This is a genomic window from Williamsia sp. Y844 (assembly GCF_056786475.1).
On sequence record NZ_JBXCJB010000004.1, the window covers coordinates 115,343 to 346,028 of the forward strand.

Annotated in this window: 204 protein-coding genes, 1 pseudogene and 1 riboswitch (2 of these 206 cut by a window edge); of the genes and pseudogenes, 103 read left to right on the forward strand and 102 right to left on the reverse strand. The window is 63.6% G+C overall.

The genetic code is table 11. The annotated features are described in order from the left end of the window. Window positions 1-391, reverse strand: partial view of a DUF3027 domain-containing protein gene (locus AC1TQG_RS21725; protein WP_482140145.1) — the 5' end (the start) only. Its footprint begins 401 nt before the window's first position; 391 of the gene's 792 nt are visible here — the first part of the coding sequence; it begins with the start codon at window positions 389-391; the stop codon falls past the left edge of the window. 288 nt (window positions 392-679) lie between these two features. On the opposite strand from AC1TQG_RS21725, the gene AC1TQG_RS21730 reads away from it, so the two are divergent. After that, complete coding sequence (locus tag AC1TQG_RS21730; protein ID WP_482140147.1) at window positions 680-2,452, forward strand: MFS transporter; 1,773 nt, start codon at window positions 680-682, stop codon at window positions 2,450-2,452. After that, window positions 2,449-2,982 (forward strand): DUF2771 family protein, encoded by a 534-nt coding sequence (locus AC1TQG_RS21735; RefSeq protein ID WP_482140149.1) that lies wholly within the window; start codon window positions 2,449-2,451, stop codon window positions 2,980-2,982. The genes AC1TQG_RS21730 and AC1TQG_RS21735 overlap by 4 nt, the downstream gene beginning before the upstream one ends. A 22-nt stretch (window positions 2,983-3,004) precedes the next feature. Here AC1TQG_RS21735 and AC1TQG_RS21740 read toward each other — a convergent pair whose 3' ends face one another. Further along, window positions 3,005-3,418 carry a cold-shock protein gene (locus AC1TQG_RS21740; RefSeq protein ID WP_482140151.1) on the reverse strand — a complete coding sequence of 138 codons (414 nt, stop codon included), beginning with the start codon at window positions 3,416-3,418 and terminating at the stop codon, window positions 3,005-3,007. Window positions 3,419-3,677: 259 nt separating this feature from the next. Between AC1TQG_RS21740 and AC1TQG_RS21745 the strand changes: the two genes are divergently transcribed. The 8 genes from AC1TQG_RS21745 (at window position 3,678) to AC1TQG_RS21780 (ending at window position 11,203) form a co-directional block, all read left to right on the forward strand. After that, window positions 3,678-3,929: a hypothetical protein gene (locus AC1TQG_RS21745; protein ID WP_482140153.1), complete on the forward strand. Its 252-nt coding sequence runs from the start codon at window positions 3,678-3,680 to the stop codon at window positions 3,927-3,929. A gap of 8 nt (window positions 3,930-3,937) precedes the next feature. Further along, window positions 3,938-4,450, forward strand: coding sequence for a flavin reductase family protein (locus AC1TQG_RS21750; RefSeq protein WP_482140155.1), 513 nt, complete (start codon window positions 3,938-3,940; stop codon window positions 4,448-4,450). A 76-nt stretch (window positions 4,451-4,526) separates the two neighbouring features. Beyond that, complete coding sequence (moaA, locus tag AC1TQG_RS21755) at window positions 4,527-5,612, forward strand: GTP 3',8-cyclase MoaA (protein ID WP_482140157.1); 1,086 nt, start codon at window positions 4,527-4,529, stop codon at window positions 5,610-5,612. A gap of 1 nt (window position 5,613) precedes the next feature. Beyond that, window positions 5,614-5,862: a MoaD/ThiS family protein gene (locus AC1TQG_RS21760; protein WP_482140158.1), complete on the forward strand. Its 249-nt coding sequence runs from the start codon at window positions 5,614-5,616 to the stop codon at window positions 5,860-5,862. 303 nt (window positions 5,863-6,165) lie between these two features. Continuing rightward, a riboswitch (cyclic di-AMP (ydaO/yuaA leader) is annotated at window positions 6,166-6,364 on the forward strand. Between the two features lie 7 nt (window positions 6,365-6,371). Beyond that, complete coding sequence (locus AC1TQG_RS21765; protein WP_482140160.1) at window positions 6,372-6,968, forward strand: transglycosylase family protein; 597 nt, start codon at window positions 6,372-6,374, stop codon at window positions 6,966-6,968. A gap of 274 nt (window positions 6,969-7,242) precedes the next feature. Then, complete coding sequence (locus AC1TQG_RS21770; RefSeq protein WP_482140162.1) at window positions 7,243-8,829, forward strand: TRAP transporter large permease; 1,587 nt, start codon at window positions 7,243-7,245, stop codon at window positions 8,827-8,829. A gap of 105 nt (window positions 8,830-8,934) precedes the next feature. After that, window positions 8,935-9,642 carry a YoaK family protein gene (locus AC1TQG_RS21775; RefSeq protein WP_482140164.1) on the forward strand — a complete coding sequence of 236 codons (708 nt, stop codon included), beginning with the start codon at window positions 8,935-8,937 and terminating at the stop codon, window positions 9,640-9,642. A gap of 163 nt (window positions 9,643-9,805) precedes the next feature. Next, on the forward strand, window positions 9,806-11,203 hold the full coding sequence (locus AC1TQG_RS21780; protein WP_482140166.1) for an MFS transporter: 1,398 nt from the start codon (window positions 9,806-9,808) through the stop codon (window positions 11,201-11,203). On the opposite strand, the gene AC1TQG_RS21785 is transcribed toward AC1TQG_RS21780, so the two are convergent. Further along, the gene (locus AC1TQG_RS21785) at window positions 11,194-12,873 is read right to left on the reverse strand and encodes a PucR family transcriptional regulator (RefSeq protein ID WP_482140167.1); all 1,680 of its coding nucleotides are present in this window, start codon (window positions 12,871-12,873) and stop codon (window positions 11,194-11,196) included. The two genes, AC1TQG_RS21780 and AC1TQG_RS21785, sit on opposite strands and share 10 nt — an antisense overlap. A 255-nt stretch (window positions 12,874-13,128) precedes the next feature. Between AC1TQG_RS21785 and AC1TQG_RS21790 the strand changes: the two genes are divergently transcribed. The 8 genes from AC1TQG_RS21790 to AC1TQG_RS21825 all read left to right on the forward strand — a co-directional run bounded on the left by AC1TQG_RS21790 (window position 13,129) and on the right by AC1TQG_RS21825 (window position 20,036). Continuing rightward, window positions 13,129-13,578 carry a GlcG/HbpS family heme-binding protein gene (locus AC1TQG_RS21790; protein WP_482141408.1) on the forward strand — a complete coding sequence of 150 codons (450 nt, stop codon included), beginning with the start codon at window positions 13,129-13,131 and terminating at the stop codon, window positions 13,576-13,578. 190 nt (window positions 13,579-13,768) lie between these two features. Next, window positions 13,769-14,488, forward strand: coding sequence for an iron-containing redox enzyme family protein (locus AC1TQG_RS21795; RefSeq protein ID WP_482140168.1), 720 nt, complete (start codon window positions 13,769-13,771; stop codon window positions 14,486-14,488). A gap of 93 nt (window positions 14,489-14,581) precedes the next feature. Further along, complete coding sequence (locus AC1TQG_RS21800) at window positions 14,582-14,968, forward strand: Rieske (2Fe-2S) protein (protein WP_482140170.1); 387 nt, start codon at window positions 14,582-14,584, stop codon at window positions 14,966-14,968. Continuing rightward, window positions 14,962-16,182: an NAD(P)/FAD-dependent oxidoreductase gene (locus AC1TQG_RS21805; RefSeq protein ID WP_482141409.1), complete on the forward strand. Its 1,221-nt coding sequence runs from the start codon at window positions 14,962-14,964 to the stop codon at window positions 16,180-16,182. The genes AC1TQG_RS21800 and AC1TQG_RS21805 overlap by 7 nt, the downstream gene beginning before the upstream one ends. A gap of 1 nt (window position 16,183) precedes the next feature. After that, complete coding sequence (locus AC1TQG_RS21810; RefSeq protein ID WP_482140172.1) at window positions 16,184-17,638, forward strand: aldehyde dehydrogenase family protein; 1,455 nt, start codon at window positions 16,184-16,186, stop codon at window positions 17,636-17,638. A 31-nt stretch (window positions 17,639-17,669) separates the two neighbouring features. After that, window positions 17,670-18,026: a Rieske (2Fe-2S) protein gene (locus AC1TQG_RS21815; RefSeq protein ID WP_482140174.1), complete on the forward strand. Its 357-nt coding sequence runs from the start codon at window positions 17,670-17,672 to the stop codon at window positions 18,024-18,026. Continuing rightward, window positions 18,023-19,615, forward strand: a complete 1,593-nt coding sequence (locus AC1TQG_RS21820; RefSeq protein WP_482140176.1) for a gamma-glutamyltransferase family protein — start codon at window positions 18,023-18,025, stop codon at window positions 19,613-19,615. Before AC1TQG_RS21815 ends, AC1TQG_RS21820 begins: the two co-directional genes overlap by 4 nt. Continuing rightward, complete coding sequence (locus AC1TQG_RS21825; RefSeq protein ID WP_482140178.1) at window positions 19,605-20,036, forward strand: RidA family protein; 432 nt, start codon at window positions 19,605-19,607, stop codon at window positions 20,034-20,036. The genes AC1TQG_RS21820 and AC1TQG_RS21825 overlap by 11 nt, the downstream gene beginning before the upstream one ends. Before the next feature lie 82 nt (window positions 20,037-20,118). On the opposite strand, the gene AC1TQG_RS21830 is transcribed toward AC1TQG_RS21825, so the two are convergent. From AC1TQG_RS21830 to AC1TQG_RS21885, 12 genes are all read right to left on the reverse strand, one after another. After that, window positions 20,119-20,952, reverse strand: a complete 834-nt coding sequence (locus tag AC1TQG_RS21830; protein ID WP_482140180.1) for an ABC transporter ATP-binding protein — start codon at window positions 20,950-20,952, stop codon at window positions 20,119-20,121. 20 nt (window positions 20,953-20,972) lie between these two features. Further along, window positions 20,973-22,070, reverse strand: a complete 1,098-nt coding sequence (locus tag AC1TQG_RS21835; RefSeq protein WP_482140181.1) for a FecCD family ABC transporter permease — start codon at window positions 22,068-22,070, stop codon at window positions 20,973-20,975. Beyond that, window positions 22,067-23,047, reverse strand: coding sequence for a FecCD family ABC transporter permease (locus tag AC1TQG_RS21840; protein ID WP_482141411.1), 981 nt, complete (start codon window positions 23,045-23,047; stop codon window positions 22,067-22,069). Before AC1TQG_RS21840 ends, AC1TQG_RS21835 begins: the two co-directional genes overlap by 4 nt. A gap of 292 nt (window positions 23,048-23,339) precedes the next feature. Then, window positions 23,340-24,614: a lysine N(6)-hydroxylase/L-ornithine N(5)-oxygenase family protein gene (locus AC1TQG_RS21845; protein ID WP_482140183.1), complete on the reverse strand. Its 1,275-nt coding sequence runs from the start codon at window positions 24,612-24,614 to the stop codon at window positions 23,340-23,342. 86 nt (window positions 24,615-24,700) lie between these two features. Beyond that, on the reverse strand, window positions 24,701-24,967 hold the full coding sequence (locus AC1TQG_RS21850) for a phosphopantetheine-binding protein (RefSeq protein WP_482140185.1): 267 nt from the start codon (window positions 24,965-24,967) through the stop codon (window positions 24,701-24,703). 51 nt (window positions 24,968-25,018) lie between these two features. Further along, window positions 25,019-26,668 (reverse strand): (2,3-dihydroxybenzoyl)adenylate synthase, encoded by a 1,650-nt coding sequence (locus AC1TQG_RS21855; protein ID WP_482140187.1) that lies wholly within the window; start codon window positions 26,666-26,668, stop codon window positions 25,019-25,021. Further along, on the reverse strand, window positions 26,652-27,299 hold the full coding sequence (locus tag AC1TQG_RS21860; RefSeq protein ID WP_482140189.1) for an isochorismatase family protein: 648 nt from the start codon (window positions 27,297-27,299) through the stop codon (window positions 26,652-26,654). The genes AC1TQG_RS21855 and AC1TQG_RS21860 overlap by 17 nt, the downstream gene beginning before the upstream one ends. A 97-nt stretch (window positions 27,300-27,396) precedes the next feature. Beyond that, complete coding sequence (locus AC1TQG_RS21865) at window positions 27,397-28,158, reverse strand: SDR family oxidoreductase (RefSeq protein WP_482140191.1); 762 nt, start codon at window positions 28,156-28,158, stop codon at window positions 27,397-27,399. Window positions 28,159-28,205: 47 nt separating this feature from the next. Next, entirely contained in the window at window positions 28,206-41,267 is a 13,062-nt protein-coding gene (locus AC1TQG_RS21870; RefSeq protein WP_482140193.1) for an amino acid adenylation domain-containing protein, read from the reverse strand. Then, window positions 41,264-48,907, reverse strand: coding sequence for an amino acid adenylation domain-containing protein (locus tag AC1TQG_RS21875; RefSeq protein WP_482140195.1), 7,644 nt, complete (start codon window positions 48,905-48,907; stop codon window positions 41,264-41,266). Before AC1TQG_RS21875 ends, AC1TQG_RS21870 begins: the two co-directional genes overlap by 4 nt. Before the next feature lie 41 nt (window positions 48,908-48,948). Beyond that, window positions 48,949-52,164: an amino acid adenylation domain-containing protein gene (locus AC1TQG_RS21880; RefSeq protein WP_482140197.1), complete on the reverse strand. Its 3,216-nt coding sequence runs from the start codon at window positions 52,162-52,164 to the stop codon at window positions 48,949-48,951. A gap of 90 nt (window positions 52,165-52,254) precedes the next feature. Further along, window positions 52,255-53,124, reverse strand: a complete 870-nt coding sequence (locus AC1TQG_RS21885) for a siderophore-interacting protein (protein ID WP_482140199.1) — start codon at window positions 53,122-53,124, stop codon at window positions 52,255-52,257. A gap of 146 nt (window positions 53,125-53,270) precedes the next feature. On the opposite strand from AC1TQG_RS21885, the gene entS reads away from it, so the two are divergent. Next, window positions 53,271-54,548, forward strand: coding sequence for an enterobactin transporter EntS (entS, locus tag AC1TQG_RS21890; protein ID WP_482140200.1), 1,278 nt, complete (start codon window positions 53,271-53,273; stop codon window positions 54,546-54,548). 50 nt (window positions 54,549-54,598) lie between these two features. Continuing rightward, on the forward strand, window positions 54,599-55,681 hold the full coding sequence (locus AC1TQG_RS21895; protein ID WP_482140202.1) for an iron-siderophore ABC transporter substrate-binding protein: 1,083 nt from the start codon (window positions 54,599-54,601) through the stop codon (window positions 55,679-55,681). 140 nt (window positions 55,682-55,821) lie between these two features. Here AC1TQG_RS21895 and AC1TQG_RS21900 read toward each other — a convergent pair whose 3' ends face one another. The 4 genes from AC1TQG_RS21900 to AC1TQG_RS21915 are packed head-to-tail and all read right to left on the reverse strand — an operon-like array spanning window position 55,822 to window position 57,468. After that, window positions 55,822-56,259, reverse strand: coding sequence for a molybdenum cofactor biosynthesis protein MoaE (locus AC1TQG_RS21900; protein WP_482140204.1), 438 nt, complete (start codon window positions 56,257-56,259; stop codon window positions 55,822-55,824). Then, window positions 56,259-56,789, reverse strand: coding sequence for a MogA/MoaB family molybdenum cofactor biosynthesis protein (locus AC1TQG_RS21905; RefSeq protein ID WP_482140205.1), 531 nt, complete (start codon window positions 56,787-56,789; stop codon window positions 56,259-56,261). Before AC1TQG_RS21905 ends, AC1TQG_RS21900 begins: the two co-directional genes overlap by 1 nt. Beyond that, the gene (moaC, locus tag AC1TQG_RS21910) at window positions 56,782-57,276 is read right to left on the reverse strand and encodes a cyclic pyranopterin monophosphate synthase MoaC (protein ID WP_482140207.1); all 495 of its coding nucleotides are present in this window, start codon (window positions 57,274-57,276) and stop codon (window positions 56,782-56,784) included. Before moaC ends, AC1TQG_RS21905 begins: the two co-directional genes overlap by 8 nt. Before the next feature lie 3 nt (window positions 57,277-57,279). Further along, the gene (locus tag AC1TQG_RS21915) at window positions 57,280-57,468 is read right to left on the reverse strand and encodes a hypothetical protein (RefSeq protein ID WP_482140209.1); all 189 of its coding nucleotides are present in this window, start codon (window positions 57,466-57,468) and stop codon (window positions 57,280-57,282) included. A gap of 6 nt (window positions 57,469-57,474) precedes the next feature. Here AC1TQG_RS21915 and AC1TQG_RS21920 point away from each other — a divergent pair, with 6 nt between their 5' ends. Together AC1TQG_RS21920 and AC1TQG_RS21925 are read left to right on the forward strand one after the other, a co-directional pair. Continuing rightward, window positions 57,475-59,817 carry a helicase-associated domain-containing protein gene (locus tag AC1TQG_RS21920; RefSeq protein ID WP_482140211.1) on the forward strand — a complete coding sequence of 781 codons (2,343 nt, stop codon included), beginning with the start codon at window positions 57,475-57,477 and terminating at the stop codon, window positions 59,815-59,817. Between the two features lie 73 nt (window positions 59,818-59,890). Further along, window positions 59,891-61,543: a DNA repair helicase XPB gene (locus tag AC1TQG_RS21925; protein ID WP_482140213.1), complete on the forward strand. Its 1,653-nt coding sequence runs from the start codon at window positions 59,891-59,893 to the stop codon at window positions 61,541-61,543. A gap of 39 nt (window positions 61,544-61,582) precedes the next feature. Here the strand turns inward: AC1TQG_RS21925 and AC1TQG_RS21930 are convergent, their stop codons facing one another. After that, on the reverse strand, window positions 61,583-62,428 hold the full coding sequence (locus tag AC1TQG_RS21930; protein WP_482140215.1) for an LppU/SCO3897 family protein: 846 nt from the start codon (window positions 62,426-62,428) through the stop codon (window positions 61,583-61,585). A gap of 144 nt (window positions 62,429-62,572) precedes the next feature. Here AC1TQG_RS21930 and AC1TQG_RS21935 point away from each other — a divergent pair, with 144 nt between their 5' ends. Both AC1TQG_RS21935 and AC1TQG_RS21940 read left to right on the forward strand, forming a co-directional pair. Continuing rightward, the gene (locus AC1TQG_RS21935) at window positions 62,573-63,730 is read left to right on the forward strand and encodes a pyridoxal phosphate-dependent aminotransferase (RefSeq protein ID WP_482140217.1); all 1,158 of its coding nucleotides are present in this window, start codon (window positions 62,573-62,575) and stop codon (window positions 63,728-63,730) included. A 68-nt stretch (window positions 63,731-63,798) separates the two neighbouring features. After that, window positions 63,799-64,827 (forward strand): zinc-binding dehydrogenase, encoded by a 1,029-nt coding sequence (locus AC1TQG_RS21940; protein ID WP_482140219.1) that lies wholly within the window; start codon window positions 63,799-63,801, stop codon window positions 64,825-64,827. 1 nt (window position 64,828) lies between these two features. On the opposite strand, the gene AC1TQG_RS21945 is transcribed toward AC1TQG_RS21940, so the two are convergent. Further along, window positions 64,829-65,848, reverse strand: a complete 1,020-nt coding sequence (locus tag AC1TQG_RS21945) for a hemolysin family protein (protein WP_482140221.1) — start codon at window positions 65,846-65,848, stop codon at window positions 64,829-64,831. Beyond that, window positions 65,841-67,202 carry a hemolysin family protein gene (locus AC1TQG_RS21950; RefSeq protein ID WP_482140222.1) on the reverse strand — a complete coding sequence of 454 codons (1,362 nt, stop codon included), beginning with the start codon at window positions 67,200-67,202 and terminating at the stop codon, window positions 65,841-65,843. Before AC1TQG_RS21950 ends, AC1TQG_RS21945 begins: the two co-directional genes overlap by 8 nt. Window positions 67,203-67,415: 213 nt before the next feature. Between AC1TQG_RS21950 and AC1TQG_RS21955 the strand changes: the two genes are divergently transcribed. Beyond that, window positions 67,416-68,051: an alpha-ketoglutarate-dependent dioxygenase AlkB gene (locus AC1TQG_RS21955; protein ID WP_482140224.1), complete on the forward strand. Its 636-nt coding sequence runs from the start codon at window positions 67,416-67,418 to the stop codon at window positions 68,049-68,051. 63 nt (window positions 68,052-68,114) lie between these two features. Here AC1TQG_RS21955 and AC1TQG_RS21960 read toward each other — a convergent pair whose 3' ends face one another. After that, window positions 68,115-68,399 carry a hypothetical protein gene (locus AC1TQG_RS21960; protein WP_482140226.1) on the reverse strand — a complete coding sequence of 95 codons (285 nt, stop codon included), beginning with the start codon at window positions 68,397-68,399 and terminating at the stop codon, window positions 68,115-68,117. After that, window positions 68,389-69,552: a DUF222 domain-containing protein gene (locus AC1TQG_RS21965; RefSeq protein ID WP_482140228.1), complete on the reverse strand. Its 1,164-nt coding sequence runs from the start codon at window positions 69,550-69,552 to the stop codon at window positions 68,389-68,391. Before AC1TQG_RS21965 ends, AC1TQG_RS21960 begins: the two co-directional genes overlap by 11 nt. A gap of 367 nt (window positions 69,553-69,919) precedes the next feature. On the opposite strand from AC1TQG_RS21965, the gene AC1TQG_RS21970 reads away from it, so the two are divergent. From AC1TQG_RS21970 to AC1TQG_RS22020, 11 genes are all read left to right on the forward strand, one after another. Further along, window positions 69,920-71,275, forward strand: coding sequence for an 8-oxoguanine deaminase (locus AC1TQG_RS21970; RefSeq protein WP_482140230.1), 1,356 nt, complete (start codon window positions 69,920-69,922; stop codon window positions 71,273-71,275). Window positions 71,276-71,362: 87 nt separating this feature from the next. Continuing rightward, complete coding sequence (locus AC1TQG_RS21975; RefSeq protein WP_482140232.1) at window positions 71,363-72,394, forward strand: ABC transporter substrate-binding protein; 1,032 nt, start codon at window positions 71,363-71,365, stop codon at window positions 72,392-72,394. A 9-nt stretch (window positions 72,395-72,403) separates the two neighbouring features. Next, entirely contained in the window at window positions 72,404-72,631 is a 228-nt protein-coding gene (locus tag AC1TQG_RS21980) for a hypothetical protein (protein ID WP_482140234.1), read from the forward strand. A 33-nt stretch (window positions 72,632-72,664) separates the two neighbouring features. Next, a complete protein-coding gene (locus AC1TQG_RS21985; RefSeq protein WP_482140235.1) occupies window positions 72,665-73,354 on the forward strand; it encodes a Rieske 2Fe-2S domain-containing protein in 690 nt (229 codons plus the stop codon). After that, window positions 73,351-73,950 carry a glutathione S-transferase family protein gene (locus AC1TQG_RS21990; protein ID WP_482140237.1) on the forward strand — a complete coding sequence of 200 codons (600 nt, stop codon included), beginning with the start codon at window positions 73,351-73,353 and terminating at the stop codon, window positions 73,948-73,950. The genes AC1TQG_RS21985 and AC1TQG_RS21990 overlap by 4 nt, the downstream gene beginning before the upstream one ends. Before the next feature lie 23 nt (window positions 73,951-73,973). Beyond that, window positions 73,974-74,474 (forward strand): thiamine pyrophosphate-binding protein, encoded by a 501-nt coding sequence (locus AC1TQG_RS21995; protein WP_482140238.1) that lies wholly within the window; start codon window positions 73,974-73,976, stop codon window positions 74,472-74,474. Then, window positions 74,471-75,100, forward strand: coding sequence for a thiamine pyrophosphate-dependent enzyme (locus AC1TQG_RS22000; protein WP_482140240.1), 630 nt, complete (start codon window positions 74,471-74,473; stop codon window positions 75,098-75,100). The genes AC1TQG_RS21995 and AC1TQG_RS22000 overlap by 4 nt, the downstream gene beginning before the upstream one ends. Then, a complete protein-coding gene (locus tag AC1TQG_RS22005; RefSeq protein WP_482140242.1) occupies window positions 75,087-76,625 on the forward strand; it encodes a GMC family oxidoreductase in 1,539 nt (512 codons plus the stop codon). Before AC1TQG_RS22000 ends, AC1TQG_RS22005 begins: the two co-directional genes overlap by 14 nt. Next, window positions 76,622-77,995, forward strand: a complete 1,374-nt coding sequence (locus AC1TQG_RS22010) for an amidohydrolase family protein (RefSeq protein ID WP_482140244.1) — start codon at window positions 76,622-76,624, stop codon at window positions 77,993-77,995. Before AC1TQG_RS22005 ends, AC1TQG_RS22010 begins: the two co-directional genes overlap by 4 nt. Further along, a complete protein-coding gene (locus AC1TQG_RS22015; protein WP_482140246.1) occupies window positions 77,982-78,902 on the forward strand; it encodes an aromatic ring-hydroxylating dioxygenase subunit alpha in 921 nt (306 codons plus the stop codon). The genes AC1TQG_RS22010 and AC1TQG_RS22015 overlap by 14 nt, the downstream gene beginning before the upstream one ends. After that, on the forward strand, window positions 78,899-80,395 hold the full coding sequence (locus AC1TQG_RS22020) for an aldehyde dehydrogenase family protein (protein WP_482140248.1): 1,497 nt from the start codon (window positions 78,899-78,901) through the stop codon (window positions 80,393-80,395). The genes AC1TQG_RS22015 and AC1TQG_RS22020 overlap by 4 nt, the downstream gene beginning before the upstream one ends. 57 nt (window positions 80,396-80,452) lie before the next feature. Here the strand turns inward: AC1TQG_RS22020 and AC1TQG_RS22025 are convergent, their stop codons facing one another. The 6 genes from AC1TQG_RS22025 to AC1TQG_RS22050 all read right to left on the reverse strand — a co-directional run bounded on the left by AC1TQG_RS22025 (window position 80,453) and on the right by AC1TQG_RS22050 (window position 89,176). Then, window positions 80,453-81,466 (reverse strand): glycoside hydrolase family 6 protein, encoded by a 1,014-nt coding sequence (locus AC1TQG_RS22025; RefSeq protein ID WP_482140250.1) that lies wholly within the window; start codon window positions 81,464-81,466, stop codon window positions 80,453-80,455. An 8-nt stretch (window positions 81,467-81,474) separates the two neighbouring features. Beyond that, entirely contained in the window at window positions 81,475-83,424 is a 1,950-nt protein-coding gene (gene glxA / locus AC1TQG_RS22030; RefSeq protein WP_482140252.1) for a radical copper oxidase GlxA, read from the reverse strand. Between the two features lie 26 nt (window positions 83,425-83,450). Continuing rightward, window positions 83,451-85,127 carry a glycosyltransferase family 2 protein gene (locus AC1TQG_RS22035; RefSeq protein ID WP_482140253.1) on the reverse strand — a complete coding sequence of 559 codons (1,677 nt, stop codon included), beginning with the start codon at window positions 85,125-85,127 and terminating at the stop codon, window positions 83,451-83,453. A 503-nt stretch (window positions 85,128-85,630) separates the two neighbouring features. Next, entirely contained in the window at window positions 85,631-86,506 is an 876-nt protein-coding gene (locus tag AC1TQG_RS22040; RefSeq protein WP_482140255.1) for an oxidoreductase, read from the reverse strand. After that, a complete protein-coding gene (locus tag AC1TQG_RS22045; protein WP_482140257.1) occupies window positions 86,506-87,393 on the reverse strand; it encodes an oxidoreductase in 888 nt (295 codons plus the stop codon). Before AC1TQG_RS22045 ends, AC1TQG_RS22040 begins: the two co-directional genes overlap by 1 nt. A gap of 49 nt (window positions 87,394-87,442) precedes the next feature. Further along, a complete protein-coding gene (locus AC1TQG_RS22050) occupies window positions 87,443-89,176 on the reverse strand; it encodes an adenylate/guanylate cyclase domain-containing protein (RefSeq protein ID WP_482140259.1) in 1,734 nt (577 codons plus the stop codon). Window positions 89,177-89,284: 108 nt separating this feature from the next. On the opposite strand from AC1TQG_RS22050, the gene AC1TQG_RS22055 reads away from it, so the two are divergent. Together AC1TQG_RS22055 and AC1TQG_RS22060 are read left to right on the forward strand one after the other, a co-directional pair. Further along, entirely contained in the window at window positions 89,285-89,920 is a 636-nt protein-coding gene (locus AC1TQG_RS22055) for a TetR/AcrR family transcriptional regulator (RefSeq protein WP_482140261.1), read from the forward strand. Window positions 89,921-89,966: 46 nt separating this feature from the next. Further along, a complete protein-coding gene (locus AC1TQG_RS22060; RefSeq protein ID WP_482140263.1) occupies window positions 89,967-90,890 on the forward strand; it encodes an alpha/beta hydrolase in 924 nt (307 codons plus the stop codon). A gap of 140 nt (window positions 90,891-91,030) precedes the next feature. On the opposite strand, the gene AC1TQG_RS22065 is transcribed toward AC1TQG_RS22060, so the two are convergent. After that, on the reverse strand, window positions 91,031-91,582 hold the full coding sequence (locus tag AC1TQG_RS22065; protein ID WP_482140265.1) for a YceI family protein: 552 nt from the start codon (window positions 91,580-91,582) through the stop codon (window positions 91,031-91,033). A gap of 204 nt (window positions 91,583-91,786) precedes the next feature. Here AC1TQG_RS22065 and AC1TQG_RS22070 point away from each other — a divergent pair, with 204 nt between their 5' ends. After that, on the forward strand, window positions 91,787-93,406 hold the full coding sequence (locus AC1TQG_RS22070; RefSeq protein ID WP_482141413.1) for an FAD-dependent monooxygenase: 1,620 nt from the start codon (window positions 91,787-91,789) through the stop codon (window positions 93,404-93,406). Between the two features lie 60 nt (window positions 93,407-93,466). On the opposite strand, the gene AC1TQG_RS22075 is transcribed toward AC1TQG_RS22070, so the two are convergent. The 9 genes from AC1TQG_RS22075 to AC1TQG_RS22115 all read right to left on the reverse strand — a co-directional run bounded on the left by AC1TQG_RS22075 (window position 93,467) and on the right by AC1TQG_RS22115 (window position 104,041). Next, window positions 93,467-95,245, reverse strand: coding sequence for a DUF222 domain-containing protein (locus AC1TQG_RS22075; protein WP_482140267.1), 1,779 nt, complete (start codon window positions 95,243-95,245; stop codon window positions 93,467-93,469). A 10-nt stretch (window positions 95,246-95,255) separates the two neighbouring features. Then, window positions 95,256-96,503 (reverse strand): vWA domain-containing protein, encoded by a 1,248-nt coding sequence (locus AC1TQG_RS22080; RefSeq protein ID WP_482141415.1) that lies wholly within the window; start codon window positions 96,501-96,503, stop codon window positions 95,256-95,258. 49 nt (window positions 96,504-96,552) lie between these two features. Beyond that, window positions 96,553-97,440, reverse strand: coding sequence for an AAA family ATPase (locus tag AC1TQG_RS22085; protein WP_482140269.1), 888 nt, complete (start codon window positions 97,438-97,440; stop codon window positions 96,553-96,555). A 13-nt stretch (window positions 97,441-97,453) separates the two neighbouring features. After that, entirely contained in the window at window positions 97,454-98,062 is a 609-nt protein-coding gene (locus AC1TQG_RS22090) for a nucleotidyltransferase family protein (RefSeq protein WP_482140271.1), read from the reverse strand. Further along, window positions 98,059-98,988 (reverse strand): XdhC family protein, encoded by a 930-nt coding sequence (locus AC1TQG_RS22095; RefSeq protein WP_482140273.1) that lies wholly within the window; start codon window positions 98,986-98,988, stop codon window positions 98,059-98,061. Before AC1TQG_RS22095 ends, AC1TQG_RS22090 begins: the two co-directional genes overlap by 4 nt. 12 nt (window positions 98,989-99,000) lie before the next feature. Further along, the gene (locus AC1TQG_RS22100) at window positions 99,001-101,391 is read right to left on the reverse strand and encodes an aerobic carbon-monoxide dehydrogenase large subunit (protein WP_482140275.1); all 2,391 of its coding nucleotides are present in this window, start codon (window positions 101,389-101,391) and stop codon (window positions 99,001-99,003) included. After that, window positions 101,388-101,909: a (2Fe-2S)-binding protein gene (locus AC1TQG_RS22105; RefSeq protein ID WP_482140277.1), complete on the reverse strand. Its 522-nt coding sequence runs from the start codon at window positions 101,907-101,909 to the stop codon at window positions 101,388-101,390. Before AC1TQG_RS22105 ends, AC1TQG_RS22100 begins: the two co-directional genes overlap by 4 nt. A gap of 2 nt (window positions 101,910-101,911) precedes the next feature. Further along, window positions 101,912-102,802 (reverse strand): FAD binding domain-containing protein, encoded by an 891-nt coding sequence (locus AC1TQG_RS22110; protein WP_482140279.1) that lies wholly within the window; start codon window positions 102,800-102,802, stop codon window positions 101,912-101,914. 78 nt (window positions 102,803-102,880) lie between these two features. Next, a complete protein-coding gene (locus AC1TQG_RS22115) occupies window positions 102,881-104,041 on the reverse strand; it encodes an XdhC family protein (protein WP_482140280.1) in 1,161 nt (386 codons plus the stop codon). 108 nt (window positions 104,042-104,149) lie between these two features. Here AC1TQG_RS22115 and AC1TQG_RS22120 point away from each other — a divergent pair, with 108 nt between their 5' ends. Together AC1TQG_RS22120 and AC1TQG_RS22125 are read left to right on the forward strand one after the other, a co-directional pair. After that, window positions 104,150-105,106 carry a LysR family transcriptional regulator gene (locus tag AC1TQG_RS22120; RefSeq protein WP_482140282.1) on the forward strand — a complete coding sequence of 319 codons (957 nt, stop codon included), beginning with the start codon at window positions 104,150-104,152 and terminating at the stop codon, window positions 105,104-105,106. Window positions 105,107-105,338: 232 nt separating this feature from the next. Next, on the forward strand, window positions 105,339-106,550 hold the full coding sequence (locus tag AC1TQG_RS22125) for an HNH endonuclease (RefSeq protein WP_482140284.1): 1,212 nt from the start codon (window positions 105,339-105,341) through the stop codon (window positions 106,548-106,550). A gap of 148 nt (window positions 106,551-106,698) precedes the next feature. On the opposite strand, the gene AC1TQG_RS22130 is transcribed toward AC1TQG_RS22125, so the two are convergent. The 12 genes from AC1TQG_RS22130 to AC1TQG_RS22185 all read right to left on the reverse strand — a co-directional run bounded on the left by AC1TQG_RS22130 (window position 106,699) and on the right by AC1TQG_RS22185 (window position 119,405). Further along, window positions 106,699-107,427 (reverse strand): hypothetical protein, encoded by a 729-nt coding sequence (locus AC1TQG_RS22130; protein ID WP_482141417.1) that lies wholly within the window; start codon window positions 107,425-107,427, stop codon window positions 106,699-106,701. Between the two features lie 113 nt (window positions 107,428-107,540). Next, window positions 107,541-108,824, reverse strand: coding sequence for an MlaD family protein (locus AC1TQG_RS22135; RefSeq protein ID WP_482140286.1), 1,284 nt, complete (start codon window positions 108,822-108,824; stop codon window positions 107,541-107,543). After that, the gene (locus AC1TQG_RS22140) at window positions 108,821-109,930 is read right to left on the reverse strand and encodes an MlaD family protein (protein ID WP_482140288.1); all 1,110 of its coding nucleotides are present in this window, start codon (window positions 109,928-109,930) and stop codon (window positions 108,821-108,823) included. Before AC1TQG_RS22140 ends, AC1TQG_RS22135 begins: the two co-directional genes overlap by 4 nt. Then, window positions 109,927-111,036, reverse strand: coding sequence for an MCE family protein (locus AC1TQG_RS22145; RefSeq protein WP_482140290.1), 1,110 nt, complete (start codon window positions 111,034-111,036; stop codon window positions 109,927-109,929). Before AC1TQG_RS22145 ends, AC1TQG_RS22140 begins: the two co-directional genes overlap by 4 nt. Continuing rightward, window positions 111,033-112,073 carry an MCE family protein gene (locus tag AC1TQG_RS22150; protein WP_482140291.1) on the reverse strand — a complete coding sequence of 347 codons (1,041 nt, stop codon included), beginning with the start codon at window positions 112,071-112,073 and terminating at the stop codon, window positions 111,033-111,035. Before AC1TQG_RS22150 ends, AC1TQG_RS22145 begins: the two co-directional genes overlap by 4 nt. Window positions 112,074-112,092: 19 nt before the next feature. Then, window positions 112,093-113,127, reverse strand: a complete 1,035-nt coding sequence (locus AC1TQG_RS22155; RefSeq protein ID WP_482140293.1) for an MlaD family protein — start codon at window positions 113,125-113,127, stop codon at window positions 112,093-112,095. Beyond that, complete coding sequence (locus AC1TQG_RS22160) at window positions 113,124-114,419, reverse strand: MlaD family protein (RefSeq protein WP_482140295.1); 1,296 nt, start codon at window positions 114,417-114,419, stop codon at window positions 113,124-113,126. Before AC1TQG_RS22160 ends, AC1TQG_RS22155 begins: the two co-directional genes overlap by 4 nt. Before the next feature lie 11 nt (window positions 114,420-114,430). After that, on the reverse strand, window positions 114,431-115,285 hold the full coding sequence (locus AC1TQG_RS22165) for an MlaE family ABC transporter permease (protein ID WP_482140297.1): 855 nt from the start codon (window positions 115,283-115,285) through the stop codon (window positions 114,431-114,433). Then, the gene (locus AC1TQG_RS22170; protein WP_482141418.1) at window positions 115,286-116,161 is read right to left on the reverse strand and encodes an MlaE family ABC transporter permease; all 876 of its coding nucleotides are present in this window, start codon (window positions 116,159-116,161) and stop codon (window positions 115,286-115,288) included. It abuts the gene before it with no gap. A gap of 263 nt (window positions 116,162-116,424) precedes the next feature. Further along, window positions 116,425-117,195: an SDR family NAD(P)-dependent oxidoreductase gene (locus tag AC1TQG_RS22175; protein WP_482140299.1), complete on the reverse strand. Its 771-nt coding sequence runs from the start codon at window positions 117,193-117,195 to the stop codon at window positions 116,425-116,427. Between the two features lie 7 nt (window positions 117,196-117,202). Then, entirely contained in the window at window positions 117,203-118,480 is a 1,278-nt protein-coding gene (locus AC1TQG_RS22180) for a cytochrome P450 (RefSeq protein ID WP_482140301.1), read from the reverse strand. Between the two features lie 310 nt (window positions 118,481-118,790). Continuing rightward, complete coding sequence (locus AC1TQG_RS22185) at window positions 118,791-119,405, reverse strand: TetR/AcrR family transcriptional regulator (protein ID WP_482140303.1); 615 nt, start codon at window positions 119,403-119,405, stop codon at window positions 118,791-118,793. Between the two features lie 125 nt (window positions 119,406-119,530). Here AC1TQG_RS22185 and AC1TQG_RS22190 point away from each other — a divergent pair, with 125 nt between their 5' ends. After that, window positions 119,531-120,949, forward strand: coding sequence for an MFS transporter (locus tag AC1TQG_RS22190; RefSeq protein ID WP_482140305.1), 1,419 nt, complete (start codon window positions 119,531-119,533; stop codon window positions 120,947-120,949). After that, complete coding sequence (locus AC1TQG_RS22195) at window positions 120,946-121,632, forward strand: SGNH/GDSL hydrolase family protein (protein ID WP_482140307.1); 687 nt, start codon at window positions 120,946-120,948, stop codon at window positions 121,630-121,632. The genes AC1TQG_RS22190 and AC1TQG_RS22195 overlap by 4 nt, the downstream gene beginning before the upstream one ends. Before the next feature lie 72 nt (window positions 121,633-121,704). Here the strand turns inward: AC1TQG_RS22195 and AC1TQG_RS22200 are convergent, their stop codons facing one another. The 8 genes from AC1TQG_RS22200 to AC1TQG_RS22235 form a co-directional block, all read right to left on the reverse strand. Beyond that, a complete protein-coding gene (locus AC1TQG_RS22200) occupies window positions 121,705-122,796 on the reverse strand; it encodes a dioxygenase family protein (RefSeq protein WP_482140309.1) in 1,092 nt (363 codons plus the stop codon). A gap of 126 nt (window positions 122,797-122,922) precedes the next feature. Then, on the reverse strand, window positions 122,923-123,828 hold the full coding sequence (locus AC1TQG_RS22205; protein WP_482140311.1) for a hypothetical protein: 906 nt from the start codon (window positions 123,826-123,828) through the stop codon (window positions 122,923-122,925). 2 nt (window positions 123,829-123,830) lie between these two features. Then, complete coding sequence (locus tag AC1TQG_RS22210; protein WP_482140313.1) at window positions 123,831-124,493, reverse strand: helix-turn-helix domain-containing protein; 663 nt, start codon at window positions 124,491-124,493, stop codon at window positions 123,831-123,833. A 112-nt stretch (window positions 124,494-124,605) separates the two neighbouring features. Then, window positions 124,606-125,967, reverse strand: coding sequence for an ammonium transporter (locus tag AC1TQG_RS22215; protein WP_482140315.1), 1,362 nt, complete (start codon window positions 125,965-125,967; stop codon window positions 124,606-124,608). A 196-nt stretch (window positions 125,968-126,163) separates the two neighbouring features. Then, the gene (locus AC1TQG_RS22220) at window positions 126,164-127,177 is read right to left on the reverse strand and encodes a heme-dependent oxidative N-demethylase family protein (RefSeq protein ID WP_482140317.1); all 1,014 of its coding nucleotides are present in this window, start codon (window positions 127,175-127,177) and stop codon (window positions 126,164-126,166) included. Next, a complete protein-coding gene (locus AC1TQG_RS22225; protein ID WP_482140319.1) occupies window positions 127,177-128,151 on the reverse strand; it encodes a PDR/VanB family oxidoreductase in 975 nt (324 codons plus the stop codon). The genes AC1TQG_RS22220 and AC1TQG_RS22225 overlap by 1 nt, the downstream gene beginning before the upstream one ends. Beyond that, entirely contained in the window at window positions 128,148-128,690 is a 543-nt protein-coding gene (locus AC1TQG_RS22230; RefSeq protein ID WP_482140321.1) for a dimethylamine monooxygenase subunit DmmA family protein, read from the reverse strand. The genes AC1TQG_RS22225 and AC1TQG_RS22230 overlap by 4 nt, the downstream gene beginning before the upstream one ends. A gap of 14 nt (window positions 128,691-128,704) precedes the next feature. Beyond that, a complete protein-coding gene (locus tag AC1TQG_RS22235) occupies window positions 128,705-129,088 on the reverse strand; it encodes a cupin domain-containing protein (protein WP_482140323.1) in 384 nt (127 codons plus the stop codon). Window positions 129,089-129,394: 306 nt separating this feature from the next. Between AC1TQG_RS22235 and AC1TQG_RS22240 the strand changes: the two are divergent. The 7 genes and pseudogenes from AC1TQG_RS22240 to AC1TQG_RS22270 all read left to right on the forward strand — a co-directional run bounded on the left by AC1TQG_RS22240 (window position 129,395) and on the right by AC1TQG_RS22270 (window position 136,591). After that, window positions 129,395-130,299 (forward strand): annotated as a pseudogene (locus AC1TQG_RS22240) (NAD(P)/FAD-dependent oxidoreductase). Between the two features lie 44 nt (window positions 130,300-130,343). Further along, window positions 130,344-131,699, forward strand: coding sequence for a type III glutamate--ammonia ligase (gene glnT / locus AC1TQG_RS22245; RefSeq protein WP_482141420.1), 1,356 nt, complete (start codon window positions 130,344-130,346; stop codon window positions 131,697-131,699). Between the two features lie 31 nt (window positions 131,700-131,730). Then, a complete protein-coding gene (locus AC1TQG_RS22250; protein WP_482140325.1) occupies window positions 131,731-132,630 on the forward strand; it encodes a class II glutamine amidotransferase in 900 nt (299 codons plus the stop codon). Continuing rightward, window positions 132,615-133,340, forward strand: coding sequence for a protein glxC (locus AC1TQG_RS22255; RefSeq protein ID WP_482140326.1), 726 nt, complete (start codon window positions 132,615-132,617; stop codon window positions 133,338-133,340). The genes AC1TQG_RS22250 and AC1TQG_RS22255 overlap by 16 nt, the downstream gene beginning before the upstream one ends. A gap of 44 nt (window positions 133,341-133,384) precedes the next feature. After that, window positions 133,385-134,698: an FMN-binding glutamate synthase family protein gene (locus AC1TQG_RS22260; protein WP_482140328.1), complete on the forward strand. Its 1,314-nt coding sequence runs from the start codon at window positions 133,385-133,387 to the stop codon at window positions 134,696-134,698. A 2-nt stretch (window positions 134,699-134,700) separates the two neighbouring features. After that, complete coding sequence (locus tag AC1TQG_RS22265; protein ID WP_482140330.1) at window positions 134,701-135,357, forward strand: helix-turn-helix domain-containing protein; 657 nt, start codon at window positions 134,701-134,703, stop codon at window positions 135,355-135,357. Window positions 135,358-135,370: 13 nt separating this feature from the next. Then, window positions 135,371-136,591, forward strand: coding sequence for an allantoate amidohydrolase (locus tag AC1TQG_RS22270; RefSeq protein WP_482140332.1), 1,221 nt, complete (start codon window positions 135,371-135,373; stop codon window positions 136,589-136,591). A gap of 91 nt (window positions 136,592-136,682) precedes the next feature. On the opposite strand, the gene AC1TQG_RS22275 is transcribed toward AC1TQG_RS22270, so the two are convergent. The 3 genes from AC1TQG_RS22275 to AC1TQG_RS22285 are packed head-to-tail and all read right to left on the reverse strand — an operon-like array spanning window position 136,683 to window position 138,262. Next, the gene (locus AC1TQG_RS22275) at window positions 136,683-137,036 is read right to left on the reverse strand and encodes a PNPOx family protein (protein WP_482140333.1); all 354 of its coding nucleotides are present in this window, start codon (window positions 137,034-137,036) and stop codon (window positions 136,683-136,685) included. Window positions 137,037-137,061: 25 nt separating this feature from the next. Then, complete coding sequence (locus AC1TQG_RS22280; RefSeq protein WP_482140335.1) at window positions 137,062-137,427, reverse strand: TraR/DksA family transcriptional regulator; 366 nt, start codon at window positions 137,425-137,427, stop codon at window positions 137,062-137,064. 4 nt (window positions 137,428-137,431) lie between these two features. Continuing rightward, a complete protein-coding gene (locus AC1TQG_RS22285; protein ID WP_482140337.1) occupies window positions 137,432-138,262 on the reverse strand; it encodes an LLM class F420-dependent oxidoreductase in 831 nt (276 codons plus the stop codon). A 69-nt stretch (window positions 138,263-138,331) separates the two neighbouring features. On the opposite strand from AC1TQG_RS22285, the gene AC1TQG_RS22290 reads away from it, so the two are divergent. Next, the gene (locus AC1TQG_RS22290; protein WP_482140339.1) at window positions 138,332-139,516 is read left to right on the forward strand and encodes an alpha/beta fold hydrolase; all 1,185 of its coding nucleotides are present in this window, start codon (window positions 138,332-138,334) and stop codon (window positions 139,514-139,516) included. Between the two features lie 10 nt (window positions 139,517-139,526). Here AC1TQG_RS22290 and AC1TQG_RS22295 read toward each other — a convergent pair whose 3' ends face one another. The 4 genes from AC1TQG_RS22295 to AC1TQG_RS22310 form a co-directional block, all read right to left on the reverse strand. Then, the gene (locus AC1TQG_RS22295; RefSeq protein ID WP_482140341.1) at window positions 139,527-140,228 is read right to left on the reverse strand and encodes a TVP38/TMEM64 family protein; all 702 of its coding nucleotides are present in this window, start codon (window positions 140,226-140,228) and stop codon (window positions 139,527-139,529) included. 191 nt (window positions 140,229-140,419) lie between these two features. Next, the gene (locus tag AC1TQG_RS22300) at window positions 140,420-141,073 is read right to left on the reverse strand and encodes an isochorismatase family protein (protein WP_482140343.1); all 654 of its coding nucleotides are present in this window, start codon (window positions 141,071-141,073) and stop codon (window positions 140,420-140,422) included. Further along, a complete protein-coding gene (gene rutA, locus AC1TQG_RS22305) occupies window positions 141,070-142,155 on the reverse strand; it encodes a pyrimidine utilization protein A (RefSeq protein ID WP_482140345.1) in 1,086 nt (361 codons plus the stop codon). The genes AC1TQG_RS22300 and rutA overlap by 4 nt, the downstream gene beginning before the upstream one ends. A 291-nt stretch (window positions 142,156-142,446) precedes the next feature. Next, window positions 142,447-143,967: an MDR family MFS transporter gene (locus AC1TQG_RS22310; RefSeq protein WP_482140347.1), complete on the reverse strand. Its 1,521-nt coding sequence runs from the start codon at window positions 143,965-143,967 to the stop codon at window positions 142,447-142,449. 47 nt (window positions 143,968-144,014) lie between these two features. On the opposite strand from AC1TQG_RS22310, the gene AC1TQG_RS22315 reads away from it, so the two are divergent. Continuing rightward, entirely contained in the window at window positions 144,015-144,650 is a 636-nt protein-coding gene (locus tag AC1TQG_RS22315; protein ID WP_482140349.1) for a TetR family transcriptional regulator, read from the forward strand. Between the two features lie 98 nt (window positions 144,651-144,748). Here AC1TQG_RS22315 and AC1TQG_RS22320 read toward each other — a convergent pair whose 3' ends face one another. From AC1TQG_RS22320 to AC1TQG_RS22340, 5 genes are all read right to left on the reverse strand, one after another. Continuing rightward, the gene (locus tag AC1TQG_RS22320) at window positions 144,749-146,080 is read right to left on the reverse strand and encodes an MFS transporter (RefSeq protein ID WP_482140351.1); all 1,332 of its coding nucleotides are present in this window, start codon (window positions 146,078-146,080) and stop codon (window positions 144,749-144,751) included. Window positions 146,081-146,138: 58 nt separating this feature from the next. After that, window positions 146,139-147,569, reverse strand: a complete 1,431-nt coding sequence (locus AC1TQG_RS22325) for an FAD-dependent oxidoreductase (protein ID WP_482140353.1) — start codon at window positions 147,567-147,569, stop codon at window positions 146,139-146,141. Beyond that, window positions 147,566-148,351 carry an SDR family NAD(P)-dependent oxidoreductase gene (locus tag AC1TQG_RS22330; protein ID WP_482140355.1) on the reverse strand — a complete coding sequence of 262 codons (786 nt, stop codon included), beginning with the start codon at window positions 148,349-148,351 and terminating at the stop codon, window positions 147,566-147,568. Before AC1TQG_RS22330 ends, AC1TQG_RS22325 begins: the two co-directional genes overlap by 4 nt. Further along, on the reverse strand, window positions 148,344-149,189 hold the full coding sequence (locus tag AC1TQG_RS22335) for an SDR family NAD(P)-dependent oxidoreductase (protein ID WP_482140356.1): 846 nt from the start codon (window positions 149,187-149,189) through the stop codon (window positions 148,344-148,346). Before AC1TQG_RS22335 ends, AC1TQG_RS22330 begins: the two co-directional genes overlap by 8 nt. A 74-nt stretch (window positions 149,190-149,263) precedes the next feature. Next, window positions 149,264-149,731, reverse strand: coding sequence for a nuclear transport factor 2 family protein (locus tag AC1TQG_RS22340; protein ID WP_482140358.1), 468 nt, complete (start codon window positions 149,729-149,731; stop codon window positions 149,264-149,266). Window positions 149,732-149,861: 130 nt separating this feature from the next. Between AC1TQG_RS22340 and AC1TQG_RS22345 the strand changes: the two genes are divergently transcribed. Further along, window positions 149,862-150,590 carry an IclR family transcriptional regulator gene (locus tag AC1TQG_RS22345; RefSeq protein WP_482140360.1) on the forward strand — a complete coding sequence of 243 codons (729 nt, stop codon included), beginning with the start codon at window positions 149,862-149,864 and terminating at the stop codon, window positions 150,588-150,590. A 32-nt stretch (window positions 150,591-150,622) separates the two neighbouring features. On the opposite strand, the gene AC1TQG_RS22350 is transcribed toward AC1TQG_RS22345, so the two are convergent. After that, window positions 150,623-151,807 (reverse strand): homogentisate 1,2-dioxygenase domain-containing protein, encoded by a 1,185-nt coding sequence (locus tag AC1TQG_RS22350; protein ID WP_482140361.1) that lies wholly within the window; start codon window positions 151,805-151,807, stop codon window positions 150,623-150,625. Between the two features lie 106 nt (window positions 151,808-151,913). Between AC1TQG_RS22350 and AC1TQG_RS22355 the strand changes: the two genes are divergently transcribed. From AC1TQG_RS22355 to AC1TQG_RS22395, 9 genes are all read left to right on the forward strand, one after another. Then, window positions 151,914-152,801 carry a hypothetical protein gene (locus AC1TQG_RS22355; RefSeq protein WP_482140363.1) on the forward strand — a complete coding sequence of 296 codons (888 nt, stop codon included), beginning with the start codon at window positions 151,914-151,916 and terminating at the stop codon, window positions 152,799-152,801. Then, window positions 152,798-154,033 carry a fumarylacetoacetase gene (gene fahA, locus AC1TQG_RS22360; protein WP_482140365.1) on the forward strand — a complete coding sequence of 412 codons (1,236 nt, stop codon included), beginning with the start codon at window positions 152,798-152,800 and terminating at the stop codon, window positions 154,031-154,033. The genes AC1TQG_RS22355 and fahA overlap by 4 nt, the downstream gene beginning before the upstream one ends. A gap of 32 nt (window positions 154,034-154,065) precedes the next feature. Next, window positions 154,066-154,749, forward strand: a complete 684-nt coding sequence (locus AC1TQG_RS22365) for an IclR family transcriptional regulator (RefSeq protein WP_482140366.1) — start codon at window positions 154,066-154,068, stop codon at window positions 154,747-154,749. A 36-nt stretch (window positions 154,750-154,785) separates the two neighbouring features. Then, window positions 154,786-155,634 carry an SDR family oxidoreductase gene (locus AC1TQG_RS22370; RefSeq protein WP_482140368.1) on the forward strand — a complete coding sequence of 283 codons (849 nt, stop codon included), beginning with the start codon at window positions 154,786-154,788 and terminating at the stop codon, window positions 155,632-155,634. 46 nt (window positions 155,635-155,680) lie between these two features. Next, the gene (locus tag AC1TQG_RS22375; RefSeq protein WP_482140370.1) at window positions 155,681-156,115 is read left to right on the forward strand and encodes an SRPBCC family protein; all 435 of its coding nucleotides are present in this window, start codon (window positions 155,681-155,683) and stop codon (window positions 156,113-156,115) included. 6 nt (window positions 156,116-156,121) lie between these two features. Further along, window positions 156,122-156,631 (forward strand): CinA family protein, encoded by a 510-nt coding sequence (locus tag AC1TQG_RS22380; protein ID WP_482140371.1) that lies wholly within the window; start codon window positions 156,122-156,124, stop codon window positions 156,629-156,631. Window positions 156,632-156,662: 31 nt separating this feature from the next. Continuing rightward, window positions 156,663-157,508, forward strand: a complete 846-nt coding sequence (gene nadE, locus AC1TQG_RS22385; RefSeq protein WP_482140373.1) for an ammonia-dependent NAD(+) synthetase — start codon at window positions 156,663-156,665, stop codon at window positions 157,506-157,508. 101 nt (window positions 157,509-157,609) lie between these two features. Then, window positions 157,610-158,101, forward strand: coding sequence for an STAS domain-containing protein (locus AC1TQG_RS22390; protein ID WP_482140375.1), 492 nt, complete (start codon window positions 157,610-157,612; stop codon window positions 158,099-158,101). Between the two features lie 25 nt (window positions 158,102-158,126). Continuing rightward, the gene (locus AC1TQG_RS22395) at window positions 158,127-158,606 is read left to right on the forward strand and encodes a hypothetical protein (RefSeq protein ID WP_482141422.1); all 480 of its coding nucleotides are present in this window, start codon (window positions 158,127-158,129) and stop codon (window positions 158,604-158,606) included. Between the two features lie 2 nt (window positions 158,607-158,608). Here the strand turns inward: AC1TQG_RS22395 and fabG are convergent, their stop codons facing one another. Both fabG and AC1TQG_RS22405 read right to left on the reverse strand, forming a co-directional pair. Next, on the reverse strand, window positions 158,609-159,337 hold the full coding sequence (fabG, locus tag AC1TQG_RS22400; protein ID WP_482140377.1) for a 3-oxoacyl-ACP reductase FabG: 729 nt from the start codon (window positions 159,335-159,337) through the stop codon (window positions 158,609-158,611). Window positions 159,338-159,484: 147 nt separating this feature from the next. Then, on the reverse strand, window positions 159,485-160,663 hold the full coding sequence (locus tag AC1TQG_RS22405; protein ID WP_482140379.1) for an acyl-CoA dehydrogenase family protein: 1,179 nt from the start codon (window positions 160,661-160,663) through the stop codon (window positions 159,485-159,487). A gap of 96 nt (window positions 160,664-160,759) precedes the next feature. Here AC1TQG_RS22405 and AC1TQG_RS22410 point away from each other — a divergent pair, with 96 nt between their 5' ends. Next, complete coding sequence (locus AC1TQG_RS22410; RefSeq protein WP_482140381.1) at window positions 160,760-161,659, forward strand: LysR substrate-binding domain-containing protein; 900 nt, start codon at window positions 160,760-160,762, stop codon at window positions 161,657-161,659. A gap of 17 nt (window positions 161,660-161,676) precedes the next feature. Here the strand turns inward: AC1TQG_RS22410 and AC1TQG_RS22415 are convergent, their stop codons facing one another. After that, the gene (locus AC1TQG_RS22415; protein WP_482141423.1) at window positions 161,677-162,234 is read right to left on the reverse strand and encodes a TetR/AcrR family transcriptional regulator; all 558 of its coding nucleotides are present in this window, start codon (window positions 162,232-162,234) and stop codon (window positions 161,677-161,679) included. 187 nt (window positions 162,235-162,421) lie between these two features. Between AC1TQG_RS22415 and AC1TQG_RS22420 the strand changes: the two genes are divergently transcribed. The 4 genes from AC1TQG_RS22420 to AC1TQG_RS22435 all read left to right on the forward strand — a co-directional run bounded on the left by AC1TQG_RS22420 (window position 162,422) and on the right by AC1TQG_RS22435 (window position 167,432). Then, a complete protein-coding gene (locus tag AC1TQG_RS22420; RefSeq protein WP_482140383.1) occupies window positions 162,422-163,417 on the forward strand; it encodes a Rieske 2Fe-2S domain-containing protein in 996 nt (331 codons plus the stop codon). After that, window positions 163,414-164,505, forward strand: coding sequence for an NAD(P)H-dependent amine dehydrogenase family protein (locus tag AC1TQG_RS22425; protein ID WP_482140385.1), 1,092 nt, complete (start codon window positions 163,414-163,416; stop codon window positions 164,503-164,505). Before AC1TQG_RS22420 ends, AC1TQG_RS22425 begins: the two co-directional genes overlap by 4 nt. 170 nt (window positions 164,506-164,675) lie before the next feature. Beyond that, entirely contained in the window at window positions 164,676-166,115 is a 1,440-nt protein-coding gene (locus AC1TQG_RS22430) for a basic amino acid/polyamine antiporter (protein WP_482140387.1), read from the forward strand. A 51-nt stretch (window positions 166,116-166,166) separates the two neighbouring features. After that, complete coding sequence (locus AC1TQG_RS22435) at window positions 166,167-167,432, forward strand: arginine deiminase (RefSeq protein WP_482140389.1); 1,266 nt, start codon at window positions 166,167-166,169, stop codon at window positions 167,430-167,432. Between the two features lie 109 nt (window positions 167,433-167,541). On the opposite strand, the gene AC1TQG_RS22440 is transcribed toward AC1TQG_RS22435, so the two are convergent. The 3 genes from AC1TQG_RS22440 to AC1TQG_RS22450 all read right to left on the reverse strand — a co-directional run bounded on the left by AC1TQG_RS22440 (window position 167,542) and on the right by AC1TQG_RS22450 (window position 170,627). Then, entirely contained in the window at window positions 167,542-168,435 is an 894-nt protein-coding gene (locus AC1TQG_RS22440; RefSeq protein ID WP_482140391.1) for a cyclase family protein, read from the reverse strand. 59 nt (window positions 168,436-168,494) lie between these two features. Beyond that, window positions 168,495-169,979 (reverse strand): aldehyde dehydrogenase family protein, encoded by a 1,485-nt coding sequence (locus AC1TQG_RS22445; protein ID WP_482140393.1) that lies wholly within the window; start codon window positions 169,977-169,979, stop codon window positions 168,495-168,497. An 81-nt stretch (window positions 169,980-170,060) separates the two neighbouring features. Beyond that, window positions 170,061-170,627 carry a nuclear transport factor 2 family protein gene (locus AC1TQG_RS22450; RefSeq protein ID WP_482140394.1) on the reverse strand — a complete coding sequence of 189 codons (567 nt, stop codon included), beginning with the start codon at window positions 170,625-170,627 and terminating at the stop codon, window positions 170,061-170,063. Window positions 170,628-170,782: 155 nt separating this feature from the next. Here AC1TQG_RS22450 and AC1TQG_RS22455 point away from each other — a divergent pair, with 155 nt between their 5' ends. Beyond that, window positions 170,783-171,415 (forward strand): TetR/AcrR family transcriptional regulator, encoded by a 633-nt coding sequence (locus AC1TQG_RS22455; RefSeq protein WP_482140396.1) that lies wholly within the window; start codon window positions 170,783-170,785, stop codon window positions 171,413-171,415. 26 nt (window positions 171,416-171,441) lie between these two features. On the opposite strand, the gene AC1TQG_RS22460 is transcribed toward AC1TQG_RS22455, so the two are convergent. Beyond that, window positions 171,442-172,212, reverse strand: a complete 771-nt coding sequence (locus AC1TQG_RS22460; protein ID WP_482140397.1) for an SDR family NAD(P)-dependent oxidoreductase — start codon at window positions 172,210-172,212, stop codon at window positions 171,442-171,444. Window positions 172,213-172,389: 177 nt separating this feature from the next. Between AC1TQG_RS22460 and AC1TQG_RS22465 the strand changes: the two genes are divergently transcribed. Next, entirely contained in the window at window positions 172,390-173,577 is a 1,188-nt protein-coding gene (locus AC1TQG_RS22465) for a cytochrome P450 (RefSeq protein WP_482140399.1), read from the forward strand. Between the two features lie 147 nt (window positions 173,578-173,724). Here the strand turns inward: AC1TQG_RS22465 and AC1TQG_RS22470 are convergent, their stop codons facing one another. Both AC1TQG_RS22470 and AC1TQG_RS22475 read right to left on the reverse strand, forming a co-directional pair. Continuing rightward, window positions 173,725-175,392, reverse strand: coding sequence for a thiamine pyrophosphate-binding protein (locus AC1TQG_RS22470; RefSeq protein WP_482140401.1), 1,668 nt, complete (start codon window positions 175,390-175,392; stop codon window positions 173,725-173,727). Next, window positions 175,389-176,204: a cyclase family protein gene (locus AC1TQG_RS22475; protein ID WP_482140403.1), complete on the reverse strand. Its 816-nt coding sequence runs from the start codon at window positions 176,202-176,204 to the stop codon at window positions 175,389-175,391. The genes AC1TQG_RS22470 and AC1TQG_RS22475 overlap by 4 nt, the downstream gene beginning before the upstream one ends. A 170-nt stretch (window positions 176,205-176,374) precedes the next feature. On the opposite strand from AC1TQG_RS22475, the gene AC1TQG_RS22480 reads away from it, so the two are divergent. The 3 genes from AC1TQG_RS22480 to AC1TQG_RS22490 all read left to right on the forward strand — a co-directional run bounded on the left by AC1TQG_RS22480 (window position 176,375) and on the right by AC1TQG_RS22490 (window position 179,496). Next, complete coding sequence (locus tag AC1TQG_RS22480) at window positions 176,375-177,154, forward strand: SDR family NAD(P)-dependent oxidoreductase (protein WP_482140405.1); 780 nt, start codon at window positions 176,375-176,377, stop codon at window positions 177,152-177,154. A gap of 79 nt (window positions 177,155-177,233) precedes the next feature. Continuing rightward, the gene (locus AC1TQG_RS22485; RefSeq protein ID WP_482140407.1) at window positions 177,234-178,094 is read left to right on the forward strand and encodes a mycofactocin-coupled SDR family oxidoreductase; all 861 of its coding nucleotides are present in this window, start codon (window positions 177,234-177,236) and stop codon (window positions 178,092-178,094) included. A gap of 40 nt (window positions 178,095-178,134) precedes the next feature. Further along, window positions 178,135-179,496 carry a cytochrome P450 gene (locus AC1TQG_RS22490; protein WP_482140409.1) on the forward strand — a complete coding sequence of 454 codons (1,362 nt, stop codon included), beginning with the start codon at window positions 178,135-178,137 and terminating at the stop codon, window positions 179,494-179,496. An 18-nt stretch (window positions 179,497-179,514) separates the two neighbouring features. Here the strand turns inward: AC1TQG_RS22490 and AC1TQG_RS22495 are convergent, their stop codons facing one another. Further along, entirely contained in the window at window positions 179,515-180,333 is an 819-nt protein-coding gene (locus AC1TQG_RS22495) for an NAD(P)-dependent oxidoreductase (protein ID WP_482140411.1), read from the reverse strand. A 263-nt stretch (window positions 180,334-180,596) separates the two neighbouring features. On the opposite strand from AC1TQG_RS22495, the gene AC1TQG_RS22500 reads away from it, so the two are divergent. The 8 genes from AC1TQG_RS22500 to AC1TQG_RS22535 all read left to right on the forward strand — a co-directional run bounded on the left by AC1TQG_RS22500 (window position 180,597) and on the right by AC1TQG_RS22535 (window position 189,941). Continuing rightward, on the forward strand, window positions 180,597-181,889 hold the full coding sequence (locus AC1TQG_RS22500; protein ID WP_482140412.1) for an amidohydrolase family protein: 1,293 nt from the start codon (window positions 180,597-180,599) through the stop codon (window positions 181,887-181,889). Between the two features lie 272 nt (window positions 181,890-182,161). Beyond that, window positions 182,162-183,001, forward strand: coding sequence for an SDR family NAD(P)-dependent oxidoreductase (locus tag AC1TQG_RS22505; RefSeq protein ID WP_482141425.1), 840 nt, complete (start codon window positions 182,162-182,164; stop codon window positions 182,999-183,001). A 55-nt stretch (window positions 183,002-183,056) separates the two neighbouring features. Then, window positions 183,057-184,202 (forward strand): sulfotransferase family protein, encoded by a 1,146-nt coding sequence (locus tag AC1TQG_RS22510; RefSeq protein ID WP_482140414.1) that lies wholly within the window; start codon window positions 183,057-183,059, stop codon window positions 184,200-184,202. An 8-nt stretch (window positions 184,203-184,210) separates the two neighbouring features. Beyond that, window positions 184,211-185,281: a hypothetical protein gene (locus tag AC1TQG_RS22515; RefSeq protein WP_482140416.1), complete on the forward strand. Its 1,071-nt coding sequence runs from the start codon at window positions 184,211-184,213 to the stop codon at window positions 185,279-185,281. Between the two features lie 37 nt (window positions 185,282-185,318). Next, window positions 185,319-186,233, forward strand: coding sequence for a sulfate adenylyltransferase subunit CysD (gene cysD, locus AC1TQG_RS22520; RefSeq protein WP_482140418.1), 915 nt, complete (start codon window positions 185,319-185,321; stop codon window positions 186,231-186,233). Between the two features lie 53 nt (window positions 186,234-186,286). Next, window positions 186,287-188,131 (forward strand): adenylyl-sulfate kinase, encoded by a 1,845-nt coding sequence (gene cysC, locus AC1TQG_RS22525; protein ID WP_482141427.1) that lies wholly within the window; start codon window positions 186,287-186,289, stop codon window positions 188,129-188,131. Window positions 188,132-188,134: 3 nt separating this feature from the next. Beyond that, the gene (locus tag AC1TQG_RS22530; RefSeq protein ID WP_482140420.1) at window positions 188,135-188,956 is read left to right on the forward strand and encodes a 3'(2'),5'-bisphosphate nucleotidase CysQ; all 822 of its coding nucleotides are present in this window, start codon (window positions 188,135-188,137) and stop codon (window positions 188,954-188,956) included. 19 nt (window positions 188,957-188,975) lie between these two features. Beyond that, window positions 188,976-189,941 (forward strand): LysR family transcriptional regulator, encoded by a 966-nt coding sequence (locus AC1TQG_RS22535; protein WP_482140422.1) that lies wholly within the window; start codon window positions 188,976-188,978, stop codon window positions 189,939-189,941. Here AC1TQG_RS22535 and AC1TQG_RS22540 read toward each other — a convergent pair. From AC1TQG_RS22540 to AC1TQG_RS22550, 3 genes are read right to left on the reverse strand one after another with little or no spacing between them, the layout of a single operon-like run. Then, window positions 189,938-190,507, reverse strand: coding sequence for a PaaI family thioesterase (locus AC1TQG_RS22540; protein ID WP_482140424.1), 570 nt, complete (start codon window positions 190,505-190,507; stop codon window positions 189,938-189,940). The genes AC1TQG_RS22535 and AC1TQG_RS22540 overlap by 4 nt on opposite strands. Then, entirely contained in the window at window positions 190,497-191,135 is a 639-nt protein-coding gene (locus AC1TQG_RS22545; protein ID WP_482140426.1) for a PaaI family thioesterase, read from the reverse strand. The genes AC1TQG_RS22540 and AC1TQG_RS22545 overlap by 11 nt, the downstream gene beginning before the upstream one ends. Before the next feature lie 48 nt (window positions 191,136-191,183). After that, window positions 191,184-192,104 (reverse strand): TIGR03564 family F420-dependent LLM class oxidoreductase, encoded by a 921-nt coding sequence (locus AC1TQG_RS22550; RefSeq protein WP_482140428.1) that lies wholly within the window; start codon window positions 192,102-192,104, stop codon window positions 191,184-191,186. A gap of 93 nt (window positions 192,105-192,197) precedes the next feature. On the opposite strand from AC1TQG_RS22550, the gene AC1TQG_RS22555 reads away from it, so the two are divergent. From AC1TQG_RS22555 to AC1TQG_RS22595, 9 genes are all read left to right on the forward strand, one after another. After that, window positions 192,198-193,031: a TauD/TfdA dioxygenase family protein gene (locus AC1TQG_RS22555; RefSeq protein ID WP_482140430.1), complete on the forward strand. Its 834-nt coding sequence runs from the start codon at window positions 192,198-192,200 to the stop codon at window positions 193,029-193,031. Between the two features lie 46 nt (window positions 193,032-193,077). Continuing rightward, window positions 193,078-193,704: a vitamin K epoxide reductase family protein gene (locus tag AC1TQG_RS22560; protein ID WP_482140432.1), complete on the forward strand. Its 627-nt coding sequence runs from the start codon at window positions 193,078-193,080 to the stop codon at window positions 193,702-193,704. Window positions 193,705-193,882: 178 nt separating this feature from the next. Next, the gene (locus AC1TQG_RS22565; RefSeq protein ID WP_482140434.1) at window positions 193,883-194,074 is read left to right on the forward strand and encodes a DivIVA domain-containing protein; all 192 of its coding nucleotides are present in this window, start codon (window positions 193,883-193,885) and stop codon (window positions 194,072-194,074) included. 83 nt (window positions 194,075-194,157) lie between these two features. After that, complete coding sequence (locus AC1TQG_RS22570) at window positions 194,158-194,805, forward strand: TetR family transcriptional regulator (RefSeq protein ID WP_482140436.1); 648 nt, start codon at window positions 194,158-194,160, stop codon at window positions 194,803-194,805. A gap of 208 nt (window positions 194,806-195,013) precedes the next feature. Further along, complete coding sequence (locus tag AC1TQG_RS22575; protein WP_482140438.1) at window positions 195,014-196,573, forward strand: HNH endonuclease signature motif containing protein; 1,560 nt, start codon at window positions 195,014-195,016, stop codon at window positions 196,571-196,573. Window positions 196,574-196,910: 337 nt separating this feature from the next. Continuing rightward, a complete protein-coding gene (locus tag AC1TQG_RS22580; protein WP_482140440.1) occupies window positions 196,911-198,443 on the forward strand; it encodes a nitric oxide reductase activation protein NorD in 1,533 nt (510 codons plus the stop codon). A 20-nt stretch (window positions 198,444-198,463) separates the two neighbouring features. Beyond that, complete coding sequence (locus tag AC1TQG_RS22585; RefSeq protein WP_482140442.1) at window positions 198,464-199,270, forward strand: AAA family ATPase; 807 nt, start codon at window positions 198,464-198,466, stop codon at window positions 199,268-199,270. Window positions 199,271-199,413: 143 nt separating this feature from the next. Continuing rightward, window positions 199,414-200,133, forward strand: coding sequence for a hypothetical protein (locus AC1TQG_RS22590; RefSeq protein ID WP_482140444.1), 720 nt, complete (start codon window positions 199,414-199,416; stop codon window positions 200,131-200,133). A 29-nt stretch (window positions 200,134-200,162) separates the two neighbouring features. Beyond that, entirely contained in the window at window positions 200,163-200,582 is a 420-nt protein-coding gene (locus AC1TQG_RS22595) for a hypothetical protein (RefSeq protein WP_482140446.1), read from the forward strand. A gap of 164 nt (window positions 200,583-200,746) precedes the next feature. Here AC1TQG_RS22595 and AC1TQG_RS22600 read toward each other — a convergent pair whose 3' ends face one another. Continuing rightward, on the reverse strand, window positions 200,747-201,352 hold the full coding sequence (locus AC1TQG_RS22600; protein WP_482140448.1) for a carboxymuconolactone decarboxylase family protein: 606 nt from the start codon (window positions 201,350-201,352) through the stop codon (window positions 200,747-200,749). Between the two features lie 252 nt (window positions 201,353-201,604). Between AC1TQG_RS22600 and AC1TQG_RS22605 the strand changes: the two genes are divergently transcribed. From AC1TQG_RS22605 to AC1TQG_RS22625, 5 genes are all read left to right on the forward strand, one after another. After that, window positions 201,605-202,348, forward strand: coding sequence for a TetR/AcrR family transcriptional regulator (locus tag AC1TQG_RS22605; RefSeq protein ID WP_482140450.1), 744 nt, complete (start codon window positions 201,605-201,607; stop codon window positions 202,346-202,348). A gap of 319 nt (window positions 202,349-202,667) precedes the next feature. Beyond that, a complete protein-coding gene (locus tag AC1TQG_RS22610) occupies window positions 202,668-204,005 on the forward strand; it encodes a cytochrome P450 (protein WP_482140452.1) in 1,338 nt (445 codons plus the stop codon). A 32-nt stretch (window positions 204,006-204,037) separates the two neighbouring features. Continuing rightward, the gene (locus tag AC1TQG_RS22615; protein ID WP_482140454.1) at window positions 204,038-204,781 is read left to right on the forward strand and encodes an SDR family NAD(P)-dependent oxidoreductase; all 744 of its coding nucleotides are present in this window, start codon (window positions 204,038-204,040) and stop codon (window positions 204,779-204,781) included. Between the two features lie 11 nt (window positions 204,782-204,792). Continuing rightward, entirely contained in the window at window positions 204,793-204,996 is a 204-nt protein-coding gene (locus AC1TQG_RS22620; RefSeq protein WP_482141429.1) for a ferredoxin, read from the forward strand. 39 nt (window positions 204,997-205,035) lie between these two features. Then, a complete protein-coding gene (locus tag AC1TQG_RS22625; protein WP_482140456.1) occupies window positions 205,036-206,421 on the forward strand; it encodes an ABC transporter substrate-binding protein in 1,386 nt (461 codons plus the stop codon). A 225-nt stretch (window positions 206,422-206,646) separates the two neighbouring features. Here AC1TQG_RS22625 and AC1TQG_RS22630 read toward each other — a convergent pair whose 3' ends face one another. Further along, window positions 206,647-207,111 carry a hypothetical protein gene (locus tag AC1TQG_RS22630; RefSeq protein WP_482140458.1) on the reverse strand — a complete coding sequence of 155 codons (465 nt, stop codon included), beginning with the start codon at window positions 207,109-207,111 and terminating at the stop codon, window positions 206,647-206,649. Window positions 207,112-207,597: 486 nt separating this feature from the next. On the opposite strand from AC1TQG_RS22630, the gene AC1TQG_RS22635 reads away from it, so the two are divergent. Further along, complete coding sequence (locus AC1TQG_RS22635; protein ID WP_482140459.1) at window positions 207,598-208,182, forward strand: TetR/AcrR family transcriptional regulator; 585 nt, start codon at window positions 207,598-207,600, stop codon at window positions 208,180-208,182. Window positions 208,183-208,198: 16 nt separating this feature from the next. Here AC1TQG_RS22635 and AC1TQG_RS22640 read toward each other — a convergent pair whose 3' ends face one another. The 3 genes from AC1TQG_RS22640 to AC1TQG_RS22650 all read right to left on the reverse strand — a co-directional run bounded on the left by AC1TQG_RS22640 (window position 208,199) and on the right by AC1TQG_RS22650 (window position 211,387). Beyond that, a complete protein-coding gene (locus AC1TQG_RS22640; protein WP_482140460.1) occupies window positions 208,199-208,912 on the reverse strand; it encodes a copper chaperone in 714 nt (237 codons plus the stop codon). Between the two features lie 16 nt (window positions 208,913-208,928). Continuing rightward, window positions 208,929-210,641 carry a tyrosinase family protein gene (locus AC1TQG_RS22645; RefSeq protein WP_482140462.1) on the reverse strand — a complete coding sequence of 571 codons (1,713 nt, stop codon included), beginning with the start codon at window positions 210,639-210,641 and terminating at the stop codon, window positions 208,929-208,931. 209 nt (window positions 210,642-210,850) lie between these two features. After that, window positions 210,851-211,387, reverse strand: coding sequence for a hypothetical protein (locus AC1TQG_RS22650; protein ID WP_482140464.1), 537 nt, complete (start codon window positions 211,385-211,387; stop codon window positions 210,851-210,853). Between the two features lie 364 nt (window positions 211,388-211,751). Between AC1TQG_RS22650 and AC1TQG_RS22655 the strand changes: the two genes are divergently transcribed. Both AC1TQG_RS22655 and AC1TQG_RS22660 read left to right on the forward strand, forming a co-directional pair. Further along, window positions 211,752-212,195, forward strand: a complete 444-nt coding sequence (locus tag AC1TQG_RS22655; RefSeq protein WP_482140466.1) for a DUF6325 family protein — start codon at window positions 211,752-211,754, stop codon at window positions 212,193-212,195. Window positions 212,196-212,219: 24 nt separating this feature from the next. After that, window positions 212,220-212,498: an SHOCT domain-containing protein gene (locus tag AC1TQG_RS22660; RefSeq protein ID WP_482140468.1), complete on the forward strand. Its 279-nt coding sequence runs from the start codon at window positions 212,220-212,222 to the stop codon at window positions 212,496-212,498. Between the two features lie 21 nt (window positions 212,499-212,519). On the opposite strand, the gene AC1TQG_RS22665 is transcribed toward AC1TQG_RS22660, so the two are convergent. Beyond that, window positions 212,520-213,167, reverse strand: coding sequence for a hypothetical protein (locus tag AC1TQG_RS22665; RefSeq protein ID WP_482140470.1), 648 nt, complete (start codon window positions 213,165-213,167; stop codon window positions 212,520-212,522). A 129-nt stretch (window positions 213,168-213,296) separates the two neighbouring features. On the opposite strand from AC1TQG_RS22665, the gene AC1TQG_RS22670 reads away from it, so the two are divergent. Both AC1TQG_RS22670 and AC1TQG_RS22675 read left to right on the forward strand, forming a co-directional pair. Then, complete coding sequence (locus AC1TQG_RS22670) at window positions 213,297-214,157, forward strand: LLM class F420-dependent oxidoreductase (protein WP_482140472.1); 861 nt, start codon at window positions 213,297-213,299, stop codon at window positions 214,155-214,157. A 67-nt stretch (window positions 214,158-214,224) separates the two neighbouring features. Continuing rightward, the gene (locus AC1TQG_RS22675; protein ID WP_482140474.1) at window positions 214,225-214,635 is read left to right on the forward strand and encodes an ankyrin repeat domain-containing protein; all 411 of its coding nucleotides are present in this window, start codon (window positions 214,225-214,227) and stop codon (window positions 214,633-214,635) included. Between the two features lie 11 nt (window positions 214,636-214,646). Here the strand turns inward: AC1TQG_RS22675 and AC1TQG_RS22680 are convergent, their stop codons facing one another. The 7 genes from AC1TQG_RS22680 to AC1TQG_RS22710 form a co-directional block, all read right to left on the reverse strand. Further along, a complete protein-coding gene (locus AC1TQG_RS22680; RefSeq protein ID WP_482140476.1) occupies window positions 214,647-216,776 on the reverse strand; it encodes a catalase in 2,130 nt (709 codons plus the stop codon). 209 nt (window positions 216,777-216,985) lie between these two features. Next, window positions 216,986-217,966 (reverse strand): TauD/TfdA dioxygenase family protein, encoded by a 981-nt coding sequence (locus AC1TQG_RS22685; protein ID WP_482140478.1) that lies wholly within the window; start codon window positions 217,964-217,966, stop codon window positions 216,986-216,988. 59 nt (window positions 217,967-218,025) lie between these two features. After that, a complete protein-coding gene (locus AC1TQG_RS22690) occupies window positions 218,026-219,705 on the reverse strand; it encodes a dipeptide ABC transporter ATP-binding protein (RefSeq protein WP_482140480.1) in 1,680 nt (559 codons plus the stop codon). A 28-nt stretch (window positions 219,706-219,733) separates the two neighbouring features. After that, a complete protein-coding gene (locus AC1TQG_RS22695; protein WP_482140482.1) occupies window positions 219,734-220,615 on the reverse strand; it encodes an ABC transporter permease in 882 nt (293 codons plus the stop codon). After that, the gene (locus AC1TQG_RS22700) at window positions 220,612-221,571 is read right to left on the reverse strand and encodes an ABC transporter permease (RefSeq protein ID WP_482140484.1); all 960 of its coding nucleotides are present in this window, start codon (window positions 221,569-221,571) and stop codon (window positions 220,612-220,614) included. Before AC1TQG_RS22700 ends, AC1TQG_RS22695 begins: the two co-directional genes overlap by 4 nt. A gap of 15 nt (window positions 221,572-221,586) precedes the next feature. Next, window positions 221,587-223,185: an ABC transporter substrate-binding protein gene (locus AC1TQG_RS22705; protein ID WP_482140486.1), complete on the reverse strand. Its 1,599-nt coding sequence runs from the start codon at window positions 223,183-223,185 to the stop codon at window positions 221,587-221,589. Window positions 223,186-223,257: 72 nt separating this feature from the next. Continuing rightward, the gene (locus tag AC1TQG_RS22710; protein WP_482140488.1) at window positions 223,258-224,073 is read right to left on the reverse strand and encodes a TauD/TfdA dioxygenase family protein; all 816 of its coding nucleotides are present in this window, start codon (window positions 224,071-224,073) and stop codon (window positions 223,258-223,260) included. Window positions 224,074-224,260: 187 nt separating this feature from the next. Between AC1TQG_RS22710 and AC1TQG_RS22715 the strand changes: the two genes are divergently transcribed. Next, entirely contained in the window at window positions 224,261-224,896 is a 636-nt protein-coding gene (locus AC1TQG_RS22715; RefSeq protein WP_482140490.1) for a TetR/AcrR family transcriptional regulator, read from the forward strand. Between the two features lie 69 nt (window positions 224,897-224,965). Here the strand turns inward: AC1TQG_RS22715 and sigJ are convergent, their stop codons facing one another. Both sigJ and AC1TQG_RS22725 read right to left on the reverse strand, forming a co-directional pair. Further along, on the reverse strand, window positions 224,966-225,877 hold the full coding sequence (gene sigJ / locus AC1TQG_RS22720; RefSeq protein ID WP_482140492.1) for an RNA polymerase sigma factor SigJ: 912 nt from the start codon (window positions 225,875-225,877) through the stop codon (window positions 224,966-224,968). Between the two features lie 8 nt (window positions 225,878-225,885). Then, window positions 225,886-227,058: an NAD(P)/FAD-dependent oxidoreductase gene (locus AC1TQG_RS22725; protein ID WP_482140494.1), complete on the reverse strand. Its 1,173-nt coding sequence runs from the start codon at window positions 227,056-227,058 to the stop codon at window positions 225,886-225,888. 560 nt (window positions 227,059-227,618) lie between these two features. Between AC1TQG_RS22725 and AC1TQG_RS22730 the strand changes: the two genes are divergently transcribed. Continuing rightward, window positions 227,619-227,801, forward strand: coding sequence for a hypothetical protein (locus AC1TQG_RS22730; protein ID WP_482140495.1), 183 nt, complete (start codon window positions 227,619-227,621; stop codon window positions 227,799-227,801). Between the two features lie 569 nt (window positions 227,802-228,370). On the opposite strand, the gene AC1TQG_RS22735 is transcribed toward AC1TQG_RS22730, so the two are convergent. Continuing rightward, window positions 228,371-228,622, reverse strand: a complete 252-nt coding sequence (locus AC1TQG_RS22735; protein ID WP_482140497.1) for a hypothetical protein — start codon at window positions 228,620-228,622, stop codon at window positions 228,371-228,373. A 370-nt stretch (window positions 228,623-228,992) separates the two neighbouring features. On the opposite strand from AC1TQG_RS22735, the gene AC1TQG_RS22740 reads away from it, so the two are divergent. Beyond that, window positions 228,993-229,235: a DUF6480 family protein gene (locus tag AC1TQG_RS22740; protein WP_482140498.1), complete on the forward strand. Its 243-nt coding sequence runs from the start codon at window positions 228,993-228,995 to the stop codon at window positions 229,233-229,235. 194 nt (window positions 229,236-229,429) lie between these two features. Then, window positions 229,430-230,686 carry the 5' portion of a phytoene desaturase family protein gene (locus AC1TQG_RS22745; RefSeq protein ID WP_482140500.1) on the forward strand. 327 nt of this gene lie beyond the right edge of the window, so only the first 1,257 of its 1,584 coding nucleotides appear in the window; it begins with the start codon at window positions 229,430-229,432; the stop codon falls past the right edge of the window.

Consider the following 230,686-nt stretch of genomic DNA (forward strand, 5'->3'; position numbering starts at 1 on the left):
GATCGTCGGCGGGCGTGGCGAGCAGATCACCTGGATGCAGATCGCCGGGCCGGACCCGCTGATCCCACGGCACCCAGACCGGTGCGGTCAGTGCCGAAGACCCGGGCAGCAGAGCGACCTCGTTGATGGTGACGTCGTCACTGTCGGGGCAACCGGCCAACACCACACACCACTGCCACCCGCGATATCCGGGCACGTTCGCCGCAAAGTAGTGGGTCACCGTGTAGTCGGCCTCGGTCACCGCGTCGAGGTGTTCCCCAATTTCCCGTTCGTCGGCGTCGATGGCGGCCCGCGCCTGATCGACGGCCGAGGTCAGGAGCGACGAAACCCGCTGTTTGTCGGGCTGCGCACCATCGGTCGCTGTTTCTGGCTGTTCAGTAACCGCGTTCACCCCTCTAGTGTGCCGTATCGCAACCCGCCCGGAGTGCACGAGGGTTGGTCGGCGGTCACGAGATAGGGAAGAATCAGGAAAGTGAACCGAGGAAATCCACCACCTGATCCTCGTGCGACCCCCTCGGACCGGGGCGGAGACGCGCGCGGCCATGCTGGTGCATCCGGTCACGACCCCCGGGAGCGTCCGCGCCAAACGCCCACCGCACATCCGGGCTCTGCCAATTACCCGGCGGACGGCGGATCCCCGCGCGCACCGCATCCCGGTCCCCCGCCTGCAGGCCCCGGGATGCGGAAACCACCGCCCCAGAACCAACCGCCCGAAAACCAGCCACCCCCGAATCAACAGCCAACGAGGCAACAGCCCCGGAACCAACCGCCGCGGAACAACCCCCCACGACAAGATCCGTCCGGGGCATACCCGCCACCCGGTGCACCCGGTCGCCACGACACCCGACAGCAGACGTCGCAGAACCGGCACCTGCCCCCGCTCGACGAGACCGACTACCACAGCGACGACAAAGCCCGCGCCATGCCGCGCAAACTCACCGTCACACGGGTGGCGGCCATGCGCGGTCGCGAACTGACGTCCAAGGGCCTGGGGAAAATCCATCAGGCCGCCACGGCGGACGGCGCCGATCGATCCGGACTGACCGCGCTCACGTACCCGACGGTCGTCAACTTCGCCGTCGACGCCGCGATGACGATCGCGCTCGCCAACACCCTGTTCTTCGCCGCGGCCAGTGCCGAATCCAAGGGCAAGGTCGGGCTCTATCTCGCGCTGACCATCGCCCCGTTCGCGATCATCGCGCCACTGATCGGACCACTGCTCGACAAACTGCAACGCGGTCGCCGGATCGCCATGGCCGGAACATTTCTCGGCCGGACCATCCTGGCGCTGCTCGTGATGGCCAACTCCGGATGGGATGCGGCCTCGAGCCAACTCACATACGACCCATGGGTGCTCTACCCCTGTGCCCTGGGAATGTTGGTGTTGTCCAAATCCTTTGGCGTTCTCAAATCCGCGGTGACGCCACGCGTCCTCCCGCCGACCATCGACCTGCCGAGGGTGAATTCACGGTTGACCACGTTCGGCCTGGTCGGTGGCACCATCGTCGGTGGCGGCGTGGCCGCCTTCTTCGAGATGACGCTCGGCAAGGTTCTGCCGCTGCACATTCCGGGCGCGATGGTGTGGCTGGCGATCATCACCGTCGTCGGTGCGGTGCTGTGTATGCGGATCCCGTCGTGGGTCGAGGTCACCGAGGGTGAGGTGCCGACGACGCTGACGTACCACGGTGAGCCGGCCCGAACCCAGATGCCGTCACCCGACGAAACCAAGAAGTCGACGGTCAAAGCGCTGACGGCAACGATCCGGCAACCGTTGGGCCGCAATGTCCTGGTGGGACTGTGGGGCAACGGGACGATCCGCATCCTCACCGGGTTCCTGACGCTGTTCATCGCCTTCTACGCAAAGTCGCAGCAGGGTGGCGGCAGCGGTTGGGCGCAGGTCGCGATGCTCGGCGCGGTGGGTGCGGCAGCCGGTATCGGCAACTTCATCGGCAATGCCACCGGAACCCGGCTCGAGCTCCCGAATCCTCAGCGCATCGTTGTGATCGTCACCGGTTCGTGTGCCCTCGTCGCGCTGCTCGCCGCGGTCTTCGGCAACCTCATCTTCGTCATCATCGCCGCATTGATCGCATCCGGAACCAGCGCAATCGGCAAGGTCTGCCTGGACTCGTCCATCCAGGACGATCTGCCAGACGCGTCCAGAGCGTCCGCATTCGGTCGCTCCGAGACCGTGCTGCAGATGGGCTGGGTGTTCGGGGCCTCCCTTGGCGTGTTGCTGCCGACCAATCTGTCCATCGGATTCGGTGTGGTCACCGTTCTGCTGGTCCTGGGCTTCGCCCAGACCTTTGTCACCAACCGGGGATCGACCCTGGTACCCGGTTTCGGCGGCAAGCGACCTGACATGACAATGCCGACCGGCGCAATCCACGTCGATCCCACCGTGCGGGAGTCGTGGAACAAGGACACACGGAAAAAGGGTGCTCGCGAAGAATGAGTTTGACCGCAGGCGAAAAGAAGTTCGCCACCATCGCGGCGATTGTTGCCGTCCTGTTCGTAGCCATCGTCGGCGGCTCGGTTGCCGCACTGACCGCGGGCCACAAGAGCGACGACATCCCGTACCTCCAGGTGGCCTCCGGCAGCACATTGGTCCGCGTCGAACCGCTGGCCTACTGCACCATCGATCTGTCCAAATGTGAGGGCTCGGCGACGAATCCGCCCACGCGGGTTCCCGTTGCCGTCGGGGACACGCTCATGGTGTCGTTGTCCCATGAACTGGCTGTCGGACCGTGGATCCTGGTGGTGCAGTATCTGACCGCCGAAGGTTTCGACAATGGAACCGAGACCATCTACCTCAGCGATTCCAAACGCACCATCACGTTGCCATCGACCGAGGACAAGATTCTGGCCGTTGTCCAGATCACCCAGCCGTCGCAGATCGAGACCGAACCAGGCGTCTTCATCCAACGAGGCATTTGGGGTATCGACACACTCCCCGACGGCGTCGACGTACCCGCTTCCGGGTAGGTCGGCCCCGCCGAGGGTGGAATCAGGATTCGAGTTCGCGGGCCACGGCCCGGACAACCTCTGAAATACGTTGTGAAGTCTTGCGATCGGGGTAGCGACCAATGCGCAGATCGGGCTGCACCTTGCCTTCGAGCAAGGTGATCAGATCGGCGACCATGCCGTGGAGCTCGTCGGGACTATGCCGCTTGGGCTGCTCCTTGCGGGCTTCCCGGGTGTTCTTGGCAACGCTCGGCGCGGGGTCGAGAATCTTGACCGTGAGCGCCTGCGGACCGCGACGACCCGCAGCCATGCCGAACTCGACCTTCTGGCCGGGCTTGAGCGCCTCGGTTCCAGCGGGGAGCGCTGACGAACGTACATAGACGTCTTCGCCATCATCTTGCGAGAGAAAGCCGAAGCCCTTCTCCGCGTCGTACCATTTCACCTTGCCGGTAGGCACTGTGCTCACCCTCATCTGTTCGCGTGACCCAAAACGAAAGCGCCCGCTGTGACAAGTGCGGTCCAGCCAGACGCGTTTGATCAGTCTAGCCCCTCGACCAGGCTCCCAACACCATGGTTTCCCCCATCGCGCAACCGTGACAGCGAGCTCCGCCTTCGGCTTCGTCCGGCAGGTGAGCGAGCTCCGCCTTCGGCTTCGTCTGGCAGGTGAGCGACCTCGCCTTCGGCTGTATATGCGGCACTGCACTACCGTTGACCACATGCGCAAAGCCGAAGGCGCCGGACTGCTACGGGTTGCGGTGGGGTTGTTCGCGATTGGGCTCATCGCCCTGATCGCACTGTTTCTCGCCGAGCCGATCACCGGCGAAACCGCTCCCCTGTTCGTCTATCTGCTCATCATGTGTGCGCCCTTGGGATTTTTGTTCGGGCTGATTTTTGCCCTCCGATCAGGGCGCCGGGCGCAACAGCAGGCCGACCAGTCCGGCGACAACAACAGCCCCCCACTAGAGTGACGCTCGAGATGAGCCTTCATATTGACGGAGCCCTGACGCCCACCAGCGATGGTTCGGCCCTGCGGCGTGCCTACAGTTGTTTTCCAACCGGCGTGGTCGCCGTATGCCATCAGGGCGACGGTGACCCGATCGGTATCGCGGCGAGTTCCTTCGCCACCGTTTCCCTCGATCCGCCACTGGTATCGCTGTGTGTGCAAAACGAGTCGACGACGTGGCCGAAGCTGCACTCCGCTGCCGTCCTCGGGGTGTCGGTGTTCGCACACGACCAGGACGCTGAGTGCAAGCAGTTGGCGGGCCCGGCGGCAAAGAGGTTCGACGGACTCAACCTCGAAACAACTGCCGACGGTGCGCTGTTCATCGGCGGCGCGGTCGCCCAACTCGCGTGCGAGATCTACAACGAGATCCCGGCAGGCGATCACAGCCTCGTACTCCTCAAGGTGCTGGCCTTGCGCGCCGACACCGACCACGAGCCGCTGGTGTTCCACGCAAGCGCCTTCCGCGCTCTACAGCGTCGCTCCTGACGGATTTTCCGTCCGACACCGCCCGGTGTCCGCCTGTGCTCACCACGCAGGTGCAGCAAACCGTAGGCTGGGGACTGTGACAGCCATCGCCCTCGGTATGCCGACCGGTCCCAACGCGCGACCGGTGACCGACACCGTGATGCCCACTTCCGGACCGATGATCGACACTTTCGGGCGGGCAGTACGGGATCTACGGGTATCGGTGACCGACCGCTGCAACCTCCGGTGCACGTACTGCATGCCGGCCGAGGGCCTCGATTGGCTCGACAGAGCCGACGTCCTCACCGCCGACGAAATCGTCCGGCTCGTCGGTGTCGCAGTCCGCGACCTGGGTATCCGCGCGGTCCGATTCACCGGTGGTGAACCGTTACTACGCAAGGATCTGACCGAGATCATCAGTGCCGTAGCAGCTCTGGAGCCTCGTCCCGAGATCGCGCTGACCACCAACGGCCTGAGTCTGGCCCGCAGCGCCGAGACTCTCGCCGCGGCCGGACTCGATCGGGTCAACGTCTCCCTCGACACCGTCGACGCGGCACGCTTCGCCTCGATCACCCGCCGTGATCGCCTCCCCGACGTCCTCGCGGGCCTGGCTGCGGCGAGCGCTGCCGGTCTACAGCCGGTCAAGGTGAACGCCGTCCTCGATCCCGACACCGGTCTCGCCGATGCGCCCGAACTCCTGCGGTTCTGCCTGGCCGAAGGATACGAGTTGCGCATCATCGAACAGATGCCATTGGACGCCGAGCATCACTGGTCACGCACGAAGATGGTCACCGCCGATCAGATACTCGACACCTTGCAAGCTGACTTCGAACTACGTCCGGACACCGCACCCAGAGGGGCCGCGCCTGCGCAGCGGTGGCTCGTCGAAGGTCACCACACCCCGGACGGCAAACCGGCCCGGGTCGGCATCATCGCCTCGGTGACACGTCCGTTCTGCGGTGACTGCGACCGGACGCGCCTGACCGCCGACGGACAGCTCCGCAACTGCCTGTTCGCCACTTCGGAGACCGACATTCGAGGTTTACTGAGATCAACTGAGAATTCAGATCAGCACATCGCCTTGCGGTGGCGAGAAGCAACCTGGGGCAAATTGCCAGGCCACGGGGTCAATGACCCAGGCTTTCTGCAGCCCTCTCGGCCCATGTCGGCGATCGGTGGCTGACATGGAGATCTGCGTCAGGTTTTTCGCTGCCGCGCAAGCCGCTGCCGGTGTCGAACAAATGGTGATACACCTCACTGACAAAGCGACTCTTGCCGATCTGGAAAATGAATTGGGCCAAGCGAATCCGCAATTGGCCGAAGTGTTGCAACGATGCTCATATCTGCATGAGTCGATAGCGGTCCGAGACCGGTCGCGCACCCTCGCCGGAGGCGACACTATTGACGTTCTCCCGCCGTTCGCGGGCGGTTGAGCAACCGGACACCCGCCCGCACATCGGGTCATTTGACCCACTTGAGCGCTTCCTCCCTTTGAATGATGCTGTGATGTTACTCACATAACGGTTAGATCACGGATCGGACACGGGACGACACTCATAGCGGTGAGCAGCAAATATGCCAAATCCGGGCCAAAAGTCCCCTCGGGATGCACAGTTGGGGCGCCTCAGATAGGCGTGTGCAAGCGCGAATTAACACGTAGCGTCTCACTCGGTCGAACTGATCGGCCACATTGCAACTGAATATTCTCGGATCGCCGCGCCCAACCTCGTCCCGCGTTCCGAGAAACTCCAAACGTAATTCAGGGACGAGGGCGGGGGACCCAAACATCTCCTGGAGATCACCGGATTCCGACGGTCGATGGCGGCAACGCCCGACACCGACGAAATCCTTGGGGTGCAGTTCCGCGCAGCGGAACCGAGCAACCTCTCGCTCGAACCCGACAGCTGACTTCGTAGGCGCGTGGAGAGAGGAAGTAAACCTTATGTCCGGACGTCATCGTCAGCCGACCAACACCGGTCGCACCGTTGCCAAGATCGCCCTCACCTCTGCCGTCATCGGCGGCGGCGCCAGCCTCGCCTTCGCAGGCGGCGGCAACGCCGGAGCGGCCACCGACTCAGAGTGGGACCGCGTCGCACAGTGTGAGTCGGGCGGCAACTGGGCCATCAACACCGGAAACGGTTACCAGGGTGGCCTGCAATTCTCCCCGAGCACCTGGACCGGCCACGGCGGCGGCGAATTCGCCCCGTCCGCAGACCAGGCCTCCAAGGAGCAGCAGATCGCTGTTGCCGAGCGGGTCCTCGCTTCGCAGGGCAAGGGCGCATGGCCCACTTGCGGCACCGGCCTGAGCGGCGCCACCGAGCGCGAAGCTCCCACCGCGGCTCCGAACCTGGAAATCCCGGCCGTGCCCGAGCTCCCGAACCTGTCACAGGCGACCGACGACATCGTCGCTCAGCTCAAGGCCACCATCGATGATCCCGCGCTGCACGACCTGCTCGATCAGGCCAACGCCCAGGGCGACCTCACCCCTGATCAGGTCGCACTGTTCAACGAGTACAAAGGCTACCTCCCCGCTTCCTGATCCACCCTCAGGAAGCCCCTAGACGAAGGACCCCACACGCGACGCGACGTCCGTGTGGGGTCCTTTTCCAAATTCAGGAGCAGGCCGGGGAGATGACCCGGCGTTACCGGGCAGACATGGAAGTAACACGCCCGTAACAATGCGTGAAGATTGCACATCTATGACGTGAACGACTGTGCAACGTTCGCGTTGCCGGGCACCGGTGCAGGCGGAAAACTCAAGTCGCACAGCCCCGCACCATATCGGCCCAGGTGCGTTTTCCGGAGGAGCCACATTGAACGCTCATCTCACTGCCGCCCATTGGGTGTATCTCGTCGGGATCATCGTCATCCTCATCACGATGGCAATGCGCAAGAACATCGTCGTACCTGCTGTAATCGCCACATTTCTGACCGCTTTCGTCTTCTCCGGCAGCATCATCACCGGTCTCGCATCGATCTTCAATGCCAGTCTTGTTGCCGCCAAAGAGCTTTTCAACATCTTCCTCATCATCGCCATGGTCACGGCAATGTTGGGCGCACTTCGTCACATGGGAGCCGACCGCCTGATGGTCGCTCCATTCAGGCGCGTGATGCGTACCGGCACAAGCAGTTTCATCGTTCTGGCGGTCGTCACCTACGTGATCTCGTTGTTCTTCTGGCCCACACCTGCGGTTCCACTCGTGGGCGCAGTGCTCATCCCGGTGGCCATCCGCGCGGGTCTGTCGCCACTGTCGGTGGGTATGGTCATCGCCATCTGCGGTCAGGGTATGGCACTGTCGTCGGACTACATCATCAAGGTCGCGCCCGGAATCTCTGCAACAAGCGCGGGTGTGGACACCGACACGGTGGCCGACAAGGCGATGATCCTCTCGCTCATCGTCGGCCTGACCGCCCTCATCATCACGTTCGTCATGCAGCGCAAACACTGGCGCTCCCCGTCACCGGACCTGCTCGTCGAATGGGAGGCCGAGGCGGACCGTGGTGCCGACGACCTGCGTGATGAGCTGGGCGAAGACGGTGGTGTCGGCGGACCGGGCTCCGAGCCCGCCGGCGGACCCGCTGGACCACGGCCGGACGGCGCAGAACCGGTGGCGATCGCGGCCACCGCCACACCCTCCACTGCGACTGCCGTCATCGAGCGCAAAACAGTCGTGGACGACCAACCGCCTGCGAAGTCGGCGATGGCTCGCACCTTCGCGATGCTGGTACCACTGGTGTATCTGGCCCTCGTGGTCTATCTCATCTTGGGGAAGGTGGGTGTCGTCCCGGCCCTGAAGGGCGGCGATGCAGCCGCCATCGTCGGAGGTATTGCCACTCTCGTGCTCTTCGCGGCCGCCGCGGTCTCCGACAAGGGCAACTTTCTCGAGACCACGTCCGAGCACCTCATCGACGGCCTGGTCTTCGCCTTCAAAGCGATGGGCATCGTGCTCCCCATCGCCGGCTTCTTCTTCATCGGAAACGCCGACTTCTCCGGCGCGATTCTCGGCTACTCCGACGACCAGGCGGGTCCGGCAATCCTGTTCGATCTGGTGAACTCCGCCCAGTCGCACCTCCCGCAGAACTCGTTCGTGACGGCGTTCGGCATCCTGTTCATCGGCATGGTCGCGGGTCTGGAGGGCTCCGGTTTCAGTGGCCTGCCGCTGACCGGTTCACTCTCCGGGGCTTTGGGTCCAGCCGTCGACATGGATCCCTCGACCCTTGCGGCGATCGGTCAGATGGGCAACATCTGGTCGGGCGGTGGCACGCTCGTTGCCTGGTCATCACTCGTCGCCGTGGCCGGATTCGCCCGCGTTCCGGTGCTCGACCTGGCCCGCAAGTGCTTCCTGCCCGTCGTCAGCGGCCTGGTCCTCTGCACGCTGTTTGCCATCTTGTTCCTCTGACACCGATCCGTCTCGAGTGCCCCGCCGCGGAGTATCCGTGGCGGGCATTCGGTGTCGACCGGTCCGCTCGTCCCCCGTCCACGCTCACCGAGGAGCCCACACACCATGCCGCCGCGCTTCCGTCTCGAACCAGCCTTCATACCCGTCATCGTCCTGACATTCGTCACCGGCATCGTCGACGCGGTCGGCTACCTCGCCCTGGATCGGGTGTTCACCGGCAACATGACCGGCAACATCGTCATCCTCGGTATGGGATTGGCCGGAGCCGACGGACTACCGATTCTCGGGCCATTGCTCGCGGTGCTGGCGTTCATGGCGGGTGCGTACGTGGCCGGCCTGCTTCTACGGGGTCACGAGAAGACCTGGCACCTGCGCCGCACCACCGGCCTGCTGGTCGCCGGGGGCAGCGCGCTCGCCGGCTGTGCCCTGGTCCTTGCCCTCGCCGACTCGCACGCCGAACCTGTCCAGATCGCGGTCGCCGCAACCACAGCGGCCGTGATGGGCTCGCAGGCGGCCGTCGCCCGGAAACTGGCAGTGACCGACATGACGACGGTGGTCGTCACCTCCACCCTCACCCAGCTCGCCGGTGAGTCGTTCATGCTGGGCAGCAGGCACAGCCTCGCAAACCGGCGGCTCGCCGCCATTCTCACGATCTTCCTCGGCGCCGTGGCCGGGGCACTGCTGCTACGCCTGCACGTGGCGGTCCCGATGGCACTGGCCGCGGTCCTGATGATCACCGCCGCGATCATCGGTCATCTCGCGGTACGGGAACAACGTCGCGAAGCAGCGGTTCCCAGCGTCTCCGCGGCCTGAATCCGGACGTGGCATCACACGAACCGGTCGGTGCAGTATGCACAGGAATGTACGAAAATGATGTGCACGATGCAGCATTCGCGGTAGTGCTCACCACCCCACGCGGTGAGAAGGTAGGGTGCGGCGCCGGCCACCCGGCCCGGGAGACTGGGATGAGGAACCGATGACCACCACTGCCGGCCCGGCCAAGACGACAAACACAGACGACGCCGGTACCCCGTTGGCCCTCTCGGCACTGCTTGCCGGGACGCTGGTCGGTACGGTCAGCAACAACATCGTCAATGTCCCACTCGCGGAAATACTTTCCGACTTCAACGCCCCTCTCGAAGACGGGGTTCTCGTCGCCGTTGGCTTCTTGCTCACCTTTGCCGCGGCAATGCCGCTCGCCGGGTATGTCGGGGACCGTTTCGGCAGGCGCCGGGTGTACTGCGGTGCCCTGCTGGCCACTGCCGTCTGCTCCGCCGGTGCTGCCACCGCGCCGAGCCTGGCCGCTCTGATCGCGTGGCGGTCACTCGGTGGTGTCGCAGCCGCCGCGTTCGCACCCGCCGTGATGGGCTTGATCGCCTGGCTATTCGGCCCGCAGCGGCGGGCCAGGGCAGTCGGCGCCTGGGCGAGCGTGAACGGGATCGGGCAGGCCGTCGGCCCGTCGATGGGCGGCCTGATCGCCGGGACATGGGGCTGGCGTTGGGTTTTCGTCCCGCTGATCCCGGTGGCGCTCATCGGATTTGCCGGCACGATGCGTTGGATACCCGCCTATCCGGGACGTGTCATGCGCCTGGATGTGACCGGCGCCATCGCGTTGACGCTGGGGGCCGGAGTCTTGGTTCTGGGCCTGACCCTGGTGCCCCAGCCGCGTGTACACGTGGCCGTCGTGCTCGGCTTGATCGGTGCGGCGGGCGCCCTACTCGGTTGGTTCATCTGGCACGCGCGCCGGGCCGCGGCACCCTTCGTCGACGTCCGGTTGGCAGCCGAATCCCGTTTCGTCCGTAGCGCCGTCGCAGCGTGCGCCCAAATGTTCTGTCTGGGTTCAGCTCTGCTGGCCGTGCCGCTCTATCTCAACGACCACGGTGAGTCCACGGCCGCGGCGGGCCTGATCCTGTTCGCCCTGCCGACGGCGATGGCCCTGCTCGGACCAGTGGTCGGGCGCACGTCCGACTCACTCGGCGCCCGCCGGATGATGAGGGCCGGGTTGTGCGTGCTGATTCTCGCCCAGGTCGCGATGGTGTTGGTGGTCTGGGGATCTGACGGCAACCGCCCGGCCATGGTCGGGGCGTTGATCACCACAGGTATCGGGATCGCGATGGTCCAGACACCGGCCGCCGCAGGGTCGACACGATCCCCCGCAGGCGCGCAGGGCACCGGACTGGGCCTGTTCAACCTCATCCGGTTCGGTGGCTCGGCACTCGGCGCCGCGTGGGTCGCCATCGCGATCGACAGCTGGTCGTATCCGGCACTCTTCGGGGTGTGTGCCATCGTGGCAGCGGCCGGTCTCGGCGCCACCTTCCTCGGGCACGATCCAGAAGACGTCGGGGCCCGGCCGGTGAAAGAACCTCAGCGGTAATTGATCTCGCCGTCCACCGCATGGTGGATCTGTTCGAGCAACTCCAGCCGGATGGCCAACCAGACCGTGAACTGGTTCTCCGGCACCCGGACATCGATACGCAGGGCCCGGGTGATCCTGTCCAGCTTGGACAGCATCGTGTTCCGGTGGACATTGAGGTCACGCGCGGCAGCGTTCACGTTGCCGCCGACGCGGAGATATGTGACCAGGGTGTCGTAGAGGTCCGAGCCCGGGCGCAACGGCCCCAACACATCTCGGACGAGTTGTCGGCCACGATCGGTGCCGGAGACGAGTTCGAGGACCCCGAAGCCACGCAGGTCGCGATACGCGATCGACCCGGTCATCTGCAATCGCTGACCGATACCCAGCGCGACCCGTGCCTGCCGATAGCTCTCCCGGATCTGATCGACACCCAGAGCCGAAGCGCCGTGTGCCACCCGGGTGGTGCGTCCGCCGCGACGTTGAGCATCGAAAGCCATCGCCTCCGCGTATTCGCCCATCTCGACTTCGATCTCCCGGTCGTCGCGGGACTTCAATGTCCGAACCACCACCAGCACATCGCCGATCACCGTGACGTACGAGCGGACTGCCGGATCCGGGAGCACTCCCGCGACGTGACGCGCGATCTTCACCAGACTCCCGCTCCGGTCGGAATCGGACGAGTTCGCCTTCGGCGCGGGCACCGGCACCGGCACCACGAAGACACCGAACGTCGATGTGAGGTCGACGTCGTGGTAGTCCGCACGTGTCTGCAGGTCGTGTTCGCTCGCAAAACTGCCGTGTACAAGCGCCTGTACGAAGTCACCCCGTGCACGTTCCTCGGCTTCGTCGACGCTGCGTTGTCGCAACATCTCTGATCCGACGATCGCTGTCGCCTGTTCTGTGACCACCGCATGCTGAGCGAGATCGTGCAGGCCAGGAGACGACGGTCCACCGGCCAGTACGACAACCCAGCCCTCGAACCATTTTCCGAGCATGATGGAGCTCGCGGTACAGGTATACCGGTGCTCCTCATCGTCGAGTTCGACCACGCAGGTGGTAGCGCCGTGTGCGGACCGGCCAGAAGTACGACTCTGCCGGTCCACCAGATTGTTTCGCAGTCGTTCGTACACTGATGCGGTTTCGTCCCCAGGCATGCCGTGTTGGGCGACGACGGTACCGCGGGCATCGAGCGCGAGCGCCGGACACTGGGCAAGCGTCGAGACCTCTCGGATCAGGATCGCCATCCCGGCACCTCGATGCAGCAGCCCGGCGAGCGTGCTGTGCACGTGGGACGAGTACCGCATGACATGCACTTCTTGATTCAGTGACCGTTCTGCCAGAAGACGATTCAGGTCGGCGAAACCGATCGGGAACGACAGTTCGACCACAGCCATATCCTCAGGCAGGACCATGGCGGCGATCGCCGAGGGGATCGAGCCGTCGATGATCAAGGCCGCAGCACCGCGCGCGGCGAGCGCGGTCAATGCCTGCGGATTGCCCCCGATCGCCTCCGGGCGGGCGTACACCGCAACCGCGTCGAGGTTGTCGTAGCGTCCCATGACCTCACTGAACGGAAGTGCCCATGTCAGCGGACGATCCAGGCTACCGGTTCCGGAGATCACCGTTGCACCGGCCATCAGCGTTTCATCCAGGAGGCCGCGGCCGGTGAGTCGAGGGCTGGGTTCCATGACGGTCTGCCTTCTTCCACAGGGAATTTGACGCCGGCGGTTGCCGGACACACTGCATCCACCCATTATCGGGGTCACTCGCACTCAAACGATGTGCACAATGCCCACATATTGTGTTGATCCTAGGCCACTTTCACCACGCCGTCCGAGCTCCGGCGCTGCTAAAAATGAGATGTCCCGATGGCGACCGCCACGATCGGACACCACACCTACCACCGTGACGTTCGGTGGACCCCCCTCGAAGAGAGCGACCCAATGCATCAAATACACCGGATCACACTCGACGACGCGCTGCCCCTTCTCATGGCCGGCCGCGCAAAGGCCGATGAGATCGGCGTCAAACAGACGCTCTGCGTCTGTGATGAGAGCGCAAATGTCATTGCCCTGCACCGACTTCCCGGAGCGCGGCTGACCGGGGTCGATATCGCGATCGCCAAGGCATTCACCGCGGCAGGACACGAACGGGCGACGCATCTGTTCAACGAGCCGCCGAACGGCCCCGCGCTCCCCGGTAACGAGGCCTTCGGTATCAGCCACATGCTGCCCGGGAAGTTCGCCATCTTCGTCGGCGGCTTTCCATTGATCTACGACGGCCAGATCGTCGGCGCAGTCGGGATCAGCGGCGGCAACGGCGAACAGGACAAGGCCGTCGGCGCCGCGATGCTGGCCGAGTTCGAGTCCCTCACATCTGTCGCGACCAGCTGATTGTGCACATAGACCGTGATCGCCCTGCAGATCCGGCCACTGTGAACCTGGCCTGGCGAAGTGGTCGCCGATAGCGTCGATAGCACCGAATCCAGGTGTAAATCACCAGTTTTCGCTCATCAAAGGCCGCAACGGAGCTGCCCGCGATTGCGCCCTGCACACGAATCGAACATCCTCGAGAGGTAATACCATGACCGAATTGCTCGGACGCGATGAGTTCCGCACCGCGCTGGAAGGTGCGATCAAAGGCCGTGAGGCCAAGAACGCTTCCTTCAGCAAGGCCTGGGCGGAGGGCAAACTCGAAAAGCACCACTTCGCCCGGTGGGCCGAGAACCACTACCACTACGTCGGACCGTTCTCCGACTACCTGGCGAACATCTACTCCAACACCCCCGACCATTACACCGATGCCAAAGATTTCACCCTGCAGAACATGTACGAGGAAGAACTCGCCGACATCCGGCACACCGACCTCCTCATCAAGTTCGGTGAAGCCTGCGGCACCACCAAGGAACGCATCGAGGATCCCAGCAACATGAGTGCCATCACCCGTGGCCTGCAGTCGTGGTGCTACGCGGTGTCGTCTCGCGAGAATTTTGTGGTGGCGACCGCTGCGCTGGTGGTCGGACTGGAGTCGCAGGTGCCCAGCATCTACAAGAAGCAGATCGTCCCGCTGCGTGAGGTCTACGGGTTCACCGAGGACGAGATCGAGTTCTTCGATCTGCACATCACCTCGGACGTGGTTCACGGCGAACGTGGATATCAGATCGTTCTCGACTGCGCGGACACCCCGCAGTTGCAGCAGCGTTGCCTGCAGCTGGTGCGGTGGGGCGCGGAGATGCGCTTCTCCTACACCAAGGGCCTGTACGACACCTACGTCGCGCCAGACCTGGAGCTCGCGTCGGCCTGATCCCCGGCCGAATTGTGGTCCGGCCCGCGGATCCTCGCGCGGGCCGGACCACCACCACGGACTCGACCACCTCGGGAGAAACGGAAAACCCCCATGCTCGACGACGCACCCCAGTCCACTGCGCCGCCCCAGCACTGGGTGGCGGTGGCCACCACCAAAGAAGTCACGCGACGCCGGAAGCTACGCATCGAGGTCGACGGTATCGGAATCGCCCTCTTCAGTACGGGCGAGAAGATCTACGCCTTTGCCGACCTCTGCGTCCACCAGGACCGCTCGCTGATCAAGGGCACCCTGCTCCACGGGAGGGTGATCTGTCCCGGACATCAATGGCGTTTCGACCTGGAAACCGGCTACGAGGAAGACCAGGACCTCTGCCAGCCCACCTACGGTGTCGCGATCTACGACGACACCGTCTATCTCGATCCGACGCCGCGCATCCGGCGCGGCCACAACGACTCCCGTGAGGATGATCCATCATGACGACCACCGTTGCGACCGTTGGTGCAGGTCAAGTCGCCGCCGTCGTCGCCAGGACCTTACGCCGGCGCGGATTCGACGGGCGCATCGTCCTGCTCGGCGCCGAACCGCATGCGCCCTACCAGCGCCCTCCGCTGTCCAAGGAGTTCCTCTCGGGCCGCGAGTCAGCCGAATCACTTGCATTGCTGACCCCGAAGTGGCTCTCGGAGAACGCGATCGAACTGAGGACCGGGACAACTGTGCGGCGGGTGAGTCCTTCCGACCGCAGCATCGAACTCGATACCGGAGAACTCCTGGACGTCGATGCCGTGGTGTTCGCGACCGGTGGACGTCCCCGCACCATCGAGACCACCGGCAGCCGGCCTGATCTCGTCCACCATCTACGAACGCTCGACGACTCGATGTCGCTGGCGCAGCGTCTCGTTCCGGGCGCTCGGCTCGCGATCATCGGCGGCGGCTTCATCGGACTCGAGATCGCTTCGACCGCAGTCGGTCTTGGTGTTTCGGTCACGGTTCTCGAGCGCGGACCGCTTCCACTGGTCGCGGTCCTCGGATCTGAGATGGCGCAGTTCTGCACCGGTTTGCACCGCGAACGCGGCGTCGAGATCCGAACCGACGCGCTGGTGCGCGAGGTGACGACCTCGGATGCGGGAGTCCGGATCACCCTGTCCGATGGGCACATCGTCGAAGCGGACGCCGTCGTGGTCGGGATCGGGATCGAACCCAACGTCGAGGTGGCGGCCGCCAGCGGGCTCTCGACCGCAGGCGGAATCGTCGTGGACGAATCCGGCCGCACCGGTATCCCCAACATCTACGCTGCCGGGGACGTCGCGTGCCGCGTGTCCGAGGCCGGCTCGAGCCGGGTCGAGCATTTCGACAACGCCAACCGCCAGGCCGGTGTCGTCGCCAACGCGATCCTGGGCCGGGAAACCGCCTCTGACGATCCCCACTGGTTCTGGTCCGATCAGTACGGGATGAACATCCAATTGACCGGCAGCACCCAGGGCGCCACCGACCTCGTCATCCGGGGAGACCAGGATTCCGGCGAGTTCGCCGCCTTCTACCTGCAGGAAGGTGTCCTGCGTGCGGCGTTCGCGATCGATCGTGGCGAGGACATCATGGCCGCACGGGAACTGATAGGACAACCCGTCGATCGTCGGATCCTCGCCGACGAAGACGCGGATCTGTGGGAAATCGACGAACAGATGGTGAATTGACATGAGTATCGAAGGCATGAACTTCGTAGCAGGACAATGGATTCCGTCTACGTCCGGAAAACGGTTCTCCAGATGCAATCCGGCGGATCCGGCCGATGTGATCGGTTCGTTCCCCGACTCCGACTCCGACGACGTACGCGCAGCCGTCGACGGCCTGGTCGCCGGCTTCTCCGAGTGGTCACAGAGCCCTCCCGAACGCCGGGCGACGATCCTGGAGGCCGCCGCCACGCTCTTGGAGCAGCGCGCCGACTCATTGGTCTCGGAATTGATCCGGGAAGAGGGCAAAACCGCCGCCGAGGCCCGGATGGAGGTGAGCCGGACCCCGATGAACCTGCGTTTCTACGCGGGCGAGGCAACACGCGCGACCGGCGCCACCTATCCGTCACCGGGCGAAGGTCTCGTCTACACGGTTCGGGAACCATTCGGGGTCATCGGCGCCATCACCCCATGGAACTTTCCACTCAACATCCCGTCCCGCAAGATCGGGCCCGCCCTGGCCGCCGGAAACGCGGTCTTGTTCAAGCCATCTGAACTGACGCCGCTGATGGGGCAACGACTGGTCGAGGCACTGCTCGACGCGGGCCTGCCACCGCAGGCGATCGCCCTGATCCAGGGCGACGGAAAGGCCGGTGCCGCAGTCGTCGCCGACGAACGGGTCGATGCGGTGACCTTCACCGGATCCACGGACGTAGGGCGAGTGATCCACCGCGAGGTCGGGCCGGCCCGGCGGGTGCAACTCGAGATGGGCGGCAAGAACCCGGTTGTGGTCCTGGCCGACGCGGACTTGGACAAGGCCGCCGCCCTCATCGTCAAAGGCGCCTTCGGCCTTTCGGGCCAGGCCTGCACCGGCACCAGTCGGGTGATCGCCGACACCACCATCCACGACGCTCTCCTGGAGCGGGTGGTCGGATTGGCCGAGGACCTCGTCGTCGGCGCAGGCACCGTACCCGGTGTCGCCATGGGACCCCTCGCCAGCGAGGCCCAGCTGGCCAAGTACCTGCACTACGTCCAAATCGGAACGGACGAGGGCGCGCACCTCGTATCCGGCGGAACCCGTTGCGCCGACGAACAACTGCGCGACGGCTTCTTTGTCCGCCCGGCAGTTTTTACGGACACCGCACCGGACATGCGCATCGTGACCGAAGAGGTGTTCGGTCCCCTGTTGGCATTCCAGCGGGTGACGTCGTTCGAGGAGGCGCTCACGCTTGCCAACGCAACGGAGTTCGGCCTGACCGCCTCGATCGTCACGCAGAACCTGGCCCACGCCAACAGTTTTGCCAACCGCTCGCGCACCGGCTTGGTCAAGATCAACCAGCCGACAACCGGTATGGCGATGAACGCACCCTTCGGCGGGTACAAGGACTCGAGCACCCAGACGTTCAAAGAACAGGCCGGACCGACGCTGATGCAGTTCTACCAGTCGGAAAAGACCATCTATCTCAATCCCACACCCTGACCCGTTGCGGTCCCACGCACTGGAGGAAACCTTGGAATTCAAGAGAGTTGCCCGCTCGGGACAGGTACCAGAAGGCATCGTGCGTCGGTTCTATGCCGACGACTACGAGGTCGCCGTGTCACGTCTGGACGGGAAGGCCTACGCCACGTCCAACTACTGTTCGCATCTCGACTGCCTGTTGTCGTCGGGAAAGCTCGTCCAGGACGGCATCGGTTGCTCCTGCCACGGAAGCGCATTCGACCTCGAGACCGGCGAACCCATCTGTCCACCGGCCACCGAGCCGATCAAGACCTATCCCGTCCAGGAACGCGACGGGGAGATCTTCGTCGGCATCGATCCCAACGAGCCCCCGGAGGGGCCCCGCCGGCGCAAGCTCCGCAAGTCATGACCACCAGGTCGCTCCGGCCACCGACACTGGCCGCCGGTGCCATGGTCTCGTCGAGCCACCCCTTGGCCAGCCAGGCCGGTGCCTCGGTCCTCGCCGACGGTGGAAATGCGATCGATGCCGCGCTCGCGATGGCCGCGGTGACCTGGTTGACGCTCCCCGGCCAATGTGGCATCGGCGGTGACGCATTCGCCGTGGTCGCCGAACCCGACGGTCGGGTGTGGACGGTCGGCGGAAGCGGTTTCGGTCCGGACGGGGGTACCCCGGAGTTCTATCGCGAACGGGGTCTGAGCGCCATCCCCCTCGACGGAGCCCTCGCCGTCTCCGTGCCGGGCGCACCCGCGGCGCTGGCCGCCCTGCACCGACACGGCGCCACCCGCAGTCTCGCCGAACTGTGGGAACCTGCGGCAGTCCTGGCCAACGGCGGACTCCCCTGTTCGGCCAAGACCCGCAACGACGTCCACACCGCACTGGGCGCAATCCAGCGCGACCGGGACCTGAGCAGCCGGTTCACCGATGCCGGGCAGGTACCACTGGTGGGCACACGACTACCTCAGCCCGATCTCGCCAAGACCATCCGGGAGCTCGCCGCCGATCCGCGCGCGTTCTATCGGGGCGACCTGGCACAGCGGTGCGTCCGCACCCTGCGGGACGGTGGCGCACCGTTTTCCGGCGACGAGTGGGCGCAGGGATGGGACGTGCATCCGGAGGCCGCCATCTCTGGCGACTACGCCGGGGCGACGATCCACCAGACACCACTTCCCACACCCGGGTGGATGGTCCTGCAGCAGGCAGCATTGTGTTCCGATGTCGGCGCCTCTCCCCTGCTGAGTGCGGCCGCGATCGATCAGTTCGCGAACGCCGCGCGGATAGCGTTCGAGGACCGGTTCCGCTGGAGTGCATCCGACAATGATGCAGTGACGCGAATTCTGCACCCGGACAACATCTCTGCCGGTCGGGCCCGCATGCTGACGACCCCCTCGCAGCAGTTCGCGGTCGGCGGTGGTGACACCACGTCATTGGTGACTGTCGATTCCGATGGGCGGGCGGTGAGCTTCATCCACTCGCTCGCCTTCACCTTCGGCGCGAAGATGACGGTTCCCGGCACCGGCATCGTGCTCAACAATCGGTTGGGCCGCGGTGCCTACCTGATCGACGGGCACCCCAATGAGGTGGCACCCCGGCGTAAACCACTGCACACCCTCAACGCCTGGGTGGTCACCGGCCGCTCCGGCGAACTGATGCACGTGGGCAACACGCCAGGCGGCGACGGGCAGGTGCAGTGGAACATGCAGTTGCTGTCCCACCTTCTCGACCACGGACTCGACCCGCAGGAATCCGTCGAGGCGCCACGGTTCACCGTCTATCCCGGTTCCGACGCCGATGTCATCGGCGCACCGCCGGAGCTTCGTGTCGAAGCGTCGATCGATGTCGGTGTCCGAGAACAACTCTCCCGCGCCGGACATCAGGTGAAGGTGTTGCCACCGATGGGTGCCGACGGAAGTGCCCAGATCATCTCGCTCGATCCACGCGGGATCCTCAGCGGCGGCAGCGATCCGCGACAAGAGGGGGTGGCGCTCGGTGTCGGCTGAAGCTCCCCGCCCCCAAGGGCTGTACGTGGCGGCGACCCGCTCCGGCAACACGATCCGGACCGCCGGCATGACACCGCGTCGCGACGGAATCCTGCTGATCACCGGCCGCGTGGGCGCGGAGGTCGGATTGACCGCCGCCCGCGACGCGGCCGCGGTCGCAGTCGGCAACGCCCTGACCGCGGTGTCGTCGATGATCGACGAGACCGAGTGTTTCCGATGCGTCGAGATGGTCGTCTACATTGCCTGCGCACCGGATTTCACCGACCTGTCCCGGGTCGCCGACGGTGCCACGGAGGTCTTGGTCGAGCGATTCGGCCCGGCCGGACTACCCGCGCGCAGTGCCATCGGTGTCTACGTCCTGCCGGGCGGAGCGCCCGTCGAGATCGCGCTCACCGCCGACATCACCCCCGCCTCGCCGTAGCGTCGGCCGGCGGTGGGTGCGAGACAACGTGTTCATCCGACCACCGCCTTCGAGATCGTGGCCGGATCGGATACAACGGCAGTCAGCGCCTGACGAGCGGAATGATCAGCGGCGTATGTGACTCGGGGTCATCGATGATCCGACAGGGCAGCCCGAACACGTCATGGACGAGTTCGGCTGTCACGATCTCGGTGGGCCGCCCTTCGGCAACGATCCGGCCGTCCTTCATCACGATGATGTGGTCGGCGTACCGGCAGGCGTGGTTCAGGTCGTGCAAGACCGCGACGAGGGTGTGTCCCTGATTGCGGTTGAGGTCGCTGCACAACTCGAGAAGGTCTATCTGATAGGCGATGTCGAGGAATGTCGTCGGTTCGTCCAGCAGCATCAACGGTGTCTGCTGGGCGAGCACCATCGCGACCCAGACCCGCTGTCGCTGCCCACCGGAGAGTTCGTCGACCAGGCGTCCGGACAGTTCGGTGACACCGGTTGCCTCCATCGCATCGACAACGGCGGTTTCGTCGTCGTTCGACCACTGCCGGATCAGCTTCTGGTGCGGATACCGGCCACGGGCCACCAGGTCGGCGACCCGGATGCCGTCAGGGGCGATGGACGCCTGCGGCAGAAGTCCGAGCTTGCGGGCCACTTCTTTGGCCGGATACGAGTTGATCGCCTTGCCGTCCAACAACACCGAGCCGCTGGTCGGCGTCAGCAGGCGGGAGAGAGCCCGCAGCAACGTCGATTTGCCACAGGCATTCGGCCCGACGATCACGGTGAACGCGCCGTCCGGAATCTGGACGCTCAGCGATTCACTGATGACCCGTTTGTCGTAGCCGATGGTGATGTCGCGGGCCTGTAGCCGGTCAGATGTCGCCACCGCCGCCTCGCCACCCGCCGCCGCCATGTCAACCTTGTCCATCTCACTCCTCGTCGAGGGGGTCATTGTCGTCGGGCTTCCCGGGCGAGCAACCACACCAGGTACAGCCCGCCCACCGACACGGTGACAACTCCCACCGGAAGTTGGTTCGGCGCGAAGGCCCGCTGGGCGATCAGGTCGCTCACGATGAGCAGCAGCGCACCCATCGCGGCCGCAGGCACCAGCGCCACCCCGGCGCTACGGGTGAGTCGCCGGGCCAGTTGCGGCGCTGCCAGGGACACAAATGCGATGGGGCCCGCTGCGGCGGTGGCCACCGCGGTCAGCGAGACCCCCAGCACGATCAGGCCGAGTCTGGTCCGTTCGGTGCGGATCCCCAGCGCTTTCGCGGCGTCGTCGCCCATGCCGAGGACCGGCATCCGATACGCGGCCCAGACGGTCGGCACGATCAGAACCCCGAGGATGACGAACACCGGTACGGCCTGACTCCAGCCGAGCCCGTTGAGCGAGCCGGCACCCCACGTCGCGGCCGACATCGCTGCCTCCAGATCCGCCTTGAGAATCAGCCAGGTGTTCACCGATTGCAGGATCGCGCTGATCGCGATTCCCACGATGATCAACCGGAACCCCTGGACCCCGCGTTTGAAGGCAAGGACGTACACGAGCAACGCGGTGACCACCCCGCCCACGAGTGCGCCGGCCGCGGTGCCGTAGTAACCCGTACCGCCGACCACGAGCAGGACCACCAGGGCACCGCTGTACGCGCCGGTGTTGAACCCGATGATGTCCGGGCTGCCCAGCGGGTTGTGGGTGATCGACTGGAAGATCGCGCCGCTGATGCCCAGCGCCGCACCGAGAACCAGGGCCAGCAAGACCCGGGGCATCCGCCACTTCATCACCACCAGCTCTTCGAGCCGGGTGCCGTCCGAGAAGATCGCGTTGACGACACGGCCGGGCGCGACCGGATAGTCGCCGGTACCGAGCGCGATCACAGCCGCCACGAGTGCCAGCGCGGCCAGGACGGCAACCACCGAGATGGCGCGTACATCGAACCTTCCGGACAGGCCGGTGCCAGGTAGTCGCACAACCACGAGGCGGCGGCCGAAGTCGATCTTCGAGGTTGTCACCGTCGCGGTCGGCGTTTTGCGGACATCGATGCTCACAGCCCACTCACCTTCGTGCGACGGACCAGGAAGATCAGCACGGGAGCACCGACGAACGCGGTGACGATACCCACCGGCATCTCCCCCGGACGGATCACCAGACGTCCGACGACGTCGGACAGCAAGATCAGAATCGGGCCGCCGATCAGGGTGTACGCGAGTATCCAACGTTGATCGGGTCCCACGATCCAGCGTGCGACGTGAGGCACCATCAGCCCGACGAATCCGATCGGTCCGGCCGCTGCGGTCGCGGCACCACACAACAGGGTCACCGCCGCAAAACCGATGATCCTCGTCCGCACGATGTTGGCGCCAAGGGAACGGGCGAGATCGTCGCCGAGTGCCACCGCATTCAGCGATCGGGCCACGCTCACGGCCATGATCAGCCCGATCACGACAAACGGGAGAATCGAATAGGTGACATCGAGGCCGCGCCCGGAGATCGATCCGGCGATCCAGTTGCGCATCTGGTCGAAGGCAGCCGGATCGAGCAGGATCATTCCGGTGGTGACGCCCTGGAACACCGCTCCGACCGCGACGCCGGCAAGCGTCAACCGAATCGGCGTGGCGCCCCCGCGCCCAGAGGATCCCACGATGTAGACGACCACCATCACGACGATCACGCCGATGAAGGCAAACCACACGTTCGACATGAGGCCGCTCAGACCGAAAACGCTGACCGCCAGTGCGACCGAAAACGCCGCACCCGCGTTGATACCGAGGATGCCGGTGTCGGCCAGCGGGTTTCGGGTGGTTGCCTGGATGAGTGCGCCCGAGACCCCCAACGCCATCCCGACAACGAGGCCGAGGACCGTTCGCGGGATGCGCAGTTCACGGATCACGATGTGATCGTTGGAGTTCTCAGGCGAGAACAGCGCTTGCCAAACGGTTCCCAGCGGGATGTCCCTGGATCCGATCGCAACGCTGAGCAGACACACCACCGCCAGCACGGCAAGGGCGACAAGGGCGCCCAGCATTCGACGTGTGTTGGTCGCGGCCAGTCCGTCCGGCCGCTTCTTCGCCACGTCCGTCCCACTGGTGGCTTCACTGCTTTTACGGAGGTCGGACCGAGGTATGGCACCGGAACGGAGATTCACCGGGGTAACCGGCCGATGTTGTGTTCTGCCTTCATTTCGCCGCCGACCTCACGACCCTCTCCGCACATGGATTACCTACGTCACAATTGGTTACGCTCACCTTAGTCATGACCATTCCATGTGCATTCCTCGGCCGGTCCGAGCGGACCGCGGAGGAACCGGTGTCGGGGCACTAGATCATGCTCGGGACGCCGGCCCCGGCCAGCGACGTGACGAGTTCACCGGACCGCACCGCGAGGTTCGACAACAACGACGACGTCAGTCCATGCGTGTGCTCGGTGTTGCCCTGCAGATAGATTGCACCGCCGACCCGATCGCTGGTCATCACCCGGTAATCCCGGGCCACAACCGGCCGTCCGTGTTCGTCGGCCGCACATTCATCGCCCAGCGGACCCAGCAGGTCGACAAGTCCCGTCGGACGGAAGCCGGTCGAGAAGATGATTGCGTCGCAATCGATCTCCTCGATCGCCTGACTCGGACGATGACAGATCCGCACCGACACCCCGGATTCGGAGTCGATGACCTTGCCGACTTCGGAGGCGCCCCGGACGAACAGCCGCCGATTGCCGCTGACCCGCTCCTGGTACTCCCGCCGGTACAGCTCTTCGATCAACGGGAGGTCGACCGCCGAATAGTTGGTGCCGCGGTGGTAGTCGAGCAACTGCTGACGGAGACCGGCCGAGGCCTGATGGAAGTCCACCACCGCTTCGGGATCGAAGATCCGGTTGGCGTAGGGACTGTCGTCGGCCGGGGTGTACCCGTACTTCCCGAAGACCGCATGAACCTCGGACCCCGGATACGTGTCGTGGAGGTAGGCGGTGACTTCCGCGGCGCTCTGCCCGGCTCCGACCACGACAAACCGGTGGTGCTTCTGTTCCGGCAATGCGGCCAGATGATCGAGAAGCCGATGATTGTGGAACACCCGCGGGCTCGGTTGTATGCCGTCGGGCAGACTCGCCGTCAGACCCGCTGCGACAACAAGATTGCGTCCCCGAATGGAAGGCCGACCGGCGACCTTGACCTCGAAGAACTCGCCGTCCCATTCCACACCACTGGCCTGCGCGCCGTAGGCCACATCGGCGTCGACCTTCTGGGCCGCCCAGGTCAGGTAATCGCTGAACTCGACCCGGGTCGGGAAGAAACTCTGATGATTGATGAAGTGGGACAACCGCCCTTGCTGCGTCAGGTAGTTGAGAAACGAGTACTCACTGCAGGCATTGCGCTGTGTGACCAGGTCTTTGAGGAATGAGATCTGCATCGTCGTGCCGGGCAACAACATTCCCCGATGCCAGCCGAAACGTGGTTGCTTCTCCACAAACTTCGCCACGATCCGGCGATCCGAGTCAACCGATCGGTTGTGCTCATCGATCGCGATCGCCAACGCGAGGTTCGACGGGCCGAAGCCCACACCCACCACGTCCGCGGGAGAACCATCGCCGATGGCCATTGTCATTCCTTCCTCGCCGGTCATCGCCGGTGGTCGACTGATCTGCAACCACGCCGGCCCAACCACATTGCTTTGGTTGATCGAGCTCAACAGGTCTGGGCTGACCCGGGTTCTTCTTCGACGGCCACCGCGTCGAGCCACACACCGACCACCGGCTCGGAAGCCAGATTCACGAAATCGGCACCGGGAGAGCCTGCCGTGCGCCACTTCTCGACCAGCGACATCAAGCGGATCGAATCCAGTCCGGCATCAAGTAGATTCGTGTCCTCGGTCAGCTCTTCCGGTGCCACATCGAGTAGTTCGGCGATATCCGAGACGATGCGCTGCCTCGACAGCACGGTGGAACCGCTCACATCACTCACCCTTGTCCATTTCTGTCAGTGCACTTCTCGGTGCCCGGCGTTTCAACGCGCCGGCTCCGGCCGTGGTGTTCGTTGATCGTTCTTCGAGATCTTGCCCACCGAGGTGCGCGGGAACTCCGTCACGAACTCGACAACGTCGGGGATCTTGTAGGCCGCCAGATCACGCTCTCGCAGAAACTTCCTGATCGCGAGCGAAGTCGGTGGTGTGGAGGCATATTCGGCGCGCAACACCACATACGCTTTGCTGCGCTCGCCGAGATGGTCGTCGGGGATGCCGACAACCGAGACGTCGTGGATCCACTCGTGTGCCAGGAGATGGTTCTCGACCTCTTCGGGTGCGATCTTCTCGCCCCCGCGATTGATCTGATCCTTCGCTCGGCCCACGACCGTGAGATAGCCGCGTTCGTCTTGCGTGACGATGTCTCCGGTGCGGTAGAAACCGTCGGCGGTAAAGGATTTCGCGTTGTGTTCGGCTGCCCGAAAATAACCGCGGATCGTGTACGGCCCCCGGGTCAGCAGGTGCCCGGCCTGCCCCCGCGGCAGGTCGCGGTCATTGTCGTCGACAACCCGGACCTCGTCGGCCTGCGAGATCGGACGGCCCTGGGTCGTGGTCACCGTGGTGATGTCGTCGTCGAGGCGTGTGTAATTGACCAAACCCTCGGCCATTCCGAACACCTGTTGCAGACGTGCGCCCAGGTCGGTTTCGATTCGCTCGGCCGCGCTTTGGCTGAACTTGGCCCCACCGACCTGGATCGTCTGCAGACTCGACAGGTCACGGGTTTCCCGCAGCGACGAGTTCATCCAGGCCAGCGCAACCGGCGGAACGAGGGAGACCATGGTGACCCGGTGCCGTTCGATCAGTTCGAATGCGGTGTCCGGACTGGGGTTCGGGGCCAGGATCACCGTGGCGCCGGCGTGGAACGCACCGAGTATTCCCGGCGAACTCATCGTGAAGTTGTGCGACACCGGCAGGACCACCAGCAGCACCGTGTCCGAGGTGACGCCGCAGATGCGGTTGCTCTCGCGTACCGAATAGAGGTAGTCGTCATGTGTGCGTGGGATCAGCTTCGGACGCCCGGTGGTCCCGCCGGACAATTGCAGAAAAGCCAGATCCGAGGGCAACGCAGCGCACCGGTACGGATTGCGTTCTCCGACTGCCGGATTCTCCGCACCGTGGGGCAGCACCACCGTCTGCAGGTCACCGAACTCGCTCTTCAATTCACCGGCAAGGCGTCCGTAGTCGAATCCGGCCGCCTTGTCGACAGTCACATACGCTGCAGCCTCGGCGAATTCGATGAAGTACCGGATCTCGCTACGGCGGTGTGCGGGCAACGCAAAGATCGGCACCGCGCCGATTGCGAACAGCGCGAACGTGATCTCGACGAACTCGACGACATTGGGGAAATGGACGACCACCCGGTCCCCGCGCCCGATCCCCATCGCGGACAGGGTGTCGGCGTGCGAGAGTGCGTTGTCGCGCAGTTCGCCGTACGTCACGGTTCGGCGTTCGTCGCGCACGGCAACGATGCCGGCATTGCGGGCAACAGAGCTTTCCAGCATCTCCCAGTGGGTTTCGCCCGTCCAGAACCCGCGGTCGCGGTAACCCTGAGCCACCTCCGGCGGATACGGAACCACTCCGTCCAACTCGGTTGACAGGGAGGCACTCCCGCCGGACTCAGGCAGCGGCGGCATGGCGCAGGACGCTGATCACGTCGTCGGTGGTGGTGACCACGGCGCAGCGTTTGGCCGCATAGGACAACGCCATCTCGTGCTCATCCCGGCTGAAGTCGGCGGTGGCGTCGGCGATGAAGAACGGCTGGATGTCGGTCATGAAGGCCTCGGCGGCGGACAGCATGCAGCCCATGTGCGCGTAGACGCCGGTGACCAACAGCTGATCTCGACCGTGGTGTGAGAGCAGCTCACGCAGGTCCGTGCGCTGGAACGCGGAGTAACGCCACTTCGTCACCTGGATGTCGGTGCTCAGCGGTGCCAGCTCGGAGACCACCTCGGTGTCGCGGCCGACGGTCAGTCCCGGACCCCACAGATCGGCCAACAGGCCCCGACGAGAAGGATGCTGGTCGCCCGGTTGCATGGTGAAGATCACCGGGATCTGCAGTCGCGCACACCATTGCCTGATCACCGCGATGTTGGGCATGACCGTGGCCATCGGTTCGGCATCGACCTGATAGGCATCGATGAAATAGTTCTGCATGTCGTGTATGAGCAGAGCTGCGCGCTCCGGCGCCAGCACCCAGGGTGCCTTGTTCTCCGGAATCACCGATGCACTCGGCAGTTCATACGGATCAATCGCCGGAATTGCCACAGACGGTCCTCCACTTTCTATATGTGGTCACGAAACACTGGCCAAAAGTTAGTGTAGGCACACTTAACTTGAATGCACCAGTCAGACACCTCACTGCTCACTGATCCAAGGTGGCCCCGCCGTCGACCCGCAGGTCATGCAGGGTGATGTGTCGGGCGGCAGCGGAGGCGAGAAATACTGCACACCCGGCGATCTCACTCGGATCCGCCAGGCGGCCGAGCGGGATCCCCAACCGGAAACTCTCCGGCGAGCCTGCGATGGTGGTCGCCGACCCATCGGGTGTGTCCCACATTCCCCGAAGCATCGCGGTATCGGTCGAGCCCGGCGAGATGACATTGCAGCGGATGCCCAGCGGCGCCAACTCCAGCCCCAGAGATCGGACGAATGCGGTTGCAGCAGCCTTGGATGCCGCGTAGGCCGCCATCCCCGCACGGGGCGCAGCCCCGGCATTGGAGGAGACAACCGTGATCGAGGCCGGGCCACGCAGAACGCGGGAAGCGGCCCGTGTCACGACCATCGTCCCGGTCGCGTTGACGGTCAGGACCCGATCCCATTCCGAATCAGTCAATTCCGACACCGGCCCGGTGGTGAGCACGCCTGCCGCATGGACCACCGCGTCCACCTGACCATGGAGTTCCTTGACGTGGTCGAACAAGCCCGCAACGGCATCCGGGTCCGTGACGTCGGCCCGGACATAGACGCTTGCGGCATCCCACGGCGATTCGATCGGCGCCGGGCCGATATCCGTGAGAACCACATTGGCCCCGGCCTCTGTAAACGCTCGAGCTGTTGCTGTTCCGATACCACCGGCGGCACCGGTGATCAGGACCGTCTTGCCACTGACGCCTGGCACAGACATGCGAGTCCAACCTCTCTTCGTGGGCATCGAGAACCCATCACCAACGATCATTCAACCGGCCCGCGGTACCACTGCCCCACGATGTCCGGAGTCAGCATGTCGTCGTGCATCGCCGGTACGTGCGAGGATCGCACAACGCTGCGGCAATGCCCCTGCCAGAGTTCGCGGGTCGCATCCTGGGTCTCGAAGTGCAGATAACCCAACACCAGATCGATCGGCACCGAGACCTCACCATGTGTCGGCGCCTGCTTCATCAGCCGCAGGCAGCGTGCGTACGAAGCCATGAACGCACGGGCGTCGTCGAGGCTGTAATCCGCCATCGGTCCACCCGATTCTGCACTACGACAGGCGATCTGGGCTCGTGCCTCATCCCGGGGCAACCCGGCCACCGCATCGACGTCCGCGGCCGACAGTGCGGCATAGTGCGCAAAGATCCGAATCACCTCGCGCTCGAGCTGATCTGGATCCGGGGAGGTATTCACCGTGTCAGCGGCGACCGGTGGAGTGTCGAGGATGGTCAGGCCGCTGACGGTGGCACCGGCAGCCTCCAACTCGCGGGCGATCCCGAAGGCGATATGTCCACCGTACGAAAAGCCCAGCAGCTCATAGGGACCCTCGGGCTGGTGCTCGCGGATCACCTCGGTGTAGGTCGCCACCAGCTCGTCGAGGGTCTCGAAGTCCTGCGACGATCCGCCATGGGCCGGATCCTGCAGCGCGATCAGGCCATGGCCTTCGGGTAGATGCGGCACCAAACTCGAATACACGGTCCCCACCCCGGATATGGCGTGCACACAAAAGACGTAGCGACCCCGTGCCGACGGTGCGAGTTCCACCGCGATCGGATGGCCTTGTCCACTCTGGACTCCCGCGTCGATCGCCGCGGCGATCCCGGTGACGGTCCGCCGGTCGAAGATGGTCCGTAGGGCCAGCGGTAGTCCGGTCCTGCTGCGCAGAGCATTGGCAAACCTTGTCGCCGACAGTGATTGACCGCCGAGACCGAAGAAGTCGTCGTTCGACGAAATCGACACCTCCTGGCCGATCTCCAAGACCTCTCGCAGCACCTCGGCAACAAGGATCTCGGTCGCCGTCGCCGGGTCCCGGTGATCGATCGCCGCGAACGGCACCGGTTCCGGCAGGCCACTGGCGTCGAACTTGCCGTTGACGGTGACCGGCAATTCGTCCAGTTCGGCGAACGCAACCGGCACCATGTAGTCGGGAAGCCGCTCTGCCAGGAAGTCCCGCAACCGGGTGATGAGCCCGTCTTCGATTGCCCGGCCGGACCCGGCAGCGGTACGCGTGACGTAGGCCGCCAGGTAGGGCTCTGCGAGGGAACCACGCCTGCGCACAACAACTGCCGCCGTTCGCACGTCCCGGTGCGATTCCAGCACAAACCTGATCTCTTCGGTCTCGACACGGAAGCCGCGAATCTTGACCTGATCATCGATCCGGCCCAGATACTGGATCGAACCGTGCTCGGTCCAGCGGACGACATCGCCGGTGCGGTACAGGCGTTCGCCGACTGCACTGAAGGGATCGGCAACAAAGCGGGTTGCGGTCAGGCCCGGCTGACCGTGATAACCCAGCGCGACCTGGGGACCACCGAGATACAGTTCGCCGACGACGCCGACGGCCACCGGCCGTAGCGAGTTGTCGAGCACTCGCGCCGCCGAGTTGAAGGCCGGGCTCCCGATCGACAGACCCGCCCCCGAACCCTGTCCGCCGGCGACGACCTGCGCGGTCACCAGTTCACCGGTGATACCGACCGTGGTCTCGGTGGGTCCGTACAGGTTGTACAGATCTGCATCGAACCGGGCCAGTGCCGCGGCCGCGGTTGCCGCAGACAGTGCCTCACCACCGCAGAACACCCGCCGCACCGATGCGGTGGCCTCTTTCGGGAAGTCGTACTGCAGAAGAGCATTGAGCATCGACGGCACGAACTCGACCGTTGTCAGCTGTGCCCGCTCGATCTCGTCGAGCAGGTACTGCGGGTCCCGATGTCCACCCGGTTCGGCCATCACGACCGTGCCGCCGATCATCAATGGGACGAAGAACTCCCACACCGAGGCGTCGAACGAGAACGGGGTCTTCTGCAAGATCCGGTCGCTGGCATCGATTCCGGTGGCCCGTTGCTTCCAGACCAGGAAGTTGACCAGGCCCCGATGATCGATGACCACCCCCTTCGGGCGTCCTGTCGAACCCGAGGTGTAGATCGTGTAGGCGGCGTCGCCGAGCAGGATTGCCCGGCCCCGTTCGTCATCTCTGACCGGCTCTGTCGACAGTTCGGCCAGTTCGGCGCGCAGCGCGGCGTCGTCGAGTAGCACCACATCGGCGGCATCACCGAGTGCCGACACCGTCGTGGAATCGGCGATTGTCAGTGCCACCGCACTGTTTTCCCGGATGTACTCGATGCGATCGAGTGGATAATCGGCATCGATCGGCACATAGGCAGCGCCGGTACGCATGATCGCGGTCAGTACCGCGGGCAATTCCAGACTGCGTGGCAACGCCACCGCAACCCGATCCCCCGGGCGCACACCGCGGCGCAGGAGCAGGCGACTCAACGCGTTCGTCTGCATGTCGAACTGCGCATAGTTCAAACTCTGGTCACCGAACGCGACGGCCTCCGCAGCCGGATGCCGGTATGCCGCGTCGGCCAGCAGTTCGTTGATCGTGCCCGGCGGCAGGTCCACTTGCTCACCCGTCGACCATGCCGCCACATTGTCCGACTCTGTGGCCGACAAGACATCGATCTCACGCAGTGGCACATCCATGCGCCCGGCAACCGTACGCAGCACCGCGATCAGGCGCTCCGCGAGCGCCTCCACCGTAGACCGCTCGAACAGATCGCTGCTGTACTGCAACGCGCAGCCGACAACGCCGGTGGCCTGGTCTTCGGTGAAATCGAAGGAGAGCTCGAACTTCGCCGTGCCGTTGCCGGAAAGTTGTTCCGGTGCACCGATACCGGACGACGACGTATCCGGCAGCGTCCCGGTCAGGTAGACGATCATCACCTGGAACAGCGGGTGGATCGCCGGGGAACGGTTCGGCGCCACCGTCTCGACAACCTGCTCGAACGGCACGTCGCGATGATCGAAAGCGGCAAGATCGCTCTCCCGCACCCTTCCGAGCAACTCGATGAATGACGGCTGCCCGGACAGATCCGTGCGCAGCACAACCGTATTCAGGAAGTAGCCGACCATGTCGTCGAGCTGCGCGTCGCTACGCCCGGAGATCGGTGATCCGATCGCGATGTCGGTACCGGCGCCCATGCGGTGCAGCATTGTTGCGACCGCGGCCTGCATGACCATGAACATACTGGCGCCGGTCTGAGCTCCGAGTTCTCGGAGCGGCCTGGTGATCCCGGCATCGATCCGGCGGAAGACGGTGCCGCCGCGATTGCTCATCCGATCCGGTCGTGGATGGTCGTAGGGCAATGCAAGCTCTTCGGGAACCCCTGCCAACCGGGTACGCCAATAGTCCAGGGCGACTGAGCTCCTGGAGCGTTCGTCGTTCGGGTCACCGAGTAGATCACGTTGCCACAGCACATAGTCGGCGTACTGCAACGGGAGCGGGGTCCAGTCCGGTGCAGCATCGGCCGATCGAGCCCGATAGGCCTCCGTCAGGTCTCGCTGCAACGGCGCCACCGACCACTCGTCGGTCGCGATGTGGTGCAGCACCAGCAGCACCAGATCTGCTCCGGCACCGGTCTTGAGAACGGTTGCCCGCAACGGCACCTCGCGATCGAGCTCAAAACCGTATGACACCGCCGACATGACCGCAGCGACCACCTCGGCCTCACCGACCGCAATCGACTCGACGGGCACGGTGACCGTCCCGGCCGGTTTGATGACCTGGACCGGTTCTCCATCGACCTCGGGGTAGACCGTGCGCAAAACCTCGTGCCGGGCAACAACATCGGCGAGCGCCTGCGCCAGAACCTGTTCGTCGATCGGACCGGGGTGAGACCAGAACACCGGCACGTTGTACGTGGGGTCGGCGCCACTGACGGCGTACATGGTCCACATCTGGGCCTGCCCGGACGACAGCGGAAGCCGATCAGGGCGGGTACGGGCCACCAACTGCGGACGCGTCTGCGTGGCCCGACTGTCCTTCAGGTGCTCGGCCAACTGGGCGATCGTGGGCTTCTCGAAGAGGTCCCGCATCCCCACCGAGACGCCAAGCCTCTCGCCGAGCGCGTTGCAGACCCGGATCGCGAGCAGCGAGTGTCCGCCGAGTGCGAAGAAGTCATCCTCTGCACCGACCGGTCCCTGCTCCGGGTCCCAGCCCAGCACGTCGCCGAAGATCTCACCGAGCACCGTCTCGAGCTCACCTTCGGGAGCTCGTGAGGTACGCGCCGCACTGACCGGAACCGGCAGTGACCGCCTGTCGAGTTTGCCGCTCGGCCCCAGTGGAAGAACGTCGAGTTCGATCATGTGCGTTGGAACCATGTAGCGCGGCAGCCGAGATGCGATGGCGCTGCGTATCGTTTCGACGTCAGGATGTTCCGTCGACGACGGGTCGAGCACGTAGTAACCCACGAGGTCATCCGCGTGCACGGCAACCGCAGCTGCCGACAATCCTCCGGTTTCGAGTATCGACGTTTCGATCTCACCGAGTTCGATACGCAAACCACGCAGTTTGACCTGCTGATCGGAGCGGCCACGATAATCGAGCCCGATCCGGCCCTCGCCGTCACGGCGCACACATACGAGGTCACCTGTCCGGTACAGACGCTCACCGACCACAAATGGGTGTGCCACAAAACGTTCCGCCGTGCGCCGCGGGTCCGCGTGATAGCCGCGGGCCAACTGCACGCCACCGAGGTACAGTTCCCCGATCACGCCTTCGGGAACCTGCCGGAGGAATGTGTCGAGGACGAACAGGTCGGTGCCCCAGACCGGTCCACCCAGCGACAGTGAAGCACTCACCAGATCAGGATCCTCGAAGGTTCCGTCACCCACACCGATTGCTGCACTCACGTCCACCGCTGCCTCGGTGGGTCCGTAAAGGTTGTCCAGGCGCACACCCGGCAGTCGGTTACGAAGCGTCTGCGCGACATCCGCCCGCAACGCTTCCCCACTGGCGATGATCGCCTCGAGTCCACGCTCGGCCAGATTCGGCACCGCTGTCACCGCCGGGGACGCCAAGAAAACCTCGAGCATCGACGGAACGAAGTGTGCGTACCTGATTCGCTGCTCGTCGATCAGCCGCGCCAGATACGCCGGATCGCGATGTGCTTCCGGTTCGGCGATCACCAGGGTGGCACCATATGCCAACGGCCAGAAGAGCTCCCACACCGAGACATCGAAGCTGATCGGCGTCTTGTGCAGAACTCGGTCACCGGCCCCGACGCCGTAGACACTCTGCATCCACACCAGCCGGTTGACGATCGCCCGGTGCGAGACCACAACACCCTTCGGTCGACCGGTCGACCCCGAGGTGAACAACACGTAGGCGGGGTGTTCCGGCAACAGCCGTTCGGTGCGTTCGCCGTCCGTGATCGGATCACCCGACAGTTCGGAGAGCGCTTCGGACACAAGCGAATCATCGAGAACGACGACCGGGATGCCCGCGGGCATGTTGCCCACCCAGTCGGCAACCGTGATCGCGACGACCGGTGTCGCGGCGTCGACCATGTATTGCAACCGGTCCGCCGGATAATCCACATCGAGCGGCAAGTAGGCGGCGCCCGCCATGACGACGGCGTGAATGGTCCTCAGCAATTCTTCCGAGCGTGGAATCGCCACGGCGACAACGGACTCAGGACCAACTCCGGAGGCGATGAGATGACGCGACAAACGTGCGACGGAGCCGCGGAAATCGCCATGCGACACCGATCCGCCGCCGGGGGTCAGCAAGGCCGGCTGCGGCTGCGGCGGGCGGGCGACCAACAGGTCCGCCAAGGTCGGCGGTGCCGGAACCCGAGCACCCCGGAGTGCGGCCAGCACCTCGTTGTCGGCTGCGTCGATCACCGTCAGATCGCCGACTGTGATGGCCGGACGCGCGGCGATCTGTTCGAGGACACCAACCAGCCTGCGGACGAAACCCTCTGCTGTGGAGCGGTCGAACTGTTCAGTCGAGTACTCGACGCCGATGGTCATCGACGCGTCGGCGTCGACAAAGGTGAACGCGAGGTCGAACTTGGCGTGCTGCGCCTGCAGGTTCTCGAATTCGGTTGGCATACCCAGGAAATCAGGGTTGCCACCACCGATCTGCAGGTAGCTGACCATCACCTGGAAGAGTGGGTTACGACCGGCGATACGCGACGGGCTCAGAGCTTCTACGATCTGTTGGAACGGCAGATCCTGATTCTCGAAAGCGGCCAGATCGACCTCACGCGTCCGCTCCAGCAGGTCGGTGAACGTCGGGTTACCCGAGACGTCCATCCGCAGCACCTGCGTCGAGACGAAGAAACCCACCAGGTCGGCCAGAGCCGGATCGCCTCGACCGGAGATCGGCGAACCGAGGGCCAGGTCGGTCCCGGCGCCGAGACGACTCAGCAGCGCGGCAACCGCAGCCTGGGTGACCATGAACATGCTGGCGTTGACCTTGCGTCCCACTGCCAGCAGCGCGTCGCGGACCTCGGGTCCGACCTGCGCGGTGACCATGTCACCGGCCCCGTTCGGGACCGTCGGGCGACGCCGATCGCGTGGCAGCTCGATCTCATCGGGCAGGCCGGCCAGCGTCTGTTCCCAGTAGTCCAACTGGCGCGCCGCGCGAGACCCGGGATCCGACACCGATCCCAGCCGCTCGAGCTGCCAGAGGGTGTAGTCGGCGTATTGCACCGGCAGGTCGGCGAATTCAGGTGCGGTACCGGACAACCGGGCCAGATATGCGATGGTCAGATCGGTCAGCAGCGGGCGGTCCGACCACTCGTCGGTGACCATATGGTGCAGGGCCAAAGCGATCACCGAGTGTTCGCCTGCCTCCCCAACCCGGACCAGGCAGGTCCGCAGAACCGGCCCGCGTTCGAGATCGAAAGGCCGGGTCAGATGTGCTGCGACACTGGTGCGGATAGCCGTGTCATCGGCGCCGCGGTGCTCGAGTACATCGAATGCCAGTGCATCGGCGGCCGCAACGACGTGTTGGGTGGGTTGTCCGTCCACGATACGAACCACCGTGCGCAACGCCTCGTGCCGGTCCAGCACGTCGAGAAGTGCCGCGCGCAGCGCATTCTCGTCGACAACTCCACCGACACGCGCGACATGCGCGTAGTGATACGCCAGGTCGTCACCATCGAGTGAGTTCAGGAGCCACAGGCGTTCCTGGGCCGGAGACAGCGGAACCAGTTCGGGCCGTGGCGTGTTCGCGACGGCGCTCAACGAGGAGGTTTGCGGATCGGCCCGGACATCTCCACCCTGCAGACGTGCGGCCAGGGCGGCCGGAGTCCGCGCCTCGAACAGATCACGGACCGCAAGCTTGCGTCCGTCGACCTCCACTCTGCCGACCAACTGCATCGCCGACATCGAGTGTCCGCCGAGTGAGAAGAAGTCATCGTCGATACCGACCTCGTCGACGTCGAGGATCGAGGCAAATGCCTCACACAATGCACGTTCGGTGTCGGTCCGCGGCGCACGTCGCACGCCACCGACGGCCAGTTCCGGCTTGGGCAGCGCGGCGATGTCCAGCTTGCCGTTCACGGTCATCGGCAGGCTGTCCACCGCCGAGAACAACGCCGGGACCATGTAATCGGGCAACAATCCTCCCAGGTACGCCCGCAACGCGGCCAGATCGCCATCGAAGCCCGTCGCGGGCACCACGTACGCGACGAGGCGTTTGGTACCGGGAACCGACGGATCCGGGGCAGCGATCACGGCAGCCCGCACGATGTCGTGATGGGCGTCGAGTACCGCCTCGACCTCACCGACCTCAACCCGATAGCCACGGATCTTCACCTGATCATCGGTGCGTCCCAGGAACTCCAGGTTCCCGTCGGCCCGCCATCGCATCAGGTCACCCGTGCGGTACATCCGCTGCCCGGCCGCCGCGAACGGGTCGGCCACAAATCGCTCAGCGGTCAGTGAGGCCCGATTGAGGTAACCACGCGCCAAACCGGCGCCGGTCACATACAGCTCGCCGACCACGCCCTCGGGTACGGGCCGGAGCCACGCATCGAGTAGGTGGGCCTGCGTGCGGCTGATCGGATGTCCGACGGTGGGTTTGTCACACTCGTCGGTGCCCGCGCCGAGTGTGTTGATCGTGTACTCGGTGGGTCCGTACAGGTTGTAGCCCAGCACATCCGGGGTTTCGCGTAGCTGTTGCCAGATGTTCTCGGGAACCGCTTCGCCGCCGAGCAGGACCAGGGGCGGGCGATGCCCGGGATACGGGGTTCTGACGTCCTCCGGTCCGGCGAGAAGTCCGGCCTCGAACAGATGGTGGGCGTACGTCGGGGTGACATTGACGACGTCGATGAGGTGCTGACGGCAGTAGTCCACCAGCCCGGCGGCATCGCGGCGGAGTTCTTCGTCGCAGACATGGACTTCGTGGCCTTCGACCAGCCACAACAGCTCTTCCCACGACATGTCGAACGCGAACGACACGGTGTGGGCGATGCGAAGCCGCCCGCTCCTGCCGGACTCAGCGACAGCCTGAACCGTCGGATCGAAAATTGCACTGCGATGGTTGAGCTGCATGTTCGTCAGCCCGAGATAGGGCGTCGACACACCCTTGGGCAGACCCGTCGAACCCGAGGTGAAGATGACATAGGCCGGATGCCGAAGGCGGCCGGGTGTTCCGGGCGCGAACATCCCGAGTTCGACGTCGGTCAACGGTGATTCAGGCAGATCGGCCAGATGTCCACGGGTCTTGGCGTCGTCGAGGACCAGCAGATTTCGCCCGCCGAGTCGCTGCGCCGTGCCCGCGACGGTGAGTACCACCATCGGATCGCCCTGGTCGAGGATGGCCGCGAGACGGTCGTCGGGATGATCGAGCTCCAGGGGCAGATAGGCTGCACCGCAACGGAGTACTGAGAACAGCGCAACCACCGTGTCGATGCTGCGGGGTAGCGCGATGGCCACGATCGACTCGGGACCGGCACCCTGGCCCGCCAGGAGTCGGGCCAATCGATTGATCCGGGCGTCGAGTTCTGCGTAGGTGACGCGCTGCTGCCCGAATACGAGCGCGATTTCCGCCGGGATCAGTGCCGCGCGCTCGGCGAGCATCTCGGAGATCGTGGTGTCGGGGAGGTCCTGGAGGTCGAGGCCGTCCTGGCGCGGTTCCCGTCGTTCCGCCGGGAGCGCAACGGGCAGCGCGGCAGCAGCGACGGTGCCGGGAGCATCTACGAACGTCGCGAGGACCGAACGGAACTCGTCGGCGATCGTGGCGGCGAGGTTGTCGCTGATCAGGTCTTTCCGGTACTCGATCCGGAAGCGGATGTCCTCGCTCGGCGTCACCACGATGGTGACCGGGTAGTGGGTGTGATCGAGGCTGCCCTCACCGAGCAGTCCGTGCCGCTGCGATTGTTCGGCCTCTTCGTCCTCGGTGCGGAAGTTCTGCAGCACGTACAGGACGTCGAACAGCGTCGAGACGCCGGCGGCGCGCTGGATTCCGGCGAGTCCCAAATGGTCGTATGCCATCGAGTCCACCCGGTCGGTCTGCACCCTGCGCACAAGTTCGGTGAGTGTCTCCCCGGGCCGCAGCCCCACCCTGACCGGAATCGTGTTCAAGAACAGCCCGATGACTCCTTCGAGACCGGGGACCTCGGTCGGGCGACCCGACACGGTGGAACCAAAAATCACATCGGCCCGACCGAGGTGACGTGAGAGCACCAGCGCCAGAGCGGAATTGAGTGTTGCGTTGAGCGTGACGCCCGCCAGACGAGATGCCCCACGGAGGGCGACTGAAAGATCCGCTCCGAGAGTGCGTTCGATGCGCGCCGGTGCCGCGGTCACCGTACCCGCCGCACGCGGCGCGAGCAGCGACGGTTCTTCGACACCGGAGAGGATCTGCGCCCACGCGTCGTGCGCGGCCTGCTGGTCCTGTCCACCCAGCCAGGCAAGGTAATCGCCGAACGTCGCATGCGGAGCTTCGACGGTGCCGCAATCCGTTGCGGCATAAAGTGCCAGCAGCTGGGAGACAAAGGGGCCACCCGACCAGCCGTCCCACAGCATGAACTGACGATTGATCACGAGTCGGTCATGACCTGAGTCGAGATGGACAAGCGTCATCCGCCACAGCGGCGGTGCATCGAGCGTGAACGGGGTTCGCCGGTCCCGGAGCAGCTCTGCTTCGAGCATCGCCTCGCGATCGGCAGCCGGGTATCCCGACAGATCGACTTCGACCAATGCGGGTTCAAGATCGTCGACCACGAATTGGACCGGCGCATCAAAACCGTCGACGGTGAATCCCGCACGGATTGCGGGATTGCGTTTCATCAGCTCGGTGGCGGCGACCCGCAACCGGTCCGCGTCGAGCTGGTGATCGACGTCCAGCCAGAACTGTGCCGTGTAGATGTCGTTTCCGCTGTCCACCTGGGCCTGATAGAACAGGCCCTCCTGTAGCGGCGACAGTGGCCACACATCAGAAATGTGTTCTCCGGCCAGTGAAATCAGGGCCTCGTCCTGCTCGGGGGTCACCCGTACCAGGTAGCGCGACGTCCGCGCCGCTGCCGCGGGCAACAGAGCTGTCAGGGTCTGCGACCAGATCGTCGAAAGCTGTTCGAACTCGAGTTCACTGGCCGCCGAGAACCTTCCCTGCACATGCGCCGACCAGCCGTCAGCACCGCGACGCAGGGCCAGTCTGATCGCCGTCTGCGCAGGCAACGGTTCGTCGGTGTCCAGTCGTTCGACCCGCAAGTCGACCGGTGGTAAGGCCGCCAGGGCGGCGCCTGCCTGCGGCTGCAGGTGACGAAGAATCTCGTAGCGCACATCCGCTGCGTCGGACCAGAACTCGCGGGCGGTCTCGATGAGCTGCGCCGACTCGGCCCCCGAACCTGTCGACAACCGGATGGGCGCCACCGAACGGAGCGGGCCGACGGTCCCGGACAGGTCCAGGCCGAACGGGGTCTTGTGATGGATGTCCTGGCCGACTTCGAAGACGACCTCGGTCCGGTCGATACCGCGGGCGGCATCCCAACGCGCGATCGTCGCAGCCGCCGCGGCTGACAACACCGCGGTGAGTTCTTCGGGTGCGAGCTCATCGGGTGCGCCAACGGGTGATTCGGACTCGTATCCGGTCTGCGCCGTCTGATCCGAATCCCCCTGGTGGGTCACCCCGGCCGCCACCCGACCGCCCGGGGCATGGACCGCAAGCCAGCGGGGCAATTCGGCGAGCAGTTGGGGTGAGCGCGATCGGGCCGAGAGTTCGCGGGCCAGCGCTGCGATGTGTGTTGCGGGAGGATCGATTCGAATCGCCCGTCCGGCAAGCGCGTCCGAAGCGGCCTGTTCCAGCTCGACCGCCAGTACGTCCAGCGACACCTCATCGACGAACAATGCGGCAACCGTCAGATGTGCTGTGAGTTCGTCGGATCGCCAGTGCGCGCACAGGATCCGGCCGGCGCGGACGTCGATCTCGTCTCCAGAAGATGCGGTTTCGGGATCGACCGGTTCCAGGGACCACAGTCCCGCAGCGGGTTCGGCCAACCGGCTGTGCAGGATCGGATGGGCGCTCACCAGTGAATACGCCGCGTCGCGGACGACCTCGGCGGTGGATCCGGCGGGCAAGGTCACCGTCCGGGTCCGCAATGCTGCGACGGTCTCAGGCTGGTGCCGCGCCCGGTGCAGGGACGGAAGCAGTGGCAGTGCTTGCGGTTCGCCGCCGGACACCGCCACAGCGCTCGACCCCAGTGCCTGCAGCCTGGCGGTCGGGTCGACAAACAGTTCCTCGAAGAACGCCTCCAGTTCGCGGCTGATCTCGAGCACATCATTTTTGGCGTCGGCCACACCACGCAACGCGATGCGGATCGGTTCGAGACCCCGCTGAATCACGGCGAGGAACTCGACGTCTCCGACCGGACCTGATGCGAGCGGGACGAACTGCGCAGGCAAACCTCCGACGGTCGCGTTCGAGGAGGCGGACAGGACGTTGATACCGGCGCCGAACATGCGGTACCCGGGGTCGAGGCCGCGTAGTTCCCGGCCGAGGTCTTCACCCCGAAACCGACTGTGCTTCAACATCTCGGCGAGACGGTCGGCGACTCTGCGGGCGATGTCGGTGAGTGTGTCGCGACCGTCGACGGGAATTCGCAGTGGCAAGACACTGGTCACCATCGCCGGAACGGTTCGCAGTTCACTGACCCCACGCGCGGTGGTCGGCAGCGCGAAGACGATGTCGGACAGACCGGTCCTTCGATGGGTGAACGCGGCGAGCACACCGATCAGCACCTGCGCCAACGACAGACCGTGATCCTTGCCCAGGTCCTGCAGGACCTTCGTGCGGTCGGTGTTCAGGATCACCGCAGCATGCTCGGTCCCCTGCGCGGCCGGCAGAAAGCGATTCAACAGACGCGGGGCAGGCGGCAGGTCGGCCATCTGCCCGACCCAATACGCCCGGTCTGCGTCGAACTGATCGGAGTTCCGATAGTCCTGATCTGCCTTGACGTAGCCCTCTATCGACCATCGCGGTCCCGGATCGAACTCGGCAGGTGCGGGGTAGGCACGACGCACAGAGAGGCCGAGCTGCATCAGTCCGACACCGTCGCAGACGATGTGGTGTGCGTGCAGGAACCAGATGGTCACAGAGTCCGACAACAGCAGGACTGCGGTCCCGAACAGATCGTCGGTGGCGACGTCGTGGGGCCGGTCGAGCTCAGCTCGCATCCACGCCATCGCGGCAGCACGCGGATCTGCGTCCGCGCGCAGATCGACAACGTCGGGAATGGTGTTCCCCGGCGGCGTGACGATTTGCCGGAGTTCTCCGTCAGACGCCATGGTGAACCGAACGTGCAGGGTGGGAGCTTTGGCGACCACGCTGCCGATCGCAGTGGTGAGGCGATCGATGTCGAGCGGACCCGACGTCACCTCTCCATAGAGTCCGGTGTTGTAGAGGGTGGCGTCCTGCGCGGTCTGCGCGCCGAGGAACACATCCCGCTGAGCAGCCGTGGCAGGCAGCGTCACCGGACCCTGCGCTGCGGTCTCGTCCACGTTGCCGTAAGACTCCTTGACGTCGGTCACCGTGCTACCTCCACCGAATTCGTGGCGGGATCCGCCAATTGCCCACTGACCGACATCCATCGCCGCGCCACACTCACCACTTCGTCCTCGGCCAGGACACTCGGCAGGTAGGTGAACCTGCCACGCAGTACCGGGCCATCGGGCCCATCGATGCACACGATCTCGATCTCCAACGCATACGGGACACCAAGATCCGTATCCGGTGGGGTAACAAGTGCCTGTGACTCTTCAGACGGCAGCCAATCACCACCCTTGCCGACCGGGATACGCCCCAAGTAGTTGAACAGCACTTGGGCACTGCCTGTTTCAGACAGAATCGCACTGGTCTGGGGATCGAGGTGGCGAAGCATTCCATATCCGAGTCCGGATCCCGGTACCGCGGCCAGCGCTGCCGCCGTCTGCGCCACCGCGTCGTCAACAGATGTGAAGGCGGGCAACCGAACCGGTGCCATCGCGGTGAACCAGCCGAGTGTTCGCGTCAGTTCCACCGACGGACCCGAATCGGGATCTTCACGGCCATGACGCTCGACATCGACGACGATTTCACGTTCACTCTCGCCGAGAACCGCTCGAACCGATCCGAGCAGGACCGCGGTCACCTCGACTCCGGACAGTGCCGGCACCGACGTGAGCAGCGCAGCGCTGGTCTCGGTATCGAGTGCGACCTCGACCATGCGCTGCTCGCCCACCGTCCCGGCCACCGGACCCGAAACCAGTTCGCCGCCGGGCGCCAGCACATCTTGCCAATACGAGAGCTCACGCTGCCGACCGGAGTCGAGCGCCGCAGCCGAAACCCGGTCCGCGAACTCCGTCAACGTGGTTCGCGCGGGCAGCAGATCGATCGGCCTGCCGGCCTGGACGTCCGCCCACGCCTGTTCCAGGTCTTCGAGGATGATCCGACGGGACACACCGTCGATGGCCAGGTGGTGGATGACAAGAACCAGCCGGCCCGGGGTGCTGGGCCGGTCGAGGTAGACCGCGGCCAGCATCCGGCCGGCTTCAGGATCGAGGCGATCGCGGGCGGCCGAGGAAGCGTGGGCCACCGCATCGCCGAGGTCGGCGTCATCGGACACTCGCACCACTTCCACGCAGTCTGCGCCCGACACCGCGCCCCGTGGCCTGATCTCGAGCGACCACAGGATGCCTGCAATATCGGTGAGCTGCAGGCGCAAGGCGTCGTGATGATCGACCATGGCCGACACGATCGAGCGAATGACCTCACCGTCGGCCGATACCGGAACCTGCACCACCATCGACTGATTGATGTGGGTACTCGATCCGCCCAGCTCACGTAGACGAGACATGATCGGCAGCAATGCAACCGGGCCGACCGCGGCATCGATATCGGCTTGGTCCTGCGACTCGTTTGTCGCCACCGCCGCGAGTGCGGCGACGGTTCGGTGGGTGAAGATATCCCGTGTCGCCAAGGTCAGACCTCGGCGCTGCGCCCGGTTCACGAGCTGGATCGACACGATACTGTCACCGCCGAACGCGAAGAAGTCGTCGTCGACCGAAACCTGTTCGAGTCCAAGCGTTTCGGCAAACACCTCACACAGGATCCGCTCGTTGTCGGTCTCCGGCTCCCGCGAGGTAACACTCGTGGTGAAGTCCGGATCGGGAAGTGCGCCGCGATCGAGCTTGCCGTGCGGTGTCATCGGGAAGTCGGGCAAGAACACCAACGCCGACGGCACCATATAATCGGGAAGCCTGAAGTTCAACTCACTGAATATGCGGTCACGAGAAGTGAGGACCGCTGATTCCGGATCAGCCGAATCGGGTTTGCTCGCAGCAACCACGTAACCCACCAAAATGGTTGCACCCGAGGGGCCCTCACGGTCGACCACGACAGCGTCGCGGACGCCCTCGACGTCGCGGATCGCCGCCCCGATCTCACCGAGTTCGATACGGAATCCGCGGATCTTGACCTGCTGGTCGGCGCGTCCCACGTAGTCGAGGGCGCCCCGATCGGTCCACCGGACCACATCTCCGGAGCGGTACATCCGCTCCCCTTCCGCGCCCCAGGGGTCGGCGACGAAACGCACGCTGCTGAGACCGGCGCGCCGCAGATACCCGGCGGTGACCTGTGGCCCCGAGAGGTACAGCTCACCGCTCACGCCCACACCGACGGGGCGCAGCAGGTGGTCGAGTACGCGCGCCCGGAATCCGGCAAGCGGGGCGCCGATCAAACTCGACGGCACCCGGGTGTCGTTCTCCGTGATCTGGAGCCAACTCGCGTGGACGGTGGTCTCGGTGATGCCGTACATGTTGATCAGAGCCGGACCTGCCTGCGCGTCACCGGATACGCGGCGGTGCCGTGCAAACCACCCGGAAAGCGCCGGGAGTTCCAGGGCTTCGCCGCCGAAAATGATGTACCGCAACGACTCTGCCATACCCGGCGTTTCGGTGTCGGCCGCATCGAACTGCCGGAAGGCGGTAGGGGTTTGGTTCAGGACGGTCACACCGGCACGGTTGATCGTCTCGAGCAGCGCCCGGGGCGATCGGGCCTCGTCGCGACCGAGAACCTGGATCCGGCCCCCGTAGGCAAGTGCCCCCCACAATTCCCACACAGAGAAGTCGAACGCGTAGGAGTGAAAGAGCGACCATACGTCGCTCGGGCCGAACTCGAACCGACCTGCGGTGGCACCGAGCAAGGCGCACACATTGCCGTGCGAGACGACCACACCCTTGGGCCGACCGGTGCTGCCCGACGTGTAGATCACATAGGCCGGATCCTGTTCTGTCAGCACCACCAGCGGCATGGGCGCAGCCGAATCGACGGTCTGCCAGGCTGTCTCGAGGTCCACCACGGTTGCCTGCGGCGGCAATCCGGTAGGTGGGCGGGTGCCACCGGCAACCACGACGACGCTCGGAGCACAGTCCTGCACAATCATTCTGATTCGATCGGCCGGGTAGTCGGGATCGATCGGGACATATGCCGCACCTGCGCGCAGGGTGGCGAGTACCGCCACCACCAGATCCGTTGTCCGCGGGATCATCAACGCCACAAAGCAGCCGCGTCCGACTCCGGCTGCCACCAGTGTCGCCGCCAGTGTTCGTGACCGTTGGTCGAGCTCGGAGTAGGTCAGGGCCGCGTTCGCGTCCTGCACCGCAACCGATTCCGGATGGTTGCGCACGGACTGCGCGAACACATCTGTCAGCGACGACGCCACCGGAGTGCAGGGGTGCGCGCCTGCCAGCACCAACTGCGATTCGGTGGCGGTGATCAATCGCAACGAGGACACCTGGGTGGTCAGGTCTTCGGCCATGGCCGTGAGTACGGCCCGCACCCGTCCTGCCATCGTCGCCACGGTCGATCGATCGTAGAGATCGGTTGCGTACTCGAATGTTCCGGTCAATCCGCGGCCCTGCGCCGATTCGCGGAACTCACACGTCAGATCGAACTTTGCAGTCCGGGAATCGGCAAAGACCGGTTCAGCGACCGTGCCCCGGAACTTCGGGGCGACAATCGCGTTCCGGTACTGCACCAGGGTCTGGAACAACGGTTGACGCGCCAGCGAGCGCTCCGGATCCAGATCGTCGACGATTCGCTCGAACGGAACATCTTGATGCACATACGCTTCGAGGTCGGTGGTGCGAATGGTCGCGATCACCTCGGCCAGGGTCGGGTCACCACCGAGGTCCGTGCGCAGTACCAGCGTGTTGACAAAGAACCCGACCAATTCATCGAGAGCGTTGTCGGTGCGACCCGCAACCGGTGTTCCGACCACGATGTCGGTGCCTGCGCCCGACGCCGACAGCGCAATGGCCGTCGCCGCGTGGACCATCATGAACATCGTCGATCCGGTGACCCGCGCAACCTGCCGCAGGGCAGCGAGTTCTTCCGCACCCATGCTGAACTCGACTGTGCCGCCGCGATACGTCGCATGTACCGGACGCGCCCGGTCGTAGGGCAACGGCAGCTCAACGGGTATCCCCGCAAGCCGGTCCCGCCAATAGTCGAGTTGCCCACGGGTGAGTTCGGTCGGCTGATCCGGTTCCCCGAGGACGTGACGTTGCCACAGCGCGTAGTCCGCGTATTGCACCGGCAGCATCGGCAGTGACTCACCCTGATAGGCCCGGGCCAGGTCATTCATCAACGCCGTCGCGGACCATTCGTCGGCGACGATGTGATGGACCAGCAGCACCAGCACGCAGTGTTGCGGACCGATGTCGATCAGCTCGCCGCGGATCGGGAGTTCCGAGGTCAGATCAAAGGTCTGCTCACCGAGAGACTGCAACTTGTCGGCCACATCGCCGTCGCCACAGGAACTCTCGTTCCACGCCACCTCGGTTCCGACAGGAAGGATGACCTGCATGGCGTGACCGGTCTCGGCGTCTTCCGGGAAGATCGTTCGCAGTGCCTCATGCCGGTCCACCACCGCTGCCAGGGCCCGCCGCAGCGTATCCCGGTCGAGGTGACCACGCAGCCGCAATGCGAAGCGCAGGGTGTAGGCCGACCGGGTTTCTTCGATCCGGTGCAGGAACCGAAGGCGCTGCTGCGCGAACGACAAAGGCAGCGGTGCGGGCCGGGTCTGCGCCACAAGAGGTTCGGTGGCCGTGCCGGCATCGGACTCGACAAGTTCCGCCAGTTGTGCGGGTGTGGGTCGTTCGAAGATGTCGGCGACGGTGAGCGCTGAGCCGAGTGCCGCGCGCAACCGGGTGATCAGGCGGGTGGCCGACAGCGAATGCCCACCGAGATCGAAGAAGTTGTCCTCGGGTCCGATCATCGAAACGCCCAGGACCTCGGCGAACAGGGTGCACAACTGCGCCTCCGCCCGGGTGCGCGGTTCGCTGCGCCCACCACCCTCACCGGTGACAACGGGTTCCGGCAACCTCCCACGATCGAGCTTGCCGTTCGGGAGGACCGGAAGGTCCTCGACCAGGGTCCACGCGGTGGGGATCAGGTGTCCCGGCAGCCGCTGGGACATCGCCTGGCGCAGCGTCTGCCCTGTCACGCCACCATGTTCGGGCACAACGTACCCGGCCAGCAGGTTGTCGCCGTGCGCGTCGGCACGGACCGCAACAGCACCCGCCCGGACCTCGGGCAACGCCGCCAGGACCGCCTCGACCTCGGCCAGTTCGACGCGGTGACCCCGGATGGTCACCTGGCTGTCGCTGCGGCCCAGTAGTTCCAATCGGCCGTTCTCGTCGAAGCGGCCGAGGTCACCGGTGCGATAGAGCCTGGTGCCGTGCCCGGCAGGATCCGCTACAAAGGCCTGCGCGGTGGCGCCCGGTCGACCGCGGTAGCCGCGCGCCAACTGGGCACCACGTACGTACACCTCGCCGACCGCACCCGGCGCGGCCGGCTGCAGGAACATGTCGAGCAGAGCGATCCCGGTGCCGGGTACCGCAGAGCCGACCAGTACCCGGTCGCCCGGAGTCACCACCGCAGTGGTCACGTCACCGGCGACCTCCGACGAACCGTACGAGTTGACCAGCTGTGCACCGGGCGTCGCGCGGCTGATCCGATTCACCGCATCGGTGGTGAGCGGTTCACCGCTCAGGATCCATCGGCGCAGCGATGGCACCGGCGTGGTGTCCACCAGCGTCGTGGCCAGTCCGCCGATCGCCGTCAGCTGGCTGACCACATGGTCACCGATGAGCCGTCCCAGGGCTTGTGGGTCTTTGGCCTTCCCGGAATCGGCCATGACCACCTGTGCCCCGGATGCCAGCGCACCGAGTAGTTCTGTGGATCCGTCGATGAAACTGAACGAGCTCTTCGCGAGCCGGACATCGGCAGCGGGCAACGACCAGTCCCGCGCCGCCCACGCGATTCGGTTGGCAAGCGCACCTGCTGTTCCCAGCACCGCCTTGGGCGTGCCGGTCGACCCGGATGTGTAGATGACGTAGGCAATCGCGGCCGGGATGTACGTCCCGGCCGCTCTCGGGGTGCGCCTGTTTCGGGATTCGATCGTCACCGGATCGACAACCGGGCAGCCCGCGAAGGCACCAACTCGCGGATCGTCGGTGACCACCAGCGCGGGTACGGCATCGGAGACCATGTAGGAAATCCGCTCGGCCGGGTACTCCAGGTCGATGGGCAGATACGCCGCACCCACCTCTAGTGCGGCCAGCATCGACACCACCGCGTCGATGCCACGCGGCACCGCAATCGCAACGACACTCTCGCAGCCGATTCCACGCGAGACGAACTCGTGCGCGAAGTCGTCGACGCGGGCAAGCAGGTCTTCATAGGTGAGCGTTGCGGATTCGGTCACCAGCGCGGTCGCGTCAGGGCCGGCTGCCGCGCGGGTTCGAATCTGCTCCGGCACCGACGGCGTGGGCCCGCCGGGGGTGATCGCCGACCACGTCTCGAGTTGCTCGCGCTCTCCAGACAGCGTGAAATCGATGCTGCCCAGCGAGCGCCCAGGTGCTTCGGCAAAGAGGCTCAGCCCCATGCACATCCGGTCGACCAACGACCGGACCACCTGTTCGGCGACCCGGCTCGGCGAGAACTTGACGAGGATCCGGATCCCGGACGCCGGTGAAGGGACCACGGTGAGGGACAGTGGGAATTCGGTGGCGTCCGCGATGGCCGGCTCACCCATATCCAGGCCCGCACTGCGTTGTGCCTCGTCGATCACCGCGGAGTCGATCAAGAAGTTCTCGACCACCAGCATGGTGTCGAAGAGGTCGCCGACCCCGGCAGCGCGCTGCAGCACACCCAGACCCACGTGCATCGCGGGCATCAGCGCAATCTGCTTTCGCTGCAGCGTGATTGCGTTGTCGATCAGGCTGCATGACGGCGACAACCGCACCCGGACGGGCACGGTGTCGACAAAGGTTCCGATGGACGACTCGATGCCTTCGATCTCCGGCGGGCGCCCCGAGACCGTTGCGCCGAACACCACATCGCTGCGTCCGAGATGTTTCCCGAGAACAGTCGCCCACACCAGTGACAATGCGGTGTTGAGCGTCAGACCTGCCGCACCGAGCGTTTCGCGAAGCCGGGTGACCACCTCGGATTCCACCGACACCTCGAACTCGGTCGGCAGTTCCGACCGTGCGCCCGGTGATCGCGGCTCGGCGAGCAAGGTGCCACCGTCTAGTTCGGCCAGCTCCGGCTTCCAGAACTGTTCCAGGCGTTGCCCACCCGACTGCTGGTCAGCCGCGAGCCATTTGAGGAAACCCCAGTAGGCGCTCGTGCCGTCTGACGGCTCGGTGAGATCGTCTCCGTAAGAACGCAATACATCGGCCAGCAGCAGATACAGCGACCACCCGTCCACGATCAGGTGGTGCACGGTCAGCACCAGGGTGCACTGCTGCGGGGCGGTGCGTACCAGGGCCGCGCGCAACAGTGGCGGTGCGGTGAGGTCGAACCGGTGTGTGCGTTCGGCGGCGACCAGGCGGGCGAGATGCTCGATCTGCTCGGGCTCGGGCCGGTCGGAGTCGTCGAACTCCTGCCACCCGAACTCGGTCGACGACCGGACCAGGCCCACGGGCTCGCCGGTCTTGCGGCGGGCGAAACCGGTGCGCAAACCGGGATGCCGATCGATCACCGCTGCAATCGCCGACCGCAGCCGCTGCGCGTCGACCACACCCTGCAAAGGCACCGACAGGACGATCGAATACGGATCGGTCCCAACCGCATTCGTGGACTTATAGACCAACGATTCCTGCAACGGGGTCAGCGGCACCACGTTTTCGAGCGTGGACGATGTAGCGGGTCGCGAGCCAGTCGTCACAGTAGGTTGCCTTCGCCTTCGAACTCGTCGAGCTCTTCTTGTGAGAGCCCGGTGAACACTGCGGTGTCAGGTGCCACCCGCTGCCGCGTGTGGGCCTGCGGAGGAGCCGATACGGGCGTCGCAGCCGTCACCGATGTGGCCAGCGGCGCGAGTACCGCAACGGTTCTCGATTCGAACACGTGCGCCGCCGTCAGCTTCAATCCCACCCGGGCGGCGGCACCGACCACCCGGACCGCGGTGATGCTGTCGCCGCCGAGGCCGAAGAAGTCGTCCTCGACGCCCACCTGCGCCACACCGAGCACCTGTGCAAAGACAGCACACAGCGCCGACTCGACCTCGTTCTCGGGTTCTCTGGAGTCCGTGACCATCAACGAGAAATCCGGTTCAGGCAATGCTTTACGATCGAGCTTCCCGTTGGGCGTCTGCGGGAACCCGGCCACTTCGAGTATCGCTGCCGGGATCATGTATTCGGGCAGTATCAGTCGCAGTTCATCGCGTATCTTCGCCCGGTCGACCGCCGCGCCGGCAATCACGCGGACGTACGCCACCAACTGCCCACCGGTGGCGCTCGGAATCACCCGCGCGACACATCGATCCACGCCCTTCATCGAGGCAACCGCGGTTTCCACATCTCCGAGCTCGACCCGGAACCCGCGGACCTTGACCTGATCATCGGTGCGTCCGAGACAGACGAGTCGACCATCGGTCCCCCACCGCGCGAGATCACCGGTCCGGTACATCCGGCATCCCTGCTGATCTGGATCGGCAACAAATCGGGCCGCCGTCAGATCGACCTGCCCGAAGTATCCCGTTGCGACGCCGTCACCGGCGAGATAGAGCTCCCCGACCGCGCCAACCGGGACCGGTTGCAGTGCTCTGTCGAGGACGTATGCACGGGTGTTGGCGATGGGCCTGCCGATGGTGATGTCGGCACCGGAGCTCACCGCGGCCACCGTCGACCACACTGTTGTCTCTGTGGGGCCGTACATGTTCCAGACAGTTCGCGCTGCAGCACCGAGTTCTTCGGCAACGGATTCGGGCAACGGTTCGCCGCCCACCAGAACATCGACTCCGCTCAGATCCAGAGCCGGGCCGAGCGTGAGCAACCCGGCCCACAGCGCAGGCGTCGCCTGCATGACATTCACACCGCTCGAACAGATCCGGTCCGCGAGTGCCTGCGGATCCTGGATCTCGGTATTGCCGGCCAGTACCACCGAACCACCCGAGATCAAGGGTGAGAACAATTCGAGCACCGCGATGTCGAACGAGATCGTCGTGACCGCCAACATCACGGTCTGTGGGCCGAATCCGAATCGATCACTCATGTCGCGCACCAGGTTTGCCATCGCCCGGTCGCTAATGGCAACCCCTTTGGGCAATCCGGTCGAACCCGACGTGTAGATCACGTAGGCCACCGAATGCGGTGTCCGGCGGGCGGTGCCCGACCGCCGCTGCGACCCGGCCGAATCCGGGCGAACGTCTCCGCCCGGCGCATCGAGGACAAGCGTGCGCGCGAGCTGCTGGTCGGACAAGACCCCGGCGCAGTCGGTCGTGGTGAGGATGGTCCGCGGATTGCTGTGCCCGAGCATGTATTCCACCCGGTCGGCCGGGAAGCGCGGATCGAGTGGCACGTAGGCCGCACCCGCTGCCAATGTCGCCAGCAGGGCGACAACGAGCTTCGGCGTGCGGGGCAACAGGATCGCAACTGTGTCGCCGGCACCGACACCCTGCTGCCGCAGGCGGTCGGCCAAGCGGTCGGTGGCGTTGACCAGATCGTCGTAGCGCATCGCATCATCACCCGAGATGATCGCGATGGCATCCGGCGTGCGCTTCGCCGCACTTCGAATCAGTTGCAGCACATCTGTATTCGAATCGGACTCAACACTGCGCCCCGCGATCGGCAGTGCGTCGACCTCACGCGGCGTCGCGACCGGTATCTGACCGAGGCGGGTCTGTGGTCCGGGTGCAAAGAATCGGTCGATGAACGCGACCAGACGCACGCCGAGCGCAGCGAGTTCGGATTCTGTGTACCGCTCGGAGTCGGCGTCGATGCACAACTCCACCGCCCCGGTACGTTCGACGCGCTGTGCGGTGATGCTCAGATCGGTCACCGGCCCACGAGCCAGGGATTCGACCGATGCGTCCAGTCCGGCAAAGCGGATCCGGTCGCCGAACGGTTTGATATTGATCGACGGTCCGACGATCGGCGATGATCCGGCCGACCTCACCGTCCGCGCGATGTCTTCTCCGCGGTATCTCGCGTGTGCACCGATCCGCGACCTGGTCTGCGCAAAGAACTCCATGATCTCGCGGGCGCTGCTTGTCCGAGCGGTATGTATCCGCAGCGGAACAACATTCACCGACGTCGTCGGCACCCGGGTCGCAGACGTCCCCATCCGCGCCATCATCGGGAATCCCAGGATCACGTCATCGCGATCGGTCACGCGGGCCACAAAACCGGCAACACCTGCCGCCAGTGCCTCGATCCAGGTGCCGCCGCCCGACCCCGAACCGGTCATCGCATCGACGGTCTGCGGTGCCACCATGATCCGTTCGGTCCGCACCGATGTCGCAATAGCGGCCGGACCGGCATCCGGATGTGCAAGCGAGGCAGCGGGATCTGAACCGATCACTTCCTGCGCCCAGAACTCTCGATCGATGTCGAACTGCTCGCTCGCGCGGTACCGCAGGTCGTCGTCGACCACATCCCCGACGGAGGGCACAAGGGGTTCGGCGCCGTCGTACACCGCAGAGACCTTGCGCATCAGCAACGCGATACCGAAGGCATCGAGGGCCGCATGGTGGGCGGCCAGGTGAAGAAGATGGGTCTGCGAGCCCAGGATGAGCACGGTTGCCCGCACACAGGGTTCGGATGCCGGATCAATGGCGACCGAATGCCGACGGCGCGCCCATTCCTGCACTGCCGATTCCGGTGACTGCTCCGCCGCTAGATCCACGACCTCGGTAGGGGGCGCCTGGTAACCCAGAGTCATCGCCGCACCATCGGCATCGACCGTGAACCTGGCCGTCGCCACGTCCAGGACGGCCAGTGTGGAATCCGTTGCCCGCACGAGCCGCTCGACGTCGAGCGGGCCGCTCATCCGCAAGAACTGTCCAACCACAAAGGTCGGATTCCCCGGAGCAAGTGCCTGAGCCAAGAGGACGTTCTGCGAGGCGCTGGAGGTGCGCAGAACCTGCTGACGGAGCTGCACGATGCGACTTCTCTTTCCCGAAACGACAACCGAGCCTTAGGTTAGCCTGACCAAGGCACGCCCGGTCAATCGGGATCTCGTTCGGACTGCTTACAGTCTGCCTGCCAGAGTTTCGGTCGCCTGAGCACGGAGCGTGCGGACCCGCTCGAGGACACCACCGGTGACGGGCCGGCGCCAGTAACCACTCGCATCGAGCATCGCCTTGCCGACACCCAGTGATTTCGCCACTGCGCGAAGCTCGCGAACGGTCCCGGCCTCGCCGGCAATCCACATCCAGCCATCTCCGTCGGGAAGCGACAATTCGTTGATCGCCGCGGCCAGCTGCTGACCGTCGGTGACGTCGTTGCGGCGCCGCAACCAGGTGATCCCGTTGATATCGGCCTGCTCATCGGCAGCATCGGGCACCACCGCAAACGCATGAACCGGCCTACCGGCCGGCGGTGCATCGAGGTAGTGCGCGATCGCAGGTAATGCGGTTTCGTCGCCTGCCAAGATCCACCATGGCGCACCAGCAGGCGGCGAGGTCGTCACCTTCGGTCCCGCGAGATGAATGCTGTCGCCCGGCCGCACCGCGCGGGCCCACTCACCCGCAACACCGTGACCGTGCAGCACGAAATCGATATCCAGCTCGCCTGCGACCTCGTCATAACTGCGAACCGTGTAGGACCGCGAGGTCGGCGCCGGACGCTTCGGCCAGTCGAGGTGGCCGTCGTCCTGCTCGGGCAGTGTGAGCACGTTCGTTTCAGGGTCCGAGAAGAAGAGTTTCACGTAGTCGTCCGGATTGTGCGTCGCGAACGGCGTGAGGTCGTAGCCGCCTGCACTGAACGCGCCGAGCTGTTCACCGCCCAGGGTGACGCGCCGCATATGTGGAGTCACATCGACAACCCGGACAACGTGTAGGTGCCGCAACACAATCGGCAGCGACATCCGCTCCGGCGGGACGTGTCGTTCGGTGGTCACGACTGCGCGGCCCCTTCGATTGGGTTGTGGCACACAACACTGCGATACGATCTGATCGCCTTAGGGTAGCCAAACATGATTCATCGATGACCACTGGACCACCGAACGCGCTACGCCGGCGTGGGCCACCCGAGAGGTATTGACCTGTGACAGCGGAACGAACCACCAGCAAACGCCGGGTCCTCCTCGATCTTCGACCACTGCGCGAGAGTGTGAACTTCCGTCGGATCTTCATCGCTCGGACGATTTCCCTGCTCGGGATCGGGATGCTGACGGTGTCGGTGCCGATCCAGACGTACAACCTCAGCGGATCGACGTTCCTCGTCGGCCTGGTGTCAGCATTGGGCGGTGTCGCCACGATCGGCGGCATGCTCGCAGGCGGTGTGCTCGCCGACCGATACGATCGCCGAACCCTGATCCTGTTCTCCCGGACGATGGCGGGCCTGACATTCATCGGGCTCGGCATCAACGCGATACTCCCGGCACCGTCGGTCACCGCAATCGCGGTGCTGACGGTGCTCAACGGGGCATTCGGATCGATCAGCGTTGCCGCGCTGCTGTCGGTGATCCCCAGCCTGATCCCGTCCGACCAGATGATCGGTGTCGGCGCCCTCAATGCACTGACGGTCCGACTCGGCGCGGTTCTGTCCCCGCTCCTGGCCGGCGTGATCGTGGCGACCTGGTCGGTGTCGTGGAACTACTGGATCACCACCATCGGAACGGTGATCACGATCATCATCCTGTCCGGGCTCCCCCGCCTTCCGGCGCCGACCCACGAGCCGACGGAACCAGTCGAGGGCAAGGCTGCCGCCGCCCGCGAATCCGCCGTCCAGTTCCTGCGTCGTGACCGTCTTGTCGGCGGTGTGATCGCGGTCGGTGTGATCGCGATGCTCGGCGGCGGACTGCTCGCACTGATCCCGGCATTTGTCGACGAGCGATTCTCCGGAGATTCACGGACCACCGGCTTGCTTTATGCCGCCGGTGCGATCGGGGCGGTGATCGCGTCGTTCACGAGTGGCTGGCTGTCCTACCTGCGCAGGCCCGGATTGGTGCTGGTGACCGCACTGACCATTGGCTTTGTCCTCCAGGGTGCGGTTGGCCTCACCACCACCGTCTTGCTTGCGGTGCCACTGCTGATCGCGTTCGGAGCGGCGACGACGATCCAGGAAGTGCTGCGCTACAACCTGATCCAAACCAATACCCCGGCCCCGCTACTCGGCCGCGTCAACAGCCTCTGGGCCGCACAGGAAGTCGCAGGCCTCTCGGTTGGCGCCCTGCTGGCCGGTGCCGTCGGCAGTTTCATGGCGGCATCGAGCGCAGTCACCGTCTACAGCGGCATCCTGCTTGTCATCTCACTCTGCGGAGCGGTGGTGTTGCGTCCGCTGCGGACGTATTCACCGCCGAATTCCCCGGTGATAAGGTGAGCCTTCCTTAAGATGTTCGTGGAAACACGTTGAGCGACAGGAAGACAAGAATGACGTCGGAGCGACGGTCGAAGAACATACAGTGGCGCAACCGCCTGATCGGCGTTGTCGCCGCGGGTACGGTACTCCTTCCGCTCCTTGCGGCCTGCGGGTCTGACAGCGATGGCAACCAGACGAACGATGCCCGGAAGGCAACGGACACCGCGGCCTCCTCGGAGTCGACATCCGGTTCGTTCCCGGTGACCGTGAGCGGTGCGTTCGGCGACGTCACCATCGAATCGAAGCCCGAGCGGGTCCTGGCACTGAGTCCGACCGACGCAGACATCGTCCTCTCACTCGGCGTGACCCCGATCGCCATACCCACCAGCGCACAGACCGACTCGACAACCAACGGCACCGGCCTGTTCCCCTGGGCGCAGGGCAAGTACCCGGCCGGGACACCCAAGTTGGACCTGAGCACCGCCCAGTCGTCCACTCTCGAAGCAATTCTGGCCCTCGAGCCCGACGTCATGGTCGGCACCGCGTTCTACGGCCTGGTCGACCAGACGAATGCCGCACTCGCCGACGTGGCACCGATCGTGTCGTACACGACCCAGGCGAACGGCGATTCCTGGCAGGACTCGACCCGAAAGGTCGCGAAAGCCCTTGGCCTCGAGGCCAAGGGTGAAGAGGTCATCGCCTCGGCAGATTCGACGCTCTCCGACGCCGCGGCGGCCAACCCGCAGCTCAAGGGCAAGACGTTCAACGTCCTCATCTCGCCGTCGGCATCCGACGTCTACATCCTGTGCTCGGCCGACGACAACCTGGGCCGCGTCATGAAGGAGTTCGGCATGGTGCTGTCCGACTACGCACAGAGCGTCCCGTGCACCAATGGCCGGACCCAGGTCAGCTACGAAAGCCTGGAGAAACTCGACGCCGATGTGCTGATCGTCTTCCCGGACACCTCGGACCAGATGAGTCTGCTCAGTGATCAGCAGCTGTGGACCAACATGCCTGCCGTCAAACGTGGTGCCGTCGTGGAGATCCCGAAGACCGAGTCGGTCCCGGCCGCACTGGCGTTCCCGTCAGCGCCCAGCCTCGAATGGGCCGTAGATCAGATGACCCCGAAGATCGTGGAAGCTGCGGCGAAGTAGCTGGACACGTAAGGCCAACCGGCCCACAAACAACTGGGCCCACAAGTTGAATCGGCGCGGCGGTGAACATCTCACCGCCGCGCCGATTGCTGTATCCCGAACTGTTGCGATATCCGAGCCGACCCGAAGCCGGCAAGCCCTCAGGCCGAACCAACCCATTCGTCGGTGCCGTCGGCGAAGATCTGGTGTTTCCACACCGGCAGCTGGGCTTTGACCTCGTCGACCAGGAGCGCACACGTGGCGAACGCTGCCTGCCGGTGGTCGGCTGCAACGGCGACCACCAGTGCGGCGTCGCCGATGGCGAGGTTGCCGACGCGATGCGACACCGCCACGGCACGTACACCTTCCGCGGCCGCTGCGATCTCGGCGACGACCCTTGCCACCACCTCGGCGGCGGTCGGATGGGCACTGTAGTTCAGAGCGGTCACGTCTCGGCCACCATCGTGATTACGCACGGCACCAACAAAACTCACGATTGCCCCGGCAGCACCATCGGCGGCGTCACCGGCAAGTTGTTCGTGCACAGCGGTCGACAACGGTTCCTCGGTCACGGCGGCCAACGCCACCACGGCTGCCATCAGTGATCACCTCCGTTGATCTGATCGATCGCGTGGTCCAGAACCGGCTCGAGAACCTCGAGTCCGTCCCGCACACCTCCGCTGGAGCCCGGGAGGTTGACGATCAGTGTGCGTCCCGCAGTACCGACGATGCCACGCGAGAGGACCGCGGTGGGCACCTTCGGAAGTCCGCTGCGCCGGATGGCGTCGGCCAGACCGGGTATGGCGCGGTCGATCACGGCTGCGGTTTGTTCGGGAGTGTGGTCGGTGGGTGTGAGCCCGGTTCCCCCGGTGGTGATGATGAGGGCAACTCCGGCGGCAACAGCACCACGCAGCGCCTCACCCACCGGGTCGCCGTCAGGCACTACCTGCGGCTGCCCGACCTCATAACCACGCTCACTGAGCCACCCGGCGATGATCGGCCCACAGCGGTCCGGATACACGCCGGTTGCAGCCCGTGTCGAGGCCACCACGATCGCCGCAGTGCGCGGCGCGGCGTGTTCAGACCCCGGTGAACCGGCGCTATTCCCCGGTGAATCGGCGCTATGCATCGTCGCGCTTCCAATGACCTTTCTTGCCGCCGGTCTTCTCGGCAAGTCCGATGTCGGTCATCTGCGCGCGGGGGTCGACCCCTTTGACCATGTCGTGAAGTGTGAGACCGGTAACGGCGACAGCGGTCAGCGCTTCCATCTCGACGCCGGTGCGATCGGTGGTGACGGCCGTGGCCCGCACCCCGATGGTGCTCTCACCGAGTTCGAAGTCGACGCCGACGGAACTGAGCGCCACCTGATGACAGAGCGGGATCAGTTCAGGGGTCTTCTTGGCCGCCATGATCCCGGCGATCCGGGCCGTGGCCAACGCATCACCCTTGGGCAAACCACCAGACGACAGCAGCCCGATCACTTCGGCGGTGGTCACAAAAGTGCCCGTTGCCACAGCTTTTCGGGTGGTCGCGGGCTTGCCTCCGACATCGACCATCTTCGCTGCCCCGGACTCATCGAGATGAGTCAGGCGCCCCGAATCCGATGAGGGATCCACCGATCAGCGATTGACCGTGGTGCGGGGATGGAGGTAAGGAAGATCGCTCGGATCCACCGGGAATGTGATGTCGCCAAAGGGTGACAGCGATCCGGAACGATTGGACGTGAATTCACTCACGGCGTGCTCGCCGTCCGGAACCTCAGGCCAACCATTGTCCACGTACTTCTTCTTTTCAGCCACGGCGGTCATTGTGCCATGAGCGGCGCGCATATCATCTACTGGATGAGCCCCGACCAGCCAATCAGCCTGGCCGACGACCTCGCCTCGCGCAGCGACGAACAACTGCTTGATCTGTTGCAGGCGCGGCCCGACCTGGCAAGCCCACCTCCTCCGGGTGTTGTGGTCCTCGCCCAGCGGGCGTTGTCGGCGGCCTCGATCAACCGATCCGGCGAAGATCTGGACCTGCTCGCGGTGGCCGTTCTCGAAACCCTGAGCACATTGCGACGCGAGTCCGGCGGCGAGCCCGTCGCCGCCGCTGCCATCGTCGAAGCCCTGTCACAGCGCGGCGATCCGGCCGCGATCAGCGCTCGGATCGATTCACTGATCGCGCTGGCGCTGATCTGGGGTCCACGCGTGGCACTACGTACCGGACCGCACATGCCGGCCGCGTGGCCCTGGCGCGCACCGCTGGCCACCGCGCCAATCAACATGCGCGGCCTCGAGGAGATCCGGAAGACGATCGACGCGCTCGGTGAGCGCGAACGCGAACTGTTGACCACGCTGTCCACCGGCCCCGGCCTCGGCCGAACCCGTGACGCCGCACTCGGACCGGACTCGGACCGACCGGTTCCCCAACTCGTTCACCAGGATCTGCTTGTTGTGGTGGACGATCAGACCGTCGAATTGCCGGTGGTGGTCGGGCAGCTGCTGCGCGGCGAGGATCCGGCCGAGCCCAAGACTCTGCGCCCACCGGAACTGACCGGCGGGGGCGGCCGCAAGATCGGTCTCGGCGAGGTCGACGCCGCGGCCGCGGGCGAGGCCATGGAGTTCTTGCGGCACAGCGCAGATGTGCTCGAGACCCTCGGAGCGCAGCCGGCCACGGTCCTGCGCGCAGGAGGGATGGGAGTCCGCGAGATCCGCCGCCTGACCAAAGCGGTGGGCGTGGACGAGAAACGGATGGGGCTGGTGCTCGAAGTGCTGGCGGGCCTGCGCCTGATCGACTCCGGCTTCCCCGAGCCCGACCTGTCCGACGGTCTGGAACCGTCGTGGGCACCAACAACTTCCGCCGACAGCTGGATCCATCAGAGCACCGAACGACGCTGGTTCTCGATCGCGTCGGCGTGGATCGATCTACATCGTCGCCCATGGCAGATCGGCGACCGAACCCCCGAAGGCACGACCATCGGTGCGTTGGTCGGCTCGATTTCGGAGGGCGCCGCACGCGCCGAACGAATGCTGGTGCTGCAGGCATTGGCCGAGGCCAAGCCCGGTGCCGCTGTCAGTCCCACATCGGTCGGACGACAGATCGCCTGGCGCCATCCTCGCTGGATACGTCGACTGTCACAGACAACAATTGCCGAGACACTCTCTGAAGCACAGGCATTGGGCCTGGTCGCCCACGGCGCCCTGACATCCGCGGGTCGCGAGATCGTCGCCGCCGGACCGGCCGAGGACATCGAGCCGCAGACGCTGGCCGCAATGGCACGGTCCATTCCGGCCCCCATCGACTACTTCCTGGCCCAGGCAGATCAGACGATCACCGCACCCGGTCCGCTGACACCCGAACTGATGGCCGACCTCAGCCTGGTCGCAGATCTCGAATCCGGTGGCGCCGCATCGGTGTATCGGGTCTCGGAAGCAACCGTCCGACGTGCACTCGACGCCGGACGTACCGGCACCGAGTTGCTCACCTTCTTCACCTCTCATTCGAAAACACCGGTGCCGCAGTCGATCTCCTATCTGATCGACGATGTCGCCCGCAAACACGGACAGCTCCGGGTTGGCGTCGCCAGCACGTTCATCCGATGTGAGGATCCGACGACGCTGGCCGCGGTGCTCAGCTCCCCGGTAGCCGAGGAACTCTCGCTACGTGCGTTGGCCCCGACCGTCGCCGTGACATCGGAACCGTTGATCGGCGTGCTCGATCACCTCCGGGCAGCCGGGTTCGCCCCGGCAGGCGAGGACGCCACTGGCGAACTCGTCGACCTACGGTTCCGAGGCGCCCGGCTACAGACACCACGCGAACGGCAGAGCGCCCGCAAACCGTCGCTGTCTCTGCCCAGCCGGGATCGGCTCGGCGCAGTGGTCACGCACATGCGTTCGCAGGATGCCGCCAACTCCGCAACTCTGGTCCGTCCCGGGAAGGGCGGCTCGTCGGTGACCGGCGGCGGACTGCCCGCCACCGCACTGCTGCAGAAAGCGCTGAACTCCAAGAGCACGGTGCGGCTGGGATACGTCAACGCGGAGGGCTTTGCGAGCCGTCACGTAGTGGTCCCCCGATTGATCGGCGCCGGGCAGGTGATCGCGACCGAGCCCGGCACCGACGACGAGCACCGGTTCTCGCTGCACCGCATCACCACCGTCGAAATGGTCGATTGACCATCGGCCTGCAAAGAGAGCCACGTCACCCCTACGTGGCACAAACGCGCACTTCCCAGGACAATGAATCCTTGTGACCGACGGACCCCTGATCGTGCAATCCGACAAGACCCTGCTTCTCGAGGTCGACCATCCCCGAGCGGCCGAAGCGCGCGCAGCCATCGCGCCGTTCGCGGAGCTCGAACGCGCACCCGAACACGTGCACACCTACCGGGTGACGCCGCTGGCGCTGTGGAACGCCCGCGCGGCAGGCCACGACGCCGAACAGGTGGTAGACGCGCTGGTCAGCTTCTCGCGCTACGCCGTACCGCAGCCGCTGCTCATGGACGTCGTCGACACCATGGGCCGCTTCGGACGGCTGCAATTGGTCAAGAGTCCGGTCCACGGATTGACCCTGGTGAGCTTCGATCGCGCGGTTCTCGTGGAGATCATGCGCAACAAAAAGATCGCTCCCATGCTCGGGGACCGCGTCGACGACGACACCGTCATCGTGCATCCGTCCGAACGTGGACGGCTCAAGCAAGTACTGCTCAAGGTCGGCTGGCCTGCCGAAGACCTCGCCGGATACGTCGATGGCGAAGCCCATGCGATTTCGCTTGACGAGAACGGCTGGGAGCTGCGTGACTACCAGCAGTTGGCTGCCGATTCGTTCTGGGCAGGCGGTTCCGGTGTGGTGGTCCTGCCCTGTGGCGCAGGCAAGACGATGGTCGGCGCAGCCGCCATGGCCAAGGCTCAGGCGACCACATTGATCATGGTCACCAACACCGTGGCCGGACGCCAGTGGAAACGCGAGCTGATCGCCCGGACGTCACTCACGGAGGAAGAGATCGGCGAGTACTCCGGCGAACGCAAAGAGATCCGTCCGGTCACCATCGCGACCTATCAGGTGATGACCCGCAAGACGAAGGGCGAGTACCGCAACCTCGACCTCTTCGACTCCCGGGACTGGGGCCTGATCATCTATGACGAGGTCCATCTGCTGCCCGCTCCGGTGTTCCGGATGACCGCCGACCTCCAGTCGCGACGCCGGCTCGGCCTCACCGCCACCCTCGTGCGCGAGGACGGTCGCGAGGGCGACGTGTTCAGCCTGATCGGTCCGAAACGTTACGACGCACCGTGGAAGGACATCGAGGCACAGGGTTGGATCGCGCCTGCCGAATGCATCGAGGTGCGCGTGACCCTGACCGACAACGAACGCCTCGAATACGCCGTCGCCGAGCCGGAGGAGAAATACAAACTCTGCTCCACCGCGCACACCAAGATCAATGTGGTGAAGTCGATTCTCGCGCAGCACCAGGGTTCTCAGACGCTGGTGATCGGCGCGTATCTCGATCAGCTCGACGAACTGGGTGAAGCATTGAATGCGCCGGTGATCAAGGGTTCCACCAAGAACCAGGAACGTGAGGTGCTCTTCCAGCAGTTCCGCACCGGTGAGATACAGATCTTGGTGGTGTCGAAGGTGGCCAACTTCTCCATCGATCTGCCCGAGGCGTCCGTCGCGGTCCAGGTTTCGGGAACGTTCGGATCCCGACAGGAAGAGGCCCAGCGCCTCGGCCGCCTGCTGCGGCCGAAAGCCGATGGCGGACAGGCACACTTCTACTCGGTGGTGTCCCGCGATACCGTCGATGCCGACTATGCGGCCCACCGGCAACGCTTCCTCGCCGAACAGGGTTACGCCTACCGGATCACCGACGCCGACGACCTGCTCGGCCCTGCCATCGGCTGATCGGCAACCGGCTCATCTGCCGCACGCGTTGTCGGGCGATCAGTCGGCGGGACTGCCGAAGCAGAACCCGAGCGGCTTCGGACGATCGAACGTTATCGCGCTGGGGCAACCGGGGACGGTGGTCGAGTCGACCCTGGTCAGCACCTTGAGCACCGTGTTGATCTGGCTGCTCCCGACTTCACAGGGCACCTCTTTCATCCCGGTCAGTGACGCGACCGGGACCTCGTAACAGCTGCCTTCCTGGAAGTTGGGGACCAGACAGAGTTTCGTTTCGTCCTCACCGGCCTGCGTCAGCTCCGAATACTGCTCTCCCCCACAGGATTCGGTCCGCGAATCAAGGTTCTCCGCGACGATGAAATTCAGCGGCGAGGTCTTGCCGCAGTCGACGATGTCGAAGTCCGCATCCGAGTTGGCGCCGGTCACGGTGATGCAGTCGCCGGCTTTGACGTCGTCGATGTCGTCGGCGAGGACAACCGCCAGCGCCACCACAGCGATCACGCCTGCGACCAGAACAGCCGCGACCACCGCCAGAACCACCCACAACGTGCGCTTCTTGCGGGGTGGGGGCTGCTGGTAGTTGCCGTACTGCGGGACCGCGCCATACGGCTGGGCGAGGGGCTGCTGCGGATAGGGCTGGCCATACTGCGGATTGGCCTGGCCGGGCTGCTGCGGGTAGGGCTGACCGGGGAACGTCGGCGGCGGATAGGCCGGACCGGACGGGGGACCATAACCCGGCTGCGGCGGTGGATATGACTGACCCGGTCCCGGTTGGCCGGGCGTGCCACCGGGGTACTGCTGTCCATAGGGATTCTGCTCCCCATACGGGTTGTACCCACCCGGACCATTGGGACCCGGCGCGCCGGGATAGGGACCTTGATCTGACACGCGATACCTTCCGATGACCGAAATGCTGAGGTTCATCAGCGTAACCGCTGACGACCGCGCCACCGAGGTGAAGCAGCTCCGGCCGCCCGCGCCGCGGTAGCGTTGGAGACTGCGAGCATCTGACATCCCAGGAGGCCAACAGACATGCGGACCGTCAAGCGGCTACAACCGTTCTCGTCGACAATCTTCGCCGAGATGTCCCAGTTGGCCATCCAACACGATGCCATCAATCTCGGGCAGGGCTTCCCGGACACCGACGGCCCGGAAACCATGCTCATGGTCGCGCAGGATGCGATCGCGACCGGACACAACCAGTACCCGCCCGGCGCCGGGATCCCGGCGCTGCGGACGGCAGTCGCCCAGCATCAACTCGACCACTATGGCCTGCACTACGATCCCGACACCGAGGTCCTGATCACCGTCGGCGCGACCGAGGCCATCACCGGTGCCGTTGTCGGCCTGGTCGAGGCGGGCACCGATGTGGTGATGATCGAGCCGTACTACGACTGCTATGCCGCCGCCACCGCGATGGCAGGCGCCAACCGGGTCACCGTCCCACTGGTTCCGGACGGCGACGGCTTCACCCTCGACCGCGACGCACTGGACCGTGCGATCACGTCCGATACCGCGCTGGTGATCGTCAACTCGCCGCACAACCCCACCGGTACGGTCCTTTCCGACGACGATCTGCAGGCCATCGCCAACGCCTGCATCGAGAACGACGTGGTGGCGTTGACCGACGAGGTCTACGAGCACCTGTTGTTCGACAACCGCACGCACACTCCGCTGGCAACGCTGCCTGGCATGAGGGAACGGACGCTGCGGGTCAGCTCGGCCGGTAAGACGTTCAACTGCACCGGATGGAAGGTCGGCTGGATCAGTGGTCCGGCCGAGCTCGTCGCCGCGGCCCGGACCGCCAAACAGTTCATGAGTTACGTCGGCAGCGGACCGTTCCAGCCGGCTGTGGCCTCGGCGCTGAACACCGAAATGGACTGGGTTCGCCAGTCCGCGGCCCGCCTGCAGCGCAGCCGCGATCTCATCACCAGCGCCCTGACCGATGTCGGTTTCGATGTCCACCGCAGTGAGGGCACCTACTTCGTCTGTGCCGATCCCCGTCCGCTGGGTTATCACGACGGCGCGGCGTTCTGCCGCGACCTACCCGAGCGGATCGGTGTCGCGGCGGTCCCGGTCAGCGCCTTCGTCGATCACCAGGACCAGTGGAGCCACCTGGTCAGGTTCGCTTTTGCCAAGCGCGACAATGTGATCGAACAGGCCGCAGAACGGTTGCGCGCCCTGGCCTGAAGTCGACCACCGCCACGACGACCATTCGGCTTGACTTCATGCGCGCTTGAAGTTCTACGGTCTGGTACATGGATACAACCGATACGACGTCCCGAAAGACCATGCGCGCAATCGAAGTTCAGGAATTCGGTGACCCACATGTGCTTCACCTCGGCGACGCCCCAGTCCCCTCGCCGACAGCCGGGCAAGTCCTGATCAAGGTGGCTGCTGCGGATGTGATGTTCCTCGATGCCCGCCTTCGCAGCGGCTGGGGTACCGACCACTTCGAGATGCCGTTGCCCTACATACCCGGCGGCGGCGTCGGCGGCACGATTGTCGACGTCGCGGACGGCGAGGACCGGTCGTTGCTCGGCAGGCGGGTGATCAGCAGGACCGCCGCGAGCGGAGTTGCCGGCGGGCTACCGATCGGCGGCTATGCCGAGTTCGCGCTCGCCAACGCCGACACGGTCGTACCGATCCCCGACCACCTCGCCCTCGAGGACGCCACGGCCCTGGTTCACGACGGGCGCACAGCCTTGGCGGCATTTGAAACCGCTCGGATCACCCCCGGCGATCGGGTACTGATCACCGGAGCGGCAGGCGGATTGGGAACCCTGTTGACCCAGCTGTCCCGCACCGCGGGTGCAGAGGTGATCGCAGGCGTGAGCAGTGCGACAAAAGCCCAATTGTCGACCGCTCTGGGCGCAACAGCCACCGTGCGGTACGACTCCGACAGCTGGCCGGAGCAGGTCCGCCAAGTCGCCGGCGGAAACGGCGTCGACGTGGTGTTCGACGGGGTCGGCGGATCGCTCGGAGCCATCGCCGCAGCCACCCTGGGGCCAGGCGGACGGTTCCTTGGATACGGTTCGGCGGCAGGAACTTTCGCAGACATCCAGAACACCACGACCGCCGTGACCGCGACGTCGCTGCGCCAACTCACCATCGATCCGTCCATCGACTGGCAAGCGTTGCTACACCGGGCGGTACGGATCGCCGCGGACGGCGAACTGAAGGTCCATGTCGGACAGACCTTTCCGCTCGCCGATGCCGCGGCAGCCCACACGATGATCGAATCTCGTGACAGCCTCGGACGCACACTGCTCTTGATGACCCCGTAGGTCAGGCACCAGCGGTGGCACCCCGCGCCGGCAGCAGTTTCTTCACCACGTCGTTCATGGTCAGCAGGCCACAGGTCTGCGCCCCGTCGGTCACCACGGCCAGATGCCCGCGGGTTTCACGCATCGTCTGCAGTGCCTCGTAGACCGGGGTTGCCGCATCCAGCGTCAGCACCGGCCGCATCAGCTCCCCGGCGGTGGTGATCGGTGGCACGGTCAGGCTGTCCCGAACGTGCACCACGCCTTCGATTCCGGCAATGCCGCTGACCAGCAGCCGCAGGTGTCCTGTGGCGTATCCGGCCGCCCGGATGTCGGCGGCAGTAGCGTCCACATCGATGGAACTCGGTGCCATGCCTCGGTTCACCAGCTCACCGACGGTCAGATTCTCGAGTTCCAGAGCCACCGCCAGTTGGCCGTGGTACCGCTCGTCGAGTGTGCCCACCGTCGCCGAATGTTCCACGAGATGCCGTAGCGCGTCCGAATCCTGCCCTGTGTCAACCTGATCCACCGGCGTCACACCAACCTTCACCAGGAGCCAGTTCGCCATTCTGTTCAGGGTGAGCAGCAGCGGCCGCGTGAGCCACATGAATCCTCGCATCGGCAACGCGAGCATGGTTGCAGACTTCTCGGGATGTGCGATCGCCCATGATTTCGGTGCCATCTCCCCCACCACAAGATGCAGAAAAGTGACGATAAGCAGTGCGAGAACGAATCCCAGAACATCGGCGAGCCACAGCGGGGCACCCCAGCCGTCGAACATCGGGGTGAGCCAATGGTGCACAGCCGGTTTGGTCACCGCTCCCAACGCGAGGGTGCAGACGGTGATGCCCAGCTGCGAGCCGGCCAGAAGCACCGACAGCTCCGATGCACTGCGCAACGCCGCCCGCGCCGCTCGACTGTCCGGCGCCGCATCCTCGAGTCGATGCCGTCGAGCGGCGATCAACGCGAACTCCACCGCGACAAAAAATGCCGATGCGGCGATCAGCGCCACCGTGATGGCCACGATGACCCAGGGGTTACTCATCGTCGACTCCCTTCGTCACCGTCAACGTCACGAAGAGCGTTGCGGGAACATGCGATTCGATCGATGTCACTTCCGCGATCAGCTTGCGTACCGGAGCATCGGAATCACTGGCCAGATCGGCCGGGTCCGGTTGGAGTTCGATCTCGATGCGCTCTCCGACCTCGGGCAGCCCGGCATACTGGGCGACAACCGCACCGGCCAGCGTCTCGAAGTCACCTTCGGGCAGGCTGTATCCAACGATCCGCTCGACCTCGTCCACGTGCAGTTCACCGGGCATCGTCCAGCCGTCCTCGGCGTTACCCGCCACGACTGCACCGCCTTCGGGATCGTGCTCGTCGGCGATCTCACCGACCAGCTCCTCGGCGATGTCTTCGACGGTGATGATTCCGGAGAAACCGCCGTATTCGTCGACGACCAGTGCCATCGCATCGGATTCCTCGGTCAGGTGGGCCAGCACCTGCGGGAGCGGCAACGTGGTCGGCACGACCACCGCCGGGCGTGAACGCGACAAAGCGGTCCCCGTTGTCGGGTCCTCGAGCAGATCGTGCAGGTGGATCACACCCAATAGGTCGTCCGACGTCGAACCGATCACCGGATACCGGGTGTGGCCGGTACCCATCAGTTCCACCACATCGGCTACCGGCAGGTCGGCATGCACCGTGCCCACCCTGGACCGCGGGATCATCGCGTGTTCGGCTGTCTGCGTGGGGAAGTCGAGGATCCGGTCGAGCAATGTCGACAACTCGGCAGGCAATTCGCCTGCATCCCGGGAGTTCGCGACGATGTGTTCGAGGTCGCGTGCGGTCGCCGAGTGTTCGACGTCGTGAACCGGCTCGATCCGCAATGCACGCAGAAGCAGATTCGACGATTGGTCGAACAGCCAGATCAGCCAACCGAACAGCCGGAGGTACAGCGTTGTCGATACCGCCAACCACCGTGCGACCGGTTCCGGGCGCGCGATGGCGAGGTTCTTCGGGAACAGTTCACCGAACAACATCTGCACCAGCGTCGAGAAGGCGACGGCGATGATCGCGCCGATCGCGATGCCGACACCGGTCGGGATGCCCACCCCACCCAGCAGTTCACCCACACCCTTGCCGATGAGGGGTTCGGCGACGTAGCCGACGAGCAGGCCGGTGACAGTGATGCCCAGCTGCGCTCCGGAGAGCATGAATGAAGTGCGCCGCGTAACGGTGAGCGCACGAGCGGCACTGATGTCGCCGGCCTCGGCGCGCGCCTTGAGGCGCGACCGGTCAACTGACATATATGCGAACTCTTGGGCAACGAAATAGCCGGTGAGCGCGGAGATGAGAAGTACAACGAGGATGCCGAGAGCGATGGACACGAGCGTCAACGCGGAGTCGACCCCGCTTCGGCCGTCAGGTCAATGTCGAAGGGTCTATCTGTGCGCGGTGCGCTGGCCATGGCTCTTTCTGCGGTTAAGCGGGTCAATACCACTGCGCCCGGACGGGCACCAATGGTAATGGGTTCGTAAATAAACTGCGCTCTAGCATACCGGATACGGAATTTTGTCGTACATATGTTCTAATCGCGGTAGAGTCGACCCATGAGTCCCGGACGTCAGGTGTCGCTGTTCGAGGATCTGAGCGACACCTCCATACCCACACTGAACCCGCTGCCGGGGAACGTGATCCGCCGCGAGCTCTCCGATGGCGCCTGGGTCGATCTGCGACCGGCCTGGGTCAGCGGCGCCGACGAGGTCTTCGACCGACTGCACGCAGAGGTTCCGTGGCGCGCCGAAAGACGGCAGATGTACGACCGCGTCCTCGATGTCCCCCGCCTGGTCCACCAATACCGCGACGCCGGCGATGGTCCACATCCGATGCTCGGCACGTGCCGCGACTCTCTGACGGACCACTACCGCGCAGAGCTGCCGGAGGGATTCGCCTCGGCCGGATTGTGCCTGTACCGCAACGGCAATGACAGCGTCGCCTGGCATGGCGACACCATCGGCCGGGGCAAATCCGAAGACACCATGGTTGCGATCCTCTCGCTGGGTTCTCCACGCGCACTGTTGTTGCGCCCGATCGGCGGCGGCGCATCCCTGAAGTTCACACTCGGCCACGGCGACCTGCTGGTGATGGGCGGCAGCTGTCAGCGCACCTGGCAGCACGCTGTACCGAAAACCACGGGCGTCGGCCCTCGAGTGAGTGTGCAGTTCCGTCCCCCAGGCGTCTGGTAGCCTGGGACTGCGATCTACTTGCGGCGCATCTCGACGAAGCACCAAACAAATCCGCCATAGCCGCTATTCGACTTGCTGGGGATCGTCGGCGTCAGGTTCGGGTTCGGGTTCGGGTTTTTTGCCATGATCTCGGGTGAGTTTCTCTAGGTGTTGCGTCAGCGCCACCTGGCGGTCGGCCAGCGTCTTCTGCCAGGCCGCTGCGATGGTTTCGTTGGCGTGATGGGCGCGGTTGACCCGCGGTTTGCGTTCCGGGTCCACCGATACCGGCGGTATCCACCCCACCCGTCCTTTGTCGGGGCCCTCGGTGATCATGATGGTCTGCCACTGATCCGGACCATCACCGATCATTTTGTGATGCGGCGGGCCAGGCGTTGACCTTTCTGCGCAGTCCGTTTGGCCCGGCCCAGATACAGGACTTCAGCGGAGTGGTCAGCGAACACCGCGAGATATTTGTCGGACCGGGTCGCCAACTCCAGTGCGTCCCCGACCGGAATATCCACCCCGGAAGCGGTTTCGCGATCCCGGCACACACTTCGAGTTGTTGTTTGGTCATCGTGATGATGATCTGCGCCGGCAACCCCCGATGGGACTTGCCGAGCAGGTTGCATTCCAAAATGGTCTTCAGGATTGCCTTGAGCGCGTCGTGACGCATCTGGCCCCGCGAACGGGTGTCACGTTCGGCGGCTGCCTTCATCAACTCTTTATCTTGCTTGGGGTCATCGCTCGCGCCGGTGGGCGAGTTGGGGTCGGCAGGGTTGTTCATCCCCGTTGCGGCCCACACATCCATCACGGTGGTCAGCAATGCCAATGTTTCTGGATCGAGGGTGCCTGAGATTTTGGCCATCAGATCCACACCTTGATCGCCGATACTCACCGAGCGTCTGCGGGCCCGATCACTGTCGTCGGTCAACCGGCCATCGGGATCGACCCGGGCCAACACTTGACGGCCCGCTGCAGCCAGGCGGGTCGGATCGGACTCGACGGCTTCTTCGGTCATCCACTGATCGACCACGTCATACACGGCCGGATCAGCAGCTGAGGGGATCTGTTTGCGTACATCCAGCATCACATCCATGTGCGAGGCGCCGATCAACCCTTGGGACCAGGCTTGTTCGGCGGCAGGGCATTTCGGTGCCAGCTCTTCGCCCTGCATCGTGTGGAATCGGCCGACAGCTTCCAGGCCGCGGATCCTGGACATGGTTTGGCCTTTGGTCAGCCGCAACTCGCCACGGGTGAAACCAAACAGTGATGAATACCCGGCCTTCGAAAACGATGACCGATCCGAGACCACCAACAAGTGTCGCAGCCCGGTGAGCTCGAGCTTACGGGCGATCCGTTCATGCACCCGCACAAGCTCATTGACTTCCGCATCGGACATATCGGAATCAGTGCAGTCCGCGATATCGGCAACCAGCAACTCCAACTCGAGATATTTGCGCACCAACACCGGAACCGAAGAAGAACCAACCGCAACCTCGTCAGACGGATCGTCAGTCATCATGCCCCCCAGCACATCTGATCGCTAGCTTTCAACCAGGATACCCCGGATGACACGATATGTCGAATGTTTGTTCGAATCGCGTGGAGGCCTAGGCGCGGGCAGCGAAGGGCGTACAACCCATCAACCGGTTCCGCTTAACCGCCACCCTGTGCCCAAACCGGTTACGCAGCGTTAACATCGCCGTTTCACCAAAGACAAACGGCAACCGTAACTTCAGGAACTACCGGCCAGAACGATTGAGCCGGAACAGTCCGCCCGGCATCGCCGGACACGATCTGGAGCTCCCCTCCAGAAGAGGACATTCACCTCCAGTGGTGGGCGCGAGGGCCATCACAGACGAAAGTTGTCTGGCACACTGGAGGATTGAATGTACGACCTGCTTTTTCGTGATATCGGACATCTCATGCTGGAGCCGGGTAACGAACTCACTGACGCCTGGCTAGCGGTGTCGGACGGCCGCGTAGCCGCCTTCGGATCCGCCGGGACCGAGCCCGAAGCGATCGAAATCCGCTCTCTGGGCGGACGATTGGTGACTCCTGGCCTGATCAACACCCATCATCACATCTATCAGAATCTGACCCGTTCCTACGGTCCTGTGGTAAACGGTTCGCTGTTCGACTGGCTTACGGGTCTTTATCCGATCTGGTCGATGCTCGATGAGGAAGCGGTGTACGTGTCGACGTACATCGGGCTCACCGAGTTGCTGCTCGGCGGCTGCACCACGTCCACCGATCACCTCTATGTGCACCCACGACCCAATCTGATCGATGCCCAGATCCGCGCGGCCAATGACATCGGCTTCCGGTTCTACCCGACTCGCGGATCGATGTCGTTGTCCGTCAAGGACGGTGGGCTTCCGCCGGACAGCGTCACGCAGACCGCTGAGGCAATCCTCGAGGACTCCGAACGCCTGATCAAGCGGTACCACGACCCAAAACCGGGCGCGATGACACGTATCGGTCTCGCACCGTGTTCACCCTTCTCGGTCGATGACACGCTCATGCGTGCCACCGCCGAGCTGGCCGAGAAACACGATGTCCGCATGCACACGCACCTAGCCGAGGACACCGACGAGCACACCTACTGCCTGGAAAAGTACGGCCGTACGCCGGTCGAGCACTTCGAGGACGTGGGCTGGGCCGGACCTCGGTCATGGGTGGCGCACTTCATCTTTCCCAGCGATGTCGAGGCCCGGCGGTTGGCGTCGGCAGGCGTCGGCGTTGCCCACTGTCCCAGTTCGAATATGTTGATCGGCGGCGGAACCGCCAAGGTCCGAACCCTTCGTGAGCACGGTATGGCCGTTGGTCTCGGTTGCGACGGCTCGGCGTCCACCGATCACGCCTCGATGTGGCTAGAGGCGCGAACCGCCCTGCTACTGGCCAGGTTCCAGGGTGGACCTACCGCGATGACGGCCCGCGATGCCCTCGATATCGCCACCGTCGGCTCGGCGCAATGCCTCGGATGGGGCGACGAACTGGGGCGGCTCACAGTGGGATCCCTCGCCGATCTGGTCGCGTGGCACCTCGACCCGGTGTCCTTGGCCGGAGCACTCTCCGATCCCGTTGAGGCATTACTTCGCTGCGGTCCCGCACGTGCATGGACAACCGTCGTGAACGGCAAAGTTGTTGTCGACGAGGGACAACCGGTATCTGCGGCCTTGCCCGATATGTTGCGTGAACATCGCCGTATCGCCACGCGAATGCAAACGGCCGTCCTGACCTGAGACCGGTCTCTCGGTCTCGCCACACACTTCCCGATGCCAACCGCAAGTGCCCCTCCCCGCACACGTCTTCACCACAAGGAGAACCCCATGTCCCACGCAGGATTCTCGCTGTCCCGCCGCAGTCTGCTCAAGGGCGGTCTCGGTCTCGGAGCAATCGCCCTCGGCGGACCCACGCTGCTCACGGCCTGCTCCGATTCGTCGACTTCGGTGGCGGCCGACGGCACCACTTCCATCGACTACCAGCTCAGCTGGCTGCCGACCACCGAACACTCGGGTAGCTGGATCGCCTCTGACACCGGCCTGTACGCGAACAACAAGCTCAAGGTGGGCTTCCTCAACGGTGGCCCCAACGTCAGTCCTGACACCGTGGTGATGTCCGGCAAGGCAGCGGTCGGTGGAAGCAACGCCGATGTGGTCGCCAACGCGATCACCCAGGGCGCCGATCTCAAGGTCTTCGGCACCCGTTTCCAGAAGAGTCCCTTCTGCATCCTGTCTCTCGCGGACTCTCCCATCAATTCCCCGCAGGAGATGATCGGAAAGAAGATCGGTGTGGCCGCACTCAATGAGACGTCGTTCAACCTGTTGTTGCAGATCAACAACATCGACCCGGACAGTATCGAGGTCGTTCCGGTGCAGTTCGATCCCGCGCCCGTGGTCAACAGGGAGGTGGACGGCCAGGTCGTCTTTGTCATCAACGAGCCCACCCAACTCGAGGCCAAAGGCATTGACACCAACACCTTCCTGTTCGCCGACTTCGGCTATGCGGTGTTCTCGGGTGTCTACTTCGCCAAGACCGAGACCGTCGAGACGAATCCCGAGATGCTCGCCGGATTCCTTCGGTCGGAACGACTCGGATGGCAGGCAAACGTGGCCGATCCTGCTCTCGGCACCGATCTGACCCTCAACGTCTTCGGCAAAGACCAGGGCTTCGACCGCGCACAGCAATTGCTCGAGTCGCAGACCCTGCCGCAGATCATGGTCACACCCGACACCGATGCCGGCGGACTGCTCACCCTGCCACCGGCCTTGATCGAGAAGAACATCGCCACGTTGTCCGCGAACGGGATCGACGTGACCGCGGATCAGCTGTTCACCACCAAGATCCTCGACATGATCTGAGTGACGGACATGGCGGCAACCCTGATCCTGAGTGGAGATCTGATGCCGGATACATTCTGCGACTTCATCATCGCGCGAGCCGAAGTTCTCGACGTGGACGCGGTGGTACTGGAAGCCGCCCCGCATCGGATCGTCGTGCGGGTGAGCGGCCAACACGACCTCGTCGGAGCCTTCGAGATGGCCTGCGAACTCGCGCCCGGAAGCAGCGTTGTCCACGACGTCGCCCACCTCGACTGAACACGAGCAACGCAAGAGAAAGGAATCACCGAGATGCTCCCATCTCAACCGACCCTGTCCTCGGGTTGGGCACCGGTCGCGCTGAGCCGCGACGTGCCTTCTGGCTCGGCGACAGACACGACGCTGGGCGGCGACGGCATCGCACTGTGGCGGGGAGGCGACGGACTCGTCCATGCGTGGGCCGACCGTTGCCCGCATCGCGGCATGCGTCTGAGCCTGGGTTTCGTCCGCGAGAATCGGCTCGTATGCCTTTACCACGGTTGGGAATACGAATCCGCGGGAGGATGCCGGCACATACCCGCCCATCCTGATGTCGATCCACCGAGCTCGGTCCGCGCGGACAGATACCGCGTCACCGAACGTTACGGGATGGTGTGGCTGGACGGCCGATCCGGTGCCACCAGAGGCGAGATCGAATGCGCCCCGGATATGCCGCCGGAATACTCTGCGACGCCGGCATGTTCGGTGTACATCGACGCCGCGGTCCCCCGGGTCCTGGAATCCCTCGCCTCACGTACGGACAACATGCAACATGCGGACAACCTCGTCCACATGACCGTCGACGGCCACGAGCTCGTCATCGGTATCCAGGTCCACAACGAGAACACAACCGTGATCCACATCTGTGTCGTCGGTGCCGACTCGGCTCTGGTACGCCAGATCATCTTGTGGGCACATGCATTTCGCGATGAGATGAATGCACCTGCGGCGGTGGCATCGTGAGTGAGTTGCTGCTCGATGACTTCGAACTCGATCTCGACTGCTACAAGGTGCGGCTCGGGCTGGCGCTACTCGGTATCGAGTATGCAAAAGTACCCGTGAACTGCTATCCGCTGCCCCCCGGCTCTGCAACAGAAGTGCCTGCTCTGCGCCATGGCGACCGCACCATACGCGGCGCCGAGAACGCCCTGCTGTATCTGGCGACGGAGTTCGCGACCGACACCACCTGGGCGTCTGGAGAATCCGTGGACGGCTCTCGGCTCACCCACTGGCTCGATTTCTGTGCCAACGCATTCGGCACGATCACTGCGGCGCGCGATCTCGCCCTCTACAGCACCGACCCGCTGGATCAGGCCGTCGCCCGGGCGAAAGTGGCTGTGCAACAACTCGATGACCACCTCGCGCTGCAACGGATCGACAATCACTGGGTCATCGGCCCACATCCCAGCATCGCCGACATCGCACTGTTCGCCGGCGGGGCCCTCACCCGGGATATCGGCATCGACCGCGGGCGCTATCCGGCGCTGCGGTGGTGGATGCGGCGCATGCAGTCACTGCCTGGCTTCATCGCGATGCCCGGCATCCCCGTCTTCCCCTGACACCCGAGAAGAAAAGGCTTGCCATGCAACAAAGCGCCGTAGACGCGGTGATCCGTGGCCTCAAGAAGGCCGGCGTGAGCACCGTCTGCTATCTCCCCGACTCCCTGTTCAAGGAGCTCTATCCGGCCCTGGACGCCGACCCCGACATCCGCACGATCCAGGTCACCAACGAGGGTGAGGGTGCCGCCATCTGCGGCGGCATCTTCCTCTCGGGCAAACGAGCCGCTCTGATCATGGAGAACTCGGGGCTGCGCGCCTCGGTGGAACCGCTCGCCCGCATGGGCCTGGGCGCCGGGATCCCGGTGATCATGCTCATGAGCTACCGCGGCGAACTCGGTGAGAACAACTGGTGGGCGGTCCCGCACGGCATCACGATGGAACCCATCCTCGATGCGCTGCGGATCCCTTACCGCATCGTGCGGGAAGAAGACCAGATCGAGCGGGCGATTCACGACGCCTTCGAATGGTCTTATGCGGCATACCATCATTCGGCAATTGCTCTGGGCGGAGGTCTGGTCCGATGAACGACTCGACAGCGAACATGACACGCTTCGATTGCATGAAGCTCCTCGCCGACAAACTGTCGGACGAACTGGTGATCGTCTCGCTCGGCGCCAGCGTGGACGAGTGGTACAACGCCGCACCCCACATGCGCAGCGCCAGCCTGTTTCAACAGCAACTCGGATGCGTCACCCCACAGGCATTCGGACTCGCGGTCGGCTTGCCACACCGGCGCATCATCTCCCTCGACACCGACGGTGGAATGCTCTTCAACCTCGGCATACTCGCAACACTTGCCAACGAACGTCCCCGCAATCTCTTCACCGTGGTGTGGGACAACGAGTGCTACCAGTCCATCGGGGGCCCACCGACGCACACCTCCAAGGGCATCGTGAGCATCGCGGCGATCGCCCGTGGCGCAGGCATCGAACACTCCTACACCGCAACAACTCTCGAAGAGTTCGAGCAGCACTGCGCGGCAGGGCTGGTGGCCGACGAGCCGTACGTCCTGGTTGCGAAGGTCTCGAGCGTGGTCGAGCCCGGGATCAAACGCAAGCACAGTGACGGCCGCGAAGACAAATACATCTTCGTCCGGCACGTGGAGGCCACCGAAGAGATCACCATCATGGGGCCCAGTGAACACAACTGAGACGTTCGACTACATCGTCGTCGGCGGCGGCTCCGCGGGATGTGTTCTGGCGTCCCGGCTCTCGGAAGATCCCGAGGTCACCGTGCTCCTGCTGGAATCCGGGCCGACCCACGACGGCCTCGCCGAGATCGACGAGCCGGGCGGCTGGGCGAGGTTGTTGTCCGGGAAATATGACTGGGGATATGCCTATTCACCCAACCCGAACGTCGACGGGCGCTCCATACCCATACCCCGCGGGCGGGTACTCGGCGGATCGAGCAGCATCAACGCCATGCTCTGGTATCGGGGACACCCCAGCGACTACGACATCTGGGAGGACAGCGGAGCGAAGGGGTGGAACTGGGAGTCGATGCTCCCCTACTTCCGCCGCTGCGAGGACTGGGAAGGCGGTGCGTCCGAATTACGCGGCAGCGCAGGACCACTGACCATCACCACGCCTGAAAACCCCCATCCGGTCGCCGAAGCGCTGCTCGGTGCCGCTGCGGAACTGGGTTTCCCGGTCCTGCACGACTCGAACGGCAAGGACGTCCACGGCGCCTCGCTCGCAAATCTGACGATCGCGAACGGTCGGCGGATGAGCACGGCCCGTGCGTATCTGGGACCCGCAGAGCAGCGGACCAATCTGGCCGTGCGGACGGGCTCTCACGTCGGGGCTCTCGAATTCGAAGGTGCACGTTGCTCCGGGGTGCGTCTTGGCGGAACCCTGGTTCGCGCCGAACGCGAAGTGATTCTGTCCGCCGGTGCGATCTCGAGTCCCCACCTACTGTTGCTTGCCGGTATCGGCGAACCCGAACAACTGCGGGCGCACGGTATTCGGGTCCGAAGTGCCCTGCCGGGCGTGGGACAGAATCTGCAGGACCATCCACTGCTGATGGGTGTGAACTTCGCCGCCCGTCTGCCGTTGGGACCGGTGCGCGACAACGGCGGTGGCGCCATCCTGAACTGGTCCTCGACTCCGGAACAGGCGCTCCCCGACCTGCATGCCTTTGTCGTACAGGGACCACACGCGACGCCCGAAGTCGCTGCGAAGTACAGCCTTTCAACATCTGACGACGTGTTCGCGGTCTCGCCTGGCCTGATGCGCTCGCACAGTGTCGGACAGTTGACCCTACGGTCCGCCGACCCGGCAATCGCACCGGAGATCGATCCGCGGTATCTGTCCGACCCTCGTGACCTGGCGGCCTTGGTCGCCGGACTCGACACGATCATGGATCTGGCCGAGACCGCGCCCTACCGAGCACTGATCGAGCGACCGATCGCACCTGATCGTCGTCTCACCGGCGCCGAGCGCGCAGCGTTCGTGCGAATGAGTTGTTCGACGTTCTTCCACACGGCGGGCACCTGCGCGATGGGTACCGGCGCCGGAGCCGTGGTCGACCCCGAACTGCGGGTGTACGGGGTCGAGAACCTGCGCGTGGTGGATGCCTCGGTGATCCCCACATTGCCCTCGTGCAACACCAATGCCCCCGTCGTCGCGCTCGCCGAGCGCGCGGCAGATCTGATCGCCGGAAGGAACGCCGCATGAGCACTCTTCTCACCGCCGACGCCGTGGTCACCGTGGACGCCGCCCGCACCGTGATCCCCGATGGCGCGGTACTGGTGGACGGTAACCGGATCATCGCCGTCGGACCCACCGGTCAGCTCACCGCCGAATATCCCGAGGCGCAGGTGACCGCGCTGCCCGGACGCCTCCTGATGCCCGGACTCATCAACTCGCACAGCCACTCCGGGCTGCTGCGCGGAACCGCCGAGGCGCTACCGGTCTGGGAATGGCTCCGCGTGCACATCGACCCCATGCACCGGGTCGTCACCGCCGCCGAAGCCGAGGCGGCGTCCTGGCTCTGTTACGCAGAAAGTGTGCTGGCGGGCACCACCACCGTCGTCGACATGTGGCGGCACATGCATGGCAGCGTCGCCGCCGCCACCGGGGTCGGGAACCGGCTTGTCACAGTCAATTACGTGGGCGCGCACCCCGAATTCGACTACTTCGACACCCTCGACGACAACGAGCAGCTGCTGCAACACAGTCAGGGTGCGGCGAACGGCCGGGTGTCGGTCTGGGTCGGACTCGAGCATGTCTTTTATGCCGACGCCGCCGGGCAGCGCCGGGCCATCGACATGGCACGGGACTACGACACCGGGTTCTACACACACTGCAGCGAATCCGAGATCGAGATCGCGGAGTTCGACAAGCGATACGGCAGTCGGCCCATGATGGCGATGGAGCGACTCGGATTCTTCGACGTCCCGCGCACCATGCTCGCGCACGCTGTCTGGCTCGACGACGACGAGATCGCGTTGCTCGCCCAGCGTGGTGTCGCCGTGGTCCACAACCCGGTGAGCAACATGAAACTGGCGAGCGGCGTGGCACCGATCGAACGCCTACTTGCCGCCGGTGTGACCGTCGGGCTGGGTACCGACGGGGAGAAGGAGAACAACAACCTCGACATGTTCGAGGAGATGAAGGCAGCCTCCCTTCTCGCGAAACTCTCGAGTGGGGATGCCGCCGCCCTTGACAGCTGGAAGGTGATCGAGATGGCCACCATCAACGGTGCCCGTGGTCTCGGCCTGGACGCCGACATCGGCTCGCTGGAGCCGGGGAAGAAGGCCGATCTGATCGCCGTCCGCACCGACACCCCGCGAATGACCCCGTTCTTTCCCCATGGACCCTATTTCAACCTTCAGCACAACCTGGTCCACGCCGTGCGCGGCTCGGATGTGGACCTGACGATGATCGACGGTCAGGTCGTGGTGCGCGACGGACAGCTGGTGTCACAGGACCTGCCGGACATCATCGCCCGCGCTCGGGGTGTCGTCCCTGGCCTGTTCAAACGGCGGGCCGACTGGCTAGCCGAGCACGACGATCTGGAAGGGGTCTTCGGTGCCCACGAATGACGATGTCCACAATGATGACGGCCGCAGCGACGACGGGCGCTGTGACGACCCGGTGGTTCTCGACCAGTGGTATGCGGTGTGCGCCCGCACCGAACTCGGTGACGGTGCCATCACCACACGTCTCCTCGGTGTCGAATTGATCTGCATGGCGGATGATCCCGATGTTCCACTGGTGCAGGCCGACGATGTCGAGCTGCCCGTCCGCCTGCGATACGGGTTCGTCTGGACCACGCTCGGCACCCCGGCCGGCGACATCTTCGATCTCCCCGAATCACTGGAACCCGATCGGCGCTACGTGCCTTGTGGATGGATCACGATGCGGACCTCACCCGGCCGGGTGGTGGAGAACTTCCTCGACATGGCGCATTTCCCGTTTGTGCATCCCGGGATCCTCGGCGGTGAATCGAATACCGAGGTGGCCAAGTACGAGTCGGAGATCCGTCGCGACACCGACGAGGTGTGGGCCACCAACTGCACGTTCTTCCAGCCTCAGGTCAGCGCGAGTTCCGAGGGCGCGTTCGCGCAGCTGTCCTACCGGGTGCCTGCGCCGTATCTGGTGGTGCTCTATCGGGTGTCACCGGCCGACCCGACCCGGCAGGACGCGATCGCTCTGTTCATCCAGCCGATCACCCAAACCCTTTGTCGTGCACAGCCTGTGATGTACCTGGTCGATCAGGAGGCCTCCTTCATCGATCTGCTCCACTTCGAGCAGACGATCTTCCTACAGGATCGCATCATCGTCGAGAATCAGCGTCCGCTGTTGCTCCCGCTCGATCCGCGCGACGAAATCCCCACCCGGGCAGACGGTTCATCCATCACCTATCGACGCTGGCTCAAGGCGAAGGGCCTGCGATACGGCGCCCTCCCCTTTCCACCCGCCCGCAGCCGCCGAGGAGCAGACGCATGAGCACCCCGACCACTATTCCTCGCCACAGTGTCGAGTTCCTGAGTGCCTCACCCAAAGCACTGCTGATCGGCGGTGAATGGGTTCCGGCAGGCAACGGCGTATTCGAGAGCCGCGACCCGGCCTCAGGTGAGCTACTCGCCGAGATCGGCTGTGCATCCGCCGCTGACGTCGACCAGGCAGTGCGCTCGGCCCGCGAGGCATTGATCGGGCAGTGGGCCAAGTGCACCCCGACCGCACGCGGAAAACTGTTGTGGCGCTTGGCAGACATGATCGATGAGCACGCCGACGAATTGGCCGAACTCGAGACCCTAGACCAGGGCAAGACGTGGGCCACGTCCCGTTTCGCCGAGATACCCTCGGCAGCAGAACAGTTCCGGTACTACGCCGGCTATGCGAACAAGATCTCGGGAACCACCATCAATCCGTCGATCACGTACCAGCCGGAGGGCCGGAAGGTGATGGCGCACACCGTACGCGAGCCCATCGGGGTCGTCGCGGCGATCGTGCCATGGAACTCTCCACTGTTGATGGCGGCGATGAAGCTCGCGCCTGCTCTGGCGGCCGGCTGCACCGTGGTGCTCAAACCCGCCGAAGACACCAGTCTCACCGCCATCCGGCTCGGCGAATTGATTGTCGCCGCGGGCTTTCCGGCAGCAGCGGTGAACATCGTCACCGGTGACGGCGAGGTCGGGCGAGCGCTGGCACAACACCCCGGTGTCGACAAGGTGACGTTCACCGGGTCCACCGAGGTCGGAAAGAAGCTGGTGGCAGGCGCCGGTGGCACAAACCTCACCCGGCTCACGCTGGAACTCGGTGGCAAGTCACCGGTGGTCGTACTCAACGACGCCGACATGTCGATCACGGTCCCCGGTGTCGCCAGGGGCATCTTCGCCAATGCCGGACAGGTCTGTGTATCCGGTTCGCGGGTGTACGTCGCGCGCAACGCATATCAGGAACTTGTCGACGGTCTCGCGGTAGCGGCCTCGTCGATGCGGCTCGGTCACGGGCTCGACCCGGCCAGCGACCTCGGTCCACTCGTCAGCCGGGCGCACCGGGCGCGGGTTGCCGAGTACGTGGACGACGGCGTGGCCGGTGGAGCCGAAGTCGTCACCGGCGGCACCGTCGTGTCCGGGGAAGGCAGCTTCTACCGACCGACCGTGATCACCGGGGCCGGCCCGGACATGGCGCTGATGCGCGAGGAGATCTTCGGACCGGTGGTGGCGGTGACGGCGTTCGACGACATCGACGAGGTCCTCGGCTGGGCCAACGACACCGAATACGGGCTCGCCGCCAGTGTGTGGACCCGCGACTTCAGTGCCGCACATCGACTGGCGGCGGACGTGCGGGCCGGAACGGTGTGGATCAACTGCCACTCGTACTTCTCACCCGAGTTACCCAAAGGTGGCCACAAGCAGTCCGGTTGGGGTGTGGAGAACGGCGCGGCCGGCCTCGACAACTACCTCGAGTCGAAGACGATCTGCATGATGGTGTGAGGGGTCGAAAATCCTCGGCTCACGGCAATCCGTGAAGCCAAGGGCAACCCGTGAAGCTCAGGGCAATTGGGCCACCAGTAGGTTCCCGTCGAACTCGCCGGCCGGTTTGTCGCTGATCCCGCATTGTCCATCGGACTCGCCAGGCACCTTCACGTACATTTCTTCGACCTTCGCATCCGGGTCGAATGATCTGTCCGAGATCGTACCCAGAGTTTGCGTAGGCGGGTTGCACCACTCGGTTCCGGTGCCCTGCGCACCGTTGCGCGAGTTGTCGATCAACACGAAAAGATCAGCCCCGTACGCGCTTTGAACGTCGGCGGCGTACTGCTCGGTTTCCGCTTCCGGACGATAGTTCGCCACGTTCAGCGCGATACCCGGTATGTCGACGTTGTGCGCCGAGATCCGCTTGAGGAAGTCTGCCGTGTCCTGCGGGCTGCGCCACGTACTGTTGCCCGCATCCACGTAGACCGCGGTATTCGTATTCGCGGTAAGGACTTTCAGCGCTGTCGCGAGTATCGAGACCCGGTCTTCGGCATCGGCCTCCGGTAGATCGGGCAGATGCGCCAGCGCGTCCGGCTCCAATACCATCACCGCGTCGCCCTGACCGATCACGCCGCTGATACCCGAAATCCACTCGACGTACGAGGTGGCCGAGGCGCTACCTCCCTGCGAATGACCACCGTCATCGCGTTGGGGAATGTTGTAGGCCACGAAAACCGGCACCGATCCGTTCGCGGCTGACCGGTCCAACACCTCACGAACGGTCTGCGCGGAGCCCTCGGAGTAGAGCCATACCGCCACCGGGGTCTCGATCAGATTCTTCAGGGACTGCTGTTTTTCCGCTGGGACATAGCCTTCCGCTGCCAACAGGTCGGCGGAATACCCCGGGTCGACCCGGACCGAATAGTCGGCACGCGCCGGTGCCGCACGCTCGGACGGCGTTGAACCCTCGACAGGATCACCCTCTGCCCCGCCGGTGCATCCCGTGACCAGCAGCACACCGATAGCCGACCCCACCACGATGCCCCGGCGCACAGGCGATGCGACGTACGTTTCGATCAACGAGGACATTGCCTGATTCACTCGACCTGCACCCATTTCGCAATGCCGGGAACACCTGCGGTGTCATTGAAGAAGAGCATGTAGCTCCCCCTGGGCAGCAGGGCTCTTTCGGTCGGCAGCGTCACGGTGACATTGTTCCCGTCCTGGACGAATCCGACGTCGACAACCCGCTGATTGGTGTCGGTGACGTGCGTCGTCGCGGCCGGAAGGACCAACCTGGCAGATGCGATCGGCGCACGTGCCGTTCCCGGATCAAGCGTGAAGGTGCCGGACTTTCCCAGCGGCAGCTTAGTTGGACCATCGGTTATCGCGATACGCGACACCGACTTCCCATCCGGCCGGAAGAGATACGCCGGGGTATAGACCTCCAGTCGCTGTTCGAACTCACCGGGCACGGAGTTGTCTTTGTCCGAGAACAGCGGATCGGATCCCATCGTCAGGATCTGCCCGTTCGGCAGGAGAATCGCAGATGAATGATAGTTACGGCCGACACCCGGATCGGCCATCGCCGTGAGCTCACCGCCTGGGCTCAGCACATAGCTCTTGAGGATGTCGCTGTCGCCGCCGCCCCTATAGTCCCGGGAACCCCCGGTGATGAACACATCCCCCGAGGGCAGCGGAACCAGGCTCGGATACCTTGTGCCGTCCGCCAACTCGCCGAACGGCTCGAACCGAGGAGTTGGGTTCTTGAGGTCGATGACGTCAATTCTCTCCGTGGACAGCGGGGAGTTCCCGATGCCTCCGCCACCGACGACCACCAGCCGCTGGTCATTGACCGGCCCGATCCAGGTGGACGACCCGGTCTCGAGCTGATCTGGATCTCGAAGTCCGGGTACCGGCGCAAACGTGTTGTTCTTCAGATTCCACAGACCGGGCTCGCGGCCCGAGTCCGCAGGCCCCCAACCGGTTGACGGTCCGGCGAAGAACAGCTCGTCATCACGTGCCGTCTGGAAGACCGCCGGGTAGGTCGGAAAGAATCTCTTCAGGTTGCCGCGCTCAGACCACAGTTTCGTGTTCGGATCGTATATCTCGTTCTGTCCGTCCAGGATTCGACCCGAGTTGTCGAGCCCGGACAGCGCGATGACGGTTCCGTTCGGCAACGTGGTCAGTGTCGGATACCAGCGGGCGAAGTTCATGTCCCCGACCCGCTCGTATTCTTCGGTGATCGGGTTGAACTCATAGGAGTACCGGGTGCCCTGGTACTCCTTCTTGTCCAGCGTCATCTTCGGGGCGAAGCCGTGCAGGTTGCGCCGATCGGCCGCCGTCAGTCCCTCGAGTTCCACCCGGTAGGCCTCGCCTTGCAGCGACACTCCGGGCGCGCCTGCAATCACCGCTTCGACAAAGACATTTCGATCGGTCGGCGAGACCTTTCGACTCCGCGGATTCACCGTCGCCGCGGGCACAAGGACCTCGGAATCCGACCGATACTGCTTCCCGCTTGTCAGCCCCGTCAGCGTCGTCCCCTTCGGGACCACAAAAGACTTGCCGGGGGTCTCATTTCGGATGGTCACGTAGCCACCGGCGTTGGTGACGTCTTTCGCCGCTTTCTCGTAGCCTTGCGTGCCGCCTGCCACCAGCAGGTTGCCGTTCGCGAGATGTGCGTGGCCTGCGCAGAACATGTCCTCGGGTGTATTGACCTCTTTGATGTACCCATCGGACGGGTCGTAGACGACGGTGCTGAACTGCCCGGCTTCGAAACTCTCCCGGTCGTTGCCCGAACCGGCTATCAGCAGTATTCGGCCCGAGGGGAGCAGCGCAGCGTGCACCGCATTGATCTTGTGATCGCCGGGCAGGGTGATGGTCTCCCATTTGCCGTGCCGAGCCTTGTACTCGTCGGAGTTGATGAGCCGGTGCTTGTTGACATTCTGGATCAACTCAGCCGCGGGCGGCGCAGAGAACCCGGCCAGCAAGAGCACCGCACCGACACCGATCGCCGTTCGCCAGTTGAGCACCGATGTGAGGCTCACATTCAGTTTCCAGCCTGTGCGGGGAGTCAAGCGCTCACCGGCGTGCGAGCAGGCGTCTGGAGTTCACCGTCGGCGGGCACCGCGGCAGCCTGCGCTCTGGCGGTCGACAGACGCCAGATCACAATCGGCGATGCCGACAGCGCGGCCGCGGACAGCGGCCACAGTAGTGTCGCCGCATCGGCGTAGCCGTTGACACAGATGAGAGCGATCACTACCACATAGAACAGCAGCCAGATGATGTTGAGCCGGAAGGCGAACCAGGTATCCCGGTTGCTGTGCACACCTTTGGGTGTCACCTCGAAGCCGGTCTTTCGTCGGAGCACCATCTTGATCAACGCTGCGGCGTAGACCGGCGCGGTGACCACGCTCATGAACATTCCGTAGACACCCCACGACCGCCCGACCTCGTAGGGGCTGACGTTGTGACGCCGTGACGCGACGTAGACCGACATCTGGAGCACCGAGACCCAGCCGTAGAAGAGCAGCCAATCGTCCGGGGCGACGCCGGTCGCGCTCACGCCGTAGATGGCGAACAGCATCGCATTGGCCGCACCCAGTAGCCACGTCACCGCCATCACCGGATAGAACGACATCAACAACAGGTAATGCACGATGCGCAGTGGGCTGCGCCGCATTCCCCACATCTGACGCAGAAATGGCCCGGCGAACATCTGTTCCAACGCTCCTCGCGCCCAACGGGTCTGCTGTTTGTAGAAGCTTCCCCAGGTGTCCGGGCCCTGACCGTGGGCAAGGAGGTCGGGCGTGTACACGCCTTTCCACAGACGACCGGTTTGCGGGTTGGTTCGGCAGAGGACTTCGAAACTGGTGGCCATGTCTTCGGTGATCGAGGACTGGATGCCGTCGATCTGGCGCAACACATCGCTGCGGATTGCATAACTTGTGCCGACAAGCATCGGCGCCCAGTACGTGTTGGCGGCGGTCTGGATCAGGGCGTGGAACGGGAACTGCTGTGACTCGGCCAGTTTCGCGACAACATTGGACGTCGCATTTGCATAGGCCTGGGGACCCGAGACGTAGGCGATATCCGGGTCCTCGAAATAGCCGAGCATGCGATCACCGAACTCCGGGAGCGGAACATGGTCGGGATCCAATCCCATGATGACGTCGTAGTCGGGGAAACGGTCCGTGGTGCTCAACCAGTCGAACGCGGAATTGATGTTTCCGTACTTGGTTTTGGTCGAGAACTTTTCACCGGCGTGGTAACCAGGCATCCCGAGCCTGCTGAAGTGGTGGATCATGTTGCCGCTGACCTCGTCGTTGATCGACTCGATCAGGCGGGGAACCCGCTGCGGATCGTCCGGATCACCTTCATCGAGCACAAAGACATCGAAAGTGCCTGATTCCACACCATTTTCGTTCTGGACGTGGTGATCGATCAGTTTGGCCGCACGCAGAGTTCCCGCCAGAACATCGATGTCCTCGCTGGCCGGAACAAAGGTGATGAACAGCGCCACGTTCAGACCGTCCCTGGGCCTGATCACGACCGGCTTCTTCACCAGGACCGTGGACGTGGCCAGCATGCAGGTGAGGATCATTCTCGAGGATTCGATGAGCAGCGAGATCGCGAGTAACACGAAGACGATTGGGCCGGCGACGGAAACCCGTTCGACAACCGGGGTCCCCGCGAAGGTGAGCCAGTAGATATACCCGACGCTCACGGACAATGTGACGATCGTCAGCATCACGGCACCAAGACACCGAGCGCGACTATTCATGCTTTGAAGTCGTACGTGACCGTCGAAATCATCGGACGGCTCGCCCGCTATCCGACTCTTCTCGACAATCAAGTCCTCGAGGCGCATGGTCATGCTCCACCGAGAGAACGAAATCCCATCATCAAACCCCGCCCACAACGCACGAACCCCTGATTGCGAAAGCCCACCCCGCGGAAGAAACGCGCATGCAGAACTCCGAATGTCTTGGACGAGTTGATGTTCGAATCAGTAAGTTGTGAGCATCGCCGCTCGATTGCGTTCGCGCAACAGCACACATTTGACGATTCACCACACTTGATTGACCGTTAGGGTCAGTAGTGGAACCGACGATCCGATTCCGTCAATTGTTCAGTGGAACCAGCCCGATCCGAACCGTCTTTCTACACTCGACAATTCAGCAACATGTGACGGAGATCATACCTGCATCGCGGGTGAGATTAATGATCGCTCGCGGTCCGTCCGAGGCTCCTTCAGAGCGAATAGGTCACGCCGGTCAGCTTCTCCGACGCCGCCCAGAGTTGTGCCGCGAGCACGGAGTCCTTGGACAACGTCGTGGACGGCGATTCACCAACAGGCCCGCGCATGCCCATCAACCGCGTCGGTCCCCAATAGATACCCGGATCGGCATCGCGTGCAGTGGCGGCAAATATCGCCGACTGCGCGGCTTTACGCGGATGATGTCCCACCAGCCTGGTTGCCGGCTTGGCCAGCTTGTCGACAAAAGTCTCTGTGTGAGAGAACAATTCGGTCGACGAGACGCCCGGATGCACCGCGTAGGACCGCTTCGGTGACCCCGCCGCCTGCAATCGCCGCTGGAGTTCACGTGCGAACATCAGGTTGGCGAGTTTCGACTGCCCGTAGGCAACCGCACGCACGTACCGCCGGTTGTCGTAGTTGAGGTCGTCGACGTGCAGCGCAGGCGTCTGCCGGTGCGCGATGCTCGACACGGTGACCACACGGTCACTGACGCGGTCGAGCAGTTGGCCGGTGAGTGCGAAGTGACCGAGATGGTTGACGCCGAACTGCGTTTCGAAGCCGTCCACGGTGAGCCGGAACGGCGTGTTCATCACTCCGGCGTTGTTGATCAGAACATCGCACTCCCCGACCTGTTCGGCGAATGCGCGAACCGACGACAGATCCCCGAGATCAAGATGGGCCACCTCGAGGTCGCCACCGATCCGCTGCGCCAGCCGATCGGCCTTCGCGGTGTCACGGCAGGCCATGATCACTTTTGCGCCTTTGCCTGCCAAGGAGCTCGTGATGTGTTCACCGAGCCCACCGTTGGCGCCGGTGATCACAAACGTGCGGCCGGTCTGATCTGGTACGTCGTCCGCCGTCCACCCCATCAGTTCGAGGACGCCGGATCCACCGAGTAGGTCACGCCGGTCAGCGATTCCGACAGTTCCCAGAGTCCAGCGGCGACGAGTTCGTCACGAGAACGCTTGTTACCCGTGGCCGGTCCCGGTGCGCCGCGTGACCCGCCGAGTTTGGTCGGGCCGTAGAAGCCGCCGGACCGTGCCTGGTCCGAGGTCGCGGCATACAGGCTGGGCAGGGCGCCGTCGGCAGCCGGCTGAGCCATCAGGTTTCCGATGACCATCAAGCGATCCCAGACCGATTCTGAGTGCCCCTGCAATCCGGTGGCGGCGTACCCGGGATGGGCCGCCATCGATTTGACCGATGACCCGGCGGCGGCGAGCCGCCGCGCGAGCTCGTACGAGAACAGCAGATTGGCCAGTTTCGACTGCCCGTAAGCCGGCCATCGCGAGTATGAGCGTTGCCGGTAATTGGGGTCCTCGAGGTCGATCTTGCCGATCTTGTGCATGGCTGATGACACGGTGACGACCCGGTCGGAGATCTTGGGCAGCAGCAGCCCCGTGAGCGCAAAATGCCCGAAGTGATTGGTACCCATCTGCATCTCGAAACCTTCGACCGTGCGCCGCAGCGGTATTGCCATGACGCCGGCGTTGTTGATCAGGACATCGATCGGACCGGTCCGTTCCGCGCACGCCCGAACACTGGCGAGATCGGCGAGATCGAGTTCGGTGATGGTGGCGTTGGCCCCGATCCGGGCGGCCACGGGTTCTGCTTTTGCCGTCGTCCGGCAGGCGAGGATCACGTTGGCACCCGCCGCTCCCAGCGCCAGGGCGGTTTGTTCACCCAGTCCGCTGTTCGCTCCCGTGATCAGGAACGTGCGTCCACTCTGATCACCGATATCCGTCGTGGTCCATGTCATCGCGTCAACCATTCCCCTCGTCGTTCGAGCATCGATGCGTACGTTTCTGCTATCTCCGGTCCCGCATTCCGAACAGTGACCGGGTTCCGTCGCCGAAGGCGCCGGACACCACGGTTGTCGGGATCTTGAATGCAGTGCCTATCAGTGATTTCAGGCTACGGCTCCCCTGCTCGCTGTCGACGGGAATCGTGTAAAGATCGGTCGGCACCGCGCGCCCCCGCAGCACCAGGGATCCGATCGAATCCCAGTGACCGTGTTCATCGTCGGAGTGCTCGATTGCCGATCCGCTGGCCAGGACGTGCGCGCGAACCGATTTGGCGGCCTCGGACAAGCGGGCCGCCTCGTTCACCGCGTCCCCGATCACCGTGTACTCATAGCGTTTGACCGCACCGATGTTTCCGGCGAACACGGTCCCCGCCGAGACCCCGATCGAAAAGTGGAGTGGTCGAAGCACTTCGAGCTCTGCGTGGAGTTCGCGAGCAGCGGCCAGCGCGGCGCCCGCCGGGTCGGAGACCGCACTGGGCGCACCGAAGATCGCCAGCGCCGCATCACCCTCGAACTTGTTGATGAATCCGCTGTGCCGGTCCACCACCTCCGCGACGATGGCAAAAAAGCTGTTGAGCAGGGCCGCGACGGTCTCGGGCGCTTCTCGTTCCGCAAGCTTTGTCGACCCCTGGACATCGACGAAGATCACGCCGACGAATGTGTTCTCGCCATGAAAACCCGCACCCTGTTGCAGCGCCAGCTTCGCCACGCCGTCACCGACGTGCCGTTCGAACAGTTCCCTGATCTGCTCACGCTCGGCGAGCCCCGACACCATGTCGTTGAAGCCCTGCTGGAGGATTCCGAGTTCGGACGAGTCGTAGACATCCAGAACCGGATGCGACTGCCCGGCCTTCACCCGTTCCATCCCGCTGCGGATCTCGCCGAGCGGGTCGGTGATCGAACGTGACACGAGTACGGTCGCCCGGACACCGCCGACGAGGCAGAAGACGGCAAGGACCACCGTCGGGACATCCACGACATATCTGCTCGCGGGGATCCACTCCGGCAACCGGCCGACGTTGATGGCGATGAGCCCCACCAGCGGGACAGCGCAGAACACGATCCACACCGCTATCAGGCGTTCACGAACCCCGAGGATGGAGCGGCCGAGTACCCCGTCGCGCAACGCGATCGCCACGAGTGGCCGCGACACCCGTTCGACGAAGAGGTACGTCAGACAGGCGGCCGACGTCCCCGCCATCAGGAAGGCCGAACCGAACACCACGAACTCCACAGCGGTACCACCGAGTCCGAACGGGATGTAGATCAGCGCGCCGATCGCCCAGGTGAGCAACGTCGCACCCGCCTGTTGCAGCGGCATCATCTGGATCGATCTGCGCCGATCCGGTGACGCCGGAACGGCTTTCACGAACCACACGAGCTGCGGATACAACACGGCAGTGCTCACTGCACCGCCGAACAGCAAACCGATGACAACCGAACTGATCAGGACCGGAATGTTCGCCGCGTCGATCATGTCCGGCACACTCAATTCGCCGCCGGTCATCACCAACTGGATCATGACCACGGTCTCGAATGCGGCAGCCAGATTGCTGATCGCGATACCGATCAGCGCAAGGACCACAAAGCGGTTGGCCACATGCCGGCGACTGGCCGGACCGTCCAGACTCGGGTCGGGTACGTCGACGAAATAGTGGTCGATCCGATCATCGATTCGACGAATGCTCTTGAAGGCGTCGGCCAGCCGCGAACGTCGGCTGGACTGGTGCGCCGCCAAGGTCCACCTTCTCTCGCCGCCGATCGCCAGACCACGGGCGCGGCCAGGTCTCGATCGAAGTTACCGCAACTATACATAAAGCAACTTGAGTTGCGTTAGAGTCGATAGGTGCGTCAGACCGGGTCTTCGGACCCCATTCCAGAGACGACATCACGGGTCCGGTCACACCGCCGCGGGGCGGCCGTCCGGGATGGCGTGATGTCGGCGGCCGTCAACGAGCTCCTCAAGGTCGGTCTCGACAAACTCACCATCGCCCAGATCGCGGATCGGGCGGGCGTCCACGTCACGTCCATCTATCGACGATGGAAGACCAAGGAAGAGCTGGTCACCGAGGCATTGGTCGATCAATTCGATCCCACGGTCATAGCGCCCGACACCGGTTCCCTGCGCGGGGATCTGATCTCTCTGACGATCGACCTCCACACCGCGCTGACCGATCCCCAGGTCAAAACCCTCTTGCGTCTGGTGGCCATGCCCATCGACGTCGGCCCACTCGTCGAACTGCAGCGCCGGATGACCCGAGCGCGAATCGAAATACTGGAATCGGTTTTCGCGCGCTCCGCCGACCGTGGAGAGGTCGACATCTCCACCCAACCCGACTACCCGCTGGTTCTCGAAGTGATCCACGCTCCGATCTACGCGCGCGTCCTGCTGACGAGGGAGCCGGTTGATCTGAAGTTCATCGAAGACCTCGTCGATGTGCTCATGACCGGCTTCACTCCGCGTTGGCAAGCGACCAAATAACAGCTGCCGCCTGATGGCAGCACGACCCGACAATCACCGGAGCCTTGTGAAACTTTCACTGACTGATCTGTTCGAACCGGTGTCCGGTGATGATCGGTCGATCACACAGGCCTTCTACGAGACTCGGCCTGCCGGCGTCGGCCCGAATTCTCCAGAGGAAGTCCTTGTGGTGCGTGCCTCGAGGGCGGCTGACCACACATCAACAACCCGAGCTGTTGTGCAGACGGTCGACATCGGCGGCCGAAGTGTGTCATTGCGCGTGATCACTCCGAAAGACAAGGAGGTGACCGGGGTCTATCTGTACGTCCCGGGCGGCGGCTTCTACATGAGTTCAGCTGCCAGTGCGGATGCTCGGAACACAAGACTTGCGGATGCAGTCGGGGCGGTTGTGGTGTGCGTCGACTACCGACTCGCGCCCGAATCCCCTTGGCCGGCAGCGCCGGACGATTGTGAAGCGGCAGCTCTGTGGCTGCTTGACGTCGCAGCCGAACGGTTCGGCACAACCCAGCTCGTCATAGGGGGTATGTCTGCGGGTTCGACCTTGGCCGCGACGACGCTGTTGCGCCTTCGCGAGCGAGGCCTTGCGATGTCATTTCTCGGCGCTGTCCTGGAGGCAGGCACCTATGACATGAGCGCCCAAACCCCTGCTGGGCGAACCATCGCCGACGAGTACTTCATCGAGGCGTACGTCGGCCATATCAGCGACCGCACGGTTCCGGATATCTCTCCGACGTTCGGCGACCTGAACGACCTGCCGCCAACCCTCGTTGTGGTCGGGTCCGACGATGTGCTGCTGGCCGAGAACCTTGCAATGGTGGCTCGGTTGTCTGCGGCAGGCAACAATGTCGACTTGCGCCTCTATCCCCATGTCCCCCATGGATTCGCCAACCATGCCACGCCCATCGGCCGCCGCGCTCTACTCGATATCGAAGCATGGCTGCGGCACCGCTTCGAGGTGTCGCCCCGCTGACAGAGCCGGGCCGACCGAATGCCAGCGGCGGCCCCGCGTCCGGGATCTTCCGGTCACAGGGCCGCCGCTTCGGGGAACCTGATGGCCGGTGATGGTCAGCCGATCAGGCGGTCGATATTGCTGCGCAGGTCAGTGCGAGACTAGGCAGTCTTGGCGGCTTCGATCTCCAGCGTGATGGTGATCTTGTCGCCGACAACGCTGCCGCCGGTCTCCAGGGGCATGTCGATGTTGATGCCGAAGTCCTTGCGGTTGAGGACAACCGAGGCCTCGAAGCCGGCAACCGGGCCGTTGCCCATACCGGGGTTGACACCGTTGAACTCGAGCTTGAGGGTGACCGGACGGGTCACGCCATGGAGGCTGAAGTCGCCGTCGACCAGGTAGTCATCGCCGTCGGCCTTGACCGCCGTCGAGGTGAAGGTCGCGGTCGGGTACTTCTCGACCTCGAAGAAGTCTGCCGAGCGGATGTGGCCGTCGCGGCCTTCGTTTCCGGTGTTGATCGATGCGACGTCGATCTCGGCGGTGACCGACGGGACGCCGTTCTCGTCGACGGTGATGGCTCCCGAGAAGGTCTCGAAGTTTCCGCGAACCTTGCTCACCATGAGATGGCGAACGGAGAAGGCGACGGCCGAGTGGGTCGGATCGATGGTCCAGGTGCCGGTGCCGAGATCTGTGGTGGTGATGGTGGCGCTCATGTGGTTCTCCTTGAAAGTCTGGTGACTGGGGCTACATACGATCTAACCGGACTATGGTCCGATTCATTCCGTTGGGGTGGAAGTCGCTCGGACGGCAACTCCTGACCTGCGACAACGAGAACCGAATGTGACCGAATGCACCGCAACGCGCGGACCGCGGCGGCACAATGCGAGCAGACGCAGCATCAGAAGGGTGGTCCACGGGTGTTCGATACAGACGTTTTGATAGCCGGAGCCGGTCCGATCGGCCTGACCGCAGCGATCGAGCTCCGGCGGCGCGGGATCCGCTGCCGAATCGTTGATCCACTCCTCGAGCCCCCGCAATACGCGAAGGCCGTCGGCGTCCAGCCCCGCACGCTCGAGGTATTCGAGGGGATGGGTGTGCTGCGCCAGATCCTCGACGCGTCGATCCAGATGCGTGGGCAGGTCGTCTACGTCAACGGCATCGAAGTGTCCCGGATCGACCTCGCCCTGCCTGCCGATGTGCCCTTCGGTTTCGCGTCCATCCCCCAGTACGAGACCGAGCGCATCCTCCGCGACCGCCTCGCGACGCTGGATCTGCCGATCGAACGCGGAACCTCGCTGTCACGTTTCGACCAGGACGACAAAGAGGTCACCGCAGTGCTGGCAGGCCCCGACGGCGAGGAGATCGTCACCGCGCAGTACCTGGTGGGCTGCGACGGTGCCCACAGCATCACCCGCAAAACACTCGGATTGACGTTCGAGGGCGCGGCATTCGAGGAGCAGTACATGCTCGGCGACGTCGAGGTCGAATGGGTGCAGCCGCCCGGGTACGGGGTGCGGGTGATGCACCAGACCGAAGGCACCACCGACGACCTACTCGTCTGCATCCCGCTTCCCGGTCGCGGACGCTACCGGATGTCGATGCTTGTCCCCGACGACCTGGCCGCGGTGAAGCCCGCCGATGCCGGTGCGATCGCGCACGGTTTCGAGTCCGGCCCCAAACCCGACCTCGCGCACATTCAGGCCGTCCTCGACCGGCTCGCCCCAGAACCCACGACGGCAAAGAACCTCCGGTGGGCATCGGTGTTCCGGATCAGTCACCGAATCGTCGACTCGTACGGACGCGACCGGGTCTTTGTGGCCGGCGACGCCGCACACATCCATCCGCCAACCGGGGCGCAAGGGATGAACACCGGCGTGCAGGACGCGCACAATCTGGCATGGAAACTCGCCCTCGCCGTCAACGGCAACGCATCGGACGGCCTGCTGTCGAGCTATGACGCCGAACGCCGACCGGTCGGCGAGGAGGTTGTCGATCGCACCGTGCGCAACGCCAGGGAAGGGATCGACGCCGACGAGACCAGCCCCGAACAGTTGATGCTCCGGGAGGCCCAACTCCTCATCGACTACGCGGGCAGCCCGATCGTCGGATCCCCTGCCGCCGAGGGCTCGCTGATCGCTCCGGGCGTGCGCGCACCGGATGCCACCGGCCTGTCCCGCGACATCGTGACCGATCCGTTCCGGCTGTTCTCACTGTTCGATCGCCTGCGGCACACCGCGATCATCTACCTCAGCGAGCCGGCCGATGTCGCCGAACTCGTGGATCTCGAGTCCATTGTGGCAGCCGCGCAGACGGCCACTCACGGTGAACTCGATGTGTACATCGTTGCCGCGGCGGCCGCAGCCATCGGAACGACCACCCTGCCCGTCATCCGCGACGACTCCGGCAATTTCGCCAAAGCTTATGGCGCCGAAGATCATTCCATTTTCATAATCCGACCCGACGGATATCTGGGTTACAGCAGCGACGCCGTCGCCGAAGACACCGTCCTCGAGTTCCTCGAGAAGACGTTCCGGTAGCTCTCAGGAACGGACAGCGCTCAGGAACCGTCCGGCGAAATCGTTCTCGTGGGAAGACATCTAGAAGGCCGGTGGTGGTTCGTTCCTTCCTCGTTCGTCGCCGAGTGCTTGGCGGTGGGCGGCTTCCCGTTCACGTTGCCGACGGTTGGCGAGTCGTTCGTGTTGACGGCGTGCATGTTTGGCAGCGGTGCGTGGCTGCTGCCTCGACGGTGATGTTGGCGGTGATGCTTTCGGTGATCCGCGTTGGTTGTCGAAGACGATCAACCTCAACATTGGGAACAGGTCGTCACCAGTCCAGGCCGGTCCGTGGTAGTGACGCCCTTCGGGTGTGGTGAAGATCAGCCGGGTCCGCCCGGTCCTGGGATCGGGGTATTGATCATCAAGCCAGTCACTGTAGGTCTTGAGTTGATGGTGAAAACGGCACAGCGTCTTCATCTCTGACGGATGGGTGCAGCCACCGGTCTCGGGATTGTGGTGGTTGTACTCGCGGGTGTGGTCGAGGTCGGCGCCCCAGGCCTTGTGCTCACAGCCAGGCCACATGCAGTAGACGTCCCGAATCCGGAGGTAGTTGTCGAAAACCACTGATGGCCGGTAGCTGTCGCCGGGTTGGGTTGATGGCATCGGAACCACTTGTGGAAAAGGCGCTTCGGTCACATCTGCCGCGCGTGCGCCCTCGTCGACGTCCGGGTCCACCGGAGCCCGCATGTACGCGGGGCGGTGCGGCGGCTGGGAATTTGGCTCGCCATCCGGCCCGGGCCGAGGCTCCGGTTGCCGCTCTCGTGCCGGTTCCGCTTGCGCGGGTCCAGGATCTGCCGAACAATGTTGTGCGGGTTCGGGTTCGGCAAACTCGAATTTGTTGCCCATCGGCCGCTTGATCGTCTCCGGCCGGTCTGCGATATCGCGGACATGGTCGCCAGAAATCACCCCATGCCCGTCGAGGAAGCCCGGGTTGTCGGCGGTGCCCTCGAGGGTGGCCTGATCGGAGATCACATGCAGCACGATCTTCACATCGATACCGGTGACAACCTGATCAGCCAGGACCGTGACAATCGCTGCGGTGCACGGATACTTCGGATCATTCGGGCACTGGCAATAGAACTCACGACCCATTACCGTGGCGAACAGGGCATCGGCCATCCGGTCAGACTTGCGACGCGGATCGGCCTTGCACGTGGACATGGCGAGCTTCTCCAACCTGGCCATGATCATCGTCATCTCTTCAGCTGTGCCGTGAGCATCCATCACCGCCATACCGTGATCGGCGTTCGCACCCCACACGCCGCGGTTCTTCTTCGCGTCCTCACGGTTGTTGCGCACCAAATCGGGGTCACGTCGGAAGATGGTGGCATCGACCATGTCCCGCAACCGGTTCTTCGACCACGAACCGCGTCGGCCGAGGTGTTCAGCGATCTCACGATCGATGGCGGCCATATACTCGGAGCCTTCGATCAACTCGGTCCGGGAGATGATGTCCGGGATGTAGTGAACACGGATCCGTCCGGCCTTGAGCAGCGCATTGACGCGAGGCAGGCGGTCCCGTAACGCCAACCCGCGGTTTATCTGACGTTCAGCGGCCTGTTGCGTCAGTCCTTGTGAGGCAGCCAGTCTCGCCGCACACTGGGCGAACGGATCGAGCGCCCGCATCTCGACCTCGGCCCCGACCGTTGGTTCCACCAGCTGTCGATGCACCATCGCAGCAGCGGCATAACGTTCCCACTCCATGCGACTTTGCTGGGCCATCGCCAGCTCTGTGTTACGCAGCAACTCATTGGTGCGCAGCAGATAGACGGGACCGATTTCGTCGTCCCCACCTGCATCTTCGATCTCCCATTCGAACATACATGCGAGTCTAAACGAGTGGTCTGACATTGCTTTCGCCAAGGAGACCGGGCGGTTTGGTGGTCGTGGCGCGGTTTCCCAGATCCTCCAGCAACAGGAACAGCTCGTGTAGCTCTGCGAGCGTCCGGCCCGAAACCAGGGCGTCACAGAACGGCAGCGCCGCGGCCATCGCCCCGGCCTTCGGCTCGTAATCCGGTTCTCCCGCACGGGGATTGATCCAGACCACCCGCCACGCGCGACGGGCGATCCTGGACATCGCCCGCGCGACCACATCTGGGTCGTCGCTGTCCCAGCCATCCGAGGCGATCACCACGAGCGCACCGCGGAGTGAATGTCCTGCAGGCGACGCCACGAGTTCGGCCAGGCTGTGGCCCAGCCGAGTGCCCCCGAATCGGTCGGCAACCTTGACGTTCGCCTTCGCAACTGCAGCTTCCGGCGACCGGTGGGCAAGGATCGCCGTCAGTTTGGTCAACGACGTCGCGAACGCGAACACCTCGGGCCGGATCATCGAACGCCGGTCGACCGCGGCCCGCATCAGGTGCAGGTACGTCGTCGTATACGGCTGCATGGAACCACTGACGTCGCAGACGAAGACAACCCGGCGCCGCCGCATACGCGGCCGTCGGCGAACCAGGACTGCGACCTCGAATCCGGTTCGGCGAGAATGGTTCATCGTCGCCCGGAAGTCGACGGCCGGGCCCCGGCGACCGTACTCGCGGCGCCGAGATCTCCGGCGGGGCCAGCGAGCCACCGCATGTTCCAGCCAGGCACCGAGCACCCGCAGGTCATCGGCGTCGAACGATTCGAACGGCTCGTCGACCCTGGCCACCAGGCGACTGGGCAGCAGGTCGGGCAATACCGCACCGTCCGGCGTCGATCCGGTTGCGCCCACAACCGTGCGTCGTGTCGCCCAGGGCAAACCGGCGGCCTCATCGTCCGACCGTCCCGGATGTGGCCCACCGGGGTCGGGTACAGATGGACTGACGCCGGAGCGCGGAGCGGCTCTACCCGGCGGATCGAGCCCGAGCCCGGAATCGGCGAACACCGCATCGAACACGGCATCAAAGGCCGCCAGGTCGTCCACCCGGTCGACCAGCGTCAGACGAGCCGCCCAATACAGCTCGGTTCTGGAGTGGGGTGCCAAGTGGCGCAACGCTTCTACGAACGCGGCCGGACCGCCTGCCGACACGGCAACGCCGCCACGACGCAGCCGGGCGTCGACGGCAACGGCAAACGCCGCGAGGTCGACGCCGCGCATCAACGTGACAGTTCTCCCCGCCGCAGCGCTCACGTCCGATGTCGCCTTCTCACCCTGTGCTCAACCCACCCGCGAACTCCACAAACGCCTCGTGCACGGCGATACGGTCGTCGGGGGTCTTGGCGAGCGCGCTGAGGGCCGCCGACGCGTCGTCGGCGACCAGATCGCCGACACCAAGTACCACGAGCGCCGCCAGCCAGTCGATCGTCTCGGAGATGCCGGGGGGTTTGTCGAGATCGAGCGCACGCGCCCGGGAAACGAACCGGGTTGCCTGATCGATCAGTGCCGCAGTGGCTCCCGGTACGGTCCGGCGGACGATCGCCACCGCGCGTGCCGGCGGTGGAAAGTCGATCCAATGGTAGAGACAGCGGCGACGGAGAGCGTCGTGAAGGTCGCGGCTGCGGTTGGATGTCAACACCACGATCGGTGGAGTCGGGGCAACAAAAGTGCCCAATTCAGGAACCGTGACTGCCGCCTCGCCGAGGAACTCCAGGAGCAGGGCCTCGAATTCGTCGTCGGCGCGGTCAATCTCGTCGATCAGCAAGACCGGAGGCGTCGCGCCGCGGTGTCGGACGCAATGCAGGATCGGACGGTCGATCAGATAGGCCTCGGTGAACAGATCCGATTCGGAGATGTCGGTCCCCCGCGATTCGGCAAGTCTGATGCTGAGCAACTGACGCTGGTAATTCCAGTCGTAGAGCGCCTCGTTCGCGGTCAGCCCTTCGTAGCACTGCAACCGCACCAGAGGTGCCCCGAGCACCAGTGCCAGAGTCTTTGCCGCGGTTGTCTTGCCGACTCCCGGTTCACCTTCGAGCAACAGCGGCCGGCCCATGGTCGTGGCCAGATAGATGGCGGTCGCGGTACCGACGTCCAGCAGGTGGTCGTGCGCATCGAACCGGCGAACCACGTCGGCGGTATCGGTGAATCCCCCCGTCATGTCTGTGCCCCTGTCATGTCTGCGCCGCGGACAGCAGGTCGATGTAGTCGTCCCAGGTGTCGACATCGGGCGGGACCGGGGTGTCGACCTCCAGAGTTGCGGTGTCGTAACGCCCGGACGCGATGAGTTTCCACAAACCCTTGTCGCCTCGGAGTCGCGCAAGGGCCGCAAAGACGCTGCGGTCCAACCAGAACGGATGCCCGGCATGACCGCGATATCGCGTGACCACGATCTTCGCCGGTACGCCCGGACCGGCGTCCACCTGCGATATCAGGCGATGGACCGTCGCTGCCTCGATCCCGGGCTGATCACCGAGAAACAGGATCAGACCTGCGGCACCCTGGTCCACCGCCCCGACCGCTGCCCGTAGGGACGCTCCGCAGCCGAAACCACTGTCCTCGACGTCCACCGCATCGACGCCACCGAGGTCGACACGCTCACGTACCGCATCGGCTTCGTTGCCGAGTGCCACGACGATCTGATCGAACCCACACCCGCGAACCATGTCGATCGTGGCCCCGAGAAGTGTTGTCTCCCGGTACGGCAGAAGCTGTTTGGGCACGCCGAGTCTTCGGGAGGAACCGGCGGCCAGTACCACCGCCGTTTGCCGACCACGTGTCATGGGGATCCGATCGCCGACAGGTACGAATCGCGGCAACCGGTACCGCAGAACCAGTGATCGGCACCATCGACCGCTGCCTGCACCGCGTCGGGCCCGACGGTCACGCTCATCCCGCACACCGGGTCCACGGCCTCTCGCGCCACGGCAGTCGGCCGGGGCACGGCCGCGATACCGCCCCCACGGCGGGCGGTGATGAGTTCGGCCACGATCGACACCGCGATCTCTGCCGAGGTCTTGGCTCCGATGTCGAGACCGACCGGTGTGTGGATGCGGGGGCGCTCGGCGGCGGTAGGCGCGACCTCCGCAAGAACCGACGCCCCGCGAATTCGGCTCGCCACCAACCCGATGTAATCTACGCCGGCGTCGAGGGCAGACCGGATCATCGCGGCCTCGGCGCCACCGTGGCTGGCGATCACCACCGCAGCGGTTTCGGTCAATGCACTGTCGGCATCAGTCGATTCGTCATCAGTGGCCGTATGGGTCTGCCCGGTCTGATCGACCTCGAAACCGACGAGTTCGCACAGCTGCGACAGCGCTTGGGCAATCGGTGCCGATCCGCAGATCCGGATGAGTGGACTCGGTATCTGTGGTTCGAGGAATATCTCCAAGGCGCCGCCGGACAGGCACGGATTCACCACAACCGATGCACCTGCGGCCTCAGGAAAATGCAGGTCACCGTCAGGCAGTACCCGCAGCAGAACACTTTCGCCGCCCTGCAGTGCCCCGAGCGCGGCCCGGCGCACCGAGTTCTGAGCACACTGCCCCCCGACAAAACCTTCGATTGTGCCGTCGGACAGAAGAATTGCCTCATCTCCTGCCTGCGCCGATGTCGGTTGACCGGCACGCACCACGGTCGCATGCACAAACGGCGTACGCCGGGACAACAATTGCCGGACGCGTTCGTCCACCGTGATCGACTTCGTCATGATGATCTCCGTTCAGATCGGTGGGGTTGCCCGGCCCTGCATGGCTTCCCACACCCGGGACGGGGTCAACGGCATGTCGGCATGCCGAACCCCGTAGGGCGCCAGCGCGTCCACGACGGCATTGACCACCGCAGGCGGCGAGCCGACCGTGGCAGATTCGCCGATACCTTTCGCACCGATCGGATGGTGCGGCGACGGTGTCACCGTGAAACCCGTTTCCAGATGTGGGACTTCCACTGCTGTGGGAATCAGATAGTCCATCAACGAGCCACCGAGGCAGTTGCCGTTCTCATCGAACTCGATGATCTCCATGAGCGCCATCCCGATTCCGTCGGCGATACCTCCGTGCACCTGACCTTCGATGATCATCGGATTGATCCGGGTGCCACAGTCGTCGACGGCAAGGAACCGGCGCACCTTCACCTGCGCGGTACCCGGGTCGATGTCCACAACACAGAAGTAGGCGCCGTATGGATAGGTGAGATTCTCGGGGTTGTAACAGATCTGGGCATCGAGACCACCTTCGATCCCGTCGGGAAGATCACCGGCGCCGTGGGCGCGCATCGCGATCTGGGAGATCGTCACGGCGGCAGACGGGTCACCCTTCACGTGGAACGATCCCTTCTCCCACTCCAGGTCGGCAACCGACGCCTCGAGCATCCCGGACGCGATGATCTTGGCCTTGTCGCGGACCTTGCGCGCCACCAGTGCCGCAGCGGCACCCGACACCGGCGTGGACCGGCTTCCGTAGGTGCCCAGGCCGAACGGTGTCTGGTCCGTATCACCGTGCACCACATCGATATCGTCCGGCGGGATACCGAGCTCTTCCGCGACGATCTGCGCGAACGTCGTCTCGTGGCCCTGGCCCTGGCTCTGCACCGACAGTCGCACAACGGCTTTGCCCGTCGGATGAACCCGCAGCTCGCACCCGTCGGCCATACCCAGTCCGAGGATGTCCATGTCTTTGCGAGGTCCGGCCCCGACCGCCTCGGTGAAGAACGACATCCCGATACCCATCAGTTCTCCGCGGGCGCGTTTTTCCTTCTGTTCCTGCCGCAGGGCGTCGTAGCCGATCATCTCCATCGCCAGCCGCATCGTCTTCTCGTAGTCACCCGAGTCGTACAGCCAACCCGTTTTGCTCTTGTACGGAAACTGTTCGGGCCGAAGGAGATTCTGCAGGCGCAGCTGTGCGGGATCGGCCTTCAATTCTTGCGCGAGGCAATCGACGAGGCGTTCAACAAAATACACGGCCTCGGTGATCCGGAAGGAGCAGGCGTACGCAACTCCACCGGGCGCCTTGTTGGTGTAGACCGCGGTCATCTTTGCGTAGGCTGCCTCGATGTCGTAGCTACCGGTGAACACACCGAAGAATCCGGCCGGATACTTCACGGGCGCCGCAGTGCCGTTGAAGGCTCCGTGGTCGGCCAGTACGTTCGACCGGATCGCCAGGATCTTCCCGTCGCGGGTCGCGGCGATCTCACCGACCATGATGTAGTCACGGGCAAAGCCGGTGCTGGTGAGGTTTTCGCTGCGGTCCTCCATCCATTTCACCGGCTTGCCCAGAACCAGCGACGCCACGATGGCGCAGACATAACCGGGGTAGATCGGGACCTTGTTGCCGAATCCGCCGCCTATGTCGGGAGCGATGACGCGGATCTTGTGTTCCGGCAAGCCGGCGACCAAGGCATAGAGCGTTCGGTGGGCGTGCGGCGCCTGACTGGTCGACCACAGTGTCAACTTGCCCGACACCGGATCCAGATCGGCAACCGCTCCGCACGTCTCCATCGGCGCGGGATGCACTCGCGGATAGACCATCTCCTGTTTCACCACGACATCGGCCCGGGCGAACACCGCATCCGTCGCCGCCGCATCGCCGGTTTCCCAGTCGAAACAGTGGTTGTCTGTCTTGCCTTCCAGGTCGGTCCGGATGACCGGGGCGTCATCGGATAGGGCCCGACGCGCATCGATGACCGGTTCGAGGATGTCGTATTCGATGTCGATGAGTTCGAGGGCATCGCGCGCCGAGTACCGATCCTCGGCGACAACAAACGCCACCTCCTGTCCCTGGAACCGGACCTTGTCGGTGGCCAGGACCGCCTGCACATCATTCGACAGTGTCGGCATCCAGGCCAGGCCCTTCTCGGCCAGGTCGGCGCCGGTCACCACCGCTTTGACCTTCGGGTGGGCCAGCGCCGCGGAGGTGTCGATGCCGACGATGCGTGCGTGCGCCACCGGCGACCGCAGAATCGCCAGGTGCAGCATCCCGGGCAGAGTGACGTCGTCGACGTAATTGCCGCGGCCCCGGATGAACCGAGGATCTTCTTTGCGCAGCATCTTGCCGTGGCCACAGGGCTTGTGGTCGTTGTCGACCGTGTCTTCCGGTCGTGATTGCACTGTGGTCATGACGGACTCCCGATGGGCGAGGTGGGTGCGGCCGGACCGGTGGATTCCGTTGCGACAGCGGCTTCCTTCTCCGCGGCCCACCTGATCGACCGCACGATCGTGGTGTAGCCGGTGCATCGGCAGATCTGACCGGAGATGGCTTCCCGGATGGTCTCCTCGTCCGGGTCCGGGTTGCGGTCGAGCAGGGCCCGCGCGGTGATCATCATCCCGGGTGTACAGAACCCGCACTGCAGGCCGTGACACTGCATGAACCCCTCTTGTACCGGATCGAGCTTGCCGTCGACCTCGAGGCCTTCGACGGTTCGCACCGAACGTCCATCGGCCATGACGGCCAGCATTGTGCACGACTTCACCGGTTCCCCGTCGACCTCCACCACACACGTTCCGCAATTGCTGGTGTCACATCCCCAGTGGGTTCCGGTGAGCCGCAGTTGGTCTCGGAGGAAGTGAACAAGCAGAAGGCGTGGTTCGACGTCTGCCGTGACGGCCTCACCGTTGATGGTCAGATTCACCTGCATGATCAATTCCCTTCCGGGGCGGGCGTGTTCAACACACGTTCGACGGACGTGCGGAGCGTGCGAATGGTCAATTCGGAGGCGAGATGCCGCTTGTAGTCCGCGGTTCCACGGCTGTCGGTGAACGGCGAGCAGGCCACCGACGCGCGGCGGCCCGCCTCGGCGTACAACTCTTCGCTCGGCGGGTTCCCGACAAGCCCGGCAGCAACATCGGCAAGTCCCGCCACGTCCGGATTCACCGCGGTCAGCCCAACCCGGGCCGCCGCGATCACCCCACCTTCGAGGGTGACACACGATCCGGCTGCGGTGATGGCCCAATCACCCACTCGCCGCTCGACTTTCGCATAGGCGCTGGAGGTTCCGAGTCGAACGGGGATCCTCACCTCGATGAGCAGTTCATTGGGCGCCATCGCGGTCTCGTATGGGCCAACCAAGAAATCGTCCATCGAGATCTCCCGATCACCGTCGGGTCCCCGCACGTGGCACGTCGCCCCGAGCACCGTGCAGACCGTTGTCAGGTCTTCGGCTGGGTCGGCCTGGCACAGAGATCCGCCGATGGTCCCCCGATTCCGCACCACCGGGTCGGCGATCACGCGTTCGGCGTCACGGAAGATCGGGCAGACCGCCGCCAGGTCATCCGACTCGAGTGCCTGACGATGTCGGACCATCGCCCCCAGCCGAACCAGCGTCGGGTCGCAGATGATGTAACCCAACTCCGCGGCGAGATCGTTGATGTCGATCAGATACTCGGGGTTGGCCAGGCGCAGCTTCATCATCGGGAGCAGGCTGTGCCCACCTGCGACCACGCGCGCCTCCTCCCCGAGCCGATCGAGCAGTCCGATGGCGTCCGCGACGCCCGTTGCACGTTCATATTCGAAGGGTCCGGGAACTTGCATGTGACCTACCTCACAATCGTGGAGGTGACCACAGTGACCCCGCCTGTGGCCAGGGTCAAGACCGAATTAAGCGATCACTTAATTCGCTGCCGCCGCCGGGCTCTCGACAACCGGCGTTTCCTGTTCGTGATGAATCCGACCATCGGTTTCGCGCAGCGGTCGGCCCCCGCCGCCCCACCGTCGAGCGATGATCTCGGCCGCGATCGACACCGCGGTCTCCTCCGGCGTCCGTGCACCGAGATCTAGCCCGATCGGACTCGCCAGGCGCGAGATCTGAGTGTCGGTCAATCCCACGGCACGGAGTCGCTCGACCCGATCGTCATGAGTGCGCCGCGACCCCATCGCGCCGACGTAGGCCACCTCGGGCATCGTCAGAGCCACCTCGAGCAGCGGTACGTCGAACTTCGGATCGTGGGTCAGGACGCAGATGATCGTGCGCTGATCGAGAGTTCCGGCGTCCACCTGCGCGGACAGGTACCGGTGCGGCCACTCGACAACAACCTCGTCCGCGGTGGGAAAACGCGCTGCGGTGGCAAACACCGGACGTGCGTCGCAGACCGTCACCCGATAGCCGAGGAACGATCCCTGCTGGGCGACCGCCGCAGCAAAATCGATGGCCCCGAACACCAGCATCCGAGGGCGCGGGGCGTAGCTGGACACGAATACCGCCATACCTTCACCGCGGCGCTGTCCGTCGGGACCGTAGTTCAGGACCTCACTCCGCCCGGCAGCAAGAAGCCCGCGTGCATCATCGGCCACCGCGTTGTCCATACGGGTCGAGCCGAGGTGCCCGCCGACCGTCGTCGGCCGGACGACAAGCCGTCGCCCGACCCACACCGAATCCGGGTGTTCGATCACCGTCGCAATGGCAACGGGCTGATGATCGGCGATGTCCTGGGCAATCTGGCCCAGTTCGGGAAATGTCTCCTGCGAGATCGCCTCGACAAAAACGTCCAGGATCCCGCCGCACGTCAGGCCCACGGCAAACGCGTCGTCATCCGAGACGCCGTAGCGTTCCAAAGCCGGTTCACCATTTTGTGCGGCGTCGACGGCCAGTTCATAGACCGCACCCTCCACACATCCACCGGATACAGAACCGCTGACCGTGCCGTCGGGCGCCACCACCATCAATGCCCCGGCCGGCCTGGGAGCTGACCGGAACGTCCGCACGACCGTGCCGACGCCCGCGGTTGCCCCGGAACGCCAGATACGCATCAGATCTGCCAGCACGTCCTGCATTTCACAAACTCCTCCACGCGGCCCGCGGCCCGTTGTGCCCGCGTCCCTTTATAATTGGCCGTTCACGATTCGACGTGTCAGGCCTGACCTCCAACGTAGGCTCAGAACGTGACACCCGCTCAGCTTCGAGCCTATTCCGCCGTGGTGCGGCACGGTTCCGTGCACGCGGCAGCCCAGGAACTGGGTATGACCGACGCCGGGATCTCCACGCACGTTGCGCAACTGCGTAAAGAACTCGACGATCCGCTGTTCACACCGACCGCAGGCGGGTTGGCATTCACCCCTGGCGGCCTGCGACTTGCCGGACGGGCCACGGAGATCCTCGGTCTGCAGCAGCAGACGGTGATCGAGGTCGGAGAGGCAGCCCGCGGCCGACGACTGCTCAACATCGCGGCATCGAGCTCGTTTGCCGAGCACGCGGCACCGGGCCTCATCGAACTATTCGCCTCCCGCGCCAAAGACCTCTCGGTGGAGTTGAGTGTGCACCCGACCGCCAACTTCAAGAATCTCATCGAATCACGTGCGGTGGACATAGCGCTGGGTCCGCAGGCCGCACCCCCCAGTGACTCCATCGCGGTGCGTCCGTTCCTCAATTACCAGGTCATCACCGTTGCGGCGCCGGACAACCCACTCGCTTCCGGAGTGCCCACATCGACACTGCTGCACGAGCAGCAGTGGATGCTCGGCCCCAGCGCCGGAAGCTCCACCGGCGAGCAGGCAAAGATGTTGCACGACCTGGGAATCCCCGAATCCAGGCAACGAATATTCCAGAGCGATGCCGCCGCGATGGAAGAAGTCCACCGCAGCGGCGGGGTGACCCTGACCCTCGGTTTTGCGGTCGCCGCCGACCTGGCAGCCCGGCGCCTGATCCAGATCAAGGCCCCCGGCCTGCAGGTTGCGGGGCAGTGGAGTGCATCCACGTTGCCACCGGCATCCCGTCAACCCGCGGTCTCGGAGCTCCTACGGTTCATCACCACACCGCGTTGCACACAGGCGATGATCCGCGGATCAGGTGTCGGGGTGACCCGCTTTCGCCCGAAAGTCCATGTGACGCTCTGGAGTTGACTGATCTACTCCGCGGGCGATAGTAGCCAACTGCCTCCGTGCGACTTGTTTCGTCTCACTATCGAAAGTGATTGCACCCAAACCATATTGGGTGGAATGAGCCCTTGCGAACATGCGTTCGACTGGGTACAGTGGAGTCAGTCGACCATAAGCACGACGCATCTGACGCCTTCCCCGCAGAGACACCCCGGTCGACCTCCCGGTTTACTCTCTCCTTGGAAGGTGCTGTGCTATGCGACTTCTCGAGATGGTCGACGATCTCGTCGACCTAGTGATTCCTGATGACGCGAACGTTGCGCTAGGGGTGGTGAAGGAGCTGATCACCCTGCGCAACGCGACCGAGCACCAACTCGCGACATGCGCCGCGGTGATCGACGAGTCGGGTATCGCCCGTAAGGCCGGGTCGACGACGGCAAAGGTGTTGCAGGTCAACGGTGCAGCACCCGCTTCTGCGTATCGCTGGTTACGTATCGGCGCCGGTATTGCGGGCTTGGATCGGACTGCCGGGTATTCGCGGGACGGGTTCCTGTCCTCCGAACATATCGACGCGGTGGTCAAAGGTGTCGCCCATGTCGTCGGCCGGTCCGAGGATCCGATCACCGCCGAACAGCAAGTCGAGTTCGAGCGGAAACTGTTGAGCCACGCCATCTCCGGATGTCCACCGGCTGAGATCGGTGCGGCTGCCCGCATGCTGGGCAACGAGGTCGCCAGGGACACCGGTGGTCCGCCGCCGGCCGAAGACCGGTCACTGAACAGCCTGGACTATGCAGTCCGTGAGGGTCGATGTGTCGGCACGTTCGATGTGGATGCGGTGATCGGGGAGAAGTTGTTTTCCGCGTTGGACTTCTGGTCCAGGGCCCGCCCCGAACCCGACGGCTCGAATGACAGTCGAAGTCCTATCCAACGTCGGGCCGATGCCTTGCACCAGCTGTTGGACTGTGGCGGTGGCGGACCAAAATTGGTGTCGGCGCCGCGGACCGAGGTGATGGTCACCGTGCCAGCCGATCATCCCGAGGCTGCGTCCCTGCCATGGATGGGTCCGGTCACCGAAGCAACCGCCGCTGCGTTGGCGTGCGATTCATCAATCACCTCGATCACCCTGGACGGGCAGCAAGTCCCGGTCGATATGAGTCCACCGAAACGGCTGTTCAAAGGGCTGGTGCGCAAAGCGATCATCATCCGCGATACCTGCTGTGTGAAATGTGGGGCAAAGGCCGGCTGGTCGGACTGCCACCACATCGTGCACTTCGCCGATGGCGGTGCCACCACCCTGGAGAACGGTTGCCTGCTGTGCCGCACCTGCCATATGGCGGTCCACAACACCGACTGGGACGTGACCATGGGCTCCGACGGCCATCCGTGGCTGATCCCACCAGCAGACGTCGACCCGCAGCGAAAACCTCTACCGGCCTACAACCGGCGAACCCTGACCCTCGCCGCCTGAACCAACTTTCCACCACCAGCGCACCCGAGATCTTGTCGGGACCGCGCACGCATCTTTGACAACTCCATAGTGTGAAAAGCGTGTGGTGCTGTCGCCCGTTCCAATCGATTGGGCGGGACGGGGCGGCAGCGCCACTGGCTTGGGTGCGTCAGGGCAGGTCGACCTTGGAGGCCAGCCAGCGTCCGTCGACCTTCTCCATGGTCATCAGGACACGGCTCCGGTCGATTCTCGCGTCCGGCGTCGCGGTGTTGGTGACGCTCTGGTCGACAAAGAGCATGACCTCCACCTTGGACGTCGTCGCCGACTTGATGCCCGAGTCGATGACCGTGCCCTGCGCGTTCGCCTTGTTCTCGACAAGGAGATCGCGCAGCTGCCCGCTCGACTGCGAATACATGTCCTTGAATTCGCCGGTGGCCCCATCGAGTACGGCCGCGAAGTTCTGGTCCAGTTTGTCCGCGCTGACGCTGGTCAGGGTCACCGCGTATTGCTCCGCCGCGGCCTGGGCTTCGTCGGCGGCGGCATCGATGTTGCTCTGCTCGTTCAACTTCCAGCCCAGGATTGCGGCCACGACAATGGCCGCGATGGCGATCACCGCCAGCGCACCCACTGCGGCCCGGCGAATCGTGAACAACGTCCGCCACGAACGGCGTTCGGTTTCGGCACCTCTCTTTGATCGAGTCCGCTTGGCAGAGGACCTATTGCCCTTCCCGACAGCGTCTTTCCCGACAGCGGCCTTCTCTGGGTCGGCCTTCTCTGCGTCGGCCTTCTCTGCGTCGGTCTTCTCTGCGTCGGTCTGCGCAGTGTCGGTCTGCGCAGTGTCGACCGCGACCGTCGGCGTATCCGCTTCTGCGGGTTCGACGTCCGCACTGTCGGCCATCAATCCCCATTTTTCTTCGGGAGTGGAGGTGACCGTTCCGCTGAGTTTGCTCATCGTTCTCTCCTCTGGATTGTCTCCGCTGTTGTGGTGGTGACCACCGGGCTGTTGTGTGGTCATGGCGCCGAGGGCAGGACCGGACCTGCATAGGGCAATGGAATCGATTCCGGCCCAACGGGAGTCGGCGACGCGGTCGCGAGCGGATCGGCACCGGGTGGCGGACCACCCGAATCGTCACCGGCTGGGCGTGGAGCGTTGGCGGCACCGCGGATCAGCATCGACGGATCGTCTTCCGTGCAGTAGGTGCCGTAGAGATATGGCTCCGGGAAGTCCACCTGCCAGTGCGGACGGCGCGGGAGATCGTACTGGCAGTTCTTGCGCGGATAGATGTTCACCGCAGCCCAGATACCTCCGTCACGCATGACCGATGCGATCGCGTCGAGGGTCGAGCCGTTCCGATCTTGCGGGAAGAAGAACTCCTGTAGCGCAGGGACTCTCAGATAGGTCAGCTGAGCAACCGTCGTCAGACTCCCCAGGAGCTGGACCATCGTCGGAGAGTTGTCGGCGATGATCGAGTCGACGGCCTGCAGTGTCACCGGCGTCTGGTCGATGAACGTCCGGAAACCGGAGTCCATCGACGCGATCCCGTCCAGCGTTCCTGCGAGCTTCTGCGACGTGTCCTGCAGCCCCGGGCTCATCTCCTTGAGAGTGCCGAGGACAACTTGGCTGTTGTTGAGCAAGCTGACGGTCTGCGGGAGCACCGAATCGAGCGTCGAGATGAGGAAGGTTCCGCCGGTGATGATCGATTCCAGCTTCTCGGGTCCTTCGGGACCGACCCCCAACTCAGTGATGATCGTCTCGACCTTGGCCGGTTCGATCTGAGCGAGCATCCCATCGAGATCACCCAACAGATCCGCCATCGGGACCGGTGTCGTGGTCTGGTCGGCCTCGACGACCGATCCGTTGGTCAGATAGGGGCCCTCGTCGGTGGTGGGCCGGAAGTCGAGGTACTGCTCACCGGCCGGAGAGAGCCCGGCAACCCGGACCTCACCATCGCTGGGGATCTGAACGTCGCCCTCGATCGTGGCAACCGCCACCACCCCGTCATCTGACAGTTCCACGCTCGCGACCTTGCCGATCGGCACACCCCGCAGGGTCACGTCCTGCTTCGGCAGCAACCCACCCGACAACGCGAGATTGACCCGCACCGTCATCTTCGTGGCGGTCGGATCGGCCTGGAACACCCCGAACACCAGATAGGTGATGCCGAGAACCAGCACCGTCAGCAGGGCGCCGACCGACAACCACAGCCGATGATCGACCAGTTTTCCGACGCCGGTGACGACGAGTTTGGCCGGCGTCTCCAAAGGTCCGTTGGCGTACTCCAGTTGCTGGGTCATCGGCGCGGTCCCGTCAGATGACCACGCAGCCGCTCGAGGGTGTGGGTGAGTGTGCCGACGGCGTTGGCACCGTCGGTTTCCAGGGTCGGGAGCTCGCTTCCCGGATCGGCTGAATGCCCTGGATCTGCGAGCGCACCGATCGAGAGGTCTTGGAGATCGGCATCCGGATGGGCCGCGGTGCCGTTGGTGATCTTGATGACCGGGGCAAGCAATGCGTTCACCTTGTCGAGGTCTGCCTTGGGGTTTGTCGCCGCGGCGTTGAGCTCAGCGGCAAGGGTGTTGAGGTCGGCAATCATTCCCCGGTTGCCCGTACCGGCGACCGACGGGAACTTGGCCAGTTGGGCGGTGACGTCGGCGAGCTGTTTGACGAGCCCGAGAATCTGACCGGTGTTCGCGTTGAGAACGGTCAGCGCCGGTCCCGCCGCCGCGATTGCGTCGGTGATGGTGCTCTGGCCTGCCGACAACGTCGAGACCAGTCGATTGGTCTGGTTGAGGGTGGTGCGGATCTCGCCTGACCGGGCCGAGAGCTTGCCGATGAGGCTGGTGGACTGATCGATCAGGGCGCCCAACCGGTCACCCTTGTCGCCCACCGCTGTCCCCAGGCCGTTGATGACCTTGGTCAGATTGCGGATCACGCCACCGTTGACCAGCAGCGCCGACGTGGTCAGCACCTCCTCGATGGTGGCCGCCGCCGAGGTCTGCTCGATCTCGATGGCATCACCGTCCTGCAGAACCGGGCCATCAGGGGCCGCATCCACCGGGGGCTGAACCGCCACGAAGATGTCACCGAGCGGTGTCGCCGAACGCAATTCGGCGCGGGTGCCGGCCGGCAGGGTCACCTTCTCACTGATCTTCAGCGTGACAACGGCCGTGTAGTCCTCGACCCGCATACCTTCGACCTCGCCGATGTCGGCACCGGCGAGTTTCACCTTCGCCTGATTCGGGAGGTTGAGCGCGTTCTGGAAGGTGGCGTAGACCGTGTACGTGTCACCACCGACACTTCGCGCCGGTAGTGGCACCGACTCGAGGTCCATCGAACAGGCACTGGTGAACACGGCGAGCGCAACCAACGCTCCGCCCAACGCAGTCCGACCCCGGCGCATCATCGGGGCAGTCCTGCCATGCCCTCGAGCATTGCCGAGACCCCGAAGTCGGGACCGAAATCGGACAATGTGCCGGTGGCACAACCAAGTTGACGAAGTCCCAACACGTTGCACACTTCTTTCAGCAGCTGGCCGTCGAAGAACACCTTCTCGATCTGCGCATGCACCCTGGCGACCTTGTTGTCGTGATCGACGATGTTGTAGACGCTGTCCAGCAACATCGGTGTGACATCCAGGAACTCGCCGATCTCCCGCTGATAGTCCGCCAGCGATTTCACGAGCGTATTGGCATCGGTCACAGTTGTTTTCAGATTTCCCCGGTTGTCCCGGAGCAGGCTTTCGGCCTCCAGCAGGATCGCGTTGATCTGGGCACCGGTGTTGCCTGCGCCGAGGTCTTGATCGGCGAGCATGTCACTGAGTTGGCTGATCGCAGAACCGAACTCGCGGATCTGCCCATCGTTGGTGGCCGCGGCATCGGTCAGGACCGACAGATTGTCGACGATGGTGGTGATCGCGTTCTTGGTCTCGACGCCTCCATCCTCACCCATCCGCAATGCATTGGACAGCTGCGTCAGTGCGCTGCGAATGTCCTGGCCATTGCCATCGGTCATCGCCGACCCGACGTCGAGGAGCTGCGCAACCGGTCCGGCCCCCTGCCCATCGCCCTGGAGTTCTACCGCGAGGTCATCGGCCATCGCCAGCAACCGGTCGAACTCGACCGGGGTCTTGGTGCGGTCCAGACCGACCTGATCGTTGTTCTTCAACGTCGGCCCGCCCGTGTAGGCCGGGGAAAGCTCGACATGCCGGTCGGTGAGGATCGACGTCGACACGGTGACCACGTTGACGTCCGCCGGGATCTTCACGTCACCGTCGATCTTCATCGTCACCTCCACGTGGATGCCCTTCGGGGAGATCGTCTCGACCGTTCCCACCGGCATGCCCAGCACCGCCACCGAGTTGCCCTCGTAGAGGCCGACAGCATTGTCGAAAAGCGCACTCACCCTGATCGATCCCTCAGAGGCGGTGGCCGCTCGGACACTTCCGAAACAGACCACGGCGACGAGCGCCGCGATGACCGCAAACTTGATCACTGCCTTGCCCGTTCTCATTTGCAGTCCTTCAAATACTCGGGAAGATTCACCTGATTGGCCCGGCCGCTGATCGCGCACATCCAGGAATCGACGAACGGTCCGGCTATCGACGTGAAGTCGGCTTCGTTGGCGGTACCGGTGACGTTCGCGAAGTTGCGGATCGGCACGGGCAAGATCTGCAAGGCGTTACGCAGCAGATCATCGTTGGTTGCCAGGGTCTGCATCATCCCGTTCAGATTCACGATCAGCTCGTCGACCGCAGGCCGGTTGTCCACCACGATCGTCTGCAGTTGATCCACCAACTCAGTGGTGGCATCGAACAGCTGATCGATCATCGCTCGACGAGAGTTGATCTCCTGCAATACCTCTCGACCTTGCGCCACCAGAGAGCCCAGATTGCCCTGTTGCTTGCGGATCACCTCGGTGAGCTGTTTGGTGCTCGTGAGCAGAGACCCGATCTGGCCCCGCCGGTCGGCCATGATCGATGCCAGACTCTCGACATTGGTGAGGACCTGGGGTATCAGCTCCGGCGTACCCTCCAGTTGCGCCGAGAGTGTGGTCATGGTCTCGCCGATGTTCGCGAAGTCGACCTGCTCGAAAGTTGTGGTCGCACTGGTGATCAGCTGTTGAAGGTCGTAGGGAACAGCGGTGTGCGCCAGGTTGAGCCGGCCATCGGGAAGACTCCCGGCACCGGCCGGTTTGAGTTCCACGTATCGCGACCCGAGCAATGTCGTCAACTGGATGGACGCAGTGGTGTCAGCGCCCAGTTTCAGATCACTGTCGATCTCCAGCGTCACCACCACGTGGTCGCCCGCCAGCCGGGTCGCGGCTACCGTACCCACCGACACCCCGGCCACGGTGATCGAGTCGCCGGAGCTCACGCCTGCTGCCTGCGCAAAGTCGGCGTCGTACTTGACCTTGCCGATACCCGCGCCCGCAATCTGCAACAGAGCGATGAGCAGGACCACGATGATGCCCACCGTGATCGCACCCAGGACAGCCATGTTGTGCTTTTCCACCGGCTGCCGGATCACCCGGCTCGTGTTCGAAACCATTCGCTTCAGCATGATGTCCTCACTGGCACGCCGGGGAGAACTTGGTCTTACCGCCGGGCGTGGCAGCATCGACGATGGACGGGATCACATTGCTCAGCGCCGGGATGTACGTGACATTCAGGGTGCACAGGTAGGTGTCGATGTACGCACCCGCCTGGGTCACGCGGGCCAGCCCCTTCAACAAGATCGGGACGTTGAAGCCCAGATACGCGAACGCATCAAGGTTGTCCATGTAGTGCTTGGCGAAACCCGGTTGCCGCGTGATGAACTGGTTGAGCTCCGGTGCAGCCTCATTGGCCAGTGTGGCAACTCGTCCCACCACCGTCGAAATCGAATCGATGGAGGTCACGAGTTCTTCGCGGCGCTGCGCCAACTGGGTGAACATCGCCTGGGATTGGGTGATCACCGTGTCGACGGCGCCACGTTGTTCGGCAAAGGTCCGAACGATGCCGTCGAGGTTGCCGATGATGTCGCCGAGTATCTGATCGGGTCCGGCGAACGACTCCGCGAGGTCCGATGTCTGCGCGACGAGCGTGGTGATCGATCCGTTGTCACCCTGCAGTGCCCGGATGATGGACGTCGTGATGTTGTCGATCTGATTGGGGTCCAAAACGCTGAACAGCGGTTCGAATCCGTTGAGGAGCACTGAGATGTTGAATGAGGGTTCGGTGCGTTCGAGGGGGATCTCTCCCCCCTTCATGATGCTCGGATCGCCGTGGTCGCCGAGTGAGAGCCCCAGGTATCGCTGGCCGATGATGTTCTCGTAGGTGATCGAAGCCTTGGTGTTTCCGTAGATCTGCTGATCGGATTCCACCCGGAAGCCGACCTTGGCAAGGAGCCCGTCCAGCTTGATCGAATCGACGCGCCCTACCCGGACACCGGCCATCCGGACGTCGTCGCCGACACCGAGGCCGGAAACATCACTGAACACTGCGCTATACGAGGTCGACGGTCCGTCGACGCTGCGCCGCAGGGTGTTGAAAACGGTCCACGTCAACGCGATCGAGATGACCAGGAAGATGATCAGACCGATGAGCGGTTTGCGATAGCTCATGACTGCGGACCCCCTTCTGCGGCATCGACATTGATCGTGGTTCCGCGGGCGAGCGGCCCGAGCAGCAAGGTGGACGCGGCACTCGGCGCCTCGCCGATGATCTTGCCGAGCACATCCTGCTCCTGCGCACTGCCCACGGAACCGACATTGCCGCCCATCGGCGCCGACATGAAGTTCTGCGCGCCGTTACGGTTGGGGAACGTCGAGATCCCGTCCCCTACGGGCGCCGTCTGACAACTCGCGCCTTCCAGCTCGCCGTAACGCGGGCAGTCGGCCTGGGTGAACATTCGGTGAGGGGTGAACTGGAACAGGAACTTTCCGGCGCCGTTCTGTGCACCGACCGGCCAGAACTCCTCGAACCACTTGTCGGAAATATTCGCCAGGCTGGTGGTGATCTGGGTGAACGACGAACCCCCGTCTGCGAGGACACCGAGTACCGGCGACAGGTTTGTGGTGATCCCGATGATCGTGTCGGTGTTGTTTGCCAGTGCCGTGTTCGCCGTCGCCAAAGTGGTGGAGGCACCTGCCAACAACTCGTTCAGCCCACGGTTCTTCTCCGCCAGCGTCTTCATCGGCACCACCGCACTGTGCATCACGTCGAGCAATTCGGGCGCCGACTCGTTCAACCCTTGGACCGCACCGCTCAGTGCGTTCAGAGTCGACGGTCCGTTGCCGGTCCCGATGATCGCGTCCATTTCTCTGGTGATCCGATCGAGCGCGGCTCCGGCATCCGAGATCTCGGCACCATGGCGATCGGTGGCCTGCGCCACCACGGCCAGCAGCCCCACCGTTTGATCGGTTCCCACCCGGGCCGATGCGGCGATGATCTCGCGGAGTTTGGTCATCGCGGTCTGCAACTGGATGGTCGAGGCACTCTCATCCTGGTCGATGATCGCCCCTTCGGTCAGCGGCGGTGCCGCACCATTGTCGATCAGCTGGATCGACGAGACCGCAAACACGTTGCTGGGCACCACTCTTGCGGTCACAGTTTGCGGAATGTCGTGGGCGTAAGCGGGATCGAGGGACAGGTCGACGTGGTTCATTCCACCGTCCTGTCCCGGTTCGAGCCCGGTGACGGTACCGACCAGCACGCCGCGATACTTGACGTCTGAGTTGTTGGGCAGGCCGTCACCAACATCGGCGAGTACGGCGGTGGCCTTCATGACGTCGTCGAACTTGCCATTCACCTTGGCCATCAACGCCACCAAGAGCAATGCGACCACCACCAGCGTGCTGATACCGATCAGATACAGCTTCAGGTTGGAGTGACCCCGCGGGTCTGCATCGAACATGACCGCCATCGCTAACCACCAAGCCTTGCGCCGGTGCCGACACCCCAGAATGCCATCGTCAGCAACAGATTCAGGACGATCATCGCCGAGATGCTCGCGCGCATCGCCCGCCCCGCCGCAGTGCCCACACCCTGCGGTCCACCGGCCGCGTAGTAGCCGTAGTAACACTGGATCGTCGAGGTGACGATCACGAAGACAACTGCCTTGGCCAACGAGTACAGGACGTCGGTGCTGCCAAGCACCAGCCGGAAATAGTGCTCGTAGGTTCCGGCAGGCATGCCACTGGAAAAGCCCACGATCAACTGCACTGTCACATAATTCAGGGTCAGACAGGCCAGGTAGAGCGGGATGATGGCAACGATCGAGGCGAGTATCCGGGTGGTCACCAGGTACGGGATCGGCCGGATCGCCAGGGCCTCCATCGCGTCGATTTCCTCGGAGATCCGCATCGCACCGAGTTGTGCGGTGAACCGGCAACCCGCCTGTGCGGCAAAGGCCAAAGAGGCCATGATCGGCGCCAGTTCCCTGGTGACGGCAGTCGATGCGACCATCCCGGTTGCCGGCTCCAGGCCGAGCAGATGCAACGCCTGATATCCCTCGATCGCCACCAGCGCGCCCGCCGCTGCCCCGAGGACGATGATGACACCGGCAGTTCCGCCGCCGACAACAATCGATCCGTTACCCCAGGTCACATCGGACAGGATCCGCAGGAACTCCTTGCGATAGTGGCGCAACGTCAACGGGATCGACACGAGGGCCCGGGCCAGGAACGCCACCATGTGACCGAGGCGCATGACCAGGACACCCTGCGCATTGGCCGCTTTGACGAAGGGGCGTGTTCCGGGGGGATAGTACTTGGACGCCATCTAGAAACCCGTCCGCGGGAACAGCAGTACGTACAACTGCGTGAAGCCGACGTTGACCACCATCAGCAGGATGATCGAGGCGACCACCGTCGCGTTGACCGCATTCGCGACGCCCGCCGGCCCACCTCGGGTGTTCAACCCCTTGTGGCAGGCCACAATTGCCACGATCGCACCGAACACCACAGCCTTGATCATCGTCAGGTAGAAGTCGCCGACCGTCGCGAACGAGGCGAAGGTGGAGACGAATGTACCTGGGGTTCCGTTCTGCACAAAGGTGTTGAACAGATAGCCCGAGAAGAACCCGACAAAGCAGACGACACCGGTCAAGCACACGCCGACCAGAATCGCTGCCGCCAGGCGCGGCACCACCAGTCGCTGGATCACCGAGAGGCCCATCACCTCCATCGCGTCGATCTCGTCCCGGATCTTCCTGGATCCGAGATCGGCGCAGATCGCCGACCCGGCGGCGGACGCCATCAGCAATGCGGCGACCATCGGCGCACCCTGCCGGATGACCGCGAGACCGCTTGCCGCGCCTGCCATCGACGTCGCACCCACCTGCCCTGCCAACAGGGCGAACTGGATCGACAACGTCATGCCGATCGGGACGGCCACGAACACCGTCGGCATGGCTGACGCCGACGCCATGAAAGCGGACTGCCGAACGAACTCTACAAACGGGAACCGCAAGCGCACGATGTCCATGAACAGGTACTGGATTGCCCGAAGTCCCAATACACATTGGCCGCCAACGGTTTCCAATGAGGCGACCGGATGCCGACGGACATAGCCGCGCATCCATCCGGTGATCTCACCGACAGCGGACCGCTGAGGTGCCCGGTCATCGGGTTTGGTATCCCGCTCGCGGCGCGCCATGTCCTTGGACCCGGTGGCCGACGGCTGATCGAGGATGGCCATCAACAACTCTCGGCTGCGCTGGCGTGGACCCGATTGTTCACGGCGGTCGACGTAGGTTCACTCAGCATTCGTGCTTCCCCCCTTGATCCCCCGGATCGCAAGCGGTGTTGTGGCTTTCACCGATTGCGATCTCGAGGCGACAAGTATCGAGTATTGGCTGTCGTCGATATTGATGTGTCATGATCGAGCGGATTCCCCCCGCCTTTGGAAAAAAACTGCGGTCAGATGTACCAGCCGCCGTTGACCCCGATGCTCTGTCCGGTGATGAAACCGGCCTGCTCGCTGCACAGGAACGCCGCTGCCGCACCGACATCGTCCGGCAGACCCGCCCGCCGGACCGGCGTCATCGCTGCGAGATCGCTGATCGCCGGGATGTACCCGTTCTGGACTCCCTGCTGAGCCATCGGGGTGTCGATGATCGACGGCGGAATGGTGTTGACCGTGATCCCCTCTGGTGAATACTCGTACGCCAGTGCCTTGGTCAGGGCGATCACGCCACCCTTCGACGCAACATAATGCGCCCGTTGCGGTGCGCCGCCCTGCGCACTGGACGACGAGATCGTGACGATCCGTCCCCAGCCGGCTGCGGTCATATCCGGTATGACCGCCTGCGCCGCGTTGAACGTCCCGGTGAGATTCACTGCGAGCATGCGTTCCCACCCCTGCGCCGTGATGTCGGTGAAGGGCAACTGCGCTTCGATGCCGGCACTGGTCACCAGGATCTGAACGGGACCGAATGCGTCCCGAACCTGACCGAGCGCGGTGTCGATCGCGGCGCGGTCGGTGACGTCCACCTCCGCCGACATCGCCTCGGCCCCACCGGCCCTCAGATCTTCGGCCGCCTTGTGGGCCTCGTCGCGATTCTGGTCGAAGATCGCGATGCGATGTCCGGCCGCGGCCAGATGCTGCGCCACCGACAGCCCGATACCCGAGGCCCCACCGGTGATGACGGCGACCCGGCTCACGGTGCCGTCGTTCTTGAGATCAGTCATCGCAGGCTCAGGCGATCGGGGTGAAGTCGAGGTACAACTCGGTCAGACCACGCAGAATATAGGTCGGTTCGTAGTTGAAGACACGCGCGCCGACGGGGCCGTGCTTCTCCTCGTTGATCCTGATGTCACCCATCCGATCGAAGAACCTGTTGAACGACACCACGCCTTCGACCTTTGCCAGCGGGCCGCCCGGGCAGGAATGGATTCCACGGCCAAATGCCATCTGCTCCTTGACGTTATGGCGATCGAGGTCCAGCGCGTGTGGGTCGTCGAAACGTGACGGGTCACGGTTGATCGCACCGACACAGAGCATCACGGTGGTACCGGCCTTGACGTCCAGTTCGCCTACCTTGGTGGTCTTCTTGGCCAGTCGGAACGTCGACTTGACCGGGCCTTCCAACCGGAGGGTTTCTTCGATGAAATTCGGGATGAGCTCACGGTCATCCCTGATGCGCTGCTGCAACTCGGGGTCTTCGGCGAGGAACCGGAGTCCGGCACTGAGCAACTTGACGGTGGTCTCCTGGCCGGCCGCGAACACGAACGTCGCCGACCGCACCACGTCGATGACCTCGGGGGTCGATCCGTCCGGATACTTGGCCTCGGCGAGCGCGGTCAGCACGTCGCCGCGGGGCTCGTTCCGCCGATCCTCGATGTATTTGCTGAACTTCGAGTCCAGCCATTCCAGCGGATTCTGCTCGAGCACATCCTTGTCGAGCGCTCCGACCACAGCACCCGGACGCGGCGAACCCAGCCGGTTACGGAACTCATCGTGATCCTCCTCCGGCACACCGAGGAGATCAGCAATGACCAACAGCGCGAAGGGTTTTGCATAGTCCTTCAAGATCTCGGTACTGCCGGACTTGACGAACTCGTCGAGCTGGGTGTCGGCAAGCCGCCACATGAACTCTTCGTTTTCCTTGATGCGGCGCGGTGTGAACAAGCGGTTCAGCAAACCACGGGACAGCTTGTGCTCCGGATTGTCCATCGTGACCATGTGCTCGTGCATGATCATCTCGGGGCGATGCGCTGCGATGAGATCGCTGATGTCGTCGCCCTCGGGGGTGAACGGCAGGTCCGGGAAAGGTCCGCCGACCGCGATGCACGACGAGAAGTTCTCGGTGTCACGGAACACGGCGAGCGCCTCGTCGTGACCGGTCACCGCCACCACGCCGTGATGGGGTTCGACCAGCACCGGACACTTCGACCGCAGATGGTCCAAGTACGGATTCGGGTCAGGAATTATCGACTGGTCCGTAAAATAGTCGATCGAATCGAAGTCACTCACGAAATACGCCTCCCTCGTAGAGCATGACTGGCCGGTGCCATTCACGTTCGCGGAAGACTCCGAACCCCCTGGGCCGTGGTCCGTCCTCCGCGAATTGCTGAGCACTCGCCTTGCAGTGCTGAGCACTTGAATAGCATGCCTGATCAATTGAGGTCAAGATCACTATTCGGGAAAATCGGCGCGCCAGATCACGGAAAGAGCTTGACGATCAGACCATCGCCCGGCGTGTCGAGTTGACCGTACCGCACTGTTTACCGCAAAGGCGACGGTAGAGCACCGTTACCGGTTGGGGCGTTCCACGGTTCTCGCGCTACACAGTCGGCGCGAGCAGGCCTTCGGTGATCGATCGCGCGGTCGGTATCGCCGTCTCGTCACCCATGCGGGCCCCGACGTTGGCGGCGGCCACGATGGCGTCCAACTGAAAGGCCACAGCGTGCGCGTCGCGCCCGGCGAGATGGCCTTGGGCCTGGGCGCGTCGAATCTCCTTTTCCAGCAAAGCGAACCAATCGAGGCGGTCGGCATCGATGGCGTCGCGGACCGGACCGGTTCGGCTGTCGAATTCCACGGTGGCGGCGACACGGAAACAACCACCCGGCAGGACCGGCGCACCGACATAGTCGAACCAGTTGTCGACGAGCCTCCGCAGCCGCGGCATCCCGCCCGGCTCTACGAACGCCGGTTTCACGACGTGCTCGATAAACACCTCACGAGCCGCCTGCACCGCGGCGACCTGCAGATTCTCCTTGCTGCCGAACAGGGTGGCGACACCACTTTTACTCAGCCCCAGATCGCCGGCCAGCTTGCCGAGGCTCAGCCCCGTAAGGCCTTCGACAGAGGCCACGTCGGCGGCGTGACGCGCGATCGTCGCACGGGCCCGCGCGCCTTTGATCAGCCGCTGGTCGGAAGTTTGCATGAGCTCAGCCACCCCTCCATGGTCACATCTGGGGCTTGCAAAGTCGAACGATCGGTCGTACTTTTTATAAATACGCACGATCGTCCGTATTGTTTCTTTCCAGATCCCCGTCCTCCAATACTCCGAGAGGGAATCCCATGACCGAGGTTTCCGAGCCGGGCACCGTCCCGCCACCCTCCAGATCCGCAACCCGATCAACCCGGCTGTCGCTGCTTGTCGCCTGTGGCGCCGCCTTCGTCGCATTCCTCGACCTGTCGGTCGTCAACATCGCCTTTCCCGCCATCGCCCGCGACCTCACCGCCACGCCAACGACCACCCTCACCTGGGTGGTCAGCGGCTATGCGGTCGCATTCGCGGCGTTGCTCACCCCGGCGGGCCGGTTCGCCGACGTCCTTGGCCGACGTCGCGTATTCCTGTACGCATTGGCCGGTTTTGCGCTCACCTCGCTGCTGTGCGCACTCGCCCCCACCGCCGAGTGGCTCATCGCCTGCCGGTTCGTGCAGGGCGCGACCGCATCGTTGATGATCCCGGCCGGGCTCGGACTGGTGCTCAGTGTCACCGCGCCGCAGCGGATAGCAGTCGCGATCGCGGCATGGACCGCCTCCGGCGGGTTTGCCGCGGCGGTCGGACCCGCGATCGGCGGCACCCTCGTCGAATGGTTCGGGTGGCGTTCGGTTTTCATCGTCAACGTCCCGATCGCCGCGATCCTCATCGGGCTCGGCCTGTCCGTCATCGCCGCCGACATGCCCGGGCGTGAACACGGGCTGCCGGACTGGATCGGTACGGCCGCAACGGCGTTGGGTATTGCCGCCGTCGTCGCGGCAGTCACCGAAGGCGGGCGGTGGGAATGGGATTCGTGGCAAACGCTGCTGTGCGGCGGAATCGGAGCGGCGCTACTGATAGTGGCGCTCTTGCGGTCGCGCCGCCACCGGAGCCCCGCCATCGCCGTCCAGTTGTGGCGCAGCCGCCGCTATGCGCTGACCAACATGACCTCGTTCACGTTCGGTGCCACGATGTTCGCGTGGCTACTGGCCGGCCCCCTGTGGCTCGACGCGGTCTGGCAATACTCGGTGTTGGAATCGGCTGGGGCGATGACCATCGGGGCGGTCGCCTCCATGGTCACCGCAGTGACGGCCGGCCGGGCACCCGTGAATCGACAACGCGCGCTGGGTGTTACGGGTGCGCTCATGTTCGCGGCATCCGCCCTGTATATGTCCACCGACGTATGGGGCATTGAGCCCGCCTTCTGGCAGGCATGGGTACCCGCCGGGATCCTCGGGGGCGGCGGTATCGGGCTGATCCTCACGGTGCTCGGGACCGCGGCCGTGAGCTCGGTTCCGCCACAGCAGTTTGCGACGGGCATCGGCATGAACCTGACCGCGCGACAAACCGGCGGAGCGCTGGGGATCGCGATCCTCGCCGCCGTCTTCGCTGCCAACCCAGGCGGCCAGCTGTCCACCTTCCACACCATGTTCGCCGTGTGCGCCGGAATCGCTCTGGCGGCCGCGGCCTGCGCGTCGACGATTCCCGCCCAACCATCAGGAGAGACCCGATGAGCCACAATGACATTCGCGACATCGACAACCACGCGGAGGTGGACGATCCGATGTTGCTGACCCCCGATGCAGCCCACGAGATGCTGGCAGGAACGCCGTGGCGCCGGTTCGCGGTCATCGGCGATTCGATCGCCGCGGGCACCGGTGATCCGTGGCCCGGGTACGCCGATGTGCCGTGGGCCGACAGGGTGGCGGCGACCATGAGGTCGGTACATCCAGATCTCGCCTATCTCAACACCGGGAAGATCGGCGCCACCATCGGTCAGGTCCATGCCGAACAGGTGCGCCCCGCCCTCGACTTCCAACCGGATCTGGTGCACGTTTCCGGCGGCGGCAACGATCTGTTCCTTCGCGACGCCGACCTGCTCGCAGTGGAACGCGACCTCGACAATCTTTGCACCGCCGCGACCGCAGGCGGGGCCAGGCTGTCGATGTTCACCCTGGCCGACGCCTTCACCGGTCGCCTACGCGTACTGCGCCCCAACTTCATGGCTTTCGCCGACATCGTGCGCCGAGTGGCCGCACACCACGATGCGATCCTCACCGAGTTTTGGGACCATCCGGCCAGGACCCGGCAAAATTGGCTGAGCGCGGACCTCATTCATCTCACGATGGCCGGACACGCGGTCGTCGCAACCGACGTCACCAAGTCACTGGCAAGGTTCCATCGTGGCAGCCCATGAGAGCCTCGAAAAGGTGAGAGCACCCGAACGCCCTTCGGCGTATCGGGGTGCTCTTGCTCGGGCAGACGCGCCCTACGTGCTGGTGGCCTCGGTGCTGCCCGCAGCCGGCATATCCGGCATACCTTCAGGCCGTGTCATGCCGTCGGGCGGTGTCATGCCGTCCGGTGGTGTCATGCCGTCCGGTGGTGTCATCCCCTCTGGGGGCGTTCCGCCCGGTCCGCCGGGGCCACCTTGACCGCCTGGGCCTCCACCGCCTCCGGGAGGCGCCGCCTGCGAATTCGCCGACTTCTCGGCGACACCGACGGTGATCGAGATCTTGTAGCCGTCCGCGACGCTGCCTTCTGCGGACGCCAGCTCGGCATCCCAGCCGTCACCGAAGACGTTGTCCTTGTCCAGGCTGATCGCCGCGAGATTGGTGACGCTCTTCTCGTATCCGGCGGTAGCGTAGACCGTCTTGCTCACGTCTTCCGGAAGCGCGATCTGCGAGGTCAACCGGGCATCACTACCGGCAACAGCCACTTCGAGGGAGTCGTAAACCTCGAAATGGATGTGCGGCCAGCGTCCCGAATAACACGCGGGATAGATCGACGTGAACGACACCGTTCCGTCGGCACCGGCCACCTGCACACCGCGCAGGTAGTTCTGATCGGCAACCTTGGATCCGTACAGCGAGTACTCGCCATCCCGGTCGCAGTGCCAGATGTAGACGGCCATGCCTTCTCCCGGGTTGCAGTCCTTGGTCAGGTCCTGCAATGCGATGGTGATCGTGACCGGCACACCCTCGGCCGTGCCCGACATGCTGCCGAAGCTGGTCGTGATGTCCTCGCGCACGATGCCCGACTCGATCAGGACGTTGGGCCCGTTCGATCCGTCACCCGGGTACGGTCCGGCAGTCTCCTGCGGCGCCGCGTCAACACACTCGCCGATCGCATTCGCCACCCCGGTGGTCGATGTTCCACCGGCCGACGACGAACCCGCCGCAGTAGAGGTTTTCGAATCCGACGATGAGGTTCCGCAGGCCACCAGCGTTGCCGCCCCGGCCGCGCCGAAGAGTGCCAGCGCACCTCGCCGCGACAGCATCTTCTGCATGTCGTGTGCCAGGCCCAAGTCGTGCTCATGGACCTCACTCTCTGGTCCTTGTCCGAAAAACCGGCGCTTACCCATCACTTCTCCCTTGCAAAAACCGAGCCAGATCAAATTCTTCTGATCCAGTAGACCCACTGCACATGACTGGAAGCTGCACCCAACCTGTGAGTTTGCTGGACGCTGTGACCTGGTCCGATACGTGCCTCAGGCAGCCGAACGATCCCCGACCTGCGCATCGATCACCTCTGGAGTCCGCAAAAAGTGTCCGATCCGTCCCGAATCCGATGCCAGGGCGTGGACGATGACCGCCGCGGCGACCAGGATCGCCGAGAACACGAACAACCAGCTGATGATGGTGAAGATGACACCCAGGATGCCGAATTGTCCCGTCGCGCTGTCCAGGATCGGCCCGAGTGCGACCTGGGAGCCGAAAGACAGCGCCGTCAATCCGATCGCGGAGATCATGCCGGTCAGAAGGCTGCACCGGATGTTCACCCGACCCTCGGTGAGCATGCGACAGACCCAGAACCAGAGCAGCGTCCAAAATGCGAGGTCGGCAAAGATTTCCAGACCCAGACCGATCAAGCCGAAGATCCAGCCGATATCACCAAGATTCGAGATGAGGCCCTGGACCGCCACCCCCAAGGTGATCGCAAGGACGACAACGACCCACCGCCACCACTTGCTGAAGGTCAGCTTCGGAGTACCCCACACCCGGGCATACATCCGATCGAGGGCACGCGAGAAGGACGTCGCACTGATCACCGTCATGAGCGCGCCGATGACACCGAACGTCACCGCGGATTCACCCGTGTCACCCGACGTCAAGGCCAGGTCTGCGGCCGAGAGCCCGTAACCGCCGAGTGCGTGGTCAATGCTTCCGCTGCCGCGCAGGGTCGACAGCACGATCATCACCGGGAGGATCGATGTGAATGCCTGGCCCGCAAGGGTCATCGACCGATCCGCGATTTCGCTGCGAGCGAGATCGGAGACCAACTGCAATATCAGAGAACCACCGGGCATCCGCCGGACGCGGACCACGACCGCTTCCGGCGCCGATTTCAGCTTCGCCGCGACCGAACTCCGGCGATCCCCTCGAACGTCGTCCACCGTCAGTCTTCGTGGTTGTCGGGATAAGCCGTCACCGCGAGGAATCGGATCGGCAAACGCACCAAATCATTTGGCCCGTGGATCCCCTCGCCGTCCAGCAGCAGCGAATCCCCCGGCCGCAAGGTGTATTCGGCATCGCCATGTCCGTAGACCATGACACCTTCGAGCATGTAGAGCAGTTCGGTCCCGGCATGTTGAAAGCGAGGAAACACCTCGCTGGCATCCGTCAGGGTCACCAGCACCGGCTCGAGACGTTTGTGCTGGCCTCGGAGTGCACCGAGCAGTTCGTAGTGATGTCCCACCCTGGTCCCACGCCCGACGATGACCGCGCCGTGGCCGGATTCGACGAACACGGCTTCCCGCTTGGTGTCTGCACCCCGGAACAGTGAGGTCACCGGGACATCCAGGCCCGCAGCCAGACGCGCCAAAGTCGATAAACTGCAGGATGTTTGAGCGTTCTCGATCTTCGAGAGCATCGCTTTGGAGATACCGACCCGGTCGGCCATGTCACCCACGGACAGACCGGTGGCCTTCCGAAGGGTTCGCACCTGGGCGGCGATGGCCGCTTCCAGGTCGTTACCGGTGGGTGCGTCCGCGGCAACCTCACGCTGCACTGGAGCCGGATCGCCGGTGTCGCGGACGACATGTGCACTTTGACCTGCCATGGGAACCCATCCTAGCCGACGGCGTTTCCTGAAATGAAACCTTTTGCGCGTGTCTCTCCCACGAACAAACCCCCTTCCGACTGTCGCCGAAAGGGGGTTTGAGCAACGGTCGTCAGGTTGCCGTAGGAGCCTTCTCCTCCGCCGCGGCTCCGGTCATCGCCTCCGCGGCAACCACCGCATCGGCTTCTTTCGCCGGCGCTCCGCCCATCGGCGCGTGCTCCATCACGTATGCCGACTCGCCGTGCACAGAGACGTCCAGACCTTCGTCTTCGGAGTCCTCGTGGACACGCAGACCCATGGTCTTGTCCAGCGCCTTGGCGATGAGCCAGGTGACCACGAAGCAGTACACAACCACCGCGAGCACTGCGACCGTCTGACGCCACAGCAGGTCGACACCGCCGCCATAGAACAAACCGCTGACACCGTTGGGAGCATCGGGGTCGGCGATCAGGCCGATCATGACGGTGCCGAGGATGCCGCCCACCATGTGGATTCCGACAACGTCCAGCGAATCGTCATATCCGAGGCGGTATTTGATCGACACCGCCAGGCAGCAGGCCGCACCGGCGACCGCGCCCACGAGGAGTGCACCCATCGGCGATACTGCGCCACAGGCCGGGGTGATACCGACCAGCGCCGCGATCAGACCCGAGCTGGCGCCCAGCGAGGTCGCGCGACCTTCACGCACTTTCTCGACGGCCAACCACGCGCAGATGCCGGCAGCGGCGGCGGCGACAGTGTTCAGGACGACAACCGATGCACTGTTACCGGCCGCAAGCGCCGAACCACCGTTGAACCCGAACCACCCGAAGAACAGGATGCCGGCACCGAGCATGGTCAGTGGCAGGCTGTGCGGGCGTGGAGCCGCCGGGAACACTTTGCGTTTGCCGAGTACCAGGACCAGTGCGAGCGCAGCGACGCCGGCGTTGACATGTACCGCGGTACCACCGGCGAAGTCGACCGCCATCAGATCGTTGGCGATCCAGCCGCCGATGACGGATCCGTCGTCCGAATCGAAGGCGAACACCCAGTGAGCCACCGGGAAATAGACCAGGACGGCCCAGATTCCGGCGAACACCATCCAGGCGCCGAACTTCATCCGGTCGGCCACCGCACCGGAGATCAGGGCAACGGTGATGGCTGCGAACAGCAACTGGAACGCGGCGACGAGAGCAGGCGGGAGCCCGGGTGAGGCTGGCTCCGCCAGCAGCGACTGCAGACCGAATGCCTCGAACGGATCACCCAGGATCCCGGCGTCACCGAGCGAGTTGCCCAGTACCGACGAGTATCCGAACAGCACCCACAGGATGCCGACCACGGCGAATGCACCGAAGGTCATCATCGCCATGTTCAGCGTGTTCTTGGCACTGACCATGCCGCCGTAGAACATTGCCAGACCGGGCACCATCAGGCTGACGGCTGCGAAGGCTGCCAGCACCCACGCGGTGTCGGCGGCCGCGATCGCTTCATCCATATGTTTTCACCTCAAAAGTTTCATCCTCGACGCCAAGCGCCGGAGGGAACGATGTCTACCGCTGGTGGACCAACTGCCGTTCAGTGGACCACTGTTGTGTTGCGTCCCTGCGACCAGCTGTTGCAGTCGTGTAACGCAAAATCTTGCCAGCTGTCTTGGAAGCTGTTGCAACACAGCACTTTCTTGATCGTGAATGTCACGGAACCACGCCGCCATACACACTGAGCCACCGCAATCCCGCACCGCGGGTGCGGGATACGCCCTTGTAGTCGGCCATGTCCAGCGGCAGGTCTTCGAGTACCCGGTAGAGGCGATCAGCCCACTCGGGAATCGTCGCAATCGCCGTGAACGGCAGGAGATACGTCCGGATCAGGAACATGACCGCATTGCTCTGCGGCAGTCGGATCAGATGCTGCACCTCGGTTCGCAAGAACAAACGCTCCCCCACCTCTTCGAGGGGACCGTCCGCCAAAGTTCTTCGATCCCTGCCCCATTCGGGATAGGTCTCGGTGGATGTGTCGAGCTTGCCGTCCACGGTGAGCGTCCAGTTGGTCCGGCGATAGCTCTGCCCCGGTTGCAGTCGTTTGATGAACTCGTGGGCGCGCGTGGCGGTCTTCTCAGAATGCAGACGCGGCACCGGACCATGGATCTGCAGGAAACTCATCCCCACGTCGAACCCGAAGGACCAGTCTGCAGCAAACGTCACAACACCGGCGTCGCCCCACATCTGCTCTTCGCGTTGGTCGAGCAACACCACGTCTTCCTGGACCTGGCCGAAGATATACGTCAGCGGCGGTGCGGGCAGACTGCTCAGGTCACCGAAGACGAAGGTGTCGTCGATGTCGAGAAGTCCGTTGCGCCAGCGGTACGTCGGATGCTCGTTTCCCCGCAGCCGTTCGAGCGTCATGTGCTCGGGGTAGCTGTCGGCAAGCTCGTGCATGACGGTCAGCATCGCGTCCCAGGCCGCGGGAACCATATGCGGTAGACATTGCGCGCGCGAGGGATCCGCGGCAAGTATGCGCACCCGCTCGTCGAGTTCACGGCGATAGTGCCTGTCGATGACGACCAGGATCTCACCCCAACCGCCTGCCGCGGTGTCCTTGCGCCCGCCCGCCGGTTCGACATTGACGCCGTACCGGTATTGGTCCCGAGGGAATGGAAACGGATAGTTCTCGACATCGCCGATGGTGAATGTTCCGGTGGTCGTCATCAGAGGTCCAGCTCCAGGTGGTCACCGAGCGCACGCGAAACACACGGCATCATCGCCTCGCCTGCGGCGCGCTCGTCGTCGGTCAGATACGAGTCCCGGTGATCGATCGGGCCGGAGCGCACCGGCAACCGGCACTCACCACACACCCCTTGGCGACACAGATTGGGCACCGCCACACCACGTTCCAACAGCGCCTCGAGCAGCGATACCTCAGATCCGACCGGGACCAGGACGCCGGTACGGCCCAGACGTGCGGCAAAGGGTTCGCCACCGGCAGCGACGTCGACCACGAACTGCTCTGAGTGAACTCGGGCGGCCGGCCAACCGGCGGAGAGCGCGGCGCCCGCAACACTGTCGATCAACGGGCGTGGCCCGCAGGTGTAGACGTGGGTCCCCAGTGGCGAGTCGGACAATCGCGGCCTCAGGTGCTCCCAGAAGGCATCCGCGGTGTCGACGACAGTCAGCCGATCACCGGACAGCGTCCGCATCTCGTCGGCCAGCGCCCCGAATCCGGGCCGGTGGGTATAGATCACCTCGAACGAGCGGTTCCACGCCGCGGCCGCCCGGACGTGGGACAGAATCGGCGTCACACCGATGCCGCCGGCGATCAGCAGGTGGTGGCGCGCTGTCGCGATCGGTGCAAAAGCACTGCGGGGCAAGGAGATGACGACCTGGTCTCCGATCCCGAGACCATGCAGCCACACCGAGCCGCCGCGGCCGGAATCATCGCGGCGCACGCAGATCGAATATTCAACGGGATCGATCGAACGGCCGGTCAGGGAGTACGAGTTACGGGTACCGGGTTGCCATTGCACACCGATATGGGCGCCTGGCGAAAATGACGGCAGCGCATCGCCATTCGCCGCGGCAAACGTGAATTCGCAGATGCCGTCGCACAGCATACGCACCCGGGTGACCTCCACGAGCAGGTCACCGACACCGACATCGGGAGGTGTGGCCGCCGACATGGTCATCCTGTGTTCTCCCTTCCCGTGAGTTCTTCGGAATCCGGGCGGAAGCCCAGATAGGCCGCGCGCCGACGCGAGAAGTGGTGATAGACAACCAACTCGACACCGCAGCCGGAGCAGACCATCGTTTCGTCGATGCGAGACATCGTCGGGGTGACGGTGTGGCAATGGGAACAGAAGACGTCGCGTTCAACAGCGGCAAATCCGTCCGCCTCACCGAGATGGACGATGACAATCTCGGCGTCGATCGCGCCTGCCGCCACAATGAGCGCACGGAGTCGCATCACCGCTGCCCCGGAACCGACGACCACAAATCGCCAACCGACCCGAGCCGCGGCAAGTTCATCGGCCATCAGCGCATCGCGATTCGATGATCCAGCCACATCAACGATCGCCGCGCACTCCGGCAACACCGCGGCATGGTCGTCGATGTGGGCCAACGCGTCTGGTCCGGCGGCAAAGATCAGGTGATGCGTGGCATGCACGTCGAACTCGATGCCCGAGAGGGTCTGCGCCGACCAGCGCGGCACGCTGGTCGAGGCCATCGACACCGCCATCGCTACGGCGCGAACGAGCGATGGCCGACGAAGAACGCCAACGCCCGGTCGGGGGTGGTGAACCTGATCCGCGAACCCTTCGGAAAGAAGATCGCGTCCTTCGGTCCGGCGTGGTCCACCTGACCGGTCTCAAGATTCTCGAGCCGAAACGTCCCTTCGAGCACGACCTTCATCTCGTCGTACGCGTAGTAGTAGTCGAGCGGCGCGTCAGTGTTCTTGAGTTCGAAGTAGCCGGCCGACATCTCCGACCCTTCCGGGTTGGCATAGACGTCGTCGATGAATCCTTCGGTTCCCGGATACTCACTGATCGGCATCTGCGGCAGGCCTTCCCAGAACTGGGAGGTGACCCGGAATGGGGCAACTTTGTCGGAATCTGTGGTGGTCATGTGGTCCTCCCGGGTCAATGCGACTCAAACTGAACGCATTCATGAAACTGTGGGTATTGAGAGGAAACCACATTGCCGATTGCGGCGGTGTTAATTCGCAGACCGTCCCGTACCGCGCAAGACGCTGGGCGAACACCACCTTCGCGCCCGGACCGCCAACTTTGTCACGCCGGGTTGATCGGTCGGAAACAAGTTCGTCATATCAAAACTGTTTCCTGTCATACAACACCGAGTCATACTACGAAACATCAGTCAGAGAAACGCGAGCCAGAAGAACTTCACCGGTTACCCACCAGAAAGTCGACTGTGACAGAAATTGCGAAGTACGTGATCGTGGGTGGCGGACTCGAAGGACTTGCCATCGCCTGGTCCCTCGCCAACCGCGGCGAGACCGAAGTCCTTGTCCTCGAACGCGACACCCTTTGCTCGGGGATGACCGGCAAGTCCAGCGGTGTCGTGCGCTGTCACTACGGCACCCCGTCACTGGCGGCGATGTCGTGGTACAGCGTCGACATCTTCACCCGCGCAACCGAACTCTTCGGCGACGACATGGCCTTCCGCCAGTGCGGCTACGTGGTCGGCGTCGGCGAGAACAACCTCGTCCCGCTCAAGGCGAACGTAGCGATGATGCAAGGTTTGGGCATCGACGTCGACTTCATCGGGCACGACACCATGGCTGATCTCTGGCCCGGCCTGCACCTCGACGACTTTGCCGCATTGCCTGCGAACCACTCGGTGGACGCGGTGAGGCCTACATGGCAGGCATGCAGTACATCTGCCGGGAACCGAATGGCGAACTGCTCGTTGGTAACTCCGATCACCAGACACCGCAGTACATCGACCCTGACAACTTTGTGAACCGCGCCGATGAGAGCACCGTCGAGAAGACGATCATGAAGCTCGACAGCAGGCTGCCTGACATGCCCGATCCGCGGATCACGAGCTCGTACGTGGGCGCGTACGACGTGACACCCGATTACAACCCGATCATCGGACCTTCTCCGGTCGACGGTCTCTTCCTGGCGACCGGATTCTCCGGTCACGGATTCAAGATCTCCCCCGCCGTCGGCGAACTCGTCGCCGACCTCCTCACCACCGGGACCACCACCTTGCCGAACGTGGATCCGCACGACTTCCGGTACAGCCGTTTCGCAGAGAACGATCTACTTCTGAGCCTGAATCCTTATGAAGGTGCAGGTGAGATGCGATGACCACCACCTCTATTCCATCGACCGTCCCCGACCAGGAGCCTGCCATGGCCATCGACGCCGCCGAAGCCTTCAGACCCACGGTTCCCGCTGCCGAACCGACCTTGACAGAGATTGTCCACGCCACCGGCACCACGTTCATCCTGGCGTTGTTCGTCACGCTGTCCGGAAAGCCCTGTGCCAAACTCGTTCCGGCGCAGGCCGTCCGCCAGCTGGAACAGGACGGCGTCGGTTTTGCCGGCTACGCCGCCGGGATGATGGGTCAGGAACCCAAAGATCCCGATCTGGTTGCGATGCCCGACGCGTCGTCGTTCACCCCGATCCCCTTTGTGCAGCCCGGTTTGGCTCTCGTGCATTGTGATCCCCACGTCGAGGGCAAGCCGTGGCCGTATGCGCCGCGCATCATCCTCAAGGAGACCCTGCGCCAGGCGGCAGACCTCGGCTTCACCGTCAACGTCGGCGCCGAGATCGAGTACTTCCTTGTCAACAGGGGTGAGTCAGGCGAGTTGACCACCGCCGACACATCGGATTCCAGTCGCCAACCGTGTTATGACGCCCGCGACGTGACACGCATGTACGACCACCTCACCGAGATCTCCAGTGCGATGAACGCGCTCGGCTGGGGCAACTACGCCAACGACCACGAGGACGCCAACGGTCAGTTCGAGCAGAACTTCGACTACGCGGACGCCATGATCACCGCCGACCGGGTCATCACCGCCCGCTACCTGCTGTCGGTCATCGCCGAAAAGCGGGGCATGCAGGCCACATTCATGCCGAAGCCGTTCACCGACCGCACCGGATCCGGGATGCACATGCATCTGTCACTGTGGAATGAGAACGGCGCCGTCTTCCCAGACGCCGACGACGACAAAGGTCTGGGACTGTCGTCCACCGCCTACGCGTTCATCGCAGGCATCCTCGAGCATGCCTGTGCCCTGCAAGCCGTCATCGCACCGACCGTCAACTCGTACAAGCGAACCGGCGCCACCACGACCAGCAGCGGTGCCACCTGGTCACCCCGCTACGCCACCTACGGCGGCAACGACCGCACCCACTATCTGCGCGTGCCCGACCACAATCGCGTCGAACTCCGCGGCGGCGACGGCAGCGCCAACCCGTACCTGGCTGCGGCCGGGGCCATCGCAGCCGGACTCGACGGCGTCCGCCGCAATCTCGACCCCGGTTCGCCGGGCAGCGGTGACAGCCCCAGTGAAATGCTGCCCATGACGTTGCTGCACGCGATGGACGCACTCGACAAAGACGACGTCCTGACCGCGGCCCTCGACGTCGCGGGCCCCGGTGTCAGCGAGTACTTCGCCCAGCGCAAACGCGAAGAGTTCTTCGCCTGGCACAACACGGTTTCCGCCTGGGAGATCGATCAATACCTCACCGCCTTCTGACCACCACCCACTTTCAGAACAGGAGTTCGACATGTGTGGAATCGTGGGCTTGCACCTACGTGACCGGGCACTGTATCCCCAACTGGGCACACTGCTGACCGGCATGCTCGATGCGATGTGCGACCGCGGCCCCGACTCGGCCGGCATGTCCATCTACGGCGACCCCATCTGGTCACCCGAGGGTCACGCGACCGTCTCACTTCTCGAGAGTCCGCTGCCGGCAGGCGAACTCGCCGCAGCGCTGACCGCAGCGATCAGTGTGGAAGCAACCGTCATCGACCTCGACCCCACCACTGTGGTCCATGCACCGGTGCCGTCGGAAGAACTCGTCGCCGCGGTCCGTGCCATCGCGCCGACCGCTCTGATCATCGGCTTCGGCAGTGACGTCACCGTCCTCAAGGGCATGGGCAACCCCACCGAGCTCGCACACCGTTTCGGACTACCCGACGCGTCGGGGTGGCAGGGCGTTGCCCACACCAGGATGGCCACCGAATCCGCGGTCACCGCAACCGGTTCGCACCCGTTCTCGGTGGGCCCGGACCAGTGCCTGGTGCACAACGGTTCGTTCTCCAACCACATGTCGATCAAGCACGATCTCGAGCGCCACGGCGTGGTCTTCGACAGCGAGAACGACACGGAGGTCGGCGCCCGATACGTGGCCAAGCAACTGGCCGAAGGTGTCGACCTGGAGAAGGCCTTGTTGATGCTCAACGAGCGGTTCGACGGCTTCTACACACTGCTCGTGTCGAACAGCGACTCCTTTGCCGTTGTCCGCGACGCGATCTCCTGCAAGCCCGCCGTCATCGCCGAAACCGACCGGTGGGTGGCGATGGCCTCCGAGTATCGCGCCCTGGCAGGACTGCCCGGCGTCGAATCCGCCCGCATTTTCGAACCCGAACCAGAAGAGGTGTACGTATGGCACCGTCAGTGACCGCCACCCCGACCACCACCACCGACGCCACCGAGGTCGCGGCCTTCGACCTGCTCTCGACAACGGTCCGGGCGGTCAACGAGACCCTGCAGTCGACACAGGCCCCTGAGCAGTCCGTCATCACCGCGCCGCAGGGTGCGCACGCCCTGGCGTGCGGGCTCGACAAGGACATCGACGTCACCATCGACGGTCACGTCGGCTACTACTGCGCCGGAATGAACCAACAGGCCACCGTCACGATCAACGGCAACGCCGGAGTCGGGCTCGCCGAGAACATGATGTCGGGCACTGTGCGGGTCCACGGAGATGCATCGCAGTCGGCAGGCGCCACCGCGCACGGTGGCCTGCTGGTCATCGACGGCAACGCGGCAGCCCGGTGCGGTATCTCGATGAAGGGTGTCGACATCGTGGTCGGCGGCAACATCGGGCACATGAGCGCATTCATGGGTCAGGCCGGGCGTCTGGTGGTCTGCGGTGATGCCGGCGAGGCCCTGGGTGATTCGCTCTACGAGGCCCGGATCTACGTCCGGGGCACAGTCGCCTCCCTCGGTGCCGACTGCATCAAGAAAGAGATGCGCGACGAGCACCTCGCCGAGCTCGCCGAACTGCTCGGCGCCGCCGGGATCGATGCGGACCCGGCCGATTTCACCCGCTACGGTTCGGCCCGCCGGCTCTACAACTTCCACGTCGACAACGCGGCCGCGTACTAACGCCGCGTGCGTATTGACATCTCGATGTTCCAGGAGACGACTTCATGACCCACAACCCGACCCTGCGTGAATCGGCAACCTTCGATCGCGGTGTGATCGCCGAGATCCAGCGAGCAGCAGAAACCGGCATCTATGACATCCGCGGCTGGGGTGCCAAACGCAAACTCCCGCACTTCGACGATCTGCTGTTCCTCGGCGCCTCGATGTCCCGCTACCCGCTCGAGGGTTACCGCGAGAAGTGCGACACCGATGTGGTTCTCGGTGACACCCATGCCAAGTTCCCACTGCACCTGGACATTCCGATCACCATCGCGGGTATGAGCTTTGGCGCCCTTTCGGGCCAGGCCAAAGAGGCACTCGGCCGCGGCGCCAGTGAAGTCGGGACCTCGACGACCACCGGCGACGGCGGCATGACGCCGGAAGAGCGCGGTCAGTCGAAGAACCTTGTCTACCAGTACCTTCCATCGCGGTACGGCATGAATCCCGACGACCTGCGCAAGGCCGACGCCATCGAGATCGTCCTCGGTCAGGGCGCCAAGCCAGGCGGCGGCGGGATGCTGCTCGGCCAGAAGATCACCGAACGCGTTGCCGGGATGCGGACCCTGCCCATGGGTGTCGACCAGCGCAGCGCCTGCCGGCATCCCGACTGGACCGGCCCCGACGACCTCGCGATCAAGATCATCGAGCTCCGCGAGATCACCAACTGGGAAAAGCCCATCTACATCAAGGTCGGCGCGACCCGCACCTATTACGACGTCAAACTGGCTGTCAAGGCCGGAGCCGACGTGGTGGTCGTCGACGGTATGCAGGGCGGCACCGCAGCCACCCAGGACGTGTTCATCGAGCACGTCGGCATCCCGACCCTCGCTGCCATCCCGCAAGCGGTCCAGGCGTTGCAGGAGATGGATGTGCACCGCAAGGTCCAGCTCATCGTCTCCGGTGGAATCCGCAGCGGCGCCGACGTCGCAAAGGCGATGGCTCTCGGTGCAGACGCCGTCGCCGTCGGTACCGCAGCACTGATCGCATTGGGCGACAACAGTCCTCGCTACGCCGATCAGTACCGGGCACTGGGATCCGACGCCGGGTTCTACGATGATTTCCAGGCAGGTCGCGATCCCGCGGGCATCACCACACAGGATCCGGAGCTGTCGGCGAACCTCGATCCCGTCGAGGGCGGGCGCCGGTTGGCCAACTACCTGCGTGTCCTGACCATGGAGGCCCAGACGCTGGCCCGCGCGTGCGGCAAGTCGCATCTGCGCAACCTCGAACCGGAGGATCTGGTGGCCCTGACCGTCGAGGCTTCGGCGATGGCACGGGTTCCGCTGGCCGGCACCACCTGGATCCCGGGCAGGTACTGACCTTGGTCACCCCGGTGTCACCGGCGCGTGCGGTGGTCGAGGACACCACCGCGCGCGAGGTCGACCACGGTGGCTTCGATCCCGACTCGCTCGAAGCAGTCATCGGGTCGCAAACCCGACGGTTACGCATCACCGCCGGGCTCTCGGTGAGCGAGATGGCCACCCGCACCGGCATCTCCAAGTCGATGCTCTCGAAGATCGAGAACGCGCAGGCATCCTGCAGTCACGGGACTCTCTCCAAATTGGCGACGGCACTGGATGTTCCGGTCACCTCGCTGTTCCGCGGCGAGAAGACGCAGCGCGAATCGGTGTTCACCAGGGCGGGTACCGGCGCGGAGATCGTCGGGCGTGGGACCCGGGCCGGACATCACTACGAACTCCTCGGGGCGTTGCGCGGTCAGCATCGACGCCTCGAGTCCGTGGTGGTGACGCTGCTGTCGGACACCACGATCAGTCCGCGCTTCCAGCATCCGGGCACCGAACTGTTGCACATGCTCGAAGGCGAAATGGTCTACAGCCATGACAATTCCGACTACAGGCTGCGCGCCGGGGATTCACTGCTCCTCGACGGCGAGGGTATCCACGGACCAAAAGAACTGACCCGCTTGCCGATCCGGTTCCTGGCGGTCACCGCCTACCCCGACAACTATTCCGAATGATTGGGAAGCAGAGATGAAAACCTTCGACTCCATGTGGGCGTCGATACTCGATGTCGGTCGTGCAACCACCGGCGGCTACCGGCGCTTCGCCTGGAACGACGCCGACATGACGTTGCGCGAGTGGTTCACCGGCGAAGCATCGGCCCGTGGCATGTCCGTGGAAGAAGACCGCAACGGAAACCTCTGGGCATGGTGGTTGCCGGAGGGATGGGTCGGCGATCCCCGCGACGCATTCGTCACCGGCTCGCACCTGGATTCAGTACCCGATGGCGGCGCCTACGACGGCCCGCTGGGTGTGGTCTCGGCGTTCGCTGCCATCGACATCGTCCGCGACCGCGGCATCACCCCGGCGAAACCGATTGCCATCACCGCCTTCTCGGACGAGGAAGGTGCGCGCTTCGGTGTCGCCTGCGTGGGCTCCCAACTCAGCACCGGTGCGCTCACACCGCAGCGCGCGCTGAAACTGCGTGATGCCCAGGGAATCTCCCTCGCCGAAGCGCTCACGTCGTCGGGACGCAATCCAGCGCATCTGGGTACCGACCCCACCCTCGTCGACCGTGTCGGCGTCTACGTCGAACTACATGTCGAGCAGGGGCGCGGACTCGACCTGGTCGATCAGCCGATCGCGGTCGCGTCGTCGATCTGGCCCCACGGTCGCTGGTTGTTCGATTTCACCGGCGAGGCCAACCATGCCGGTGCCACCCGCCTCGTCGACCGCCGCGATCCGATGCTCGCCTTCGCTTCGTCGGTCCACACCGCGCGCGGGGCCGCCGCGGTGCACGACGCGGTGGCCACCTTCGGCAAGGTGCGGGTATTGCCCAACGGCGCCAACGCGATCCCGTCCGAGGTGATGGCCTGGCTCGATGCCCGCGCCGCGGATGAACCGACGCTGACCGCGCTGGTCGAGACGATCTCGGCCGAGGCCCGCGCCCACGCCGAGCGCGACGGCATCGACCTGAACATCGTCGCCGAGTCGATCTCCCCGATCGTCGAGTTCCCAGACGACATCCGCAAGCGCCTGCAAAACGCCCTCGGTCACCTCGGAGACATCCCGGTGCTCCCCACCGCCGCAGGCCACGATGCCGGGGTCCTGTCGGCGAAGGTGCCGACGGCGATGTTGTTCGTACGCAACCCCACCGGCGTCTCACACTCCCCGCACGAGTTCGCCGAGGAAATCGACTGCCACCGCGGCGCCGAGGCCCTCGCCGACGTCATGGCCGACTACGTCGCCTGATCCGACCCCCATCCCCCACCCGCAAACGCTCCACATGTACGAAGACGCTCCACAAACATGTGGAGCGTCTTCGTAGATGTGGAGCGTTTACTCAGGTTGTGGATGACTCGTCCAGGTTCACGGTCACGCTGACCGCGCCCGAGTCACTGCGGCGGGCGACCGCATGCCCTGTCCGATCACCGTCCGGCAGTGCCAGCGTGATCGGGCCACCTTCGCCGAGGAAGTTGCGCCACCAGTTCTTCTTGTCTGGCATCGCCACCCTGATGAGCACTTCGTTGCCGGTGCGTCTGTAACTCACCGGCAGCCGAACCGATTTTCCCGATCTGCGTCCGGTGTAGCTGATCACCACCATCGATCCACCGGTCAGTTTGCTCAGGCCCGGGGCCGCGACAGCGGGCACCACCACCTTGTTGACCGCGGCAGCGACCTTCTGGAATGTACTCACGACATCAACTCCTCGTTCTCGGTTCTCACCAGCGCCTGGACTGATCCCTCGACGTCGCGCAATTGATACACAGGCGCGTCGCCGGAAGTACTTCGAGCCGGGCCGCCCCGATCTGCGCGCCGCAGCGTTCGCAGAGGCCGTACGTACCCTGCGCAATCCGTTCGAGAGCGATGTCGATTTCCGCCACCCTGATCTCGGATCGCTCGATCTGGGCGACGAGTTGTCCCCGTTCGAACGCCAATGTCGAACCCTCGGGATCGTGCTCGTCGTCAGCGGTTCCCTCGGCTGCCGCATCGACAACGGAAGCGAGCCTGGCCGACATCTGTTTGATCAGGTCGGTGGTCTCGGACCGATCGGCTTCGAGAGCAGCCCGCGCGACATCGGGATCCATCGGATCAGCGATACGGTTCGGCCGCGGCGGCCAACTGGTCGAGCTGACGCAGCGTCTCCACCTGCGGCGCCGTTTTCAGCAGGAACGTCACGCGTTCGACGTCGGCACGCGCGTAGCCGTCGAGTTCTTCGGTTGACGATCCGGCCGCGAAGATCGTGAACGGGATGTCCGGGCGCCCGCGCTCTGCCAACACCGCACGCACCCGGATGAGCTCCTCCGAACTGGTGTGGGCTCGAGGAAGCCAGGCGTCACCGAACTCGACCAGCCGAGCCAGCGCTGCGGGACTCTCACCACCGATGTAGATGGGCGGATGCGGCGATTGGACCGGCTTCGGCCAGCAGTAGATCGGATCGAAATCGATGTGTTCCCCGTGAAACTCTGCCTCGTCCTGCGTCCAGATGGCCTTCATCGCGGCAAGTTGCTCATTGATCAATGCACCACGGGTCCGCGGGTCGGTTCCGTGGTTCCGCATCTCCTCCCGGTTCCAGCCGACACCTACGCCGAATGCGGCCCGTCCTCCAGAGAGCAGGTCAAGCGTCGCAACCTGTTTCGCGGTGTGGATCAGGTCTCGTTGTGGAAGCAACGCAATGCCGGTTCCCAGCAGCAACCGGGTGGTGACGCCGGCTGCAGCGGTAAGCGCCAGGAACGGATCCAGCGTCCGGTAGTACACCCTGGGCAGGTCGCCGCCGCCCGGATAGGGCGATTCGCGGTTCACCGGGATATGCGAGTGTTCGGCCAGGAACAACGAATCGAATCCGCGTTCTTCGAGCGCCTTGCCCAGCACATCGGGTCGAATGCCCTCGTCGGTGACAAATGTCGAGATTCCGAATTCCATGTATTCCATGGAATCACACACCGGTCCACAACCGGTTCAGAGTGGGGAAACGTCGCTACGCTGGGGAGGATGACACGAGGTCTCGGCGGGTCACATCATCCGGTCGCCGACTGGAGCGATGAGCGGCGCAAGGAAGCGCTGCGATCAACCCGACTGGGCCACAATTGGATTCATTTCGGCGGACTCCGGCGTTTCCTGATGCGAAGCGGATTTGTTCTGTTGGCGCTGTTGATCCTGTGCTCCCAGTACTGGGCTCTCGACGTTGCCCCTGAACGGCAGCGGCTGGCGCAGACACAACCTCAGATCCATTTCATCTACGACGCGGCAGATCCTGCCAACGATGACACCGCCGTGGTCGACATGGTCGGCCTGGGAAACCTCGATGCCAGTGGCACTGCGCGCGCACTCCCGGCCCTGGCCGATATCGGACAGGTGTGGGCGGTGCAATACGACAACGAGGGTCTGGACACCGCCGTCATCAGTCGTATCGTCGTCGCCTACGCGCAGTCGATGGGCATCGACAAGATCGTGCTGGTCGGGCACAGCATGGGTGGCATCATCGCAATCGAGGTGGGCACGCACATCTTCCATGACAGCGAGGTCACGCTGCTCGCGCTCATACTCGACTGCACACCGGTGAATCTCCACGCGGTCCGACCACGTAGCCGTGATGCCGGCGAAGACCTACTCCGGTGGATGGGCTGGCTCCCCGGAGCCAGGGAAAGCCGCGGTCTGCGTCTCGTTGTCGAGACGGTGGCGCGCAAGGATCAGTACCTGTTGACGGACTCCGCACGGCACCCACTCCTCGACCCGCTGGCTTTGGGCGAGACCATCCGCGACGTGCTGAGAACCAAGATCTTCAACACCGACGCCGCCAGCAACGGGCTGATCCAATCCCAATTTCTTGCCATCGCGGCTTCCGGCGCCTCAGATGACCTTGCCACCATCAGCAAGGAAGCCGGCGATCGTCCGTTCCCGGCGATCATCTTCCTGCGCCCGGACTTCGCCACCGACGATCCCGTTGTCGACGTCGACTACTCGCAGAAGGTCCTCTTCGATACGACCGGCGGACCTTCCGGGCGATTGTTCGTGGTGCGAATGCCCAGTACCGGGCACGCCAACCCGAAGCAGCAACCGGAGGCCTACAACACCGCGATCCGCGACGAGGTCATTCCCTATCTGCGGAAACTCGAAGAAGAAGCCAGCAGTACGGCAGCGGCGGGTGCGGCGATTCGGGCCGACGGGCAACGCTGACCAGGCCCACTCATCGGTCATCGTCGGTGAGGGTCGGCCCGTCCGTGGCAGCGGCCTGCGGAACACCCAGTCGCGCATCGACCACCAACCCGACGATACCCAGCGCGAACAACCCCGCCGACAGTGCGATCATCCCCGCGCTCCCATCACCGGCCAGCGCATCGCCGACGATGACCACTGCGGCCGTGGCGGGCATGACCCCGACAATGGTGGCCACCAGGTAGGGAACGAACCTGATCGACGACAGTGCCGCGATGTAGTTGGTGGCGGTGAACGGAAACGGCACGATCATCCGGAGCGACCCGACGGCAAGCCACCCGCGGCGCTCCATCCGCTGTTCTATCGAGCGGGCCACCGGAGAGCGTAGATAGGGCTTGATCCGTTCGCGTCCATAGCGGCGGACGAGGACAAAGGCGACGATGGCCGCGAACGTTGTCGCCAGCATCGAACCGACAAATCCGGTCACCGGACCGAACAGCAGCCCGGCGGACACACTGAATGCCGACCTCGGCGCAGGGAAGATCGTGATGACCCCGTAGCCGAGGAAAAACAGTGCGGTGAATGCGAATCCGAAGGAGTCGGCCCAATCACGAAGACTATCTATCGACGGGATGGGAACCAGATACGCGGCAATCGCCAGAGCTGTGAGGACGATCGTGGCGACAACAGCCCGAAACACCACGGACTGATTCATCCGCCCGCGTGAGATCACTGGCCCCAATGTACCGAGACATGTTCGTACTCAATCTGATCGAGAGGACAGTTCACTGAATATTCTGCGACGATTCATCTGCGATCACCCCGATGACGGCCGGCGCGTCCACCAGCAACACCTGAGCAGTCCCGGTTGCCGTGATCCCACCGAGCCAAGCTTTGCCGACACATACGCTCTGGGTTCTTCTGTCACAAGCTGATCCGAGCTATCGCCGACAGATAGTCTTCGGCACGCCGTAGCGACCACACCTCGCCCATCTTCGCCCCGATGTCGAAGAGGTTGGCCTCATGGATGGCCGGTACCCGGTCACCTGCCGCATCGGCCACCACGATCGGCACGAACCCGTACTGCATGGTGTCCAAGGTGGAGGCGCGCACGCATCCGCTGGTCGAGAATCCGGCGATGAGCACCGTATCGACCTTCAACGAGGTCAGGTATGCCGCCAACGGCGTGCCGAAGTAGGCGCTCGGGTACTGCTTGGTCAGGCGAAGCTCGTCGGCGGCCGGTTCGAGACCTTCGACGAACTCACCGAAGGGGTTCTGAGGGGTGAAGGCTTTCAGAGACGGCACCTTACGGCCGAACACTCCGGCGTCTGCGAGGTCCGGCCGCAGAACCACCTCGGTCACGACCACCGGGATCCGGGCGGCGCGTGCCGCGGCCAGTAGAGAACGCATCGCGTCGACGACGGCTGTTGCGGGTTCGCCGATGAACAGGCCGCAGTCCGGATCGACGTAGGCGCGCGCCGGGTCGACGATCAGCAGCGCCGGGCGGGTCCCGGGCTCCAGATGGCCATCGAAACCGCCTGTCGCGTAACTGTCTTCGTGGTCATCCTGCCAACTCACGACGCGACGCCGACAACGTCCTTGCGGCACTGCAGCAGCGGCTGGATCCTGCTTCCGAAGTTCTCGACACCTGCGACGAAATCGTCAAAAACCAGCATGATGCCCTTGACTCCGTTGATCGCGGCAACCTCATCGAGCATCTTCGCGCAGGTCTCGAACGATCCGACAATCGTCCCCATGTTGAGATTCACGGCGCCCTCGGGCAGCGAGATCGTTTTGGCCGTCGAACCTTCGCCTGCGGTCTTGTCGGTCTCGGTCTGTTCGACCATGAAGCTCAGTGCATCGGCGTCGGCGTTCGCGTTGTAGTCATCCCACTTCGCCTGCGCTGCCTCATCCGTCTCATCGGCAATCACCATGAACAGTGCCAGCGCCCCCACATCGCGGCCCGATTCCGCCGCCGCCGCAACCATTGCGGAAACGGTGGGCTCGAACGCAGTCGGAGTGTTGACGCCGGAGCCGAGTACGAAGTTGTAATCGGCATGCTCGGCGGCGAATTTCATGCCGCGTGCGGACTGCCCGGCGGCAACGATCGGCACCGTCCCACCCGCCGGTCGCGGCGAGAGTCGACAATCTTCCATCTGATAGAACTCACCGACGTGATTGCTGACGCCGGTGTCCTGTAGCTCCCGGATGACCTGCACATATTCGGTGGCGCGGTCGTAGCGGTTGCCGAAGTGCTCATCACCCGGCCACAGACCCATCTGGGTGTACTCGGCCGGAGCCCAACCCGAGACGATGTTGATCCCGAAGCGTCCCGGGGCAATCGAATCGATGGTCGATGCCATCCGCGCAACCAGCGCGGGTGGCAGGGCCAGGATGCCGGTCGACGCGTAGAGCTTGATCTTCTCGGTGACGGCGGCCAGGCCTGCCATCAGGGTGAACGATTCGAGATTGTGGTCCCAGAACTCGGTCTTGCCACCGAATCCCCGGAACTTGATCATCGACAGGGCGAAGTCGAACCCGGCCGCCTCGGCCTTCTGCACGATCTCCTTGTTCAGTTCGAAACTCGGTTTGTACTGCGGTGCAGCCTCACTGATGAGCCAGCCGTTGTTGCCGATGGGGATGAAGACGCCAAAGTCCATGCGAGCAAGGCTGCACTTGCCGTGTTTCATGCACATTGCGACACCGGATCGGCGTTGAAACGATTCCTTCGCAACGTCGTTCCAACGGTGCCGTGGCAGCGCATCTCGATCTGTACGACCGCACGAGCATCTAGTGCCCCGAGTCAAAAGTTCTTTTGCAGTCTCCGTCGTTCGATCGGCGCCTGGCGGCGTTGTCGTCGGTCGGTATAGCTCCGCTATGCCTTCCACCTCCGCCTTGCCAGCCACCCATCGCCCCACCGGAGACAAGCAAGAAACTTTCGACTCGCGACACTAGGTTGCGGTGACCCCGGCACCGACCGGCTTGTCGTTCGATCGCACCAGCGTTGCCGCGAGAACGAGGACAACCGAGATGACGCCACCGACGACGAAGGCGAGGTGTGTTCCGTCGGAGTTCGCGATGATCGCGGAGTTGCCGTCGTCCGTAGACGCCGTGATTCCCCGTGTCATCAAGGTGATGAACAGGGCGGTACCTGCCGCACCGGCAACCTGCTGGATCGTGCTGATCGTTGCACTGCCGTGTGAATACAACTCGCGTGGCAGCGAACCCAGCGCGGACGTCATCAACGGCGTGAGGGCGAATGCGATGCCGGCACTCAAGATCACATGCGCGATGATGACCGTGTAGAGCTCGGAATCGGCGTCGAGCGTGGCGAGCAGCCACGTGCCGACGCTCATGGCGATCGTGCCGGGCAGCACCAATGGCCTTGCACCCCAACGATCGAAGAGCGCGCCCACACCTGGCCCCAGCAGTCCCATCACCAAGCCACCCGGCAGCAGGACCAATCCTGTTGTCAGGACGCTCTTGTCGAGGACGTTCTGCAAGTACAGCGGCAGCAGGATCAGTGCACCGAACAGCGTGAGCATCAGCCCACCCATCAGCAACGCCGCGAGCCTGAACTGCGCGATCTTGAAGGTCCGCAGATCCAGCAGAGCCCGGCCGCGTTCGACAAGCTTCATCTGTCGGACCACGAAGAGTCCCAGTGAGGCGACGCCGATCACCAGCGGAATCCATGGCGGCACGGGAGTGTGGCCTGCCGACGACTCACCGATACTGCTGAGCCCGTACACGATTCCGCCGAAGCCCAGGGCAGAGAGCGGGATCGAGATGACGTCGAGGTGCGACGGCTGCCGCTCGGCGACGTCGCGCACGAGGATGCCGCCCAAGATCAGCACAACGGCCGCCACCGGCAACACGATCCAGAACATCGCACGCCAGCTGAGCGATTCGAGGATCAGACCGGACACGGTGGGCCCGATGGCCGGGGCCACCGAGATCACGACGGAGACCAGTCCCATCATGCGACCGCGTGAATGCTCTGGCACGACATTGAGGATGGTGGTCATCAGTAGCGGGATCATCAATGCGGTACCGACGGCCTGGATCACCCGGGCAACCATCAAGACCTCGAAGCCGGGCGCCACCGCGGCGATAAGCGTTCCCAGCGTAAACGACGACATCGCCGCGACGTACACCCAGCGGATGCTGAACCGCTGCAGGATGAAACCCGTGGTGGGGATCAGGATCGCCATCGTCAACAGGAAGCCGCTTGTCAGCCATTGCGCGGTGGCCGCGGTGATGTCGAGATCCTTCATCAGCGTCGGCAACGCGACACCCAGGATGGTCTCATTGAGGATCACCACAAATGCCGCGACAAGAAGCAACGAGATCAGAAGAACACTGCCGGCCGGACTTTCGTCACGCCTATCGGCTCTGACGCCGACATTCACACTCTCGGTCACGATCACATCCACTCGGGTAGCCGCTGAAGAACTTTCGCAGCATATATCCATGTGTCAGTGACTGCCACTTTGGCATCGGGTGACATAGAGTTGAGGTCATGTCAACCTCTTTTCCGGGCGCAACGCTCGATCTCCGGACCCGGCGCCGCAACGAGACGCGGATCGAGATTCAAAAGGCAGCGCTCGATCTGTTCGAGCGGCACGGCTTCGACGAGACGACGGTGGACGAAATCGCTCGCGTTGCCGGCATCTCGTCCCGAACCTATTTTCGATACTTCGCGACCAAAGAGGATTGCATCCTCGGTGACATCCACGGTTTCGATGTCGCCCTCCAGACCTGTATCGAGGCGGCCAAAGCCACAGACGAATCGCTGTCCACCTTGTCGCTGGCCGACATCGAAGAGGCATTCCGCGGTGCCATCACAGGCTTTCGGCACGAGCAGAGCGAAGTCGCCGCGACGTCCCTGCGCATTCGGAAGCTGGTCTGCGCAAACCCGACGCTGAGCAAGGTCTGTATCGGCCGCTGCGCGGAGAACACACAACGCTGGTTGTCGCTGCTGGACCAGCAATGCCCGGCGACAACACGTTCGCGCATCCGGATGATCCTCGAGATCGCACAGCTGTCCGTGCAGTGTGCGTTCGACGAGTGGGTGAACGCCTGCGACCCGGACCTGCCCGACGCCGATCTGCTGACGATCTACGACACCGTCTGCATGCGGGTACGTAATCTCTGAGGTCACCCGCAGGCACGCGGACAGCACAAACCACAAACGACCGGCCGCACGCGGGTCACGCGTACGGCCGGTCGATTCGTTCGATGCGGGTTGTTACCTCAGTTGGATTTCACCACAACCGAATCCGCGTCATCAGAGACCTTTGTGGAGTCGTCTGATTTGACCCAGATCAGCATGACCACCGCGATGGCCATACACACCGCGGGGAACAACAGTCCGAAGGTGACGTCGTCGGCCTTGGAAGTCTTGCCGATGATGAACGGACCGAAGAACCCGCCTGCGGCCGCGATGCAGTTGATCACTGCCAGACCGACCGCCGTCTGCGCCCGCGGCAGAGCCTCGCTGGCCAGGGCCCAGAACGGGCCGAGGTAACCGAAGACACCGACGGCGAGCAGAACCAGACCGAACATCGCCACGTTGGCGTGGTCACGGGTGGCCATGGTGATGACCAGTCCGGCGACCGCGACGACCAGCGTCCCCATCACGACGACCTTGCGATTTCCCATCAGATCGGAATACCGAGCGATGAGGAGCATCGCAATCGCACCGAAGATGTACGGGATCGAGCCGTAGACACCGATGTTCGTGGACGAGTAATCCGGGTTCAGCTGCTTGACGATCTGCGGCAGGAAGAACGTCATCCCGTACAGGCCAACGGCATACAGCAGGTTGATGACCGCGAGGTAGAGAACCTTCGGGTTCTTGATCACCGTGAGATCGATGTGCGCCGTCTCGTCGTCCTCGGCGTTGTAGTCCTTACTGATCTCATCCTCGAGCCACTTCGCCTCGTCCTTGTTCAGCCATTTGGCCTTGCTCGGTCGATCGGCGAGATAGAACAGGACCCAGATTCCGATCAGTACCGGCGGAAGGCCCTGCAGGATGAAGATCCATCGCCAGGACGAGAGCCCGAACCACTCCACGTGGTCGAGAATCCACCCGGCGGTCAGTGAGCCGATGATCAGGGCGACCGGCTGCGCCAACGACATCCGGGCGATACCGCGGCCGCGGTCCTGATTACGGAACCAGAAGGTCAAGTACAGCAGCAGCCCGGGGAAGAGACCGGCTTCGGCGATGCCGAGCACGATGCGCGCGATGTACAGCTGAGCCGTGTTCTGCACGAACCCGGTGGCCATGGTGACGATGCCCCACGAGATGGCGATGCGCGCCAGCCAGATTCGCGCACCCACCTTCTTCATGACGATGTTGCTGGGGATCTCCAGGACCACGTAGGCGACGAAGAAGATCGCCGCGACGGTGCCGTAGGTCGCCAGGCTGATGCCCAGGTCCTCCGACATCGACAGCTGCGCGTAGCTGATGTTCGACCGGTCCATGTAATTGAACATGTAGAGAAGGAACGTGATCGGCAGAATCGATCGCGACACCTTGGACAGAACCGCGGATTGGTCGACCGCGGAGGTGTTGATACTCATGACGTCTCCTTGTAATGGCGCCTGGTGGAATTCGGTTGCGGCAGTGACTGGCTGGTTTTCATCGAGCCGCCGATGCCGCGGATTGGCCGGCGAGCCGGCCCATGGTCAGAGCATTGGCGACGGCATTGCCGCCACCGACGTAGCGATTGCCGAGGATTCCTCCACCGGCTTCGCCCGCTGCGAACAGGCCTTCGATCGGGTTGCCCTTGGTGTCGAGAACGGCAGCCCTGACATCGATCTCCAGACCCGCGTGGGTACACACCAATTCGGCGGGCACGATTCGGGTGGCGTAGTACGGCGCCTGCGCGATCGGAGTGACTCCACCCGTGACGCCCTTGGCCGCCAGCGACCGATCGCGTTCGAAGTCGACGTCGGTCCCGTTCGGGAGCTGGTCGTTCCATCGAGAGACTGTGGCCTGCAACGCTTCCGCCGGAACATTGACCTTGGTGGCCAGTTCGGCCAGGGTTTGCGCAGCCAGAACCGAACCCGCGCGGACATGGTCCTCGACGAGCTCCGGTGTCCAGTCGATGTAACCGGGCGGAAGTGCACGCCGGGCAGCTTCATCGAAGACCATCCACACCGGCAGCCCATAGCGATCGATCTGGGTGTCGATCAGGCCACCGGACACGGCGTAGGAGGCATCTTCGTCCATGAACCGATGTCCCGCACCGTTGATGTGCAGGCGCGACCGCGGCGGGAATCCCGCCTGCCAATGGTGATAGCCGACGAACTCGGCGGTCGGCAGCAACAGGCCCCAGCCGTCACCGGCAATCGACGCCGACACCTGTTCGGCGTATCCGATGTGATCGCCGCGGGAACCGGGAGCAGCGACGACGAACAAGGAGTCACCGGCCCGGTTGGCGTGCGGGAACCAGCGATCGACGAGCGCCTTGTTCTGCGACAACCCACCGGATGCGACAACCACGGCGCCTGCATCGAGTTCGACACCGTCGACGACGACGCCGGTCACCCGGCCATCGGCAGAGCGGAGCTGCTCGACGCGGGTGTGCATGACGGCGTCGATCTTGTGGGCCTTGCGTGCCTTGTCGAGAACTTGCACCAAGCCGTAGCCCTGGTCCTTGGGGACGTGCGCACGCCACACGTCTTCGACGCCCGCACGGGTCAGGCCCGGAGTGTGGGCGTTGCCCGAGATCTGGGCGGGCACCTCGACACCTAGATGCAGCATCCACTCGAGCGTGGGTCCGGCGAGTTCGCAAAAGCGCCGCACCAGACCAGGTTTGAGGAGCCACTGGTTCAGGTCCATGTAGTGCTGGAAGAACCGTTCAACAGTGTCTTCGATGCCGAGCTCTTTCTGGACGCTGGTCTGTGCGGCCGTGAACATCCCGGCCGACAGCTGCGTGGATCCACCGAGCTCACCCTCGGACTCGAAGAGGATCACCGATGCGCCACGTTCGGCAGCGGACACCGCGGCCGCGAGACCGGCACCGCCGCCTCCGATCACCACGACGTCGTAGTCGCGTTCACTCATGACAGCTCTCCGTCCATCTCTTCGAGAATCCGGTGATACGTCCCGTTGGAGACCAGTCCACCGTCGACCGTCATCTCGGATCCGGTCATGTACGACGACCCCTCGCCGAGGAGGAATTGCACAACACTCGTGATCTCCGACGGCTGCGCCATCCGGCCGGCGGGCACACTGGCCACCGCGCTTGTCACAAATGAATCGGCACCGGCCAGCAAGGGTGTCTCCACCAGTCCGGGATGAACCGAGTTGACGCGGATACCCCATGCTGCCAGCTCGCCTGCGGCGGACTTGGTCAGGCCGCGAAGACCCCACTTCGAGGTGGAGTACGACGGTGAGAAGTAGCCGATCTGTCCTGAGATGGACGAGATGTTGATGATCGAGCCGCCTCCGGAATCACGCATCAGCGGTGCCGCGGCCTGAATCCCGTAGAACGGGCCGTCGAGGTTGATCGCCATCACCGATCGCCAGGTCGACGCCGTGGTGTCCATGAACCGTCGGCGCCGGGAGATCCCGGCGTTGTTCACCAGGCCGTGAAGGGCGCCACACGATGTCGTGATCTCGCTGATCACCTGGGCCCAACTGGCGGGATCGGTGACGTCGAGGCGATGGCCGGTGGCCGATCCCCCGGCAGCGACGATCTCTTCCACGATCGGGGCGGTGTCCGCGATGTCGCCGACCGCCACGTGCCAGCCATCGGCGGCCAGCGTCCGGGCATGGCCCGCGCCCATCCCACCGGCAGCACCGGTGATCAGGACGACCTTGCGGACATCGTCGGGGTCAGACATGGCGGGATCCGCCGTCGACGGCCAGGATGTGACCGGTCACGTACCGGGCGCTGTCCGAGAGCAGGAACAGCATCGGGCCGACAACCTCTTCCGGCGATGCGATGCGGTGCAGCGGGATGATGTCCAGTGTCTTGGCCAGAGCCGGTGCGTCGTCCTGGACCCACCGGGTCATCTCGGTGTCGATGAAGCCGGGGGCGATCGCGTTGACGCGGATACCGAGGTCACCGAACTCGACGGCCAGGCACTCGGTCAGGTGAGCGACTGCGGCCTTGGCGGAGCAGTAGGCGGCGCGGCCACGGCGGACCCGAACCGCGGCGACCGATGCCATGTTGACGATCGCACCACCGGGAGCCATCACCGCTGCAGCGGCCTGCGCGCCGTAGAGGACGCCCTCGACGTTGATCGACAGCGAAGCCTGCATCTGCGACGGCGGGATCTCGGCGGCCGGGGCCTCGGGGAAGATGCCGGCGTTGTTGATCCACAGATCGACGGCGCCGAACTCCTCGACGGCGCGCTGGGCCAGCGCCCGCTGCGCTTCCGGATCGCGGACGTCCACCGACGCCGCCACGACGCGTCCGGCGTTCTCGACATCGGCGACCTCGGCGTTGAGGTCGTCGGCCGTGCGAGCCATCTGCTCGCCGTTGATGTCGGCGCCGACCACGTTGACCCCGCGCCGGACCAGTGCTGCGGCGAAGCGGGCGCCCATGCCCTGTGCCGCACCGGTCACCACGGCGACCTTGCCTGCCAGATCCGGATGGCTGACAACCATCGGCGTTGCTTGCACCCGCCCGGGATGTCCGTTCTCGGAATTGTTGGCATCAGAAGTGGTCGAAGTCATCGGGTCTTCTCTCTCTTACGGATTGGAACGACAAACATGTTTTCGGGGACGTCGCATGACGCGTCCGGAGGCGACTAGTCGTCGCGGAACACCTGGCGGTGCTCCACCAGCCACTGGCCGGACGAGGCCCGGACCAGTTGGTCGACGGTGGTCGTCAACCGCACCAGCGAGCTCTCTTGGCCCTTCGGCGTGGCCACGATCTGCAGGTATGTGTGGCCAACGACGTGATCGGCATCGACACCGGGTGTGACGTCGACGTTGGTGATCACATGCCGGCTGACCACACCGCCGGCACGGCCTTGCTCGGCAAAACGGCGAGCAAACGCCTCCAGCTGCGCGCGGCCCTGCACCGGAGCCGGGTACGACGGCGACTCGAAGACGCCGTCCGCGGTGAAGGTCGACGCCCAGGCACTCGCCGCACCGGTGTCGATCAGGCGGGCCTGACGTGCGTAAGCGCGGACCACCTGCGGATATACGGCGTCAAGGTCGCCTTCAGAGCTCGACTCGCTCAGGGTGCCATCTGCAGCAGTGTGCGCGGACATTGGCCAACTCTCGATTCGGTGTGCGATAATCGCACGCAGTGATCTATAACCGAACGCGAGGTTATTCAGGTCACATTGCATACGTCAAGTCTGGTGGCGCGCAGCGTTAGGGAAAGGTCGGTACGAACACATGACGACAACGGATTCGAAACCTGAAGATCAGGTGGTGACCGGCGATGCCAAACTCGACGCCGGGATGTCGAAAACGCTGCATGCGGGCCTGAGCGCACTGGCAGCGGTCTGCGCATCGGCAGACGGGCTGACCGTCACGCAGGTGGCCGAGACCATCGGGGTGCATCGCACCGTCGCCCATCGCATGATGCGCACGCTCGAAGCGCACCGACTGGTTCGGCGCGACGATTCATCGAAGAGATTCTTTCCCGGGGCGGGGCTGGTACCACTCGCCGAACCGGTGGAACGAGACCTGAGGGCACTGGCCGTGCCGGTTTTACAGGAACTCGCAGATGCGACTGGTGCCACCGCGCACCTGGCCATGCAGGAAGGACCCGATCACGTGCGGGCCATCTTTGTCGTCGAGCCGCGCCATGCGCCGATGCACATCGCCTTTCGGGCCGGGCATCTGAGCCCCATCGACCGCGGATCCGCGGGATTGGCGCTACTGGCGGCCGGTCCCCCTCGCAGCGACGAACGGCCTGATGTCACCAGTGCCCGCGAGCGTGGATACGCGGTGAGTTTCTCCGAGGTGATCTCCTCGGTGCACGGTGTCTCCGCCATCGTGCGGGCACGCCGAAGGACCCCGATGAGTATCGGGGTTTCGGTCTTCGAGTCGACTGCGGCCGACCGGGCCGCGCCCGCGGTACTCGCCGGCGCCGCCGAACTCGGGCGCGCGTTGAGCTGAAGCTCGCACGCGCCGGTCCGGCGGCATCACGATCACAGCGAGCGGCCGGCCCAGCTCCACGCATAGGTGTCGTCCTCGACGGCCAGTCCGCCCTCGCCCAGATCGAGCGGGGCGAAGGTGTCGACCATGACGGCCAGCTCCTCGAAAACCTCCGCGCCCAGCGAGGCCTCGGTCGCCGAGGGCTGCGGTCCGTGGGCATGCCCGCCCGGATGCAGCGAGATCGAGCCCAGACCGATGTTCGTACCCTTACGTGCCTCATAGTCTCCGGCGACGTAGAACATCACCTCATCGGAGTCGACATTCGAGTGGTAGTAGGGCACCGGAATCGCCAACGGGTGGTAGTCGACCTTGCGCGGCACGAAGTTACACACCACGAAGTTGTGGGCCTCGAAGACCTGGTGGACCGGCGGCGGCTGGTGAACCCGGCCGGTGATCGGTTCGAAGTCCTCGATGTTGAACGTGTACGGGTAAAGACAGCCGTCCCAGCCGACCACATCGAAGGGGTGCGTGTCGTAAGTCATGACAGTGCCCAGGATTTCGCCTCCGGCACGGTGTTTCACGAACACCTCCACGTCGCTGCCCTCGACCAGGAGCGGCTCACACGGGACCACGAAATCGCGTTCACAGAACGGCGCATGCTCGAGGAACTGGCCGTATTTCGACAGGTAACGCGCGGGTGGGGTGATGTGCGAGTTCGCCTCGACCGCATACAGGGCCGACGACTCCGCAGGCAGCCACCGGTGCGTCGTCGCACGCGGCACGATGACGTAATCCCCTGCGCGGTACGGCAGCTTACCGAAGACCGTCTCGAGGACACCGGTTCCGCGCTCGACGTAGACGCATTCGTCGCCGATCGAATTGCGGTAGTAGACAGACGGTTCGGTGCCGGTGACGACATAGGCGATCCGCACGTCACTGTTACCAAGGATCAACCGACGGTCGGTGACCGCATCAGCGGTGTTGCCCGCTGCGAACAATGCGTGCAGCTGCAGGTGCCGGGGCTTGAGTGGATGATTGGGGGTCAGACGCTGATCGGTCCACTCCCACACCTTCGAGTCGACGATCGCGGCTGGAACGCCGCGGTGGTACAGCAGAGAAGAATCGGACGAGAAGCCTTCCTCACCCATCAACTCTTCTCGATACAGAGTCCCATCGGGCTGGCGGTGCTGAGTGTGGCGTTTGCGGGGCATGTCGCCCACTGCCTGATAGAAGGCCACGATCGACTCCTTCTTTTGGTTGGTCCGAACACGTCATGAGCTGGAGAGTGTTCGAATATCGGATACCAGTGTTCGCTATTTGGGGATGTGCGATACGGTACAAGCCATGTCAACATCCAGCACAGCTACCCCTGGTTCGACCCACGGTGTGCCCGCGGAGTGGGCAGGACTCATCGATGACGCGGCGATCTTCCCGCCGGGCAACAGTCCACTCCCCGATGCGGTGACCGCGTTTCACGTGCGCCGTCGCGAACAGTGGTATGCGCCATTGGTTTCGAGCTTCGTCGTCTCCGGAGCCGCCGTCGGGGACATCGATTCGCCCACGGAACTGCCGGTGTCACTGGTCGTCGGTGGTGGACCCGATGCCCTCCACAAGGCGCTTTCCACCGCGCGGACGGTGAATGTTTCCGTTGTTGCGGTCGAGGTTGCCCTCCGCGACCCGGACGACCTGTCCGGCGGCGTCCGACGAGTTGCCGCCGTGCGTGACATCGCACAGGCTGATGGCCTGCTGACCTCCGGCACTCCGGTCTACGTCGAAATGCCACAGTCCGATGCCACCGACGGATGGCTGGACGCGGTGAGTGTGGCAGGTGAACGCGGGTTGCTGCTCAAGTTCCGAACCGGTGGCGTAACTGCCGACTTGTTCCCCTCACCACAGACACTTGCTTCATGGATCGTCGCCGCGTGCAGTCGCGGAGTCGCTTTCAAATGCACTGCAGGACTGCACAATGCGGTGCGGCACACCGCCGATGACGGTTTCGTCCATCACGGATTCCTAAACGTCATGCTGGCGACGGACGCTGCCGCCGAAGGCGCGGACATCGAACAGATCACTGCCCTGCTCGCCGAAGAGAACTCGGCAGAGTTGGCCAAGCGCGTCGAGTCCATCGATGTCCCGGCCGTACGACGCCGGTTCGTGTCACACGGAAGCTGCAGTGTGATCGAGCCTTTGGAAGATCTCCTCACTCTCGAACTGTTGGAAGGACCACAATGAGCAACACCATCACCTGGGTCGACGGAGCCGCCGGTTCACTGTTCGATGTCGACAACCTGCCCTACGGAATCTTCGATCGCACCGCGAACCCGGGAACACGCCGGGTTGGTGTCCGCATCGGTGACCACGTACTCGATCTCGCACCGTTGGCCGCTGACGCGGGTCTCGATGTCGCAGCGGCATTCGAGGCAGGCACGCTCAATTCGTTCATGTCACTGGGCAAGGGCTCCTGGGATGCGGTGCGGGTGTGGCTGATCGAACTGCTGACGAACCCCGCACATCGCGAGGTGGTCGTCCCGCATCTGGTCCCGCTGGCCGATGTGACCATGTATATGCCGTTCGAGGTGGGCGACTACGTCGACTTCTACGCCTCGGCAGATCACGCATCGAACGTGGGCAAGATCTTCCGTCCCGACCAGGCCCCGTTGCTCCCCAACTGGAAGCACCTGCCGGTCGGTTACCACGGCCGGGCCGGAACCGTGGTTCCCTCCGGCACAGACATCCTGCGCCCCAAGGGACAACGGAAGCCCGCCGACGCGACCGAGCCCGTATTCGGCCCGAGTGCACGCCTCGACATCGAGGCCGAACTCGGATTCGTGGTGGGGACCGGCACCGACCTCGGCGATCCGGTCACCACCGCGGAGTTCGCCGAGCACACGTTCGGCGTCGTCGGCCTCAACGACTGGTCGGCACGTGACATCCAGGCGTGGGAATACGTTCCGCTCGGCCCGTTCCTCGGAAAGTCCTTTGCCACCAGCATCTCTCACTGGGTCACGCCGCTGGCTGCACTATCAGCGGCATGGTGCGAACTGCCCGGACAAGACGGTTCCGAAGGCAATCCGAAGGTGCTCGACTACCTGGCGGTCGACGGGCCCGCCGGCCTGGACATCGACGTCGAGGTCGTCGTGAACGGCCACGTCGTCACCATGCCCACCTATCGGTCGATGTACTGGGGCGCTGCGCAGATGCTTGCCCACATGACCGTCAACGGTGCGTCGATCCGCCCGGGCGACCTGTGGGGATCAGGCACCATCTCCGGCGCCGAACCCGGCCAACGCGGTTCGTTCCTCGAGCTCAGTTGGGGATGGCGCAACCCGTTTGCTGTCGGCGACGACGAACGCCTCGCACTCGAAGACGGCGATACCGTGACGTTGCGGTACACCGCTGAAGGAACACTCGGTGGCCGTATCGCACTCGGTGAAGTGACCGGCCGGATCATCGATGAGCGCTGACCGCGTACGCGGCGTGGCTTAAGCTGCACCGCATGCCCGCCGAAACCGCCCAGACCCTCGACCGTGGTTTGCGGGCACTTCGCACGCTCGCCGCGCATCCCGGCGGGTTGACCATGTCGGCCCTGGCGGCGGAACTGGGAATCAATCGCACCATCGTGCACCGCCTGATCAGCACGCTCGAGCAACACGCTCTGGTGCAACGACGTGCCGATGGTCGGCTCAGCGTCGGGCTGGGCGCGCTGTCCCTGGCGACCGCGGTGAAACCGGTGTTGCGCGATGCCGCAACAACGGTTCTCCGTGAACTCGCAGAGGACCTGGGTTGCACGACGCACCTCACCATCGCCGATGGCGGCGATGCCCTGGCACTGGTTGTCGTCGAACCCACGTGGACGGACCTGCATGTCGGGTACCGGATCGGAGCCCGCCACCCCCTCACACAGGGGGCGGCAGGCAAGGCGATCCTGCTCGGCAGGAGCGCGTCCACCGAGGCCTATGTCGTCACCAGCGGTGAATTGCAGTCGGGTGCGCTGGGTCTGGCAGCGCCGGTCCTGGGCGTCGAAGGCCTGGAGGCCAGCGTCGGCATCATCACGGTCCGAGAAATCGATGCGGACCAGGCGGGCCCTCGTGTCACCGCCGCCGCAGCGGCACTGGCCAGGAGACTGACCGGGGCCCGGGAAGAGCCGACTGCCGCGACCGCGGAGACCATGCGCCGCTGATGTTTTAGCCATCGTTCGCGGGGTATTCCGCAGCCTATGAGCGAGCATCCACGCCAGACCATTCCATATCCCGGTAGCACCGGCGATATGAAGGACAAGCCACATGATGAAATGGCGTCCTATGTCGGTCGCGGCCTCCTGGAGGGCAAGAAGGCGCTGATCACCGGCGGCGACTCCGGTATCGGCCGGGCGGTGGCGATCGCCTTCGCCAAAGAGGGCGCCGACGTCGCCATCGCCTACCTCTCGGAAACAGAAGACGCCGAATACACGCGGACCAAGGTCCGGGAGGCCGGCCGCAGTTGTCACCTCTTTCCCGGCGACCTCGCCGCCCCCGGGCATTGCACAGATGTGGTCGACCGCGCGGCCGCCGAACTCGGAACCCTCGACATCGTTGTCAACAACGTCGCCTTTCAAGCGGTTGTCGACGACTTCGCCGAGCTCACGCCGGAGCAATGGCAGCGCACGTTCGACGTCAACATCCACAGCTTCTTCCATGTGACGAGGGCGGCACTGCCGTACCTCGATCCGGGATCCTCCATCATCAACACCGGTTCCATCAACGGACTGCGCGGCAACAAGACGCTGATCGACTACTCCGCAACCAAGGGCGCTGTCATCGCCCTCACCTACTCGCTGGCACAGAGCCTGCTCGCGCGCGGGATCCGGGTGAACTGTGTTTCTCCGGGACCGGTGTGGACTCCCCTGATACCGGCAACGATGCCCGCTGACAAAGTCGAAGATTTCGGCAAGCAGACACCGTACGGCCGCGCCGCGCAACCAGACGAAATCGCACCGTCCTATGTGTTCTTCGCGTCGGAGACCATGTCGTCCTACTACAGCGGCGAAGTACTGGCGCCAATCGGCGGCGAAACCCTGCCCGGCTGAAAATCCCTGCTCCGGAACGACTTACATAGAAAGAAGGACCACACCCATGATTCAGGTCGAACGCACGACATCCGCAACACCAGCGCAGGTCTGGTCGATATTGTCGAATGGCTGGTTGTACAGCTCGTGGGTGGTCGGCACCTCGCGGATCCGCAATGTTGATCCGCAGTGGCCGCAGGCCGGTTCGACGATTGCGCACTCGGTGGGATTGTGGCCGGCCCTGATCGACGACAAGACGGAATCGGTGGAGTCGTCCGCCGGCCTCCTCGTATTGAACGCACGCGCATTGCCGATCGGTTCGGCCGAAGTGCGGATTCACGTGGAGAAAGACGGCGACGGGTCCCGGATCACGATGGACGAGACCGTCAACTCCGGACCCCTTCAGATGATTCCGGACAGCATCCAACGACTCGCGGTCGCTCCGCGGCTCGAGGAATGTCTGCACCGTCTGACGATGCTCGCCGAAAACGGCGCCTCCTGATCTGCCATGTCAGTCAATCCGAACGACAGACAGGACTCCGACGACAGGGTGCGCGCCCTGGCCGAGGAACTCGCAGGTCTGGTATCTCGCCACGGGTTGAAGATCGCGACCGCCGAATCGCTCACGGCAGGCAACATCGCGGCGACTCTGGGTCAGGCACCCTCGGCGGGTGACTGGTACCTCGGTGGCATCGTGGCCTACCACAAACGGGTGAAGCACTCGCTGCTCAAAGTTCCTCCCGGTCCTGTGGTGAGCAAAACCTCGGCCATCACCATGGCCGAGACCACCGCGAACCTGATGAGAGCCGACCTGGCCCTGTCGGTCACCGGCGAGGCCGGACCCGAGACACAGGAAGACGTGGCTCCGGGCACCGTCTGGTTCGGCATCGCCGAACCGGGCCTGACCACCGCAACTCAGGAGATCTTCGACGGCTCGCCACCCGAGATCCTCGCCGCCGTGGTCGAGCGTTCCCTCGAGCTGCTGCTGCGGCACGCCTATTCGGTTGCCGCCATCTGAACTGCGCGTCGCCGGGAGATGAGGAGAGAGTGTGAGCGGACTGGCCGAAAGAATTCGCACCGAGCTGCACGTATCCCCGCACATCGATGCGGCAACTGAAATCGACCGTCGAGTCGATTTTCTCGTCGAATACGCTGGTGCGGCGGGTAGTGCCGGGTTCATCCTCGGCATCAGTGGCGGGCAGGACAGCACACTCGCCGGTCGACTGAGTCAACTCGCCGTCGACAGGTTGGCATCCGCCGGTCACAAAGCGGAGTTCGTCGGGGTCCGGTTGCCCTACGGGCGCCAGGCCGACGAGTCCGACGTGGACCTGGCACTGGACTTCATCAAGCCGTCTCGGACGGTGGCCCTGAACATCGCCGACAGCACCGACGCCGCCGCGACGGCCGCGGCGCGTGCGCTCGGACTCGAACGCCTGACCGATTTCGTCCGGGGCAACATCAAGGCCCGCGAGCGCATGGTCGCCCAATACGCGATAGCCGGCGAGCTCGGACTGCTGGTGGTCGGAACCGATCACGCTGCTGAAGCCGTCACCGGATTCTTCACGAAATACGGCGACGGCGGAAGTGATATCAATCCACTCGCCGGTCTCACCAAAAGCCAAGGAGCGCAGCTCCTTCAAGAGCTCGGCGCACCGGAGCGGACGTGGGAGAAGATCCCGACCGCGGACCTCGAGGACGACCGCCCGGCTCTCGCCGATGAAGAGGCCCTCGGTGTCACGTACGCAGACATCGACCGCTACTTGCAGGGTCAGCACGTGTCGGAAGAGGCCGCTTCGGTCATCGAGTCCGCGTACCTGCGCACGCGACACAAAAGGCATCTCGCGGTCACCCCATACGACGAGTGGTGGCGCGGCCAGGGTTGCGAACCGGTGTGATGACTGCCACGATGTAGGAAGGTTAAGGACTAGCCACGTATCGCGTAGGCAGTCTTTCGGTCTGCCTGCGCTCCCATCCATGGCGAGGGGCAATGTTGTCCATGTATAACCACACCACATTCGCGACCACCCCGGAAACGGCGTCCGAACCCCTGACGATCTCGTCATCGCGACAGGGGAACATCACCGTTCTGGCTGTGTGCGGAGACATCGACCTGTTGACGATCGACCTTGTCCGACAGGCCCTCGAGGGCGCCTTCCGCGAGCGAACAACCAACCTTCTCGTCGATCTGACCCAGACCACATTCCTGGCGTCAGCAGGATTGAAGGCCCTCGAGCAGGCCCGGGAGCGCGCGGAGACAGCCGGGGCGATGTTCGCGGTGGTGACAGCGCGGCCCTCGACATCCCGCCCGATCATTGCCCTGCAGCTCGAACAGGTACTCGATCTACATGCCACCGTGGACGAGGTGGTGGAGTTGTGGAGTCGACCGGACGTCCGTTGGCCCGAGCCGAGCCCCCTCGACTCGTGGTGGGTCGAGGTGATGTCCCATGAGACGCAGAACCGTCAGTCTCGCCTCACCGATCACCGGTGATCGTCGACCGCACGTCACAGGATTGATGTCAGAGGGTGCGGGGTACTCGGCAGCGGTGTCCGAAGCCAGTGGAAATCCCTCGCCGATCCACCAACGCCCGGAAGATGTCGACGACGCCACCATCGCCGCTGTCGGGAAAGTCTCCGAGGCGTTGGAATTCCTCGAGCGCGCCCGTGGGCATCTGTACTCGTTCCACCAGTTGATGGGTCACACCGACCTGTTACTCGGCGACGCCGTCGACGATCTGCGCGCAGCCGGACACGGTGAGATCGCGGACCGGCTCGGCAAAGACCTGGTCGGCCGAAATGTCATCGAGGGACAGTGGACATTCCAGATCGTCGAAGACTTCGACGACACCTACTGGTCAGTGTTCCGTGAACACGAACGCCGCGTCCGGGAAGAGCTGCAGGCGGGGCGTCGCCATGTCTACGAGGCCGAGATGAAGGAACGCCGCCGAACCCACGGCCTGCGGCACCACGAAGCGAGCCCCGGCGCCTCTGACTGAACTCAGATGTGGCGTCCGCCGGTCACTTCCGCCACTGTTCCAGTCATATAAGACGACATCGATGAGGCGTAGAACAGTGCCACCGAGGCGATCTCGTCCGGTTCACCGGCTCGTCCCATCGGGATCTCTGTCATCTTCGAATCCCATGCTTTCTGCGGCATGGCCTCGGTCATGGCGGTGCGGATGAGTCCGGGCGCAATGACGTTGATTCGAACACCAAGGTGGGCAACCTCTTTGGCGGCCGCCTTGCTCAGACCCACGATCCCGGCTTTGGCTGCCGAATAGTTCGTCTGTCCGAGCATCCCGACCTTGCCCGAGATCGACGACATGTTGATGATCGAGCCGCCGCCGTTTTCCCGCATGATGCCAGAGGCGAGTCGGGTGCCGATCCAGCAACCCTTGAGATGGACGTCGATCACGTCGTCGAACTGCTGCTCGGTCATCTTGCGCATGGTGGCGTCGCGGGTGATGCCTGCGTTGTTGACCATCACATCCAGAGAACCGAAGGTATCGGTTGCGGCCGCGAGCAGGGCCGCTACATCATCGGCGGACGTCACGTTGGCGCGCACGCCGATCGCGTCGGCCGACAGTGAGGCGGCGGCTTCCTTGGCCTTGCCCTCGTCGAGATCGCCGATCACGATCCGGGCGCCGTTGTCGGCGAAGATGCGAGCGATGGCCAGCCCTATCCCCTGGGCTCCTCCGGTGACGACGGCGGTTTTGTTGGCGAGCATGATGTCCTTTCGGTGTTGAACTGTTGTGCCTGACGATGCGGCGCTACTGCGCCGACTCGGGGTGATTCCCAGCGAGGTTGCGGGTGGCAAGCGGGGCCGCCACCGCCTGCTCGACGGACACCACGGTGAATCCCTCGAGCGGCAGTGTCATGACAGCTTCTTCTTCTCGGCCCGGATCAGGCCACCGCCGATGACGAGGCGCTGGATCTCGCTGGTCCCCTCATACAACCGAAGCACCCGGACGTCCCGGTAGATCCGTTCCACCGGCACGTCCCGCATATATCCGGCGCCGCCGTGTACCTGAACCGCGAGATCGGCCACCTTGCCGACCATCTCTGTGCAGAACAGCTTTGCCGCCGAGGGCGCGATGCGGCGGTCGGTTCCTTCGACCCAGGCCCGCGCCGCATCACGCACGATGGCGCGTCCGGCCATGACGCCGGTGTACTGGTCGGCCAGCATCGCCTGCACCAGTTGGAAATCCCCGATCGCGGCACCACCCTGGGTTGCGGTCGCCGCATACGCAACCGACTCGTCGAGCGCCCGCTGGGCCTGACCGACCGCCAGGGCGGCGATGTGCACCCGACCACGTGCGAGCGATGTCATCGCAGCGCGGTATCCGACGTCGCCGTCTCCCCCGACAAGCGTTTCCTGCCCCACCCGAACCCCGCTGAAGCGCACCTCTGCGGTGGCAGCACCTTCTTGTCCCATCTTCGCGTCCTTCGGACCGATCTCGACACCCTGCGCGGAGGCCGGAACAAGGAAGACCGCGATGCCGTTGCCGGTCTCCGGTGCCGGTGAGATGCGTGCGAAGACAACAAACAGATGCGCGTTCGGCGCGTTGGTGATGTACCGCTTGCCACCATCGATGATCCATCCGTCACCATCGACCCTGGCGGTGGTCTTCAGTCCGGCCGGATTGGAACCCGCACCGGGTTCGGTGAGCGCGAAGGACGCGACCACGTCTCCAGAAGCTATGCCCGGCAACCACTGTGCACGTTGCTCATCCGTACCGAAGCCGACCAGCACCTGACCGGCGATCCCGTTATTGGTCCCGAACATCGATCGGAGGGACAACGAGGTGTAGCCCAATTCCATTGCCAGTTCGACGTCTTGGATCAGATTGAGCCCGAGGCCGCCCCACTCCTGGGGTATCGCGTAACCGAAAAGACCCATCTGCGCCACCTGGGTGCGCAGGTCGTCGGGGATCGTGTCGGTGTTCATGATCTCGAGCTCACGCGGCACCACACGAGTCCGCACGAACTGGTTGACCTGCTTGAGGATGTCAGCGAAGACGTCGTCGGGTACGTCCGGATTGAGCGTGTCCATTCCAACACTATTGCGCCATTATTATGATCGGTCCAATACCCAATCCGGGCTTCTGTAATACGGCTATCGCAATAATCGACGAGAGGGACCCATCTCATGGACGTGGCACAACTGCGCGCGTTCCTCGCTGTTGCGGACGAGCTCCACTTCGGACGAGCCGCCGCCCGTCTCGACATGGCGCAGCCACCACTGAGCCGGATCATCAAAGGGCTCGAACGGGACCTCGGGACCACCCTGTTCGAGCGCAACACCCGTTCGGTGAAGCTGACCGTCAGCGGTCGGGCACTGATCGAGCCGGCGACCGAGGTCCTCGACGCGGTTCGGCGCGCGAGCGATGCGGTGCGCGGCGCCGACAGCGGAGATGTCGGCCTGGTCCGGATCGCCTTTGCCGGCGTCTCGACCCATCGACTCGTCGCTCGGCTGGCCCGGGAGGTGCGCTCCCGCCGTCCGGGTATCGCGCTGGAGCTCTCCAGCCAGAACTTCGCTCAGCCATCGATGACAAAGCTGCTCGGTGGCGAGACCGACATCAACTTCGGGCGGTGGGATGTCATCCCGGCCGAGGTGTCCGTGCGCGTGGTCATGATCGATTCCTTGGTGGTGGCGGTACCCGACACGCACCGGCTGTCAACAGCTCGTCAGGTCTCGATCGCCGCGCTGGCGCAGGACAACTTCATCTCGTTGCCGCCACACGAGGGATCGGTCCTACCGGATCGGCTGCGCCGCCTGGCCCACGAAGGTGGATTTGTTGTCGCCATCGCACAGATCGCCCCCGACACTCAGACCGCCCTGGCGCTGGTCAGTGCCGAGGTCGGCGTCCATCTGACGCTGGCTTCGGTGGCCAGAAATGTCAACGATCCCCAGGTCGTCTTCATCCCCGTCGCCGATCCCGTACCCGATGTCGATCTGCGGGCCGCCTGGCGCACCGACGATCCCAATCCGGCACTGCAAACGGTTCTCGACGAACTGACCAATGTCGAACGAGCGATCCTTCAGTAGGTCACCGCGGAATCACATCACCGGGGCTGCAGGTAGGCGACGATCGCGTTGGTGATCCCGCGCCGCGCAAGGTCGAGATCTGTGTATGTGCCGAGCTGTTTCTCCGACACGATCCCGCGCATCGCGCCGGGGATGAACGCGGCCACCTCGGCAACCCGGTCGAGATCCACGTCCAGGCCGGCAAAGGCCCGACGGCACGTGTCCAGCCAGGCCTGACCCCACGATTCGAATTCTGCGGCGGTGCGCGGAAACAGGCGTTCGAGCTCGGCGCGGTCACGCGGCAGCGCGGCCCGCAGGTTCTCGATCGCCCGGGAGTCACCGACGGTCAGACCCTCGTACATGTTGTCGACGATGGCGCCGACCCGTACCTGCAGTGACGCGTCGGCGGGCGCACTGACCGGAAGATCGCCCCGACGGTCCGCGATACGTTGCAGAACCGCCGCCCACAGTCCGTCGATGTCGCCGAACTGATATTTGACCGCACCCCAGGTCGCACCGATTTCCTTGGCGATCCGATTGCCTGACACCGCCGCCGGGTCGTCGGTCGCCAGCGTCCGTAATGCGGTGTCCAACATCGATTCTCGGGTGGCCAGGCCGCGTTTGTTGCTGCGCCTGCCGACCACGCCCGATTCGCTCACGTGGGCAACTCTATCTGCTGCACGCGCGAAACCGAGTTTCACCGAAGCCTCTGTTCTTTTTTCACAGACCCCACTACGATTCTGGACAGATCGAGTCGGTCACCGTCGGACGAAGGGATGCCAGATGGCCAGAACGCCACTGTCGATGAAACCCACCGGCTGGTTCCAGGTGGCATGGGCTGCCGAGATCGGGGTCGGCGAAGTCCACCGGATGAAGTACTTCGACACCGAGATGGTCGCGTGGCGATCCGCCACCGGCGAAGTCTCCGTGATGGACGCCTACTGTGAGCATCTCGGCGCGCACCTCGGCTACGGCGGACATGTCGAAGGCGATCGCATCGTCTGCCCATTCCATGGGTGGGAGTGGAACAGCCAGGGCCGCAACGTCTGCATCCCCTACGAGAAGCACCCGAACAAGGGTCGCCGCATCCGAACCTATCCGGTGGCCGAACTCAACGAATCGATCTTCATCTGGCACGACGTCGACGGTGCCGAACCATATTTCGATGTACCCGACGTCCTGGCGGGATTCGACGACAACTGCACTGCCGCAGACTATTACCCGTCGTATCCGCAGGCAACGCTCTATCGGCCCGACTTGGAGTTGCATCCGCAGTACGTCATGGAGAACGGGGTGGACTTCGCACACTTCAAGTTCGTCCACAAGGTCCCGTTCATGCCCGACATCACCCGGCACGACTTTCGCGAGCCGACGTCCTATGTCGACTTCACCATCGCCTTCGACGAGAACACCAAGGCAGAAGACGTCAACAGCGGAGTACAGGCGATCAATGCCGGACTGGGGGTCGCCGCCACAAAAAGCTGGGGCATGATCGACAATCGCACACTCACCGCCGTGACACCCGTCGACGAACTCACCTCAGACATTCGTTTCAGCGTCTGGATCGGCCGGAAGCCGAACGACCAACGCACCGAGATCCCGTCCGGGGCAAAGTTTCTCGCCGATGCGGTCATCGAGCAGTTTGTCGCCGACATCAACATCTGGTCACATCAGCGCTACTCCGACCCACCAGCCCTGTCCCGGGGCGAATACGAGGGCTTCACGCAATTGCGGCAATGGGCCACGCAGTTCTACCCGACGAAAGGACTTCACCGATGAGCACCACAGAGGCCGACCGCATCCGCGTATTCCAGGTGGCGACGGGCAACGTCGGCACCGAGATGATCAAGCGCATCGGCAACCATCCAGATCTCGAATTGGTCGGATTGCACTGCTACACACCGGAGAAGATCGGGCGCGATGCAGGCGAGCTCGCCGGGCTCGACCCCAACGGGGTGACTGCCACCGGAACCGTCGAGGAGATACTCGCTGCCCGGCCGGACGTACTCACCTTCCACGGGGTCTTCCCCGACGAAGCGCTTTATGAAAAGGTCCTCGAAGCCGGGATCAACATCGTCACGACCGCAGACTGGATCACCGGGCACCATCGCAACCAGAACCACCCACACCCGTCGGGCCGAAAAGTATCCGAGGTTTTGCAGGATGCCTGTCTGCGTGGGGGTTCGACGTTCTACGGCACCGGGATGAATCCCGGTCTCAACCAGATCCTCGCGGTGGCACACAGCGCCGATGTGTCGGAGATCGAGAACGTCACCGTGATCGAATCGGTGGACGTCTCCTGCCACCACTCGGTCGACACCTGGAAAGAGGTCGGTTACGGTGTCTCGGTCGATGACCCGAGCATCCCGGGCTCCCTCGAGAAATACACCCGCGTCTTCGCCGACAGCGTGTACCTGATGGCCGACTGCTTCGGCCTCGAACTCGACGACGTGACGTTCTCCTACGAACTCGGCGCCTGCACCAAGGACATCGACCTCGGCTGGTATCAACTACCCAAGGGTTCGTTGGGCGCCAACTACATCAAGTACCAGGGTCTGGTCGACGGGGTACCCCGCATCGAATCGCACCTCGAATGGCAGATGACCCCGTACACCAGTCCGTCCTGGGACATCAAGGGCTGCTACATCACCCAGATCTCGGGCGACCCGAACATCTACAGCAAACACATGATCTTCCCCAAACCCGGTGTCAAACTGGACAATCCGGAAGACTTCGCATCAATCGGCATGACCGTCACCGGGCTTCCGGCACTCAACGCGATCAGAAGTGTCGTCGATGCCAAGCCCGGCATTCTCACCAGCGCCGACATGCCGTTGCGCGGGTTCGCCGGCCGCTTCAAGATCTGACCCTTTCCCCTCGCCGTTCGCAAACGAGAGGTTAACGGTCAGAGCCTTAATCGCAGCATAAAGGTGGATTCGCTTAGTTGCGCTTCACATTCACGCCGGAACGGCTATCGTTTATTTTCAAGGATGGCGTTCAACAAATGGCACATGCCCGGCGCATGGGAAATGGGCGTATGGCCACCACCAGTGAAGAAGTTGCCACAAGTTCATCGCGAATGAGTCTTCCCACCCTGACCGCAATGGTCGTGGGGTCGATGATCGGCGCCGGGGTGTTCTCGCTGCCCGCCCGGTTCGGTGGTTCCGCCGGAGCGTTGGCCGCGATCATCGCATGGATCATCGCCGGAGCCGGAATGTTGACCCTGGCACTGGTTTTCCAGCATCTCGCGGTTCGAAAACCGGACCTCAACGCGGGTGTGTTCTCCTACGCCAAGGCCGGATTCGGCGACTACGTCGGATTCAATTCCGGGTTCGGGTACTGGGCGAGTGCCTGTGCGGGCAACGCCTTCTACTGGGTGTTCATCATGACCACGATCGGCCAGGCCTGGCCGGCGCTGGGTAAAGGTGACACCGTCCTCGCCGCGGTGTTGTCGACAATCGGGATCTGGGTGTTTGCGGCGCTGATAGCGCGTGGGGTGAAGGATGCAGCGGTCATCAACCGCATCGTCACCGTTGCAAAAATTGTGCCGATCCTGGTGTTCATCGTGCTGGCCGCCCTCGCCCTGGACACCGGTGTCTTCTACGACAACTTCTGGGGTACTGACGAGTTCTCGGTGTCCGCGGTGGTCGAACAGGTCAAGGACACCATGGTGATCACGGTATTCGTGTTTCTCGGCATCGAAGGCGCCAGCGTCTATTCACGATACGCCCGCCGACGCGAAGACGTCGGCCGGGCAACGGTGTTGGGATTTGTCAGCGTCCTGTGCGTCTTCGCATCAGTGACTCTGCTGTCGTACGGTGTGTTGCCCCGCGAGGAGATCGCCGACCTGCGCCAACCCTCGATGGCACCACTCCTCGCAGACATCGTCGGCGACTGGGGCAGCGCATTCATCAGCGTCGGTGTGGTGGTCTCCGTTCTCGGCGCATATCTCGCGTGGACCCTGATGGCTGCCGAGGTGCTGTTCATACCCGCCGAGGATCAGGACATGCCGCGCTTTCTGCGCCGCAAGAATGGTGCCGGAGCACCGATCGCAGCGTTGTTGCTCACGTCTGTGATGGTGCAGGCGCTGATTGTTGTGGTGCTGTTCTCCGACGACGCGCTCAACTTCTTACTCGACCTGTGTACAAGCTTGTCGCTGATCCCCTATTTCCTCGCGGCGGCCTACGCACTCAAGATCGCGATCGACCGAAAACCCGGCGCCACAATCGAAAAGCGGCCGCTGATCATCGCGGTCCTGGCAACCATCTACACCCTGTTCCTCATCGTCGCCGCCGGCCCCGAGTTCCTGCTGCTCTCGTGCATCGTTTACGCGCCGGGCACAGCTCTCTACATCAAGTCTCGCCGCGAGGCCGGTGAGCGCACCTTCACACTCCCAGAGATGGTTCTCTGCGGCGTGCTCTTCACCGGAGCCATCGCCGGAATCATCGGCCTGGCAATGGGATACATCACCATCTGACCTGCATCCGGCCAGTGATCAGTTTGCTCGACCCAGCGCGAAAGGACAACGATGACCAGCAGTTCAGGTTCCTCGCCCGCCACCACGTACGGCGTTCATTCCGAAGTCGGCCGCCTTCGCAAGGTGATGGTGTGCGCCCCAGGCCTCGCACACCGCCGCCTGACTCCCACGAACAGCGACGACCTGTTGTTCGACGACGTGATGTGGGTGGAAAACGCGCAGCGCGACCACGCCGACTTCGTCAACAAGCTCACCGGGCGCGGTGTCGATGTGGTCGAGTTGCACGACGCGCTGGCCGAGACGATGCGCACCCCCGGTGCCCGAGATTGGTTGCTGGACAGAAAGATCGTTCCCAACCGAGTCGGGCTCGGTCTGGTCGACGACACCCGCGGGTACCTGGAAACCCTTGAGCCCCGGCACCTTGCCGAAGTACTGATCGGCGGCCTGTCCACCGCGGACCTACCCGACGACTTCCGCTCCGGGTACGTCAGTCTGGCCCGCGAATCGGCCGGTCCCCGTGACTATTTGATGCCACCGCTACCAAACACTCTGTACACGAGGGATACCACCTGCTGGTTGTACGGAGGGGTGACCCTCAATCCCCTCTACTGGCCGGCCCGCAAAGACGAAACACTCATCTACAAGGCGATCTACGACTTCCATCCCGACTTCGTCGGTTCCACCGTGTGGTGGGGTGATCCTGACACCGAGTGGGGCCAGGCAACATTCGAGGGTGGCGACATCATGCCGGTTGGTAACGGTGTCGTTCTGATGGGGATGAGTGAACGTACGTCGCGGCAGGCGATCACACAGGTCGCCGCGGCATTGTTTGCCCAAGGTGCCGCCGAACGGATCATCGTGGCAGGTATGCCCAAACTGCGGGCGGCGATGCATCTCGACACCGTCTTCACCTTCGCCGACCGCGATATCGTAACGCTCTATCCCACGATCATGAATGCGGTGCACACCTTCACCCTCGTGCCCTCGGATACCGCGCCGGGCGTTCATGTCATCGACAACGAGGGTGCGGCATTTGTCGACGTCGTCGCGAAAGCTCTCAATCTGAAGTCTTTGCACGTCATCGAAACCGGCGGCGACGTCTACCAATCCGAACGACAGCAATGGGACAGCGGCAACAATGCGGTCGCACTGGAACCCGGTGTGGTCTTCACATACGACCGCAACACGTTGACCAACACACTGCTCCGTAAAGCCGGGGTCGAGGTCATCACCATCGTCGGAGCCGAACTCGGCCGGGGTCGCGGTGGTGGGCACTGCATGACCTGCCCCATCATTCGAGACGCCGTGGACTACTGAACGCTGCCGATCCCAACCACCTCCCATACGAGCCAGTTCTACGAAGACGAGCCACATATTCGGTATTTGTGGCTCGTCTTCGTATTTCCGGCTCGTTTGCGGAGGCGGATTACCCGATCGCGATGGGCGTCACGGGACTGCCTGTCGCTCCGGGGACGTTCAGTGGCGCGATGGTGAGCAGGAACTCGTAGCACCGATCCTGCGACAACTCCTGCAGCGCAACATGTTCCACCAGGTGTATTCCATGGCGCACCAGCAGAACAAGATGCGATCCCAGGTAGATCCCCTGGTCGAACGGCAACGCCTCTACCGCCGAATTGTCCGCCCCGACCACTGACACATCCAACGCGGCAAGATGATTCGCCAACTCGAGGCCGATACCGGGCTGTGGATGAATGTCGAATCCACCATCTGGATTCATGTAACCCTCGAGCCAACCGGTACGAATCAATACGATGTCGCCCGAACGAAGTTCGACGGACTGACTCGACAACGCCTGCTCGAACTCGGCCACCGTGATGACGTGCCCGGGCTCGAGTGCGGTGACTCCGAGAGTTGCCGCCACATCCACAAGCACCCCACGGCCGACTATGGTGCCGATCTTGTCGATACCGCATCGCGGCGCGCCGATCATCGGTGAGACGTCGTCCGCAGAGAAGCCGTTGTAGAACTTTCGGTCCTCAAATATATGCCCGAGAGCATCGAGATGGGTGGCGGTGTGCGCCGCCATCACAAGCATGTCCTCGTTGGCACCCACACCCTCGACTCCGCCAACCGAGCGATGAAAGGCTTCATCACCCTGCCCCCCGAGTGTCAGACGCTGCGGCGCGCCGCGAAACTCGAAAATCGGAGTTCCGGATCGGTGGATCGGTATACCCAGCGAATAGACCTTGCCCGTTGTCGGCACACTCAGGGCGTTCTTGACAACATCCGGGGTGAGCAAATTGAGCGCTCCACGCTCGTCATCGGCGCCCCAGCGCCCCCAGTTGTTTGCCGTTCCCATCGCACTCCCTGCTTCCTGTGATTACCGAACCTCCAAACGAGCCGATTGGCGGCCTGGTCCTACACAGGCTGACCGATGGTCTTGACCTCGAGGTACTCCTTGAAGCCGAAGTCACCGTTGCGACGACCGAGGCCACTTTGCTTGGTACCGCCGAACGGGCTGGTGATCCCGAAGAACGATTTGCTGTTGACGGTGACACTGCCGGTTCGCAACCGCTGGGCAATTCGTAATGCCCTGTCGTTGTCGGCACTGCTGACCTCACCCGACAATCCGTAGATCGAGTTGTTGGCGATGGCAATTGCCTCGTCGTCGGTGTCATACGGGATCACGGTCAGAACCGGGCCGAAGATCTCCTCCTGCGCCACTTGCGAATCGGGATCGACATCGGCGAGCAGTGTTGGCTCGACGTAGTACCCGGTCTGTAGGTTCTCCGGGATGCCACCGCCGGTGATCACCCTGGCTCCGGAATCGATACCCGACTTGATCAGCCCGAGGACTTTGTTCCGTTGGGTTTCACTGATCTGCGGGCCGTGCATGATGCCCTCTTGCCAGGGGTCACCGATCGGTATGTTCTGCATCGTTGCCGCCAGTATCGCCAGCCCCTCTTCGTATCGGCTACGCGGCAACAGAATACGGCTGGGCAGGATGCAACTCTGTCCCGACATCGCGCATGCCATCACCGCCGCCATCGGCAGACAAGCGGTGAGATCGGCGTCGTCACAGACGATATGAGCGGACTTGCCACCCAGTTCCATCACTGATTTCTTCACCGTCGCGGCGCCGGCGGCGAGAATCGCCCGCCCGGTGGCCGTGGACCCGGTGAACGTGATCATGTCGACCCTCGGGTCGGCCGACAGCGCCGCACCCACCTCATTGGCGTTGGAGACCACCACATTGAACACCCCGGCCGGGATGTCGGTCTCCTCGGCGACGATCCGTCCCAGCTCGCTGCCGGACCACGGTGTCCACTGAGCGGGCTTGAGTACCACGGTGTTCCCGGCCATGAGCGGCGCCACGGACTCGGCGATGTTCAGGTAGAACGGCACATTCCACGGCGTGATCGCACCGACAACACCCACGGGATCGTAGTGGATCAGATGCCGCGCCTGCCCCATCACCGTCTCGTGGACACCGGTGTCCTCGAGGTAGTTGAACGCTCGGCCGTACTCGGCCCAGTGCTTGACCTCGGCGATCGGGGCATCGACCTGGCTGCCGGTCATGCCGATCGGGCAACCCACCTCGGTCACCACGATCCGGCGGATCCGTTCTTTGTTGCGTTCGAGCGCCTCGTGAAGCTGCGTGAGACAGTGGTACCGGAATTCCACATCCCGGGACCAGTCGGTTTCGTCAAATGCCCGACGTGCAGCACCAACGGCCCGCTCCATGTCCGCGACGGTGCCATCCGTCGCCTGGCCTGCCACCTGCTCGGACCCCGGATGGATCACGTCGAAAAGTGCACCACTTGCGGTGTACTCCAACTTCCCATCGATCAGCATCCGTTGATCACCGGCAAGCAATCCGGTTTCGACCTGAACGTCCGTCATCGTTATCTCCCTGCAGCAGAACATGTCCGGGTGCCATGGGTTACCGATCGCATGGCAGCATCGCCGGTTACGGTACTCCGATCACCACCGCGCTGGGGCCGGAATGTCCATTTCCAGTGGACGTTCATAGGATAGGTCGGTTCGATCACGCGTACCCACGAGGTAGCCCTTCTCGACAAAAAAGGACGATCCGAGCACACGCGCATCACCAAGGAACATCGCCTCCACCGTCGAACGACGAATTGCGATGCGCCACTCTCCGTCTCGGCGCTCCAGTCGGTCGAGGTAACGACCACTGATGAACTGCGCGGTCTTTCCGTCAAGCCCGACCAGGACCACAAGGACATAACTCTCGGCATGCGCGGTGTCGCCGTCGATCTCACACGAGTGCGTTGTGATGTTGTGCGTGTGAACCTTCGACGTCTCGGCATGTACCTTGTTTGCCCACTCCCCGTACTCGGGGCCCTGATTGGACGCGTTTCCGTGTTCGTCGACCGCATCCTGGTGATAGGCCGCGGTGATCAGGTCGACGTCATGACGATCGCATCCGCGCGCGTGTCGCGCGATGCAGTCCAGGATCGCGGCCCGATCCTTGAGGTACAGAACATCTGCCTGCAACTGCTCCAGAGTGGTTTCGAGCGTCGACATGTCTCTCCGTTTCGCAATGCTTCTCCGCGTGTGCGGACCTGTTACGGGTACTCGGCCCCAATCGGCTGCGACCAAGCCCACAGCCACTATACAGTCGTACAGCGGGCGACGGGTGCGAAAATGAACAAGACTCAACGAAGTAAGGAACTCCGAACATGCCACCATCGGCTCGGCGCGTAGGCGCAGAAACGTCGAAGACCAGGGACGTAATACTCGACACCGTCGAGAAGATCATGGTCACCGACGGTTATCCGAGCGTCACGTACCGGGTGCTGGCAGCGAAGGCCGGCGTGACACCGAGCCTCGTCCAGTACTACTTCCCCACTCTCGACGACATCTTCCTCGCCGCCCTTCGCCGGCGCACCGAGGAGAACGCCCAGCGCCTCACTGCAGCACTGAAGGCCCGCCCCGACGAGCCACTGCACGTCATGTGGGAGTTCAGCTGGGCCGAAGCCAAGGGGGCACTGGTCACCGAGTTCATGGCACTTGGCAACCACCGTCCGAAAATCGGCGCCGAGATCGCCCAGGTCACCGCGCAGATACGCCAGATCCAGCTCGACACCTTGGCTGCAGACTCCGCCACCACCGGCACCGCAGACTTGCCGCTCTCCCCTGGAGGTCTCACGGTCCTGATCTCCGGCATTCCGAAATTGCTGAACCTCGAAAAGGGTGTGGGCATCACCGACGCCCACGCAGATGTCGTGGCGTCCTTCGAGACATTCATCGACTCGATCGAACCGCCGAAGTCACCGCGCCCCCGGAAACGGTCGACTCGTACCCGCAGCTGACCCGCGGCCCCGGACTCCCACGGGACCTAGACGCCTGCAGGCCCGGGCGCACCATGCATGTACAGCGTTTGACCCGAACAGAAGCTTGCTGCATCGGAGGCTAAAAACAAAACGCCGTAACCGATTTCATCTGGTTCACCCAGCCGGCCGAGCCCATTGGTCCCCGCCACCGAGTCCGGGTCGAGGTTGTATTTCGCGAGCTCATCGGTCAGTGTCGGCGCTCGGACCGCGCCGACCGCGATGGCGTTGACACGAATTCCCTTGCCTGCCCATGCCGCTGCCATCGAGCCGGTCAGGTTGTTGACCGCCGCTTTCGCTGCGGCATAGGGTGCTGCCTGCGGCATCGACAGCAGGCTCGCCCCCGACGAGATGTTGACGATCGCCCCTTTGCCCTGCTCGATCATGTGAACAGAAGCCGCCCGCGACAGATTCCAGACGCTGCCCAGGTTGAGGGCAAAGACGTCACCGAACTCCTCCTCGGTCCACCTCTTGATCGACTTCGTCTGCGCACCACCGGCACTGTTGACCAGGATGTCCACCCGACCGAACTCGGCCACCGTCCGATCCACGAGCTCCTGACATCCGGTCGCGGTACTGACATCCGCCGGTACCGCCAGCGCGCGGCGTCCCAGCGCGTCGATCTCCTTCGCTGTCGACTCCAGCGGATCAGGGCGACGGCCGGCGAGCACAACATCCGCGCCATGTTCGGCAAGTACCAGCGCGGCACCGCGCCCGATACCGGTACCACCACCTGTCACCAGCGCGACGCGCCCTTCGAGTGAGAATCGATCATTCATTTCACTGCCCCTTTGTTCGATGCGCTGCCATACCGAGCGTCCAACAGCCGAAACCACACGTGCTCCAGTCGAATTCGACGATGCAACAGCAGTTCCGACGAAGTAGGACCGTTCGCTGTACGAGCGTATAGCAGTTGATCTATGCTCGCTCACGAAACCCAAATCAAGGAGTGTTTCGTGAGCGATGTGTATTACGACCCGTGGAATGTCGAGATCGATATCGATCCTTATCCGACCTACCGACGACTGCGCGATGAGTCGCCGCTCTACTACAACGAACGACACGACTTCTGGGGCCTTAGCCGGTACGCCGACATCGACGCGACGTTGCGGGATCCGCACCGGTTCAGTTCTGCAAAGGGCGACATCCTCGAAGTGGTCAAGGCCGACCCGGTGATGCCGCCAGGTGTGTTCATCAACGAGGACCCACCCCTGCACACCATTCATCGCAAGATCGTGGGCCGGGCTTTCACACCCCGGAAGATGAAGATGATCGAGGACAAGGTCCGCGCATTCTGCAACGCCTGCCTCGACCCCCTGGTCGGCGCCGATCGCTTCGACTTCGTACTCGACCTGGGCGCGGAACTGCCGATGCGAACCATCGGGATGCTCGTCGGTATCCCCGATGCGGACCAGCCGAGTGTGCGCGCCGAGGCAAACCGCGTGTTGCGCAACAAACCCGGCGAGCCGCTACCGGTGAAGAAGGACCACTACTTCGACGGTGACATGTTCACCGACTACGTCGACTGGCGGATCAAGAATCCTTCCGACGACCTCATCACCGAATTGCTGAGCGTGGAGTTCGAAGACGACACCGGCGCCACCCGGAGGCTCCGGAAGGACGAACTTCTCATCTTCCTGGCTGTCATCGCAGGCGCCGGGGTCGAGACAACCGGTCGGCTGTTCGGCTGGATGGGCAAGGTGCTGGCCGAGCACCCCGATCAGCGCAAGGAGCTGGCCCAGGACCACTCCCTCATCCCGGGCGCCATCGATGAACTCCTTCGCTTCGAGCCCCCGGGACCCCACGTCGCCCGATACGTGACCGAAGATGTTGAACTCCACGGACAGACGGTTCCGGCCGGCAGCGCGTTGCTGCTCATGCTGGCCTCGGCAAACCGCGACGAACGCACCTTCGACAACCCGGACCGATTCGACATCCACCGGCAACCCGGTTCGCTCTTGAGCTTTGCCAAGGGTGCGCACTTCTGCCTCGGCGCCCCACTCGCTCGTCTCGAAGGCCGCGTTGCACTCGAAGAGGTCCTGAACCGGTTCCCGGAGTGGGACATCGACCTGGCTCAAGCTCGACGAGCCCGCAGCTCCACCGTGCGCGGCTGGGATTCGATGCCGGCGATCATCGGCCGATGAACATCTGGAAATTCATGTGGCGCACGGTACTCTCGCCGCCACAGTCGCTCACCGCAACGGGCTCGGCCATCACCATTCTCACGTGCCCGGCATTCTCCCTGTGCCACACACACGTCGATGGGCACCGGTGAACAGCGCCGGGCCGGGTCAATGGCCCGCGAACGCCTCGGCCAGCCACCAGGATCCGCCGTCGCCTGTGACCTTCGCGTCGATCACGAGGGGTCGGGCAGCGCCTGCCGCGCGATAGCCCTCCACCCAGGTGCGCACTTCGTCCAGATCATCGACGGTGCGCACAGTGACCCCGTCAGCACCGAAACCCCGTGCGATGGCAGCGATATCGGTTTCGGGGAAGGTCACCGTCTCGTGGTCGGCGTCATCGAAGTGGTGCACCTCTGCGCCGTAGGCGGAGTCGTTGTAGACGATTGCGACCAACGGCAGACGCAGGCGTACCGCGGTGTCGATTTCGGAGATACCCATGAGAAATCCACCGTCGCCCGCACCGAGGACACCGAGCCGGTCGGGGTGTGCGATTCCAGCCCCGATCGCGGTGTACAGCCCGAGTCCGATCGATTGATATGCCTGGGTGAAGCAGAAGCCATGGTGGTCGGGGACGGACAGATGGGTGGACGGGTAACCCATGAAGTTGCCGGAATCGATGGATACGATCCGCTCCGTTGGCAGGATCTCGTCGAGGGCGATGGTCAGCGCACGTGAGTCGATGCGATCGGTGCTGGACGAGTCATCGACCGGAACATCCTGCCAGCGAGCCGATTCCGCAATCTTTGCCCGCACCACAGCAGTCCGGTAGCGCTTGGCCCCTTCCGGCTCCACACCCCACAATTCCGCGAGAACGTCGGTGGCGGTCAGCGCACAATCGCCGATGACCCCGAAACCGACCGGTCGGTGCGCGCCGATCGCATCGACATCGTCGTCGACCTGGACGACGATGGTCTCGGTTCCGATCAATCGGCCGTGCCGCATCGTCCACATGTTGAGGGCGCATCCCCAGCCGACGATGAGGTCGGCGCCCGAGATCAACTCGGCGGCGGTCGGCGACGAGAACCCGCCGGAGATGCCGAGGGAGAAGGCGTCGCCGGCGAAGAGTCCGTTGGCGACCGCCGATGTCGCAACCAAAGCGCCACTTGCCGAAGCGAGTTCGGCGATCTGCCGGCCGGCGTCGCGGGCGCCTCGACCGGCGACGAACACCGGCCGCTTCGAGCCGCGAATGGCGTCGACGAGCCGGGCGACCGCATCGGTGTTGGGCCGCACCCGCGGCTCTTCGACCGTGATCCCGATCGGGCCCTCCACACCGGCACGCTGCGCTGCGATGTCGATGGAGACATTGAGGACGACGGTGCGCCGTCGGGCGACCGCGCACCGGTAGGCACGGGTGACATCTGCGACGACGGTCTGCGCCGAATACACGCGATCACTGATCGCGCCGACGCTGGTGACCAGCGCGTCCTGGTCGATGCGAAAGTTGGAGCGCAGCGCCGACGCGGGACTGTCGGCGGTCAGGACGATCATCGGGGTCCGGCTCTTGGCGGCCTCGGTGATACCGGTCATCGCGTTGGTGAGGCCGCAACCCTGGTGCAGCGACACGACTCCCACCCGTGACGACATCCGCGAGTACGCGTCGGCCATCGTCGCCGCCCCACCTTCGTGACGGGCCGCGGTAAACGGCACACCCCCGGCACGCAGCGCATTGGTCATCACAAAGTTGCCGCTACCGACCACCCCGAACACGTGCCCGACACCGAGGTCGGCCAGGACGCGTCCGACGACGTCGGCAACGGTGGGTCCGTAGGTGCTCACGCACCCGCTCCGGCTGCACCTGCTCCGACGACGACGGCCAGGACGCGGGACGGGCTACCGGTCCCGCCGACGATGGGCAGTGGGCTGACCACCAGCAGGGCGCCGGTGGTGGGGAGTCGACCGAGGTTGCGCAGTGAGGTGATGCCGTATTTGTCGTTGCCGAGGAAGTAGTTGTGTACCGGGAAGGCGGGTTCGAAACCGCCCGCGAGACCGGCGTCCACCCCGACGGTCTCCACGCCGAGGCCGGTGATCTCGCGCTCGGTGGCCAGCCAGCGCGCACAGTCGGCCGCCACGCCCGGTGTGTGAGAGCCGGTGTCGTCGGCGTTGAGGAATTCCTCCTCGGATCCGCCCCGCGACTCCCAGCCGGTGCGCAGCAGCAGCCACACGCCCGCTGCGAGCGGTCCGTTGGCCGCTTCCCACTCCTCGACGTCGGCGATGCTCAGGAGGTAATCGGGGTTGTCGGCGACCTTCGTGGTCAGGTCGATGACGGCGGCCGGCCCGATGAGTCGCTGCACCGGGATCTGCGATACGTCGTCGCCGTCGCGACCGGTGATCCAATGCACCGGTGCGTCGAGATGGGTGCCGATGTGCTCACCCGTATGGATGTTGTTGTGACGCCAGAACGGGCCGGGTTCGTTGTAGGCGCTGACCTCTTCGAGGCTGAAGTCGATGAGGTTCGCGAACGGCTCGGGCAGGCGCAGCGCCGGGGTCGAATTGCTCAGCGGCGTGGTCAGGTCGATCACCTCGAGGCTGCCGGTGAGGATGCCGTCGAGAAAGTTCGACAGGGCGGTGGTGGTATCGGGGACGGTCATGTCAGCACCTCGGTTCTTCCGTGTTGGCTATGCACGTCACGGTAGTCCGACACAACCGGCAGGCCACGCACAGTCCCCAGGAGAGTCACCGTTTCCACCTGCTCCGCATTCTCCCTGTGCTATACACATGTGAATGCTGTACGTCCGTATAGCAATGAGCGGGAGGTTCGATGAATACAGATGCCGCGCAAAGTGATCCGTCCGGACGCGTAGCCGTGGTAACCGGCGGTGGATCGGGCTTGGGCGAATCGATCTGCCACCATCTGGGGCGGCAGGGTCACCAGGTGGCAGTGCTCGACACCGACACCGGCGCCGCAGAGCGGGTGGCCGCCGACGTACGGGCAGCGGGGTCCAAGGCGTTGGCGGTGGCCGTGGACGTCGCGGACCAAGCATCCGTCAACGCCGCATTCGATACCGCCCGGAGCCAACTCGGCCCTGTCGAGATCCTGGTGACCAGCGCGGGTGTCTCCGGATTCACCCCGTTCGAAGACATCACCCTCGACGAATGGAATCGGTACATCGCCGTCAATCTCACCGGCACCTTCCTCTGCGCGCAGGCTGCGATACGCGACATGGTGGACGCCGGTTGGGGCCGGATCGTGACGATCTCGTCGGCGGCCGGGCAAACCGGCGCGCTTCGCCAAGGCCACTATTCGGCCACCAAAGGTGGTGTCATCGCGTTCACGAAGACGTTGGCCCTGGAGTACGCCGCCAAAGGAATCACCGTCAACACGGTTCCCCCGTTCACCATCGACACCCCGATGTTGCGGGCCGCGCAGGATGCCAAGCATCTCCCCGAGGCCAAGTACATCTCCCGGGTGATCCCGTCCGGGCGGGTCGGGAGCGGCGACGACATCGGCGCAACATGCGCGTTCCTGTGCTCCGACGCCGCCGGCTACATCACAGGGCAGGTCATCGCGGTCAACGGAGGCGCGGTGATGTCGGGATAGAACCCAGAAACGTTACAACAGCAAATCTTTCGAACACTTGAAATTCATCGTCGGTCAGAACCCTTTGGAAGGAACAACTATGGGACGTGTTCAAGGCAAGGTCGCATTCATCACCGGAGCCGCACGCGGCCAGGGTCGCAGCCATGCGGTGCGGCTTGCCGAAGAAGGTGCCGACATCATCGCAGTCGACCTGTGCGAAAACCTCAGCACCGTCAACTATCCCCTTGCCACACCAGAAGATCTCGCCGAGACCGCCCGGCTGGTCGAAAAGCATGATCGACGTATCGTCACGGTCCAGGCCGATGTTCGAGAGCGTGCCCAGATGGTCGCGGCGCTGGACCAAGGTCTCGCCGAGTTCGGCAAGGTCGACGTGGTCATCGCCAATGCCGGAATCGCCGCAATGACCGGCGAACCCGGCATCAACGCATGGATCGACACCATCGACACCAATCTGCTCGGTGTGATCAATGCCGTGCAGGCGGCACTGCCACATCTGCAAGCGGGCGCATCACTCATCGCCACCGGTTCGACCGCCGCCCTGATGGATGTGAGCAAAACCGATGCCCCAGGGCAGGAACTCGGCGGTGCCGCATACGCATTGGCCAAACGGCAACTGACGCATTTCATGCACATGGTCGCCCTGCACATGGCCCCCCGCAACATTCGCGCCAATGTCGTGCACCCCACCAACTGCAACACCGACATGCTCCAGAGCGAACCGATGTACAAGGCTTTCCGTCCCGATCTCGAACATCCCACGCGCGCCGATGCCGAGCCCGGATTTGCGGTGATGCAGGCAATGCCGATTCCGTACGTCGAGCCCGAGGACATCACCAACGCCGTGTTGTTCCTGGCCTCCGACGAATCGAGGTACATGACCGGCATGCAGCTGCGAATCGACGGCGGCGGGTACCTCAAGTGGTACGACTTCAAACTCTGAGGGATCGGTTCACAACCGGCTGACGGCTAGGAGATGAGTCATGAGCGTTGACCACGGCAGCGACAACGACCGGAAGTCGCCCCGCTTCCACTTCGATCGACACACAACGGAATACCGCGAACGGTTCACCGATATCACCGAGGAGATGCAGAGCAAGTGCCCCCTCGCGTGGAGCGATACCTACAACGGGCATTGGGTCGCTGCCGACAACCGGGCGGTCTTCGAACTCGCCCGCAGCGCGGATGTCTCTGCCGATCACGACGTGAACGGTGAACGTCGTGGCTACCAGGGTGTTTCGATCCCCAAGCTGATGGAGGTCAGCATCCGGGGCGGTCTGTTGGAGATGGACGATCCCGAGCACAAGATCTATCGCGGCGCGCTCAATCCCTATCTGTCGCCCGCCGCGATCAAACGGTGGGAACCGTTTATCGACGACGTGGTGCGCGCCTGCCTGGACGAGAAGATCGAAACCGGCCACATCGACTTCGTCGAGGATCTGGCCAACATCGTCCCTGCCGTGGTCACACTGGCAATGCTGGGTATTCCGTTGCAGAAGTGGGAAATATACAACGAACCGGCCCACGCGTCGGTCTACACCGCACCCGAGTCACCGGACGCCCCGCGGGTACTGGATCTGTACATGGCCATGGGCATGGATCTGTTCTCCAACCTGGCCGAGATCCGCGAGAGCCCGCGTCCCGGGATCATCAACGCGTTGGCCGGGCTCCGGATCGATGGCGAGCCTGCGGCCGACATGGAGCTGCTCGGGATGTTGAACCTTCTCATCGGCGGCGGGTTCGACACCACCACAGCGTTGACGGCGCACGCGCTGGAGTGGTTGTCGGAGAATCCCGATGAGCGCGACGTACTCAGCCGTGAACGAGACGAACTACTCGATCCGGCAACCGAGGAGTTCTTGCGCTTCTTTACGCCTGCCCCCGGCGACGGACGAACCATCGCTGCAGACATGGAACTCGACGGCAGGCAGCTCAAGGAGGGCGACCGACTCTGGTTGTCGTGGGCCATGGCCAACCGCGACCCGGACATCTTCGACGACCCGAATGACCTCGTACTGGACCGAAGCGGCAATCGCCACTTCAGCTTCGGCATCGGCATGCACCGGTGTATCGGTTCCAATCTTGCACGCACCGTGTTCAAGTCGATGATGAGCGCGGTGCTCGACCGGATCCCGGACTATCGCTGCGTTCCCGAAGGGACGGTCCACTACGAAACCATCGGGGTCATCCAAGGCATGCGGTACCTGCCGGCAACTTTCACTCCGGGCTCTCGAGTCGGCGCGGGCCTGGACGAGACTCTGGAGAAGTTGCAGCGGATCTGCGTCGACCAAGAGCTGGCCAGACCGGTGACCGAACGCAAAGAGTCGGCACGCATCCACGATTGACGCGCCGTCGACGCGCGATCAGCGTGGGTGGCCCATCGCCTCCAGCGTCGAGTCGACGGCGGCCAGCACCGCCGCCGACTTGGCCCCGGCGTCGTCGGCCAGGCTCGCGATCAGTCGCGCATCCTTCTGCAGTAGCGTCCCCGCGATGGAGGCGATCGCGTCGATCGTTCCGCCGGATGCGGCAATGGCGCCAAGTGCATAGCTGTTCGCCGACCCCTTGGAGATCACCTCGCCGAGACGATCGGGATCCACCCCCAAGGACCCACCCAGGGCCAACGCATCGACGACGATGCCCAGGTTGGCGGCAAAGACAACGTTGTTGAGGAGTTTGGTCACCTGGCCCGACCCCAGTGCACCGAGATGGACAACCGGCTCGCCGTATGTGGAGAACACGGGCCGGCACCGTTCGACGGTCTCCGCTTCGCCACCGACCATGACCAGGAGGTTGCCCGCCACGGCTGCAGGGCCACCACCACTGACCGGCGCATCGAGCACCACAACCCCTTGCGCCGCTGCCTTCCCAGCCAGATCGCGACAGGTGTCGGGCGCGATGGTGCTGTGGATTGCGATCACACCTCCCGGTGCCAGGCCGGCGAGTACTCCGAGTTCACCGGTCACGATTTGCCGAACATCTGCATCGTCGACCACGCAGAGGCAGACCAGATCGCTGGCTGCCGCCAGCTCAGCAGGGCTGTCCGCGACTCTTGCTTCTGTGTCCGCAAAGGATTCCAGCGACGCCGACCGGCGCGCCCACAGTGTCGTGTCGTAGCCCGCTTCCACGATCCGCCGAGCCATCGGCGCGCCCTGACTCCCGAGACCTATGAACCCAATACGCATCGTGTTCCTCCAACTTCGCGAAATACTCTCGTATATAACGCTTCTCGGAATCCGGGCGCGGATCGTTCCGATGTCGGCCGATCGACTTCAGCCTGGCTGGGCGTTGGCGCAGAGCGCTTTTCGGACTGCGCTCACAAAGAATACCCACCCACCTACTCCCGTCGGCCGATTCGAAAAATTCGCCCACATAGAGCCCCCACCTGCCATACATTCGTACAATATGCGCCGGCTCTCGACGGCCGGCCCCAGCGGAAGGCATAGCTGTGAACAAAGACGACATGATCCTGATCAGTATCGACGACCACATCATCGAGCCACCTGACATGTTCGACAATCATCTGCCCGCCAAATACAAGGCAGACGCACCCCGTCTCGTCCACAACCCCGACGGCAGCGACACCTGGCAGTTCCGCGACACCGTCATCCCCAACGTCGCGCTCAATGCGGTTGCCGGGCGACCGAAGGAAGAGTACGGATTGGAACCACAGGGTCTCGACGAGATCCGGCCCGGTTGTTACGACGCGGCCGAGCGGGTGAAGGACATGAATGCCGGCGGCGTACTCGCCACCATGAACTTCCCGTCGTTCCCCGGATTCGCAGCCCGACTGTTCGCCACCGACGACGCCGACTTCTCCCTGGCTCTGGTGCAGGCCTACAACGATTGGCACATCGACGAATGGTGCGGCGCCCATCCGGGGCGATTCATCCCGATGGCCTTGCCACCGATCTGGGATGCCGAGCTCTGCGCCCAAGAAGTACGTCGGGTCTCAAAAAAGGGCGTGCACTCGCTGACCTTCACCGAAAACCCCTCGGCGCTGGGCTATCCCAGCTTTCACAGTGACTACTGGAACCCACTGTGGAAGGCGCTCGTCGACACCAACACCGTGATGAACGTGCACATCGGCTCATCCGGACGACTCTCGATCCCCTCGCCCGACAGCCCGATGGACGTGCTGATCACGCTGCAACCGATGAACATCGTGCAGGCCGCGGCCGACCTCCTGTGGTCCACACCGATCAAGGAATTCCCCGACCTGAAGATCGCCCTGTCCGAGGGCGGCACCGGGTGGATCCCGTACTTCCTCGAGCGGGTCGATCGCACCTATGAGATGCACTCGACGTGGACCAACCAGGACTTCAAGGGCAAGCTTCCCTCGGAAGTGTTCAGGGACCATTTCCTGACCTGCTTCATCTCCGATCCCGTCGGCGTGCAGCTACGAAACGAAATCGGTATCGACAACATCTGTTGGGAGATGGACTATCCGCACAGCGATTCGATGTGGCCGAACGCGCCGGAAGAGCTCGAGGGCGTGTTCGACAAGTACAACGTCACCGACAATGAGATCAACAAGATGACCCACGAGAACGCGATGAAGTGGTACTCGTTCGATCCCTTCAAGGACGTTCCCAAGGAGCAGGCCACGGTCGGTGCGCTACGCAAGGCCGCCGAGGGACATGACGTGCAGACCCGCGCGTGGAGCACGCGTGAAAAGTCCGGCACCAGCTTCGCTGATTTCGCCGAGAAGGCGAAAGAGATTTCGGGCGTCCAGGATTGATCGAATAGCAATTACCCGCTCGCCGACTGCGGCCAGGTGCTCCACAGGAGCCCTGGCCGCTTTTTGTTGTTGAACCAAGCTTCGACTGCCAGACCCACGTCGGAGCCATAACGAATTGTTATGGCTCGGCGCCGAAATTGGTATTGGAAACTGCAGTTGCCGCACCCATAGTCTCGAAGCATCCAAACAAACGGTATGCCGCGCACCACAATATTGCGCGAATGTGACGGGAGTTTTCAGTGAGTGTTGAAGACAAGAACTGGACAGAAGCGATGGGTTTTGATCGCATGCCCAACCACATCGTTGGCATGCGCGTCACCGAACAAATGGACCTGACCGGCAAAAAGGCGATTGTCATCGGTGCTGGGGGCGACGGTTTGGGCCAGGCGATTGCCAACCGCCTCGCCGGCCTCGGCGCCGATATTGCACTGGTTGGCCGGACCTTCGAGAAGGTCGAACGTCGTGCCAAGGAAATCGAGGAACGCTGGGGTGTAAAAGCGATACCCGTTCTCGCCGATATGTCAGATTGGGATCAGGTCCACCAGGGCGTCAAAGAAAGTCATGACCGCCTCGGCGGCCTCGACATCATGGTGAACAACCCGGTCATGGCGGTGGCCGGCCCCTTCGAGAAGCACACGAAGGAAGACATCGACAAAACAATGCTGGGCAGCCTGACCATGATGATGTACGGCGCGCACGCCGCGCTCGAATACCTCCTCCCGCAGGGTTCGGGCAAAATCATCAACATCGGCGCCGTCGGTGGACGCATGCAGCACCGTGGGCTTGTTGTCTACAACTCGGCCAAAGCCGGTGTCATCGGCTTCACCCGCAACCTCGCTCACGAGATGGCGCCGCGCGGTGTCAACGTGCTGGCAGTCGCCCCCGGAATCATGATCAAACCTGATCTCGTGGAGCGCTTCCTTAATCCACAAAGCGATCAGGACTACGCCGCCCGCGACTCCATCGCCGAAGCACTCGAGAACTACGTCCAACTCGGTCGCGGCGCACTGCCGGAGGAAGTGGCCAACATGGTTGCGTACCTGGCCACGGACGCCGCCAACTACATGTGCGGCCAGACCATCGATGTCGCAGGCGGACAGTTCATGAACTGACCTTCGATCGACTACATCCCTTGCTAATCAACTGATTTCAACCCCGGAGGTCACGATGGGCGCCATCGACGATGTCATGGACGCGGCTACCACAAGCACCGGACTCACCGACTTCGGTGATGACTCTTTCCGCGAAGGTCTCGAAATACTGACGGCATCGCTTCGCGACGAGGCCAACTTGAACGCGACCGGTGAAGTGTTCATGCGCGACCGCATCGTCGGATATCTCAGCCAACGGTTGCAGGTCGAAGACTGGTATGCCCGTCACCCCGAGATCGACGAGGTCTCGATCGTCACCCCCCTGATCGGGATCGGACTGCCGCGCACCGGTTCATCGGCGTTGTCGAGTTTGCTCTCGCAGGACCCCGACGTGCGATACATCAGGCGCTGGGAGTCGTCACAGCCCTGCCCGCCGACGTCGACTGTTGTCGGGGTCGATCCGCGTATCCCAACGGGCATCGGCGAGATGCTCGGGTCACGGCATCACGTCCCGAGCGAGACCCACGGCCCCATGGAATGCCACGAAATCATGGCGTTGGACTTCAAGACCCACTTCTTCCAGTCACTGGCCCAGATTCCGACCTACTCGGAATGGTTTGTGACCAAGGCAGACCTCACGTCCACGTTCGAGTACCAGCGCAGAGTGATGAAGCTGATGCAGTGGGGTGAGCCCACCCGGGAGTGGCGACTCAAGTGCCCGTCGCACATCTTGGTCCTGAACGCCCTGGACAAGGCGTTTCCCGATGCCCGCTACGTCATGACCCATCGGGATCCGACCGACGTCATCTTGTCGGTCGCCGACCTGTACGCCGACATCATCACGAGGTTCACCGACACGATCGACAAGCCATACATCGGCAAGCTCAACGTCGACCATTGGTCGTTGGGTATCCAACGCGCCATGCAGTTCCGCCGCGACGGCGCCGATGACCGCTTCTACGACATCGACTTCCGGGCGATGCAAAGCGATCCGGTCGGCGAGGTCCAGGGTCTGTACCGCTGGCTCGGAACCCCCGTCAGCGCACAGTTCGAGTCGCAGATGCGCAGTTGGTGGGAGAAGGCGGCAGGCGAGCGTGAGCCGAGTTCACACGCTGACCCGGCCGAGTTCGGCATCGACCTCGACACGGTCCGCCCACTGTTTGCCGAGTACAGCGAGAACGCCCAACGGTGGACCAGCCATACCAACCCAAATGTGAAGTGAGAGAAACGATGACGATTGATCTGACCGGCGGCCTTGATCTAACTCGCGACCACGTCTTCGCCGAGCGGCCCGAAGATCCGGAAATGCGGGACTCGGTGAGTTTCTGGGTGGTCGATGACCGCGGCGAGGTGGGACTACCTCGCATCGGCGTGGAAGCCGTTTCCTCTAACTGGGATACCCACGACCTGCAGGTGAATGTCACCTATCCGGATGGTCGCGTGTACCGACTGCGTGCCACCGAACCCGCCGCCTCACCCATCGGACCGGAAGGCAAGCCCACCGTGCTGGGAGCCGGCGGATTGAAGTTCCACTGTGTCGACGAGTTCGACACCTGGACAATGACATACGACGGTAAGGCCGTACAGACCACCTCGGCCGGGCTCATCAAGGGTGAGACCGACGGTCCGGTCGTCAACGTCAGCTTCCATGTCGAAGCGAAGATGGCCGTGCCACCGTGGATCCAGGGCACCATGGGCAAAGACGCCCAGGAAAAGCTGAAGGACGGCGCGTTCTCGGGCATGATGGGTGGCCCTCGCTACGAGCAGTTGTTCCGGGCGACCGGCCGGGTCAGCATCGACGGGGCCGAGGACCACACCTTCACCGGCTGCGGACTGAGAATCAGACGTCAGGGCGTCCGCAACCTTGCCGGATTCTGGGGTCATTGCTGGCAGTCCGCTGTTTTCCCGAGCGGCAAGGCTTTTGGCTACATCGCCTATCCTCCGCGCGACGACGGCCAGGACACTTTCGCCGAGGGCTTCATCTACAAGGGCGACGGAGATCTCATTCCGGCGCGAATCGTGAAGGCTCCCTGGCTGACCCGTCTTGTCCCCAGGGGAGACGACGCCACACTGGTCCTCGAGACCGACACCGAGACCGTGACCATCGCGGGCGAGGTCCTGTTCGGCGCTCACGATGTCTTCCACAAGGACAACGCCTACTCGACAAATGCGCTCAAGGCCGAGAATCCCGCCTTCCCCGCTGTGCACCAATCCGGTGTGCGCTATCGGTGGGACGACGAGGAAACAGTGGGAATGATGGAGCGCTCGAACCCACTCGACAAGATCGAGCAGGACTCGTGACCACATCGTCGGACATGTCCTCCGGAAGGCCACATCAATGCTGAACACACGCTACGAGCTCTCACACCTGGCCGCGCTCGAAGCGGAGTCGGTCTACATTTTCCGCGAGGTGGCCGCCACTGCACAGCGCCCGGTGCTGCTGTTCTCTGCAGGCAAGGATTCGGTGGTGATGTTCCACCTGGCACGCAAGGCTTTCTGGCCGGCACCGATCCCGTTCCCGCTCATGCATGTCGACACCGGCCACAACTTCGACGAGGTCATCGAGTACCGCGATCGCGTTGTCGAGAAAACCGGTGTCCGGCTGATCGTTTCGAGCGTGCAGGACGACATCGACGCAGGACGGGTGGTCGAACAGACCGGACCGGGCGCCAGCCGCAACCGACTGCAGACCGCCGCGCTGCTCCGCGGCATACAAGAGAACAAGTTCGACACCGTCTTCGGTGGCGCCCGGCGCGACGAGGAAAAGGCCCGCGCCAAGGAACGGGTGTTCAGCTTCCGCGACGAGTTCGGCGCCTGGGATCCACGCGCACAGCGTCCAGAGTTGTGGAATCTCTACAACGGACGACACCACAAGGGTGAGCACATCCGGATCTTCCCCTTGAGCAACTGGACCGAACTCGACATCTGGCAGTACATCGCCTCCGAAGAGATCGAACTGCCCAGCATCTATTATTCGCACCGGCGAGAGGTCGTTCCTCGCGACGGAATGCTGCTGGCCAAAACCCGTTTCGTGGAGTTGGCACCAGGGGAAGAAGTGATCACCGAGACAGTTCGGTTCCGGACGGTTGGCGATGCGACGTGCACCGGATGTGTCCTCAGCGATGCCGTCACCGTGCATCAGGTGATCGACGAGGTCTCCTCGACCCGGATCACCGAGCGCGGCGCCACCCGCGCCGACGACCGGATTTCCGAGTCAGGGATGGAAGACCGCAAGAAGGAAGGCTACTTCTGATGGCTCTTGCACACCCCACCACCGAATCCTCCACCACCGAGGCCAAAGGTCCAATGCAGACTGGAAAGCAGATGCTCCGCCTGGCAACCGCGGGCAGCGTCGACGACGGCAAGTCCACACTCATCGGAAGGCTGCTCTACGACTCCAAGAGCATCTTCACCGACCAGATGGAGTCCATCGAACGGACCAGCGCCGAGCGCGGAGACGAGTACGCCAACCTCGCTCTGCTCACCGACGGACTGCGTGCCGAGCGCGAACAGGGCATCACGATCGACGTCGCCTACCGCTACTTCGCCACGCCCCGACGCAAGTTCATCATCGCCGACACACCGGGGCACGTTCAATACACCCGAAACATGGTGACCGGCGCCTCCACTGCGGATGTCGCCCTGATCCTCATCGACGCCCGCAAGGGTGTCCTCGAGCAGACTCGACGGCACGCGTTTCTGTCATCCCTGTTGGGCATCGCCCATCTGGTGCTCTGTGTGAACAAGATGGACTTGGTCGACTGGTCCGAAGAACGTTTCATCGAGATCCGCGACGAGTTCAGCGCTTTCGCCGGCAAGCTCAACGTCCACGACCTCAGCTTCATACCGGTGTCAGCTCTCCTCGGCGACAACGTTGTCGATGCCTCGCAGCACATGCCCTGGTACACCGGCACCTCGCTCCTCGGTCACCTCGAAGACGTCCACATCTCGTCGGACAAAAACCTGATCGACGCGCGCATGCCCGTGCAGTACGTCATCCGCCCGCAGGTCTCCGATGGCTCCGACCACCGCAGTTACGCCGGGACCATCGCCAGTGGAACCTTCAAGCCCGGTGACGAAGTTGTCGTGCTGCCAAGCGGTTTCACCACCACGGTGTCGGAAATCTGGGGTCCCGGCGGGGCCAAGGTCGACGAGGCGTTCACATCGATGGCCGTCTCGATCTCATTGGCCGACGAAATCGACATCACTCGCGGTGAGATGCTGGCCCGGCCGGGCAACCGCCCACACGTCGGCCGCGACATCGACGCCATGGTCTGCTGGTTCTCCGACGACACCGCCCTGGCACCCGGGAACCGCTACACGATCCAGAGCTCGACCCGTGAGTCGAAAGCTGTCATCAGCACACTGACCTACCGGCTCGACGTGAACTCCCTGCACCGCGACGAGGCCCCGGAAGCATTACAGCTCAATGAGATCGGCCGAATCACACTCCGCACACAGCAACCGCTGATGTTCGATGCCTATCAGCAGCACCGTCACACCGGCAGCTTCATCCTGATCGACGAGGCCACCAACAAAACAGTGGGCGCCGGGATGATCAACGGCCCGGCCAGCAAAGACTCGCACGTTGTCTGGCACAGCTCATCGGTCACACGCGAGCAGCGCGCCACCACGGGTGCCACCATCTGGATGACGGGACTTTCCGGTTCCGGAAAGTCCTCTATTGCAGCAGAACTCGAGCGGTCCCTGGTCGCTGAGGGACGTCCCGCCTATCTGATGGACGGCGACAATCTCCGGCACGGTCTCAACTCCGACCTGGGCTTCAGCGACGACGACCGCCGCGAGAACATTCGCCGCACCGCAGAGATTGCCGCGCTTTTCGCCGATTCCGGTTCGGTGGCGATCGTCTCGTTGATCAGTCCCTTTGCAGCAGAACGACAGCGGGCCAGAGAGATCCACGCGCAGCGCGGGATCCCGTTCTACGAGATCTTTGTCGACACGCCACTCGAGGTCTGCGAGGAGCGTGACCCCAAGGGCCTCTATGCCAAGGCCCGCACAGGTGAGATTCCCCAGTTCACCGGGATCAGCTCACCGTACGAGCCTCCAACCGCGGCCGATATCGTCATCACGCCCAGCGACAGTCCCCTGCCGCGCGTCGCCGAAGCAATCCGCCGCGACCTGGGAATGTGAGCCGTGAGCTTCGATGATGCGGACACCGCGCTCGCCGGCGAGTTGGCCGCTGCCGCCGGTGACCTCTTGCTGGAACTACGGGCCACATCCGGCCTCGCCGGCAAGGATCTCGGCAGGGCCGGCGATTTCCGGTCGAATGAGTTCCTCCTGAAGGAACTCGCGCGGCTGCGGCCCGACGATGCGGTCCTGTCGGAGGAATCATCCGACGATCTGGGCCGACTCGACGCCTCTCGGGTCTGGATCATCGACCCGGTGGACGGGACCAAGGAATACGGACTCGGCCGCAGCGATTGGGCGGTTCATGTGGCGCTGTGGGAGCGCAATGGACGAGGTGACGGGGGCGGTCTGACCAGCGGTGCCGTTGCATTGCCCGCACTGTCGGTCACCTACGTCAATGACGGTGCCGCGGTCGAACCTGCAACCGGACTGGCGGCAACACCACGCGGATCGATTCCACGCATCGTCGTCAGTGGTTCGCGGCCACCGGCATTCGCGGAGGCAGTGACCTCGGCGCTGAGCGGCGAATTGTTGCCGATGGGTTCGGCCGGGGCGAAGGCGATGGCGGTCGTCCGTGGCGAGGCGGATGCATATGTGCACGCCGGCGGTCAGTACGAGTGGGATTCGGCCGCCCCGGTCGCCGTGGCCAGATCACAGGGATTGTGGTGCAGCAGGATCGACGGTGAGCCACTGCGCTACAACCAGAGTGATGTGTATCTGCCGGACCTCGTGATCTGCCGGCTCGAGCTCGCTCCGACAATCCTGGATGCCATCCGCGACGCCGACGGGGTTCCCCGGCAACCGAAGAGCCATCCGGTTTCGACCTAGGTGGCAGACTGGGATCGTTATGGATACCCATCGCCTCAAGTACTTCCTGCGCATCGCCGACGAGGGGTCGATGACGCGTGCGGCAAGTGTCCTTGGGATCGCCCAGCCTGCCCTGAGTCGTCAAATCCACCGTCTGGAGGAAGAACTCGGTGTAACGCTGTTTCGCCGCACGTCACGCGGCATGGAGTTGACGGAGGAAGGCGAACAGCTCCGAGCAAGTACGGCCGCGCCACTGCGCCAGCTCGAGCTCGCCGTCCAGTATGCCGGCTCGCCACTTGCACGACTCGAACGGGGATTTCGTCTCGGCCTCCTGGAGACGACCGTGGACCTGTTGGCCAAACCACTACTCGGCAGCCTCGCGTCGGCGTTCCCGAAAATGACTTTTGATATCACAGCCGCGAATACCGACCTTCTCATCGAGAGCCTGCTGAAGGGAACACTCGACACCGCCATCATCAACCCGATACCTGATGATCGCTTGTTCGCCAGCGACTTACTGATCGAAGACCTTGTCGTCATGGGCGGGGCGACAAGCGATCTCACTCCAGATCGGCCAATGCGTTTCATCGACATAGCCGAGCTTCCGCTGGTGATGCCCAGTACCCCAACCGGCCTCGCCAGCACCATCGAGAACGCAGCACTGCGACTCCAGATCCAATTGCAGTCCCGGTTTGCCACCGACTCACTGCAAGTCGCGAAAAGTCTCATCCGGGCCGGAACTGCCTACGGCATCCTGCCGATGTCCGCGTGCACCGCAGAGATCGAATCAGGACGGATTCGTTGGGCTCCATTGACAGAGCCCACCGTCAGTCAAAAGCTCATCATGGCGTCCACCGGCCGGCTCGAGTTGCCCCGCGGATTGGCCATCCGAATCGGCAACATCATCCATGATGAGATTGCCCAGCTGATCAACTCCGGTAGCTGGCCGGCGCAGATCCTCCACTCGCGCCACACGCATGAGTCCAAAGGCCGGTCGGGCGTCTAGTGCGGCGACGGCGCGAGCCGCGCTTCGGCCGACACGGTGGTGACGCCATCGGAAACGATTGTCCCTTGCACCTGCCGCCCGGACGGATCGGTTCGCTCCGCCGAGATGTGCAGCTCCGTGAGCAATGGGGTCGGCCGGTGATAACGCACCGACAACTCCTGCACCACCGCCGGTTCTCCCTCCACCATGCCGGCCGCTGCCAGGACATGACTGAGCATCAGCGCTGACATGCCACCGTGCACCAACGCTTTCGGTCCCTGATATTGCAGCCCGAGAAGACCAGTCGCCGAGACGTTTCCGTCGTCGTCGACGTCCATGTCAAGTGGCGGCGCGAGCGCATTCCCCCTACCCGACACCGGATCCCGATCGCCGGTCACCCCGGCGCAGTCGTCGATCAGCCGCGAGATCCGGTCGAGTTCTTCGGTCACCGCCTGCAGCCCCGGGTCCTCGGCGTCGACCCGAAGGAGCAGATCGGTGAGTCGTCGCAACCCCGCGGCCGCCGACTCGATGCCATCGGACTGTTCTACCCCGATGCCATCGGACTGTTCTACACCGTCAGTTCGCATGTGGCATCCGCTTTCTCGAGGCGATGAACAACCCATCGGCGTTCACGCACAGTTCGTCATTCAGCCAGATCTCTGCGCTCGAGTAGGCCTTCCGGCCGTCGACGCGTTCATGTCGCGATCTGATCGTCAGCTCCCGCCCGGACGGAACCGGCCGGTGGAACCGAATGTTGAGTTGCGCCGTCATCCCCGCGGCTCCGGCCACCGCGTTTGCGTTGGCCAGTGCCACATCGAGAATCATCGCCAGGGCGCCCTCGTGGACCACACCGGGCGCGCGCTCGTAGGCGACCGAAAACGTCACCACTCCGTTGGCGCCATCGTCGGTCGCCCCCAAGTCGGTGGGTGCAGCGATCGCGTTGTGCGCACCCACCACCGGGCTGTAGAGCGACCCCCTACCCTCGCGCTCCATCGCCTGTATCCGATCGTGTGGCGACGGCGCGCGGGTCTCGAGGTCATCGGCGAGGGCGTGGATCCGGCGGGCGATCTCCGAGAGATCCGCCGCACCGCGATCAGCGCCCGTCAGTGCCACCGTGGCCCGTCGCACGGCCGCAACCGCTTGCGCAGTCTGATCGCCGTCGCCCTCGTGATCACTGTGGTCGAGGTGGCGTTCCGCATCGGCGGTGTAAGTCACGTTTCATCTCCTCCTCGACACACGTCTGCGGGCCGTTGAAGTGAAACGCTACCCGGCAGCGGCCAGGTCGCGGAGCAGGTCACGGCTGCGCCGCATCGACCCACGAGGATCGGAACCCACCGGGGTGATCGCCGCCCAGACATCGGTTGCGCCCGCATCGATGAGGTTCTGCAGCTGTAGGCGCACCGATTCTTCGTTGCCGACGATGGCGATATCAGCTGCATCGGTTGCGCCCCCGGCGCTGATGACGCGCTGGTAGTTGGGCATTCCGGCATACATGCCCGACGTCGCGGCAACCGCGGCGCGCGCCTCGTCGACGTCGTCATGCACTGCCACCGGCAATCCCGCCACGATCCGGGGAGTCGGACGGCCCGCCTGCGCGGCCGCGGCGTGAATGGCAGGGGTGATCTGTGATTCGATGACCTTCGCCGAAGCCATCCACAGGACGGTGCCGTCAGCGAATTGTCCTGCCACCCGCAGCATCCGGGGCGACATGGCGGAAAGAAGCACTGGCACCTGATGTTTGACCGCTGTCATCCGGCCGGCACTCTTGGTGGTCCAGTCCTGTCCGTGGAAATCGACGTCCTCGCCGTGCAGCAGCGCGGTGATGATCTGGATGTATTCCTCGGTGTTGCGGCCGGGCCGCTCGTACGACAGCCCATATACATCTTCGATGAGGGGCCCGTGGGAAGGACCCAAACCGAGCGTGAAGCCGGGCCGTCCCATCGCCTCGGCAACCGCGGCAACACGGTTGGCCTGGAGCAATGGGTGCACCGGATAGGTCTGCAAGACGGCAGTTCCCAGCTCGATCGATGAGGTGGCCCTACCCGCCACCGCAAGTGCGGCGAGTGGATCACCCGCGACCGTACTGGCGTACCAGAGCGAGGTGAATCCGTCGGCCTCCGCACGCTCGGCCTGCTGGACGATCTTGTCGGTCGAAGAAGCGCCGCCGGTCAATCCAATTCGCATCGCGTTGCCAACCTGTCTTTCGAATGTATGGTGATCTTGAAGAGACTATACGACTGTATTGCATCTGCCATCCGGATACTTTGAGGAGCGCCCATGTTCGACACCGCCACCCCGATCACACCCTCGATCGGTATCGAGGTCAGCGGCGTACCCGGCCCCCGGCTTGCCAGTGCCGACGCAGCCCAGTGGTGCCGGTCGGCACTGGAGCGGCACGGAATGGTGCTGTTCCGGGAGTGTCACATCAGTGACGACGACCTGGTGGCACTGAGCCGCCTACTCGGCGAGGTGGTGATCCCCGGGCTGGGCGGTCAAGAAACCCATCCAGAGGTTTCAGCGATCAGCCTCGATCCCGCGGAGACAGTCCTGGCCTCGTACAACACCGGCACATTCCACTGGCATATCGACGGCGCCACCGATGCCATCCCACAATTGGGCACCCTGCTGACGGCACTCGAGGTCTCTGCCGAAGGCGGAGACACGGAGTTCGCCAACACCTACGCCGCCTATGACGCCCTGTCCGATGAGGACAAGGCCCTGGTCGCCGACCTGCGGGTGGTCCACAGCTTCAGCACGGCGCAACTGCTGGCCAATCCGGACCCCACAGACAAGCAGCGGGCTGCGTGGGCCCGGGTTCCCACCCGAGTCCACCCGTTGGTGTGGACACGCCAGACCGGACGCAAGTCCCTGCTGATCGGCGCCACCGCGGGTGAGGTCGTCGGCCTGCCACCCGAGGAAGGTCGAGCACTGATCAGCCGTCTGCTCGAATGGTCCACGCAGCCGCGTTTCTCTTTGCGCCATCACTGGCATCGCGGCGATCTGGTCTTATGGGACAACACCGGCATGCTCCATCGGGCGATCCCTTACACCGCCACTTCACGCCGGCTCATGCATCGGACCACGCTGATCGGCGAGGAAGCAGTCGCCTGAACCCTCGCGGGTAGATTCGTGGCATGAACGGCAAGGCGATGTGGCAGTGACGGCGACAGACACTTCCACCCAGGACAGCACCGACGACGCACCACCGGTCCTCTTTCCTCGACTGCTCCCCTGGATCCTGGGCATCTGCGGCGCCATCGGTCTGGCGGCATCGTTCACCTTGACCGTCGAGAAGTTCGAACTGGCGGCGAACCCGGACTATGTGACCAGTTGCGATATCAGCCCGGTATTGAACTGCGGCTCGATCATGGACACGTCCCAGGCGGCGCTCTTCGGCTTTCCGAACTCGCTGATCGGACTCGTCGGGTTCTCGGCACTGCTGGCGATCGCCGTCATGATGGGACGCAAACCTTCTGCGCTGATCATGCTCGGCATGCAGGTCGGACTGACCGCCGGCATCGTCTTCATACATTGGTTGATATTCCAGAGCCTCTACCGCATCGACGCGTTGTGCCCGTATTGCATGGTTGTCTGGGTCGTGACCATTGTCGCGTTCTGCTACGTGAGCCTGCGCAATGCCGACGACTACATCGCGGGCGGTGTTGCCCGGAAGATCCTCAACGGGGCATTGAGCATCCATTCCCTGATTCCGGTGGTGTGGATTCTCGTGATCGCCGGCCTGATCGGACAGCATTTCTGGTGGTACTGGTCGACGCTCATCTGACACCGAGCGGTCGGTTGACCCATGAACGGCGCACTTTTCCCGAAGAGCCACCCATGGCAATCAGTCTGAAGAACCCGGGTCTGAGGCCCGCGGCGTAGAACAGCACCCTATGTTCGCGATGGCAAAGCCGTTATGCTCGATATCAATCTGTGCCGGGCAAGCCCAGGAGGACGGCGAAATGCACACCACGGATAATTCACCTCACCCATTGGTCACCGCGTCGGACGTCCACAAGGTCGCATTCCGCAAGCCCCCGCTGGGCAAACGCGGCTACAACGAAGACGACGTCGACAGCTTCCTAGACGAGGTAGAAGAAACACTCCGCCAACTACACAACCGTCTCGCCCGCTACGAAGACCCCACCCGCTGAGAGCACCGATCAGGCCACCACCACGATCGCGTTCACGGTGGAGAACAACCGCAACCGCGTGATCGCAACCTAGACTCGGACAGATGACGGGTCACGGCAACGCTGCGGAGAAGGAACTCGGACCGCGGATTCCAGCCAAGCCGAATGGGCGTGCGGCACAGCGCCTCGAGACACGTCGACGGATCTTCGATGCCGCGGTGGCCGAATTCAAACGAACTGGCGTGGCCGACGCCGATGTCGGTGCCATCGTGACCGCAGTAGGTGTCGCACGCGGCACGTTCTACTTCCATTTCCCCAGCAAAGAGCACGTCCTCATCGAGATCGAGAACGCCGAGGTAGCCAGAGCTGCAAGGGATCTCGAGCGATTCATCGCCAAGTCGCCCGATTTGGCCGAGGTGCTCTCGGAGACCGTCCGCCTGACAAAATCAGCAAAGCGCAGGCTCGGAAAGAACCTGTTCCGGGATGTCCTGGCCCTGTATTTCTCCCCCACCCGCCCCCAGCCCGATCCCGCCCCCGCCAAAGGCCTGTCCGTCATCGAACTCGTCATCACCCAGATCGAACAGGCCCGCGATCGCGGTGAGATCTACGCCGACGTCGACCCCGCGCACAGTGCGCTCTTCTTCTTCCTCGGCCTCTATGCCTACCTGACCGTCAGCCACGAAGGTCCTCAAGATCCACATGTTCTCGATCAATACGTGGCCAGCGTCATGCGAGGCCTCGAACCCCGCTGACCGTCAGCAGGATTACCCGACGCACTCGGCGAAGACACCAGTGACCCTGAAGTGGGGTGCCCTGCGTATCCGAGGCGTACGCAACACGTTGCCCCACAAGGGTTTTACTTCGAACAGATCCGAAAACCATTACTCGAACAAACATTCGACACATTGTGTATCCCGGGGTATGTTGGTTGAAAGATTTCGATCAGATGTGCTGGGGGGCATGATGACTGACGATCCGTTTGATGAGGTTCCGGTTGGTACTTCTTCGGTTCCGGTGTTGGTGCGAAAGTACCTCGAGCTGGAGTTGCTGCTTGCCGATATCAATGATTGTTCGTCGTCGGATATGTCGGATGCCGAGGTCAATGAGCTTGTGCGGGTGCATGAACGGATCGTTCGTAAGCTCGAGTTCACCGGGCTACGGCACCTATTGGTGGCCTCGGACCGCTCGTCGTATTCGAAGGCCGGATATTCGTCGTTCTTTGGCTTTGTCCGCGGCGAGTTGCGGTTGACCAAAGGCCAAACCATGTCCAGGATCCGCGGTCTGGATGCAGTCGGCCGATTCCATACGATGCAGGGTGAAGAGCTGGCACCGAAATGTCCTGCCGCCGAACAGGCCTGGTCCCAAGGGTTGATCGGCGCAGCACATATGGATGTGATGCTAGATGTTCGTAAACACATCCCGTCAGCGTCGGATTCGGCGGTGTATGACGTGGTTGATCATTGGATGACCGAAGAGGCCGTCGGCCAGGATTCGACTCAGTTGGCGGCGTCGGGCCGTCAGGTGCTGGCCCGGGTCGATCCCGATGGCCGGCTGACCGATGATTCGGATCGGGCCCGTAAACGTTCGGTGAGTTTGGGTAATCAGGGTGTGGACTTGATGGCCAAGATCTCCGGCACCCTGGATCCGGAAACGTTGGCGTTGTTCACGACGGTGATGGATGTCTGGGCCGCCCCGGGCATGAACAACCCGGCCGACCCGAACTCGCCGACCGGGGCCAGCGATGACCCGAAACAAGATGCAGAGCTGATCAAGGCTGCCGCCGAGCGTGACACCCGCTCGATGGGCCAACAACGCCACGACGCGCTCAAAGCGATTTTGAAAACGATTTTGGAGTGCAACCTGCTCGGCAAGTCCCATCGGGGTTTGCCGGCGCAGCTGATCATCACGATGACCAAACAACAACTCGAGAATTGTGCCGGCATCGCAAAAACTGCCTCCGGCGTGGACATTCCGGTCAAAGAGGCACTGCACCTGGCAGCGCGTTCCGACAAATACTTGGCGGTGTTCGCCAACCACAGCGCCGAGGTGCTGTATTTCGCCCGGGCCAAACGCACCGCGCAGAAGGGTCAGCGGTTGGCGTTGTTCGCCCGCGACCGCGGTTGCTCGCACCCCGGGTGCACCAATCCGGCGGCGTGGGTGGAGATCCATCACCTGATTGCCTGGATCAACGGTGGTCTGACCGACATCGATCTGATGGGATCGGCGTGCCCGCCACACCACAAACTCGTCGGAGACGGCCCGGGTCAGTGGCAGACGATCATGATCACCGAGGGGCCCGACAAGGGCAGGGTCGGGTGGATACCACCATCGTCGGTGGATCCGGAACGAAAACCGCGGGTCAACCGTGCCCAGCACGTCAACGAAACCTTCGCAGCGGCCTGGGAGAAAGTCCTTGCCGACCGCCAAACAGCGTTGGTCAAGACCCGGTCGGAACTGACCAGAAGCGGGCTTGAGCACCCCGACGAGCCGGATATCGACAATCCCGAGCAAGTCGAATAATGCTCAGGAAGTATATGTTTCGCGCCGACAGGGCGGTCGATCACGGTGCAAAAACTGCGGCGCCCGCGATGAGGGATGCGCACTGTGTCTAATTTTGCCGACTGAAGTCATTGACAGATTTCATTGACATCAGTCAGTGAATGGGTCTAGAACTGACATATCCGCCGAGATCGAGATGGGGTCCTGGATATGTGGCTGGACATTCTGCGACTGGTGGTCGCTTGGAGCGCGATGGGTGCCGTGATCGCGTTCTGGTATTGGGTCATGAAGAACATCGGTACGTTCTGATGACCGGCGCCGGCAGGGCGAACATCGCTGGCAACGTGAGTGTTTCACGATGAACGGGACACCGATCCCGACTGCGCTCACCCTCGAGCGCAGCTGCGGCCTGACTGCCGCCGCCTTCTCGGAGCGACGCCGGAGCGGTGCTCGACTGATGACGGGCGAGCATCGAACGTTCGGACTCAACCGCCTCCAGAACATCGTCCAGGTGCCCTATCCGCCGATCTCGACGGATTGGACAACACGAACATTGACCTGCGGTGTTGCACTGCAGTGTTCGCCATCCAAAGACGACATCGGACGCTACCCACTGCACGAACTCTCGCCTCGTGGGCTGGCGGCTCTGACCATCGTCGAGGCGGGGGTCGCACTGCGCTGGATCGCCGATCACTGGCCCGGCCTGATACCGGAACTCGATCGCATTCTGACCGGGCTTCCGGTTGCGGACAGCGGCTTCGACGCCCCCGACATGCTCCGGCATGCGGACATGATGGCCAGTTCCCGCGAGAGAATCGACCCGCACCCGCTTCTCGGACAACTAACACTGCAGGCCCCGCCAGGCCGCGGCCTGGCTACCGCGATCAAGCGGGCGTACAGCCGGATGCCGTGGACTTCTCCCCGCAGCGACGCCCAGCGCCTGTTGTCCATCCCGGTCGGAGGTGAAGGCGGAATACGTAATTCGAACCTCCCGCCACCGAGCCGGCCCGAGGACGAAGACATCGAGATCCGGCCGGACCAGCGGGCGGGCATCCCCTACCCCGAGTGGAACGCATGGCGTGAGAGCTTCCTCATCGACCATGTTGCGGTGTTGGAACGAAAGCATCGGGGCACCGGCAGGCCGGGTCCACCTGTGTCGACAGATCTGCGGCAGTGGTTCGCCGAACACACACACCGATCGATCAAGAGCCGTCTGGAGGACGGATCCGATCTCGACGTCGACTCGTACGTCAACCACCACATCGACCTGATCACCGGAGAAGCCGCTGAACCCCGGGTGTTCCGGGAGCTGTTACCCATGTCGCGGGACGTGACCACTGCCCTGCTCCTCGATGGCAGCTCCTCACTCGGCATCCGCCGCGGCGAAGTCTTCGAGCTGGAACTGGCCTGCGCTGACGCACTTTCACGCGCGATGATGCTCACCCGAGAACGTCACGGAGTGTTTGTCTTCAGCGGCAACACCCGCCACCGGGTGGAGGTGAACTGCCTCAAGGACTTCGACGACACACATCTGGTCGTTCCGAGTGGTTCCGGCCTGGCAACCGGTGGGTACACCCGGCTCGGCGCCCCTATTCGGCACCTGACAAGCCGCCTGCTGGCCCAGCCCTGTGAACGGCGACTGCTCATCGTCATCGGCGACGGACTGATATCCGACGAGGGCTACGAGGGGCGATACGCCTGGGCCGACGTCGCCCACGCACTCGAAGAGGCCGACGACGCCGGGATATCGGTCTACTACATCGGCGTCGGTCCGGCCCGTGTCGACCCGCTACCCGAGGTCTTCGGATCCCGACGGTCTCAGCGAATCCGGCAGGTCGAACAACTACCCCGCGTGCTGGCTCATGTCCACCGAGAACTCCTCAGCGTCTGAACAATTGGAGCACAAAGACCTTGACCACCGACCTCTACCTCCCCACCGGCAACGAAATCGAGATGTTCGAGCGGGCTTTCAACCAGCAGCTTCCGGTGATGCTGACCGGCCCCACCGGTTGCGGGAAGACCCGGTTCGTAGAGCACATGGGCGAACTGTTGGGCACTGCCGTCGTCACCATCAGCTGCCACGATGATCTCACCAGCTCTGACCTCGTCGGGCGGTTCATGGTCACCGGCGGAGACGTCCGGTGGACCGACGGCCCCCTCACCCGCGCGGTGAAGGAGGGTGCGATCTGCTACCTCGACGAAGTGGTGGAAGCCCGCCACGATTCGCTCGCGATCCTGCATTCGCTGACCGACCACCGCCGGGCCCTGTATCTCGATCGCGCCAATGAAGTCGTCCGAGCACCGCAGTCGTTCATGGTCGTCTGTTCCTACAATCCGGCATACCGTAGCTCGCTCAAGGAGCTCAAACCCTCTTTCCGGCAACGGTTTGTGACCCTGCCGATGCACTATCTCCCGCCCGACCGCGAAGCCGCCGTCCTGGTCGCCGAAGCCGGCATAGACATTGCCGTGGCCAACCGACTTGTCCACTGCGCCATCAGTATCCGCGAGGCAGACGAGGTGTACCACTTCGAACCACCGTCGACGCGTGTGCTGGTGACCGCCGCGAGACTCATCGCCGCGGGCGCGTCCGAGATGCAGGCCGCCGAAGCTTCGATCCTGGCACCACTGAGTACCGACGGTGCCATCAGCAGCGGCTTGAGAGAAGTCGCCGCAGCAAGTCTGCAGGCCACCGAATACCAAGACTCACAGACACATTGATCGAAGGGAGCGGCTCGTGAACGAACAGGACAGGCGGCGCAAACGGGCGCTGATCGTCTTCCAGATCTTCGCGTACGGCTTCCTGCTGTCGCAATTCTTGATCCAGCTCTACATGTACACCGCTCGGGATTGGTAGGCAGGCCATGAATCTCCCTTCGATCAACCTACGGCGTGACAAGAGCGCCGGCAACACCTCCGCCTCCTACGACGAACACCAGGACGACTCGCGCCGCGCACAACGCGAAGCCGACTGGTGGCTCACCATCGGGACGCTGCTGATGGGAACGTTGGTCCTCGGAATCGTCGGCCTGCCCATCTTCCTGCGCGGCGTGTGGCTCCAGCGCCGGGCGGGACTCGAAGGCCTGTCGGTCCGGCCCATCCTCGTCACACTCATCGGCTACCTGGTGATCCTCGACGCCGCGCTCAACAGCCTCGGCTGGGCGCTGGACCTCATCGCGAACCACACCCTGATCAACCGCGTGATCCTCACCGCCTGGGGAAACATGTTCGACGCGGGCTACTTCTGGCACTACAACGAACTGTGGATCGGCGGCGCGGGCGGTCCGGGCGAAAAGGGTTGGGAGGTGGCCCTGATGCTCACCGTCTTCCCGATGCGCATCGCGGCCGGCATCGCCTTCCTGCAGATGAAGCGCTGGGGCCACCAGTGGATGATCGTCACCTGCTGGTTCGGCGTGGTCATCTGGATCGGTTACACGTTCAACATGACGATGTACGCCGATGTGCGTTACTCGGGCGTGGTGCTCCCGGTGATCGGCTGGTGGTTGTACGACATCTTCTACATCACCCCATTTCTGGCGATCCCCTACCTACACACGGTGAATCGAGAGATCTTCACCGACTGATCGCCGTCCAACCGGCAAAGGAGGACATCATGTCCGCAGAGTCACCTAAATCTCCATCGGTGGACGAGTCACCCGACGACGAACTGCCACTGGGTACAACACCCCCGTATGCCCGCATGCACAGGTTCATCAAGCGCGGGGTGTTCGTCTGCCTCTTCGCCCTCGTCATCGAAGGTGCGTTCACCGTTCCGGCACTGGCGATCTGGTACGGCTACCCCACGCTGTCGTTCCAAGAGATCTGCAGCGAGATGCTGAAGGTCCGGTACTCCGACGACACCCTCGAGTGTGAATATCCATACCCGCTGTTCGGACCACCCGAAGGCGCCGGCCAACAGACCGCCGAAGACGAATGGGGCGTGCAGCCGAAGCCCGGCTGGGACCCGATAGGCTTCCGCGAACTCGTCCGAAACCACGAAGAGCGCGAAGCGCGCGAGTCCGCCGGAAACTAGTGGCCGCCGTTGCCAGCCAACACGGATTGATGTCGGGTCGACTGGAATCCCAGATGCCGCTCGGGAACCGCCGCAACATCACCGGCATGTGATCACCATCAGAAAACCTGTGGCGTGACGGAGAGAAGAGTGGTTGGCACTCAATCGGTCTCCGCGAGACGGCGCTACTCGACGGGTTGCCGGTTCCCGGTCTTCGCTCGCATCTCCACTATGTCGTCGTCGAGTTCCACCCCCACTGAATTGAACATCCAGGAAGTCACCTCATAAGCCCCAACCGTGAAGATGACATCGAGAATCTGCTGGGTATCAAGGTCGCCGGCGAGTGCCTCCCAGGTTTCCGGGCCGATCTTGCCATCGAGGACCAGTTCGTCGACGGCGCGTAACAGAGTCGCGTCCGAGTCAGACCAGAACGGCGCGGATGGCCCCCAGCCAATCCGGGAGATCTCCTCGTCGTCGATACCGGCGTCATGCGCCATGTAGACGTGTTGCGCCCACTGATAGGCCGAATTGCGAAGAACTGCAACCCTCATCACCAACAGTTCACGTTGCCGGGCTGTCAGAGTTGTCGACATCAGGATGTGTCCGTTGAAGGTGAACCAGGCCCGGGCGAGCGCGGGATGATGCGCGAGCGTGCCCATCGTGTTCTTTCCTTTGGGCCGGTCAGATCGGGTCTGGACCACATAACGCGCCGACGGTGGAGTCATCGCTTTCAACGCATCGCGCATCTCGGTCGACCACTCTTTGGGCGGCAGGGGTTCAATACGTGCCATCGGTAGGTTTCCTTCCACCAGCGTCCTATCGGGATACCGAGATCGCACCGACGTGGTCGGTCGAACAATACAGTCGTACAGGGCTCGCGGGGTTCAAATCAAGAACAATTGAAAATTCCGGCTCGGCGACACCAACCCGGGCGGCCAGGCCGGCATCGACGCGGTACTGACAGTTGGGTCACTGATGCGGCATACTTGCACAGCAAGGCCCGAAATCCGAATGGGATCCTGCAGCACAACAGGGGGTTTCACATGTCTGCAGCGTCCCGGCGCACCGGCGTCGAGATGTCGAAGACTCGAGACGCTCTGCTCGACTGCGTCGAACGCCTGATGCTGGAAGAGGGTTATCCGCGAGTCACGTATCGCGCACTGGCCGCCAAAGCGAACGCAACCCCCAGCCTTGTCCAATATTACTTTCCAACAATTGATTCCGTCTTCGTCGCCGCGATACAGCGACGTACCGAACAGAATCTCGATCGTTTGACGAAAGCACTCGAGGCACACCCCAACCAACCACTTCGCGCCATCTGGGACTACAGCTGGGAAGAGGCCAGCGGGCCGCTCATGACCGAGTTCATGGCTCTTGGAAACCACCGCGAGTCCGTCGGTGCTGAGCTCGCTGTCGTGTCAGAGAGACTTCGCAGCATCCAACTCGACGCCCTGGCGGATCGGCTGATCTCCAGCTCGGCGATGAACCAAGAACTCTCCACCGGTGCGCTTGTGCTGCTGATGTCCAACATCCCGAAGATGCTGAATCTCGAGAAGGGCGTCGGAATCGCGACCTCGCACGACGAACTCATCGAGACGTTCGAGGCATACGTCAACGCTCTCGAACCGCCCGATGGCGACCAGCCGCGCACCTCCGTAGCCCCAGCTGACAGTGCCGATCCGGAAATCGAGCAACTTCGCGCCGAAAACAGATCACTCAAGCTCCTACTCGCCGAAGCCGAGCTGGAGAAGCATGCGTTGCGGAAAGCGACCGCCCGCAAGGAATGAGTGCGTCCGCGGCGCCTGGTATCGGCCGCGAAGAACCGCTCAGCGTAAAGGTAGCGGTTCTGTGCTGCGCCATGAAGCCCGATAGCGCATAGCGCGGCAAATCCACGACACCCGTCGGCACACTCGTCGGTGATCCGAAATTTCGCCAGTTCTTCACAAAGACCCGTCAGCGACGACTATACAAGTGTATGGTTCCCGCTGTACGACTGTATTGCGACTCCAATCATCCGGGTCTTCGTGAACTGAGGCAACCCGATACGACCCCGGGGCTGCCGCCCCGAATTCGCCGGCACGGCAACCGCGCGACGAAAGAGGAATCATGAACAACGTTGAACAACAGCCTTTTCCAGACTCCACGGTGGGTTCGGCGAAAGGCCTTGGAGTACCGTCTGCCGCCGCGGTCGACGTCTCGAGTGCCGACTTCTTCACCGACCAGACGTTGGCGGTCGACCCGTACGAGTACTTTGACGCAATGCGGGCGAAGTGCCCGGTGCAATCGGTGCCGCACCCCGGGGTCATGGCTGTGACGGGGTATGCCGAGGCAGTGGAAGTTTATCGGGATCAAGCGACCTTCTCCTCGTGCAACGCAGTCGGTGGCCCTTTCCCACCCCTACATGTATCCCCTGATGTCGATGACATCACCGAGGCGATCGAACAGAACCGAAATCAGTGGCCGATGGCAGAATTCCTCGTCACCATGGATGGTGAAACCCACCAATCCGAACGCACCCTGCTCAAACGCCTCATGACCCCGACCAGGCTACGAGAGAACGAGTCGGCGATGGCCGAGATCGCCGACGCCTGCATCGATTCCTTCATCGACCGCGGTGCGTGCGAGTTCATCGCCGACTACGGCAAGCCCTTCACCACCCTGGTCATCGCCGACCTTCTCGGAGTCCCCGAAGACGATCGTGAAGATTTCCGTAATGCGCTGGCGGGTAGCACCATTGGCACGGTCGGCGATGATTCTGCTTTGACGGAAAACCCTCTCGAGTACATGTTCAAGAAGTTCACAGCGTACGTTGAAGACCGGCGCGCCCGACCACACGAGGACGTTTTGACGCAACTCGCGCAAGCGACGTACCCCGACGGTTCAATTCCCCCGGTGAACGCGATCGTTCGCATGGCGACCTTCCTCTTCGGGGCAGGTCAGGACACCTCGGCACGGATGATCAGCTCCGCGTTACGAATCCTCGCACAGGACAGAGCGATTCAGAATCATCTTCGAGCCGAACGCGGTGACATACCCGCGTTCATCGAAGAAACACTCCGCCTGGAGAGCCCGACCATGAGTGACTTTCGACTCGCCCGCCATTCGACCACCATCGGTGGTGTCGACATCCCGGCGGGGACGACGATCATGATCCATCCGGGCGCGGCCAATCGCGATGAGCGTCAGTTCGACGAACCCGGCGAATGCCAGATCGATCGCTATAACGTCAAGGAACACATCGCTTTTGGTCGTGGAGCACATTCTTGTCCGGGCGGTCCGCTCGCTCGCGCCGAGGGGCGGGTCACCATTGAGCGACTCCTCGAACGCACCACAGATATTTCGCTTTCCGACTCCCATCATGGGCCCGCCGGCGACCGCCGCTACGAGTACGACCCCACGTACATCATTCGCGGCCTGAGCAACCTTCATCTCACCTTCTCCTGAAACGACCACCACCACTCGGAAAGAAGACTCCTATGAACAAAGTTGCCGTAGTCACCGGAGGAGCCTCGGGCATCGGTCTGGCCATCACTGAACGGCTGGCTCGCAATGGGTACAAAGTCGCAGCACTGGACGTCCAGAAAGTGGCGCTCGACACCCATGTCACCGCCATGCAGGCCGATGGACTCCAGGTCAGCGGGCATCACGTCGACGTCTGCGACCGCCAGGCCGTCGACTCCGCGATCGCCGCGGTCCGAACGGAATTCGGCGCGATCCAGGTCATGGTCACCAGCGCCGGCATCACATCCTTCGAACCGTTCACCGAGATCAGCGTGGAACAGTGGAAGCACACCCTCGACGTCAACCTCAACGGGACGTTCCACAGCATTCAGGCCGTGATTGCCGACATGGTCGAAACCGGATGGGGTCGAATCGTGACGATTTCTTCAACTGCCGCGCAGACCGGAGCGCCAAGTCGCGCCGACTACGTGGCCTCCAAAGGCGGAGTCATCGCACTGACAAAGGCGCTGGCTTACGAGTATGCAGGAAACGGCATCACGGTCAACACAATTCCACCGTCGCTGGTAGACACTCCACTCGCCCGAAACGCCGAAGCCGCGGGCAAACTGCCCCCGGTCGAAGACCTGGCCGCCATGACACTGGTCAAGAGAGCCGGCACCGGCAATGACATCGCCGCAGCGTGCCAGTTCTTGTGCTCAGAAGATGCCGGCTACATCACCGGCCAACAGATCAACGTCAACGGAGGCTGGTATATGTGACCGACCAACGATTGCGGGTTCGCGTCGATGTGCAGGCGTGCGAGGGGCACTCGTTGTGCATCGACCTCGCGCCCGAGCTTTTCGAACTCGACGACGATGACATCGTGACCGTCCTCGATGAGACGCCGGGCCTCGAACACCGGGAATCCCTTCGAAAAGCTGTGGCCGCGTGTCCCCGCCAAGCGATTGCCATGTCATTGCAGTCCAATACCTAGCCCACACTCCGAACAGCCAGATACCCCCTAGGATGCCCGATGAAATCCGTTCACGTGCTCATATTGGCACTGACAACAACGTTGTTGATAGCAGGTTGCAGCGACCGCGGTAGCGGTAGCGAGGATTCAGCGACAACCGGCGGCAGCGCAAGTGCCGACACCAAGCTCGACTCCTTCGGCGATCTCGACAGAATCTGCCAATCCGGCTCAGGCGAAGCCGGTTCCAGCTCCCAGGGTGTGACAGCCGACGAGATCCAGCTCGGCGTGTTCACGGACGTCGGGTTCACGAAGAACCCAGAATTCGTCGATACCGCGAAGGTGTTCACGTCCTGGTGCAACGATCTCGGAGGCATCAACGGCCGGAAACTCGTTGCCAATACCAGGGATACAAATCTCATGGACGTACGCAAACAAATGGTCACCGCCTGCCGAGACGACTTCGCTCTGGTGGGCGGCGGATCAGGACTCGACGGCCTCGGGGTCGAAGAACGACTCAAATGCGCCCTCCCGAGCTTTGTTGCACAAGTAGCTCAACTCAACGCGCTGGGCGCAGATCTCGAGATCAGCGCCGACCCCAGTCAGACCACGGGGTATGACCCCTACTTCCAGTTCCGGTCCTGGCTCCTGGGGACCTACCCGGAATCGGCCAATGCCGTCGGCATCATCAACGGCGATTCGCCGGTCACCAAACTCCTTGGGCAACAGGCCGTCGAGTCCACCGAAGCGGCCGGTGCCACCTTCATCTACAACGACGTATATCCCGCAATGGGAGTTGCCGATTGGACCCCCTACGCCCAGTCGATCAAGAGCAAAGGTGTCCGCGGTCTGATCTTCTACGGCGAGTTCCGGCAGTTGCCGAAGCTGGAAGCAGCACTGACAGACATGGACTACAAGCTGGACTGGATCGACACCAACAACAGCGCGTACGGCAGTGAGTTCATCGAACTCGCGGGAGAATCAGCAGAGTCCCAGAACAACTTCTTGGACCTCGGCGGAAATGCCCCGGTCGACAGCGGTGACACAGTTCAGGCAGTCGCAGATCTCACCGCACTGTACGAGAAATACGCGCCCGACGCTCAGATCACCCTCCCTTCGATCCGTGCGTTCTCCTCGTGGCTGCTGTTCGCGAAATCGGCCGCGAGCTGCGGTGCCGAACTCACCCGTACCTGCGTTCTGGAAGCTGCGACGCAGCAGACCGCATGGACAGGTGGCGGTCTGCACACCTCACAAAATCTCGCCCAAACTACGCCCCCCTCACCGTGTTTCAATGTTCAGAAATCAACAACACAGGGATGGGTCGCTGCCGATTTCCAGCCGGACCAAGGCCTATACCGCTGCAACATACCGGTTTTCGAGAACACAACCGACTTCGGTACACCGATGACTCTGGCCGATGTCGGCAAGTCGATGGACGACGTCAACTAGACCACCCGCTGGCGGCAATTCTCCGGAGCCCTCCCCACCAAGACGATGACGCTGCATCTCGAGTTCGAGGTGCAGCGTCATTGTTTGTCCGGTTCCCCAGAGGCCCACAATCATCGCTCGGCGGGGCCGATCAGTTCACGGACACAACACAAAAATGCCGAGGTGCAGGACCCGAACGGTCCTACACCTCGGCGTCGATCTGGGGTCAGATCCGAACTCGGGCCATCACTCTGAGACCTCAAATCCTTCGTAACTCGCTGCCAGATTGAGCTTCTCGGGGTCGGGCATCGCCATCTGAAGGTAGATGTCCACATGCCAGATCTTGCCTTCGTCATTGAACTCATACACCGACAGTGAATTGACCACATTGGTGAAGTCGTCAAAAATTGCCCGCTCTTCAAGTTCGAGGAAGACGATATTTCCCTTCTCCGTGATCCTCTTGAATGAACATTCCCAGTTCGCGGTTGGCGCCCAGTTGCTGAAGAACGTTCGGTACTCGGGCCAGGTCATCACCTCTTTGAAGTTGCCGACCCGTTCAAAATCATCGACCGCAAGCAGTTCGGCCAGGGGCGCAAGGCTCTCTTCCGAGACCTCGGTCCCCTGCGTATTGTCAACGATGCCCTTCACGATCAAGCCGTAGTCGAGCACCTTTCGGGAGAGCCCGGTGTAGTTTCCGATGATATCTTCCACGTTCTCCAAAGCCTTACGCCACCTTCCAATTTCGCGTGATCGACCGGGATTCGGGAGGGAATCGTCCTCCCGATCCGTGCCTGTACAGATGTACAGCATACGACTGTATTGTAGGACGGCGTAGCAGTTTTCGGACCGTTACCCAGATGTTTGCCCCGTCGAGAGATGTCCGTGGCGATGTTTGGTCAGTGCCCGTTATCTTCAGAAGATCCTTTATGTCACTGTCGATCTCAACCTCCAACGAGAGGACATGTGCGCCGGTATGTCGTAGCCGCCGACGGTCAAGATCGGCGCCTTTCCTGCGGGAACTCCGGCGTAGCTCGGCCAACCTGCTCGTCGCGGGATCCAGGGTGATAGGAGAAACTTCCGGATAGTCCGGTAGCCCACCAAGGGGATGCCCTTCCTTGCTGATTGCGGGGAGCACTAGGACCGAGCCAACCAATGTTGCCAATGACAACATTGGTTCGGATTGGTAAGGTCTGCAACATGGATAAGGCCTACCATCACGGCGATCTGCGTTCAGCTCTCATTGTTGAAGCCGAAGAGATACTTCGAACTTCAGGAATCGAAGCGCTGTCGTTACGCGAACTCGCGCGGGCGGTCGGGGTGAGCCACGGCGCACCCCGACGCCACTTCGACGACAAGGCGGCATTGCTGGAATCCCTTGCGCTCGAGGGTTTTCACCGGCTCGGGACCGCGCTCGATTCCGCGGCCGCACCCGACAACCGGACATTCGTGTCCACGATGCATGACGTTGCGGTGGCGTTTGTCCGGTTTGCCACCGACAGCCCCGCTTTGGTCGACTTGATGTCGAGCTATCGGAGGGGCGAGGTTTCAGACGAGCTGCGGCACGCGCGCGCAGCCAGTTTTGCGCCGGTGGCGGCCATGATCGATCGCGGTCAAGCACAGGGTGAACTGGTCGACGGAGCACAGACCGTCGGAACCCTGTTCTTTGCGACGCTGCAGGGCATCGCAGTAATGGCCAACAACAAGACCATCGATCCCCTAGATGATCAGCTGATCATCGATGTCATCGATTCGCTCCTGCGAGGCCTCGCACCACAACGCTGAGACCGCACCTCCGCCGCTACCCCAAAGTCAGCAGTATCGCGGTCGGGAAGAAGATGGCCACATATCCCGCAAAACATCGCAGGTGATCAGGGCGCGCGACAATACGTTCGAGAAAGAGGAACGTACCCACAACCAGGCTGATCACCAACGGATGACCGAGCAACACCACGGCGATCATCGCCGGGCCACAAGACTCGATACATGTCTTACCTTGGTACACACCGAATCTCAGGCACGAACGGTCCACTGCCGGGCCTGCGAACCGAATCGGCCGGGTCCGGTGACACCTCTGCAGCGCGATGCGTTTGAGTGGTGTGAGTTCGTAGAGTCCGGCGAGGGTCAGAGCAACGACCCCAACCCATCGATACTCCACGGCCGGCAACGTCACCGGAAGGACGAGCAATCCGAAGGCCGACCAGACGGCAAGATAACCCACAACAAACATCCCGATTGCACGCTGCCGGTGTCGATTCCGGCTGGCAAACGCCACGTAACGCGCGGACGGGATGGTCGACGGCAACATCATGGCTGCGGCCATCAGCAACCACATACACCCGGAACTGATCGCCAGACCGATCGAAAACGCCTGGGCTCCTGCATGTTCAGCGTGGCCCTGCGCCCCTGAGGACGGCCACATGAGAAAGCACCACGCAGCCCATGCGGCCAGGGCAATGGCGACCACCGACCACTCCGGCCGAGCCCGGAGGACCGCGACATCACGGGTGCTCACCATGTGCACCATCGGGTCATCCGAACAGGATGCTGACCGAACCGACCTCGACCTCACCGACGCCGACACTGTCTTCGTCGATTTCACCGACCGGCGCAAAGCGCAACGCCAAACTGGACGGATCCCACCCTCCGGTCGCCACCAACGACTGAACGGTGTCGGTGATGTCGAAGGTGAAGCTCAGTCCGTGTTCACCGTCGGCCCGCATGGATTCGGTGAGACCGAACAACGGTAGATTGCCGACCCAGATGTCCTCCGGGTCAGGCCCCGAAGCTATGTAGACGCCAAACGTCGTGGTGGGCGGATGCTCGGCAACGAAGTGTTCGACCGACAGCAGCACCCGACCGGTCCCGCTCACCCGGGCAACGTCGAGATCAGGGATGGCCACGTCGACCGCCTGCGACACCCCGTTGGAGAGGACCAGCGGCTGGTCGACGGCGCCGATACGTTGCGGTGGAACGTGTTCAGACACAACCAACTCCTCCTCGCGGGGTGACACACCGGCCGAAGCCGGAATCGACAGGTCTTCATAGGTGTGCGGGCGCGGACTCGGATCGACCACATTGCTGACGGCAACGTTCTGCGCACCACCCCCAACATCGGCGAAGGCGAACTCTTGATCCAGGAAGGCCGACGCGGATTCATCCGCTCCTGAGCCTGAACTCGCCCGCCACACCTCCCACAATCGGTCGATGTTGGCATGGTGCAGCCAGAAGATCGGGTCTCCCGCAGCCTGGTCGAAGTCGCTCATCTTTCCGGCAGCTCCACCCACGGCGACGTGCACCGTGCCGTGTGGCGTGCCCTCCACACTGCCTGCGACAGCAGCACCCGATTCATTGAGATGGTGGAAGCCCGTCACCGGCCCACCGAAACTCGGTTGAGGCGACGGTGCCGCGAATCGCCTCTGCGCAAACCAACCGCGGGCCGTGGTCTCTGTCGGCAGCAACACCTTCGGGTTGACCAGGTCGTTGATCCGCGGTGCGCGTTCTGGTTCGAACAATGGGTTGGGCTGCCCGGCCAACTGCGACATCCGGAAGATCGGCGGCAACGCGTTGCTGTCAGTCCGGTCGTAGTCCCAGTACGGCAGTGCCCATGACTGCCGGACATCGATGGGGGTCAGCAGATCCGTTGCGATGATCTCTTGACAGATCGCTTCGAACCGATCGAGGTAGATGCGGTGCCATGGCAAGAAGAACCATGAGAAGTGCTGACACTGATTGCGCAATCCGTCGCCCGGGTCCGGCGTCATGCCGTGCACCTGCGTGTGGTGTGACCACCATTTTCGAGGGTCGGGACCGCTGTTGAGCTTGAGTACCCCCACCGCCCTTGCGTAGGCGGCGAGTATCGGATGGCAGACGTTGGTCGCCGACAGGTTCCAGGCATCCAGACGGACCGATGGAGCCGGCGGCGGAGGTATCAGACTCTCGGCCAGCGACCTGATCTCGTCGAGTCTGCGGACCGTTCGCGGCCCGACATCGTCGATGATCTGCCCATCGGGCACCAGCAATTCGTCACGTTTGAACCGGTGGATTGCGGCCGACGTCTCACTCCCGTAAACACCATCCGAGCCGGATCGGGGCAATGCACCCTGATCCCAATCCAGCAGCGCCAGTTGCACCCTCGCAACAGCTGGATCAGTCCGGTTCGTGGTGGTCGAGATGCGCTGAGGTCCGTCGGCGGCAATCGCCTCCAACAACGGATCGCCACCGAAAAGGCTGGAGACAAGCATCGCGAGACCTCCGGTTCAGATGAACAGATCGGCCGATACCGTGGGCTCAGCAGCTCTGACCCGAACCGCAACACCCACTGGTAGCGACCATAGTTGATCGCACCAGTTCGTGGCCCGCCTTGGCACGAGTAGTCCGCTACCTGTCCTCACCGGGGAGTCGTGCGTGTGCTTCGCGAGTTGGGTCGCCACCAACACGAACAGGGCTTGGGTCAGTGCCCGAATACGAGCTTCAACGCAACAATCACCGTGGCCAACGTCCCGAGACCAATCGCGGTCCAGTGTGTTTTCGAGGTCACCTTCTCCTTACGAATCCGCACGATCACGTAACTCATCGTCGCGATGCGCAGAACCATGAACAGCTCAGCGATCAGTTGTGCGGTCCTGGGTTCGAACAGACCCACCACTGCGAGCGCGAGGATGAGACTCGGGATCACCGCGGCGACCAGAATCGGCAGGCTGTCGCGCAGCTCCGCCATCCGCGCCTCGCGGGTGGCAACGGTATGTTCGCGAACAGACCGGCCGACGAGTTCGGCGAAATAGTGTGCAATGAAGGTCGTGACGGCCGCACCGACGATGACCGCGATGCCGAACTTGTCGTGCGACTCCGTGACCGGTATCAGCGCCGCCAGCACCAGGATGTTGCCGTAGATATAGGCGCTGATCCGGCTCGCCATCTGCTCGCGCGTCAAGGAATTGCCACCACCGAACGGCGTGCGGTTGACCAGGCGAAGAAATCTTTCCTGCATAGCGAGAAAGCATGGCATAGATTGCGAAGGTCAGGCCCGGCAGACACGACTGTCGGAAGACGATCCGCGCCAGTACCGACAGCGGCAGAAGTTCGACAGCACCTCCTGGCGCGTAGATTTCTCGGCTGGAGGCGGAAACTCAGTGCAGTACATCCTCTTTCACCAGAAGCACCGTGCGCCACCGATCCCGCAGACTTGCGCGTAAGGGACCCATCGGCACAAACCGGTACACCGGCGCCGGTGTGGACCTTCGCCTCCCGGCAATTTCATCCGGAACGGGTGAGGACTTACCGTCTGCGCCCGCGCAAAATCGTCTCTGCACAACTCCCCTGCGCACTGACGAACTCCGAACGGAGACCCGACCATGACCGAACTCGATTTCGACGACCTCGGCCCAGTTGACTATCTGGTGATCGAGTTCCCTGCCGACCGCAATCCCGACGGCTCAGCGCTTCCGCTGCTCGTCGACCTCGTGGAACGCGATGTGATCCGGGTGCTGGATCTGACGTTCGTCCGCAAAGAACTCGACGGGTCGGTGAGCGGCGTGGCCATCGAGGACTTCGGGCTGACCGGAGACTTCGACGTGACCCTGTTTGCCGAGGCGACGTCCGGACTCATCGACCGCACCGACCTCGACGAGGCTGCCTCGGTCTTGCAACCGGGATGTTCAGGCGCCGTACTGATCTACGAAAACCATTGGGCTGCACCCTTCGCCTCCAAGTTGCGACACAACGGAGCACAATTGGTTGCCTCCGGACGGGTCCCGACTCAAGCCATCCTCGCGTCCCTCGACGCACTGGAACTCTGAAAACGAAAGGCCAAGGAGCCACGCATGCCCGGACTACTTCGCGGGGTCGCCCGCACTGCCGTCATCGCCGGTACCGCAACCTCGGTGTCCAACCGGGTCTCCCGACGCCAAGGTCAGCGCTGGGCCGAACAGGCCCAACCGCAGGCGCCGCAACAACAGCAATATGCGCCGCCGCCGGCGCCGCCCGCTGCACCTCCTGTCGACCGGATCGGCGCCCTCCAGCAACTCGGCGAACTCAAGGCCCAGGGAGTCCTCACCGAGGCCGAGTTCGAGGCCGAAAAGGCGAAGATCCTCAATAACTGATCACATCGGGCGTGTGCGCCTTCACCGCAAGCTCGGCGCGCCCTCGCGCCTCCACACGTAATGGAGGTAACCGGTCAGTACGGCGAGGTCCGCGATCTCAGTGGGCGTCGCCGTCTGTCCGTTCGTCTTGCGCAGCAGCTTGTTGTAGTCCTCCACTGCTGCTGCCTGCTGTTCCGGATTCCACTTCGACCACGGGCGTTGCTCGTTGTGCGCGGCGCGCCAGTTGTATGCGTCCCCACGGCCACCGCCACGCAGCGCCGCACGCAACTGGGCGGTCAAACTCCGCGGAATGTAAGCCAATCCGCCGTTCTGGTATTGCCAGACGTGTGCCATCTCGTGGATGAGTGTGTGCCTGCCTCGCCTGGTCAGTTCCAACCCGTCTCCGTCAAAAAGTCCCCACGCCGCCTTGAGGTGAATCGTCGCACCCAGGGTGACCGGCGAACCGATCGCAAATATGCTGCCGCGCGTGATGCGAACCACCGCGTAATCGACGCTGTCAGCGAAAACATCACGCGCATAGTCGATCTCACCGATCGTCAGCGCTCGCTTCCTGGTTGTGAAGACATCTCGCAGCGAACCTGCGTCGAGGTGCCCGCGGAGGTCACCGAAACGCCTGGTGAAGCAGGCTCGCACAGAGGTTCGCGGGCGTTTTGCCTTCTTGTTGCGCACGCGCCCCAGTATCCGCCGGCGACGGACGACTTCAGGACCCCGCGCCGCATCACCCGCGCGTTCGGATAGCGTGAACAACAGCCACCAATAACACCGACGGCGCCTGGGGTGTCGGACGAGGAGACAGTCATGCAGCTCACCGGGGTAGGCATATGGAGTTCACAGTTGCGTTACGGCGATCCCGCCGAATCAGCAGAGGCCGCGTCTGAACTGGAAGAGCTGGGATACACCGCGCTCTGGTTCCCCGACGTCGGCGGCCCGGTATTCGACTCGGTCGGCAACCTCTTACAGGCAACCAAGTCAGCCGTGGTGGCCACCGGCATCCTCAACCTCTGGATGCACGAGCCGGCGGATGTGGCCGCCAACTACCACCGTCTGGTCACCGAGTACGGCGATCGTCTCCTGCTCGGTATCGGTGTCAGTCACGCACCGCTCGTCGACGCCGGCGAACCCGGACGTTACAAGAAGCCACTGGCTGCGACCAAGGCATATCTCGATGCCATCGATGCCACCGAACAGCCCGTGCCCGTCGACCGGCGAGTACTCGCGGCCCTGGGACCGAAGATGCTGGACCTCTCCGCGACTCGCGCCAGCGGATCCCACCCGTACCTGGTCACACCGGAGTTCACCGCGCAGGCCCGAGAAGCACTCGGCGCCGGACCACTGCTCCTTCCCGAGCAGACCGCCATCCTGACCACAGATCGCGATCAGGCCCGGATCATCGGCACCGAATGGCTAGGCAACTACCTGAAACTCCCGAACTACGCCAACAACCTCCTGCGGTCGGGATTCACCCAAGAAGACCTCGACACCGTCAGCGACCGGGTGTTCGACTCGATCATTGTCTGGGGTGACGAGAACGCAATCCTCGGAAGAGTCCGGGAACACCACGCCGCCGGCGCCGACCACGTGTGCGTGCAGGTCCTCGACGCCGATCCGGCCGCCTATCCCCGCGAGCAGTGGCGTCGACTGGCTGCCGCCCTGAACTGACAGACCGTCAGGTCGTGGCCGATCCGGACCCCTGGTGTCGATTGCCGCGCCGTTGGGTACTCGCGGCATGCCCAACAACCAGGAGGTCAGTGTGAATCTCACGGAGCAAGAACTCGAACTCTTCCAGAGCGCCTTCGATTGGGCACGACAGGGTGACCACGCGGCGCTGCAGTCATTTCTCGACATCGGCGGTCCGGTGAATCTGACCAACGACCGCGGCGACACGTTGTTGATTTTGGCGTCCTACTACGGCCACATCGAGGCTGTCCGAGTTCTGCTCGCAGCCGACGCAGACGTCGAACGCGTCAACGACAATGGCCAAACCGCGTTGGGATCAGCGGTCTTTCGCCGGAGTGAAGTCGTGGTGCGGGCACTGCTCGCTGCGGGGGCCGACCCACACGGAGGGGCTCGATCAGCCACGGCCGTGGCCGAGTTCTTTCAACTCGACGATATGGCCGCAATGCTGATCGAGCCCTGACGCCTCCGGGACTACTTCTTCTTCGCTTGCCGCTTCTTTTCCGGTCGATCCGGAACAGAGGGCGGCACTGCAGAATTCATGACAGCAGGGGCACGATCCCATGCACGGTGCAGACCCAGCGCGGCCAAGAGTGACTCGTTGAACGCCTTGACTGCCGAATCACCCACCACCACACCAGGATCATCCAGCGCGATGCCTGCAGCCTCGAGTATCGCGGCGCCGTCACCCCAGGCTCCGATCGCCTTGCAGTGTCGGAACGCCTCCTGCAGCAGCAGGACCAGCTTGATGTTGTCAGAAGGCGTAGTGCCTGCAGCGACGACCAGCGCGTCGAACTCGATGGACCGGACCGTCAGGAATGTCCGCTCGACGATCTGCTTTCGCGCCGCCTTGCCGAGCACACCGCCGACCGGCGCGATGACGTGCACGGTCGCGCCTTTGCCTTCGGCCGCGCTGCGCAGTTTGTCGATTCCGCTCAGGTCAGAGTTCTGATCTGCGATGACACCGATCTTGCGTCCCGCGATCGGACCGGGCTCGACGATCACCTGCGACAGGGCCGGGGAGGTGATGACGTCGGGGACCGGTTCGCCCTTGGGCGCAGGCAGACCCAGCCCGGCAGCGACACGTTCGCAGAGGTCGGTGTCGACGTTCGCCAGCACCTGCAGCTCACGTTCCTTGATGGACTGCTCGAACACCTTGCCCAGTTCAAACGTGAAGGCCTCGACGATATGGTCCTGTTCGATCGGGGTCAGACTGCGATAGAACATCGCCGGTTGCGTGAAATGGTCGTCGAACGACACCGGATTGGCACGTACGGCGCGGCCTTCGATGACCCGCTCGGTCTGGACATAGCCACGATCTTCATCCCCGGCAAACACCGGTTCATCGTCGTCGATGCTGTTGTCGCGGTATGGCGCGAGTCCGGTGTGGACGGCGGTTTGATGGAAACCGTCTCGGTGCATGTCGTTGACCGGAGCGTGCGGACGGTTGATCGGCAGCTGCGCGAAGTTTGGTCCTCCGAGCCGGGTGAGCTGAGTGTCGAGGTATGAGAACAGTCGCGCCTGCATCAACGGATCGTTGGTGACCTCGATACCCGGAACGAGGTGGCCGGTGTGGAAGGCGACCTGTTCGGTTTCGGCGAAGAAGTTGGTCGGATTCGCGTCGAGTGTCAGTTTTCCGATCAACTGCACCGGTGCGAGCTCTTCCGGCACCAGTTTGGTGGGGTCGAGCAGATCGATACCCTCGAACGTCTCGGTGCCGTCGTCGGGCATCACCTGGATGCCGAGCTCGTATTCGAGGGGCGCCCCGGCCTTGATGCCGTCGGCCATGTCGCGCCGATGGAAGTCGGGGTCGACGCCTGCTGCGATCTGCGCTTCTTCCCACACCAGCGAATGCACACCGGCCACGGGCTTCCAGTGGAACTTCACCAGGTTGGTGGTGCCATCCGCGGCAACCAGCCGGAAGGTATGGACGCCGAAACCCTCCATGGTCCGGTACGAGCGCGGAATACCGCGGTCACTCATGTTCCACATGACGTGGTGGGTGGCCTCGGTGTGCAGGGACACGAAGTCCCAGAACCCATCATGGGCCGACTGCGCCTGCGGCAACTCGATGTCGGGTTGGGGCTTACCGGCGTGGATGACGTCCGGGAACTTGATGCCGTCCTGGATGAAGAAGACGGGGATGTTGTTCGCGACGAGGTCGAAGGTGCCTTCTTCGGTGTAGAACTTGGTGGCGAATCCACGGGTGTCGCGTACGGTGTCCGCCGAGCCACGCGATCCCAACACTGTCGAGAAGCGTACGAAGACGTCCGTTTTACGATTCTTTTCAGCGAGGAAGCCCGCCTTCGTCACCGATTTGGCAGTGCCGTAAGACTGAAAAGTTCCGTGCGCGGCCGCGCCCCGGGCGTGTACGACCCGCTCTGGGATGCGCTCATGGTCGAAATGCGTGATCTTCTCGCGCAGATGGAAGTCTTCGAGGAGGGTGGGCCCGCGCTCTCCGGCCTTGAGCGAATGATGCGTATCGGGTAACCGCAGCCCCTGGGCGGTGGTGAGAAATTCGCCCTGCTGTGCGCGGGTGTCCGAGGCACCGGTCGGGCCGACCGGCGCGGGTGATGATTGATCCGGACGGGGTGAAGGAGGCATGTCCACTCTGCTTTCTTCGAAGTCTGGGTTGTATCGGAGAAGTCGTTGACGCGCTGGGTGCACGCACCTGCGCGACAACAACCGCCGGCTACCGCTTCTGAACCGTGCAGAGCGCGTATACCCACCCACCCGATTCCCAATCACACCCCGGGCGCCCTTTGGAGGGACCGGGACCACCGGTCACCGAGACCATCCACCCGACGTCGGCGTCAGCGGACGGCAAACCCCGGCAAGCGCTGCGTGTCCTCGATGACCGAGAAGTGCGATGCGTCGCCCTTGATGACGCGGCTGGTGTTGCCGTGGACATCGACGGGGAGATCGCCGGCAAGGGTTACCCGGTGCACACTGCGGGCCTGGTTGCCGTAATCGGAGATCCCGTAGTGCTGCGTAGAACGGTTGTCCCAGATCGCCAGGTCGCCCGGCTCCCATGCCCAACGAACGGTGTTCTCGAGCTTCGTGATCCGAGCCTGCAGCAACTGGAAGAGCGCGGTGGTCTCTGATGGCTTGAGGCCGACGAACTCCTTGACGAAATGTCCGAGCAGCAGCGTCTTCTCCCCTGTTTCGGGATGCACGCGGACCACCGGATGCTCGGTTTCGTAGATCTCACGGGTGAAGTTGCCGTAGTTGGCGGCACCGTCGGCGGGCACTTTGATGTTCTGGGAGGCCTCGGCGTAGTCGTACGCATTGGTGTGGACGGCACGCAGGTTCTCGACCAGATGCACCAGCGATTCCGGGAGCTGGTTGTAGGCCGCAGTGGTCGACGCCCAAGTGGTCGCACCGCCGTATTCGGGAATGGTGGTGGCGCGAAGGATCGACGCCTTCGGGATCCGGTCGATGAACGTGACGTCGGTGTGCCAGCTGCTGGCCGCGCCATCGATGATCAACATCTTGTTCTCGGCCGAGGTCAGAGTGGGATGCGTGGTGGTCTGGAGGCCCAGGGTGCCCGCGAACTCGTACTGCAAGGCGTCATCGAGATGATCCTGCCCCCGGAAGAACACGACACTGTTGGTCGCGAGTGCATACCGGATCGCCAACGCGGTCTCTGCGGAGAGATCGCCTGAGAGGTGAACGCCCTCGATCCGGGCACCGATGTGTTCACCCACCTTGTGGACGGTGATCCCACCGGCTGCATAGATCTCCTCGGCACTGATACCTGCGGTGGTCCGATCGAACTCGGCTACTGCGGTCATGACTATTCCTTTCCTTGCTGGACAGAAGGTTTCGAAAGATAGGGCTGGTCGGACATCTCTCAGATCGCGGCTGCGAGGGGCGTGGAAACGATGATCTCGGCACGACGTTCGCGTTGCCGGACAGGGTCAGGAATGGGGACAGCAGCAACCAACTGACGCGTGTATCCGTGCGTGGGGTTGCCGAAAACCTGCTCGGCCCTGCCCAGTTCCACGATTTCACCTCCCCGCATCACCGCCACCCGATCAGACACCTGATGGACAACGGCGAGATCGTGGCTGATGAACAAGCACGCGAATCCGTGCTCTGCGCGGAGTTCGGCGAACAACTCGAGTATCTCGGCTTGGACGGACACGTCGAGCGCGCTCGTGGGTTCGTCGGCCACGAGCAACCGGGGTGCCAGTGCCAACGCCCGCGCGAGGGCAACGCGTTGGCGCTGACCACCGGAGAGCTCACCGGGCCTGCGTTGCGCATAGGATCTCGGCAGCTTCACAGAGTCGAGCAGGTCACCCACCCGCGCAGTCAATTTCGGACCCGAGGCCACGCGATGAACCTCGAGTGGTTCGCCGATACTGGCACCCACCGAGCGACGCGGATCCAGTGATGCGGCGGGGTCTTGATGTACCAGCGCCATACCCCGGCGACTCCTGCGCAGCTCCGAACCGGACAACTTTGCCAGGTCCCGGCCATCGAGTAGCACCTCACCGGCGGTGACGGAAGTGATGCCGAGTGCAGTCCGTCCCAAAGTCGTTTTGCCTGAGCCGGATTCACCGACCAGGCCCAGAACCTCTCCGGGGTGCAGATCGAGGGAGACATCGTCCACTGCCCGGAACTCGGGGTTGCCGTGCCTGGCCGGGAAGACCACGGACACTGTGCGCAGTGACAACACGGCGTCGGTGTCGGCGATCGGTGTGATGGATTCGGCAACCTCACCGGCTTCGGGGAGCCTGGGGACCGCGGCCAGCAGCGCCTTGGTGTACTCGTGACGAGGCGTCGCGAAAAGGTTTGTCACAGAACTTTCTTCAACGATCTGACCGCGTTTGAGGACCACAACGCGGTCCGCAATGTCTGCCACGACGCCCATATTGTGTGTGATCAGGAGAATGGCGGTCCCGGACCGATCGCGCAGCCGTCGCAGCAGTGCCAGTATTTCTTCCTGCACGGTCACATCGAGCGCGGTGGTCGGTTCGTCCGCGATCAACAGTGCCGGTTCGCCAGAGAGCGCCAAGGCGATGACAACCCGCTGCTTCTGACCGCCCGACAGTTGGTGCGGATACCAGTTCACCCGAACCTCGGGCTCGGGGATCTCGACCATCCGCAGCAGTTCCACCGCTCGGGCCCGGGCCGCGCTTCGGGACACCTTGCCGTGTGCCCGAAGGGCCTGCGCAATTTGCCATCCCACTTTGCGGACCGGATTGAGGGCGGTCTGTGGTTCCTGGAAGACCATCGCGGCGCGGGTTCCCCGCCACTGGTTGAGAGAGCGTTCCGTTGCGCCGATCACCTGGTCGCCGGCCAGGACGATGGAACCGTGCGCCTGTGCGCCCTGCGGGAGCAAGCCGAGGGCGGCACGGGCGGTCATCGACTTGCCCGAACCGGATTCGCCGACCAACGCCACGATTTCGCCGCGTTCCACACTCAGACTGACGTGATCGACCACGGGGGTCACCCCGCTGTCAGCGTCGCCGAACCTGATGACGAGGTCGTGGATCGACAGCAGGGTGGGCGTGTGTGAGGTGGTCATGATCAATCCTTCGGTCCGCGGCTGGCGTTCAGATTCGGCGGGCATGGTTCAATCCCTGGGCGATGAGGAGGAAGCTCAGGACCATCGCCGACACGACGATCAGGGGACCAACGGCGTAGGCCGGGTTGGTGTCGAGGTTCGGCACCGATGCGGCGATGATCGATCCCAGAGAAGGGTTCGGCGGCCGCACTCCGATACCGAGAAAGCTCATGGCGCTTTCGGCGAACACAGCGGCCGACATCGACAGTGCCAGTTGCACACCCAACGGCTCTGCGGCATTGGGAAGAACATGTTTGCGCAGCACCCACCAACGGCCGGCCCCGATCACCTCGGCCGCCTCCACATATGGCAGCTCACGCACCTTCAACAGCGTCGTTCGCAGAAGCCGCCCGAAGATGGGGATCTCAGCTGCCACGATCACCGCCACCACCGGCCACACACCGGGTCCGGTGATCGCGACGAGTGTGATGGCCAGGATCAACAGCGGGAAAGCAAGGATCACATCGAACACCCGTTGCGTCACCACGTCGGCCACCGTGTTCAGACTCGACAACAGTCCGAACAGTGCGCCCAGAACAGCGCCGAGTGGAACCGCGACCATGATGATCAGCACGTTGGTGCGGATGCCGTACAGAGTTCGGGTGAACACGTCACGATTCACCTCGTCGGTGCCGAACCAGTGATCGGCACTCGGCCCCAACAGGTTCGCGCCTTCGATCTGTTCGTTCGGCGAGAACGAGGTGAGCCACGGCGCCAGCACACCGGCAGCAACGATCACGCTCAGGATGATGACTCCGACGAGTCCTTGACCGGACAGCAGCGCTCCGAGCATCGGATTGCGACGCCGAACGCCGTTGGCGGAATCGGCGGTGTGGCCATCGAGCCCGGGTTCTGTCTCGATGACGCTCATGCCTGTCCTCCGATACGGATCCGTGGGTCGAGATAGGCGTGCAGGATGTCGGTGAACAACTGGATGAGCACGAAGATCGTGACCGATAGCAACAGCAGCACCTGCACCACCGGATAGTCGCGCCGCCCGATGCCCTGCTCGATGAGCTGACCGATGCCCGGCCAGGCGAAGATCGCCTCAACCAGCACCGCACCGCCCAGCAGGTGACCGGTCTGGATGCCGACCACGGTGAGCATGGTCGGTACGGCGTTGCGTAGCGCTGTGCGGGTCACCAGATTCCACCGCGACACACCGGCGGCGCGCGCGGTGATCACATACTGCTGGCCCATCTCGGTACGCAGCGACTCGCTCAGAAATCTGGTCAGCGATGCGGCCACCGGCAGTGCCAGACATACCGCTGGCATCAGCAGGTACTGAACCGTGATATCCGGTTGCGCCCAAAATCCCTCCGGTGGAACACCACCCGATGGCAATACCGGAAAGATCACCGCAAAGACCAACACGAACAACACACCCGTGACGAAGTTCGGGAGGGCAACGGAGACGGTGTTGATGGTGTTCACCGTCGCGGTCAGCCATCGATTCGGCCAGGCGACCACCGCGATGCTCAACGCCAGACTCATGATGACGGCGAGGAGAAGCGCGGTTCCGGCCAGGACCGCTGTGTTCCCGAGGCCGGCGAGGACCAGATCAGCGATCTCACCACCCAGCACATACGACCGTCCCAGATCGAAGGTCAGGACATCACCGATCCATGAAAAGTATTGCGCGAAAATGGATTTGTCGAGTCCGAGTGAATGCCGAATCGAGTCGATCGACTCCGGGGTGGCGTCTGGTCCGGCCAACACCACGGCCGGGTCACCCGGCACCAGTCGCATGGTGAAGAAGATCAGCAAGGACGCCAGGAACAGGACCACCAGCGCGGAGGGCAGGCGTCCGATCAGATAGCGGATCATGTGTCGTCCGATCTCTCAGGCAACGTACGCGTCGGTCAGCAGGGTCTGCCTGGATTTGGTCCAGGCGAGGTCGTGCACCCGCGTGGCAGCGGCGGGTTGCGGGACCTGCACGGCGATTTCGACGAGGAACACGTCGCGCAGCAGCAGATCACTGATCTGCGCGTAGTGTTCGACCGCCGTTCCGTCGACCCCGTCGCGGGTTTCCCACGCGGCGGCAGCGGCTTCGGTGTACTCGGGTGACGAGTACCGAGATGCGTTGTGGGCAGCGTTGAACGGGTACGCACTGACCGTGAGTGTGGACGGCACAAACTGGGCAAAGGTGTGGGCATAGAGCCACAGACCCTCGAACTCGGCGGCGATCAGCGTCTTGAGGAAAACTGATTGTTCGACCGGATCGAGTTCCACGGTGATTCCCACGTCGGCGAGATTGGCCTGCACGATCTGTGCGATGGCCTCGAAGTCGCCGCCGCCGCCACGGTACGTCAGCGGAATCGTCGGCAGCTCACCCACCTCTGCGACCAGCGACTTGGCCTTGGCGACATCCCTTGTGTACGTGGAATTTTTCGCCTCGTCGTAGGCCACCGAGTGTTTCGGCCACGGAAGGTTGACGGCATAGCCCGAGTCGCGGAGCACCTCGGTGACGATGCGATCACGATCAATCGCGTATGCCAGGGCTTGCCGAACTCGGACATCAGCGAGCGCAGGCGCGGTGACATTGACCCCGAGATACGTCTGTGTTTCTGCACCTTCCAAACTGGTGACGTCGAAACCGTCTGTGTCACGGAGCGTTTGTGCATCCCGGCCGCCCAGCTCACCGGTGTAGTCGACCCGCCCCGACTTGAGTGCACTGAGCCGGCCCTGCGCGTCGGGAATGATCAGTGCTTCGACCCGGTCGAGGTACGGTCGATCCGGTACGCGATACTTCGCGTTGCGCTCGAACGTGATCTGGCTGTTGGGGGTTCGCGAGCTGAGCACGAATGGCCCGGTACCGATGAATGTTTCACCGTTCTGTAGCGCAGCGAATGTTTCGCTGTCGAAGATCGGAGCGAGGTCGAAGACATCGAACAGGTTCCCGACCGGGTGTGCCAGCGTCAGAACCAAAGTCTGGGGATCACTGGTGTCGTATCCGGTGATCGTCGCGGCGGTGCTGCGGAGCTGTGCCGAGAATTTGGGGTCGGTGTAGGTACGCAACGAGAACTCGGCGTCTTTCGCGGTGAACTGTCTGCCGCTGTGGAAGTAGACGTCATCTCGCAGGTGCACCGTGTACGTCAAACCGTCCGGCGATTGCTCCCAGGACTTCGCCAGCAGCGGTTGAGGTTCGATGGAATCGACGGGATACCGGGTCAACGTCTCGAAGACCAGGCCCAGCATGAGAGTTCCGGCCAGGCTTCCGCCCGTCAACAGCAACGGTGGATTGATGTCGTCGGACACGCCGACTTTCAGGCTGCCGCCACGTACCGGCTCGGCCGAGGCATCCCCGGCTCCGCGCTGCTCACCGACCGCAGAGGAACAAGCGGCCAAAGACCCGGCGCCCAGGACTGCAAAGGCGGTGAGTCCGGCTCCGCGTAAGAAGCCGCGTCGATTGACGGCAGTCGTTGAAATAGACGAGCGCATGGGTTTACGTCTTTCAGGAGCTGAGAGGGACAGAATGATTGGTCTGAATGGGCAACTGCAGGGGGTGACAACTCAGCCGGCGGCCGGAATCGGCACCTCCGGCGCCACCTCGATGCGGTGGATGCGGCGGTCGCCGTCGCCGTAGTCGTAGATGGCGTTGTGCTGGACAAAATGGTTGTCCCAGATCGCGATATCGCCGACCTGCCAGCGTCGGCGGCACGTGAACTCGGGCCGTATCGACTCTGCCCTGAGGAGATTGACGAGCGCGTCGCTCTCAGACTTCGACAGACCGTTGATGTCCGGGGTGAACAGGTTGTTCACGAACAGCGACAGTTTGCCGGTCTGCGGGTGCCGGATGACCACTGGATGCCGAGTATCCGTCGGCTGAGCAGGCGTGCTCGGAAAGCGGTGCGAGGCGCTCAGGCCGAGAAGCAACTGCCGGATGGGTTCCGACAGCGCCTCGTAGGCGGCGATCTGACTCGACCACATGGTGTCGCCGCCGAACGCAGGCAGCTGCTGCATATGCAGGACGCTGAACCGTGATGGCTTCGGTTTCCACGACACATCGGTATGCCACTGATTCGCCTGGTACGCATTTTCGTTCTCGGTGGAGATCACCGAGATCTCGGGATGACCTTCTTCGCCGAGGTTCTCCAGATGCACGTGGGGGTATTCGATCGGTCCGAAGTGTTTCGCAAATGCGGTGTGGACATCGGGATCGAGCCCTTGCGCGGGAAAGAACAGCACACCGTGCCGGTACAGCTCCTTCTTGATCCACTCCACCTGCGCGTCATCAAGGTTTCCGACTGCCGCGCCGTGGATCTCGGCACCGATCATTCCCGCTATCGGGTGCACCGACAGTGATGGTTTGGTCTCGAGAGTCGTCATGGATCTCCTTGAATCGCGCCGATGTTCGTCGATGGCCGATGCCATCTGAATGTGAATCTAATGCGGGGTCATTAAATTGACGCCGTATAGATTTTGCTTGCGTCCATCTCTTGATTTGCCGGTTCAGAGTTGCTATGGGCGGGCATGTGGTTTCGAATCAGACCGGCGCAAGGCTAGGTTTGACCCTGTGGCAACCAACAAAGGGCGGTACGCCTCGGGAGATGCAACCAGAACGCGATTGATCGAGAGCGCCGAACGGTTGTTCGCCGAACGAGGCTATGCCGCAGTGTCCCTCAACGATATTCGCCAGGCGGCCGGGCAACACAATGCCTCGGCGATCAGTTACCACTTCGGATCCAAGGCCGATCTCCTGCAGGCCATCTTCGAGTACCGGCTGCCGTCGATCAATGCCGACCGCAACGCCGTCGTGGCGACGTTGTACCGCGACGAGGAGGCACCCTCGACCCGGGCAGTGCTGTGGGCGACCGTGAAGCCTCTTGCCAACACACTTGGTGAGGGCAACAGATATGTCGGCGTCCTTGACCAGCTGACGACTGCCGGGCTGATCGGAGAACACTTCATGGCAATCGACGCATCGCTCAACGAAAGCGGTCGCGTCGTTGCCGAGTCACTGCGGGCGTCCGTCGATCACCTGCCTCCCGCGGTCGTCGACCTGCGTCTGGAGCTCGTCTTCACGAGCATGGTTCGGCACCTCGCGAACCTCGGGCGAAGCGGGACTGTCCCCACTACCGAGGACCTGACCGATGCGATCGACGCCTGGGAGGGACTACTCCTGGCCCCCGTCTCCACTCCAGGGATCTGACGACACCCGGACCTCGGTGCGTTCACAAACGGACCACGCGTCGGGTCTTATGAACTCGTTACGTCTGTGTCAGTGCAGATCAGTTCCGAGTGACTGTCGCCGACCACCCCGCACAGCTCCCAGTTTCGCGGGATTGGCAACATTGTGGATCTCCGCTATCTGACCATCGGAGTTCATCGTGAACGTGAAGGTGCCGATCACCCGCGCGGCCCCGGTGATCAAAACCCCCAGGGCACCATTGATTTCGGTCACGGTGAAAGCCATGTCGGCAATGTCGACGCCCTCATAGGGTCGCTGCGACACCCCGGCCAGCCAGGCCGATACCGCAGTGGCGCCAAAGATGGGCCGCCGCGCCTGTCGAACCTTGCCTCCACCGTCGGTCCACAAGGTCACCTCTGGAGCGAGGAGCTCCATCAATGCGTTGATGTCGCCGCCGCCTGCCGCGGCGAGAAACCGATCGACCACTTCGCGGCTGTGGCGTGGCCCCACGTCGAACCGTGGGCGTCGGGCCTGCACGTGCGCTCTGGCACGCCGACCTGTCTGGCGCACAGCACTTTCCGTTCGCTCGAGCGTGGTGGCGATTTCGGTATAGCTGAAGCCGAATACCTCTTTGAGCACAAAGATCGCCCGCTCCAACGGGCTGAGGCTCTCCAGGACCACCAGCATCGCGACCGACACCGATTCAGCCTGCGAACCTTGATCACCGGGTTGATCAAGGTCGGTCAGGATCGGCTCGGGCAACCACGGGCCGACATAAACCTCGCGTCGACGTTGAGAGGAGCGGAGCCGGTCCAACGCGACATTACAGACCATCCGGACAAGATAGGACTTGGGTTCGGCCACCTGTTCCATGTCGACCCGCGACCACTTGAACCAGGTGTCCTGCACCGCGTCCTCGGCATCTACTGCGGTGCCGAGGACCCGGTAGGCGGCTGAGAACAGCAGACCGCGGTTGTCGTCAAAGATCTGTTGCGCATCCACTACTCACGTCATCTCGCCGTCGTCGCGCTGCCCCCGTGTCGCCACGGAATCGCGCCTGGAAAATTCTTCATCACGCCGAATGCCTTCCAGGGACTGCTACTCACCGTCTCCTTGTACATGGTGGCCGATCTACCTGTGAGCACATACCGATTCGGCGAATCGTCGGGTCGGGTGAACTGGACAACAGCATCGGACCTGCCGAGGCTGAGTGGTTGATGCATGTACGCGAACCGAAATGGCTTGGGCTCTTCACCTTTGAGCTCGCGGACAATCGACGCTGCGGCGTGTGTTCCCGACGGGATCCCGCTCTGACAGGTGCCGTGGATGATGCCGTAGTTCTGACGGATGGCCGCCACGTCGCCCACCGCGTACACGTTCGGGTGGGACAGCGATCGTAACGTCGTGTCGGTCACGATCCGGCCTGCGTCATCGACGGCGAATCCCGCCGTGGCCACCACGTCCGGAGCTTTGACGCCCGCGGTCCACAACACCGCATCGGCAGCTACCTGCTCACCGCCGACGAGATCGACGCCGTCAGGCAACACTTTGGCGATATCGACGCCATCGCGCACGGTCACGCCGAGGCGAGCCAGGGAATCCGCCACGTATTCCTGGCCCCTGGACCCCATCTGCGATGCCGGCGGCCGGCGGCTCAGCAGCGTCACATCGAGGTGGGGATGCTGTTCGGCCAGTTCGGCCGCGGCCTCGACACCGGTCAAACCGCCGCCTGCAACCACCACTGCACCACCATCCACGATGCCCTCGATTCGGTCGGCAAGCCGCGCGGCGCTTTGGACATCGTCCAAGGTGTACGCATGTTGCGCCACGCCCGGAACCGCTGGGGCTGCGACACTACCGAGCGCGCAGACCAGGATGTCGTAACGAATGCGGGACGTGTCACCGAGCCGAACCGACTGGCCTTCCGGATCGATCTCGTCGACCCACCCACACCGGAAGTCGATACCGGTTCCGTCCAGCATCTCTTCGATGTCGTAGAACTCCAGCTCCTCACCGGCTGCCACCTGATGCATGCGCAACCGCTCGGTGAATCTTGTGCGTGGGTTCACCAGGGTGACATGGGTCGGACCGGATGCCCACGAACCTCCTCGGGCACGCCGGGCGACTCCGATGGCCGTGGCCATTCCTGCGTAACCGGCACCGAGTATCACTATCTCTGACATGACTGGCGTCCTTTCTCTCGTCTGTATCCATGAGACGCAACCCACGGTCCAAAACGTGACATCGGCGCCCGCCGGCTCGGACCGGCCACCGCACAAGCCGGAACCTTTTATGGGCGTCGAGATACTGTCCGAGCAATGCCGCGTGCGACGCTCCAGCCTTCTCCGACGGTGATGATCGGTTTGATGCAATCATCCAGCTTCAACGAGAAGACGTGATAGGTCTCGCCGCTGCGTTCGAGTGGGATGCGTTGGGTGACAATCCCATTCGGATTGAGCAACCCATTTTGAATGTGTTCGAGCAGGAGTGGCCACTGCCGCTTGACGGTGCCCTGGTTCAGTTGCTGCCGAGTAGTGCGCCGAATATCCGGTGACGACTGCGACCGCGAGAAGAAGTGCATCTCCCTCGATGGTGCCCCTCATCAGAGCTATGTTTGAAGAACTCCGGGACTGGATACACCCCTATACGGTCCGGTTGAAGTCCCAGCCCGCCACACCAACGCTCGCGGCGTCATTGCCTCGAGTACCGACGCGCCGGATCCCGACGCCGAAGAAGGGCACTCATGAGCTGGAGTTGCGACACCTGTGGACGGAATCTGAAGATGCCGTACATCACCGACCACCTCGCCGAAGTTCACGCCGGGTACACCAGCGGATGGGCAATCACCGCAGACATGGCCATGTGCCCCGCCTGCGCCACAGCACTGATGGCGCCATCGCTGGATGACAGCAGCGTGGTGGGCTGAGCCCCATGGGCATTCCCCACGCTCTCGGGCGTGGGGAATGCCCCGTCCCAGCCATCGGCACGATCGAATCCACCGCTGAGCGGGGCCGAACTTGTCATTCGTCGTCTGACGACCGGTAGGCACTTCGATAGCGAGCGCGGCGAAGTCTGGCCATCCGACTTTGTAACACGGAATTCCGGCCCTTTTTTCTGCTCGATGAGAACAATGTAAAAACGGCGCCGGCGAATAGAACCGCGGCAACCGCGGCGATAATCGCTCCGATCGCCGATCCATTGGCCCAAAAAACCAGGGCCACACAAATAGACGCGACGGTGGCCAGGACGCATAGAAAGCCCGCCCAGCCCGCGGCATGCATCTTGCCGACTTCACGCTGAATCGGTGTATTTCTAGGCATCAATCGCTCCTCCTAGTGCATCACCCTGGCGCGAAGTTCTCTTGAACAACTCATCTGCCGCGAAAAGTACCCACTACCGAATCGGGTAAACGCCGCGAGCGGCGACAGTCAGGGGTTGCACCGCCGCGCCATCACCGGAATCGCGGGATCAACTGCACGTGCAGGCGGGGCATACTCACACCATCACCACGGCCAGTCCAACGACACAAATGGCCATGACCGCGCACAACACCGCGGTCAGTGTCGCACTGACAACCAATCCGACCACCAAGACCACGCCACCCAGCGCGAGCGCGAACGCCGCCACCAGCGCGAGCGTCGACCCGCGCTTCGCACCGAGATCGTCCCAGATCTCCGGGTCCGAAATCCTCACGTCCGGAACCGCGGCTCCAGCGTTGTCATTGTCAAAGATTCTGCGAGAGAACATTTCCACTCCTCTGACCGCAGCACCCGTACTCGCTCGTCGTTGCGCAGATAAATGATCTGCCGTCGACGAACAAAGCAATTATTTGGGCATGCGGGGTAACCGATTTTCGAACGACCGGGGAAAGAATGACCACGACATTTCGAAAGCCCGGATGACGACCAATGTCGATTGTGCGGCTGGGTGGTGAACCGTCCAACAAGGATAATCCGCAGCATCTCGTAAAAGCAACACGGCGCCGATCAGCACGCGGGTTCCGATGCGTCCGTTCTGGGTACCCCGCCGGAGAGCAGCGAATGGCGCCGATTTACCCGTACAACGACAGGAGCACCAATCATGACCAAGAAGACCAGCGCCTCACCGAAGTATTCACATGAGTAACGCGCACGACCGCGGGACGGATCCGGAGAACTTGCCTGGATTGGAGGGCGCCCACGGGGTCGAGCCCGGCGCTACACCACCGGATGCCGCGCAGACGTCCGGGCTGTCCGCTTCCGAGCCCCGCACCTCGCGGCATTTCCCGCCGACCGGAGTGGCCACGATCATCGTTGTGGTCCTGATAGCGATCCTCTTTCTTGCCGCTGCGATCGGAATCATCGTTCAGATGGTCTCCTGACCGCGTCCAGGACGGCCCTGGACGCACGGCCACATGCACGTCGGTCTCCGCGAGCACTGCTCGGGCGTCCGCCACGTCCACCGCGGTCGCCACGTCGGATCCGCCGGTCGCAGGTTTCAGGCGCTCGGTGGAGGGCTACCCATAGACATGCAGAACACAACGCCCTGCTGTCGGCCGCTGTCCCGAGGCATCTGATGGTCTCTGACGCGGTTGTCATCGGTGGTGGCCACAACGGTCTTGTCGCCGCTGCCACGCTCGCCGACGCCGGATGGGATGTCACCGTGCTCGACGCCCAGCCCGAACCGGGAGGGGCGGTACGGAGCGCAGAGCTGACCTCTGGCTACGAGAGCGACCTGTTCAGCGCGTTTCACCCTCTGGCGGCAGTGTCACCGGCGTTTCGCGGACTCGATCTCGACTCGCACGGTCTCCGGTGGAGTCACGCGCCGGATCCGTACGGGCATCCCAGTCACCCCGACGATGACAACGCGGTGATCATCCACCGGGACCCCGCCGAGAACGCTGCGCAGTTCGCCCGGTACGACGAACGGGACGGCCGCACATGGCTGGCGCTGACCGAGCAATGGCAATTGCTGAAACCGGCACTGCTCGAGACCTTGTTCGGCCCGTTTCCGCCCCTGCGCGGCCCCCTGTCCATTCTCCGCAGGCTGGGTATCGGTGATTCGACTCGGCTCGCGCGGTTTCTGCTGCTGCCGGCCAATCGAATGGTCACCGAGTTGTTTCACAGTGAACATGCGCGTTTGCCGATGCTCGGTAACGCGATGCACGCTGACGTGCCGCTCGACGCGCCGGGCAGCGGAGTCATGGGTTACCTGCTGACCATGCTCGCCCAGGACACCGGCTTTCCGGTCCCGGTCGGCGGGGCGGGTGCGCTGACGGAGGCACTGGTGCGTCGGTGCGAATCGGTGGGAGTGCAGATCGTCTGCAATTCGCCGGTCACCAGCATCGAGACCAACTCGGGCCGAGCTCGCGCAGTGCGAACAGCGGACGGGAAGTCATGGAAGGCCAAACGGGCCATCATCGCGAACACCTCCGCGCCCAACCTCTACAAGAATCTTCTGCCCAAGGACGATGTCCCCGTGCGGGTCCTCGACGACCTCGAGAACTTCGAATGGGATGCACCGGTCGTCAAGGTGAATTACGCGGTGCGCGAGCCCATTCCGTGGAACTCGAAGAACCTGGGCCGGGCCGGAACCGTCCACGTCGGAGCAGACAGGCACGGTTTGATGCGTTGGATGACCGACATCAACACCGGGGTGGTCCCCGCACATCCGTTCTTGCTCGTCGGGCAGATGACGACCGCCGACCCGACACGATCACCAGCCGGGACCGAAAGTGCCTGGGCCTATTCGCATCTACCGAGAGGCATTGACGATGATTCCGCCGCGCTGCAACTCGCCGCGCGGATGGACGCGGTGATGGAGGCTCATGCT

Bases quoted from the DNA above. Each gene is read 5' to 3' on its own strand.
- AC1TQG_RS22010 (WP_482140244.1), top strand. From the start codon at position 76,622: ATGAGCACTCTTCTCACCGCCGACGCCGTGGTCACCGTGGACGCCGCC.
- AC1TQG_RS22425 (WP_482140385.1), top strand. From the start codon at position 163,414: ATGAGCACCACAGAGGCCGACCGCATCCGCGTATTCCAGGTGGCGACG.
- glnT (WP_482141420.1), top strand. From the start codon at position 130,344: ATGGCCATCGACGCCGCCGAAGCCTTCAGACCCACGGTTCCCGCTGCC.
- AC1TQG_RS22430 (WP_482140387.1), top strand. From the start codon at position 164,676: ATGGCCACCACCAGTGAAGAAGTTGCCACAAGTTCATCGCGAATGAGT.
- AC1TQG_RS21735 (WP_482140149.1), top strand. From the start codon at position 2,449: ATGAGTTTGACCGCAGGCGAAAAGAAGTTCGCCACCATCGCGGCGATT.
- AC1TQG_RS22020 (WP_482140248.1), top strand. From the start codon at position 78,899: ATGAGCACCCCGACCACTATTCCTCGCCACAGTGTCGAGTTCCTGAGT.
- AC1TQG_RS22510 (WP_482140414.1), top strand. From the start codon at position 183,057: ATGGGCGCCATCGACGATGTCATGGACGCGGCTACCACAAGCACCGGA.
- AC1TQG_RS21865 (WP_482140191.1), bottom strand. From the start codon at position 28,158: ATGTCTGTGCCAGGCGTCAGTGGCAAGACGGTCCTGATCACCGGTGCC.
- AC1TQG_RS22460 (WP_482140397.1), bottom strand. From the start codon at position 172,212: ATGAATGATCGATTCTCACTCGAAGGGCGCGTCGCGCTGGTGACAGGT.
- AC1TQG_RS21730 (WP_482140147.1), top strand. From the start codon at position 680: ATGCGGAAACCACCGCCCCAGAACCAACCGCCCGAAAACCAGCCACCC.
- AC1TQG_RS22210 (WP_482140313.1), bottom strand. From the start codon at position 124,493: ATGGCAGGTCAAAGTGCACATGTCGTCCGCGACACCGGCGATCCGGCT.
- AC1TQG_RS22480 (WP_482140405.1), top strand. From the start codon at position 176,375: ATGAATACAGATGCCGCGCAAAGTGATCCGTCCGGACGCGTAGCCGTG.
- AC1TQG_RS22315 (WP_482140349.1), top strand. From the start codon at position 144,015: ATGTCAACCTCTTTTCCGGGCGCAACGCTCGATCTCCGGACCCGGCGC.
- AC1TQG_RS21980 (WP_482140234.1), top strand. From the start codon at position 72,404: ATGGCGGCAACCCTGATCCTGAGTGGAGATCTGATGCCGGATACATTC.
- AC1TQG_RS22110 (WP_482140279.1), bottom strand. From the start codon at position 102,802: ATGCAAGTTCCCGGACCCTTCGAATATGAACGTGCAACGGGCGTCGCG.
- AC1TQG_RS21940 (WP_482140219.1), top strand. From the start codon at position 63,799: ATGGATACAACCGATACGACGTCCCGAAAGACCATGCGCGCAATCGAA.
- AC1TQG_RS22025 (WP_482140250.1), bottom strand. From the start codon at position 81,466: ATGTCCTCGTTGATCGAAACGTACGTCGCATCGCCTGTGCGCCGGGGC.
- AC1TQG_RS22105 (WP_482140277.1), bottom strand. From the start codon at position 101,909: ATGCAGGTGAATCTGACCATCAACGGTGAGGCCGTCACGGCAGACGTC.
- AC1TQG_RS22675 (WP_482140474.1), top strand. From the start codon at position 214,225: ATGCCCAACAACCAGGAGGTCAGTGTGAATCTCACGGAGCAAGAACTC.
- AC1TQG_RS22150 (WP_482140291.1), bottom strand. From the start codon at position 112,073: ATGGTTTCGAACACGAGCCGGGTGATCCGGCAGCCGGTGGAAAAGCAC.
- AC1TQG_RS21970 (WP_482140230.1), top strand. From the start codon at position 69,920: ATGTACGACCTGCTTTTTCGTGATATCGGACATCTCATGCTGGAGCCG.
- AC1TQG_RS22710 (WP_482140488.1), bottom strand. From the start codon at position 224,073: ATGACGACTCTCGAGACCAAACCATCACTGTCGGTGCACCCGATAGCG.
- AC1TQG_RS22515 (WP_482140416.1), top strand. From the start codon at position 184,211: ATGACGATTGATCTGACCGGCGGCCTTGATCTAACTCGCGACCACGTC.
- AC1TQG_RS22340 (WP_482140358.1), bottom strand. From the start codon at position 149,731: ATGTCCGCGCACACTGCTGCAGATGGCACCCTGAGCGAGTCGAGCTCT.
- AC1TQG_RS21830 (WP_482140180.1), bottom strand. From the start codon at position 20,952: ATGGACAAGGTTGACATGGCGGCGGCGGGTGGCGAGGCGGCGGTGGCG.
- AC1TQG_RS21945 (WP_482140221.1), bottom strand. From the start codon at position 65,848: ATGAGTAACCCCTGGGTCATCGTGGCCATCACGGTGGCGCTGATCGCC.
- AC1TQG_RS22290 (WP_482140339.1), top strand. From the start codon at position 138,332: ATGACACGAGGTCTCGGCGGGTCACATCATCCGGTCGCCGACTGGAGC.
- AC1TQG_RS21750 (WP_482140155.1), top strand. From the start codon at position 3,938: ATGAGCCTTCATATTGACGGAGCCCTGACGCCCACCAGCGATGGTTCG.
- AC1TQG_RS22570 (WP_482140436.1), top strand. From the start codon at position 194,158: ATGACGGGTCACGGCAACGCTGCGGAGAAGGAACTCGGACCGCGGATT.
- AC1TQG_RS22415 (WP_482141423.1), bottom strand. From the start codon at position 162,234: ATGTTGGACACCGCATTACGGACGCTGGCGACCGACGACCCGGCGGCG.
- AC1TQG_RS22440 (WP_482140391.1), bottom strand. From the start codon at position 168,435: ATGGGAACGGCAAACAACTGGGGGCGCTGGGGCGCCGATGACGAGCGT.
- AC1TQG_RS22310 (WP_482140347.1), bottom strand. From the start codon at position 143,967: ATGGATATATGCTGCGAAAGTTCTTCAGCGGCTACCCGAGTGGATGTG.
- AC1TQG_RS21905 (WP_482140205.1), bottom strand. From the start codon at position 56,789: ATGCATAGCGCCGATTCACCGGGGAATAGCGCCGGTTCACCGGGGTCT.
- AC1TQG_RS22730 (WP_482140495.1), top strand. From the start codon at position 227,619: ATGAGCTGGAGTTGCGACACCTGTGGACGGAATCTGAAGATGCCGTAC.
- AC1TQG_RS22600 (WP_482140448.1), bottom strand. From the start codon at position 201,352: ATGGCACGTATTGAACCCCTGCCGCCCAAAGAGTGGTCGACCGAGATG.
- AC1TQG_RS22405 (WP_482140379.1), bottom strand. From the start codon at position 160,663: ATGGACACGCTCAATCCGGACGTACCCGACGACGTCTTCGCTGACATC.
- AC1TQG_RS22345 (WP_482140360.1), top strand. From the start codon at position 149,862: ATGACGACAACGGATTCGAAACCTGAAGATCAGGTGGTGACCGGCGAT.
- AC1TQG_RS21775 (WP_482140164.1), top strand. From the start codon at position 8,935: ATGCCGCCGCGCTTCCGTCTCGAACCAGCCTTCATACCCGTCATCGTC.
- AC1TQG_RS21840 (WP_482141411.1), bottom strand. From the start codon at position 23,047: ATGCTGGGCGCCCTTGTCGCCCTTGCCGTGCTGGCGGTGGTGTGTCTG.
- AC1TQG_RS22230 (WP_482140321.1), bottom strand. From the start codon at position 128,690: ATGGCCTCGACCAGCGTGCCGCGCTGGTCGGCGCAGACCCTCTCGGGC.
- AC1TQG_RS21955 (WP_482140224.1), top strand. From the start codon at position 67,416: ATGAGTCCCGGACGTCAGGTGTCGCTGTTCGAGGATCTGAGCGACACC.
- AC1TQG_RS22370 (WP_482140368.1), top strand. From the start codon at position 154,786: ATGAGCGAGCATCCACGCCAGACCATTCCATATCCCGGTAGCACCGGC.
- AC1TQG_RS22225 (WP_482140319.1), bottom strand. From the start codon at position 128,151: ATGACCATGTCGGCGGCCACACCTCCCGATGTCGGTGTCGGTGACCTG.
- AC1TQG_RS22090 (WP_482140271.1), bottom strand. From the start codon at position 98,062: ATGACACGTGGTCGGCAAACGGCGGTGGTACTGGCCGCCGGTTCCTCC.
- AC1TQG_RS22270 (WP_482140332.1), top strand. From the start codon at position 135,371: ATGAAAACCTTCGACTCCATGTGGGCGTCGATACTCGATGTCGGTCGT.
- AC1TQG_RS22250 (WP_482140325.1), top strand. From the start codon at position 131,731: ATGTGTGGAATCGTGGGCTTGCACCTACGTGACCGGGCACTGTATCCC.
- AC1TQG_RS22685 (WP_482140478.1), bottom strand. From the start codon at position 217,966: ATGACCGCAGTAGCCGAGTTCGATCGGACCACCGCAGGTATCAGTGCC.
- AC1TQG_RS21820 (WP_482140176.1), top strand. From the start codon at position 18,023: ATGACCACCAGGTCGCTCCGGCCACCGACACTGGCCGCCGGTGCCATG.
- AC1TQG_RS22095 (WP_482140273.1), bottom strand. From the start codon at position 98,988: ATGACGAAGTCGATCACGGTGGACGAACGCGTCCGGCAATTGTTGTCC.
- AC1TQG_RS22540 (WP_482140424.1), bottom strand. From the start codon at position 190,507: ATGCGAACTGACGGTGTAGAACAGTCCGATGGCATCGGGGTAGAACAG.
- AC1TQG_RS22595 (WP_482140446.1), top strand. From the start codon at position 200,163: ATGTCCGCAGAGTCACCTAAATCTCCATCGGTGGACGAGTCACCCGAC.
- AC1TQG_RS22130 (WP_482141417.1), bottom strand. From the start codon at position 107,427: ATGGCCGACAGTGCGGACGTCGAACCCGCAGAAGCGGATACGCCGACG.
- AC1TQG_RS22280 (WP_482140335.1), bottom strand. From the start codon at position 137,427: ATGGATCCCGATGTCGCGCGGGCTGCTCTCGAAGCCGATCGGTCCGAG.
- AC1TQG_RS22680 (WP_482140476.1), bottom strand. From the start codon at position 216,776: ATGCCTCCTTCACCCCGTCCGGATCAATCATCACCCGCGCCGGTCGGC.
- cysD (WP_482140418.1), top strand. From the start codon at position 185,319: ATGCTGAACACACGCTACGAGCTCTCACACCTGGCCGCGCTCGAAGCG.
- AC1TQG_RS22165 (WP_482140297.1), bottom strand. From the start codon at position 115,285: ATGGCGTCCAAGTACTATCCCCCCGGAACACGCCCCTTCGTCAAAGCG.
- cysC (WP_482141427.1), top strand. From the start codon at position 186,287: ATGCAGACTGGAAAGCAGATGCTCCGCCTGGCAACCGCGGGCAGCGTC.
- AC1TQG_RS22705 (WP_482140486.1), bottom strand. From the start codon at position 223,185: ATGCGCTCGTCTATTTCAACGACTGCCGTCAATCGACGCGGCTTCTTA.
- AC1TQG_RS21785 (WP_482140167.1), bottom strand. From the start codon at position 12,873: ATGGAACCCAGCCCTCGACTCACCGGCCGCGGCCTCCTGGATGAAACG.
- AC1TQG_RS22190 (WP_482140305.1), top strand. From the start codon at position 119,531: ATGACCGAGGTTTCCGAGCCGGGCACCGTCCCGCCACCCTCCAGATCC.
- AC1TQG_RS22325 (WP_482140353.1), bottom strand. From the start codon at position 147,569: ATGAGTGAACGCGACTACGACGTCGTGGTGATCGGAGGCGGCGGTGCC.
- AC1TQG_RS22650 (WP_482140464.1), bottom strand. From the start codon at position 211,387: ATGCAGGAAAGATTTCTTCGCCTGGTCAACCGCACGCCGTTCGGTGGT.
- AC1TQG_RS21765 (WP_482140160.1), top strand. From the start codon at position 6,372: ATGTCCGGACGTCATCGTCAGCCGACCAACACCGGTCGCACCGTTGCC.
- AC1TQG_RS22335 (WP_482140356.1), bottom strand. From the start codon at position 149,189: ATGACTTCGACCACTTCTGATGCCAACAATTCCGAGAACGGACATCCC.
- AC1TQG_RS22175 (WP_482140299.1), bottom strand. From the start codon at position 117,195: ATGACTGATCTCAAGAACGACGGCACCGTGAGCCGGGTCGCCGTCATC.
- AC1TQG_RS21810 (WP_482140172.1), top strand. From the start codon at position 16,184: ATGAGTATCGAAGGCATGAACTTCGTAGCAGGACAATGGATTCCGTCT.
- AC1TQG_RS22215 (WP_482140315.1), bottom strand. From the start codon at position 125,967: ATGGATGAAGCGATCGCGGCCGCCGACACCGCGTGGGTGCTGGCAGCC.
- fahA (WP_482140365.1), top strand. From the start codon at position 152,798: ATGAGCAACACCATCACCTGGGTCGACGGAGCCGCCGGTTCACTGTTC.
- AC1TQG_RS22330 (WP_482140355.1), bottom strand. From the start codon at position 148,351: ATGTCTGACCCCGACGATGTCCGCAAGGTCGTCCTGATCACCGGTGCT.
- AC1TQG_RS22505 (WP_482141425.1), top strand. From the start codon at position 182,162: ATGGGTTTTGATCGCATGCCCAACCACATCGTTGGCATGCGCGTCACC.
- AC1TQG_RS22065 (WP_482140265.1), bottom strand. From the start codon at position 91,582: ATGAGCGCCACCATCACCACCACAGATCTCGGCACCGGCACCTGGACC.
- AC1TQG_RS22590 (WP_482140444.1), top strand. From the start codon at position 199,414: ATGAATCTCCCTTCGATCAACCTACGGCGTGACAAGAGCGCCGGCAAC.
- AC1TQG_RS22610 (WP_482140452.1), top strand. From the start codon at position 202,668: ATGAACAACGTTGAACAACAGCCTTTTCCAGACTCCACGGTGGGTTCG.
- AC1TQG_RS22085 (WP_482140269.1), bottom strand. From the start codon at position 97,440: ATGACGGGGGGATTCACCGATACCGCCGACGTGGTTCGCCGGTTCGAT.
- AC1TQG_RS21975 (WP_482140232.1), top strand. From the start codon at position 71,363: ATGTCCCACGCAGGATTCTCGCTGTCCCGCCGCAGTCTGCTCAAGGGC.
- AC1TQG_RS22410 (WP_482140381.1), top strand. From the start codon at position 160,760: ATGGACGTGGCACAACTGCGCGCGTTCCTCGCTGTTGCGGACGAGCTC.
- AC1TQG_RS22485 (WP_482140407.1), top strand. From the start codon at position 177,234: ATGGGACGTGTTCAAGGCAAGGTCGCATTCATCACCGGAGCCGCACGC.
- AC1TQG_RS22170 (WP_482141418.1), bottom strand. From the start codon at position 116,161: ATGGCGCGCCGCGAGCGGGATACCAAACCCGATGACCGGGCACCTCAG.
- AC1TQG_RS22080 (WP_482141415.1), bottom strand. From the start codon at position 96,503: ATGCGCGGCGTCGACCTCGCGGCGTTTGCCGTTGCCGTCGACGCCCGG.
- AC1TQG_RS22725 (WP_482140494.1), bottom strand. From the start codon at position 227,058: ATGTCAGAGATAGTGATACTCGGTGCCGGTTACGCAGGAATGGCCACG.
- AC1TQG_RS22565 (WP_482140434.1), top strand. From the start codon at position 193,883: ATGCACACCACGGATAATTCACCTCACCCATTGGTCACCGCGTCGGAC.
- AC1TQG_RS21965 (WP_482140228.1), bottom strand. From the start codon at position 69,552: ATGATGACTGACGATCCGTCTGACGAGGTTGCGGTTGGTTCTTCTTCG.
- AC1TQG_RS22450 (WP_482140394.1), bottom strand. From the start codon at position 170,627: ATGTCGACGCTCGAAACCACTCTGGAGCAGTTGCAGGCAGATGTTCTG.
- AC1TQG_RS22735 (WP_482140497.1), bottom strand. From the start codon at position 228,622: ATGTTCTCTCGCAGAATCTTTGACAATGACAACGCTGGAGCCGCGGTT.
- AC1TQG_RS21795 (WP_482140168.1), top strand. From the start codon at position 13,769: ATGACCGAATTGCTCGGACGCGATGAGTTCCGCACCGCGCTGGAAGGT.
- AC1TQG_RS22000 (WP_482140240.1), top strand. From the start codon at position 74,471: ATGAACGACTCGACAGCGAACATGACACGCTTCGATTGCATGAAGCTC.
- AC1TQG_RS21745 (WP_482140153.1), top strand. From the start codon at position 3,678: ATGCGCAAAGCCGAAGGCGCCGGACTGCTACGGGTTGCGGTGGGGTTG.
- AC1TQG_RS22645 (WP_482140462.1), bottom strand. From the start codon at position 210,641: ATGCTTGTCTCCAGCCTTTTCGGTGGCGATCCGTTGTTGGAGGCGATT.
- AC1TQG_RS22575 (WP_482140438.1), top strand. From the start codon at position 195,014: ATGATGACTGACGATCCGTTTGATGAGGTTCCGGTTGGTACTTCTTCG.
- AC1TQG_RS22100 (WP_482140275.1), bottom strand. From the start codon at position 101,391: ATGACCACAGTGCAATCACGACCGGAAGACACGGTCGACAACGACCAC.
- AC1TQG_RS21960 (WP_482140226.1), bottom strand. From the start codon at position 68,399: ATGATCGGTGATGGTCCGGATCAGTGGCAGACCATCATGATCACCGAG.
- AC1TQG_RS22550 (WP_482140428.1), bottom strand. From the start codon at position 192,104: ATGCGAATTGGATTGACCGGCGGCGCTTCTTCGACCGACAAGATCGTC.
- AC1TQG_RS22140 (WP_482140288.1), bottom strand. From the start codon at position 109,930: ATGATGCGCCGGGGTCGGACTGCGTTGGGCGGAGCGTTGGTTGCGCTC.
- AC1TQG_RS22535 (WP_482140422.1), top strand. From the start codon at position 188,976: ATGGATACCCATCGCCTCAAGTACTTCCTGCGCATCGCCGACGAGGGG.
- AC1TQG_RS22220 (WP_482140317.1), bottom strand. From the start codon at position 127,177: ATGACGACCACCGGAACATTCACCATCGGCGATGTCGAGAACTATCCG.
- AC1TQG_RS21900 (WP_482140204.1), bottom strand. From the start codon at position 56,259: ATGGCAGCCGTGGTGGCGTTGGCCGCCGTGACCGAGGAACCGTTGTCG.
- AC1TQG_RS22695 (WP_482140482.1), bottom strand. From the start codon at position 220,615: ATGAGCGTCATCGAGACAGAACCCGGGCTCGATGGCCACACCGCCGAT.
- AC1TQG_RS22320 (WP_482140351.1), bottom strand. From the start codon at position 146,080: ATGAGTATCAACACCTCCGCGGTCGACCAATCCGCGGTTCTGTCCAAG.
- AC1TQG_RS22255 (WP_482140326.1), top strand. From the start codon at position 132,615: ATGGCACCGTCAGTGACCGCCACCCCGACCACCACCACCGACGCCACC.
- AC1TQG_RS21780 (WP_482140166.1), top strand. From the start codon at position 9,806: ATGACCACCACTGCCGGCCCGGCCAAGACGACAAACACAGACGACGCC.
- rutA (WP_482140345.1), bottom strand. From the start codon at position 142,155: ATGGACTTTGGCGTCTTCATCCCCATCGGCAACAACGGCTGGCTCATC.
- AC1TQG_RS21790 (WP_482141408.1), top strand. From the start codon at position 13,129: ATGCATCAAATACACCGGATCACACTCGACGACGCGCTGCCCCTTCTC.
- AC1TQG_RS22420 (WP_482140383.1), top strand. From the start codon at position 162,422: ATGGCCAGAACGCCACTGTCGATGAAACCCACCGGCTGGTTCCAGGTG.
- AC1TQG_RS22040 (WP_482140255.1), bottom strand. From the start codon at position 86,506: ATGGGGTGGACGGCGGACGACGTACCAGATCAGACCGGCCGCACGTTT.
- AC1TQG_RS22195 (WP_482140307.1), top strand. From the start codon at position 120,946: ATGAGCCACAATGACATTCGCGACATCGACAACCACGCGGAGGTGGAC.
- AC1TQG_RS21855 (WP_482140187.1), bottom strand. From the start codon at position 26,668: ATGCCGCCGCTGCCTGAGTCCGGCGGGAGTGCCTCCCTGTCAACCGAG.
- AC1TQG_RS22435 (WP_482140389.1), top strand. From the start codon at position 166,167: ATGACCAGCAGTTCAGGTTCCTCGCCCGCCACCACGTACGGCGTTCAT.
- AC1TQG_RS22395 (WP_482141422.1), top strand. From the start codon at position 158,127: ATGTCAGAGGGTGCGGGGTACTCGGCAGCGGTGTCCGAAGCCAGTGGA.
- AC1TQG_RS22135 (WP_482140286.1), bottom strand. From the start codon at position 108,824: ATGACCCAGCAACTGGAGTACGCCAACGGACCTTTGGAGACGCCGGCC.
- AC1TQG_RS22615 (WP_482140454.1), top strand. From the start codon at position 204,038: ATGAACAAAGTTGCCGTAGTCACCGGAGGAGCCTCGGGCATCGGTCTG.
- AC1TQG_RS22125 (WP_482140284.1), top strand. From the start codon at position 105,339: ATGCGACTTCTCGAGATGGTCGACGATCTCGTCGACCTAGTGATTCCT.
- AC1TQG_RS22390 (WP_482140375.1), top strand. From the start codon at position 157,610: ATGTATAACCACACCACATTCGCGACCACCCCGGAAACGGCGTCCGAA.
- AC1TQG_RS21760 (WP_482140158.1), top strand. From the start codon at position 5,614: ATGGAGATCTGCGTCAGGTTTTTCGCTGCCGCGCAAGCCGCTGCCGGT.
- AC1TQG_RS22355 (WP_482140363.1), top strand. From the start codon at position 151,914: ATGTCAACATCCAGCACAGCTACCCCTGGTTCGACCCACGGTGTGCCC.
- AC1TQG_RS22580 (WP_482140440.1), top strand. From the start codon at position 196,911: ATGAACGGGACACCGATCCCGACTGCGCTCACCCTCGAGCGCAGCTGC.
- AC1TQG_RS21845 (WP_482140183.1), bottom strand. From the start codon at position 24,614: ATGGCCATCGGCGATGGTTCTCCCGCGGACGTGGTGGGTGTGGGCTTC.
- AC1TQG_RS22690 (WP_482140480.1), bottom strand. From the start codon at position 219,705: ATGACCACCTCACACACGCCCACCCTGCTGTCGATCCACGACCTCGTC.
- AC1TQG_RS22145 (WP_482140290.1), bottom strand. From the start codon at position 111,036: ATGAGAACGGGCAAGGCAGTGATCAAGTTTGCGGTCATCGCGGCGCTC.
- AC1TQG_RS22155 (WP_482140293.1), bottom strand. From the start codon at position 113,127: ATGAGCTATCGCAAACCGCTCATCGGTCTGATCATCTTCCTGGTCATC.
- AC1TQG_RS22660 (WP_482140468.1), top strand. From the start codon at position 212,220: ATGCCCGGACTACTTCGCGGGGTCGCCCGCACTGCCGTCATCGCCGGT.
- AC1TQG_RS21920 (WP_482140211.1), top strand. From the start codon at position 57,475: ATGAGCGGCGCGCATATCATCTACTGGATGAGCCCCGACCAGCCAATC.
- AC1TQG_RS22605 (WP_482140450.1), top strand. From the start codon at position 201,605: ATGTCTGCAGCGTCCCGGCGCACCGGCGTCGAGATGTCGAAGACTCGA.
- AC1TQG_RS22455 (WP_482140396.1), top strand. From the start codon at position 170,783: ATGCCACCATCGGCTCGGCGCGTAGGCGCAGAAACGTCGAAGACCAGG.
- AC1TQG_RS22625 (WP_482140456.1), top strand. From the start codon at position 205,036: ATGAAATCCGTTCACGTGCTCATATTGGCACTGACAACAACGTTGTTG.
- AC1TQG_RS22700 (WP_482140484.1), bottom strand. From the start codon at position 221,571: ATGATCCGCTATCTGATCGGACGCCTGCCCTCCGCGCTGGTGGTCCTG.
- AC1TQG_RS22285 (WP_482140337.1), bottom strand. From the start codon at position 138,262: ATGGAATTCGGAATCTCGACATTTGTCACCGACGAGGGCATTCGACCC.
- AC1TQG_RS22555 (WP_482140430.1), top strand. From the start codon at position 192,198: ATGTTCGACACCGCCACCCCGATCACACCCTCGATCGGTATCGAGGTC.
- AC1TQG_RS22035 (WP_482140253.1), bottom strand. From the start codon at position 85,127: ATGCTGACGATCGTCACATTGTCCGTGAGCGTCGGGTATATCTACTGG.
- AC1TQG_RS22490 (WP_482140409.1), top strand. From the start codon at position 178,135: ATGAGCGTTGACCACGGCAGCGACAACGACCGGAAGTCGCCCCGCTTC.
- AC1TQG_RS22160 (WP_482140295.1), bottom strand. From the start codon at position 114,419: ATGTTCGATGCAGACCCGCGGGGTCACTCCAACCTGAAGCTGTATCTG.
- fabG (WP_482140377.1), bottom strand. From the start codon at position 159,337: ATGCTCGCCAACAAAACCGCCGTCGTCACCGGAGGAGCCCAGGGGATA.
- AC1TQG_RS22200 (WP_482140309.1), bottom strand. From the start codon at position 122,796: ATGGGTAAGCGCCGGTTTTTCGGACAAGGACCAGAGAGTGAGGTCCAT.
- AC1TQG_RS22670 (WP_482140472.1), top strand. From the start codon at position 213,297: ATGCAGCTCACCGGGGTAGGCATATGGAGTTCACAGTTGCGTTACGGC.
- AC1TQG_RS21935 (WP_482140217.1), top strand. From the start codon at position 62,573: ATGCGGACCGTCAAGCGGCTACAACCGTTCTCGTCGACAATCTTCGCC.
- AC1TQG_RS22365 (WP_482140366.1), top strand. From the start codon at position 154,066: ATGCCCGCCGAAACCGCCCAGACCCTCGACCGTGGTTTGCGGGCACTT.
- AC1TQG_RS22495 (WP_482140411.1), bottom strand. From the start codon at position 180,333: ATGCGTATTGGGTTCATAGGTCTCGGGAGTCAGGGCGCGCCGATGGCT.
- AC1TQG_RS21895 (WP_482140202.1), top strand. From the start codon at position 54,599: ATGACGTCGGAGCGACGGTCGAAGAACATACAGTGGCGCAACCGCCTG.
- AC1TQG_RS22115 (WP_482140280.1), bottom strand. From the start codon at position 104,041: ATGCAGGACGTGCTGGCAGATCTGATGCGTATCTGGCGTTCCGGGGCA.
- AC1TQG_RS22380 (WP_482140371.1), top strand. From the start codon at position 156,122: ATGTCAGTCAATCCGAACGACAGACAGGACTCCGACGACAGGGTGCGC.
- AC1TQG_RS22375 (WP_482140370.1), top strand. From the start codon at position 155,681: ATGATTCAGGTCGAACGCACGACATCCGCAACACCAGCGCAGGTCTGG.
- AC1TQG_RS21985 (WP_482140235.1), top strand. From the start codon at position 72,665: ATGCTCCCATCTCAACCGACCCTGTCCTCGGGTTGGGCACCGGTCGCG.
- AC1TQG_RS21915 (WP_482140209.1), bottom strand. From the start codon at position 57,468: ATGACCGCCGTGGCTGAAAAGAAGAAGTACGTGGACAATGGTTGGCCT.
- AC1TQG_RS22260 (WP_482140328.1), top strand. From the start codon at position 133,385: ATGACCCACAACCCGACCCTGCGTGAATCGGCAACCTTCGATCGCGGT.
- AC1TQG_RS21800 (WP_482140170.1), top strand. From the start codon at position 14,582: ATGCTCGACGACGCACCCCAGTCCACTGCGCCGCCCCAGCACTGGGTG.
- AC1TQG_RS21995 (WP_482140238.1), top strand. From the start codon at position 73,974: ATGCAACAAAGCGCCGTAGACGCGGTGATCCGTGGCCTCAAGAAGGCC.
- AC1TQG_RS22235 (WP_482140323.1), bottom strand. From the start codon at position 129,088: ATGACCACCACAGATTCCGACAAAGTTGCCCCATTCCGGGTCACCTCC.
- AC1TQG_RS22475 (WP_482140403.1), bottom strand. From the start codon at position 176,204: ATGACCGTCCCCGATACCACCACCGCCCTGTCGAACTTTCTCGACGGC.
- AC1TQG_RS22445 (WP_482140393.1), bottom strand. From the start codon at position 169,979: ATGACGGACGTTCAGGTCGAAACCGGATTGCTTGCCGGTGATCAACGG.
- AC1TQG_RS22045 (WP_482140257.1), bottom strand. From the start codon at position 87,393: ATGACATGGACCACGACGGATATCGGTGATCAGAGTGGACGCACGTTC.
- AC1TQG_RS22740 (WP_482140498.1), top strand. From the start codon at position 228,993: ATGAGTAACGCGCACGACCGCGGGACGGATCCGGAGAACTTGCCTGGA.
- AC1TQG_RS22635 (WP_482140459.1), top strand. From the start codon at position 207,598: ATGGATAAGGCCTACCATCACGGCGATCTGCGTTCAGCTCTCATTGTT.
- AC1TQG_RS22655 (WP_482140466.1), top strand. From the start codon at position 211,752: ATGACCGAACTCGATTTCGACGACCTCGGCCCAGTTGACTATCTGGTG.
- AC1TQG_RS22075 (WP_482140267.1), bottom strand. From the start codon at position 95,245: ATGTTCGAATGGGAGATCGAAGATGCAGGTGGGGACGACGAAATCGGT.